The 225,758-nt window shown below is 70.5% G+C and carries 210 protein-coding genes, 2 pseudogenes and 1 riboswitch (1 of these 213 running past the window's edge); of the genes and pseudogenes, 93 read left to right on the plus strand and 119 right to left on the minus strand.

What is annotated here, in order from left to right:
• The first annotated feature begins 162 nt into the window (after nt 1–162).
• Entirely contained in the window at nt 163–1,155 is a 993-nt protein-coding gene (locus tag Adu01nite_RS15715; protein WP_239132444.1) for a zinc-binding dehydrogenase, read from the plus strand.
• Here Adu01nite_RS15715 and Adu01nite_RS15720 read toward each other — a convergent pair.
• Nucleotides 1,145–4,294, minus strand: coding sequence for an AfsR/SARP family transcriptional regulator (locus Adu01nite_RS15720; protein ID WP_203727596.1), 3,150 nt, complete (start codon nt 4,292–4,294; stop codon nt 1,145–1,147). The two genes, Adu01nite_RS15715 and Adu01nite_RS15720, sit on opposite strands and share 11 nt — an antisense overlap.
• Before the next feature lie 82 nt (nt 4,295–4,376).
• On the opposite strand from Adu01nite_RS15720, the gene Adu01nite_RS15725 reads away from it, so the two are divergent.
• On the plus strand, nt 4,377–4,982 hold the full coding sequence (locus tag Adu01nite_RS15725) for a DUF998 domain-containing protein (protein WP_203727597.1): 606 nt from the start codon (nt 4,377–4,379) through the stop codon (nt 4,980–4,982).
• Nucleotides 4,983–4,986: 4 nt separating this feature from the next.
• On the opposite strand, the gene Adu01nite_RS15730 is transcribed toward Adu01nite_RS15725, so the two are convergent.
• From Adu01nite_RS15730 to Adu01nite_RS15735, 3 genes are all read right to left on the minus strand, one after another.
• A complete protein-coding gene (locus tag Adu01nite_RS15730; RefSeq protein ID WP_203727598.1) occupies nt 4,987–6,210 on the minus strand; it encodes a hypothetical protein in 1,224 nt (407 codons plus the stop codon).
• Nucleotides 6,211–6,326: 116 nt separating this feature from the next.
• Complete coding sequence (locus tag Adu01nite_RS48485; RefSeq protein ID WP_275414656.1) at nt 6,327–6,452, minus strand: hypothetical protein; 126 nt, start codon at nt 6,450–6,452, stop codon at nt 6,327–6,329.
• 39 nt (nt 6,453–6,491) lie between these two features.
• Nucleotides 6,492–7,214 carry a hypothetical protein gene (locus Adu01nite_RS15735; protein WP_203727599.1) on the minus strand — a complete coding sequence of 241 codons (723 nt, stop codon included), beginning with the start codon at nt 7,212–7,214 and terminating at the stop codon, nt 6,492–6,494.
• 195 nt (nt 7,215–7,409) lie between these two features.
• Between Adu01nite_RS15735 and Adu01nite_RS15740 the strand changes: the two genes are divergently transcribed.
• The 3 genes from Adu01nite_RS15740 to Adu01nite_RS15750 all read left to right on the plus strand — a co-directional run bounded on the left by Adu01nite_RS15740 (nt 7,410) and on the right by Adu01nite_RS15750 (nt 11,848).
• Nucleotides 7,410–7,847 (plus strand): MarR family winged helix-turn-helix transcriptional regulator, encoded by a 438-nt coding sequence (locus Adu01nite_RS15740; RefSeq protein WP_203727600.1) that lies wholly within the window; start codon nt 7,410–7,412, stop codon nt 7,845–7,847.
• A 112-nt stretch (nt 7,848–7,959) separates the two neighbouring features.
• Complete coding sequence (locus tag Adu01nite_RS15745) at nt 7,960–9,390, plus strand: MATE family efflux transporter (protein ID WP_203727601.1); 1,431 nt, start codon at nt 7,960–7,962, stop codon at nt 9,388–9,390.
• Between the two features lie 139 nt (nt 9,391–9,529).
• Entirely contained in the window at nt 9,530–11,848 is a 2,319-nt protein-coding gene (locus Adu01nite_RS15750; protein ID WP_203727602.1) for a glycoside hydrolase family 95 protein, read from the plus strand.
• Between the two features lie 46 nt (nt 11,849–11,894).
• Here the strand turns inward: Adu01nite_RS15750 and Adu01nite_RS15755 are convergent, their stop codons facing one another.
• From Adu01nite_RS15755 to Adu01nite_RS15765, 3 genes are read right to left on the minus strand one after another with little or no spacing between them, the layout of a single operon-like run.
• On the minus strand, nt 11,895–12,374 hold the full coding sequence (locus Adu01nite_RS15755) for a hypothetical protein (protein WP_203727603.1): 480 nt from the start codon (nt 12,372–12,374) through the stop codon (nt 11,895–11,897).
• A 16-nt stretch (nt 12,375–12,390) separates the two neighbouring features.
• Nucleotides 12,391–13,851: a flavin-containing monooxygenase gene (locus tag Adu01nite_RS15760; protein ID WP_203727604.1), complete on the minus strand. Its 1,461-nt coding sequence runs from the start codon at nt 13,849–13,851 to the stop codon at nt 12,391–12,393.
• A 5-nt stretch (nt 13,852–13,856) separates the two neighbouring features.
• The gene (locus Adu01nite_RS15765; protein ID WP_203727605.1) at nt 13,857–14,117 is read right to left on the minus strand and encodes a hypothetical protein; all 261 of its coding nucleotides are present in this window, start codon (nt 14,115–14,117) and stop codon (nt 13,857–13,859) included.
• Between the two features lie 160 nt (nt 14,118–14,277).
• Between Adu01nite_RS15765 and Adu01nite_RS15770 the strand changes: the two genes are divergently transcribed.
• Both Adu01nite_RS15770 and Adu01nite_RS15775 read left to right on the plus strand, forming a co-directional pair.
• Entirely contained in the window at nt 14,278–14,823 is a 546-nt protein-coding gene (locus Adu01nite_RS15770; RefSeq protein ID WP_203727606.1) for a pentapeptide repeat-containing protein, read from the plus strand.
• Between the two features lie 9 nt (nt 14,824–14,832).
• The gene (locus Adu01nite_RS15775; RefSeq protein ID WP_203727607.1) at nt 14,833–15,486 is read left to right on the plus strand and encodes a pentapeptide repeat-containing protein; all 654 of its coding nucleotides are present in this window, start codon (nt 14,833–14,835) and stop codon (nt 15,484–15,486) included.
• On the opposite strand, the gene Adu01nite_RS15780 is transcribed toward Adu01nite_RS15775, so the two are convergent.
• The gene (locus Adu01nite_RS15780) at nt 15,483–16,244 is read right to left on the minus strand and encodes an alpha/beta fold hydrolase (RefSeq protein WP_203727608.1); all 762 of its coding nucleotides are present in this window, start codon (nt 16,242–16,244) and stop codon (nt 15,483–15,485) included. The genes Adu01nite_RS15775 and Adu01nite_RS15780 overlap by 4 nt on opposite strands.
• A gap of 51 nt (nt 16,245–16,295) precedes the next feature.
• On the opposite strand from Adu01nite_RS15780, the gene Adu01nite_RS15785 reads away from it, so the two are divergent.
• Nucleotides 16,296–17,990: an FAD-dependent oxidoreductase gene (locus Adu01nite_RS15785; RefSeq protein WP_203727609.1), complete on the plus strand. Its 1,695-nt coding sequence runs from the start codon at nt 16,296–16,298 to the stop codon at nt 17,988–17,990.
• Here the strand turns inward: Adu01nite_RS15785 and Adu01nite_RS15790 are convergent.
• The 3 genes from Adu01nite_RS15790 to Adu01nite_RS48490 form a co-directional block, all read right to left on the minus strand.
• Nucleotides 17,979–18,500: a hypothetical protein gene (locus Adu01nite_RS15790; RefSeq protein WP_203727610.1), complete on the minus strand. Its 522-nt coding sequence runs from the start codon at nt 18,498–18,500 to the stop codon at nt 17,979–17,981. The genes Adu01nite_RS15785 and Adu01nite_RS15790 overlap by 12 nt on opposite strands.
• A gap of 172 nt (nt 18,501–18,672) precedes the next feature.
• The gene (locus tag Adu01nite_RS15795) at nt 18,673–20,076 is read right to left on the minus strand and encodes a pectate lyase (RefSeq protein ID WP_239132445.1); all 1,404 of its coding nucleotides are present in this window, start codon (nt 20,074–20,076) and stop codon (nt 18,673–18,675) included.
• Between the two features lie 179 nt (nt 20,077–20,255).
• Nucleotides 20,256–20,381 carry a hypothetical protein gene (locus tag Adu01nite_RS48490; protein WP_275414657.1) on the minus strand — a complete coding sequence of 42 codons (126 nt, stop codon included), beginning with the start codon at nt 20,379–20,381 and terminating at the stop codon, nt 20,256–20,258.
• 182 nt (nt 20,382–20,563) lie between these two features.
• On the opposite strand from Adu01nite_RS48490, the gene Adu01nite_RS15800 reads away from it, so the two are divergent.
• Nucleotides 20,564–20,983, plus strand: coding sequence for a hypothetical protein (locus tag Adu01nite_RS15800; protein WP_203727612.1), 420 nt, complete (start codon nt 20,564–20,566; stop codon nt 20,981–20,983).
• A gap of 11 nt (nt 20,984–20,994) precedes the next feature.
• Here Adu01nite_RS15800 and Adu01nite_RS15805 read toward each other — a convergent pair whose 3' ends face one another.
• The gene (locus Adu01nite_RS15805) at nt 20,995–21,465 is read right to left on the minus strand and encodes a hypothetical protein (RefSeq protein WP_203727807.1); all 471 of its coding nucleotides are present in this window, start codon (nt 21,463–21,465) and stop codon (nt 20,995–20,997) included.
• A 169-nt stretch (nt 21,466–21,634) separates the two neighbouring features.
• Between Adu01nite_RS15805 and Adu01nite_RS15810 the strand changes: the two genes are divergently transcribed.
• Nucleotides 21,635–22,582, plus strand: coding sequence for a hypothetical protein (locus Adu01nite_RS15810; RefSeq protein ID WP_203727613.1), 948 nt, complete (start codon nt 21,635–21,637; stop codon nt 22,580–22,582).
• Between the two features lie 457 nt (nt 22,583–23,039).
• Nucleotides 23,040–23,879: a hypothetical protein gene (locus Adu01nite_RS15815; RefSeq protein WP_203727614.1), complete on the plus strand. Its 840-nt coding sequence runs from the start codon at nt 23,040–23,042 to the stop codon at nt 23,877–23,879.
• Nucleotides 23,880–24,093: 214 nt separating this feature from the next.
• Here the strand turns inward: Adu01nite_RS15815 and Adu01nite_RS15820 are convergent, their stop codons facing one another.
• Nucleotides 24,094–25,146 carry a WD40/YVTN/BNR-like repeat-containing protein gene (locus Adu01nite_RS15820; protein WP_203727615.1) on the minus strand — a complete coding sequence of 351 codons (1,053 nt, stop codon included), beginning with the start codon at nt 25,144–25,146 and terminating at the stop codon, nt 24,094–24,096.
• A gap of 244 nt (nt 25,147–25,390) precedes the next feature.
• Between Adu01nite_RS15820 and Adu01nite_RS15825 the strand changes: the two genes are divergently transcribed.
• Nucleotides 25,391–25,705, plus strand: coding sequence for a transposase (locus Adu01nite_RS15825; protein WP_203727616.1), 315 nt, complete (start codon nt 25,391–25,393; stop codon nt 25,703–25,705).
• Between the two features lie 261 nt (nt 25,706–25,966).
• Here Adu01nite_RS15825 and Adu01nite_RS15830 read toward each other — a convergent pair whose 3' ends face one another.
• From Adu01nite_RS15830 to Adu01nite_RS15875, 10 genes are all read right to left on the minus strand, one after another.
• Nucleotides 25,967–27,328, minus strand: a complete 1,362-nt coding sequence (locus Adu01nite_RS15830; RefSeq protein ID WP_203727617.1) for an SMI1/KNR4 family protein — start codon at nt 27,326–27,328, stop codon at nt 25,967–25,969.
• Nucleotides 27,329–27,931: 603 nt separating this feature from the next.
• On the minus strand, nt 27,932–29,185 hold the full coding sequence (gene mmsB, locus Adu01nite_RS15835; RefSeq protein ID WP_203727618.1) for a multiple monosaccharide ABC transporter permease: 1,254 nt from the start codon (nt 29,183–29,185) through the stop codon (nt 27,932–27,934).
• Nucleotides 29,182–30,714, minus strand: coding sequence for a multiple monosaccharide ABC transporter ATP-binding protein (mmsA, locus tag Adu01nite_RS15840; RefSeq protein WP_203727619.1), 1,533 nt, complete (start codon nt 30,712–30,714; stop codon nt 29,182–29,184). Before mmsA ends, mmsB begins: the two co-directional genes overlap by 4 nt.
• A gap of 5 nt (nt 30,715–30,719) precedes the next feature.
• The gene (chvE, locus tag Adu01nite_RS15845) at nt 30,720–31,850 is read right to left on the minus strand and encodes a multiple monosaccharide ABC transporter substrate-binding protein (RefSeq protein WP_203727620.1); all 1,131 of its coding nucleotides are present in this window, start codon (nt 31,848–31,850) and stop codon (nt 30,720–30,722) included.
• A 167-nt stretch (nt 31,851–32,017) separates the two neighbouring features.
• Nucleotides 32,018–32,965 carry a helix-turn-helix domain-containing protein gene (locus Adu01nite_RS15850; protein ID WP_203727621.1) on the minus strand — a complete coding sequence of 316 codons (948 nt, stop codon included), beginning with the start codon at nt 32,963–32,965 and terminating at the stop codon, nt 32,018–32,020.
• A 300-nt stretch (nt 32,966–33,265) separates the two neighbouring features.
• Complete coding sequence (locus Adu01nite_RS15855; protein WP_203727622.1) at nt 33,266–34,756, minus strand: GGDEF domain-containing protein; 1,491 nt, start codon at nt 34,754–34,756, stop codon at nt 33,266–33,268.
• An 80-nt stretch (nt 34,757–34,836) separates the two neighbouring features.
• Entirely contained in the window at nt 34,837–35,781 is a 945-nt protein-coding gene (locus Adu01nite_RS15860; protein ID WP_203727623.1) for a sensor histidine kinase, read from the minus strand.
• Nucleotides 35,778–36,635 carry an MEDS domain-containing protein gene (locus tag Adu01nite_RS15865; protein WP_203727624.1) on the minus strand — a complete coding sequence of 286 codons (858 nt, stop codon included), beginning with the start codon at nt 36,633–36,635 and terminating at the stop codon, nt 35,778–35,780. Before Adu01nite_RS15865 ends, Adu01nite_RS15860 begins: the two co-directional genes overlap by 4 nt.
• Nucleotides 36,636–36,701: 66 nt before the next feature.
• Complete coding sequence (locus Adu01nite_RS15870) at nt 36,702–38,141, minus strand: GGDEF domain-containing protein (protein WP_203727625.1); 1,440 nt, start codon at nt 38,139–38,141, stop codon at nt 36,702–36,704.
• Between the two features lie 37 nt (nt 38,142–38,178).
• Nucleotides 38,179–39,339 carry an LCP family protein gene (locus Adu01nite_RS15875; protein ID WP_239132446.1) on the minus strand — a complete coding sequence of 387 codons (1,161 nt, stop codon included), beginning with the start codon at nt 39,337–39,339 and terminating at the stop codon, nt 38,179–38,181.
• A gap of 206 nt (nt 39,340–39,545) precedes the next feature.
• On the opposite strand from Adu01nite_RS15875, the gene Adu01nite_RS15880 reads away from it, so the two are divergent.
• From Adu01nite_RS15880 to surE, 7 genes are all read left to right on the plus strand, one after another.
• Nucleotides 39,546–40,496, plus strand: a complete 951-nt coding sequence (locus tag Adu01nite_RS15880; RefSeq protein WP_203727627.1) for a glycosyltransferase family 2 protein — start codon at nt 39,546–39,548, stop codon at nt 40,494–40,496.
• Nucleotides 40,486–41,598: a glycosyltransferase gene (locus Adu01nite_RS15885; RefSeq protein WP_203727628.1), complete on the plus strand. Its 1,113-nt coding sequence runs from the start codon at nt 40,486–40,488 to the stop codon at nt 41,596–41,598. The genes Adu01nite_RS15880 and Adu01nite_RS15885 overlap by 11 nt, the downstream gene beginning before the upstream one ends.
• Before the next feature lie 81 nt (nt 41,599–41,679).
• A complete protein-coding gene (locus Adu01nite_RS15890) occupies nt 41,680–42,858 on the plus strand; it encodes a glycoside hydrolase family 27 protein (protein WP_239132447.1) in 1,179 nt (392 codons plus the stop codon).
• Nucleotides 42,859–42,875: 17 nt separating this feature from the next.
• Nucleotides 42,876–43,811 (plus strand): HEAT repeat domain-containing protein, encoded by a 936-nt coding sequence (locus Adu01nite_RS15895; protein WP_203727629.1) that lies wholly within the window; start codon nt 42,876–42,878, stop codon nt 43,809–43,811.
• Nucleotides 43,812–43,885: 74 nt separating this feature from the next.
• Nucleotides 43,886–44,407, plus strand: coding sequence for a sigma-70 family RNA polymerase sigma factor (locus Adu01nite_RS15900; protein WP_203727630.1), 522 nt, complete (start codon nt 43,886–43,888; stop codon nt 44,405–44,407).
• On the plus strand, nt 44,400–45,587 hold the full coding sequence (locus Adu01nite_RS15905; protein WP_203727631.1) for a WD40/YVTN/BNR-like repeat-containing protein: 1,188 nt from the start codon (nt 44,400–44,402) through the stop codon (nt 45,585–45,587). Before Adu01nite_RS15900 ends, Adu01nite_RS15905 begins: the two co-directional genes overlap by 8 nt.
• Before the next feature lie 27 nt (nt 45,588–45,614).
• Nucleotides 45,615–46,400, plus strand: coding sequence for a 5'/3'-nucleotidase SurE (surE, locus tag Adu01nite_RS15910; protein WP_203727632.1), 786 nt, complete (start codon nt 45,615–45,617; stop codon nt 46,398–46,400).
• 55 nt (nt 46,401–46,455) lie between these two features.
• Here the strand turns inward: surE and Adu01nite_RS15915 are convergent, their stop codons facing one another.
• On the minus strand, nt 46,456–47,844 hold the full coding sequence (locus tag Adu01nite_RS15915; protein ID WP_203727633.1) for a hypothetical protein: 1,389 nt from the start codon (nt 47,842–47,844) through the stop codon (nt 46,456–46,458).
• Nucleotides 47,841–48,701 (minus strand): hypothetical protein, encoded by an 861-nt coding sequence (locus Adu01nite_RS15920; protein WP_203727634.1) that lies wholly within the window; start codon nt 48,699–48,701, stop codon nt 47,841–47,843. The genes Adu01nite_RS15915 and Adu01nite_RS15920 overlap by 4 nt, the downstream gene beginning before the upstream one ends.
• A gap of 273 nt (nt 48,702–48,974) precedes the next feature.
• Here Adu01nite_RS15920 and rho point away from each other — a divergent pair, with 273 nt between their 5' ends.
• Nucleotides 48,975–50,138, plus strand: coding sequence for a transcription termination factor Rho (rho, locus tag Adu01nite_RS15925; protein WP_203727635.1), 1,164 nt, complete (start codon nt 48,975–48,977; stop codon nt 50,136–50,138).
• 7 nt (nt 50,139–50,145) lie between these two features.
• Here rho and Adu01nite_RS15930 read toward each other — a convergent pair whose 3' ends face one another.
• The 3 genes from Adu01nite_RS15930 to Adu01nite_RS15940 all read right to left on the minus strand — a co-directional run bounded on the left by Adu01nite_RS15930 (nt 50,146) and on the right by Adu01nite_RS15940 (nt 53,276).
• Nucleotides 50,146–50,772 (minus strand): putative glycolipid-binding domain-containing protein, encoded by a 627-nt coding sequence (locus tag Adu01nite_RS15930; protein WP_203727636.1) that lies wholly within the window; start codon nt 50,770–50,772, stop codon nt 50,146–50,148.
• A gap of 91 nt (nt 50,773–50,863) precedes the next feature.
• On the minus strand, nt 50,864–51,355 hold the full coding sequence (locus Adu01nite_RS15935) for a MarR family winged helix-turn-helix transcriptional regulator (RefSeq protein WP_239132448.1): 492 nt from the start codon (nt 51,353–51,355) through the stop codon (nt 50,864–50,866).
• A 52-nt stretch (nt 51,356–51,407) separates the two neighbouring features.
• The gene (locus tag Adu01nite_RS15940; RefSeq protein ID WP_203727637.1) at nt 51,408–53,276 is read right to left on the minus strand and encodes a pectate lyase-like domain-containing protein; all 1,869 of its coding nucleotides are present in this window, start codon (nt 53,274–53,276) and stop codon (nt 51,408–51,410) included.
• Between the two features lie 306 nt (nt 53,277–53,582).
• On the opposite strand from Adu01nite_RS15940, the gene Adu01nite_RS15945 reads away from it, so the two are divergent.
• From Adu01nite_RS15945 to Adu01nite_RS15955, 3 genes are read left to right on the plus strand one after another with little or no spacing between them, the layout of a single operon-like run.
• Nucleotides 53,583–54,185, plus strand: a complete 603-nt coding sequence (locus tag Adu01nite_RS15945) for a hypothetical protein (RefSeq protein WP_203727638.1) — start codon at nt 53,583–53,585, stop codon at nt 54,183–54,185.
• Nucleotides 54,186–54,187: 2 nt separating this feature from the next.
• Nucleotides 54,188–55,144, plus strand: coding sequence for a hypothetical protein (locus tag Adu01nite_RS15950; protein WP_203727639.1), 957 nt, complete (start codon nt 54,188–54,190; stop codon nt 55,142–55,144).
• Between the two features lie 49 nt (nt 55,145–55,193).
• The gene (locus Adu01nite_RS15955) at nt 55,194–56,315 is read left to right on the plus strand and encodes a 5-methyltetrahydropteroyltriglutamate--homocysteine S-methyltransferase (RefSeq protein WP_203727640.1); all 1,122 of its coding nucleotides are present in this window, start codon (nt 55,194–55,196) and stop codon (nt 56,313–56,315) included.
• A 258-nt stretch (nt 56,316–56,573) separates the two neighbouring features.
• Here the strand turns inward: Adu01nite_RS15955 and Adu01nite_RS15960 are convergent, their stop codons facing one another.
• Nucleotides 56,574–57,104 (minus strand): GNAT family N-acetyltransferase, encoded by a 531-nt coding sequence (locus tag Adu01nite_RS15960; RefSeq protein WP_203727641.1) that lies wholly within the window; start codon nt 57,102–57,104, stop codon nt 56,574–56,576.
• Between the two features lie 9 nt (nt 57,105–57,113).
• A complete protein-coding gene (locus Adu01nite_RS15965; protein WP_203727642.1) occupies nt 57,114–58,184 on the minus strand; it encodes an aminotransferase-like domain-containing protein in 1,071 nt (356 codons plus the stop codon).
• Nucleotides 58,185–58,211: 27 nt separating this feature from the next.
• Between Adu01nite_RS15965 and Adu01nite_RS15970 the strand changes: the two genes are divergently transcribed.
• Entirely contained in the window at nt 58,212–58,802 is a 591-nt protein-coding gene (locus Adu01nite_RS15970) for an RraA family protein (RefSeq protein WP_203727643.1), read from the plus strand.
• A gap of 17 nt (nt 58,803–58,819) precedes the next feature.
• Nucleotides 58,820–59,329 (plus strand): LURP-one-related/scramblase family protein, encoded by a 510-nt coding sequence (locus Adu01nite_RS15975; protein WP_239132449.1) that lies wholly within the window; start codon nt 58,820–58,822, stop codon nt 59,327–59,329.
• On the opposite strand, the gene Adu01nite_RS15980 is transcribed toward Adu01nite_RS15975, so the two are convergent.
• A complete protein-coding gene (locus tag Adu01nite_RS15980; RefSeq protein ID WP_203727644.1) occupies nt 59,315–60,034 on the minus strand; it encodes a hypothetical protein in 720 nt (239 codons plus the stop codon). The genes Adu01nite_RS15975 and Adu01nite_RS15980 overlap by 15 nt on opposite strands.
• Nucleotides 60,035–60,248: 214 nt before the next feature.
• Between Adu01nite_RS15980 and Adu01nite_RS15985 the strand changes: the two genes are divergently transcribed.
• Nucleotides 60,249–60,869, plus strand: a complete 621-nt coding sequence (locus Adu01nite_RS15985) for a TetR/AcrR family transcriptional regulator (RefSeq protein ID WP_203727645.1) — start codon at nt 60,249–60,251, stop codon at nt 60,867–60,869.
• A 79-nt stretch (nt 60,870–60,948) separates the two neighbouring features.
• Nucleotides 60,949–61,893: an NAD(P)-dependent oxidoreductase gene (locus Adu01nite_RS15990; RefSeq protein ID WP_203727646.1), complete on the plus strand. Its 945-nt coding sequence runs from the start codon at nt 60,949–60,951 to the stop codon at nt 61,891–61,893.
• A gap of 322 nt (nt 61,894–62,215) precedes the next feature.
• On the opposite strand, the gene Adu01nite_RS15995 is transcribed toward Adu01nite_RS15990, so the two are convergent.
• From Adu01nite_RS15995 to Adu01nite_RS16005, 3 genes are read right to left on the minus strand one after another with little or no spacing between them, the layout of a single operon-like run.
• Nucleotides 62,216–63,517, minus strand: a complete 1,302-nt coding sequence (locus tag Adu01nite_RS15995; RefSeq protein WP_203727647.1) for an FAD-dependent oxidoreductase — start codon at nt 63,515–63,517, stop codon at nt 62,216–62,218.
• Nucleotides 63,518–63,544: 27 nt separating this feature from the next.
• On the minus strand, nt 63,545–65,623 hold the full coding sequence (locus Adu01nite_RS16000; protein ID WP_203727648.1) for a P-loop NTPase family protein: 2,079 nt from the start codon (nt 65,621–65,623) through the stop codon (nt 63,545–63,547).
• Between the two features lie 48 nt (nt 65,624–65,671).
• The gene (locus tag Adu01nite_RS16005; protein WP_203727649.1) at nt 65,672–69,055 is read right to left on the minus strand and encodes a bifunctional proline dehydrogenase/L-glutamate gamma-semialdehyde dehydrogenase; all 3,384 of its coding nucleotides are present in this window, start codon (nt 69,053–69,055) and stop codon (nt 65,672–65,674) included.
• A 98-nt stretch (nt 69,056–69,153) separates the two neighbouring features.
• On the opposite strand from Adu01nite_RS16005, the gene Adu01nite_RS16010 reads away from it, so the two are divergent.
• The gene (locus Adu01nite_RS16010; protein WP_203727650.1) at nt 69,154–70,050 is read left to right on the plus strand and encodes a LysR family transcriptional regulator; all 897 of its coding nucleotides are present in this window, start codon (nt 69,154–69,156) and stop codon (nt 70,048–70,050) included.
• A gap of 50 nt (nt 70,051–70,100) precedes the next feature.
• A riboswitch (guanidine-III (ykkC-III) riboswitch) is annotated at nt 70,101–70,164 on the plus strand.
• A gap of 11 nt (nt 70,165–70,175) precedes the next feature.
• On the plus strand, nt 70,176–70,490 hold the full coding sequence (locus tag Adu01nite_RS16015; RefSeq protein WP_203727651.1) for a DMT family transporter: 315 nt from the start codon (nt 70,176–70,178) through the stop codon (nt 70,488–70,490).
• Nucleotides 70,491–70,715: 225 nt separating this feature from the next.
• On the opposite strand, the gene Adu01nite_RS16020 is transcribed toward Adu01nite_RS16015, so the two are convergent.
• Entirely contained in the window at nt 70,716–71,126 is a 411-nt protein-coding gene (locus tag Adu01nite_RS16020; protein WP_203727652.1) for a DUF1801 domain-containing protein, read from the minus strand.
• Between the two features lie 64 nt (nt 71,127–71,190).
• Between Adu01nite_RS16020 and Adu01nite_RS16025 the strand changes: the two genes are divergently transcribed.
• A complete protein-coding gene (locus tag Adu01nite_RS16025) occupies nt 71,191–71,661 on the plus strand; it encodes a nitroreductase/quinone reductase family protein (protein ID WP_203727653.1) in 471 nt (156 codons plus the stop codon).
• Here the strand turns inward: Adu01nite_RS16025 and Adu01nite_RS16030 are convergent.
• Nucleotides 71,643–74,735, minus strand: a complete 3,093-nt coding sequence (locus tag Adu01nite_RS16030; protein ID WP_307836635.1) for a serine/threonine-protein kinase — start codon at nt 74,733–74,735, stop codon at nt 71,643–71,645. The genes Adu01nite_RS16025 and Adu01nite_RS16030 overlap by 19 nt on opposite strands.
• Nucleotides 74,736–74,884: 149 nt before the next feature.
• Here Adu01nite_RS16030 and Adu01nite_RS16035 point away from each other — a divergent pair, with 149 nt between their 5' ends.
• Both Adu01nite_RS16035 and Adu01nite_RS16040 read left to right on the plus strand, forming a co-directional pair.
• Complete coding sequence (locus Adu01nite_RS16035) at nt 74,885–76,063, plus strand: MFS transporter (protein ID WP_203727655.1); 1,179 nt, start codon at nt 74,885–74,887, stop codon at nt 76,061–76,063.
• A 172-nt stretch (nt 76,064–76,235) separates the two neighbouring features.
• The gene (locus tag Adu01nite_RS16040; RefSeq protein WP_203727656.1) at nt 76,236–78,068 is read left to right on the plus strand and encodes a right-handed parallel beta-helix repeat-containing protein; all 1,833 of its coding nucleotides are present in this window, start codon (nt 76,236–76,238) and stop codon (nt 78,066–78,068) included.
• Nucleotides 78,069–78,257: 189 nt separating this feature from the next.
• Here Adu01nite_RS16040 and Adu01nite_RS16045 read toward each other — a convergent pair whose 3' ends face one another.
• The 3 genes from Adu01nite_RS16045 to Adu01nite_RS16055 form a co-directional block, all read right to left on the minus strand.
• Nucleotides 78,258–78,623 carry a hypothetical protein gene (locus tag Adu01nite_RS16045; protein WP_203727657.1) on the minus strand — a complete coding sequence of 122 codons (366 nt, stop codon included), beginning with the start codon at nt 78,621–78,623 and terminating at the stop codon, nt 78,258–78,260.
• Complete coding sequence (locus Adu01nite_RS16050) at nt 78,607–82,182, minus strand: hypothetical protein (RefSeq protein ID WP_203727658.1); 3,576 nt, start codon at nt 82,180–82,182, stop codon at nt 78,607–78,609. Before Adu01nite_RS16050 ends, Adu01nite_RS16045 begins: the two co-directional genes overlap by 17 nt.
• A 109-nt stretch (nt 82,183–82,291) precedes the next feature.
• A complete protein-coding gene (locus tag Adu01nite_RS16055; protein WP_203727659.1) occupies nt 82,292–82,672 on the minus strand; it encodes a DUF732 domain-containing protein in 381 nt (126 codons plus the stop codon).
• A gap of 97 nt (nt 82,673–82,769) precedes the next feature.
• Between Adu01nite_RS16055 and Adu01nite_RS16060 the strand changes: the two genes are divergently transcribed.
• A complete protein-coding gene (locus Adu01nite_RS16060) occupies nt 82,770–83,342 on the plus strand; it encodes a TetR/AcrR family transcriptional regulator (protein ID WP_203727660.1) in 573 nt (190 codons plus the stop codon).
• Complete coding sequence (locus Adu01nite_RS16065; RefSeq protein ID WP_203727661.1) at nt 83,339–84,475, plus strand: GDSL-type esterase/lipase family protein; 1,137 nt, start codon at nt 83,339–83,341, stop codon at nt 84,473–84,475. Before Adu01nite_RS16060 ends, Adu01nite_RS16065 begins: the two co-directional genes overlap by 4 nt.
• Here Adu01nite_RS16065 and Adu01nite_RS16070 read toward each other — a convergent pair.
• The gene (locus tag Adu01nite_RS16070) at nt 84,439–84,993 is read right to left on the minus strand and encodes a hypothetical protein (RefSeq protein WP_203727662.1); all 555 of its coding nucleotides are present in this window, start codon (nt 84,991–84,993) and stop codon (nt 84,439–84,441) included. The genes Adu01nite_RS16065 and Adu01nite_RS16070 overlap by 37 nt on opposite strands.
• Before the next feature lie 109 nt (nt 84,994–85,102).
• Here Adu01nite_RS16070 and Adu01nite_RS16075 point away from each other — a divergent pair, with 109 nt between their 5' ends.
• From Adu01nite_RS16075 to Adu01nite_RS16085, 3 genes are read left to right on the plus strand one after another with little or no spacing between them, the layout of a single operon-like run.
• Nucleotides 85,103–85,657, plus strand: coding sequence for a TetR/AcrR family transcriptional regulator (locus tag Adu01nite_RS16075; protein ID WP_203727663.1), 555 nt, complete (start codon nt 85,103–85,105; stop codon nt 85,655–85,657).
• Between the two features lie 10 nt (nt 85,658–85,667).
• Nucleotides 85,668–86,162 carry a DinB family protein gene (locus Adu01nite_RS16080; RefSeq protein WP_203727664.1) on the plus strand — a complete coding sequence of 165 codons (495 nt, stop codon included), beginning with the start codon at nt 85,668–85,670 and terminating at the stop codon, nt 86,160–86,162.
• Nucleotides 86,163–86,207: 45 nt separating this feature from the next.
• Nucleotides 86,208–87,158 carry a L,D-transpeptidase gene (locus tag Adu01nite_RS16085; RefSeq protein ID WP_203727665.1) on the plus strand — a complete coding sequence of 317 codons (951 nt, stop codon included), beginning with the start codon at nt 86,208–86,210 and terminating at the stop codon, nt 87,156–87,158.
• Here the strand turns inward: Adu01nite_RS16085 and Adu01nite_RS16090 are convergent.
• Nucleotides 87,151–88,254 (minus strand): MalY/PatB family protein, encoded by a 1,104-nt coding sequence (locus Adu01nite_RS16090; RefSeq protein ID WP_239132450.1) that lies wholly within the window; start codon nt 88,252–88,254, stop codon nt 87,151–87,153. The genes Adu01nite_RS16085 and Adu01nite_RS16090 overlap by 8 nt on opposite strands.
• Nucleotides 88,251–88,718 carry a DinB family protein gene (locus tag Adu01nite_RS16095; protein ID WP_239132451.1) on the minus strand — a complete coding sequence of 156 codons (468 nt, stop codon included), beginning with the start codon at nt 88,716–88,718 and terminating at the stop codon, nt 88,251–88,253. Before Adu01nite_RS16095 ends, Adu01nite_RS16090 begins: the two co-directional genes overlap by 4 nt.
• Nucleotides 88,719–88,800: 82 nt before the next feature.
• On the opposite strand from Adu01nite_RS16095, the gene Adu01nite_RS16100 reads away from it, so the two are divergent.
• The 3 genes from Adu01nite_RS16100 (at nt 88,801) to Adu01nite_RS16110 (ending at nt 90,618) form a co-directional block, all read left to right on the plus strand.
• A complete protein-coding gene (locus tag Adu01nite_RS16100; protein WP_203727666.1) occupies nt 88,801–89,334 on the plus strand; it encodes a CGNR zinc finger domain-containing protein in 534 nt (177 codons plus the stop codon).
• A 61-nt stretch (nt 89,335–89,395) separates the two neighbouring features.
• Entirely contained in the window at nt 89,396–89,896 is a 501-nt protein-coding gene (locus Adu01nite_RS16105; RefSeq protein WP_203727667.1) for a SigE family RNA polymerase sigma factor, read from the plus strand.
• Nucleotides 89,893–90,618, plus strand: a complete 726-nt coding sequence (locus tag Adu01nite_RS16110; RefSeq protein ID WP_203727668.1) for a hypothetical protein — start codon at nt 89,893–89,895, stop codon at nt 90,616–90,618. The genes Adu01nite_RS16105 and Adu01nite_RS16110 overlap by 4 nt, the downstream gene beginning before the upstream one ends.
• On the opposite strand, the gene Adu01nite_RS16115 is transcribed toward Adu01nite_RS16110, so the two are convergent.
• Nucleotides 90,588–91,457: a TolB family protein gene (locus Adu01nite_RS16115; protein ID WP_203727669.1), complete on the minus strand. Its 870-nt coding sequence runs from the start codon at nt 91,455–91,457 to the stop codon at nt 90,588–90,590. The two genes, Adu01nite_RS16110 and Adu01nite_RS16115, sit on opposite strands and share 31 nt — an antisense overlap.
• The gene (locus Adu01nite_RS16120; RefSeq protein WP_203727670.1) at nt 91,457–92,491 is read right to left on the minus strand and encodes a Gfo/Idh/MocA family protein; all 1,035 of its coding nucleotides are present in this window, start codon (nt 92,489–92,491) and stop codon (nt 91,457–91,459) included. Before Adu01nite_RS16120 ends, Adu01nite_RS16115 begins: the two co-directional genes overlap by 1 nt.
• Before the next feature lie 90 nt (nt 92,492–92,581).
• Here Adu01nite_RS16120 and Adu01nite_RS16125 point away from each other — a divergent pair, with 90 nt between their 5' ends.
• Nucleotides 92,582–93,088 (plus strand): TetR/AcrR family transcriptional regulator, encoded by a 507-nt coding sequence (locus tag Adu01nite_RS16125; RefSeq protein ID WP_275414661.1) that lies wholly within the window; start codon nt 92,582–92,584, stop codon nt 93,086–93,088.
• A gap of 62 nt (nt 93,089–93,150) precedes the next feature.
• On the opposite strand, the gene Adu01nite_RS16130 is transcribed toward Adu01nite_RS16125, so the two are convergent.
• Nucleotides 93,151–93,327, minus strand: coding sequence for a hypothetical protein (locus Adu01nite_RS16130; protein ID WP_203727672.1), 177 nt, complete (start codon nt 93,325–93,327; stop codon nt 93,151–93,153).
• Nucleotides 93,328–93,525: 198 nt separating this feature from the next.
• Here Adu01nite_RS16130 and Adu01nite_RS16135 point away from each other — a divergent pair, with 198 nt between their 5' ends.
• The 5 genes from Adu01nite_RS16135 (at nt 93,526) to Adu01nite_RS16155 (ending at nt 98,012) form a co-directional block, all read left to right on the plus strand.
• Nucleotides 93,526–93,870, plus strand: coding sequence for a VOC family protein (locus Adu01nite_RS16135; protein WP_203727673.1), 345 nt, complete (start codon nt 93,526–93,528; stop codon nt 93,868–93,870).
• Nucleotides 93,867–94,313, plus strand: a complete 447-nt coding sequence (locus tag Adu01nite_RS16140; RefSeq protein WP_203727674.1) for a pyridoxamine 5'-phosphate oxidase family protein — start codon at nt 93,867–93,869, stop codon at nt 94,311–94,313. Before Adu01nite_RS16135 ends, Adu01nite_RS16140 begins: the two co-directional genes overlap by 4 nt.
• A gap of 29 nt (nt 94,314–94,342) precedes the next feature.
• Complete coding sequence (locus Adu01nite_RS16145; RefSeq protein ID WP_203727675.1) at nt 94,343–96,694, plus strand: ATP-binding cassette domain-containing protein; 2,352 nt, start codon at nt 94,343–94,345, stop codon at nt 96,692–96,694.
• A 75-nt stretch (nt 96,695–96,769) separates the two neighbouring features.
• Entirely contained in the window at nt 96,770–97,660 is an 891-nt protein-coding gene (locus tag Adu01nite_RS16150) for a sigma-70 family RNA polymerase sigma factor (RefSeq protein ID WP_239132452.1), read from the plus strand.
• Between the two features lie 19 nt (nt 97,661–97,679).
• Nucleotides 97,680–98,012, plus strand: coding sequence for a sigma-70 family RNA polymerase sigma factor family protein (locus Adu01nite_RS16155; RefSeq protein ID WP_203727677.1), 333 nt, complete (start codon nt 97,680–97,682; stop codon nt 98,010–98,012).
• A 234-nt stretch (nt 98,013–98,246) separates the two neighbouring features.
• Here Adu01nite_RS16155 and Adu01nite_RS16160 read toward each other — a convergent pair whose 3' ends face one another.
• On the minus strand, nt 98,247–98,981 hold the full coding sequence (locus Adu01nite_RS16160; protein ID WP_203727678.1) for an SDR family oxidoreductase: 735 nt from the start codon (nt 98,979–98,981) through the stop codon (nt 98,247–98,249).
• A gap of 146 nt (nt 98,982–99,127) precedes the next feature.
• Here Adu01nite_RS16160 and Adu01nite_RS16165 point away from each other — a divergent pair, with 146 nt between their 5' ends.
• Nucleotides 99,128–100,282, plus strand: coding sequence for an MFS transporter (locus Adu01nite_RS16165; protein ID WP_203727679.1), 1,155 nt, complete (start codon nt 99,128–99,130; stop codon nt 100,280–100,282).
• Nucleotides 100,283–100,415: 133 nt separating this feature from the next.
• Nucleotides 100,416–101,114, plus strand: coding sequence for a hypothetical protein (locus Adu01nite_RS16170; protein ID WP_203727680.1), 699 nt, complete (start codon nt 100,416–100,418; stop codon nt 101,112–101,114).
• A gap of 42 nt (nt 101,115–101,156) precedes the next feature.
• Here Adu01nite_RS16170 and Adu01nite_RS16175 read toward each other — a convergent pair whose 3' ends face one another.
• Complete coding sequence (locus Adu01nite_RS16175; RefSeq protein ID WP_203727681.1) at nt 101,157–102,113, minus strand: ketopantoate reductase family protein; 957 nt, start codon at nt 102,111–102,113, stop codon at nt 101,157–101,159.
• Nucleotides 102,114–102,197: 84 nt separating this feature from the next.
• Between Adu01nite_RS16175 and Adu01nite_RS16180 the strand changes: the two genes are divergently transcribed.
• Nucleotides 102,198–102,761 (plus strand): TetR/AcrR family transcriptional regulator, encoded by a 564-nt coding sequence (locus tag Adu01nite_RS16180; protein WP_203727682.1) that lies wholly within the window; start codon nt 102,198–102,200, stop codon nt 102,759–102,761.
• A gap of 31 nt (nt 102,762–102,792) precedes the next feature.
• On the opposite strand, the gene Adu01nite_RS16185 is transcribed toward Adu01nite_RS16180, so the two are convergent.
• Nucleotides 102,793–103,608 carry a helix-turn-helix domain-containing protein gene (locus Adu01nite_RS16185; protein WP_203727683.1) on the minus strand — a complete coding sequence of 272 codons (816 nt, stop codon included), beginning with the start codon at nt 103,606–103,608 and terminating at the stop codon, nt 102,793–102,795.
• Nucleotides 103,609–103,711: 103 nt separating this feature from the next.
• Here Adu01nite_RS16185 and Adu01nite_RS16190 point away from each other — a divergent pair, with 103 nt between their 5' ends.
• Nucleotides 103,712–104,539, plus strand: coding sequence for an SDR family oxidoreductase (locus tag Adu01nite_RS16190; protein WP_203727684.1), 828 nt, complete (start codon nt 103,712–103,714; stop codon nt 104,537–104,539).
• A 146-nt stretch (nt 104,540–104,685) separates the two neighbouring features.
• Nucleotides 104,686–105,219, plus strand: coding sequence for a chloramphenicol phosphotransferase CPT (cpt, locus tag Adu01nite_RS16195; protein WP_203727685.1), 534 nt, complete (start codon nt 104,686–104,688; stop codon nt 105,217–105,219).
• 165 nt (nt 105,220–105,384) lie between these two features.
• On the opposite strand, the gene Adu01nite_RS16200 is transcribed toward cpt, so the two are convergent.
• Nucleotides 105,385–105,816, minus strand: a complete 432-nt coding sequence (locus tag Adu01nite_RS16200; protein ID WP_203727686.1) for a hypothetical protein — start codon at nt 105,814–105,816, stop codon at nt 105,385–105,387.
• A gap of 101 nt (nt 105,817–105,917) precedes the next feature.
• Here Adu01nite_RS16200 and Adu01nite_RS16205 point away from each other — a divergent pair, with 101 nt between their 5' ends.
• Complete coding sequence (locus tag Adu01nite_RS16205; protein WP_203727687.1) at nt 105,918–106,607, plus strand: PfkB family carbohydrate kinase; 690 nt, start codon at nt 105,918–105,920, stop codon at nt 106,605–106,607.
• Here the strand turns inward: Adu01nite_RS16205 and Adu01nite_RS16210 are convergent.
• From Adu01nite_RS16210 to Adu01nite_RS16255, 10 genes are all read right to left on the minus strand, one after another.
• On the minus strand, nt 106,549–107,496 hold the full coding sequence (locus tag Adu01nite_RS16210; protein ID WP_203727688.1) for a cation diffusion facilitator family transporter: 948 nt from the start codon (nt 107,494–107,496) through the stop codon (nt 106,549–106,551). The two genes, Adu01nite_RS16205 and Adu01nite_RS16210, sit on opposite strands and share 59 nt — an antisense overlap.
• A gap of 125 nt (nt 107,497–107,621) precedes the next feature.
• Nucleotides 107,622–108,113 (minus strand): beta-class carbonic anhydrase, encoded by a 492-nt coding sequence (locus tag Adu01nite_RS16215; protein WP_203727689.1) that lies wholly within the window; start codon nt 108,111–108,113, stop codon nt 107,622–107,624.
• A 72-nt stretch (nt 108,114–108,185) separates the two neighbouring features.
• Nucleotides 108,186–110,912: a S8 family serine peptidase gene (locus Adu01nite_RS16220; RefSeq protein WP_203727690.1), complete on the minus strand. Its 2,727-nt coding sequence runs from the start codon at nt 110,910–110,912 to the stop codon at nt 108,186–108,188.
• A 223-nt stretch (nt 110,913–111,135) separates the two neighbouring features.
• Entirely contained in the window at nt 111,136–111,615 is a 480-nt protein-coding gene (locus Adu01nite_RS16225) for a GNAT family N-acetyltransferase (protein ID WP_203727691.1), read from the minus strand.
• Entirely contained in the window at nt 111,612–112,262 is a 651-nt protein-coding gene (locus Adu01nite_RS16230; protein WP_203727692.1) for a response regulator transcription factor, read from the minus strand. Before Adu01nite_RS16230 ends, Adu01nite_RS16225 begins: the two co-directional genes overlap by 4 nt.
• Nucleotides 112,259–113,506 carry a sensor histidine kinase gene (locus tag Adu01nite_RS16235; RefSeq protein ID WP_203727693.1) on the minus strand — a complete coding sequence of 416 codons (1,248 nt, stop codon included), beginning with the start codon at nt 113,504–113,506 and terminating at the stop codon, nt 112,259–112,261. Before Adu01nite_RS16235 ends, Adu01nite_RS16230 begins: the two co-directional genes overlap by 4 nt.
• A gap of 95 nt (nt 113,507–113,601) precedes the next feature.
• Nucleotides 113,602–114,375, minus strand: a complete 774-nt coding sequence (locus tag Adu01nite_RS16240) for an ABC transporter permease subunit (RefSeq protein ID WP_203727694.1) — start codon at nt 114,373–114,375, stop codon at nt 113,602–113,604.
• Nucleotides 114,372–115,094, minus strand: coding sequence for an ABC transporter ATP-binding protein (locus Adu01nite_RS16245; RefSeq protein WP_203727695.1), 723 nt, complete (start codon nt 115,092–115,094; stop codon nt 114,372–114,374). The genes Adu01nite_RS16240 and Adu01nite_RS16245 overlap by 4 nt, the downstream gene beginning before the upstream one ends.
• Before the next feature lie 54 nt (nt 115,095–115,148).
• Nucleotides 115,149–115,817, minus strand: a complete 669-nt coding sequence (locus Adu01nite_RS16250; RefSeq protein WP_203727696.1) for a phosphotransferase — start codon at nt 115,815–115,817, stop codon at nt 115,149–115,151.
• Between the two features lie 4 nt (nt 115,818–115,821).
• Nucleotides 115,822–117,195, minus strand: a complete 1,374-nt coding sequence (locus tag Adu01nite_RS16255) for an MDR family MFS transporter (RefSeq protein WP_203727697.1) — start codon at nt 117,193–117,195, stop codon at nt 115,822–115,824.
• A gap of 72 nt (nt 117,196–117,267) precedes the next feature.
• Between Adu01nite_RS16255 and Adu01nite_RS16260 the strand changes: the two genes are divergently transcribed.
• The gene (locus Adu01nite_RS16260; RefSeq protein WP_203727698.1) at nt 117,268–117,855 is read left to right on the plus strand and encodes a TetR/AcrR family transcriptional regulator; all 588 of its coding nucleotides are present in this window, start codon (nt 117,268–117,270) and stop codon (nt 117,853–117,855) included.
• Here Adu01nite_RS16260 and Adu01nite_RS16265 read toward each other — a convergent pair.
• The gene (locus Adu01nite_RS16265) at nt 117,845–120,379 is read right to left on the minus strand and encodes a glycoside hydrolase family 3 C-terminal domain-containing protein (RefSeq protein ID WP_239132453.1); all 2,535 of its coding nucleotides are present in this window, start codon (nt 120,377–120,379) and stop codon (nt 117,845–117,847) included. The genes Adu01nite_RS16260 and Adu01nite_RS16265 overlap by 11 nt on opposite strands.
• 316 nt (nt 120,380–120,695) lie before the next feature.
• On the opposite strand from Adu01nite_RS16265, the gene Adu01nite_RS16270 reads away from it, so the two are divergent.
• The 4 genes from Adu01nite_RS16270 (at nt 120,696) to Adu01nite_RS16285 (ending at nt 128,076) form a co-directional block, all read left to right on the plus strand.
• A complete protein-coding gene (locus Adu01nite_RS16270) occupies nt 120,696–121,745 on the plus strand; it encodes a hypothetical protein (RefSeq protein WP_203727700.1) in 1,050 nt (349 codons plus the stop codon).
• 211 nt (nt 121,746–121,956) lie between these two features.
• On the plus strand, nt 121,957–123,948 hold the full coding sequence (locus tag Adu01nite_RS16275) for an alpha-1,4-glucan--maltose-1-phosphate maltosyltransferase (RefSeq protein ID WP_203727701.1): 1,992 nt from the start codon (nt 121,957–121,959) through the stop codon (nt 123,946–123,948).
• Nucleotides 123,949–124,224: 276 nt separating this feature from the next.
• Nucleotides 124,225–125,610: a diguanylate cyclase domain-containing protein gene (locus tag Adu01nite_RS16280; protein ID WP_203727702.1), complete on the plus strand. Its 1,386-nt coding sequence runs from the start codon at nt 124,225–124,227 to the stop codon at nt 125,608–125,610.
• Nucleotides 125,611–125,646: 36 nt separating this feature from the next.
• Nucleotides 125,647–128,076, plus strand: coding sequence for a glycogen/starch/alpha-glucan phosphorylase (locus Adu01nite_RS16285; RefSeq protein WP_203727703.1), 2,430 nt, complete (start codon nt 125,647–125,649; stop codon nt 128,074–128,076).
• A gap of 7 nt (nt 128,077–128,083) precedes the next feature.
• On the opposite strand, the gene Adu01nite_RS16290 is transcribed toward Adu01nite_RS16285, so the two are convergent.
• The 5 genes from Adu01nite_RS16290 to Adu01nite_RS16310 all read right to left on the minus strand — a co-directional run bounded on the left by Adu01nite_RS16290 (nt 128,084) and on the right by Adu01nite_RS16310 (nt 135,396).
• Complete coding sequence (locus tag Adu01nite_RS16290) at nt 128,084–131,389, minus strand: NACHT domain-containing protein (RefSeq protein ID WP_203727704.1); 3,306 nt, start codon at nt 131,387–131,389, stop codon at nt 128,084–128,086.
• 10 nt (nt 131,390–131,399) lie between these two features.
• On the minus strand, nt 131,400–132,683 hold the full coding sequence (locus Adu01nite_RS16295) for a cellulose binding domain-containing protein (protein ID WP_203727705.1): 1,284 nt from the start codon (nt 132,681–132,683) through the stop codon (nt 131,400–131,402).
• A gap of 85 nt (nt 132,684–132,768) precedes the next feature.
• Nucleotides 132,769–133,173, minus strand: a complete 405-nt coding sequence (locus tag Adu01nite_RS16300; protein ID WP_203727706.1) for a cupin domain-containing protein — start codon at nt 133,171–133,173, stop codon at nt 132,769–132,771.
• Nucleotides 133,170–133,784 carry a TetR/AcrR family transcriptional regulator gene (locus Adu01nite_RS16305; RefSeq protein WP_307836636.1) on the minus strand — a complete coding sequence of 205 codons (615 nt, stop codon included), beginning with the start codon at nt 133,782–133,784 and terminating at the stop codon, nt 133,170–133,172. Before Adu01nite_RS16305 ends, Adu01nite_RS16300 begins: the two co-directional genes overlap by 4 nt.
• Before the next feature lie 22 nt (nt 133,785–133,806).
• Nucleotides 133,807–135,396, minus strand: a complete 1,590-nt coding sequence (locus Adu01nite_RS16310) for an MFS transporter (RefSeq protein WP_203727708.1) — start codon at nt 135,394–135,396, stop codon at nt 133,807–133,809.
• A 197-nt stretch (nt 135,397–135,593) separates the two neighbouring features.
• Here Adu01nite_RS16310 and Adu01nite_RS16315 point away from each other — a divergent pair, with 197 nt between their 5' ends.
• Nucleotides 135,594–137,828 (plus strand): putative bifunctional diguanylate cyclase/phosphodiesterase, encoded by a 2,235-nt coding sequence (locus Adu01nite_RS16315; RefSeq protein WP_239132454.1) that lies wholly within the window; start codon nt 135,594–135,596, stop codon nt 137,826–137,828.
• On the opposite strand, the gene Adu01nite_RS16320 is transcribed toward Adu01nite_RS16315, so the two are convergent.
• Nucleotides 137,798–139,075 (minus strand): acetyl-CoA C-acetyltransferase, encoded by a 1,278-nt coding sequence (locus tag Adu01nite_RS16320; RefSeq protein ID WP_203727710.1) that lies wholly within the window; start codon nt 139,073–139,075, stop codon nt 137,798–137,800. The two genes, Adu01nite_RS16315 and Adu01nite_RS16320, sit on opposite strands and share 31 nt — an antisense overlap.
• Before the next feature lie 51 nt (nt 139,076–139,126).
• Here Adu01nite_RS16320 and Adu01nite_RS16325 point away from each other — a divergent pair, with 51 nt between their 5' ends.
• The 6 genes from Adu01nite_RS16325 to Adu01nite_RS16350 all read left to right on the plus strand — a co-directional run bounded on the left by Adu01nite_RS16325 (nt 139,127) and on the right by Adu01nite_RS16350 (nt 146,305).
• A complete protein-coding gene (locus Adu01nite_RS16325; RefSeq protein ID WP_203727711.1) occupies nt 139,127–140,452 on the plus strand; it encodes a 3-oxoacyl-ACP reductase in 1,326 nt (441 codons plus the stop codon).
• A 116-nt stretch (nt 140,453–140,568) separates the two neighbouring features.
• Nucleotides 140,569–141,288 carry a MaoC/PaaZ C-terminal domain-containing protein gene (locus tag Adu01nite_RS16330; RefSeq protein WP_239132455.1) on the plus strand — a complete coding sequence of 240 codons (720 nt, stop codon included), beginning with the start codon at nt 140,569–140,571 and terminating at the stop codon, nt 141,286–141,288.
• A 49-nt stretch (nt 141,289–141,337) separates the two neighbouring features.
• On the plus strand, nt 141,338–142,549 hold the full coding sequence (locus Adu01nite_RS16335) for an acyl-CoA dehydrogenase family protein (RefSeq protein ID WP_203727713.1): 1,212 nt from the start codon (nt 141,338–141,340) through the stop codon (nt 142,547–142,549).
• A complete protein-coding gene (locus Adu01nite_RS16340) occupies nt 142,546–144,075 on the plus strand; it encodes an AMP-binding protein (protein ID WP_203727714.1) in 1,530 nt (509 codons plus the stop codon). The genes Adu01nite_RS16335 and Adu01nite_RS16340 overlap by 4 nt, the downstream gene beginning before the upstream one ends.
• 22 nt (nt 144,076–144,097) lie before the next feature.
• On the plus strand, nt 144,098–145,666 hold the full coding sequence (locus tag Adu01nite_RS16345; protein WP_203727715.1) for a GGDEF domain-containing protein: 1,569 nt from the start codon (nt 144,098–144,100) through the stop codon (nt 145,664–145,666).
• A 45-nt stretch (nt 145,667–145,711) separates the two neighbouring features.
• Complete coding sequence (locus tag Adu01nite_RS16350) at nt 145,712–146,305, plus strand: cadmium resistance transporter (protein WP_203727716.1); 594 nt, start codon at nt 145,712–145,714, stop codon at nt 146,303–146,305.
• Nucleotides 146,306–147,430: 1,125 nt separating this feature from the next.
• Here Adu01nite_RS16350 and Adu01nite_RS16355 read toward each other — a convergent pair.
• From Adu01nite_RS16355 to Adu01nite_RS16365, 3 genes are all read right to left on the minus strand, one after another.
• Nucleotides 147,431–148,231, minus strand: a complete 801-nt coding sequence (locus tag Adu01nite_RS16355) for an endonuclease/exonuclease/phosphatase family protein (protein ID WP_203727717.1) — start codon at nt 148,229–148,231, stop codon at nt 147,431–147,433.
• A 64-nt stretch (nt 148,232–148,295) separates the two neighbouring features.
• Nucleotides 148,296–149,570 carry an alpha-amylase family glycosyl hydrolase gene (locus Adu01nite_RS16360; protein WP_203727718.1) on the minus strand — a complete coding sequence of 425 codons (1,275 nt, stop codon included), beginning with the start codon at nt 149,568–149,570 and terminating at the stop codon, nt 148,296–148,298.
• A gap of 58 nt (nt 149,571–149,628) precedes the next feature.
• Nucleotides 149,629–150,807: a serine hydrolase domain-containing protein gene (locus tag Adu01nite_RS16365; RefSeq protein ID WP_203727719.1), complete on the minus strand. Its 1,179-nt coding sequence runs from the start codon at nt 150,805–150,807 to the stop codon at nt 149,629–149,631.
• Between the two features lie 132 nt (nt 150,808–150,939).
• Between Adu01nite_RS16365 and Adu01nite_RS16370 the strand changes: the two genes are divergently transcribed.
• Genes Adu01nite_RS16370 through Adu01nite_RS16380 form a run of 3 tightly spaced genes read left to right on the plus strand, consistent with a single transcriptional unit; the run spans nt 150,940 to nt 153,606 of the window.
• Nucleotides 150,940–152,034, plus strand: a complete 1,095-nt coding sequence (locus Adu01nite_RS16370; RefSeq protein WP_203727720.1) for a sensor histidine kinase — start codon at nt 150,940–150,942, stop codon at nt 152,032–152,034.
• Complete coding sequence (locus Adu01nite_RS16375; RefSeq protein ID WP_203727721.1) at nt 152,031–152,690, plus strand: response regulator; 660 nt, start codon at nt 152,031–152,033, stop codon at nt 152,688–152,690. The genes Adu01nite_RS16370 and Adu01nite_RS16375 overlap by 4 nt, the downstream gene beginning before the upstream one ends.
• A gap of 10 nt (nt 152,691–152,700) precedes the next feature.
• The gene (locus Adu01nite_RS16380; RefSeq protein WP_203727722.1) at nt 152,701–153,606 is read left to right on the plus strand and encodes a GNAT family N-acetyltransferase; all 906 of its coding nucleotides are present in this window, start codon (nt 152,701–152,703) and stop codon (nt 153,604–153,606) included.
• On the opposite strand, the gene Adu01nite_RS16385 is transcribed toward Adu01nite_RS16380, so the two are convergent.
• The 7 genes from Adu01nite_RS16385 to Adu01nite_RS16415 form a co-directional block, all read right to left on the minus strand.
• Nucleotides 153,588–155,249: a serine/threonine-protein kinase gene (locus Adu01nite_RS16385; RefSeq protein ID WP_203727723.1), complete on the minus strand. Its 1,662-nt coding sequence runs from the start codon at nt 155,247–155,249 to the stop codon at nt 153,588–153,590. The two genes, Adu01nite_RS16380 and Adu01nite_RS16385, sit on opposite strands and share 19 nt — an antisense overlap.
• A gap of 144 nt (nt 155,250–155,393) precedes the next feature.
• Entirely contained in the window at nt 155,394–157,028 is a 1,635-nt protein-coding gene (locus tag Adu01nite_RS16390) for a rhamnogalacturonan lyase B N-terminal domain-containing protein (RefSeq protein ID WP_203727724.1), read from the minus strand.
• A gap of 2 nt (nt 157,029–157,030) precedes the next feature.
• Nucleotides 157,031–158,038 carry a hypothetical protein gene (locus tag Adu01nite_RS16395; RefSeq protein WP_203727725.1) on the minus strand — a complete coding sequence of 336 codons (1,008 nt, stop codon included), beginning with the start codon at nt 158,036–158,038 and terminating at the stop codon, nt 157,031–157,033.
• Nucleotides 158,035–159,192: a glycosyltransferase 87 family protein gene (locus Adu01nite_RS16400; protein ID WP_203727726.1), complete on the minus strand. Its 1,158-nt coding sequence runs from the start codon at nt 159,190–159,192 to the stop codon at nt 158,035–158,037. The genes Adu01nite_RS16395 and Adu01nite_RS16400 overlap by 4 nt, the downstream gene beginning before the upstream one ends.
• A gap of 40 nt (nt 159,193–159,232) precedes the next feature.
• Nucleotides 159,233–159,733, minus strand: a complete 501-nt coding sequence (locus Adu01nite_RS16405; protein ID WP_203727727.1) for a sortase domain-containing protein — start codon at nt 159,731–159,733, stop codon at nt 159,233–159,235.
• A gap of 78 nt (nt 159,734–159,811) precedes the next feature.
• Nucleotides 159,812–164,320 carry a PAS domain S-box protein gene (locus tag Adu01nite_RS16410; protein ID WP_203727728.1) on the minus strand — a complete coding sequence of 1,503 codons (4,509 nt, stop codon included), beginning with the start codon at nt 164,318–164,320 and terminating at the stop codon, nt 159,812–159,814.
• A gap of 35 nt (nt 164,321–164,355) precedes the next feature.
• Entirely contained in the window at nt 164,356–165,687 is a 1,332-nt protein-coding gene (locus Adu01nite_RS16415; protein WP_203727729.1) for a jacalin-like lectin, read from the minus strand.
• Between the two features lie 145 nt (nt 165,688–165,832).
• Here Adu01nite_RS16415 and Adu01nite_RS48495 point away from each other — a divergent pair, with 145 nt between their 5' ends.
• From Adu01nite_RS48495 to Adu01nite_RS16430, 3 genes are read left to right on the plus strand one after another with little or no spacing between them, the layout of a single operon-like run.
• Nucleotides 165,833–167,611 (plus strand): phosphatase PAP2 family protein, encoded by a 1,779-nt coding sequence (locus Adu01nite_RS48495; protein WP_275414659.1) that lies wholly within the window; start codon nt 165,833–165,835, stop codon nt 167,609–167,611.
• A gap of 19 nt (nt 167,612–167,630) precedes the next feature.
• A complete protein-coding gene (locus tag Adu01nite_RS16425; protein WP_203727730.1) occupies nt 167,631–168,476 on the plus strand; it encodes a M15 family metallopeptidase in 846 nt (281 codons plus the stop codon).
• A 13-nt stretch (nt 168,477–168,489) separates the two neighbouring features.
• On the plus strand, nt 168,490–169,239 hold the full coding sequence (locus Adu01nite_RS16430; protein ID WP_203727731.1) for a P-loop NTPase: 750 nt from the start codon (nt 168,490–168,492) through the stop codon (nt 169,237–169,239).
• Nucleotides 169,240–169,360: 121 nt separating this feature from the next.
• Here the strand turns inward: Adu01nite_RS16430 and Adu01nite_RS16435 are convergent, their stop codons facing one another.
• Both Adu01nite_RS16435 and Adu01nite_RS16440 read right to left on the minus strand, forming a co-directional pair.
• Nucleotides 169,361–169,759, minus strand: a complete 399-nt coding sequence (locus Adu01nite_RS16435; RefSeq protein ID WP_203727732.1) for a nuclear transport factor 2 family protein — start codon at nt 169,757–169,759, stop codon at nt 169,361–169,363.
• Nucleotides 169,746–170,201, minus strand: coding sequence for a nuclear transport factor 2 family protein (locus tag Adu01nite_RS16440; RefSeq protein WP_203727733.1), 456 nt, complete (start codon nt 170,199–170,201; stop codon nt 169,746–169,748). Before Adu01nite_RS16440 ends, Adu01nite_RS16435 begins: the two co-directional genes overlap by 14 nt.
• 44 nt (nt 170,202–170,245) lie before the next feature.
• Between Adu01nite_RS16440 and Adu01nite_RS16445 the strand changes: the two genes are divergently transcribed.
• Nucleotides 170,246–171,487, plus strand: coding sequence for an MFS transporter (locus Adu01nite_RS16445; protein WP_203727734.1), 1,242 nt, complete (start codon nt 170,246–170,248; stop codon nt 171,485–171,487).
• On the opposite strand, the gene Adu01nite_RS16450 is transcribed toward Adu01nite_RS16445, so the two are convergent.
• The gene (locus tag Adu01nite_RS16450) at nt 171,464–171,820 is read right to left on the minus strand and encodes a nitroreductase/quinone reductase family protein (protein WP_203727735.1); all 357 of its coding nucleotides are present in this window, start codon (nt 171,818–171,820) and stop codon (nt 171,464–171,466) included. The two genes, Adu01nite_RS16445 and Adu01nite_RS16450, sit on opposite strands and share 24 nt — an antisense overlap.
• A gap of 134 nt (nt 171,821–171,954) precedes the next feature.
• Between Adu01nite_RS16450 and Adu01nite_RS16455 the strand changes: the two genes are divergently transcribed.
• From Adu01nite_RS16455 to Adu01nite_RS16465, 3 genes are read left to right on the plus strand one after another with little or no spacing between them, the layout of a single operon-like run.
• Nucleotides 171,955–172,611, plus strand: a complete 657-nt coding sequence (locus tag Adu01nite_RS16455) for a hypothetical protein (RefSeq protein WP_203727736.1) — start codon at nt 171,955–171,957, stop codon at nt 172,609–172,611.
• 3 nt (nt 172,612–172,614) lie between these two features.
• Nucleotides 172,615–173,109, plus strand: a complete 495-nt coding sequence (locus tag Adu01nite_RS16460; RefSeq protein ID WP_203727737.1) for a sigma-70 family RNA polymerase sigma factor — start codon at nt 172,615–172,617, stop codon at nt 173,107–173,109.
• Nucleotides 173,102–173,815: a hypothetical protein gene (locus Adu01nite_RS16465; RefSeq protein ID WP_203727738.1), complete on the plus strand. Its 714-nt coding sequence runs from the start codon at nt 173,102–173,104 to the stop codon at nt 173,813–173,815. The genes Adu01nite_RS16460 and Adu01nite_RS16465 overlap by 8 nt, the downstream gene beginning before the upstream one ends.
• Nucleotides 173,816–173,943: 128 nt before the next feature.
• Here the strand turns inward: Adu01nite_RS16465 and Adu01nite_RS16470 are convergent, their stop codons facing one another.
• Nucleotides 173,944–174,648 (minus strand): SIMPL domain-containing protein, encoded by a 705-nt coding sequence (locus Adu01nite_RS16470; protein WP_203727739.1) that lies wholly within the window; start codon nt 174,646–174,648, stop codon nt 173,944–173,946.
• A gap of 106 nt (nt 174,649–174,754) precedes the next feature.
• On the opposite strand from Adu01nite_RS16470, the gene Adu01nite_RS16475 reads away from it, so the two are divergent.
• The 6 genes from Adu01nite_RS16475 to Adu01nite_RS16500 are packed head-to-tail and all read left to right on the plus strand — an operon-like array spanning nt 174,755 to nt 178,290.
• Complete coding sequence (locus Adu01nite_RS16475) at nt 174,755–174,970, plus strand: putative signal transducing protein (protein ID WP_203727740.1); 216 nt, start codon at nt 174,755–174,757, stop codon at nt 174,968–174,970.
• 50 nt (nt 174,971–175,020) lie between these two features.
• A complete protein-coding gene (locus tag Adu01nite_RS16480; RefSeq protein WP_203727741.1) occupies nt 175,021–175,422 on the plus strand; it encodes a M48 family metalloprotease in 402 nt (133 codons plus the stop codon).
• A complete protein-coding gene (locus Adu01nite_RS16485; protein ID WP_203727742.1) occupies nt 175,419–175,730 on the plus strand; it encodes a hypothetical protein in 312 nt (103 codons plus the stop codon). Before Adu01nite_RS16480 ends, Adu01nite_RS16485 begins: the two co-directional genes overlap by 4 nt.
• The gene (locus Adu01nite_RS16490; RefSeq protein ID WP_203727743.1) at nt 175,730–176,269 is read left to right on the plus strand and encodes a methyltransferase family protein; all 540 of its coding nucleotides are present in this window, start codon (nt 175,730–175,732) and stop codon (nt 176,267–176,269) included. Before Adu01nite_RS16485 ends, Adu01nite_RS16490 begins: the two co-directional genes overlap by 1 nt.
• Before the next feature lie 22 nt (nt 176,270–176,291).
• Nucleotides 176,292–177,620, plus strand: a complete 1,329-nt coding sequence (locus Adu01nite_RS16495; protein WP_203727744.1) for an MFS transporter — start codon at nt 176,292–176,294, stop codon at nt 177,618–177,620.
• Between the two features lie 10 nt (nt 177,621–177,630).
• Nucleotides 177,631–178,290 carry an MSMEG_1061 family FMN-dependent PPOX-type flavoprotein gene (locus tag Adu01nite_RS16500; protein ID WP_203727745.1) on the plus strand — a complete coding sequence of 220 codons (660 nt, stop codon included), beginning with the start codon at nt 177,631–177,633 and terminating at the stop codon, nt 178,288–178,290.
• Nucleotides 178,291–178,295: 5 nt separating this feature from the next.
• Here the strand turns inward: Adu01nite_RS16500 and Adu01nite_RS16505 are convergent, their stop codons facing one another.
• Nucleotides 178,296–179,885 (minus strand): DHA2 family efflux MFS transporter permease subunit, encoded by a 1,590-nt coding sequence (locus Adu01nite_RS16505; protein WP_203727746.1) that lies wholly within the window; start codon nt 179,883–179,885, stop codon nt 178,296–178,298.
• 107 nt (nt 179,886–179,992) lie between these two features.
• Here Adu01nite_RS16505 and Adu01nite_RS16510 point away from each other — a divergent pair, with 107 nt between their 5' ends.
• A complete protein-coding gene (locus Adu01nite_RS16510; RefSeq protein ID WP_203727747.1) occupies nt 179,993–180,463 on the plus strand; it encodes a MarR family winged helix-turn-helix transcriptional regulator in 471 nt (156 codons plus the stop codon).
• A gap of 81 nt (nt 180,464–180,544) precedes the next feature.
• Here Adu01nite_RS16510 and Adu01nite_RS16515 read toward each other — a convergent pair whose 3' ends face one another.
• Complete coding sequence (locus Adu01nite_RS16515; protein WP_239132456.1) at nt 180,545–181,066, minus strand: zinc-binding dehydrogenase; 522 nt, start codon at nt 181,064–181,066, stop codon at nt 180,545–180,547.
• On the opposite strand from Adu01nite_RS16515, the gene Adu01nite_RS16520 reads away from it, so the two are divergent.
• Nucleotides 181,067–181,453, plus strand: a complete 387-nt coding sequence (locus tag Adu01nite_RS16520; protein WP_239132457.1) for a MarR family transcriptional regulator — start codon at nt 181,067–181,069, stop codon at nt 181,451–181,453.
• Here the strand turns inward: Adu01nite_RS16520 and Adu01nite_RS16525 are convergent.
• The 4 genes and pseudogenes from Adu01nite_RS16525 to Adu01nite_RS16540 all read right to left on the minus strand — a co-directional run.
• Nucleotides 181,446–182,171 (minus strand): annotated as a pseudogene (locus Adu01nite_RS16525) (AAA family ATPase); the annotation flags it as partial. The gene Adu01nite_RS16520 and the pseudogene Adu01nite_RS16525 sit on opposite strands and share 8 nt — an antisense overlap.
• An 18-nt stretch (nt 182,172–182,189) precedes the next feature.
• On the minus strand, nt 182,190–183,152 hold the full coding sequence (locus tag Adu01nite_RS16530; RefSeq protein ID WP_203727749.1) for an isopenicillin N synthase family dioxygenase: 963 nt from the start codon (nt 183,150–183,152) through the stop codon (nt 182,190–182,192).
• Nucleotides 183,153–183,220: 68 nt separating this feature from the next.
• Nucleotides 183,221–183,997, minus strand: a complete 777-nt coding sequence (locus tag Adu01nite_RS16535; RefSeq protein WP_203727750.1) for a hypothetical protein — start codon at nt 183,995–183,997, stop codon at nt 183,221–183,223.
• Nucleotides 183,998–184,130: 133 nt separating this feature from the next.
• Nucleotides 184,131–184,676, minus strand: coding sequence for a YbhB/YbcL family Raf kinase inhibitor-like protein (locus Adu01nite_RS16540; protein WP_203727751.1), 546 nt, complete (start codon nt 184,674–184,676; stop codon nt 184,131–184,133).
• A 138-nt stretch (nt 184,677–184,814) separates the two neighbouring features.
• Between Adu01nite_RS16540 and Adu01nite_RS16545 the strand changes: the two genes are divergently transcribed.
• On the plus strand, nt 184,815–185,645 hold the full coding sequence (locus Adu01nite_RS16545; protein ID WP_203727752.1) for a helix-turn-helix transcriptional regulator: 831 nt from the start codon (nt 184,815–184,817) through the stop codon (nt 185,643–185,645).
• Nucleotides 185,646–185,667: 22 nt separating this feature from the next.
• Nucleotides 185,668–186,072 carry a VOC family protein gene (locus Adu01nite_RS16550; protein ID WP_203727753.1) on the plus strand — a complete coding sequence of 135 codons (405 nt, stop codon included), beginning with the start codon at nt 185,668–185,670 and terminating at the stop codon, nt 186,070–186,072.
• Here the strand turns inward: Adu01nite_RS16550 and Adu01nite_RS16555 are convergent.
• The 5 genes from Adu01nite_RS16555 to Adu01nite_RS16575 all read right to left on the minus strand — a co-directional run bounded on the left by Adu01nite_RS16555 (nt 186,050) and on the right by Adu01nite_RS16575 (nt 192,431).
• Entirely contained in the window at nt 186,050–187,096 is a 1,047-nt protein-coding gene (locus tag Adu01nite_RS16555) for an Ldh family oxidoreductase (RefSeq protein ID WP_203727754.1), read from the minus strand. The two genes, Adu01nite_RS16550 and Adu01nite_RS16555, sit on opposite strands and share 23 nt — an antisense overlap.
• A 20-nt stretch (nt 187,097–187,116) precedes the next feature.
• On the minus strand, nt 187,117–188,787 hold the full coding sequence (locus Adu01nite_RS16560; RefSeq protein ID WP_203727755.1) for a thiamine pyrophosphate-dependent enzyme: 1,671 nt from the start codon (nt 188,785–188,787) through the stop codon (nt 187,117–187,119).
• Nucleotides 188,784–189,653, minus strand: a complete 870-nt coding sequence (locus Adu01nite_RS16565) for an amidohydrolase family protein (protein WP_203727756.1) — start codon at nt 189,651–189,653, stop codon at nt 188,784–188,786. The genes Adu01nite_RS16560 and Adu01nite_RS16565 overlap by 4 nt, the downstream gene beginning before the upstream one ends.
• A 120-nt stretch (nt 189,654–189,773) precedes the next feature.
• A complete protein-coding gene (lhgD, locus tag Adu01nite_RS16570) occupies nt 189,774–190,973 on the minus strand; it encodes an L-2-hydroxyglutarate dehydrogenase (RefSeq protein WP_203727757.1) in 1,200 nt (399 codons plus the stop codon).
• A gap of 6 nt (nt 190,974–190,979) precedes the next feature.
• Nucleotides 190,980–192,431, minus strand: coding sequence for an aldehyde dehydrogenase family protein (locus Adu01nite_RS16575; protein ID WP_239132458.1), 1,452 nt, complete (start codon nt 192,429–192,431; stop codon nt 190,980–190,982).
• Nucleotides 192,432–192,590: 159 nt separating this feature from the next.
• Here Adu01nite_RS16575 and Adu01nite_RS16580 point away from each other — a divergent pair, with 159 nt between their 5' ends.
• Nucleotides 192,591–192,881 carry a putative quinol monooxygenase gene (locus Adu01nite_RS16580; protein ID WP_203727758.1) on the plus strand — a complete coding sequence of 97 codons (291 nt, stop codon included), beginning with the start codon at nt 192,591–192,593 and terminating at the stop codon, nt 192,879–192,881.
• 11 nt (nt 192,882–192,892) lie between these two features.
• Here Adu01nite_RS16580 and Adu01nite_RS16585 read toward each other — a convergent pair whose 3' ends face one another.
• From Adu01nite_RS16585 to Adu01nite_RS16640, 12 genes are all read right to left on the minus strand, one after another.
• Nucleotides 192,893–193,903 (minus strand): uroporphyrinogen decarboxylase/cobalamine-independent methonine synthase family protein, encoded by a 1,011-nt coding sequence (locus tag Adu01nite_RS16585; RefSeq protein ID WP_203727759.1) that lies wholly within the window; start codon nt 193,901–193,903, stop codon nt 192,893–192,895.
• The gene (locus Adu01nite_RS16590; RefSeq protein ID WP_203727760.1) at nt 193,896–194,345 is read right to left on the minus strand and encodes a GlcG/HbpS family heme-binding protein; all 450 of its coding nucleotides are present in this window, start codon (nt 194,343–194,345) and stop codon (nt 193,896–193,898) included. Before Adu01nite_RS16590 ends, Adu01nite_RS16585 begins: the two co-directional genes overlap by 8 nt.
• Nucleotides 194,342–195,109 (minus strand): alpha/beta fold hydrolase, encoded by a 768-nt coding sequence (locus Adu01nite_RS16595; RefSeq protein WP_203727761.1) that lies wholly within the window; start codon nt 195,107–195,109, stop codon nt 194,342–194,344. The genes Adu01nite_RS16590 and Adu01nite_RS16595 overlap by 4 nt, the downstream gene beginning before the upstream one ends.
• Before the next feature lie 10 nt (nt 195,110–195,119).
• Complete coding sequence (locus Adu01nite_RS16600; RefSeq protein ID WP_203727762.1) at nt 195,120–195,491, minus strand: VOC family protein; 372 nt, start codon at nt 195,489–195,491, stop codon at nt 195,120–195,122.
• Complete coding sequence (locus tag Adu01nite_RS16605; RefSeq protein WP_203727763.1) at nt 195,484–196,257, minus strand: fumarylacetoacetate hydrolase family protein; 774 nt, start codon at nt 196,255–196,257, stop codon at nt 195,484–195,486. Before Adu01nite_RS16605 ends, Adu01nite_RS16600 begins: the two co-directional genes overlap by 8 nt.
• 1 nt (nt 196,258) lies before the next feature.
• Nucleotides 196,259–197,692, minus strand: coding sequence for an NAD-dependent succinate-semialdehyde dehydrogenase (locus Adu01nite_RS16610; RefSeq protein WP_203727764.1), 1,434 nt, complete (start codon nt 197,690–197,692; stop codon nt 196,259–196,261).
• A gap of 85 nt (nt 197,693–197,777) precedes the next feature.
• The gene (locus tag Adu01nite_RS16615; protein WP_203727765.1) at nt 197,778–198,686 is read right to left on the minus strand and encodes a VOC family protein; all 909 of its coding nucleotides are present in this window, start codon (nt 198,684–198,686) and stop codon (nt 197,778–197,780) included.
• 109 nt (nt 198,687–198,795) lie between these two features.
• On the minus strand, nt 198,796–199,704 hold the full coding sequence (locus Adu01nite_RS16620; protein ID WP_203727766.1) for a LysR family transcriptional regulator: 909 nt from the start codon (nt 199,702–199,704) through the stop codon (nt 198,796–198,798).
• A 99-nt stretch (nt 199,705–199,803) separates the two neighbouring features.
• A complete protein-coding gene (locus tag Adu01nite_RS16625) occupies nt 199,804–200,724 on the minus strand; it encodes a sugar ABC transporter substrate-binding protein (protein WP_203727767.1) in 921 nt (306 codons plus the stop codon).
• A gap of 69 nt (nt 200,725–200,793) precedes the next feature.
• Nucleotides 200,794–201,768 (minus strand): ABC transporter permease, encoded by a 975-nt coding sequence (locus Adu01nite_RS16630; RefSeq protein WP_203727768.1) that lies wholly within the window; start codon nt 201,766–201,768, stop codon nt 200,794–200,796.
• On the minus strand, nt 201,765–203,261 hold the full coding sequence (locus tag Adu01nite_RS16635) for a sugar ABC transporter ATP-binding protein (RefSeq protein WP_203727769.1): 1,497 nt from the start codon (nt 203,259–203,261) through the stop codon (nt 201,765–201,767). The genes Adu01nite_RS16630 and Adu01nite_RS16635 overlap by 4 nt, the downstream gene beginning before the upstream one ends.
• Nucleotides 203,251–203,829 carry a carboxymuconolactone decarboxylase family protein gene (locus Adu01nite_RS16640; protein WP_203727770.1) on the minus strand — a complete coding sequence of 193 codons (579 nt, stop codon included), beginning with the start codon at nt 203,827–203,829 and terminating at the stop codon, nt 203,251–203,253. Before Adu01nite_RS16640 ends, Adu01nite_RS16635 begins: the two co-directional genes overlap by 11 nt.
• A gap of 156 nt (nt 203,830–203,985) precedes the next feature.
• Here Adu01nite_RS16640 and Adu01nite_RS16645 point away from each other — a divergent pair, with 156 nt between their 5' ends.
• Nucleotides 203,986–204,396: a cupin domain-containing protein gene (locus tag Adu01nite_RS16645; RefSeq protein ID WP_203727771.1), complete on the plus strand. Its 411-nt coding sequence runs from the start codon at nt 203,986–203,988 to the stop codon at nt 204,394–204,396.
• Here the strand turns inward: Adu01nite_RS16645 and Adu01nite_RS16650 are convergent.
• Nucleotides 204,350–206,335, minus strand: coding sequence for a hybrid sensor histidine kinase/response regulator (locus Adu01nite_RS16650; protein WP_239132459.1), 1,986 nt, complete (start codon nt 206,333–206,335; stop codon nt 204,350–204,352). The two genes, Adu01nite_RS16645 and Adu01nite_RS16650, sit on opposite strands and share 47 nt — an antisense overlap.
• 430 nt (nt 206,336–206,765) lie before the next feature.
• Nucleotides 206,766–206,921: pseudogene (locus tag Adu01nite_RS47800) on the minus strand (ClpX C4-type zinc finger protein); the annotation flags it as partial.
• Nucleotides 206,922–207,439: 518 nt separating this feature from the next.
• Here Adu01nite_RS47800 and Adu01nite_RS16660 point away from each other — a divergent pair.
• The 3 genes from Adu01nite_RS16660 (at nt 207,440) to Adu01nite_RS16670 (ending at nt 209,637) form a co-directional block, all read left to right on the plus strand.
• Nucleotides 207,440–208,837: a hypothetical protein gene (locus Adu01nite_RS16660; protein WP_203727773.1), complete on the plus strand. Its 1,398-nt coding sequence runs from the start codon at nt 207,440–207,442 to the stop codon at nt 208,835–208,837.
• 106 nt (nt 208,838–208,943) lie between these two features.
• The gene (locus Adu01nite_RS16665; RefSeq protein WP_203727774.1) at nt 208,944–209,378 is read left to right on the plus strand and encodes a hypothetical protein; all 435 of its coding nucleotides are present in this window, start codon (nt 208,944–208,946) and stop codon (nt 209,376–209,378) included.
• A 7-nt stretch (nt 209,379–209,385) separates the two neighbouring features.
• The gene (locus Adu01nite_RS16670; RefSeq protein WP_203727775.1) at nt 209,386–209,637 is read left to right on the plus strand and encodes a hypothetical protein; all 252 of its coding nucleotides are present in this window, start codon (nt 209,386–209,388) and stop codon (nt 209,635–209,637) included.
• 47 nt (nt 209,638–209,684) lie between these two features.
• On the opposite strand, the gene Adu01nite_RS16675 is transcribed toward Adu01nite_RS16670, so the two are convergent.
• The 3 genes from Adu01nite_RS16675 to Adu01nite_RS16685 all read right to left on the minus strand — a co-directional run bounded on the left by Adu01nite_RS16675 (nt 209,685) and on the right by Adu01nite_RS16685 (nt 211,709).
• Entirely contained in the window at nt 209,685–210,104 is a 420-nt protein-coding gene (locus tag Adu01nite_RS16675) for a hypothetical protein (RefSeq protein WP_203727776.1), read from the minus strand.
• Nucleotides 210,105–210,119: 15 nt separating this feature from the next.
• The gene (locus Adu01nite_RS16680) at nt 210,120–211,142 is read right to left on the minus strand and encodes a LacI family DNA-binding transcriptional regulator (RefSeq protein WP_203727777.1); all 1,023 of its coding nucleotides are present in this window, start codon (nt 211,140–211,142) and stop codon (nt 210,120–210,122) included.
• 108 nt (nt 211,143–211,250) lie between these two features.
• Nucleotides 211,251–211,709, minus strand: a complete 459-nt coding sequence (locus Adu01nite_RS16685) for a DUF1062 domain-containing protein (RefSeq protein WP_239132460.1) — start codon at nt 211,707–211,709, stop codon at nt 211,251–211,253.
• Between the two features lie 424 nt (nt 211,710–212,133).
• Here Adu01nite_RS16685 and Adu01nite_RS16690 point away from each other — a divergent pair, with 424 nt between their 5' ends.
• Nucleotides 212,134–213,267 (plus strand): threonine synthase, encoded by a 1,134-nt coding sequence (locus Adu01nite_RS16690; RefSeq protein ID WP_203727779.1) that lies wholly within the window; start codon nt 212,134–212,136, stop codon nt 213,265–213,267.
• Nucleotides 213,268–213,308: 41 nt separating this feature from the next.
• Here Adu01nite_RS16690 and Adu01nite_RS16695 read toward each other — a convergent pair whose 3' ends face one another.
• Nucleotides 213,309–214,433, minus strand: coding sequence for a serine hydrolase domain-containing protein (locus tag Adu01nite_RS16695; RefSeq protein WP_203727780.1), 1,125 nt, complete (start codon nt 214,431–214,433; stop codon nt 213,309–213,311).
• A gap of 109 nt (nt 214,434–214,542) precedes the next feature.
• Here Adu01nite_RS16695 and Adu01nite_RS16700 point away from each other — a divergent pair, with 109 nt between their 5' ends.
• The 3 genes from Adu01nite_RS16700 (at nt 214,543) to Adu01nite_RS16710 (ending at nt 216,707) form a co-directional block, all read left to right on the plus strand.
• Nucleotides 214,543–215,754 (plus strand): sensor histidine kinase, encoded by a 1,212-nt coding sequence (locus tag Adu01nite_RS16700; protein ID WP_239132461.1) that lies wholly within the window; start codon nt 214,543–214,545, stop codon nt 215,752–215,754.
• Nucleotides 215,745–216,389, plus strand: coding sequence for a response regulator transcription factor (locus Adu01nite_RS16705; protein WP_203727782.1), 645 nt, complete (start codon nt 215,745–215,747; stop codon nt 216,387–216,389). Before Adu01nite_RS16700 ends, Adu01nite_RS16705 begins: the two co-directional genes overlap by 10 nt.
• Nucleotides 216,390–216,455: 66 nt before the next feature.
• Nucleotides 216,456–216,707 (plus strand): hypothetical protein, encoded by a 252-nt coding sequence (locus Adu01nite_RS16710; protein ID WP_203727783.1) that lies wholly within the window; start codon nt 216,456–216,458, stop codon nt 216,705–216,707.
• On the opposite strand, the gene Adu01nite_RS16715 is transcribed toward Adu01nite_RS16710, so the two are convergent.
• The 10 genes in view from Adu01nite_RS16715 to Adu01nite_RS16760 are tightly spaced (at most 32 nt apart) and all read right to left on the minus strand, a layout consistent with a single transcriptional unit that may run on beyond the window.
• Nucleotides 216,685–217,311 (minus strand): 4'-phosphopantetheinyl transferase family protein, encoded by a 627-nt coding sequence (locus Adu01nite_RS16715; RefSeq protein ID WP_203727784.1) that lies wholly within the window; start codon nt 217,309–217,311, stop codon nt 216,685–216,687. The two genes, Adu01nite_RS16710 and Adu01nite_RS16715, sit on opposite strands and share 23 nt — an antisense overlap.
• Entirely contained in the window at nt 217,301–218,620 is a 1,320-nt protein-coding gene (locus Adu01nite_RS16720) for a lysine N(6)-hydroxylase/L-ornithine N(5)-oxygenase family protein (RefSeq protein WP_203727785.1), read from the minus strand. The genes Adu01nite_RS16715 and Adu01nite_RS16720 overlap by 11 nt, the downstream gene beginning before the upstream one ends.
• Nucleotides 218,621–218,631: 11 nt before the next feature.
• Entirely contained in the window at nt 218,632–219,258 is a 627-nt protein-coding gene (locus tag Adu01nite_RS16725; RefSeq protein WP_239132462.1) for an isochorismatase family protein, read from the minus strand.
• Between the two features lie 4 nt (nt 219,259–219,262).
• Complete coding sequence (locus Adu01nite_RS16730; protein ID WP_203727787.1) at nt 219,263–220,852, minus strand: (2,3-dihydroxybenzoyl)adenylate synthase; 1,590 nt, start codon at nt 220,850–220,852, stop codon at nt 219,263–219,265.
• Nucleotides 220,842–222,017, minus strand: a complete 1,176-nt coding sequence (locus tag Adu01nite_RS16735; RefSeq protein ID WP_203727788.1) for an isochorismate synthase — start codon at nt 222,015–222,017, stop codon at nt 220,842–220,844. Before Adu01nite_RS16735 ends, Adu01nite_RS16730 begins: the two co-directional genes overlap by 11 nt.
• A 17-nt stretch (nt 222,018–222,034) precedes the next feature.
• Nucleotides 222,035–222,784 (minus strand): 2,3-dihydro-2,3-dihydroxybenzoate dehydrogenase, encoded by a 750-nt coding sequence (locus Adu01nite_RS16740; RefSeq protein ID WP_239132463.1) that lies wholly within the window; start codon nt 222,782–222,784, stop codon nt 222,035–222,037.
• Nucleotides 222,785–222,816: 32 nt separating this feature from the next.
• Nucleotides 222,817–224,118 carry a cation:proton antiporter gene (locus Adu01nite_RS16745; RefSeq protein WP_203727789.1) on the minus strand — a complete coding sequence of 434 codons (1,302 nt, stop codon included), beginning with the start codon at nt 224,116–224,118 and terminating at the stop codon, nt 222,817–222,819.
• Nucleotides 224,111–224,899 carry a siderophore-interacting protein gene (locus tag Adu01nite_RS16750; protein ID WP_203727790.1) on the minus strand — a complete coding sequence of 263 codons (789 nt, stop codon included), beginning with the start codon at nt 224,897–224,899 and terminating at the stop codon, nt 224,111–224,113. Before Adu01nite_RS16750 ends, Adu01nite_RS16745 begins: the two co-directional genes overlap by 8 nt.
• Nucleotides 224,896–225,705 carry an alpha/beta fold hydrolase gene (locus Adu01nite_RS16755; protein WP_203727791.1) on the minus strand — a complete coding sequence of 270 codons (810 nt, stop codon included), beginning with the start codon at nt 225,703–225,705 and terminating at the stop codon, nt 224,896–224,898. The genes Adu01nite_RS16750 and Adu01nite_RS16755 overlap by 4 nt, the downstream gene beginning before the upstream one ends.
• On the minus strand, nt 225,696–225,758 hold the 3' end of the coding sequence (locus Adu01nite_RS16760) for an ABC transporter ATP-binding protein (RefSeq protein ID WP_203727792.1). The gene runs 1,851 nt beyond the window's last position; 63 of the gene's 1,914 nt are visible here — the last part of the coding sequence; the start codon falls outside the window, past its right edge — the gene reads right to left on this strand; the stop codon is at nt 225,696–225,698. Before Adu01nite_RS16760 ends, Adu01nite_RS16755 begins: the two co-directional genes overlap by 10 nt.

Raw genomic sequence — 225,758 nt, forward strand, 5'->3', positions numbered from 1 at the left:
TGCTTCCACGCGCGGTGCTTCCACGCGCGGTGCCTCCACGCGCGGTGCCTCCACGCGCGGTGCCTCCACGCGCGGTGCCTCCACGCGCGGTGAGTGAGGCAAACGGTCGGGCATGCTCTCACTTTAGCTAAGCGGACGCCTGCGTCCGGTAGCGTCCGGGCGGTGAAGGCGATCTCGATCAAGAAGTTCGGCGGGCCGGATGGGCTGGCGGTCATCGACCTCCCCGACCCGGCGCCGGCGTCGGGGCAGGTGCTGATCGCCGTCGAGGCGGCCGGGGTCGGCGGCGTCGACGTGATGATCCGCAGCGGTGCTCTGGGTTTTCCCGAGGGTTTTGTCCCGGGCGGTGAGGTCGCCGGGACGGTCACCGCGGTCGGCGAAGACGCCGACCCCGCCTGGATCGGGCGGCGGGTGTGGGCGCCGATCAGCACCAGCGTCGGCGGCGGCTACGCCGAGCAGGCGGTCGCCCCGGTCGGCGACGCCGTTCCGCTGCCGGCCGACCTGTCCGCGGTCGAAGCTGTGGCGCTCGGCAGCGCCGGCATCGTGGCCCACTTCGGCCTGGCCCACGCCCGTTTCGTCCCCGGCGAGTCGGTGCTGGTGCGGGGTGCGGCGGGCAGCCTCGGCATCATGACCGTGCAGCTCGCCGCCAGCGGCGGAGCGGCGGCCGTAGCGGTCACCACCTCGTCCCCCGAGCGCGGCCGCCTGCTACGCGACCTCGGCGCGACCCACGTGCTGAACCGCGACGGCAACCGCGACCACCACGCCGACGCCGACGGCAGCAGCGGCGGCGGCAGTGGCAGCGACTCCTTCGACGTCATCATCGATGTCGTTGCTGGGCCGGGCATGCCGTTGTTTTTCGAGCGGCTCAAGCCGACCGGCCGGCTCGTCGTCGTCGGTGCGGTTGGTGGCATGCCGCGCGCTGACTTCGGCATGACGATGATGGCGGCGTTTCAGAAGTCGCTGACCTTTGCCACTTTCAGCGCCGCGACGGTGCCGGAGGAGGCACGGCGAGCCGTCCGGACCGAGCAGTTCGCCGCCGCGGCCCGCGGTGACCTCCGAACCGTGGTGCATGAGGTGCTTCCGCTGGAAGAAGCCGTCCTCGCGCACCGGAAGATGGCCGCCGGTGAGGTCTTCGGGCGGATCGTGCTTACGCCGTAGCGACCCTCAGTGAGCTCACGGCGGCCGTACCGTCCAACTCCCAGCCGCTCGCGTAGGCCTCGGCGTAGACCTCTTCGCCCAGCGACGCCCGCCCACGGTCGGTCAGCGCGCGGACCTGCGGATCGGTGTGGTCGTGGGCGCCGCGCAGCCGGGCGGCGACCCCGAGCAGCCGGGCCGACTCGTCGTGCCGGCCGCGGGCCTCGGCGAGCGCGGCGACCTGCACGGCCACCTGCGACACGATCGGCAGTTCCTGGGTGGCCAGTGCCGCCGCATACGCCTCCCCCAGCGCCTTGTCCGCGCCGGCGAGGTCGCCCCGCGCCAGGCGGAGCGCGGCCCGGGCGTTGGCGACGAAGCTCCGGGCGCCGTGCGTGGGGAACCCGGTGTCGCCGAGCAGACCCCGGTCGGCGTGGTCGAGCAGCTCGCCGGCCCGGTCGAGGTCGCCGAGATACACCCGCAGGGCGGCTTCCCGCGCGTCGATGAGGATCAGCATCTCGGCCGAGGACGAGGACGACGATGCGTGCTGCGCCCGCGCCCGGGCCGCGTCGAGAAGGGCCGTCGCCGGGCCGGTGTCGCCGCGACGCACGTACACGTCGATCCAGCGCAGGTCGCTGTAGAGCTGGTCGCCGAGGCTGGGTGCGCCGAACTCGGCGGCCAGCGTCCGGGCCTCCCCCAGGTCGGCCAGCGCGCCGTCGAGGTCGTCGTATCGCCGCAGGTGGGCGCGCATCGACAGGACACCGGCCTCGCCCCAGCGGTCGCCGGCCTGCCGGAAGCGGGTCAGGGCCGCCGCCACGTGGACCCGCATCGCGTCGAGCTCCCCGGTGTTCTCGGCGATCTCGGCCTGGAACATGTGGGCCAGCCCGGCCAGCCACCCGTCGTCGCCGTCGGCGAGCTCCCGGAAGATGCCGAGCGCGGCCGCCGGGTCCTGCAGGAAGAGCAGGATCGGGCCGATCACCCGGTAGTGGCTGGGCAGCTCCGGATAGGTGCGCAGCCGGTCGGCCAGCGCGCGCATCTCGGCCCGGTCGTCCGCGGCCTCCTCGCCGCTGATCCCGGAGAGGATGTCGGCCCGGTTGAGCAGGAAGGCGGCCCGGGCGCAGTCACGCTGGGCCGCAGGCCCGTCCGGTGGCAGCGCCAGGGCCGCGCTGAACCAGTAGGCGGCGTCGGCATGCCGGCCGCACATCTGCCAGTACCAGGTCAGGGTCAGCGCGAGGGCGACCGCCCCGGCCGGGTCGCCACTGGCGCAGAGGTGGCGCAGGGCGGCGATCGTGTTGTCGTACTCGGCGCCGATGACCTTCATCGCCGTCGGCTGGCCGGCCCCACGCAGCTGCGGGTCGTGCCGGGACATCAGCTCGGTGAAGTGGGCGGCGGCCAGATCCCGGGTCGCGCCGACGTCGGGCAGCCGGTCCATGCCGTACTCGCGAATGGTTTCCAGCATGCGGTGGCGGCCGGTGTCCGGCGCGAGCTGCAGCAGCGACCGGTCGACGAGGGCGGCGAGCAGGTCGGGGATGTCGGCGTCGGGCACGCCGGTGCCGGCGCAGACCGCGGTGGCCGAGGCGGGCGTGACGCCGCCGGGCAGAATCGAGATGCGTTCCGCGACCGTACGCTCGTGCTCGTCGAGCAACTCCCAGCTCCAGGTGATGACCGCGCGCAGCGTGCGATGCCGGGCCGGGGCCGTGCGGCTGCCGGTGGTGAGCAGGCGGAACCGGTCGGAGAGCCGGTCGGCCAGTTCGGGCAGGGCCAGCGTCCGCAGCCGGGCGGCGGCCAGCTCGAGGGCGAGCGGCAGACCGTCCAGGCCGTGCACGACCCGCACGATGTCCGGCAGCGTGGTCACGTCGACGGCGAACGAAGGCCGGACCGCGGCGGCCCGCTCGGCGAACAGGCGCACCGAGGCCACCGACCGGGCCTGTTCGACGTCGTCGCCGGGGCCGGGCAGGGCGAGCGGGCCGAGCGGCACCAGCGCCTCGCCGTCGACCGCGAGGGGTTCGCGGCTGGTGGCGAGCACCCGCAGCCCGGGGCAGCGGGTCAGCAGCGCCGCGACCAGGCGGGCCACGGCGTCGATCAGATGCTCGCAGTTGTCGACCAGTAACAGGCACTCCCGGCCGCTGAGTTCGTCGACGAGGGCGTCCAGTTCGTCACCGCCGGTCCGCCGCCCGGGGCGCAGACCGATCCCGGCCAGCACGGTGGCCGCGATCTTCGCGGGCTCGGTGACGGCCGCGAGGTCGATGAACCAGGCGCCGTCGCGCTGGCGGGCGGCTTCCAGCGCGAGCCGGGTCTTCCCGGCGCCACCCGGGCCGAGCACGGTGACGAGCCGCCCGGCGGTGAGCAGGGCATCGATCCGGGCGAGGTCGCCGGCCCGGCCGATGAAGCTGCTCAGCGCAGCGGGCAGGTTGCCGGGCCGGCGGTCGACCACCGAAGGCGCGGGACGCAGCAGCCGCAGGTGCCGTTCCCGCAGCGCGGCGCCCGGGTCGGTACCGAGCGTGTCGGCCAGGGCCTGCCGGGTCTGTTCGTAGCGGGCGAGAGCATCGGCCTGCCGGCCCTGGGCGGCGAGCGCGTCCATGAGCAGGGCCGCGGCCCGCTCGTGGACGGGCTGGTCGGCCAGCAGCGAAGCGAGCCGGGCGGCCGCGTCCTCGGCCCGGTCCGACGCCAGCTCGGCCTCGGCGAGGTCGGCCACCGCCTCGATCGACATCTGCACCAGCCGGGTCGCCACGGTGGGCGCGACGGCGGCAATGACCGCCGGATCGCCCCACCGCGCCACCGCCTCGCTGAGCTGCAGCGCCGCGGCGGCCGGGTCACCGGCCCGCAGCCGTTCCCGGCCGGCCGCGGCAAGCTGCTCGAAGTGCAGGGCATCCACGTCGGCCGGGGCCACCACCAACTGGTAGCCGGCTCCGCTCTGGACGATGTCGCCGCCCGTACCGAGCACCTTGCGCAGCCGGGAGACGAGGGTCTGCAGGGCGGGGCGGACGCCGGGCGGCGGCTCCTCGCCCCAAATGGCGCCGATCAGCACGGACGACTCGACCGCGCGGCCGCCGGCCAGCGCCAGCCGCACCACCAGGCTCTGCAGCCGCGTGCCGGCCAGAGGCACGACCAAGTCGCCGCGGGACACCCGGAATGCGCCGAGCAGCGTGACGCGAAGCGGTCCCATGCCCCGATCCTGTCAGCGCCGTGTTTGCCCGGTGTCAGTGGCCCGCCCCAGTGTTCGGGCACATCGACCACCGGAGGACACCATGGCCCAGCCCCGCGCAACGGCAACGCTCATAGCGAGCGGCGCCATCTACTTCATCGCCGAGTTCATCGCCGCCGCGGCGTGGACGGATCCGCCCTACAGCTACACGTACCACTACATCAGCAACCTCGGCGTGCACGGCCCGTCGACCGGCTTCGGCCAGTACATGTACTCGCCGCTGGCGTGGGTGATGAACGCCGGCTTCATCCTGTTCGGGATCACCGCGTTCGCCGGCGTCGTCCAGCTGAAGGGCCGCCGCCCGGCCGCGATCGTCCTGGCGGCCCTGCTCGCGATCGGCGTCACCCTGGTCGGGCTGTTCCCGGGCTCGGGCGAGGCGATCGAGAACGGCACCGCCGCCTATCACGGACTGGGCGCGTTCGCCGCCTTCATCGCCGGGAACGCCCTGGTGATCCTGCTCGGCCGGACATACCGGATCAGGGCGCTGGTGGTGCTCGGGGTCGTCGGCTTCGTCTCGCTGGCCGCCTTCATGGCCGACCTGGCGTCCGAAGCCAACCTCCTCATCGGACTGGTCGAACGCGGCGCGGTGTATTCGACCGTGATCGGCCTGATCACCGTGGGCGTCGCGCTGCGGCGACGCCCACGGTGAAGGGTCAGCAGGTGCCCTTGACGACCTTCGGCGCCTTGGCGGTGCTGCTCGGCAGCGTCAGGCAGGCCTTGCTGCCGCCGACGGTCACCTCGGCCACGCCACGCTTGATGATCTTCGCCTTGTAGGGCGAACCGGCCAGGTCGGCGATCGCCTCCTTGAGGTGGTCGGCCGGCTTGCCGCCGTCCTCCTCGGCCAGGTCCATCGCCGAGTACCCCAGCATGTCCGCGATGCCGGTGGCGCTGTCGGTGGTCGGGTCGGTGCCGACCAGCGCCTTGGTGTCGAGCTTCTTGGCCCCCTCGGGTGCGGCGATCTCGCTGCCGGTGGTCACCTCGAGCCGGACCGCGGCCCGGCCGGTCGCGCCGTCGATGAACTGCAGGAGGTTGACCTCGAGGGCGGTCAGCTTGCCGTTGTCGACCCACAGGTCGAGCACGATCGGCCGGTCCTTCGGCGCCTCGCCCAGGTCCTCGGTGAGGTCGGCGGCGTCGGACGAGCTGACCGCGGTGGCGATCCGCTTGACCTCGGCGTACGCCTTCGTGGTCGACGACGTGACGACCAGGTGCTTCTTGTCGGCCGTGTCCCGGACGACGCTCGCGCCGTCGAAGAGGTTCTGCGCGCCGGTCTTCAGCTCGGTGATGGTCTTCTGCGAGTCGAGATTCTCGGCCGGCAGCCCGAAGCCGGACTGGCCGAGGCTGGCCGCCTCCTTGAGGTCGACCGAGATCCACCCACCGTCGAAGAGCGTCCCGAACCCCGGGTTGGCGCCCATCTCGGACTTGATCTCGTCGATGTCGGCGGCCGATTCACCGAACTTCTTGGCCAGCTCGTTGACCGGTGCCTTCGCGTACAGCGTCTTGTCGACTAGCCGGATCTCGGTGCCGGTCACGCCGTCGATGGTGGCGGCCAGCAGCGACCGGTCGTCGTCGGCGCCGTCGCCGGCCTGGTCGTACGCGATCGTGGCGGACGAGTTGAACAGCTTCCGCATCACGTCCTCGTCGACCGGTCCGCTGTCCTTGTCCTTGGCCGCCTCCGCCTTCAGCGCGGTGATCAGGTCGTCGGCGCTGCCGGTGACCTTGACCGTGAACCCGGCCTGCTTCGCCTCGGCGAGGTGCTGGGCGGCGCTACGCAGCTCCAGCTTCGGCTCAAGGCTCTTGATCTGCTCGGCACACCCACCGACCACCACCAGCGCGGTGACACCGGCGGCAGCTCCCGCCCAGAGTCGCTTCCTACGCATTTCTCTCCCCCGTCAGGCGCGCATCAACACCCATGATGGTGATGACCGCACGCAAGGCTCCAAGACAAAGGCCCCAAAGCACCAGAGGCGAACGTACGAATCACAGCGGCCCGTTGCTACAAAACAGCCGCGGTCCGTACGGCCCCGATGACCAGCGCGATGGCGACCGCCTCGACGACACTGAGCTGCCGGCCCAGCAGCAGGTAGCCGGCGAGGCAGGCGACGGCCGGCCCGAGGCTCATCGATTCTGCGGGCAAATGCCATATTCGACCCAGAATGAGCTAAAGAAAATAGAAAAAGAGCTGGGCCATCACCCAGGCGCAGCCGCCAAGAACGACTCCGATTCCGACACCAATCGCCCACCACGCTCGGCGTGATAGCGGCCGCAAGGGGTGGGAATAGTATCCGCCGCTCCCGTTGCCAGCCCTCTTCTCGAATACGTTGCGGGCGGAGAAGCTTCCGGTCAATAGCCAGGACCAGCCGCAGGCAATCGTGTATGGAATTAGCGCGAGAATGCCGAGACACCATGCGTACTGCGTAGAGTGCCGGCGCTCATGATAAAGAAATTCCGCAGGCAATGTGGTGGTATCTCGGCGACTGACAACGACGTTTCCTAGGGTGAAAACTGTTCCGCGAGGCCATCTCAACTGGTACGGGAAGGCGTGGATCATCCGGTATTGCGACGCTGTTCGATGTGGCTTGGCTCCGCCGATCAGAGCCATCAGGACTCCAGCAGGCGTGGACAGGTTTATGAAGTTGACGATTTCACGGACGCGCCAGAGAACGTTCTCTCGCCGGACGACGTACGAGGCCGCAATGGTGACGAGCCCTCCGGCGGCGACACCCGAAGCGGTCAACGTGGCGACCGGATTGCCCTGAACAAGACCAGTGGCCCTGGCGCCGAGCCAAAGCACCGCCGCCGACACCACATTGATGGCGACACCCTCCAGGAACCGGCGTATCGGGCCAGGCGTCACCGGCGAGTCATGCCCCCGATCGCTCACTCTTCGATTCTGCGGCAGCGCACCAGCGGCACAGCGGCGACTGTCGGCTTCCCGTCGTGCGCAGCGAAGTTGAATCAAGACTTGACTGGTCTGGCGGCCCGGCGAGCCATCCGGCGGTGGCCGACCTGCTCGCCCTGGCCCGTACGCTCAGTTCGAGCCTTGACAGTTAGAGCCTTAACGGTTAGCTTTCTAAGCATGGATACGCCGAAGCTCACCACCTCGCTCGACCTGCTCCGCTGGATCGGCTGGGCCCAGCGCAAGCACGGTGAGGACTGGATCCGGGCCCGCGAGCTCAGTCACGAGCAGAGCTTCGTCCTGGGTTACCTGGTGCAGACGCCCGGCGCGATCCAGCGCGACATCGCCGAGGTCAGCCGCACCAGCGCGGCCAGCGTCTCCAGCCTCCTGCAGGGGCTCGAGCGCCGCGGCCTGGTCGAGCGCCGCACCGAGAGCGGCAACGAGCGCAGCAAGCGCGTCTACGCGACGGCGGCCGGCGCCGAGCTGATCTCCGGGTTCGAGACCGCGATGGCCGACGTCGAGGAGATCATCCTCGGCCCGCTCGACCAGGCCGAACGAGCCACCCTGCACGCCCTGCTCACGAAGATCACCGCGGAGCTGCCGCAACCGACCCGCTAGCCCGCCCCGCACTCAGCCCTTCACCTCACCGTGCCGATGAATCTGCCGGCGCGCCATCAGGCGCGCCCAAATCCGATCGGTGCGCTCGATCCTGCCTGGAAACGGAGCGATCATGACCACCGACTCACTGGCGAAGCCCGACATCGTAGGCACCAACCGCTGGTACCTCTCCGCCGCCCCGATGACCCGCGCCCTCGTGCACCTCTGCGTGCCGATGGCGGCCGCGATGGTCGTCGGCGCCATCTACAACGTCATCAACGCGGGCTTCATCGGCTCGCTGCACGACAGCTCACTGCTCGCCGCGGTCACCTTCGGCACGCCGCTGCTCGGCCTGGTCATGGCGATCGGCAGCGTCTTCGGCGTCGGTGGCGGCGCGCTCATCTCCCGGCTGCTCGGCGCGGCCGAGAACGAGCCCGCCAAGGCCGGCGAGATCAAGCACGTGTCGTCGTTCGCCGTCTGGGGCGCGGTCATCGCCGGCGTCGTCTTCGGCGGCCTCGGCCTGGTCCTGCTCGACCCGCTGGTGTCGCTGCTCGGCGCGGACGCCTCGGCGGTGCCCGCCACCACCGACTTCGTCACCGTCCTGCTGATCTTCGTGCCGGTGCTGGCCGCCGCCTTCTGCCTGGAGCAGCTGGTGCGGGCCGAGGGCGCGGCGCGGCAGGCGATGATCGGGCTGATCGCCTCCACCATCGCAAGCCTCGTCTTCGACGTGCTGTTCATCCTGGTGCTGCCGTGGGGCGTGGCCGGTGCGGCCCTGTCGACCGGCCTCGCCAACCTGATCAGCGTCGCCTACTGGGCCTACTGGCTGCACAAGAACAGCGAGCACGTCAGTCTCGCGCCGCGCTGGTTCACGCTCTCCCCCGCCGTACTCAAGCCGGTCTTCGGGGTTGGGGTCGGTGAATTGCTCCAAGCGGCCTTCCTGATCGTCACCAGCCTGGTCCTCAACAACCTTGCCGCCGGGTACGGCGATGGCCCGCTCGCCGCGATGGGGGTCGCGGTGCGCATCGCGCAGGTGCCGGAGTTCCTGGTCATGGGCGTCACGATCGGCGTGCTGCCGCTGCTGGCCTACGCCTACGGCAAGGGCGACCGGGCCCGGCTGATGGCCGCCCTGCGCGCCTCGACGATCGCGGTCGGCGCCATCGTCTTCACCTTCGCGGCCGGCGTGTTCCTCTTCCGCGAGCAGGTGCTGTCGATCTTCGCGAACGATCGCGACGTCCTCACCATCGGTGCGACGATCCTGACCGCGCAGCTGGTGGCGATGATCGCGAACGGGTTCGCCGGCCTGATCACGTCACTGTTCCAGGCGGCGGGCCGGGCAACGCCGGCGATCGTGATGTCGATGTCGCAGGGCGTCCTGTTCATCCCGATCGTGCTGCTCGGCAACCTCTGGTTCGGCCTGCCCGGCATCATCTGGGCGCTGACCGTCACCGAGGGCATCGTGTTCCTGGTCGGCCTGGTGATGTGGCTGGCGTCCCGCAACTCGATCGACCGCGGCCTGGCCGAGGGCAGCCCGGAGCGCGCCGAAGAGGTACTCGCCGAGGCCTGACCCCGGCCGGGCGGGCCGGCGGGCACGCTCGTGCAGTCGGTCACCAGGTCATCTCCTTCGCCGCCGGATGCGGACACGGCCGGGATGACCGTAACCTTCCCCTGACATTTATGCGCCTCAATCACCATAAGGAGGGGACGTGCAGCGCCCGGACGACGAGGACGAGCTCATTCTCTGGTACGACACGCCGGCCACCGACTGGGAGAGCCAGGCTCTGCCGATCGGCAACGGTGACCTCGGCGCGATGGTTTTCGGCCGGGTGGACGGCGAGACGATCCAGTTCAACGAGAAGACGCTGTGGACGGGTGGGCCGGGGTCGGCCGACGGCTACGACTCCGGGAACTGGCGGGAGCCCCGGGCGGGCGCCATCGCCGGGGTGCAGCGGCAGATCGACGAGCGGGTGCGGGTCGCGCCGGAGGAGGTGGCCGCGGCCCTCGGCCAGCCGAAGATCGGCTACGGCAGCTACCAGAGCTTCGGCGAGCTCACGCTGACCCTGCCGCCCGCGACGGCCGAGGACTACCGGCGGTCGCTCGACATCGCGAACGCGATCGCCACCGTCGAATACACCACGCTTGGCGTACGCCATCGGCGCGAGCATTTCGTCAGCCACCCGCACCGGGCGATCGTCGTCCACCTGAGCGCGGACCACCCCGGCCAGGTCAACGTCGTCGTCGCGGTCGCGCTCCCGGCAAATCGGACCAGCGAGCAGACAGCCGTTGACGGCCGGATAACCGCCAAAGGCGCGCTGACCGACAACGGCCTCCGCTTCGAGGCACAGATTCAGGTCGGCATCGAGGGCGGCACCCGCACCGACAATGCCGACGGCAGCATCACGGTCGCCGGCGCGGACAGCGCGACCATCCGGATCACGGCCGGCACGGACTACGCCGGCCGTGATCCGGATTACCGTGGCGCCGACCCGCACGAAAAGGTGACGGCGAACCTCGACCGGGCCGCGAAAACTCCTTACGCCGAGCTGCGCGAAACGCACCAGCGCGACCACCGCGCCCTGATGCACCGGGTGCGTCTGGACATCGGGCAGAAGATGCCGCCGCAGCCCACCGACCAGCTGCTCGCCGCCTACCAGGGCGCCGGCACCCCCGCCGACAAGGCCTTGGAGGCGCTCTTCTTCCAATACGGCCGCTACCTGCTGATCGCGTCGAGCCGGGCCGGCGACCTCCTCCCGGCCAATCTGCAGGGCGTGTGGAACAAGGACGCATGGGCGCCGTGGAGCGCCGACTACCACACGAACATCAATATCCAGATGAACTACTGGCCGGCCGGCCCGGCCAACCTGAGCGACACCACCGCGCCTCTTGTCGCCTTCGTCGAAGCGCTTCGACCGCCCGGGGCGAAGACAGCCGCGGAGATGTTCGGCAATCCCGGCTGGGTGGTGCACAACGAGACCAATCCGTTCGGATTCACCGGCGTGCACGACTGGGCGACCGCGTTCTGGTTCCCGGAGGCCGCGGCCTGGCTCGCCCACCACCTCTACGACCATTACCGGTTCACCCTGGACGAAGCTTTCCTGCGCGTTCGTGCCTACCCGGTGATGCGGGACGCCGCCCGTTTCTGGCTGGCCGAGCTGGTCACCGACCCGCGCGACGGCACCCTGGTCGTCTCGCCGAGCTACTCCCCCGAGCACGGCGATTTCACGGCCGGCGCGTCGATGTCCCAGCAGATCGTCTGGGACCTGTTCACCGGCGTCATCGAGGCGGCCGCGATCCTCGGGGACACCGAATTCGGCGCCGAGGTCGAGGCTGCCCGGCAGCGGCTCGACCAGGGCACCCGGATCGGGAGCTGGGGTCAGCTCCAGGAGTGGAAGGGGGACTGGGACGACCCCACCGACGAGCACCGGCACGCCTCGCACCTGTTCGCGCTGCATCCCGGCCGGCAGATCTCGCCGGCCACCACGCCCGCCTACGCGAACGCGGCGAAGGTGAGCCTGCGCGCCCGCGGCGACGGCGGCACCGGCTGGAGCAAGGCCTGGAAGGTCAACTTCTGGGCGCGGCTGCTCGACGGCGACCACGCTCACCTGATGCTGAGCGAGCAGCTCAAGGCCAGCACCCTCGCCAACCTCTGGGACACCCACCCGCCGTTCCAGATCGACGGCAACTTCGGTGCCACCGCCGGAATCGTGGAGATGCTGCTGCAGTCGCACGGCGACGAGGTGCACATCCTCCCGGCCCTGCCGGCGGCGTGGCCCGACGGCCGGGTGTCGGGCCTGCGGGCGCGCGGCGACCTGACGGTCGACATAGCCTGGTCGGCCGGCACAGCGCGCGAGATCACGGTGACAGCAGGTAAGGGCGGCGACATCACTCTGCGGTGCGAACGCTGGGCGTCCGACTTCCGCCTGACGGAGGAGCTTTCCGGGCGTACGGCCCAGGTCGTACGCAAGGGGGAAAGCGTGACGTTCTCCGCAAGCCCCAGCGTCCGTTACCGGCTTTCCCCAGCCTGAGAAAGAGGTCGTCCTGCCCCCCGCCAGGGGCAGGACGGAGCCGGGCTCAGCAGCTCGGAGGTGCGACTTCGGACTTCTCGTTCCAGATCGGTTGCGGTGAATACTTCTTGGCGGCTCCGCCGGAAAGGTCACCTTGCGGGATGTCGATCCCGTACCGGAAATTTGTCCAGACGTCGATGGTGATCGGCCAGGTCAGCGAGCCCATCGGGGTGAACTCTTCGAACCCGGTCGGCACCTGGCCGACGGTCACGGTCGGTGTTGCGGTCGAGGGGTCGAGGCGGCGAACCGCCCACAGCAGGTGACGGGGTGATCCAGAACCGGATGGGTTGGGGGTGACCGTGTCGGCGACCTCGAGGCGGCGCAGGAAGCTCTGCTCCCCGCACTGCCCTCCGATGGTCAGCACGATCTTGTTGTCGACGAGTTGGGCGGTCAACCACTCGTCGGCCACTTTGCCGTGGCAGGCAGCCATGGGAAGGCCACTCACCAGCAGTGTCAGCAGCGCCAGCCCCCGGCGCAGATATGACATTCCGCCACGCTAGCAGTCATCGACTCGTTTGGTTTCGGACCGTTATGGGCGTGTAATCCTCGTCATCTACGCGTGATGTGCGGCGCGCATACTCGCCCGCCATACCCGGCCAATTCGTTACTACCCGCCCGGTCGCCGTTCGATACCAACTTTGGCAACCGGTCCACACACTGCTCGCGAGGCGCCGCTGCATCTCACCGTCGTAGGTGGTCGCGCGCTCCCGGCGTACCTCCCAAGGCCGTTGATCCTCGCTGATCCGGCGGACCGCCCGCGCCAGGTAGCGCGCCTGCGCCTCGTGGAAGTAGAGGACCGACGTGTTGCCGGTGTTGGTGTTCGGCCCGTAGATCAGGAACAGGTTGGGGAAGCCCGGCACGGCCATCCCGAGGTACGCATACGCTCCGTCACGCCACTCGTCGTCGAGGGTGCGGCCGTCACGGCCGGTGATGCGCATCGGGGCCAGGAACTCGGTGGCCGCGAAGCCCGTCGCGTACACCAGAAGATCGCATTCGTGCACCGTGCCGTCGGCCGTCCGGATGCCGTGCGGCAGCACCTCGACGATCTTCTCGGTGACGAGGCTGACGTCCTCGCGGGCCAGCGCGGGCAGCCACGCGCTGGTGAAGAGCACCCGCTTGCAGCCCATCGGCTCGTCCGGGGTGACCTGGGCGCGCAGCGCCGAATCCCGCACCTGCCAGCGGCGTTGCAGGGTGGAGATGCCGCGCAGCATCGCCCCGGCGGGGCGATTTCCGGTCACGGCGAGGCCGGTGAAAATGGTCATGGCCCAGGTGGCGGCGCGCGGCAGGCGCAGGAGTTGCGGCATTTTTGTGTACGCCGTGCGACGGCCCGCGCCATACCGACGGTCCGGTTTGGGCAGTGTCCACGGCGCGCTGCGCTGGAAGACGGTGACGTGCGCCGCGCGGCCCGCGATCGCCGGGACCAACTGGATCGCGCTGGCCCCGGTGCCGACGACCGCGACCCGCCGGCCGTCGATCGCGATGTCGTCGTCCCACTGCGCGGTGTGCACCGCCCGCCCGGCGAACCGGCCGGCCCCCGGCAGCGACGGGATGCTCGGCCGGCTGAGCTGGCCGACCGCCGGCACCAGGATGTCGGCCTCGATCACCTCGCCCTCAGCGACGGCGATCCGCCACTTCGCGGCGTCCGCGTCCCACTCCGCGCCGGTGACCTCGGTGCCGAAGCGCACCCGCTCGGTGACGCCGAACCGGTCGGCGACCCGCCGCACGTAGGCGAGGATCTCCTCGTGCGGCGGAAACCGGCGCGACCACTCCGGGTTGAGCGCGAACGAGTACGAGTAGAGCGGCGCGGGCACGTCGCAGGCGCAACCCGGGTACGAGTTGTCCCGCCACACCCCGCCGACCTGGTCGGCCTTCTCCAGCAGCACGACGTCGTCGAGCCCCTCCCTGAGGAGCTCGACGGCCGCCGCGATCCCGCCGAAGCCGGCGCCAATGATGACAACTTTCATCCGGCTCAGTCCTGCTCCTTGGGCGGCGTGTGACTGCCCCCGCCGTCCTCGCCGGTCCCGGTGTCCTGCTCCGCCTCCTCGGCGGTGGTCTCGACGTCGGCCTCCGAGCCGGCGTCGCTCTCGTCATCGGCCGGCGGCGAATGACTGCCCCCGCCGTCCTCACCCTCGCCGACCTCGTCGACGAGAATCAGCAGTTCCCGCCACGTGTCCGGGTCGGTCAGAAATGTATCGACAATGGTAGATTCGGCAGTACGGGGCAGGCTCATACGGCATCCCCTCATCAGCGTGCCAGGCCATCGACACGGATCCAGAGCCCGAAAGTAGCAGCCTGTTGGCACTGCGCCAATAGGGCTCGGACGGTGTCCGAAAACCGACGCCGGCCAGCCGTTTCCCGTCCCCGCCAGGGCGGCGGGTAGCCTCGCCGCAATGTGGGTGAATCAGATCAGCGACGGCGCGACCTTCACCGGCGACGACCTGTGCGAGATGACGATCGCCGACTCCCGGTTCGTGCGATGCACCTTCCGCAGCGTCCGCTTCAACTGCGCCACCCTCGAACGCGTCAGCTTCACCGACTGCGCCTTCCACGGCTGCAACTTCTTCGACGCCACCATCGAGGAGTGCATGGTCGCGGACAGCCGGTTCGACCGCTGCGACCACACCGGCATGCGGGTCACCGGCGGCGACTGGACCGGCTCGGCCCTGCCCGGCGCCGACCTGACCACCGCCGACTTCGCCCGGGTCGCCATGCGCGGGGTCAACCTCACCGGCGCGCACTGCTCGGGTGCCACGTTCCGCGACGCCGACCTGGGCGGCGCCCACCTGCGCGGCGCCGACTTCACCGGCGCCGACCTGCGCGGCAGCGTCCTGACCGCGTTCGACCCGCGCGAGGTCGAGCTGCGCGATGCGATCATCACCGCCGACCAGGCGGTCGACCTGGCCGAGTGCCTGCACATGTCCGTCCGCCCCGCCTAGGAGTCCGTCGTGCCCGCCGTCCAGGATCTGCAATCCCTGCCGTACGCCCGCCACCTGCAGCCGTTCGCCGGCGAGCTGACCTACGACGGCGACCACACCGAGGTCCACCTGGACGGCGCCGAGTTCGACGACGCCGAGGCCCCCGGCTCCCGCTTCGCTTCGAGCGCGCTGACCGCGGTGACGTTCACCGGCGGCACCTTCGACCACGTCCGCCTCGACGACGTCTGGATCTCTCGCTGCCGCTGGATCGGCGGCAACTGGGCCGAGTCCCAGATGCTCGACGTGACGATCCTGGACAGTGCCCTGGCCGGCGTCCAGTCGTACCGGGCGTACTGGCGGCGGGTCACCGTCCAGGGCTGCAAGATCGACAGCCTGAACCTGCGCGGCGCGAAACTCCAGGACGTCGAGTTCCGCGACTGCGACCTGTCCGAGGTCGACTTCGGCGACGCCACCCTGATCAACGTGACATTCCCCGGCTCGGCGATCCGCCGGGCCCGCTTCAGCAAGGCAACGACCAAGAAGGTCGACTTCCGCGGCGCCCGCGAGCTGGACGTGGCCCAGGGCTGGGACTCCCTGCGCGGCGTGACGATCAGCCACGACCAACTGGCCGAAGCCGCCCCCGCCCTGGCCCACATGCTCGGCATCACGGTCAAGGACCGCTAAGCGGCCTCGAGCAGTAGCCGGGTGCATGTCTGTGGGTCGTCGGCGAACGGCAGGTGGCCGCAGCCGGGCAGGCGCACGTGCCGGGCGTGCGGGAGCAGGCGCCGGGCCCGGCCGGCCTGTCGATAGGGCAGGACCAGGTCGCGGTCGCCCCACGCGATGGTCAGTGGCACGTCGGTGATCGGGTCGGTCAGCCGCCACTCCCCCAGCTCGCGACGGGCCGCGGTGAAGCCGGGCGCGGCGATCAGGGCTCGCGCGTCGGCCAGGCACTCATCGGGCGGCAGCGCACCCGGCCGGCCGTAGAAGACGCCGGCCAGCGCCACCCGCCCGGCCCGGGTGCCGAACAGCCGCGGCAGCGCCGGGCGCAGAGCCGAGCCACCGGCCCGGGCCGCGGTGACCACCGCCCGGCACCAGGCCGCCTCGGCCGTGCCGAAGAAGCCGACCGGCGAGAACGCCACCACCGACCGGGCCTGGCCGCGGCGGGCCAGTTCGAGGGCGACGCCGCCGCCCAGCGAACTGCCGCCGAACGCCGGGCGGTCCACCCCCAGCTCACCGAGGAACGCGGCCACCCGGTCGGCGAGGTTCGGCACCGAGCCCGGCACCCCGTCGAACGGCGACTCGCCGAAACCCGGCAGGTCCAGCGCGATCACGTCGTGCCACTCGGCCAGCCGGTCCAGGACCGGTTTCCACACCTGCCATCGGCTGCCGATGCCGTGGATCAGCACGATCGGGCTGCCGCTGCCCTGCCGGTGGTATTTCACGGGTGGCCTCCGCTTATTGACATCACGCCAACAACGGTGCCACCGTACGCCATGGCGCAAGATTTCGATGTCGTGATCATCGGGTCCGGCTTCGGTGGCAGCGTGAGCGCGCTGCGCCTGACCGAGAAGGGCTACCGGGTGGCGGTCCTGGAGGCCGGTCGCCGCTTCGCCGACGACGAGTTCGCCGAGACGTCCTGGCGGCTGCGCCGCTACCTCTACGCCCCCGCGCTGCGCTGCTACGGCATCCTCCGGCTGACCCTGCTGCGGCACGCCATGATCATGTCCGGGGCCGGGGTGGGCGGCGGTTCGCTCGGCTACGCCAACACCCTCTACGAGCCGCCGGACGCCTTCTTCGCCGACCCGCAGTGGTCCCCGATCACCGACTGGAAATCCGAGCTGGCTCCCGCCTACGACCAGGCGAAACGCATGCTCGGCGTGACGACCAACCCGGTCGAGACGGCTTCCGACAAGGCGTTGCGCGAGGTGGCCCAAGACCTGGGCGTCGAGGAAACCTTTCGGCGTACGCCGGTGGGAGTGCTCTTCGCCGACCAGCCCGGCAGCGACACCGTGCCGGCCGGCCGCCGCGGGTTGCCGCTCGCCGATCCGTTCTTCGGTGGCGCCGGCCCGGAACGGCAGGCGTGCACGTTCTGCGGCGCCTGCATGACCGGGTGCCGGGTCGGCGCCAAGAACACGCTGGTCAAGAACTACCTGTATCTGGCCGAGCAGGCGGGCGCGGTGGTGCTGCCGTTGACCACGGTCACCGACGTACGCCAGCTTGCGGGTGGGGGCCTTTCCGTGCGTACCCGGAAAACGGGAGGGATCGCCAAGCGTGAGGTGACCGCCGGGCAGGTGATCTTCGCCGCGGGTGCCCTCGGCACCCAGCGGTTGCTGCACGCGCTGCGTGACCGAGGCCGGCTCCCGCAGGTGTCGCCGCGGCTCGGCGAGCTGTCCCGGACCAACTCCGAGTCCATCCTGGGCGCCCGCACCCGCCGCCGGGACGCCGACTTCAGCCGCGGCGTCGCGATCACCTCGTCGATCCACCCGGACCCGGCGACGCATGTGGAGCCGGTGCGCTACGGGCCGGGCAGCAACCTGCTCGCGCTGCTCTCCACCGTGCTGGTCGACGACACCGGCGGGAAGTCGCGGCTGGTGGCCGGCCTCAAGACGCTGTGGCGCGACCGTAAGGACATCCGGCTGCTGGCCTGGCCACGGCACTGGTCCGAGCAGACGATCGTGGTGCTGGGCATGCAGCCGCTGGACAACTCGATCACGCTGACCACGTCGCGGGGCCTGTTCGGGCGCCGGCTGCGCAGCCGGCCCGGCGTCGGTGAACCCAACCCGGTGTGGGTGCCGGCCGCGCACGACGTGGCCCGCCGGGTGGCGGAGAAGATCGACGGGGTTCCGCTGGGTTCGATGACCGAGCTGGTCGGCCGGCCGGTGACCGGCCACTTCATCGGTGGTTGCGCCATCGGCAAGGACGCCACGCACGGCGTCATCGACCCCTACCACCGGCTGTACGGCTACGAAGGCCTGCACGTGATCGACGGCTCGGCGGTCGCCGCCAACCTGGGCGTGAACCCGTCGCTGACGATCACCGCGCTGGCCGAACGCGCGTTGTCGATGTGGCCGAACGCCGGCGAGGACGACCCGCGCCCGGCGATGGGTTCACCTTACCGGCGAGTGGCGGCGGTCGCGCCGATCAAACCCGTGGTCCCGGCGAGTGCGCCGGGTGCGCTACGGCTTTAGCGATCCGTCCACCTTGGTGGCCCCGACGAAGACGATCTCGGCACCGGCGAGCCAGCAGACCGCGCCGACGAGTGCCGCGACCGGCGGCTCCCAGCCGAGGCTCTGATGATCGACCCAGATGCGCCACAGCAGCACGACCATGGTGAGGAACAGGAGGGCAGTGCCGGCAAACGCGACGAAGCAATTCACCGCGGCCGCACCCTTGAACCGCAGACCGAGCGCGGCAAGAACAAAAGAAACAACGGCGGCCCAGAGGTACGGGGTATCGGCCCGGACGATCCAATAGGTGGCGACCGGCTTCCCCACCGCAATACCGAGGACGGCAACCAGGAACCCGACGGCCACGAGGATCCGCCCGGCAAGGTAGGCCCGCCCTCGAACCTGCTCGTCCTGCCGCCGGGCCTCGTCAGCCCTGAACCGGGCTCGCTCGTAGTCCACCTGGGCGGCCTTCGCGTCCGCGGCCGCCATCGCCGCCCCATGCAGCTGCTGGCGCACCACCGGCTCCGGCATCAACGTGGCGCCCTCCTCACCCGACAGTGGGAGACGCGAGTTTATCCGCGCGGCCGGAACCACCACCTCCGACGAACAGCCACCGCAGGGCGGCGCGCCGGCCCAGGACCGGGCTGAGGTGTCCTGGGCCGGCGCTCGCTCCGATCGCGGGTGCCAGCCCGCGATCCGCCTATTACTTCAGGGTGATGCCGGTGGCGATGCAGGCGACGCCGTCCGGCACGTTGCTCGTCTGCGTGGGCTCGCCGCTGGTAACGCCCTTGAACAGCGCACACACGTTGGTCGACTTGCCGCCGATGAGAGTGGCGCCGGTGATCGTGGCGGTGTCGCCCAGGTTCGGGTTGATCCCGACCAGCGTCTTCAGCGGGGCGGTAACCGTGACGTTCGAGACCTGAACCTTGCGCGCGAACTGCTTGGAGCAGTTGCCACACGACCGGTAGAGCTTGCCGATGTCCGACGCCTGGAAGTTCTTGATGACGAACGTGCCCGGCCCGTTGTGCTGGAAGACCTTGTCGGAGGCGTGCATGGCGCCGCCGCCGTCGATGGTCATCGTCTGGCTCGCCGAGGTGCCCTTGAAGGTCGCGGCGTCCTCACCGACGTCCAGCCACCAGACGTTCTTCAGCGTGCAGCTGCCCGCGCAGTGCACGCCGTCGGCAGCCGGCGCACCGATGATGACGTTGGCGAGCGTGGCGCCGTCGGCCAGCTGGAACAGCGGATCCTGCCCCTCGTCCTGGCCGCCGTCACCGAGTGCCCCACCGCCGATGAACTCGACGTTCTTACCGTCGAAGCTGCCGCTCACGGCCTTGGTGGCGGTGAGGGTGGTGGTGCCGGTCGCCGTGGGCCAGCTGGTGACCGCCGCGGTCGCCGTGGCAGTGGCGGTGGCGGTCTTGGTAGGACTGGGCGAGGCCGTCGTCGGTGCGGTGGTGGGCGCCGCGGTCGTCTTGGTCGGCGTCGGCGTAGCGGTGGCGGTGGCCGTCGGTGCGGAGGTGGCCGGGGCGCCGGCCAGGGCAGTCACCGAGACGTCGTCGAAGGACGCGGCGGCCGAGGTGGTGATCAGCCCGGCCTTGCCCTTGCTCAGCTTCGCCGTGCCACTGCCAACCTTGGCACCGTCCACATACCCGGTAACCGTGCCACCTCCGACGTCGAGGCGCAGCGTGTGGAAGCCGCTGGCCGCCGACGCGAGGGCCAGGCTGCCGAGAACCGTGACGCTGTCCCCACCGCGTACCTCTTCAAGCCGAACCGCACCCGGCACCAGAACAAGCCGTTCGAACTGATGGGCGCCGCCGGCCCGGGCCACAATGCCGGCCGCCGCCGCGCTCCCGCTGAGCGTCACCGCCCGGACCTTGGCGGTCAGCGTGTAGTCGGTCCAGCCGCTGTCCCCCGCGAACTGCCGGGCAAGCTCACTGCCGGCGTCACTCTGGCGGAGGGCCTTGCTGCCGTCGGTGACAACCGCCCAGGACCCACCGGACTTGGACCAGCCCGCCGTGTCCCCATCTTCAAAGTTGTCGCTGATAGACGGGGCGCTGGCCGCGAACGCGGTGGCGGTGAGGCCAACCGCCCCGGCAAGGACGACCGCCATTCCGCCCACTACGGCGGCGCGCCGCCGCCGCATTCGCGACGGAGCGGTGTCTGCGTGCTTCATCGGTGAATTCCTCCAGATCAACGTCCTACGTGATCTAGTGGTTTGGCCTCCGAGAAAGGTTGCCGTTTTTCTCCGACTACTTTGCGCTGACCAGCGGTGGCTTTCCGTGGCCGCGATCAGTACTCCAGATCGTTGATCAACAGCTCCCGGGCGGCGGCGACACCGTCCTTGTCGCCCCGGCCAGAGCCTTTGGTTGCGGCGCGGGATGGCGCCAGCCGCGAGCGTTGCTCTTGCGTGAGCACGTTCTCACTCTAGGTAGGACTGGTTTGTGCCGCAGGCCGTTCGACCTGTTCGGCGGTGTTCCGGACAGTACGGATGCGTCTGGCTCGTTGCCGGACGCTGAGTGACATTGATCTGATCGCTCTCGTCGGGCCGGCCTGTCGAGCCGGCCCGCTCATTGATGGACCAGCGACGAGGAGTGGCGATGATCAATAGCCAAAATTTGCTGGTACGCCTGTTGGTGACCGGCGTTGTGGGTGCCAACGTGATTGGCGCACCCGGTGCCGCGCAAGCGGCCGCGTCCTGCCTGCGGGACGCGAATTTCCCGATTCCCGCATACGGCGGCGACATCTACAACGCCAGCGACATAGGTATCGGCGTGGTGCATCTCGCCGACGGCAAGTGCACGCACGGCACGTACGACACGATCCTGCAGCCCGGCCGGTACACCGAGTCCGACATCGGGTGGACCGAGGTGGCGGGCGCCTACATCGGCGCAGGATACGAGGCCGACGAGTACACCTCCCAAGGCAAGATCGTCGGCCACAAAGTGGGCCCCGGTTACCTGACCCACGTGTCCGACGGATCCTTCATCAAGATCGTGGCCTGGCAAAGCTGCTGCTGACCACTCCCGGGCTATAGGTCGAACGCAACGACGAGCGCAGAAAATGTCGGCGCGACTTCCCGCCACGAACAACGCCCCGGCGCAGTCCAGAAGTCACTCGCCACGACGCGCGGGTCCGCCGGGTCCGTTCGATAGTCAAACGCGATGGCGACGTCGTCGCCGGCATTCTCGTTCACCGCGACGAAGAACGCCCTCTCGACATCCAGCCAGGGCAGGTCGACCGCTTCGGCCTGCTCACTGCCTCGTGCTTGGCGGAAGAGCTGAGCCGTCGCGTCATCCTCGGTGAAGTAGTCGAGCGAGCTCGATTCTCGGACCATGGCCGGAGCGCTGGTGAGAAAGTGCAGAGGATCCTCGAACCAGGGCATGACGCGTGCAAGTGCCGCATCACCGGGGTGCTTCCACCGGCCTTCGGCGAGCAGCGAGAGCAACAACGACGGAATGGCGAGACCACGTACTCGGATCGGCGCACGATCGCTTTGCACAGCCCGATCTTAAGTCGAGGGTCACGCCCGTAGCGGGTGCGTCACGCGCAGTGGCCGACGAGGTAATGGCGCGTCCGGGTGGACTCCACCGGCGTTGTTCAGGGAGAGAGCGGCCGATCAGCCGATCGGTTCGCACGATCCTGGAGGAACATCCCCCATGAAGTCCCCCATGAACGAAACCGCATCAGCCGAGGTCAAGCGCCCCCGAAAGGGCCGTTACGCCCTCGCCGCCGCGGTGGCCGTGGTCGCCGTCGGCGGTGTCGCCGCAGCCGGCATCGCCAACGCAGACACGACGCCCACACCCACGAACCCGTACATCGTCGGCCCGCCCGGCACCTCGCTGAACGCCGGCCAGACCACGACGATCCAGGTCGCCGGAAAGACCTTCGCGGGTACGGCAGTCCCGTCGAACGCCACCGCAGCGCTGGTCAAGATCACCAGCGTCAACCCGTCCTCTGCAGGCAGCCTGACCGTCTACACGACCGGCACCCGCCCGACCGGCGGCGCAACCGTCAGCTACCGGCGGGGCCAGAACGCAACCGGCACGGCAAACGTCCAGCTGGACAACCGCGGCCGGCTCAGCGTCTACAGTTCGGCGAGGACGCGCTTCACCCTGCAGCTGCAGTCGTTCACGACGCCGACCACCACCCCGCCGGTACCGACCTGCACCGCAACGATCTCGACGATCGACCCCAGCACCAAGACGCTGGCGGCGGTAGGCGGCAGCATCCGAGCGGGAGCCACCGACTTCGGCAGCGTGACCCTGCCCGCAGGCACCTACGACGCCCGGGTGATCGGCGGCTTCACCGGCTTCAACAACAACGACACCTGGCTCCCGCAAGGCGTGTTCTTGACCGGCACGATGACGGTGGTCAAGGGCGCAACAATCAACGCCGACTTCACCAACAACGTCACCGCCGGCGGCGTGATGATCCCGAAGTCCGACAGCGCCACCCTGACCCAGGACCCCACCTTGGCAATCTCCACGTTCCTGATCCTGGACGCGCCAACCGAGGTGCACATCAAGCTCTTCGCGTACGCCTCCAACAGCGGAACGGCCGGCTCAGGCCAGGTAAAGGCAAACGTGCAGAGCGCCCAGTTCCGCAAGCTCTGCTGACCAACCCGCCACCCTGAAGGGTGCTTCACCCGCGAGCCCCGGGTGAAGCACCCATCACGAACCGGCCGACGGAGGCACGGATCTGGTGCGATCCGCGTGGTTGACGTTGCGTTGGTCGGTTCAGCTGCAGGTTGCCGAAGCCACACGATCAGATACCGCTTCTGCGGAGATGAGTGCTCGCGGTCCGCGATTACCACATAGGACGACGCCGATGAAGGCGCTTTCCCGTCAAAGAACCTGGCCGATTGTTGCTTCTGCGTGATGATCGGCGATGGAGCGCCCGGAGTGGACGGAGCAGGCGAATTGATCGTCGACATGGACCAGGCATCTGGACTAACTCAACAGGGTCGCGTCAGGTAGACCCTGATGGTGGCACGAGGTAGCGTGCGTGCGCTTGGTAGCTAATACCACCCTGGACGGAAAATCCGCATAATTGCGATGGTTCCGTGGAGGAAAAATGGAAACATTTGCCCTTGTCAACCACGCGATCGACCTCCTTGCCGCACGCCTCCCCGGCGCCGCTTCAGAGGCCGGCGAGGACGCGACTGCACACAGGCTGTACGACGTCATCGCGCATAAGCTGCAAAATGCCGGAAATGGGAACGCGATGACGGAGTTCGTCAAAGACTCCCGCGAAAATTCCCTCGTCAAGCGCCTCCTTCGGCAGGCCGTGCGGGACGACCCGGCATTCGCTACCGAGCTCGCCACCGCAGTCGCGGCAGTCGGCCGAGCCACGACGTCCAACGACGTCGCGGCTGAGCGCCAAGATGCCCCAGGAGCTGACGGCGCAGCCCGATACACAGCGAACTCGAGTTCAAGCGAGCCCAGCACCCACCAAGAGAAATCGAATTATGGTGACCCTGCGCCACGAGATGACAAACCCGGAAGTGCGGTAAGAAGGATTTTCAGCGAAATGCCGGAGCAAGACGCTCGGAGACTTTCGGTGCTCATGGATCGTCTAGTGAAGATCGAAGCGCGGATTGATGAGGAGATCCAGGGAATAGTTCGCGCCTGCCCGGCTTACAACGGCTGGAGCGCCCTGGTCATAACATCCGGAAGAATCCTTGACATAACTGACAGCGGAGGCTTGACCGTCATTCCGTTCTCGGAGGTGATCGGGATCCGAGTAGGGCCTGGCAAGAAAAAGCTCTTCGGCGGATTCGAAGAGAGTTACATCCTGGTCGATACGATAGCCGGAACTCGAACCTACCCCATGTTCGACGACCACGCTTGGGCTCTCAAGACGGCAGTAATTGCGCGCTCGTTGCACGAGGAATACAGGCTTGACGCAACGTAAGTGATCGCGGCCAGAAGAGACCTGCCGCACGGAATGTCCTCTTGACCCACAACAAATCCCGGCCAGGGTGACAAAGCCGCCCAGAAGTAACCACAGCGCGGCAGCCGGACCCCGACCGGAAGGGATCACCAATCCCAACCAGGCACCCAGCAGCGGGTGACCAAGGAGCCTGGCCGTCAGCTATCCCCGGTGTGTTCCGAAGCAGATCCGGGGTTCAGCGGCTGTGGCCGTAGGACAGCTTCGCGGCGAGTCCGCCGGCGCCGACCGCCCAACAGCCCGCGCCGCGCAGGCAATCGATGCCGGGCAGGGTCGTGTCGTCAAAAGGCCGCCACGTTTGCCCGCCGTCGGTGCTGATGTCGCTACCGCGGCCGACTGCGATCAGGGTGCGGCTTTGGCCGGGCAACCACGAGACGCTGACACGGCGGCCGGACGTGGCGCCTGCCAGCGTCCAGGTGCGGCCCCCGTCCGAGGTGAGGGCAGCTGCCGTATTGAGCGGGTCGGAAGGCTGCCGGGGATCGCTGCCGATGGCGATGCCGTGGCGGGGATCCCGGAAGGACAGCGAAAGGATGCCGGTGTCATCACCGCCGGGCAACGGCGTGGTGGCGAACGACCAGCTGCGGCCGCCGTCCTTGGTGGTGAAGACCCGGTTGTTGACGCCCGCCGGCGTGCTGGTGCCGAACCAGGCGTCCGTCCCGGCCGCTTGCAGGCATGTGCCGCTGGCTATGAGCGTCTCGCCATCGACCGCCGGAGGCATCTTCACGTTCCGGAGGACACGCCAGCTGCGGCCGCCGTCCTCAGTGCCGGCGAGGCGAATCCGGCCGTCGACAGGATCGCTAACGGCCAGGCCTCGGCGGCGGTCGAAGAAGGCCATGCAGTCGTAGTAGGCGCCGGGGCTCGCATCCTCGAACACGACGTGCCAGGTGGCACCTCCGTCAGCGGTGCGGTAGATCTGCGCCGACGCCCCGCCCGCCAGCACAACGGCGTGATAGCGGTCGGTAGCCTCAACGTCCCGAAACCCCTTGGCGGCGCCACCGGCCGGGGTGACGTTACGCCAGGACCGCCCTCCGTCCACCGTGAGCACAACACTGCCGGCAACACCACCGCCGCCCCCCACGGCCCAGACCACCGAAGAATCAACAACATCGTCGATGACCAACCGGTTGGTCGTGGCCGTCTGCGTAAACCGCCAGGACGGTTCGACGGTAGCGGGCGTGGCAGCAGTGCCCGGAAGAAGAATGGTGACAGCAAAAATGATCGCCGTGAGCATCGTTGCTCCCCAGGTCGACAATTCGGTAGACGCCTGAAACCGCGTCCAGACAACCGTTGCCCGCATGCCTTCCCGATGGCAACCCCGCTGCTGAAACCCGACCCGGCCAATCCTCGAATCATCAGCCAGCAATGATTAAAATAGGCTTGTATATCGTCCGAAAGCATTCAAGAGCCGCTAACACGATCTGCTGAATCGAGGAGATCAGCGTTGCGCGAGGTAGATCGGTCTCGTTCGCTTGGACGTGAGCAAGGCGTGGATCGTCGATGACGAGTCGTGGAAGTTGATCGAGCCAACACTGCCCCCCTGGCCAACGAGGGCAGGACCCCGCCCGTTCCCAGACCGGCTGTGCTTGCAAGGCATCCTGTTCGTGCTGCACACCGGAATCAGCTGGGAAAATCTGCCCCAAGAACTAGGCTTCGGCTCGGGAATGACGTGCCGACGCCGCCTGCAGCGCTGGACCAAAGCCGGCGTCTTCCACCAGATCCACCAAACACTGCTAACCCGACAGAACGCGGCGAAGCAACTCCGGCTGAGCACCGGCCGCGCCGCCCACTGACGCAAACACAAAAACACGGTGCTGAGGCACCGAACTAAACAAACGCGGGAACGGCCCAAGCTTAAAAGCCCTCACCCCAGCCCCCACCTGTACCACCGGCGCACTTCCCCAAAACGGCCGCCCCCCGGCACAGAATGTTCGCTTGACCCACCACAAAGCTCGGCCCGGGTGACAAAGAACCTGGCCGCCAGTTGTTCCCATGCAAGCAAGCCGGGATTCTAAGAAGAGGCGCCGGCCCGCCGGTCGTTGACTCTGTGCTGATCAGTTCGGCTGCAGGTTGCCGCTGAGGGTGGTGCGGCTGACAAGCGGACGGTTCCAGAGGGCAAGCAGTTCGTTGGCGAGCGCCACGACCTCCCGCGGGTCCTCCTGACCGTCGATCTCAATACCGGCCGCGGAGAGCCCGCGCGGCACGGCCGCAGCTTGCAGCAGTACCCGCCACTCATGGACGCCGATCGCAAGGTATTCCAACCCAGAGATCCGAGCGATCTGCATGGGATCGGCCAGCGTGCCGGCTTGCGCCTGAAGGGTACGCAGCCGAGGCAGGCCGACAGCCGCAGCAAGACTGAGCGGCTCGCCGTCCCAACGACCGATGACCAGAACCTCCAGCTCCGGATGGGCGGCCGCGTCGACGCTGCTGAACGCGTTGGCATTGATGCGCGCCACGGCAGGCCACTCATCGGGACGAGCCGGCCGCCAGTCCTGGCTGCCGTGCTCAATCATGGCGGTGAGCGAGTCGGCAACCAGGTCACCCCCGATGCTCCGCCCGTCGTCGAGCACGATGATTTGGCCGAGATGACCGGCCGCGCCAGGGGTGAGGTCAACGGCAAACCGGGCCGTACCCCCGTCACTGGCGAACACAATCCAGCCGGGCGACCCAGGCAGACCCTGCACCGTGGCATCCGACGGTGTCCGGGCAGCTTCGCCGGCCGCGTAGTACCAGGGCGACGAGCGGCGGCGGGAGTCGGCAATGCTCAGTTCGTCAATCGGCAGCAGCTCGCAGCCAAGCGCGTCGGTGTACTTCTGGTCGCCCCTGCTACCCGACGTGACCCGATAGAGCGCCGTCAGCTCAGCAGGCAGGCTGACACCGAGCCGAGCCTGCGCGGCGGCAATCTGCGCGTCGGTGACGCCCACCGGATCAACCAGCCGCTGCCGCAGAAGCCGCTCCAGCCGAGCCGGATCCGCCGACGGCGCCGGCCCCGCGTCCGGCGCGGGCGACGGCAGCCGCCGCCAAGGCTGCGGAACGGCGCCGTCGCGAAGAACCATCGACACCGGATAAGGCGAGGTCACATCCTCCACGGCCGACCCGTAATCGAACAGGTCGAGCACCGCATCGCCCGCCGGCGAAACCTGCAGGCAGTACGCAATCCGGCTCAGCCCGAACTCATCCAGCCCGGACTCATCCAGCCCGAACTCATTCAGCCCGGCCGCCACCAGCTGCTCCGCCTCCCACTGGGCCCGGCGGTGTGCCGACGACCCGTTGCCAAGTCGGCTGGTGTGGACCGATCCGCTCCGGCTGACGGCACCCACGACAAAGCCGCCCTCAACCACCAGCTTCTCCAGGGCTCCAACCGTCAGCAGGCGAGCCAGCGGCGCCCAGGTAGCGAAGTCATAGATCGAAGGCATTCGAAGGCTCCCGCCGGGCCAAGAATCAAGACTCGCGATTATCACCCACCCGCAGCCAACGGCGCGCCCCCACACCGCGGCATCCACGGGGCCCTGTTCCCCGTGAATGCCGCCCGCCAGCCGGACCGCGCCCTACGCCAGGCACAGCACGGTTCCATGCAAACGGAAACAAAGGGATCAACGCTCACTTAGGCGCACTTAGGCGCGCCGTCCAGTTACGAAAACACAAACACACGGTGCTGAGGCACCGAACTAAACAAACGCGGGAACGGCCCAAGCTTAAAAGCCCTCACCCCAGCCCCCACCTGTACCACCGAAACGGCCGCCCCCGGCGCGGAATGTTCGCTTGACCCACCACAGAGCTAGGCCCGGGTGACAAAAATGCCCAGAAGAAACCACAGCGCGGCAGCCAGACCACAACTGGAAGGGGATCACCCACCCCAAGCCACGCACCCAGCAGCGGGTGACCAAAGAACCTGGCCGTCAGCTATTCCCATGCAAGATTTCGGGCGGGGTGACCCAAGACAGACATAGAAACGCTCCACCGTCAGTCTTGGGTCACCCCGCCCGAAATCGTCCCAGCGCAAGCGAGCCGGGGATTTTTCAACGAGAGGCGCCGGCCCGCCGCTTGGTCCAGACATCAAAGGCAACAGCAGCAAGCAGAACAGCACCCTTGACGAGCATGACCTTCTCGGACTGCGCACCGATAAGGCTCATACCGTTGTTGATGACACCCATGATCAGACCACCGGTAATAGCGCCGACAACCTTGCCAACGCCACCCTGAACGGCAGCCCCACCGATGAATGCAGCCGCAATGGCGTCCAGCTCGAACTGGTCACCGCCAGTAGGATTAGCCTGATTCAACCGCCCGGCGAAAATCATGCCGGCGATCGCGGACAGCACGCCCATGTTGACGAAGATCCAGAACACCACCGACTTGACCTTGACGCCAGACAGAGTAGCCGCCTGCAGGTTGCCGCCAACGGCGTAGATCTGACGACCGAAGACCGCCCGGTTGGTCAGCACGGAGTAGCCGAGCACGAGAACGGCCAGCAGGACCAAAACCCAAGGCAGATTCCGGAACCGAGCCAACTGCACGATCACGAACATGACCACCACGGCGGCGATCACGATCTTCGCGATGAACAGCGGGAACGCCTCGACGACCTGGCCGTAGCGCACCCGCCCGGCCCGCGACCGCCACTGACTGACCACGATGCCGACGACGGCGAACACACCGATCAGCACACTGAGCAGGTCAGCGCCGCCCAGATAACTGCCGAGCCCGATGTTCCCGAGGTAGCCATCGGTGAACCCGTTGGCCAGGGTCCGCACCGACTCCGGGAACGGCCCGATCCCGCGGTTACCAAGGATCATGTAGGTGATAGCGCGGAACAGCAGCATGCCGGCCAGCGTGACGATGAACGCCGGGATGCCGAAGTAGGCGACCCAGTAGCCCTGCCACGCCCCGATCGCCGCCCCGACCACGATGGTGATCAGCAGGGCGAGCGGCCACGGCACATGGTGGTTGACCATCAGCACGGCGGCGATGGCGCCGGTGGCCGCGACGACCGAGCCGACCGACAGGTCGATGTGCCCGGAGATGATCACCAGGATCATCCCGATCGCGAGGATCAGGATGTACGAGTTCTGCACGATGATGTTGCTGATGTTCTGCGGCGCGAGCATGTCGCCGTCGGTCAGGATCGTGAACAGCACGACGATCGCGGCGAACGCGATGTAGATGCCGCTCTGCCGCAGGTTGATGGTGAACTTGCGGCCGTTCCCGGAGGTCTCGGGCAGCGACGGGCCGCCGCCCACGGCGAGCTCGGCGTTGGTGGGGGCGAGGCTCACCGTGGTGCCTCCTGTCCGGCGGTCATGAGGGTCATCAAGCTTTCCTGGGTGGCCTCGGCCCGGGGCACCTCACCGGTGATCCGGCCGGCCGAGAGGGTGTAGATGCGGTCGCAGAGCCCGAGCAGCTCGGGCAGCTCGGAGGAGATCAGCAGCACGGCTTTCCCCTCGTCGGCGAGCCGGTTGATGATCGTGTAGATCTCGTACTTGGCGCCGACGTCGATCCCCCGGGTGGGCTCGTCGAGAATCAGCACGTCCGGGTCGGTGAAAATCCACTTGGACAGGACGACCTTCTGCTGATTTCCGCCGGACAGCTTGCCGGTGATGCTGGAGACGCTGGGGGCCTTGATGTTGAGGCTGCGGCGGTATTCCTCGGCGACCTTGAATTCCTCGTTGTCGTCGACCCAGCCACCCTTGGCGAGCTTGCCCAGGGCAGCGGCGGAAACGTTCCGCTTGATGTCCTCGATCAGGTTGAGGCCGTAGCGCTTGCGGTCTTCCGTTGCGTACGCAATGCCGTGTCGAATGGCCTCGCGGACGGACCGCAACTTGATCTCCTGGCCGTCTTTGATGATCCGGCCGGAGATGCCGGTTCCGTAGGACCGGCCGAAGACGCTCATCGCGAGCTCGGTGCGACCGGCCCCCATGAGGCCGGCCAGCCCGACGATCTCGCCGCGGCGCACCGACAGGGTGGCGTTCTGGACGAGCAGCCGGCCGTGCTGGGTGGGGCTGTGCACGGTCCAGTCCTCGATCCGCAGCACCTCGTCGCCGATGTTCGGCTCGTGCGGCGGGAAGCGGTGGTCCAGGTCGCGGCCGACCATGCCCGAAATGATCTTGTCTTCGGTCAGGCCCTCGGCCGGCAGCGTGGTGATCGTCCGACCGTCGCGCAGGATCGTCACCCGGTCGGCGATCTCCAGCACCTCGTTGAGCTTGTGCGAGATGATCACGCTGGTGATGCCCTGTTCGCGCAGGCCGCGCAGCAACCCGAGCAGGTGCGCCGAGTCGTCGTCGTTGAGTGCCGCGGTGGGCTCGTCCAGGATGAGCAGCTGCACCCGCTTGGACAGTGCCTTCGCGATCTCGACCAGCTGCTGCTTGCCGACGCCGAGGTCGAGCACCTGGGTGACCGGGTTCTCGTTGAGGCCGACGCGCTGCATCAGCTCGGCGGCGGCGGCGTTCGTCTTGTTCCAGTCGATCAGCCCGCGCTTGGACTGCTCGTTGCCGAGGAAGATGTTCTCGGCGACGGACAGGTTGGACGCCAGCGCCAACTCCTGGTGGATGATCACGATGCCGCGGTGCTCGCTGTCCCGGATGCCGGCGAACCGGCATTCCTGACCGTCGAACTCGATATCGCCTTCGTAGTCACCGTGCGGGTAGACGCCGGAAAGCACCTTCATGAGGGTGGACTTTCCGGCGCCATTCTCCCCGCAGATTGCATGGATCTCGCCGCGGGACACCTCCAGGTTGACGTCCGACAGCGCTTTCACGCCCGGGAACGTCTTGGTGATGTCCCGCATCCGCAGGATGGTGTCACTCATTCGACTCAGGAACCCAGCTGAGCCTGGGTGTAGTAACCGCCGTCGACGAGAACCTTCTGGTAGTTGGTCTTGTCCACGATCACCGACTGCAGCAGCATCGACGGGACGACCTTGTTGCCGTTGTCGTAGTCGGTGGTGTTGTTGACCTCGGGCTTGCCACCCTTGAGGACGGTGTCGGCCATCGTGACGGTGGTCTTGGCCAGCTCGCGGGTGTCCTTGTAGATCGTCGAGTACTGCTCACCGGCGATGATCGACTTGACCGAGGCGAGCTCGGCGTCCTGGCCGGTCACGACCGGGTAGGGCTGCGCGGCGGTGCCGTAGCCGTTGCTCTTGAGCGCCGACAGGATGCCGATCGACAGGCCGTCGTAGGGCGAGAGCACGCCGTCGACCTTGGCGCCCGAGCGGTAGGTCGAGGTCAGGATGTTCTCCATCCGGTCCTGGGCGACCTTCGGCTGCCAGCGCAGGATCGCGACCGTCTTGAAGTCGGTCTGCTTGCTCTTGACGACGACCGTGCCGTCGTCGATGAACGGCTTGAGCACGCTCATCGCGCCGTTGAAGAAGAACGTCGCGTTGTTGTCGTCCGGCGAGCCGGCGAACAGCTCGATGTTGAACGGGCCCTTCGCGGTGCCCTTGGAGCCGTCGGCGTTGAGCACCTTCAGGCCGGTCAGCAGCGAGGTCGCCTGCTGCACGCCGACCTTGTTGTTGTCGAAGGTGGCGTAGTAGTCGACGTTCGGGCTGTTGCGGATCAGCCGGTCGTAGGCGATGACCGGGATCTTGTTGGCCTTCGCGTTCTCCAGCTGGGTGGTGATCGCGGTGCCGTCGATCGAGGCGATGATCAGCAGCTTGGCGCCCTTGGTGATCTGGTTGTCCAGCTGCTGGGTCTGCGTCGGGATCTTGTCCTCCGCGTACTGCAGGTCGACCTGGTAGCCCAGGGCCTCCAGCTGCTTCTTCAGGTTGTCACCGTCGGAGATCCACCGCTCCGAGGAACGGGTCGGCATGGTGACGCCGATCAGGGCACCCTTGGTGTCGCCCGAGCCGGTCGCCTTGTCGGCGTTCTTCTCGCTGCTGCCACAGGCGGCGAGACTGGCGGCAAGGACAACGGCGGAGGCGACGGCCCCCATCCGGGAAAGTTTCATTGCGCGGAACTCCTTCATTGGGGGCACGGCGTGGGCACGAGTGTGAACGCTAACAACAGAGGTGTCAACAGTTCTGGCAACGTCCGCGACATGTTGAGGAAACTTGTTTCCCAATCGTGTCCGACCCCTGTAGAGGCCGAATTGTTATCGATAACAGACGGTGTTCGTCAGTCCAACCAACCGAGACGGGCGACGTGAAACCCGAGCTGCATACGGGTCCGCCCGCCGGTCATCTCCATCAGATGCCGCACGCGCCGCTGGACCGTGCGTAACGATGTGCCCAAATGGGCCGCCACCGCCTCATCGGTCAGCCCGGTCATCAGCAGACTGACGATCCGGGAGTCCAATTCGTCCAGCGCCGACGCCCCCACCGCGCTCGCCCGCCGCCACTCCGACTCGAACAGCGCCACCAGCGCCTGCAGCAGCCCCCGCTCATAGATCAGCAGGGCACCGGGCGGCCCGGGCACGGAAAGCGGCATGAACGCCTGCTCACCATCAACAATCAAAAGCTTGAGGGGTACGGCGTCGGCGATCCGGATCTCCTCCCCGGCGGCCCGGGCGTCGAGGATCCGCGCGAACGCGTCCGGTTCCTCGTCGAGCATCGCCCGCTCGAACACCACGCGGTAGCGGACGCCGCGCGCCACCGCGCTGTCCTCCTCCACGTTCTCGGCCGCGCTGATCACCGCGATCGGTGCCTTCACCAGCGACAGCACCTCCTCGCGGGCACCCAGCTGAAGCCGGCCGAACGCCTCGCGCACCTCGGCCGCACCGTGCAGCACGTCGACCACGCCCGGGGCGCCCCGGCGCTGGGCGGCGGCCCGGTAGACCTCGTCGAGTACGCCCAGCTCGGCCTCGGCCCGCTGCAGCTCCTCCCGGCGGCGGCGCAGCGCCTCGCGCAGGGTGGTGGCGGGCGGGGCGGCCACGAACCGGTCCGGGTCGCCGAGGCTGCGCACCGCCAGGCCGGCCGTCTCGAGCCCGGCCAGCAGCTCACCGGCCTCCTCGGCGGGCACCCGCAGCATCACCGCGAACTCCCCGGCGTCGGCCGACGGGACCGTGATCAGGGCACGGTACGCCGCCGACTCGTCGGCCCGCAGGCCCAGCACATCTGGCGGCACGCCGGGCAGTTTGGCGGATTTACGCCAGGAACGGAAGCCGCCTTGACCGATCCGTTGCACGGGAACCCGTGCGTGCCGGATCGTCGCCGTACCCCCACGCGTAGAGGAATTTCGATGAAGCAAAACGGCGGCGGCACGCCCATCTGGGTTTTCCGCGTCCCCGGGCCCCTTTTCCGCCGGCACGGGACCGTGGCGGAACGGTGCCGGTGATCCGCGCCCACCGGCTGCGGTAACCCGCCACGCGGCGCGGCGGCCACGAACACGCGGGTGGCCGCCGCGCCGTGCGGTGCTGGGCGAGGGTCAGCGGCCGGTGGGCTGCATGCTCTCGTGGTAGCGCATCCAGGTGCCCTTGCCGTCGTGCTTGGCGGCGTACATCGCCAGGTCGGCGGCGCGCAGCAGGCCGCTCACCTCGTCGCCGGGCTCGGCGCAGGCGAAACCGATGCTGGCGTTCGCGCGCACCAGGGTGTCGGCGTACGGGATCGGGTCGCCGAGGGCCTCGAGGATGCGCTTCGAGGTGAGCTCGGCGTCGTGGTCGTCGCAGTCGCGCAGCAGGATGGCGAACTCGTCGCCGCCGAGGCGGGCCACCATGTCGCCGGTGCGGACCGAGTCGCGCAGCTTGTCGGCCACGCCGGCCAGCAGGGCGTCGCCGCCCTCGTGGCCGAGCGTGTCGTTGACCGCCTTGAAGCCGTCCAGGTCGATGAGCAGCAGCGAGGTCGTCCCCGGCTCGCACGTGGCCAGGGCCGCGGTGACCTCCTCGTGGAAGTGGGTGCGGTTGGCCAGGCCGGTCAGGCCGTCGAACAGGGCCTGGTGGCGCAGCCGGTCCTCCTGCTGGCGCAACTCGGCCAGGGTGGCGTCGAGCTGGTCGATCAGCCGGGTGTTGTCGTGGAAGGCGGCCAGCTGGCGCAGCACGACGAGGGCGAAGATCAGGCCGAGGCCGGAGATGGCGCCCAGCAGCTTGGTGTTGGTGTCGCTGGGCAGGGCGGCGAGCACCGCGGTGAAGGCGACGGCGATCGAGCCGTACGGCAAAAGGCTGTAGGGACGACGGCGGCGTGAGCCGAACGCGGTCGTCTCGTCGAACCGGACGACGATCTCCTGGATGCGCGGGCCCATCGCGATCAACAGGGACGGGAAGAACCGGGCGGCGTAGACGTAGGCGGGCAGGTGGCCGTCGGAGCCGGACGGGAGGAAGAAGCCGATGCTGTTCACGCCGGCCGCCAGGATCATCGGGATGGCCGCCGCCCGGTGCATCGGGGCGTTGCCGCTGAGCACGAGCTTCACCGCGGCGAAGCCGGAGGTCAGGATGACAGCGCCGGCGACGAGGGTGCCGACCAGGTCGTCGGTGCCGTTCTGGCCGACGGCGAAACACCAGGCCACCACGGCGCCGCCGACGAGCACCGTGGTCGAGTCGAGCCAGAACGCGAGCTTCTCCCGGCCGGACCGGCCGGGGAACGGGTGCATCAGCATCCCGACGATGACGGCGCCCATCCCGACCGCGAAGCAGGCGCCCTGCACGGTGCCGCCGGCCGTCGACCACTGGCCCTGCTGGTGAAAGGCCAGCACCACCTGGCTGGTGTCGCCGATGGTGAAGAGCGTTCCGGCCGCCGCCAGCACCCGCCAGAAGCGGCGCAGGGCACCGGTCGCCTTCCGGGCGACCCGCCACGACGAGTACGCGAGCAGGAGGTCGAGGGGCGGCTGGAACAGCCAGAACACCCGGACCTGACTGTTGTGGTGGTCGTCGAACGTGAACAGCAGGCCGACCCCGGCCAGGGCCCACAGCGCGGCCGCGATCATGACGGGGTCATGCCGGAGCGCCGCGGAGAGCGCCGCCCGGATTCGCGCAGCGGTGGAACTGGCCTGGATCACACCCGTCGCTATCGACCGGGCCGGGGCCCGTCTGAGGATTCGACGTGGGTCCGGATGCTGGTGCCGGCCGGGCCGGTGTAGATGCGGACCAGGTCGCAGATCTGGTTGACCAGCAGCAGGCCGCGGCCGCTGGGCTGCAGCGGGTCGGGCGGGACCCGGCCGGCCAGCGGATCGGTGATGTGCCCGGAGTCGTCGACCTGGCAGGCGAACAGCCCCGGCTCGGTCCAGACGGTGATCCGGCCGGGGCCGCTGGTGTGCCGGATCGTGTTGGCCGCGAGTTCATGGGCGGCCAGGATCGTCTCGGCCAGCCGGTCGGCGCTCAGCAGCGGCTCGGCGCACCGGCGGACGAGGGCCCGCACCGCCGGCAGATCGCCGATCAGCCGGTAGGTGAGGAACTCGGCCTCCGCGGGTGGCTGCGGCAGCGGCACGTTGAAGCAGCCGGCGGTGGCGACCGGGTCGCCGTAGGCCGGGCTCGGCACCCGGACGCCGTCGTCGATCATGACCGGGTGGGTGCGCCAGGCGTCCGCGATCGCCGACGTCGCCAGCAGAGCCGTGTCGTAGGCGCAGAGGATCTGCGCGTCGTGGCCGGCGAAGACCGTGTTGATCAGGGCCTCGTGGGCGGCGCAGGCCGGGTATTCGACGGTGGTGCGGCCCGGCCAGACCGGTTCGCCGACGAACGACACCCGCCGGCCGGGATGCGCGGCCGCGTACCGCAGCAGCAGGCCGGGAATGATCCGGCCCGGGTTGCGCCCGCTCACCGTCAGGTCGGCGAAGTCGACGTGGCCGGCGGCGGCGCCGTCCAGCGCGCCGCGGAGCAGGTCGAGGTTCTGGCCGGGCAGGGCGACCAGGACCGGGTCGCCGGCGGTGATCGCGGAACGGACGAACGGCACGGTCTCCGACAGGAATTCGTCCTCGTCGCGGTAGAGCAGGCCGGGATGGTCGAAAGGGGTCATCTGGCTTCCGTCGTCAGGGCCGGCACGGAACCCGCGCCGTGGAAGTGGAGGAGCCGGAGCAGGTTGGGTGAGCAGCCGACCAGTCGCAGCCGGCCATCGCCGCTCTGGGCCGCGCCGACCAGCACCCGGGTCGCGGCGATGTCGGCGAAGTGCAGGCCGCAGACGTCGATGGTGACGTCGTCGTGGTCGTCGAAGAGGTGGTCGGTCACGGCGCGCAGCACGTCCCGGTTCGACAGGTCGGCCTCGCCGGACAGCCGCAGCCCCCACGGGTCGAGGGTCCGGCGCACCCGCAGCGACGAATCCGGGTCGAACGGCATCTCCGAGCCGGCCGCGCCGGGGTGGGCCCAGAGCAGTCGCCGCAGGTGCAGCGGGTCGAAGCGCCGCCGGTCGTAGGCGCACACGCCGGCCACGAACCCGTCGGCGAAGACGAGGCGGTTGATGTTCGCCTCGTACCAGGGCACGTGCTCGACGCCCGGGGAACGGCGGCTGGCCCAGGTCATGTCACCGATGACCCGCATCCCGCGGTAGCCGGCCGACCGGCACCGGGCCACCTCGGTGTGCCAGAGGCGGACCGTCGCGTCCGGGTCGAAGAAGCCGCCGGCCAGATAGCTGTCCTCGGCGGTGTCGGCGGTGAGGTCGCCCCGGTCGAGGGCCGCGCGGGTGTCGACGCCGTACCGCTCGAGGCCGTCGAGAACGGCGGCCGGGTCGTCACCGCAATACATGACCCGCTGGCGCTCGGTCAGCCCGGCGCGCACGAACCCGGCGATCGCCTCCATCCGGATGGCGTCGCCGTCGACGGTCCAGCAGACGTGATCACCGAGGGTGACCCGGTCAAGCAGTGATATCCCGCCCACGGTCCTCCCCTTCGGCGCGGCAGCGGGGGTGCCGATACACCGTACCCACCACCGCCCGCGACGGCGCTACCCCGCGAGAGTGACAGATTTGCCGAGCATGACGCGGTTTCGGCCGGCCGCCTTGGCCTGGTAGAGCGCCTCGTCGGCACGGCGGACGAGATCGTCGGCGGTCTCGGTGTGGTCCCACTCGGCCAGCCCGGCCGAGAAAGTTTGATCACGAGGAGTGATCGCCCGTAGCCGGGAGACGACCTCCAGGGCCTCCTCGGCCGCCCGTCCGGTGATCACGATGCCGAACTCCTCGCCGCCGTAGCGGGCCAGCAGGTCGGTCTCCCGCAACTGGGCCCGCCACGCCGCGGCCGCTTCCTTGAGGAGCAGGTCACCGGCCTGGTGGCCGTACGCATCGTTGAAATGCTTGAAGAGGTCGAGGTCGACCAGGCCGACCACCACCTGGTTTCCGGTTCGCCGGGCCTGCGCCAGTTCCCGGTCGAGGCCCTCGTCCCACGACCGGCGGTTCGGCACGCCGGTGAGGCCGTCGAGGTGGGCCAGCGCGTCGAGTTGCCGGGCCTGCCGGTGCACCCGGTTGAGCAGCAGCTTCATCCGTCCCACGACCAGCAGGAACAGGACCGTGCAGCTGATCGCGACGGCCGGCCAGTTGATGTCGGCCGGGTCGGTCAGACCCTGGATCGTCAGCACCGCCGGGGCGAGCAGGGAGGCGGCGGCGAGCAGGGTGAGCCGGGGTGCGGAGAGGGTGGTGTCGTGCCGCGGGCCGGGCTCGGCGATCCGCTCCGCCGAGGGGTGCAGCATCGCGGCGGCGGTCAGCGCGTAGGTGAGCAGCCAGCCGCCGCTCAGCCAGGGGAAGTCGAGCGAGGTCAGGTCGGCCGCGCTGAACAGCACGTCCGGTGGCAGGCGGGTGAGCTGAGCGGCCACCAGCAACACGTACGCCGGAGGCAGCCGCCGCGAACCCGGGGTGGTGAGCAGCCGGGCGGTCATCGCCAGCAGCAGCACGTCGAGGATCGGGTACGTGAGGGACACCAGCTGATCGCCGAGGCCGGTGTGCTCCTGGTCGGCGAGCGGCCGGATCAGGAAGACCCAGATCGGCAGGGCGAGGGCGCAGGAGACGATCGCGGCGTCGATCAGCCCGACCAGGTCACGGCCGCCGGTCCGACGCCGGACGAGCACGGTCAGCCCGGCGAAGGTGAGCGGGTAGGACGCCAGGTAGAAGATGTCGGCGAAACCCGGGTAGGCGTCGATGTGCGCCACGTTCGACACGTAGTCGTAGATGACGTCGCCGGCGACCGACGCGACCGTGCCGGCCAGCAGCAGGAGCCACATCGCCGGGCGGGCCGGCCGGCGCCGGACGATGCCCACCGCCAGGACCACGCAGGCGAGCACGCCGAAGCCGTCGAAGCACACCGAGGCCGGGACCGTGCCGTAGCGCAGCTGGGGGTAGGCCACCGCCGCCACCGCGCCCAGCACGAGCCACCAGAGCCAGGCCCGCCGAGTCATACCGGTGTCATCGGCGGGCCGGGCGTGCGGTTGAGCTCTACGAGCCGGCGACCCAGGTCGGGTGGGTGGCGGCGAACTCGGCGACGGTGTCGTTCTTGGCCGATTTCAGCAGGTCGAGGCTGTCGTCGCTGAGCAGCTCGACGCTGCCGATGCCGGCGATCGACTCCGGGTTGAACTTGCCCTCGTTCGTCTTGATCGTGATCAGGTCGTTCGGGTTGATGCCCTTCATCGCGAACACCCAGTCCTCCAGCGAGATGCCGCCGGTGTCCACCGTCATGGTCGAGCCGATCGCCTTGACCAGGCCGGGCAGCTTGGTCGGCGACGACAGGCCGTCCTTCACCGCCTGGTTGATGATCGCCTTGAAGAACTGCTGCTGGTGCCGCTGGCGGCCGTAGTCGAAGTCCTTGTTGGCCAGCAGGTCGCGCTGGCGGACGAAGTCGAGCGCCTCGGTCGGGGTGAAGCAGTGGTTGCCCTTGGCGTAGAAGTTCGCCGTCACGCCTTTGATCTTGGACTTGAGGGTGCCGTCCTTGTTGATCACGTAGGGGGCGGCCTTCTTGCCGGTCTTGTCGTCGGTGCCGATGTGAATCGAGGTGGTGTCCTCGTCCACATACATACAGACCTTGCCGAGGGTGTTGACGACGTTCTTGAAGCCCTCGAAGTCGATGATCGCGCCGGCGTCCGGGGTGATCCCGGTCAGCTCCTTGATCGTCAGCGAGAGCAGCTCGAAGCCGTGCGACAGCGCCGACGGCCCGGTCAACCCGCGGCTGCCGAAGAAGAACGCGGCGTTGATCTTGTTTTTCCCACCGGCGAAACTGACCTTGCCGTTGTCGTAGGCCGGGATCGGCACGTAGCTGTCCCGCGGCAGCGAGATCATGTAGCCCGACTCGTGGTCCGACGGGATGTGCAACAGGATGATCGAGTCGGACCGGGTGCCGGCCGTGGGCAGCGCGTCCTTCCGGGCGTCGATGCCGACCAGCAGGACGTTCTTCGCCCCGGTGATCGACGCGCGCTTGACCTCGGTGTTGGACGCCGCCCCGATCAGGCTCTGCTGGGTCACCGACTTGGTGGCGGCGCCGACGGTCGCCTGGATGGCCACCACCGATCCCCCGCCGACCACGGTCAGCAGAGCACCGAACACGAGACACAGGCGCGCCCAGCGTGGGCTGCGCCGGCGGCGGCTGGTGGCTTTCCTTCTCAAGACCATCTCCTCTGCGGCTCCTTGAATAAGACGGATGCCGCGGGCGTAAAGATTGCTCGCGGCCGGTGAGAATTTGGTGAGAAATCTCTGTCAGTGACCTGAGACGCCCGCCATTGGCTTCGATGCCGCTTTCCATTAACCGGCCGGCCGCCCAGCGCCCATAGCCTCCGACCAGCCGCGCGTCCCCTCCCGCTAAGCAGGTCCTCATGTCCACATCCCCGGACGTCAGCGTCGTCATCCCGACGCTCAACCGCCCGGAACTGGCCGCCCGTGCCGTGCGCAGCGCCCTCGCGCAGACGCACGCGAACCTCGAGGTCGTCGTGGTCGTCGACGGTCCCGACCCGGCCACCCGCACCGCCCTCGAATCGATCGGCGACGAGCGGCTGCGGGTGCACGAGCTGCCCGAGCGCGGCAAGGCGCCGAACGCCCGTAACCAGGGCGCACTGGCCGCCCGCGGGCAGTGGACCGCGCTGCTGGACGACGACGACGAGTGGCTGCCCACCAAGATCGAGACGCAGCTCAAGCTGGCCGCCACCGCCACCAAGGCGGAGCCGATCGTGGCCACCCGGATGATCAGCCGGACGCCGCGCGCCGACACCGTCATGCCGCGCCGGCTGCCCGCCCCCGGCGAGCCGCTCAGCGAGTACTTCACGGTCCGCCGCGGCCTGTTCTACGGCGACGGGTTCATCCAGACCTCGACGATCATGGCGCCGACCGAGCTGCTCCGCCGCGTTCCGTTCACCGTCGGCCTGCGCCGCCAGCAGGAACTCGACTGGGCGCTGCGGGCGATCCGCGAGCCGGACGTGGAGCTGCTCTACGTCGACGAGCCGCTGGTGCTGTGGCACCAGGACGAGGACCGCGACCGGATCAGCCTGCAGAACCCGTGGGAGGAGCAGCTCGAGTGGCTGCGCGCCAACCGGGAGCTGTTCACCCCCAGGGCGTACGCTGCCTTCACCATGAGCGTCCTGAGCTCGATGGCCGCGCCCACCCGCAGCGGCCACGTCTTCCGTGAGTTGCTGTCCGAGGCCCGCAAGCACGGCCGCCCCGGCGCGATCGACTACGTGACGTTCCTGCAGATCTGGGCGCTGCCGCCGGCCGTCCGCGCCCGGCTGCGGGATGTGATCGTGGGCCGCCGCGCCACCGCCGATGTCCACTGACTCCCGGGTCGTCATCTGGCGCAGTGCCATGCTCGGCGGCTCCGAGACGTTCGTCCGCCATCAGGGCGACGCCCTCACCCGATGGACGCCGACCTACGTCGGGGCGACCAAGGTCGAGTCGGCGCTGTCCCGGGAGAGCGACCTCATCGCGTACCCCTCACGGGCCGACCGCAACGCCTTCCTGCGCCTGCGCCTGACCGGCAGTTCGCCGCGCCTGCGGCGGATGCTGGCCGGCTATCCCCTGATCCACGCGCACTTCGGCGGCGACGGCTGGCTGGTCAGCGGCACCGCGGCCAAGCTGGACATCCCGCTGATCGTCACCGTGCACGGCCACGACGTGACCCGGCAGCCGGCCAGCGGCGGCGCGCACGGCCTGCGCTACCGGCGCAACCTCGGCACCGTCTTCGACCGGGCGGCCGCGATCATCGCGGTCTCCGACGTGATCAAGAGCAAGGCGATCGGCTGGGGCGCCGACCCGGCCAAGATCCGGGTCCACTACACCGGCGTCGCTATTCCGGCTTTCGTCGCGGCGCAGCCCCAACAGTGGGACGTCGCGTTCGTCGGCCGCTTCGTCGAGAAGAAGGGCGCCGACGACCTCCTCGCTGCCCTCGCTTCGCTCGGTCCGGCGAAACCCAGGGCCGTGTTCATCGGTTCCGGGCCGTTGCTTTCCCCGATGACTGAGTACGCCCGTGAGCTGGGCGTCGACGCGACGTTCCTGGGCACCCGGACGCCCGAAGAGGTGCACCGGGTGCTGACCGCGTCGCGGATCTTCGCGGCGCCGTCGCGCACCGCCGCCGACGGCGACACCGAGGGCCTGCCCACCACCATCATGGAGGCGGCCGCGCTCGGCCTGCCGGTGGTCGCCACCCGGCACAGCGGCATCCCCGAGGCGGTGACCGACGGCGAGACCGGCCTGCTCGGCGCCGAGGGCGACCGTCAGGCCCTGGCCGCCAACATCGCCCGGCTGCTGGCCGACGAGCCGCTGCGGGAGCGGCTGGGGGCGCAGGCCCGGGCGTACATGACGGCGAAATTCGACCTTGCCTCGCAGACCCGCCGGTTGGAGGACATCTACGACGAGGTAGCCGTTTCCACGCGCGCCTGACAGGCTCCGCACAGTCGTACCGGGAAAGCTTGGGTTGTCGGGCCGGCCCTCCGCCGGCCCCCGGGCGAACGGGAGCCGAGTGTGCGATTGCAGAAGGCCGCGCTGGCCGTCTGTCTGGTGCTCACCCTGCTGCTCACCGGTGCTCCGCCGGCGGCCGGCTCGCTGGCGCGCGGCTACAACGGCCTGGCGGCGACGCCGCCGATGGGCTGGAACAATTACAACGCGTACGGGCTGGACGTCACCGCCGCACTGATCGAGCAGACCGCCGACGCGATGGTCTCGTCCGGGATGCGCGACGCCGGCTACCTCTACGTCAACATCGACGACGGCTGGATGGCGGCCACCCGCGACGCCGACGGCGATCTGCGGGCCGACCCCACCCGATTTCCCGACGGGATCGCGGCGGTCGCCGACTACGTGCACGCCCGCGGGCTGAAACTCGGCATCTACTCCGATGCCGGGCTCAAGACCTGCGGCGGCTTCCCCGGCAGCCTCGGCCACGAGACGGCGGACGCCGCGAAGTTCGCCGCGTGGGGGGTGGACTACGTCAAGTACGACAATTGCTTCGCCGGGCCCGGCTGCGACCAGACCAGCTGCGCGAACGGCACGGCCGCGCCGGCCCAGGACCGCTACGCCCCGATGCGGGACGCGTTGCTGTCCACCGGCCGCCCGATCGTCTTCAGCATCTGCAACTGGGGCACCGAGAACGCGGCCCGCTGGGCGGCGGGCTACGGCAACCTGTGGCGCACCACCGGGGACATATCCCCGACGTACGCCAGCATGCTCTCGATCTTCCAGCAGACCGTCGGCCAGGGCCGCTACGCCGGACCGTACGGCTGGAACGACCCCGACATGCTGCAGATCGGCAACGGCATGACGGCGACCGAGGACCGCACCGAGATGTCACTGTGGGCGATGCTGGCCGCCCCGCTGATCGCCGGCAACAACCTGGCCGACGCGACCCCGGCAACCATCGCTCTGTTCACCAACCGCGCGGTGATCGCCGTCGACCAGGACCCGCTCGGCGTCGCGGCCACGGTGGTCTCCGCCGCCGGCGGACTTTATGTGCTGACCCGCCCGCTCGCGAACGGCGACGTGGCGGTGGCGCTGTTCAACTCGACCGATACCGCCGCGACGATGAGCACGACCGTCCCGGCCGGCACCGTGACCGACCTGTGGACCGGGACCACCGCCGGCTCGGTCGGCGCGAGTGTGCCGGCCCACGGCACCATGCTTTATCGAGTCATTCCGTCCGCCTGATTGGCTAGGCTCCGACCGTGCACGCTTCGCAGCCGACCGCCTTGCTGTTGCGGCTGGCCCTCCGCGAGATCTCGGACGACGCACCCTGCCCCGCACTGGTGGAGTTGCAGCAACGCGCCACGCGGGAGGTCTTCGACGCCGCCGTGGCCCTCCTGCCGGACGAGGAGCCGGATCGGCGCGAGCTCGGCCTGCTCCTCCTGCGCGAGCTCGGCGAGCAGCAACTGCCCGGCGGCCGCCGCCCGTTCAGCGACGAGGCGATCCCCCTGCTGCGCCGGCGCCTGCGCGAGGAGGACGACCCCGAGGTGCTGCGTACGGTCATCTCCGCGCTCGGCTACAACGGCGCCCGCGAGGCCCTGCCGGACGTGCTGGACTTGGCCGCGCACCCGCACGACTGGGTGCGTTTCGCCGTCGCCGCCGCACTGCCCAGCCTCGTCGACCCGGCCGGAGTGGAGCCGGCCGCCGCCGACGCCCTGCTCGCACTCTCCGCGGACGACGACGCCGAGACCCGCTACTACGCCTTCTACGCGATCCTGCTCGAGGTCGCCGGGATGGACCCGACGGCGGTGGGCCTCCTCGCGACCCGGCTCGGCAACGACCCGGACGCCTACATCCGGTCGATGGCCACGGCTCATCAGGCCGCGATCACCCGATTGACCGCGCGGTTCCGCGCCGATCCCGACGAAAAGATCCGGACGATCGCCACCGACCACCCGGAGGCGATCATCGAGGTCCGGCGCCTGCTCAACGTCTGGGACTACCTCGGCATCCACGAGGTCGGCAAGGACACCGACGAGCACGACCGCCTGATCGGCCCGCTGCTGCGTGCCCTGGCCGACAACCTGGACGCCACCGCCCTCCAGCAGGTGCTCGACCACCAGCTGAGGTCCCCCACCGACACCTGGACCGAAGGGCTGACCACGAGCCTGCTCGGGTGGTGGCGCACCGTCCGATAAATTCGGAACCGAGGCAACCGCTTGGTCGAGCTGTTGGTCCTTCCCTGGACGAGCGTTGACGGCGGGGAGGGTGCGTGGAGGCTGAGGACTCGGTACGGCAGGCGTACGAGGCCTACTACCGACGGCTGGTGACCCAGGTCTGCGGTCTCGTCGGTGACCTTGCCGAGGCGGAGGACGCCGTGCACGAGGCGTTCGCCCGGGTGCTGGCCGCGCCGAGATCCTTCCTGCACGCCGACGACGCCGAGCGGTGGCTGCGGGTGGCCGCCCTCAACGTCGCCCGGACCCGCTACCGGCGGCGCCGGCTTTTCGACCGCCTGGTCCGCTCCGGCCGCGTCGAGATCACCCCGGCCGCGGTGCCCGGGGTGTCCGCCGACCGGGTGGCCCTGCTCGCCGCGCTACGGCGACTGGCGCCGCCGACCCGGGAGGCGGTGGTGCTGCACCATCTGGCCGACCTGTCGGTGGCCGAGGTCGCCGCCACGCTCGACGTGCCGATCGGCACGGTCAAGGCTCGGCTGGCCCGGGGCCGGGCCGCGCTCGCCCGCCTTCTCTCCGATGAGGAGCCCGTCCCGCTGCCCGAGGAGGCGCGTCATGCTTGAAACAGACTTCGACCGGCTGCGGTCCGAGGCCGGCGAGGCGGTGCGCCAGCCCGACTTCAGCACCGTACGGCGCCGGGCCGGCCGGATCCGCCGGCGCCGCGCCGTTACGTCGAGCGCGGTGTTCGTCGCGACCGTGCTGACCGTGACCGGTCTTGGGTACGCCGTGCACAGCGTCTCGGAAACCCGCAGCGCAGCCGGTCCCGCGCCGGTGATCAGCGGCGCGCCGGATGGCGCCTGGCCCCGGACGATCTCGGTGACGAGCGACGGACCAGCCCTGTACGTTCTCCTGACCCGCTGTGCCGCATGCGACACCGAGCTGTACGTGTCGTCCGACGGCGGGAAAACCTGGCAGCCGCGCACCACACCTCCCGAGACCCCACGATCGGCCACCCTCATCCCCTTGGCCGCCGGGGTGGTCGCCTGGCGCGGAGCGGTCGGCTCGGCAATCACTCCCGAACCGCTATGGATCACGAGCGACGGCGGCCGGGTCTGGCGCCAGGCCGTGGCCGGCACGCAACCGTCGGCCGCGGTCCCGGCCGGCGCCCGGCCGGTCGACTGTGCCCTGCTGTGGATCTCGACCTGCGCGGTCGGTGTGGTCGACCCGGCCACCGGCCGGTTCGCCCCGTCGGCCGGCCGGCCCACCGGCATCACCGTCCAGCCGGGATGGGCAAGCCAGGTCACCGTCCCCATCGGCGGACACCTCTGGGTGCCCGGGCTGGATTCGGCCACGAACAAACCCGCGGTAGCGGTCAGCGCCGACGCCGGCCGGACCTGGCACACCCATGTCTTCACCGACGGGGTGGCCGCCGTGCCGCGGGTGGCGGCCGGTTCGGGCGACACGGCGTACGTCCTGACCTACCGCTCGGAAGACGTGGTGGACGCCCACTACACCACCGACGGCGGGACGACCTGGCAGGACGGAGACACGATTCGCGATGCCCAGCCCACCATCGGGTTCGTCACCGCCGACGGTTCGCACGTCGTCGGGATGGGCACCGGGCTCGTCGCCGCTCGGGGCAACGGCCGGTACACCCCGGTGGAACTGCCCGGCTACGAGGATCCTGCCCAAGCCCCGCCGGTCGTCGCGCGCCCGGCCGCCGACCGGTACCTGGTGATCTCGGCGTACGGCCCGTACCTCTCCACGGACGGCCGGAACTGGGAGCAGGTCCGCCTGCCGTAGCCCACGGATCTGCGGTATCTGTGATTCATGAGACCTCTGATGCGAGTGCTGATCACCAACGACGACGGGGTGGATGCGCCCGGCATTCATGCGCTGGCCGCGGCGGTGCGCGGGCGCGGCTTCGAGGTGGTCGTCGCCGCGCCGGCCGCCGAGGCCAGCGGGATGAGTGCCGCGCTCACCGCGGTCACCGAGGACGGCCGGGTGGTTTTCGAGCAGAGGCCAGAGGGGTACGGCGTGGTCGCCTCGCCGGCGTTCATCGTGGTCCTGGCGTCGCTGGGGGTCTTCGGGCCGCCGCCGGACGTGGTGCTGTCCGGCATCAACCGTGGTGCGAACACCGGCCGCGGGGTGCTGCACTCCGGCACGGTCGGCGCCGCGCTGACCGCCGCCAACCACGGTTTCCGCGGGCTGGCCGTGTCGCTCGACGTGATCGCGCCCGGTGATGTGGGCAGCGGCGGCAACGCCTTCACCGTCACCGAGGACGCCCGCCTGCACTGGGCCACCGCCGCCGAGCTGGCCGCCGACCTCGTGCCGTGGCTGGCCGAGACACCGCCGGCCACGGTGGTCAACCTCAACGTCCCGGACCGGCCGGCTGCCGGCCTGCGCTCGGCCACCCTGGCCAGTTTCGGTCAGGTCCAGATGGCGGTCGCCGAGCAGGGCGAGGGCTTCGCCCGGTTGATCCTTCAGCGCGGCGGCCCGGCCGAGGAGGGCAGCGACGTGGCCCTGCTCGAACAGGGCCACGCCACGCTGACCGTCCTGCGCCCGATCACCGAGGCCGCGAACATCGCCATCCCCGCGCAACGCACGGCCCGGTGATCAGTTCTCCGGCACGAAGCCGTAGGGCCGGCCGGACGAATCGCACAAAATCACTTCAGCCGCGTGTACGCCGTACCACTGCACGAACTCCGCGAACGAGGGTGTGGGCCGCCTTGCCCGGCGCGGTCGCGGACAGCACCGCGTTGAGCTGGCGCACCCGCTTCAGCTCGTGGTCGCGGCTCGCGATCTGCCGCTCGTAGAACTCGTGCTGCGCGCGGGCCTCGGCGAGCTCGCCCGCCAGGCGGTCACGGGCGATGGTCAGCTCGCGGACCGTCTCCCGGCCCGACCGCGACACGGTCGGCACGTCCCGCGGGTCCAGCTCGCGGCCGGTCATGCCGGCCAGCAGGGCGGTCAGCGACGCCTCGTCGGCCGGCGACGGCCACAGGTAGGCGTACCCGCCGTCGACCATCGTGGCCGCGAGCCGGCGCAGCGCCTCGACCGCCGCCCCGGCCGGCGCCAGCGGATGGAAGCGGCCGTCCGCGTCGACCAGAACCTGCGCGGCCGGCACCCCGGCCGCCGGGCTCCGCTGCCAGGCCGTCAGCAGCTCACGCAGCTCCGGCTGGGCCCGTCGGCCGCAGGCGGCGAGCAGCAGACCTTCCAGCGTGCGGCCGAGCGGCACCGGGCGGTCGTCGCCGCGCACCCAGCGGCCGCCCGCGTCCCGCCGAACCTCGCCCGCTGCGATCAGCGCTTCCGGGCCGGTCGCGCCGGGGCCGGCCAGGAAGATCCAGGCGGGGGCCAGATCGTCGGCCAGGTTGTGGCGCAGGGCGCCGGTGATCAGATGGGCGGGTTCGGCCGCCGCGACCAGGGTGGCTTCCAGGAAGCCGCGCAGGGCCGGGTCGGCCAGCACCGCGCCGCCCAGCAGCGCGCCCGGATAGGCCGCGTAGTCCCGGACCACCGGGACACCGGCGGCGGCCAGGCGGGCACGCATCGCGTCCGGGCCGGTCGGGCGGGTCTCGTCGTCGGGGGTGACCCACTCGGTGTCGGCCGGGGCCGGCGGGAGGGCGACCAGGCGGTCCAGGCCGAACAGGTTCTCCAGGCGCAGCAGCAGCCGGCCCTGCGGGGACAGCAGCGCCAACAGCTGGGTCAGCGTCTCGTCCCAGGAGGCGTCGTCGGCCTCGGCGGAGCGGAGACGGTCCAGGCCGTCGAGGGCGATCACCGTGTCGTACGCCGGCAGGCCGGTCAGTTTCTCCAGGCTGCCGCAGCAGACCGTCACGCCGGGGCGGGACGCCAGGGCCTCGGCGTCGGGAATGCCGCGCACCAGCAGGGTCACCTGGTCGGACGGGATCGCGTCGAGCAGCTCCGGTGCGTGCGGGCCGGCCACCAGGACGCGGCCGGTGGCGCCGGCCAGCAGCGGCCGCAGCGTCGGGTCGCCGGCCGGGGCGGGGCCGTGCGTGCCGTCCAGGTCGGACCAGACCGTCATCTCTCCGCCGATCAACTGGATCATCGGGTCAGCACTCCGGTCAGCTCGGCGTCGGGGACGCTGGACGGCATCGGCCAGCCGAGCAGGCGGCGCAGCTCGGCGGGGGGAAGCAGGCGGTCGGCACCGAGTTCGTCGACGGCGGCCCGGGCGGCCGCGACCGGGTCGGGGTGCGGGCCGTGCAGGGACGCCCATTCGCGCAGGATGCGCGGGTGGCCGCCGAACGCCGCCTTCTCGTTCTCCAGGTGCATCGGGTCGCCGTAGACGGCCGGTTCGCAGCCGGCCAGGGCACCGTAGAAGATCGCGCTGCACAGCCGGTTGGACGCGACCCGCTTGTGTTTGCGCAGCTCGGCCAGCTGGCGGTAGAGGAAGCCGGGGTCGAGATCCTTCCACCAGCCGCCGCGGTAGCCGTGGCAGATGACCCGGAAGCCGGCGCTCTCGTACTGCCGGACCAGCTTGGCCGAGCGGTACTCCTGCCAGTACAGGCAGACCGTCACCGGGCCGTCCTCGGTGCGCCGGATCTCGGCCATCAGGGCGTCGTGGTCGCCGACCACGTGCTGGCCCTCCCAGCCGTGGAACGGGTACCAGATCGTGCCCTCGCGCTGATCGGAATCCGACAGTGGGTCCATGGCGAGCAGGTAGGCGAACGGCGCGCCGACCACGTAGCCCTGGCGGCGGCCCAGCGACCAGGCACGGCGGCGGGTGCGCTCCGACCAGAGGAACGACGGCACGCCCGGCGTGTACTCATGATCGGGGGCGAGGCCGTCGCCGATGTTCCAGCCGTGCTGGAGGTAGCCGTGCAACCGCGGCGGGTCGGTGTCGTCGAGGCCGCAGTAGCGGGCCAGGACGTGGGAGTGCCCGTAGTAGTGGTTCGCGTGATGCACAGCTAATCCCACACGATCGAGGCGAACGGCCGGGAAACGGATCATGACTGGCGGAACAACCAGCGGCAGGGCGGTGTTGCGAAAAGAGCCGAGGGTGCTACCTTAGGCGCAGTCGGATCGCGGGTGAGGCGTTAACACAGCCCCCGAGATCCCCCGCCGAGAGTCACGGACCCGGCAAACGCTTTTCCACTCAGCCTACGGGCCACGCCGTTCGAGCGTGCCCGTCGGTTTCCCCTAGCCGGCAAACGGCCGGCCCACTGAGGAGTCCCTCGCATGACCGATCTCGCTACCCGTACCCCAAGAACCCGCCGTGCCCAACCGGCACCGGCCGAGACCGCCGACGTCGCCGTCGACGCTCTCCTCGACATCGTCGACGACCGCGCCTGGCTGCGCGCCGACGGCTACCTTCCCGGCCCGGACGACATCCCGGTCGCGATGAACCAGATCCGGCAGCTCGGGCTGCGCCGCGGCGACCGGATCACCGGCTTCGCCAAGGTCGCCGGCAACCGCAGGCCGGCCACTCTGCAGGTCGAGGCGATCAACGGCGGCAAGCCCGGCCGGCGTCCCGACTTCTACGAGCTGACCGCCCTCTACCCGCAGGAACGCCTCCGCCTGGAGACCGACCCGACGATCCTCACCACCCGGGTCATCGACCTGGTCATGCCGATCGGCAAGGGCCAGCGCGCCCTGGTGGTGGCACCGCCGAAGGCCGGCAAGACGGTCATCCTGCAGCAGATCGCCAACGCGATCGCGATCAACAACCCGGAAGTCCACCTCATGGTCGTCCTCGTCGACGAGCGGCCCGAGGAGGTCACCGACATGCAGCGCACGGTCCGCGGCGAGGTCATCGCGGCGACCTTCGACCGGCCGCCGCAGGAGCACACCGCCCTCGCCGAGCTCGCCATCGAACGGGCCAAGCGCCTGGTCGAGCAGGGCCGGGACGTCGTGGTGCTGCTCGACTCGATCACCCGGCTGGGCCGGGCCTACAACCTGACCGCGCCCGGTCGCGGCCGGACCCTCTCCGGCGGCCTCGACTCGACCGCGCTCTACCCGCCGAAGCGTTTCCTCGGCGCGGCCCGCAACATCGAGGGCGGCGGCTCGCTGACGATCATCGCGACCGCGCTCGTCGAGAACGGCTCGGCCATGGACACGGTGATCTTCGAGGAGTTCAAGAGCACCGGCAACGCCGAGCTGAAGCTGGACCGCTCGCTCGCCGAGTCCCGGATGTTCCCGGCGATCGACGTGACCCAGACCGGCACCCGCCACGACGAGACCATCGTCGGCCGCACCGAACTGGCCGTGCTCGCCCAGCTCCGCCGCGCGCTGACCGGCCAGGACCGCCGCGACGCCCTCCAGCAACTGCTCGAGCAGCTCCGCACGACAACGTCGAACAACGAGTTCCTGCGCCGGGTGGCTTTGACCCTGGCAAGCTCCTGACGACTGCTCAGGGGGTGATGCGCAGGCGGCCGGCCTGGTAGGTGACGATGCCCTCGGCGTCCAGGTCGTAGGCGCAGGCGGGGCCGTCGCCGGTTACCCGCAGGCGGTTTTCGCTCACCCGCTGGAACGTGGACGTTCCCGGGATCACCGTCAGCCACGGCATCCGGATCCGCACGGTGGGGGTCGCGGCGGCCGCGGAGGCGGGCTCCAGGCCCAGCGAGCGCATCGCCCAGGTCAGGAAGATCGGTGAGTCGTTCACCAGCAGCAGCGCCGTGTCGTCGATCCTGGTCGGGTCGTCGATGCCGGGCGGGGGCGCGTCGACCGAGCCGGATTCCTCCGCGCCGCAGGTCCACGGGCCGTCGAGGGTGCGGGTCAGCGCCAGATTGCGCCGCCAGCCGCTGCCCTCGCAGGTGACGGTCAGGGCGCGCACACGCCAGGAACCGTCCAGATCGGCATGCCAGCGCGCCGTGTACGGCTGTTGGCCGCCGACCACCGACGAACCGGTCACCACGCCGGGCGCGACGTCGTCACGCAGCACCAGCTCGGTGCCGATCGTGCCGGTGCGCTGCCAGACGAGCGGGCCGTGTGCGCGTGATGCCACCCGGCGCTGGGTGGCCGCAGTTCCCAGAGTCATCTCCGTTTGTCCGCCTTCGTGGTGGTGGGCATTCCCACACCATTGCACCATGCAACGATTGCCACCACACTACCGCCGGGTTGCCACTCTGCTAATCGCTGAGGTCGGCGTTCCGGGCCCAGCCCATCCACCATTCCTGCTCGGGCATCTCGCCGGCGGCGGTGGCGAACGCGGTCAGCGCCTCGGTGACAGCGGGCTGCCAGTGGGTGGCCGTCTCGGCCACGATACGTTCCAGGGAGGCGCGGCGTTTCGCCATCACGGTCTCGACGATCTCGCGGCCGGCCCGGGTCAGCCGCAGCTGCACCACCCGGCGGTCATCGGTCGAGCGCACCCGGCGCACCAGGCCCTTGCCGACCAGACGGTCGGTCATCCGGGTGCCGGTGGACGGGTTGACCTGGAGCTCCTCGGCGATGTCGGCGCTGCGCATCGTCCCGCGCGAGGACAGCACGACCAGGCTGCGGAACTGCGGGATCGTCACGTCCGCCCCGACATCGGCCAGGGCCCGGACGGTGAGCCCGACCAGCGCGCGACTGGCCAGCATCAGGGCCTCGACGGCCGGCTCGTGCTCCGGCAAAGCTTGCACAGCGAACATCATTGCAGGGCCGGGGCCGCCGAAACGGCCCCGGCCCCGGTGGTTACGGCGTCGGGTAGTCGGTGACGAACACCGGTACGCCGATGACGCTGGTGTCGGCCGGGCCGCCCACGCCGTTGACGACGTGGTCGATGGTGCCGGCGCTGAGGTTGACGGTCATGATGTGGTGCAGTTTCACGCCGGGACGGTTCGGAACCTCGAAACCGTTCTCGGTGTGGATCGACGGGTTGTTCTGGTTGAAGACGTACACGCCGGCGCCGTAGAGGTTGTGGGTCTTGACCTTGTCCCCCACCTTGTAGCCGGCGTAGCCCTCGACCGTGCCGTTCATCCAGTCGGCCTGAGTCGGCGGGTCGTAGGGCAGCTCGTTCTGGTAGAGCACCGTGGTGCCCTTGTCGCCGTTCCAGACGGTGTTGTACTTCTGGAAGTGCTCGACGAACAGGCCCGTCGCGGTCACGTTGTCGCCGTTGATCACGGCGCCGTAGCGACCGGTGTTGGTGTTCCACCGCTGGGTGTCGGTGAAGCCCTCGACGCCGTGGTCGGCGCGCCACACCCAGGTGTGGTCGATGAGGACGTTGTCGCTGTTCACCTCGAGAGCGGTGTCGGTCTTGCCGACGTGCGGGCCACCGACCCGGAAGTACACGTCGGACAGCGTGGTCGGGTTGGCCGCGGAGCTGAAGCCGAGGCCCCGCTTCGAACCGACCTGCAGCAGCGTCTTCGACTCCTTGAGACCGGCGTCGATGGTGACGCCCGCGACGATCGCACCGGGCACGTCCGCCACCTTCAGCGGGGTGGCGCCGTTCACGGCGGTCAGCGTCGCGTGGCCGCTGCCGAGCACGACCTGGTTCGGCCAGAGCACGTTCAGGCTCTGGTCGATGTTGTAGACCCCGGGGCTGAGGAACAGGTTCTTACCCAGGAGCAGGTTGGCGTTGATCAGCCAGGTGGGGTCGGACGGCTTGGCGATGTAGAAGTCGCTCAGCGGAATCGTGCGGCCCGGGGTGAGCCCGGCGCCCCAGCTGACCCCACTGCTGTTCTTCTGCGCGGACGGCACGCGGACGTTCCACTTGCCGTTCGGGTCGACGAACAGGTACGGCTTCTCCCGGCTGACCGGGGTCTTCGCCAGGGTGGTGTACGGCGTACCCGGGAAGCTGTCCTCGCTCGGCGCGCCTTCCACGCCGGCGAAGACCTGGTTCCAGACCGCGTTGCTCCAGTTGCCGACCTTGCTGTTACGGGTCAGCCACTGCTGCTGCGAACCGTTCGTCACGTCCCCGAACTGCGAGTCCGCGATGAAGCCGCCGCTGGCGTACTGGGGGCCGGGCCCGCAGTAGTCCATCAGCGAGAACGGGCCGTTCACGTTGACCCGGCGCAGCGAGACCGCCTGCGAGACCGCCCAGAAGTTGGTGGTGGCCTTGCAGCCGTCGGTCTGCCCGAAGTTGTTGACCTTGATGGACAGGTTCGACAACGTGCGCCAGAAGTTGACCAGCGCGAGGCAGTTGCTGGTGCCGCCGTCGGCGGTGCAGCGGTTGTAGACCTCGACCTTGCCGTTGATCACGACGTCGTTCGGGGACGCGCCGAGACCGGCGATCTCGGTGTAGTAGCCCACCTTGAACTGCAGCGGCTTGGTGTCCGTGCCGTACGTGCCGGGCTTGAAATAGAACGCGTATCGATCGGTGCCCATCTCGTTGTCGACCTGCTTGGTCCAGGTCGCGTCGAGCTTCGCCTGGATCTGCTCCACCGGCATGCTCGGGTCGAAGATGGTCACATTGCTTCCGAAGGCCGGTGTGGGCACCGGTTTGGCGGAGGGTGTGGCGTGCGCGGCGGTGCCCGTCAACGCGCTGGCGGTAACCACCGTCAGCCCGATCGCGAACATCCGCCCGAACTGCCGGCGAACCGCTCGCCCGGCGCGAGTTGTCATGTCAGGAGGGGTCCTTCCCGTAAAGGGTCTGCAACAGACTGGATCACAGCTGGCAACAGAAGCTCATTGATGTCAACCACGCGGAGAGCGGCAATAACGGCGGCTCCGGACATCTCGGCCCGGTTCCGCAGCAGGAACTGCCCGAACGGGCGCCGGTACCGGTACCGGCGCGCGTTCTTCCCGGTCCCGCGGGCCTGACCAGCGACGTCCCGCCGCCCGTCCGGAACGGCCATCCGGCGTGCTGAAGATCATGAATGGGTGACTAGACTCTCGCCCGCCGAAATCGCTGGGGGGTGACGAGGTTCCATGTCCACGTATGCGCTGGTGACCAGGGCTTCCGCCGAAACCGTCGCCGACGCCGTGCGGGCCGGAAAGGTCGGCGGGTACGTCGTCGCCGACCCGCTCGGCACGATCGTGCTGTTCGATGCGCCCGGGCGGGCATATTCGTCGACGGACCGACTCGCCAAGCCCGCCCGGGCCGTGGTCGCCCGGACCATGAAGACCGCGGTGCTGCTGCTGTGCGACGAGTTCGTGGCCGAGGCTCTCGTCCTCAGTCCGGCCGGGGAGCTGTCGCTGCAGTGGGCGGCCGCGTGGGAGCCGCCCGCCGAGCCGGCCCGCTACCTGGCCGACCGGCAGGAGTGGGACGCCTACTGCGGTGAGGTCGCCGAGCGCTACGAACGGGCCGAGCTCGGGCCGGCGCTCGCGATGGTCCGCAACGATCCGGTGCCGGGCGAGGAGCGCACTCCCCTGCCCGATCTGCTGCGGCGGGTCTGCGCGATCCTCGGGCTGCCGGACAACGCGGTCGGCCGGTCGCTGCTCGACGGCGAGGAGCCGGGGCTCTACGAAGCGCGCCGAGTCGACGCCGAGCCGCCGGCCGGGCGCTGGCCGCGGCTGTTCGCGCGGGCCTGAGCATGGCGGACGAGCTTTTCGTGGTGCGGGCCACGGCTCACCGCATCGGAGCGCTCGCCGGGCGGGAGGCCGCCACCGCCGTGGTGGCCGAGAGCGACGGCTGGTGCCGGCTGCGCCGCGACCCCCGGGACATCGGGGTGGCCACCCGGGCGGTCGCCTACGCGCTGCGCCGTGACCCGGAGCTGCTGGTCACCGGCTACCAGCCGGACGGCACGGTCACCGACGGGCCGGAAGCGGCCACGATCGCCGGTGGGGCCGCCCTGCTGCGGCAGGTGCTGGCCCACGACGAGAGTCGCTACACGCCCGTGGCCCGTCTTGCCGACGCGTGCCGCGCCCTCGGCGTACCCCCGCAACTGCTTCTGGAATCGCCGCCGCGACGCCTGCCGATACCCGTACCCCGCACGGGTGTGGTCCTTGTCGGTCTTGATCCGGCCGCGGCGGCGGCCGACGCCGTGCTGACCCGGCAGTCGTCGTGGACCGTGCCGTTCGCTCCGCGGTGGACCCTGCATCTGTGGGACGGGGCCGGGCGGGCGACGCCGACCACGACCGCGGCGTACGTGCTGGCCGGGCGGAATCCGGCGGTGGCGCTGTGGTGGTCGGCGCGGGAGGCCGGGTTCGTCGTCGTGCACGGCAGCAAGCTTGTCGCCGGGCATCAGTGGGGTGGCTGGGCGCCGGTCACGCCGGAGAGCACCGCCGCGGCCGGGCGGGTTCTCGCCGACGACTTCGGGGTGCCGGATCAGGCGCTGAGCCTCACCGCGCTGCTGCGCCGCCGGGACTTCGCGCCGACCCAGGCGGTGACGTCGCTGGTGGCGCTGCTGGGGCTGCCGGACGCCGGTCTCGGCCGGCAGGGCGCGGCCGGGCTGGCCGCGTGGGCCGGAACCGTGCCGGGGGCCGTCCGGACCCCGCAGCTGAGCGGTCTCGCCGCGATTCGCCACGCCGTTCGCGAGGCGCGCGGCTAGCCCGCGGACGTATGCTCGCCGGACGCGACGACGCGAAGGGGGAGGCTCCATGACACTCCGCGACACCCCGCCGTTCCGGGCCGATCATGTCGGCAGTCTGCTGCGGCCACCCCATCTGCTCGAAGCGCGGGAGAAACGCGCCACCGGCGAGATCGACGCCGACGAGCTGCGCGCGGTCGAGGACGACGCGATCCGTGATGTGGTCCGGATGCAACGCGATGTCGGGCTGCGGTCGGCCACCGACGGCGAGTTCCGAAGAGTGTCTTGGCACATGGACTTCATCTATAAATTGGGCGGGGTGCACCGCACCGACGACAAGATCCAGGTGCACTTCCGGAACGCCGACGGCGAGCTCGACTTCGAGTCGGCGGCGCTGGTCATCGACGAGCCGGTCCGGCTGGTCGAGACCATCTTCGGGGAAGACTTCACGTTCTTGGCGTCGACCGTCGGCGACGGCGTCACCGCCAAGCTGACCATTCCGTCGCCGAGCATGGTGCACTACCGCGGCGGGCGGGCCGCGATCGACAAGTCGGTCTACCCCGATGAGGAGCAGTTCTGGGCCGACCTCAGTGCCGCCTACGCCCAGCAGGTGCAGCAGGTCGCCGCGCTCGGCTGCCGCTATCTGCAGCTCGACGACACCAGCCTGGCCTACCTCAACGACCCGGCCCAGCGGCAGCTGCTCACCGAGCGCGGCGACGACGCCGAGCACCAGCATCTGCGCTACATCCGGCAGATCAACGCGGCGATCGCCGGCCGGCCCGCCGGGCTCGCGGTCACCACGCACATGTGCCGCGGCAACTTCCGGTCGTCGTGGGCGGCCGAAGGTGGGTACGACTTCGTCGCCGAGGCTCTCTTCAGCGAGCTGGCCGTCGACGGGTTCTTCCTGGAGTTCGACGACGAGCGCTCGGGCGGGTTCGCGCCGCTGCGGTTCGTGCCGCCCGGCAAGATGGTCGTCCTCGGGCTGGTCACCACCAAGCGGGGCGAGCTGGAGTCGAAGGACACGCTGAAGCGGCGCATCGACGAGGCCGCCAAGTATGTGCCGCTGGAGCAGCTGTGCCTGTCCCCGCAGTGCGGCTTCTCGTCGACGGTCGAGGGCAACGCGCTGACCTACGACCAGGAGGTCGCCAAGCTGAGCCTGATCGCCGAGACCGCCCAGGAGGTCTGGGGCTGATACCGGACGACCCGGCCGGTGTACCAGGTGCCGTCCGGGTCCTCGAAACGCTCCTCCACCTCGACGGCGTCCGGGGTGAGCCGCAGCAAACGGCGGTCAGCAGCAGGACCAGGCTGTCCCGCAGGGCCGCGACCGCCGGCAGCAGGAGCACCGGCGCGGCGGCCGCGACGAACGCCAGCCGGGCCATCCAGCGGGTGCGGAGGTCGGCCGTGGCAGCAGCCTGGCGGGGATGCGGCATGGGGACATCATCCGCCGGGGTTACTCCTCGCGCAGGCCGACGCAGTCGTGCTCCCAGAACGTCGACGAGTAGACGAGCGTGCCGGTCATCCACGGTTCGTAGGCCGGCAGCGTCATGACCTGGAAGGCGGCGTCCGGGATCCGTAGCGACGGCTTGCGGAAGTCGAGTTCGCCACCGGCCCGGAAGCCCAGGCGCGAGTAGTAGCGCGGGTCGCCCTCCAGGAAGACCAGCGGGTGACCGGCCTCGTCGAGGAGCTTCAGGCCGGCGTGGACGAGCGCGGCGCCGACGCCCCGGCGTTGCCATCGCGGAGTGACCGCGAGCGGGCTCAGCACCTGGACCGGCAGCAGCCGCTTCGGGGCATCGAGGAGCGACCGGGTGAACATGATGTGCCCGACGACCTCGCCGGCCTCCTCCGCCACCAGGGACAGGGCGTCGGGCCGGAGCGCCTCCACCAGCCGGGCCACCGTCTCGCCATGAGCGCCGCCGAAGCCGGCCCGGTGGACGGCGCCGACCGTGTCGTGGTCCCGTGCCTGCTCCCTGCGAATCTCCATGGCCGGAAGTTAGCGATCGGCGCGCGGCGGTGCCAACCGAATTAGCCGGGTGGCCGCCTCGGTCAGGGCGGCCGGGGGCAGCAGGGAGAAGCTCAGGCGGATGCGGTCGTGGCCGCCCTCGCCGGGCAGGTAGAAGCGGTCGCCGGGCACGAAGGACACGCCGTGTCGTTCGGCGGCCGGCAGCAGGTCGCCCGGGAGCGGCACCCACAGGAACCAGCCGCCGGCCGGGGACTCCACCTCGACGTGCGGGCGCAGGGCCGACACCAGGGCGTCGCGCTGGGTTCGGTAGGCGTCGCGCAGGCGGGTCAGGTGGGTGTCGTAGGCGCCGCTCGTGGCGAACTCGGCCATCGTCACCGCGGTGGTGTGGTTGACGCCGCCGCCGCTGTGCACGTAGCCCAGCCTCGTCAGACGCTCGACCAACGACGGGGTCGCGCTGATCCAGCCCAGGCGCAGGCCGGGCGCGACCGTCTTGGCGAACGAACCGATCCGGATGACGTTGTGGCCGCCGGCCATCTCCCACAGCGACGGCGGGGCGGTGCCCTCGTAGACCAGGTCCCGGTAGGTGTCGTCCTCGATGATGATCAGGCCCTCCCGGTCGGCGAACTCGATCAACGCCTGGCGGCGCTCCAGCGGGAGGCTGCGGCCAGTCGGGTTGGCGAAGGTCGGGACCAGGTAGAGGAAAGCGGCCTTCTTTGAGGAAATCCGGGAAGGATCGATGCCGTCCTCGTCCGCGGGGGCGGACTCCAGAACCAAACCGGCATCGGTCAGGATCGGGAACGCCAAGTGGTACGTGGGCGCGTCGACCAGGACCGTGTCGCCCGGCTTGGTCAGCAGCGAGGTCAGCAGGGCCAGGGCGTGGGACGCGCCGGCCGTCACGAAGTGGGAGCCACCGTGGCGGGCCGCGAGCCACTCCGTCAGCGGGGACGGGCCCGCGGCGTACCCGTAAGTCAAAGCTTGCCAACCGAAAACCCGCAGCGCCTCCGCCTGCGCAACCGACCACTCAGCCGTCGGCAGCAGTTCCGGGCGGGGGTGGCCCCAGCCGAGGTCGAGAATGCCGGGGCGGGCCTCGAACTGGATCACGCGCACGTCCTTCCGTAAGTTGGGCCGATGGCTGACCTCTCCCCCACCACCCTGGCCGAACTCGCCGGCGCACAGCAGGTGATGGACATCGGCATCCGGCCGCTGTGGACACCGATCCCGCGCATCGCCGGGCCCGCGTTCACCGTGCGCTGCCCGCCGGGTGACCACCTCATGCTGCACGCCGCCATCTACCAGGCCGCGCCCGGCTCGGTCATCGTCGTCGAATCGGGGGACGTCACGCACGCCCTGGCCGGCGGCAACGTGTGCGCGGTGGCGCAGCGCAACGGGATCGCCGGGTTCGTGCTCGACGGGGTCATCCGGGACATCGCGGAGGTGCGCGCGATGGGGTTCCCGGTGTTCGGCCGCGGGGTGATCCCGGTGCCGGCCGGCAAGTCGGCGGTGCTGCCGCTGAACGTGCCGATCCGCTGCGGCGGTGTGCCCGTGCACGCCGGTGACCTGGTGGTGGCCGACGAGGAAGGGGTCGTGGTGGTGCCGGCGGCGCAACAGGACGAGATCCTCGCGACCGGCGCGGCCAAGCAGGCCACGGAGGAAGCGCAGTCGCTCGACGAGTGGGAGCAGGCCCATCGGGCGCGCATCGACGCGCTGTTGGGCGGCTGAGGGAGCAGAATCGGCGCATGTATGTGATCAGGGAGCGGTTCTTCGCGATCGGTGACGACTTCGACGTGCTCGACGAGCACGGCAACAAGGTCTACCGGGTCGACGGCAAGGTCTTCAGCGTCCGCGGGCGGCTGGTGATCGAGGACGCGAACGGTGACGAGGTCGCGTCGGTGCATCGGCAGATCATCGCGCTGCGGGCCACGTACGAGATCCGGATCGGCGGGGAGAAGGCGGCCGAGGTCCGCAAGAAGCTGTTCACGCCGTTCCGCGACAAGTTCACCATCGACGTGCCCGGCCCCGACGACCTGGAGATGAAGGGCAACCTGCTCGACCACGAGTACGTGATCGAGCTGGACGGCCACGAGGTGGCCGCGGTCTCCAAGCGCTGGCTGACCATCCGCGACACGTACGCGGTGCAGGTGACCGCCGACATCGACCCACTCCTGATCATCGGCAGCGTGCTCGCCCTCGACCTGGCCCTGGAGCGGGAAGAGGACAAGAACAAGAAGGGCTCAGACGACGACTGACGTGACGGCCGCGGACAGGCGGCTGAGCTCCGCGGGTGTGCCGATGGCGGCTCGGTGGCCAGCGCTGCCGGCGTATTCGTGGATGACCCGGGCCAGGAAGGACACGTCGGCAGTCGCGGTGACGACCGGGCCGTCACGCCAATTGCCGTCCATCCGCGCCAGGCCCGGCCACCGGCACAGCAGCGCGATCTCGTTGTTCAGCTGCGACGCCGACCGGCCGAGCGGATCCGCCTGCCAGGGAATGAAGATCTTCCCGTGCCGGCTGCGGACCACGACTCCGTCGGGCCGGAAGGCCATTCCGCTGCTGCGCAACGCCCGACGCCAGGTCACACCCACCAGCAGGACAAACGCGAGAAGCCACTGCCAGTTCTGATGCGGCCCGTACGGACCGTGTCCCCGGAGATAGGCGACGCCACCGGCTCCGGCGACGACCAGCACCGCCGCGGCCAGCACCTCGGATATCTCGACCGGAGCGACGAACATTCCTCGCCGAACAAGCAGAAACCGCGGCAACTTACCGGCCTGAACGGCCGGCAACGACAGCACGAGCAGGACAACCACGACGGCAAGCAGCAAGCCGGCCGCAACCGGCCAAAATACGCTGCGCCCAGCGACACCGACGCCGAGCAGCACCGCGACCACGAGCGAGCCGACCATGAACCACTGCGGCCGGCGCGCGATCGCCGCGTACCCCTTGATCAACACGGGCGGATGCTAGCGCAACAACGACCAGGTCAGCATGCGCTCACCTGCCCTAACAGCCCACTGTCCGCCGATACCGTCATGTGGGTGACGGACGAGCCGCGGGACACCTATACCCGCGGCAAACCGCAGGCCGGCTGCTCGTGCCCGGCCAGGTAACCGCTTTCCAGCCCTTTCGGCTGGTTGGCTAACGGCCGGTCGGGGAACAGAATCGTGCATGGCCAAGAACTCGGGAGCCGAGCCGGCGCAGGGCGGCAAGCGGGGGCGATCGCGTGAAGTGGCCGGGCGGTCACCCGGCGAGAGCGCGGAACGGACGATCCTCGCGGCGGCCCACCGGCTGCTGTTGCGCGCCGGCACGAAAGGGCTGAGCCTGACGGCGGTCGCCAAGGAAGCGCGGGTCGACGTCAGCGCGGTGACCGGCCGGTTCGGGAGCCGGCAGGGGCTGATCGAGGCGCTGATGGACGAGCTGTATGCCGACCCGGCCGCCGGTCTCGCCGAGGTCACCGCGTCGCTGCCGTCGCTGGACGAGCGCTGGCGCGCCTACCTCAGCCAGGTGCGCCGCAACCACGCCGACCACGAGGCCACCGAGGCGTATTTCGACCTGGTCGCGGTCGCCCTGCGCGATCCGGCCCTGCGCGCCCGGCTGGGCCGGCACAACAAGGCGGCCGCCCGGACGTTCGGCGAGGTGCTCGGCACCGACTCGGCCGCGTTGGCCGAGCTACTGGTCGCGGCGGTCGACGGCATCGAGCTGCACCGGGCCCTGGCCGGCGACGACTATCCGGCCGAGGAGGTCCTGTCCCTGCTCGAACGAATGGCCCGCACCGAATTCCGAAGCTGACGCCGGGCCCGGCTTCCCGGCGTGGCCGGCGTCGAGCCCGAGCGGCCGCGACGCGCCCGGCATGGCAGGGTTGGTGGTCATGAAGATTCTGCTTCCGGACAGCGTTGACCTCGACCTGCGGGTGCCGGATGGCGTCGAGGGCGTGACCTACGCCGTCGGAGAGCCCATTCCGGATGAGCACACCGACGCCGAGGTCCTCGTGGTGTGGAGCAATCCCGACCACCAGCTGCGGGATTCCGCGCACCGGCTCTCGAACCTGCGCTGGGTGCAGACCCTCGCCGCCGGGCCGGATGCGGTGCTGCGGGCCGGGTTCGCGCCGGAGGTGCTGGTCACCAACGGTGGCGGGCTGCACGACGACACCGTCGCCGAGCACACCCTCGCTCTGCTTCTCGCCGCGGCGCGGCGGATCAACCTCCTGGTGCGGGCGCAGCTCGGCCACCGCTGGGCGGGCGAGCTGGGCGGAAATCAACCCCGCAGAGAGAAGGCCAATTTCCGTACGCTCCGGGACGCGCACGTGGTCATCTGGGGCTTCGGTGGCATCGCCGCCACGCTCGCCCCGCACCTGGTGGCGCTCGGCGCCCGGGTGACCGGTGTGGCCCGCACGCCCGGCGAACGGCACGGCTTCCCGATCGTCACCGCCGACGACTTCCCGCAGCTGCTCCCGACCGCCGACGTGCTGATCATGATCCTGCCCGACACCCCGCAGACCCGGCACGCCCTGAACGCGGACGTGCTCGCCCTGCTCCCGGCGCACGCCTGGCTGGTCGACGTCGGCCGCGGAAGCACGGTCGACGAGGCGGCACTGCTGGCTGCGCTGCGGGCCAGCCGGCTCGGCGGCGCGGCCCTCGACGTCTTCGAGACCGAGCCACTGCCGCCGACTTCCGGCCTCTGGGACGAACCCAACGTGATCATCTCACCGCACGCGGCCGGCGGCCGCCCACTCGGCGCCGAGGACCTGATCCTGGCGAACCTGGCCGACTTCCGAGCGAACCAGCCCCTCCGCAACCTGATCGAGCGCCACTAAAGATCATTTCCAGGTCAGGGCACCCGGTCGCCCGAAAGCCGTGGAGCACCGCCCCTCGCCGGTCGGCCACGAAAAGGCCGGCCACGAGGATCGGCCTCAACCTGCGACGGAGACCCGGCTCTGCAGACGGTTGGGCCCGGGTCATGCCGGCCCCCGCGCGGTAGGAGCCAACCCCCGGCAGGATCGTCCTGTCGGCAAGACCCCACCAAACAGGATGATCCTGCCGGCAAGGCCCCACGCTGGAACGACCCAGCCGGGCGGGGCCCACGCCCGGAAATACCGCCCGCCGGCGGGGTGGTGGTGGTTGTGCCCGAGGGCCGGGCTACGCGGCGGCGTCCACGGTCGCCAGCAGCTCAGGGCGGGTTGGGCCCGGCAAGGGGTAGCGGATTCCCTTGTCGGGGACCTTCACCTCTGGGGTGAGGGTCAGCATGCTCGCCGTGGCTATCTGGGCGCGGGTCGCCTCCGCGTCGCCGGCGGCGGCCGCGGCGTAGAGGGCCCGGGCTCCGAACCAATCAGGGTCGTCCGGCTCGTAAGGGATGCCGTTCACGTCCGCGTCGACCTCAGCGATGCGGTGGCGGTCGAACCAGACGGTTGCTCGATACCACGGTTCGATCTCGGCGGCGGTGTGGTCGGTGAAGGACGCGGGCAGGCCTGCTCGCAGCACGTCGCGCAGGAGTTGGGCGTGCAGCAGGCCCATCGTGGCGCCTCGGCCCACTGACGGATTGGTGCAGCAGGCGGCGTCACCCACCGCTACCACGCCGGGCGTGGTCACCCTGCGCCACCGGTCGACCAGGCCGCCCATCACTTCCACGCCGGTCAGCGGGGTCCCGGAGTCCCAGGGCGCGGCGATCGGGTACTGGGCCAGCACGGCCGACCAAACCGCCGGGTCGCGCAGGGCGCGCAAGGGCTTGTCGCGGGTGCTGGTCACGAAGCCGACCGCCCACGTGTTGTTGTCGCCGGGCAGGGTGAGGATGGACAGCGAGTCGTGGTATTGCAGCAGCGGGCCGCGGACTTCCGGCCGTTCGCCCTGGAAGTGCCGCATGTAGTAGACGAAGCCGGCGTCGTCGCGCTCCTCGGCCGGTGCGGGCAGACCGGCCGCCTCCAGCCACGACGGGAGGGCCGAGCGCCGGCCGCCGCAGTCGACGACCAGGTCGGCGAGGAGTTTGTCGCCGTCACCCAGGCGTACCCCCGCAACTCGATCGCCCTGCGTGACCAGACCGGTGACCGTGACCCCTCGTCGCAGGGTGAGACCCGGTGTCTCGGCCGCCTCGGCGGCCAGCGCCGCCTCCAAGATCGGACGGCGCGCGGTGAGCGTCTCGAAACGCGAATCTGACGGTACGGGCGGGAGCGCCGCCGCGAAGTTGAACCGCACCCCGCCCGCGGCGGCCAGCCTGTCCAGCACGGACGGCAACTCGGCGGACATGACCGCGTGCCACCGCGGCAGCATGATGTGGGCCAGCCGGAACTGGGTGACACCGGGGCGCTCCCACTCCTCCCACTCCCGGCCGGGGGTGGCGCAGCCGTCGTCGCGGTCGAGGAGGGTGACCTGGTGGCCGTCGCGGGCCAGGAGCATGGCGCAGGAGAGGCCGGTGAGGCCGGCACCGAGAACGAGAATGTCAGTCATGCCGGTCAGCAAAGCCCGGGAGACTGCTCACTCTCCAGGTCGAACGGTGCTCACTTCCGGGTCGCATTCGTTCGCCCACAGCACCTCGATCAGTCGGTCGATCGCCTTCGCGAGCCGCCGCCGGTAGGTGCTGAACGGCAGCCCGAGCACCTCGGCCGCCGCTTCCTGACTGGCGGCCGGGCGCAGATACGTGCGATTGAGTACGGCGTACAGGGCCGCGCCCTTGGGCTCGGCGGCGATCGCGGACATGGCCGCCTCGACCTCGGCGATGCTCAGCCCGCCGGGCCGGTCCGGGCGGCGCAGGTCGCGCAGGCCCTGCCGGACCGCCCGGTCGAATGCGGCCCGGGTCGGCGCCGGCGGTCGCAGCAGGTCGGCCGGGGGTGGGCCGTGGCCGCCGGAGTGTTCGCGCTCGTTCATCAACTCGAGCCACGCCTCGACCGGCAGCCGCCGCCAGTCCATCCCGAAGCCGACGTGCCGCCGCCCGTCCACCTCGACCTCGAAGCAGGCCGTGAACGCCAGGTAGTCGAACATCGGCCCCCAGAACTCGGGCTCGGACGTCAGCACGAACGACCAGACCGCCGACCCGCCGACCCATTCGAGGATGGACGAGACCGCCCCGGCCAGCACGGCATAGGGTCCGCTCTCGCGGTCGGCCACCCCGGACAGGAAGCGGGCCATCTCGATCCGCTCCCCCGACCGGAGCGGCCCGGCACGCTCGACGTAGCGAAGGGCCGCCCGGGTGGCCGGATCCAGCTCCGCCAAAGCGGTCCCACCCGCCGGCCCGATCTCGTCCGGCGGCTCGGCCCCGGCTGATGGTGGGGCGCCGCCCGTCAGCAGGAGGTGCATGACGAAGGCGTGCAGGCCCTCCTCACTGCGGATCACGCTCAGGCCCGCCGGCTGCTCGATGAGCCACCGCGCGGCGAAGTCGGCGAGCACCGGGCCCTGGAAGCGCTCCACGATGGCGAGCACCGCCGGGTGGTCGGCCGGGGTGCCGGGGAGCAGGGCGACCGTCCCGCGGGAGCGCAAGGCGAAGAACGTCGCCGACAGCGGGCTGCGGCGGTGCAGGTAGAGCAGGTGCTGGGCGTGCATCGGGCGGTCCGGAGCGGCGGCGGCCCGGACTCCGGCGACGACGTGGTCGTGAACTGTGCGGTGCAGCTCGCGGTAGCGGTCGGGGGTGCGGCGTTCGAACGACGCGTCCAGGACGTCGCGGGCCAGGTCGTGCGGGCGCAGTCCGCGGTCGCCGACCACGATGAACGGGCGGCGGCACAGCCAGGTCCACACCTCGGGGGCGGCCGGGCCGACCGTCTCGCGGAGCAGGTCCTCGGTGGTCAGCCACGCCTTCGCACAGGTGGCGAGGCCGGTCGCGTGTGCTTCGGTGGGTGGCTCGCGGACCAGGCATTCGAGCAGGGCGGTGATCAGATCGGGCACGTCGGACAGCGACCGCGGGGCGGTTCCGCTGGTGGTGGCGTCGGCGAGCAGTGCCATGGCCAGCGGATGGCCGCGGCCGAGGGCGACCAGCCGGTCCCGCAGGCCCGGCGAGACACCGGCGCGGGCCAGCAGCTCGGCGCTGTCGATGGGGCCGAGCGGTTCCAGCGGCAGGATCGCGGCGAGCCGCCGCCAGCCCGGATCGGTCCGCCACTGCGGTTCCGGCGGTTCCCGCCCGGCGAGAACGACCAGGTCATCGTCGCCGAGCCCCGGCAGGAACGTCTGGCGCAGCCACCCGTCGAGGGCACCGAGATTCTCGTAGCCGTCGACCAGGAGAACCCGGCCGCCCGAGGCCACGACGGTCGCGGGCGAGCCGAAGCCGGGGAGATCCGCATCAAAGGAGGCGGAGAGGGGCGCCGTGAGGGCCGCGAGGAACGCGTTGGGGGCGGCGTCTATCTCGCTGCCGTCGAGGGCTATGACCGTACGGCCGCAAGCTTTTGCTTTTAAGCGGAACTGGTGCAGCGTGCTTGATTTTCCGATGCCGCCGGGGCCGTGCAGGAAGAGGACCCGGTGGCCGGAACGGCCGCTCAGGGCGTCGCCGAAGGCGCGCAGTTCGGCGCCGCGCCCGGCGAACGACTCCGTGCGTGCGTGATCGAGCAGGTCAGCGACTCGAGCCGGCATCTCCCTCTCCCCCGCCCGGAGCGTAGCGGGCGGGGGCGGAAGAAACTGTCAGAGAACTTCCTCTGCGAGGCGGTCGGGGTTGCCGAATCGGTGAGCGGTGATGCTGATCGCCTGCTCATGCAGGAACGGCAACAGCTCCACCCGGCCGGCCTCGGTGACCGGTCCGGCCCAGACGGCCAGGTCCGGAGTGGACGACAAGGACTTCGAAGAGCCGATGAGGCGTACGCGCCCGGAGGTCAACGCCGCACCCCACGTGGCGTCGTCCTCGACGCGCAGCTCGGCCGGGACGGTCAGCGTCTCCGGCAGGGCCGTGCCGACCGAGATCCGCATCGGTGCACCGGTCAGCAGACCGGCGGCGATGACCCGGATCAGCGCGGCGACCGGCTCCCCGGCGGCGAGCCGGATCTCGACCGGAACCGACCGGTAGCGCAGCACGTTGCGCTCGGCCCACAGGCCGGAGACGTCCGACTGCTGGAAGTGCGCCGACCAGGCGGCCGCGTCGCCGGCGGCGGACCGCTCGACGAAGGCCAGCTCCTCGGCGGACAGGACCAGCGCGGCCGCGGCGAGCAAAGAACGCACCGCGACATCGGTGACCTTCCCGGCCGAAACAGCGGTGGAAGGCTGCCAGTCGGTGAGGCCGACCAGGTAGTTCGGGCCGCCCGCCTTGGTGCCGGGGCCGACCGCCGAGCGCTTCCAGCCACCGAACGGCTGCCGCCGGACGATCGCGCCGGTGATGCCGCGGTTGACGTAGAGGTTGCCGGCCTCGATCCGGTCCAGCCAGGTGCGCACCTCGTCCGGGTCGAGCGAGTGGATGCCCGAGGTCAGGCCGTAGTCGACCTCGTTGACCAGGTCGATCGCCTCGTCGAGAGTGTCGGCGGTCATCACGCCGAGGATCGGGCCGAAGTATTCGGTGCGGTGGTAGGCGGAGCCGCGCCGGACGCCGTCGCGGATGCCGGGCGACCACAGCCGGCCACTGTCGTCCAGGCGCTCCGGCTTGAGCAGCCACTTCTCGCCGGCGGCCAGCTCGGTGAGGCCGGCCAGGAGCTTGCCCTCGGCCGGTTCGATGACCGGGCCGACCTGGGTGCGCGGGTCGGCGGGGTAGCCGACGGTCAGCGACGACGCGGCGTCGAGCAGCTGGGTGCGGAAGCGCTGCGACTCCGCGACCGAGCCGACCAGCACGACCAGCGACGCGGCCGAGCACTTCTGGCCGGCGTGCCCGAAGGCCGAGGCCACCACGTCCTTGACGGCCAGGTCGAGGTCGGCGCTGGGGGTGACGATGATGGCGTTCTTGCCGCTGGTCTCGGCGAGCAGCGGCAGGTCGGGGCGGAACGACCGGAACAGCTCGGCGGTCTCGTAGGCGCCGGTCAGCACGACCCGGTCGACGAGCGGGTGGGCGATCAGCTCGCGGCCCAGCTTCTGCTCGACGACCTGCACCAGGGTGAGCAGGTCGGCGTCGGGCAGCACCGACCGGACGATGTCGGCGAGCACGGCGCCGCTGCGCTCGGCCGGGCCGGCCGGCTTGATCGCGACGGCGGAGCCGGCGGCCAGGGCGGCGAGCAGGGAGCCGGCCGGGATGGCGACCGGGAAGTTCCACGGCGGGGTGACCAGGGTGAGCCGGACCGGCCGCGGCGTCGCGCCGTCGATCCGGTCCAGGTCGGCGGCGAGCTCGCCGTAGTAGTGGGCGAAGTCGGCGGCCTCGGACACCTCGGGGTCGGCCTGGTCGGCGGTCTTGCCGGTCTCGGCCGCCATCACCTCGATGAGCTCGGCCCGGCGGGCCTCGATCGCGTCGCCGATGCGGTGCAGGACCGCGCCGCGGGCCGCGCCGGTCATCGCCTGCCAGGCGTCGGCGGCGGCGACCGCCCGGCCGAGGACGCTGTCGAGCTGGGCCGGTTCGTCGAGCCGGGCCGCGTCGATGGTGGCCACGCCGAGCGCCGAGCGCGGGGCGCGGGCCAGCAGGTCGCGCACCCAGGCGCGGTTCGCGGCGACCGACGGGTCGGTGTCGGGGGTGTTCTCGAAGTGCCCGGGCACCGGGCGGGCGATGGCGGCGTAGCGCTCGGGGACGCGGCGGGACGTCGGGACGTCGGTGGACAGGTCGGCCAGCGACGCCAGGAAGCGGTCCCGCTCGCGGGCGAACAGGCCGGCGTCCGAGTCGAGCTCGAACACCGCCGACATGAAGTTGTCCTGGCTGGCGCCCTCTTCGAGACGGCGGATCAGGTAGGCGATGGCGACGTCGAACTGCTCCGGGCGGACCACCGGCGTGTAGAGCAACAACCCGCCGACCTCGCGCCGGACCACCTCGGCCTGGCCCTCGGCCATGCCGAGCAGCATTTCGAACTCGATGCCGTCGCGCACGTCGCGGCGACCGGCGAGGAGCCAGGCGTACGCGATGTCGAACAGGTTGTGCCCGGCCACGCCGAGGCGAACGTTGCGGATGTGGTCGGGCCGCAGCGCGTACTCAAGAACGCGTTTGTAGTTGGTGTCGGTGGCCTGCTTGGACTCCCAGGTCGCGAGCGGCCAGCCGTGCACCGTCGACTCGACCCGCTCCATCGGCAGGTTGGCCCCCTTGACCAGGCGAACCTTGATGCCGGCGCCGCCGCGGGCCCGGCGCGCGGCCGACCACTCCTGCAGCCGGATCATCGCGGCCAGGGCGTCCGGCAGGTAGGCCTGGAGCACGATGCCCGCTTCGAGATCCCGCAGCTCCGGCATGTCGAGGAGCCGGGTGAAGACCGCGATGGTGAGGTCGAGGTCCTTGTACTCCTCCATGTCGAGGTTGACGAACTTCTTCTTCTCGAAGGACGCGGCCAGCCGGAACAGCGGGGTCAGCTTCTCGACGATGTCGTCGACGGCCTCGTCGAAGGCCCACGGGTTGTGCGGGGTCACCGTCGAGGACACCTTGATCGACACGTAGTCGACGTCCGGCCGGCCCAGCAGCCGCTCGGTCTCGCGCAGCCGGCGCGCCGCCTCGCCCCGGCCGAGCACGGCCTCACCCAGCAGGTTCACGTTGAGGCGCACGTCGCGGCGGCGGATCCGGCTGATCGCCCGGCCCAGCTTCGCGTCGGTGGCGTCCACGATGAGGTGCCCGACCATGTGCCGCAGCACCCGCCGCGCCACCGGCACGACCACGCCCGGCAGGACCGGCGCCACCTTCCCGCCGAGCCGGACCGCCGCGCGCATCGGCAGCGGCAGGAAGCGTGGCACGTCCGGCGCGATGGTGGCCAGGGCGCGGGCGCTGACCCGCAGGTCCTCCGGCCGCACCACGCCGTCGACGAAGCCGACCGCGAATTCCAGGCCCTTGGGGTCGCGCAACAACCCGGCGAGTTGCGCGGCCGACCCACTCACCTTGACGGCGGAAGCCTCGTGCAGCCAGCGGCGGACGAGATCGACCGCCTCCGAGGCGAGGTCGGTGTCGGCGGGCATCGCAAGGTCAGTCATAGGCGCCAGTGTCGTTCGACCCTCAGTTCAGGAAAAGCGACTGTTTTTTACCGATACTCTTCAGCTGCCCTTACCTATTACCCACGGGATGGGAAAACATGCTGGAGATCCGCCGCCTGGTGCTGCTCCGCGAGCTGGCCATCCGGGGCACCCTCGCGGCCGTCGCCGAGGCGCTCAACTTCTCCCCGTCAGCAGTGTCACAACAACTGAGCCTCCTGGAGAAGGAAACCGGGATGACGCTGCTGCGCAAAGCCGGCCGCCGGGTCCAGCTGACCCCGCAGGCCGAGGTGCTGGTGCAGTCGGCGGGCGACGTCCTGGACACCCTCGAACGCGCCGAGGCCGCCCTGCAGGCGTCGCTGACCAGGGTCAGCGGCAAGGTCCGGGTCGCCGTCTTCCAGTCGGCGGCTCTAGCTCTGATGCCGGCCACGCTGAGAGCGATGGCTTCGCAATTTCCTGATGTACGGGTGGAAATGGTGCAACGGGAACCGGAAGAGGCGCTCCGCGAGACGTGGGCCCGAGACTTCGACATGGTGATCGCCGAGCAGTACCCGGCGCACGCGGCGCCGCACCACCCCGGCCTCGACCGGCGCGCGCTGACCACCGACCCGATCCGCTTGGCGCTGCCCGCCGCGGAGGCCGCCCTGCACCCGGTCGACTCGCTGTCCGAGGCCCGGGTGATGCCGTGGGTGATGGAGCCGCGCGGCGCCGCGTCCCGGCACTTCGCCGAGCAGTTGTGCCGCAGCACCGGCTTCGAGCCGGACGTCCGCTACGAGACCGCCGACCTGCAGGCGCACATCCGCCTGGTCGAGTCGGGCAACGCGGTGGCGCTGATCCCGGATCTGGTGTGGGCCGGCCGCGACACCTCGTGCCGCCTGCTCGACCTGCCCGAACTCCCCCGCCGCACCATCTTCACCGCCCAGCGCCTGGCCGGCGCGGCGTCCCCGGCGGCCCGGGCCTTCCGGGAAACGCTCGAAGCGTTCTCCCGGGAGACATAACCCACCATCAGGGCAGTTGCCGCAGGTCAGGGCATTTGCGATGCTTCCGGGGTGAGCCCCGCAGGGCTCCCGGACGAGCGGTGCCGTACCCGGTGTGCGAAAAGACGGCGCTATGGGAGACAGCAATGTCCTGGCTCGTACTTATCGCGTCCGGGGTCCTCGAGGCCGTCTGGGCCACTGCCCTGAGTAGGTCCGAGGGCTTCAGCCGCCCCGTCCCCAGCGTCGTCTTCGGCGTAGCGCTCCTGGCGAGCATGGGCGGCCTCGCCTACGCCATGCGCGACCTGCCGATCGGCACCGCCTACGCGGTCTGGGTGGGGGTCGGCGCGGTCCTGACCGTGGTCTACGCGATGGTGACCGGCGCCGAGGCCGCTTCCCCGGTGAAGATCCTGCTGCTGGCGGGCATCATCGGCTGCGTGGCCGGCCTCAAGTTCCTGCACTGAAATCGGGTGCGGCGGTGCTTCGGCGGCCGCTACCGTCGCCGGATGTTCGAGCAACTGGTGGCCGAGGCCGCCGCGGTGCCGCTGACGGGCTGGGATTTCGGGTGGCCGGCCGGGCGGGCGTCGGGTTCGAACCCGAGATCAACGAGGTTCTGGGCGCTCCCCCGGCCTGACCTCAGGCGGCCCACCGGCGCACCGGGTTCTCGCCCGTCCGGACGGGCGAGATGATCAGCCGGCGACTTCCCGCGCTTTTTTGATTTTGCGCCAGCCGCCGGCCTCGTTGTTGGCGGCGATCTCGCGCAGCATCGCGGTCAGCGCCTCGCGGGGGATCGCGTCCTGCTGCCGGAAGGCGACCGTGCGGGCGGTGGCGTTGGAGTGCCCGCCGGTGATGATGCTGTGCGGGTCGGGGACTATCGCACCGTCGTACAGGAACAGGTTGAGGTGATCTTTTGCGGTCAGCAGGGCGCCGACGTTGCCGTGGTGGACGAAGTACGGCTGGACGGTGCGCTTGATCGTCTCGGTGATGCCGGGGATCGCCGTGTGGATCAGGTCGCGGAGGTCCTGGCCGAGGCGTGCCTGCCACGCGGGGAGGCCGGCGAGGTAGGCGTCGACACCGGGGTGCCGTGGATAGTCGGGCATGATTCCTGCATACACCGCCGCATCGCTCAGCGTGGGCACAGCAACCGGTTGCGACAATCGGCGCATGCCGGATAAGCCGCGGGTTCCGCCGCGCTGGTTCATTCGCATCGCCTGGGCCGTGCACCGCGGCATCTATCGCGGCAGCGGCGGGCGACTCGGGCTGTGGGGCCCGAAGCCCGGCAAGTGGGGAGCGATGCGCCTCACCACCCGCGGGCGGCGTAGCGGCGTGCAGCGCAGCGTCATCGTCGCCTACTTCGAGGACGGCCCCGACCTGGTCACCATTGCCATGAACGGCTGGGGTGAGGGCGAGCCCGCCTGGTGGCTCAACCTGCAGGCGGATCCGGCCGCGACGGTGGAGCTCCCGGGCGGCGTGCGCCCGGTGCGGGCCCACGCCGCCGCGGGCGCCGAACGCGAACGGCTGTGGGCGCGCTGGCGCGAGTTGGACGCCGACCTGGACGGTTACGCAGCTCGGCGCACCACGCCGACCACGGTGGTGGTCCTCGCGCCTCGACCCGATCAGCAGGCGGCCACGTAGGACAGGTCCTTGACGAAGCGCGGCCATTCGGCCGCCGTGAGGCCACCGCCGAGGCGGCAGGCCTCCGGGAGCGGGTCACGCAGGGTGGCGAGGGTGCGCTCCAGACTCCACAGATTGGTGTACGACCCATCAGCCGCGGCCAGGATCGGATGGGTGGGGCTGAACCCGGACCCGTCGAAGTGCCCCCGAATCGTGCCGAGCAGCGATCCCGGGCCGGATAGGGGAACGCTCCACAGGTCGGTCCGCGCCCAGGTGCTCAGGGCGATCACCGAGCCGTCCGGGGAAAGCGCGCTGCCCTGGATCTCGTTCTCCTGGTCCGGGGTCGCGCTCGCGACCAGCGGAACGAGAAGGGCGTCGGTGCCGGTGCCGGGTCGCCAGACCCGGATGCCGTCGCTGCCGTAATAGGTGATGGTCCGCCCGTCGCCGCTGACCGCGAGGCCGGACGAGTAGTAAGCGAGCCGGTGGGACGCGATCCGGCGTGGGCGCGACGGATCGGTCAGGTCCCACAGCGCGATGGACACCTCCGGACCGGGCCGGGCGTCGATCAGGACCAGTTGCCGCCGGCCGCGGACGAAGATCATGCTCACCGGCTGGGTGGCCGGGATCGAGGAGATCTTGCGGGGGTCGTGACCGGAAGTCGTTGTGTAGAGGGCGAGTGGCGGGTCTTTGGGGTCGGCCGGGCTGACGATCGCGAGACCGACGGACGGATCGAAGTCCCGCACCTCGGCGCTGACGTCGTTGTTCGCCAGTGTCACCGGTGGGAGCCGCCGGGGGCGGTCCTTGCGGGCGACGTCCCAGAGCCCCGTGGCGGCCAGCACGAACGTCGGTTGCTCGGCACTCATCCGAACCGTGTTCTCGTCGACCTCGGTGTTTATCTCCACCGGGCCGGTGACGGATCGGGGATGCGCCGGATCAGCGATGGTCCAGGACGCCACTGTCGACCGGGCGATGCCGGTCGAGGCCTTGACCGCCAGGGTTTCGCTCGCCGAGACGTCCAGGGACTCGACCCGTCCGGCGTGTTCGAGCGACGTGATCATGGCCGGGCTGAGCGCGGTGCGGTCGCGCCACAACATCGCGGTGTGGGCGATGCCGAAGCTGGTGGTGAGCATGGTCTCGCCCCGCGGTGCGAAGGCGATCGAGGTCACCATCCCGCCGTGGCCGTCGCGGGTGCCGACCCGGGTCACCGCGTCCCGGTCCCGGACGTCCCAGAGATTCACCTGCTTGCGATTGTCCCCCGCAGCCATCAGATGGCCGTCCGGGGAGAACGCGACGGCGGTGGCGACGGGCGCACCGGGCGGATCCTCCAGCCGGCGCGGCCGGGAACGAGCGCTCAGGTCGTAGAGCCGCAGCCGATCGCCGGCGGTGACGATCGCGGCGAGCGTGCCGGCCGGATTGATCGAGATGGCCTGAGCCACGCCCATCTGCTTGATCCGCGCGACTATTCCGGGTTTGGCCGTCCCGGTCGCCGACCAGATCGCGAGGTCGTCGCCGGTCACGGCGGCATAGAGCCCGTGCGCGCTGTTGACCGCCGCCGGGCCGATCCAGTCGTTCGGCCCGGTCGTGCGCCAGATGTTCCGCGGATGAGTGGGATCCCGGACATCCCACATCGCGAGGTACTTGCCCCCGCTGAGGACGATCCGCCCGGGGCTGAATTCCAGCAGCTGTTCCGCCTCGGGGCCGACCGGCGTGAGGTCGAGCCGGTGCGGGGCGCTCAGATCGTGCACATCCCACAGCTGCAGTCGCCCGGCGAGTACCGCGAGAATCCGCCCGTCCGGGCTGAACGCCATGTCGCTGATGGACTTCGCGCCGGTCCGCAGGGTGCCGGCCACGGTCGTGCCCGCCCAGAACGTGAGGGTTCCGTCGCCGCCCAGCAGCACTGCGACCCGTCCGTCCGGCCGGTATCTGGCCCGCCAGACCGACTCGTCGACGGGAAGCTCCCCGGCATAGCCGGTGGCGATCGCGGCGGCCAGATTGTCCCGTGTAGTCGGCTCCGGCGTCAGCCCGACCGCCGTCGCCGCCAGGCGCAACGACAACCCGGGGTCGGTCCGCCGGGTCTCCTTGGACTTCGCGACCAGGTTGCCGGTCGCGGTCACCCGGGCGGCTTGGACGGCCGCGACGGCGCGCCCGCGGTCGGCCTCCCGCTCGCGCAGCATCAGGCCGCTCGGCACCCCGGCGGCCACGGTCAGCACCAACACCGCCGCGGTCAGCCGGAACATCCGTCGCGTGTTCCGGCGAGCTCGCACTCCGTCCCTGGCCGCGTGGGCCGCCCGCCGGACCTCCGGGTCGGCCGGCTCGACGGCCAGGAGCCGGTCGAGCAGTTCGGCTGCTGCCGGGCGCCGGGCCGGGTCCTTGTCGAGGGCCGACTCCACCAGGTCGCGCAGGCCGCCGGTCAAGCCGGTCAGGTTGGGTGGCTGGGTGAGGATCATGCCGGCGGTGGCCATCGGGGAGTCGCCGGCGAACGGTAGGTGGCCGGTTGCCGCGTAGGTCACCACCACGCCCCAGGCGAAGACGTCGGCGGCCGGGGTCACCCGCCGGCCGGCCGGGTCGAAGCGTTCCGGGGCCATGTAGGCGATCGTGCCGACCAGCTGGTCCGGGCGGGTGTGTTCGCTGGTCGGGTCGGTGGCGCGGGCTATGCCGAAGTCGATCACCTTCGGCGTGCCCAGCTTGAACAGGACGTTCGCCGGCTTCAGGTCGCGGTGGATGATGCCGGCGCCGTGGATGGCGACCAGCGCCGTGGCCACGCCGATCGCTACGCCGTGCACGTTGGCGGCGCTCAGCGAGCCCTGCTCGCGGACCACGTCGGCCAGGCTCGGGCCGTCGACGAACTCGACCACCAGGTACGGCGTCTCGTGGTCGGGGTCGGCGTCGAGGACCTCGGCGGTGCAGAACGGGGGCACCCGGCGGGCCCGGTCGACCTCGCTGCGGAATCTCGCGCGGAATTCGGGGTCGCGGGAATGCTCCGGCTTGATGACCTTGAGGGCGACCGGGCGGCCGTCGCGATCCTTGGCCAGGTAGACGGTGCCCATGCCGCCCTCGCCGAGAAGGGACGACAATTCGTAGTCACCGAGTTGCACTGGGTCACTTATGCGAAGGTCCACGACCATTGTCTTTCGTGAATTAAGATCAATTTGTGCTGCGCATAAGCACATTACAAAAAGCGCGCACCTGCCGCATTGATCAAGAGGGGAAAGCGTGATGATCAATAAGGGGGCATGATGGCGGCATGACGACGCGCCGCGCCTGGGCTGCCTTGATCGTGATCTCGGCGGCCGCGTTCGCGTTCGTCACCGCCGAGCTGCTGCCGATCGGGCTGCTCACCGTGATCGCGCCTGATCTCGAACGGTCGCGGTCGCAAGTGGGCTGGCTGGTCAGCGGCTACGCCATCGTGGTCGTCCTCGCCTCGGTGCCGCTGACCCTGCTCACCCAGCGTGTCCCGCGCCGGCAACTGCTCACCGTCACGATGACGCTGTTCGCGGCCGCGAATCTGGCCGGTGCGCTGGCCCCGTCGTACGAGATCCTGGCCGGCAGTCGCCTGATCACCGCGCTGACCCAGGCCCTGTTCTGGTCGGTGTGTGCGCCGGCCGTGACCGGGCTCTTCCCGGTGGGGAAACGCGGGCGGGTGGTCGCCCTGTTCGGGGTCGGGCCGGCGCTCGCGCCGGTGCTCGGCGTGCCGCTGTGCACCTGGCTCGGGCAGCAGGACGGCTGGCGCACCGCGTTCGGCCTGATGGCGGCGTTCGGGCTGGTCGCCGCGGCGGCCGTCGGTGCACTGCTGCCCTCCTCCGCCCCGGCCGACGGCGGGGCGGCCCGCGGCACCGCGCCGAGCCGGCCCCGGTTCCGGGTGATCGTGCTGGTCGCGGCGGTCAGCGTCACCGGCTTCCTGACCTTCGTGACCTACGAGACGCCGTTCCTGCTCGACGTCTCCGGCTTCGGCGCCGGCGCCCTCCCGTCGTTGCTGTTCGTGGCCGGGATCGCCGGCACGATCGGCGCCATCTCGGTGTCCCGCACGCTCGACACCTGGCCGGTCGGCTCGATGCTCGTCCCGCTCGCCGTCGGCGCGTTCTCGCTGCTGGGCCTCTACGCGCTCGGCGGATCCCGGGTGAGCACGATCGTGCTGCTGGGAGCGGGCGGGCTCGCGTACACCGCCTTCGCCACCGCGTTGCAGAACCGCATGCTGCAGGTCGCCCCGGGCAGCACCGACCTCGCCTCGGCCATCCTGGGCTCGGCGTTCAACGCCGGGATCGCCGGCGGATCGCTGATCGGCGGCACGCTGCTGCCGCCGTACGGGCCGCGCCCGCTCGCCCTGATCGGTGGCCTGCTGGTCGTCGCCGCCCTCGTGGTGCTGGCCGCCGATACCCGCCGCGCCGATCGGGAATGCAACAAACCTGCAAATCATATTCATTGACTGGCGTATATCGGCGGTGGGAGATTTCGATACGGAATACCCGTCCCCCCGGGCACCGCCGGAACACGCTCCCAGAGGGCGCCCCACACGCTGCGGAAATGCCTTTCCATTGCAAATAGCTTCCGCGCGCGCACCTCTCCGGCGGTCCATTTGCGACAAGGAGAAAATGCGCATGGCACCACACCCACGTGCCCGCCGGTTCCGCCGGCTGGCCGGTGTCGGCGGTCTGGCCACGCTGGTCGCAGCGGGCCTCTTCGTCACCGTCACGAACGCTGAGGCCGCCACCGTCTTCAGCGCCGACTTCGAGAGCGGCAGCACCAGCGGCTGGTCGAAGTCGGGCGGCACCTGGGCAATCGTCGCCGACGGTTCCCAGGTCTTCCAGCAGTCCGACACCGGCTCCGAGCGGGCCCGCGAGTTCGCCGGCACCACCAGCTGGACGAACTACTCGGTGCAGGCCCGGGTGAAGGCCACCTCGTTCGCCTCGACCAGCGGCGTGGTGTCGCTGGCCGCCCGGGCCGCCGGCGCCACCAAGATGTACCGGCTGTCGCTGACCGGCGGCAACAAGGTGCAGCTGGAGACCATGAACGGCAGCGCGATCACGGTGCTGGGCAGCCTCAGCCAGACGATCTCGACCAGCACGTTCTACACGCTGAAGCTCACCGTCAGCGGCTCGACGATCAGCGGCACGGTCAACGGCACGAGCGTCGGCAGCGCCACCGACAGCACGATCAGCGCCGGGCGGATCGGCCTGCTGACCGAGTACGCGTCCGGGCGCTTCGACGACATCGTGGTGGACGACGGCGGCGGTTCGACGCCGACGACCTCGCCGACCACGACCCCGACCACCGCGCCGACCACGACTCCGACCACGGCCCCCACGACGGCGCCGACCACCGCGCCCACGACTGCACCGCCGACCACCGGCGCGGTCTACGTCGCTCCCGGCGGCACCGACTCGGCGGCCGGCACCCAGGCGGCGCCGACCACGCTCGCCTCGGCGGTCACCCGGATCGCGGCCGGCGGGACGATCTACATGCGCGGCGGCACCTATTCCTACTCGGCGACCCAGACCATCGCGGCGGGTAACAACGGCACGTCGAGTGCGCTCAAGACGCTCACGGCGTACCCCGGCGAAACTCCGGTCTTGAATTTCTCGGCGCAAGCCGAGGACACGGCGGCGCGCGGTCTTGCCCTCAACGGCAACTACTGGCACCTGTACGGGCTCGTCGTGGAGCGGGCCGGTGACAACGGCATCTTCGTGGGTGGCAGCAACAACGTCATCGAGCGCACGGTGACCCGCTTCAACCGCGACACCGGCCTGCAGCTGTCCCGGATCGCCTCGGACACGCCGAACAGCCAGTGGCCGGCGAACAACCTGGTGCTCTCGGCCGAATCGCACGACAACGCTGACTCCGACGGCGAGGACGCGGACGGCTTCGCCGCGAAACTCACCGTCGGCAGCGGCAACATTTTCCGGTACGCCGTTTCACACAACAACATCGACGACGGCTGGGACCTCTACACCAAGACCGACACCGGCGCGATCGGCGTCGTCACCATCGAGGACTCACTGTCCTACAACAACGGCACCCTGTCCGACGGCTCGCAGGCCGGCGCCGGTGACCGCAACGGCTTCAAGCTGGGCGGCGAGGACATCGCGGTGAACCACGTCGTGCGCCGCAGCTTCGCGGTGAACAACGGCCACCACGGCTTCACCTACAACAGCAACCCCGGCTCGATGACCATCGCGAACAACGTGGCCGTCAACAACGCGGAGCGCAACTTCAGCTTCGACGCCGGCACCTCGACGTTCACCAACAACACCTCGTGCCGTACGACCGGCAGCACGAACGACCGGATCGTCGGCACCGCGGACAGCACCAACCAGTTCTGGTCCGGCACCAACGGATCCCGCTGCTCCGCCTACACCGGCGCGCTGACCTGGTCCTTCGACTCGGCCGGCAAGCTCGTCGTGAAGTTCGGCGGCGTGGTCGCCACCCCGTAACGCCCTTCAGTGGCCGGGACGGGGCATCGTGGCCCCGTCCCGGCCATCAGCTTGACGCTCCATGACTGCCATCTCTCGCCGCCGGTCGCTGCTGCTGGGCGCCACCGGGCGCGGTCTCGCGGTGCACTGCAACCCGGCGCCGCGATGGCTGCCACCCCGTCGGACGGGTCCGGCTTCGTCCTGGCGGCCCTAAGGCTTGTCCTCGGACCGCTGCTCGTAGCCGACCACCTCGGCATCCTTCTCGACCTGGCCCAGCCGCTGGCGGACCCGGACGTCAGCGTCCTTCATACCGGTCCGGCGCACGCCGATCACCTTTCCGCTGAGGCGGCGGACGCGCTGCACGATCGAGATCTGCTCGCGCCCGGTATCCTCCGCCGGGCGCATCGCCCGCCGGACCTCGATCGCCGCCATCAGCACGACGGCCGCACCGAGTGCCGCCGCGATCCAGACGTTCCGGTCGTCGGTGATCACGTTGGTCAGGAGCCCGACCACGGCACCCAGCACCACCGAGGCCGCAGCCGCGGAGCCGTGCGAGATCTTACGTTTCGTCGTCATACACACCGCCGTCGTCGAAGAATCGGACGTCGAGAACCGCGACGCCGCGGTCCGTGCCGACCAAGAGCAACTCGCGCTCGGTGAACTGCATGGATGTCGCCTCGGTGCCGAGGTCGATCGACAGGGTCTGCAGCCCGTTCTCGAAGATCGAGATGGACCAGTCCTTCCCCTGGGCCGCCACGAGAATGCGGCCGGCGAAATCCCGGGCGGCCACCGACACCGCGCCGGCGAACGGGACCGCCGGTTGGGGCGGCGGCGGCAGGTCGTCGAACGGCGCGTGGAACTCGATCATCTCCCGGGTCGCGGTCACCAGGAGGGTGCGGCCGGAGAACGCGAAGAACTGCGCCGCTTCGACCCGGCCCAGCCCCGCGTTCGCGGCCCGCATCAGTGGCCGGCCCGACGCCGCGTCCCAGAGCCAGACCAGGCCGCCCTTGTCGATGCAGGCCACGATGGTGTGGCTGTCGTCGTCATCCCGGGAGTCCTGCTGGTAGAGGAAGCACATCGCGGCGAAATCGGTGAAGCCGGCCAGGGCGCGGCCGAACCGCAGCCCGGTCTCCAGGTCGAACATGACGATGAAGTTGTAGTCCGCTGCTGCCAGCACCGACCGGCCGAGAACCGTACCGACCCGGAGTTCGTCGACGTCGAAATAGGTTCCCCCGGCCATACCGAACGACCTGGTGATCATCATGTATCCGCCGGCGCGTCCGCCGATCGCGTCATCCGCGATCTTCGGGAACGGGTCGATGCCGTCGGTGCCGAGCGCATCGGTGAGCACGTGGGCGCCGTGCCCGTCGGCCAGCGACCGGACGACGATGTCGCCCGCCTCGGCGTGGATCAGGTACACGTCCGTCCCCGCGTGCCAGATGGTCACCGCGGACGTCCCCACCACCCGGCTGAGCTGGTCGTCGTCCTCGCCGCCGACGTCGAGCCAGACCCGAACCGTCCGGTCGCGGCTGACCGATCCCACGACCGGACGGCCGGCGGCGAGCCCGGCGCAGACTCCGGTCACCGCGCTGCTGTGCCCCTCCAGATTGCGCAGCCGCCGGCCGGACGAGATCTCCCACACCCGGACCGCATTGTCGAAGCCGCCGGTCACCAGAGTGCCGGGTTCGGGGCCGGCCACCATCGTGGTCAGGCCGCCGGGGTGGGCCCCGAGCGGCCCGAGAACCAGGGAACGCGTCGCGATGTCCCAGATCCCGAAGTGGCCGACGCCCGCGTCGTACGCGATGTGGGTGGAACCGGGACCGCCGATCGTCGCGACGCTCCACAGCGGCTCGTCGAGGTCGACATCGCGTTCGAGGTCGGCCCCCGTCCGCACGTCGTGGACCTTCATGCCGAAGGTCCCGGTGGAGACGGTGACCAGATTTCCGTCGAGCAGCGTGAGATCCACGCTGATGACGACGGTGCGTTGAGCGTGGAACGGCTCCGCCACCGGCCGCATCGTCGCGGCATCCAGAACCAGCAGATCGCCGTTGTGGCGTCCCGCGGCGATCAGCGTGGCGTCGCCGATCCGCACCGCCCGCAGCGCCGACACGCCGGCGTCCCCGTCGAGGCGGTGGATCGTGGCTTCGTCCGCGCCGACGTCCCAGACCTCGATCTCGTTCGTGTCGCCACCGGCGATGATCACACCGCTCGGCACGCCGGGCAAGCTGGTCATGCACCTGATCGGCGTGCACGCGGACTGGCGCGGCGGTGCGGCCGGCTCACCGGCGATCGGGTCCCACACCCGCTGCACGCCGGCCGCGTCGCCCGACACGATCAGGTCCCGGCCGTCGGAGGTGAGGAGCGTGACCGCGGTGATGTCGCTGCGGTGGCTGCCGAGAACGGCGTACCCACCCGGGGTGCGCCAATAGGTCCAGAGCTGCCGCCAGGCCAGGTCGATCGTTCGCGCCAGCACGTCGGCGAACCCGTTCTCGCCGAGCCGCTGCGCATGCATGGCGAGGTAGGCGCCGGCCACCTCGGCGGGCTGGTTCCGCATCCAACTCACCGCGGTGCGATAGATCTTCGCGTACGGACGGACCGCCGGCTCGGCCGAGCGAGAAGTGGCCGCCAGCAGCCGGTCGGGCTGAGCGGCGACGAGATAGAGCGGATCGCCGACCAGCGTGCCGAGGCGGCTCGACCGGACGGCGTGGGTGGCCATGAACTGCCGGACGTACGGCGGCGCCGCGAGCCACCGCCGGGCAAGCCCGTACGCCCGGACCGTACGGTCCACGAGTTCGCCGTTCAGCCGGTCGCTGTCGAGGTAGCAGTCCGGGTGGTCGCGCGCCGTCTCCGCCGACACCACGAAGTCCCCGAGGCTGCCGTGATAGAGCCGGTAGCCGGACTCGGACCGTTCGAGGTACGGCGCCAGCCACTCCAGCGCCTGCTCCACCCAGTGCGGTTCGAACGGCAGGCCGGCGAGCGACCGGATGGTGGCCGCGGAGACGCTCGCCTGGGCGATCGCCAGCATCCCCAGCACCGGCCGGCAGAGCGCCGGCCAGGCCGGCGTGAAACCCGGGGGCACCGGCACCATGACGTCCTCCACCATCGCCCGGGTCCGGCCGATGAAGAAGGCGTAGAGGGGCCGCAGGCCGTTCGGAATGCTGTCGAGGGTGCGGGTCAGGTAGTCCTCGGCGCTCTCCGACCGCAGTAGATCCAGCTGGCGGAACAGCATGGCCAGATAAAGGATGTTGCCGTCCGCCTTGGCGACCAGACGGCGTTCGAGCGACGGCCGGCCCGGCAGCGCGGCCCTGGTGTACGCCAGCAGATCGTCCTGGACCCGGTCGGCGTTCACGCCGAAGGCGACTTCGGCCAGTTCCGCTGCCCGGGCCCGACGGAACTGCCGGACCGCGGGTCCCCCGGCCCGGCAGGTGATCACGAACTTGACGTTCGGCGGCAGGTCGGCCGCCGTGGACAACCAGCTGAGAATTGTGTTCTCCGGCTGGACCCCGGCGTTGGCGTCCCGGTCGTCGACCGCATCCACCAGAACGACGATGGGCTCCCCCGCGGCGGCCCGGCCCGGCTCCGACAACGCCATCTCGCACAGGGTGGCGAGGTCGAGCAGCCTGGGCTCGAGGTTCAGGGAGCGGATCCGGAGGCCGACGATCTCACCGGACGCCGTCCCGGCCTTCTGCTTGACCGAGAACGCCACCTTCCGAAACGGAGACACGGAGACCTCATCGATCGAGATCCCCACCATCTGGCCGGACTCCGCCACCTCGTCGGCCTGCTGTTCCACCCGGATGTCAGGCCCCTGGCCCGCGAAGAGTTCCGGCCGGCGAACTGCCAGCTGATGCCCGGCGGCCAGCAACAGCGATCGGGCATCGCCACTCGCCAGGGGCGTGATGCTGTCCCAGCGGATGAAGTACCGGAGCCACGACGGGTTGGTGCGGGCCAGCCGGGCGACGATTCCGGTCTTGCCCGCGCCCGGTTCGCCGGTGAGCAGCACGAAACGGCAGTTCTCGTCGTGCAGCGGACCGGTGAGGGCCTCCGAGAGCCACGGGCGTTCGACGAAGCGGGGGTCGTCCACATAGCGGGAGACCAATGACTCGAAGAACAGATCCTCAACCGGTCCGGTCACAGAACCCCCACGGTGACGCCACGGGACTGCCTCAACCGGGAGCGTTACACACTTTGATCAACTGAGCAACGGGAGGGTTCAACCAGGTAAATGTCCAGGTTGGACGGTGTCAGGCCGCCGGGCAGAGAGCCTTCCTGGTGGCGGCCACCACCTTGGCCGCGGTGCCCTTGTCGACGTCGAAGCGCGTGGCGGCGTTCTTGGCCAGCTCGGCGTCGGTCTTCTTCTGTTCGATGTCCAGGCAGATGGTCTTGCCGTTGTCGAGGGCGGCGGCCTGGTTCGTGCCCAGCTTCGGGTCGATCGCCTTCAGGGCCGCCACGTACGAATCCGCGTCGCCGGCCGCTGCAGCCCGCTTCGCGGCCGCCTCCGACGCACCGGGGTCGACCACCGGGACCTGCGGCTGGGCGGCGGAGCCGGGATCGCCGGCACTGCTGCTGCAACCGGCCAGCGCGATCAGCGCGACCCCGACCACCATGAACTGCCGTGCGTTCACCACTGCCTCCAGACTTCGATGCGGGTGAATGTACCAGCGGGTAGGGCCATCGGGTAGGGATCGCGTGGGCCAAACCTAAAGGGTTTAGGTTAGGGGCATGGCGCGTGCGAACCTGAGTTCCGTGGTGGTGATCGAGGCGGCGGCGGACCTTGCCGACCGGGAGGGGTTTGCCGCGGTCACGCTGTCGGCGCTGGCCCGGCACTTCGGGGTGCGGACCGCCAGCCTCTACACGCACGTCCGTGATCTGTCCGCGCTGCTCGACTCGGTGCATGAGCTGGCTCTCGGCGAGCTTGCCGACCGGATCGCGGTCGCGGTCGCCGGGCGCTCGGGGCGGGAAGCGCTCGTCGCGCTCGCCGACGCGCAGCGTGACTACGCCCGGCAGCGGCCCGGGCGGTGGGCCGCCCTCCAGCGGCCGGCCGCCACCGCGCCGGCCTCGGCCGCCCGGCTCGTCGCGCTCACCTGGGCGGTTCTCCGCGACTACCGGCTCCCCGACGCCGAGCTCGTGCACGCCACCCGGCTTCTCGGCGCGACCGTCAACGGCTTTCTGTCGCTCGAGGCGTCCGGCAACTTCGGGCACCGCGGGCCCACCACCGACGTCTCCTGGCGGCGCGCGATCGACGCGCTCGACACCGCCCTGCGCACCTGGCCCACCGAAGGGAACCCAGCATGACCATCAACTCCGAGCTTCTGCGCGGCGCCGCCGACGTCGAGGTCACCGATCGCGGCGTACGGCCGCACCGGCTGCCCGCCTGGGTGCGGCAGCAGTTCCCGGACGGCCAGCTGCTGTCGATGGAGAGCCAGCCCTCGGGCGTACGGGTGGTGTTCCGCACCTCGGCCCGCCGGGTCGAACTGGTCACCCACGCGACCCGGATCGCCTACCTGGGCGCCGACCGGCCGCGCGGGCGCATCGACGTCTACGCGGACGGCGAGCTCGTCCTGCGCGACGTGCTCGACGGCGGCGACCGGATCACGGTCGACCTGACCACGGGGCAGACCGCGGTCGAGCCGGGTGAGCCGCACACGACGACGGTGGCGCTGCCGGGCGAGCCGCGCCGGATCGAGATCTGGCTGCCGCACAACGAGGCGGTCGAGCTGATCGAGCTGCTGGCCGACGCGCCGATCGAGCCGGACGGCACCGCCCTGCCGCGGTGGGTGCATCACGGCAGTTCGATCAGTCACGGCTCGAACGCGGTCGCGCCCAGCGAGATCTGGCCGGCCGTCGCGGCCCGCCGGGCGGGCGTCGAGCTGCGCAATCTCGGCCTGGGTGGCAGCGCGCTGGTCGATCCGTTCCTGGCCCGGGTGATCCGGGACGCGCCGGCCGACTTCATCAGCGTCAAGCTCGGCATCAACGTCGTCAACCACGACGCGATGCGGTTGCGGGCGTTCGTGCCGGCCGTGCACGGCTTCCTCGACACGATCCGGGACGGCCACCCGAACACCCCGCTCGTCCTCATCTCGCCGATCTTCTGCGGCATCCACGAGGACACCCCGGGCCCGGGCTCGATCGACCCGGCCTCGATCGGCACCGGCCAGGTGCGGTTCACCGCCACCGGGAATCCGGCCGACATCGCGCAGGGGCGCCTCACCCTCGAGGTCATCCGGCGCGAGCTGCGCTCGCTGGCCGAGCGGCGATCCGGCGACAAGCAGCTGCATTTTCTTGAGGGTCTCATGTTGTACGGGCCGGACGACGCGGCCGCGCTCCCGTTGCCGGACGACCTGCACCCGGGTCCGGAAGCGCACCGGCTCATCGGCGACCGGTTCGCCGACTACGCCTTCACCGGCTCCGGGCCGTTCGCCGGCTGACGGCGCGCGCTGCCCAGCCGGACCGCCGAGATGAGGAAGAGGATGCCGCCGCCGATGGCGTAACCGGCCACGCCGCTCAGCGCGGCGCCGTCCTGGCCCGCCTGCAGGATGAACGTCGAGCCGACCAGCGCGGAGACCGCCCCACTGATGATCATCGGCCACTGGCCGCCCAAGCGGCGGCGGGTGACCCCGACGAACAGCTGGATCAGGCCGGACAGGATCGCCCACGCGCCCCACACGCGCAGCACCGCGGGGATGCCGGAGGCGGCGGCCAGGCCCACGCCGACCGCGGCGAGCAGGCTGATCGCAATGTTGACGTAGAGGCCGGCCGCCCGTGACGACCGGGCGTCGACGACCGCGGCGGCCACGTCGACCAGCGGGTAGAGCACCAGCAGGGTGACCGCGAGCGGGCCGAGCTCGGTGGCGGTGGTGAACATCGCGAGGGCCCAGAGGATGGCGAAGCCGAAGCGGGCGAAATACAGCCGACGCAGGGCGGGGGCGATGCCGGAGGTGGTCACGGGTGATCCTTCCGAGAGCCGAGAGAGAACGAACGTTCTGTCTCGGCCAACGATGACAGGCGCCGCTCGACGAGTCAAGACCGAACGTTCTATCCGCTAACATGGCGGCATGACGAGCAGCGCGACCGAGCGGCGGCCGTCCGAGGCGCGGCTGCGGCTGCTCACCACGGCCGGCCAGATCTTCTACACCGAGGGCATCCACGCGGTCGGGGTCGACCGGATCATCGCCGAGGCCCAGGTCACCCGGGCCACGTTCTACCGGCACTTCCCCGGTAAGGAGGATCTCCTGCTCGCCTATCTGGCCGAGGCCGACCGGGGCATCCGCGAGCCGATCGAGGCACTGCTGGCCGGAGATCCGCCGGCGGCCGACGCCGTGCGCGCCATCGCGGCGGCGATCGCGGCCGGCATCCAGTCCCCCGGGTTCCGCGGGTGCGCCTTCCTGAACGCGGTGGCCGAGTATCCGGATCCTGCCCACCCCGTACACAAAGCGGTTTTGGCTCATCGGCAGTGGTTCTTCGACACGGTGAGTGCCCTGCTGGCCGGGCCCGCCGCGCGGCAGTTCGTCATGTTGCGCGACGGCGCGATGGCGGCCGGCTGCATCTCCGACGCGGCGCTGGTCTGCGAAACCTTCCTTAGTGGAGTCGACGGGCTGATCGGCGCGTAAGGTCACCCGCATGCTCGAGACGCAACGCGAGAGAGTGCCGCTGGACGACGGCGGCGAGCGGGACACGGCGCTGGCTTTCCTGACGTTCGCGCGGTCCTGCGTGCTGAAGAAGATCGATGGGCTGGACGACGAACAGCTGCGCCGGCGCCTGGTGGTGTCGGACACGACGCTGCTCGGGCTGGTGCAGCACCTGACCGACGCCGAGCGGTACTGGTTCGGGCACATCCTGGCCGGCAATCCGCGCTGGGCCGGCGTCGACTTCGACATGGTGGTCGCCCCGGAGCGGACCACGGCCGAGGTCATCGGCGCCTACCGGGTGTCGATCGCCGAGAGCGACGCCCACATCGCGGCGCTGAAAAGCCTCGACGCCCGCACCGCGACTCCGGTGCATGGCGAGGCGCGCACGCTCCGGTGGGTGGTGGCGCACCTGACCAGCGAGACCGTTCGGCATGCCGGGCACGCCGATATCCTGCGGGAACTCATCGACGGGGTGACCGGGCGCTGATCGCCCACGTGGCGGAAACGCCGCTTTCGTAGCATCGTCGCAGTCATGAGACGTTCTCGTGCTTGGCGGACCGTGATCGCCGCGGCGGCGCTCGCCACCCTGGCGGCGTGCAGTGGATCTTCTTCCGACGGCGCCGCGCCCTCGTCCAGCGGCGGAAGCTGGGCGGGCGGCCCGTCTTCGTCCGGCCCGGAAGCGTCCGCGAGCGCGCCCGCCGGGAAGCCGGTGCACGTGCGGCTGTTCCAGGCGGACGGGACCACCTGGGGTGTCGGCATGCCGATCATCGCCTACCTGTCGGCCAAGATCACCGATGCGCACGAGTTCGTGGCGGCCACCGCGGTCACCGTCAACGACGCACCGGCCGGCGGCGCCTGGTATTTCCAGAAGTCCGCGATCTACGCCGGCTACCCGATCGAGGCGCACTACCGGACCGAGAAGTACTGGCCGGCGCACGCCAAGATCCATATGGACCTCGCGACCAAGGACCGGTCGGCCGGCACCGGGCTGGTCTTCGACAACAGCCTCACGCTCGACATGTCCACCGGCGCCGCCAACATCAGCAAGATCGACGGGAAGTCCGAGCGGATGACCGTCACCTCCGACGGCAAGCAGGTGTTCAGCTTCCCGGTCTCGCTCGGCAAGGCCAGCACGCCCACATTCGGCGGCACCAAGATCGTGATGGAGAAGGCGAAGGTCCAGCGGATGACCGGCGCCGGCTACGACCTGAAGGTGCCGTGGTCGGTGCGGATCACCAACTCCGGCGAGTTCGTGCACGCGGCCAGCTGGAACGGCGGCAACATCGGCCAGCGCAGCACCTCGCACGGCTGCACCAACCTCACCGTCGCCGACGCCCAGCGCTTCTTCAACTTCGCGCAGGTCGGCGACGTGACCGTCTACACCGGCACCGGCGGGCCGACCATGCCGAGCTGGGACGGCTACGGCGACTGGAACCTCGCCTGGGGCACCTGGCAGGCCGGCGGCGTCCTGCGGACTACCTGATCCGGCCCAGGATCTCGGCGAGCATCTCTGGCGCGGTGGCGAAGTTGATGCGGACGAATGAAGCCGTGTGCGAAGCGAAGTCGAGGCCGCGGCCGAGCCGTACACGTGCGTGCTCCTCCAGGAATGTCGCCGGGTCGGCGCCGAACGGGCCGCCGGCGCAGTCGAGCCAGGCCAGGTAGGTGCCCTCCGGGGCGCGGTAGCCGGTGTCCCACGGCAAGGTCGCCGCCCAGGCCGACACCCGGTCGCGGTTGGCGGTCAGGGTGGTGAGCAGGCCGTCGAGCCAGTCGTCGGCCTCGCGCCAGGCGGCGACCGTGGCGACCCGGCCGAGGATGCCGGGCTCGCCGAACCAGTCGAGCGGGAATCTCTCCAGGGCGGCACGGATGGCCGGTGGCCCGATGTGGGCGACCGCGCAGCGCAGCCCGGCGATGTTGAAGGCCTTGGTGGCCGAGGTGGCGGTGACGGTCCGCGCGGCGGCGTCGGGGCTCAGCGACGCGAACGGCACGTGCCGGTGGCCGGCGTAGACGAGGTCGGCGTGGATCTCGTCGGCCAGCACCGTCAGGTCGTGTTCCTCGGCCGCCGCGGCCAGCGCGGACAGCTCGGCCCGGGTGAGCACCCGGCCGGTCGGATTGTGCGGGTTGACCAGCACCAGCATGGTGCAGCCACGCAGATCGGGCAGCTCCTCGCCGACGGTCAGCGGAACGATCCGGCGCCCGGCGCGGGCGATGCTGGCCAGGAACGGCGGATAGTTCGGCACGTGCACGGCGATGCCGTCGCCGGGGGCGGTGGCCGTCTCGATCATCACCTGCAGAATCTGGATGAGGTCGGTGAACAGCCGCGCCCGGCCCGGCTCCGGGGTCCAGCCGTGCCGGGCGGCCATCCGCTCCTCGAACGCGGCCAGCACCGGATCGCCGCCGGGGAAGTGCGGATAGCCGAAGTCGGTGACCTCGTGCAGGCGGCGGCGGATCACCGGCGCGACCGGGAAGTCCATGTCGGCCACCCAGGCACCGAGCGTGCCGGCGGGCAGGGCGCCCCACTTCACGCCGTAGCCGGAGCGCAGCCGGGCGGTGTCGGCGGTCGGGTCGAAGGTGGCGGTCACGACCGCGCTCCGGCCCGGATCGCGTCGCGGAGGATCTCCATCTGCCCGTGGTGCTGGGCGAGCTCCTCGTAGACGTGGAACAGCGCACCACCGCGGGTCAGGCCGCGCGCCGGACCCTGGAACGAGCTGACCGGGACGGCGTGCAGTGGGGCATCCGGGTCGGCGGCCAGCACGTCGGCGGCGAGCTGCTCGCGGGCGGCCTCGACCCGCGCCAGCAGCGGGGCGACCGGGCCGGACGCAGTGAACTCTGCGGCGCGGTCGCGGGTCACCTCCCGGCCGGAGACCAGCGCGCCGGCCCAGTAACCGACCACGCCCAGGCAGTGGGTGAGCAGTGCATACGCCGAGTTCGCGCCGGGCAGCGGCCGCACGTTGGCCAGGTCGTCGCCGAGCTCCGCGACGATCCCGGCCATGCCGTCGAGTGCCCGGCCGGCGAAATACAGATAGTCGTCCCTGGATATCACCACTACCCCCCTCTTCGTCGTCACCGGCTTAGCAGGTGACGCAGCAACCTTGCCGGGCCGCCGTGTCACCTGTCAAGGTGGTGACGTGGATTTCGTCTTCGTCAGCGGCAACCTCGCCCTCGACCTGGTCGGCACGCTGAAGTGGCGGCGCACCGAGCCCGAGGAGGGCCTGGCCACGCCGGCCGACGCGGTCCGCTGGGCGGTCGCCGCCGGGCTGCTCACCACTCCCCCGGCGGCCGGCGCCGACGAGCTGGAGCGGCTGCGTTCACTGCGCGAGGCGCTGTATCGGCTGGTGATGGGCGGTGCCGGCCCCGGCGACCTGACGACGGTCAACGCGGCCGCGGCCCGGGCCCGTACGTCAGTGGTCCTCACCGCCGCGGGAACACAGCGCACCGGAACCCTCGACGCGGTCGCCGCCGAGGCGGCCCGCGCCGGCATCGACCTGCTCGACCTGATGTATGCGGGCGCCGACGTGCGGCTGCGCGAGTGCGAGCGCCCGGCCTGCACCCGGGTCTTCCTCGACCGGTCGCGGGCCGGCACCCGCTCCTGGTGCGGCATGGCCGAGTGCGGCAACCGGGTCAAGGCCCGGGAGTACCGCGCCCGCAAAGCTGCTCGCTGAGTGTGCAACCTTTTGGCGTCGTCACTCGTCTTGATGCACATGACATCGGGAGAGGCGGCTCATGGCTCGCGGTGACGAGGAGTTCGTGGAGTTCGCCGAGGCGAGTTCGGCGCGGCTGCAGCGCGCCGCCTACCTGCTCACCGGCGATCCGCATCAGGCCGAGGAGGCCGCCCAGGCCACCCTGGTGCGGGTCTACGCGGCCTGGGGGCGAATAAGACACGGCGACCCCTATGCGTACGCCCGGACGGCGCTCGCCAATCTGGTCCACGATCAGTGGCGGCGCCCGATGCGTGAATACGCGACCGAGGTCATGCCCGAGCAGCAGGCGCCGCGCGACGTGGCCGACGACGTGACCCGGCGCCGCTGGCTGATCAGCGCCCTGCGACGGCTATCTCCGCAGGAACGCACGGTGATCGTGCTGCGGCACCTGTTCGACGCGAGCGAGACCGACGTGGCCCGCGACCTCAATCTGCCGCTCGGCACGGTGAAAAGCCTGAATTCCCGGGCCCTGGCCAAATTGCGCACTTCCCACCTCGACATGGAATTAGGGGCACGGCGATGACCGACCTGGACGAGTTGAAGCACGCCATGGATGCGCCACCGGACTTCGAACCGGTCGTGCTCGACCTGCACCGCGTGATGGTGGCCGGCCGGCGGGTGCGCCGCCGGCGGAGGGCGGCCGGAGCGGCCGCGTCCGGGGTGGCGGTGGCCGCCCTGCTGGTGGTCGGCGGGCAGCTGATGAGCCCGGCCGGCACCGGCGCGATCGACGCGGCCGGTTACTCGGCGCCGTCCGGTGCCGTGCCGTCGGCCATCAATTCCTCGGCGCCCGGCATCCTCGGCCGAGTGGTGGAAACGGGCCGGCAGATCGACGGCAAGCAGTGGATCATCTATGCCGAGACGGTCGACCCCGACCAGCTCAACCTGAACCTCACGCTCGTCCTCGGGCGCACCAGGACCGGCTACATCAACGACTTCACCAAGGACATCATCAGCAGCGACCAGGGCGCGACACGGATGGCCGAGGGCTTCCACGCGGTCAAGGCCGGGACGGTGATCGACGGCCGGACCACCCCCACGTTCGGCTACTACAAGGGCGAGCCGGCCCGGATCACCGCGCGGGTCACCGGCAGCGGAAAGACGGTGGAGGCGCACCTGACGGCGTGGAGCGGCTTCGCCCCGACCGAGAAGGCGCAGATCTTCTGGTTCGACTTCACCCAGGGCCAGGCGCCCGCGCAGTTGACCGACCTGACCGCCTACGACCGGGACGGGAAAACGCTGGGATAGGTGACGAAGGCGAACTGCCGGGAGTCCGGCGACCAGCTGTTGACGTTGATGGTGCCCTGGCCGCCGGGCAGTTCGACGAGCGTCCGGGGCGCGGGTGCCAGCAGCCGCAACTCGACGGTCAGGTCGGCCGGATGGCCCTCGGTGCCGGGCGGGAAGCTCAGGTAGACGGTGTGCCGGCCGTCCGGGGCGAGGTGCGGGAACCAGTTGACCCGCTCGTCGAAGGTGAGCTGCTGCACCCCTGACCCGTCCGGGCGGATCCGGGCGATCTGGGCGTGGCCGTCGAAGCTCTCGGTGTTGAAGTGGATCCACTCACCGTCCGGCGAGTACTCGGGGCCGTCGTCCCGGCCGCCCGGCTCGGTCAGCCGGGTGTCGTGGGTGCCGTCGGTGCCGATCGTGCGGATGGTCCCGGAGGTCCAGTCCTGGTTCTCGATGCCGACGTAGGCGAGGGTCGTGCCGTCCGGGCTGACCCCGTGCAGGAAATGCATCCGGGTGTCGTCGGCGGTCACCCGGCGCACGGCGCCACCGCGGAGCGGCGCCTGGTAGAGGTGCCCGTCGTTGGCGGACACGAAGATGGTGGTGCCGTCCGGGGCCAGGACGTGGTCGTTGTTCAGCTCGGGGAGGCCGTCGAACGCGATCCGCTCCGGCGGCGACGACCCGTCGGCCGGCAGGCGCCACAGCAGCCCGTCGCCGTTGAGGATCAGGTCGCCGCCGGCGGTCCAGTTGGGCGCTTCGAGGAGCACGGTCTCGTCGGTGTGCACCAGCGCGGTCGCGCCGGTGGCGACGTCGTACGTGTGCACCTCGCATCGCTGACCGTCGGCGAGTTTCCGGGCGTACGCCATCAGATCGCACCCAGCTGACGCCGGGCCTCGTCGATGGTGGCCAGAATGCTGATCATCTCGCCGTGCGGGTGCAGCGGCGACTCGGTGCGCTGCTCGCCGACGTAGCCCGCGAAGGCGGTCGCCTCCCAGGACAACCCGCCGAAGCCGGCGATCCCGGTCTCGTCCTGCCAGGTGGTGGTGTCGGTGCCGAAGTCGTTGCCGGCGAGGATGAACCCGGTCGGCGCGTGGAACGGCGCCGCGATCTCGATCCGCGCCCGCGACCCGCAGATCGCCGCGGCGGCCGGCGTCCGGGTGATCATCGAGGTGGTCAGCACCGACTGCTCCCCCGTGCGGTAACCGGTGAGGACGGTGGCGTAGGCGTCCACCCCGCTCTCGGCCAGGCCACCGGTCGCCACGATCGATGCCGGCGTGCCGCGGACCATCGAGTCGAGCTGGATCGGATAGATGCCCATGTCGAGCAGCGCGCCACCGCCGAGGTCGGGCCGGCTCAGCCGGTGCTCCGGGCCCGGGTTGATGGCCTGGCCGAGGTCGGCGCGCACCGAGCGGATCTCGCCCAGCACACCGTCCCGCAGCAGTTCCCGGATGATCAGCGACTGCGGCTGATAGCGGCTCCACATCGCCTCCATGACGAACACCCCGGCGTCGCGGGCCGCGTCGACCAGCTTGCGGGCGTCGGCGGCGGACGTCGCGAACGGCTTCTCGATCAGCACATGCTTGCCGGCCGCGATCGCCGCCAGCCCTTCCGCCAGGTGCTCGGCCGGCGGCGAGGCGACGTAGACGGCGTCGAGCTCCGGCGCGTCGAGGAACGCGGCCCGGGACGCATAGGCCCGCTCGACGCCGAAGCCCGCCGCGAACCGGTCGGCGCTCTCCTGGCTCCGCGACCCGACCGCGGTGACCAGCTGCCGGGTGTGCGCCCGCAGCGCCTGGGCGAACTCGCCGGCGATCCAGCCGGTGCCGAGGATGCCCCAGCGCAGCACCGGCTCCCCGCGGCCGGCGTGGAAGAGAACGGGTTCGGGCAGCGTCGAGGGCATCATGACACCAAAACCTATCACTGGTAAGTTCCGTTCATCAGTACGCTACCTCGGAACCTCTCGCCCAAGGGAGCCCAGCGCCGCGAGGAGATCCTGGCCGCCGCCATGGCCGAGATCCGCGAGCAGGGCTACCGCTCGACGTCGCTGCGCGGCATCGGCCGGGCCCTCGGCGTGCAGCCGGCCCAGATCCTGCACTACTTCGCCTCCCGCGAGGAGCTGCTGGAGACCGTGCTCCGCCGCTGGGACGACGAGAGCGAGCAGGTCCTGGCCGCGGCCGGCCGGCCGTTCCTCGACGTCTGGCCGGAGATCGTGCGGCAGAACACGACGGTGCCGGGCTTCGTCAACCTCTACACCTCGCTCGCCGCCGAGGCGACCGATCCGGCCCACCCCTCGCACGACTTCTTCCGGGCCCGGTTCCGGCGGGTGCGGGACCTCATCGCCGGCGACCTCGCCGCCCGGCAGGTCCGGGACCCCGAGCGGGCCGCGTTGCACCTGGTCGCCTTCTCCGACGGGCTGCAACTGCAGTGGCTGGTCGACCGGTCGATCGACCTGGCCGCGGAGCTGACTTACGAGATAGCCCGGCTCGACTCAACGACCTGACCGGCAGTGCCTACCAGAAGCTCGGCGACCGCCACCAGCTGCGCGACGTTTTCCCAGCCGACTCAGCGTGACCGGCTGAACCCGCGGCCCTCCCGGCGGAGCTGGGACGGGGTCAGGCGGCGCAGCATGCTCCACGGCGGTTCGCTGAGACGCCGGCGGCGGTGACCGCGGTCCCATCCGGACGGCGGGCGGACCAGGCGGCGCGGTCCGGTGGTGTCGGCAAGACGCGGCATCTTCATATAGGTGATCCCCCGGTCTGATGTCTCGGGCGAGCCCGACGCTACGCGGAGAGGCCGCCGGCGTCGATCGGTTATCGCCGCCCGTTTTGTCCGGCCGGACGGGCCAACCGATCAGGAAACGAGAAGTTTCCACGGAGGGGCGCAACTAGCGTTCTCGGCAGACAGAGCGAGAGCAGACACCGCGAAAGAGGAACACTCATGAATCAGGGCATCAAGACCGTGCTGCACCCGGTTGCCGACCTGGCCAAGGCCAAGGCCGTCTACGCCGCGCTGCTGGAGACCGAGCCGTCGGCGGACAGCGAGTGGTACGTCGGCTTCGACGTCGCCGGCCAGCACATCGGCCTGGTGCCGGGCGGCGGCCCGCAGGGGCTCACCTCCCCCGCCGCCTACTGGCACGTCGACGACATCGAGGCGAAGCTCGCCGAGGTCACCGCGGCCGGCGCGACCGTCAAGGACAAGCCGAACGACGTCGGAGGCGGCCGGCTCGTCGCCTCGTTCACCGACGCCGACGGCAACGTGCTGGGGCTGGTCCAGGACGCATGACACCCGCCGCCCGCTCCCGCGCGCAACGCCGCCTCGACACCGAGCGGCGGCTGACCGAGGACGTCGACCTGTGGGTGGCCACCGCCTCCCCGGACGGCGAGCCCTGGCTGGTTCCGCTCTCTTTCGAGTGGGACGGCGAGACGCTGCTGCTGGCCACCTCGATCACCGGCCCGACCGGCCGTAACCTGGCCGCAGGGTCGTTCCGGCTCGGGCTGGGCGCGACCCGGGACGTGGCTATGATCGATGGCGAGGTCGAGGTCCTCGAGATGGACGCGTTGCCGCGGGAGCGGGGCGACCGGTTCGCCGCACACACCGGCTTCGACCCGCGCGGGTTGCCGGCGTTCCGCTGGTTCCGGGTGACCCCGCGCCGCGTGCAGGCCTGGCGTGAAGAGAACGAACTGGCCGGCCGCGACCTGATGCGCGACGGCCGGTGGCTGACCTAGACAAGCAGCAACCAGGGGGATAACGACCGATGCACGAGGCCGACAGCCACGACCTGATCCGCGTGCACGGTGCGCGGGAGAACAACCTGAAGGACGTCAGCATCGAGATCCCGAAGCGCCGGCTGAGCGTCTTCACCGGGGTGTCCGGCTCGGGCAAGAGCTCGCTGGTGTTCGACACGATCGCGGCCGAGTCGCAGCGCATGATCAACGAGACGTACAGCGCGTTCGTCCAGGGCTTCATGCCGACCCTGGCCCGGCCGGACGTGGACGTCCTCGAAGGCCTGACCACCGCGATCATCGTGGACCAGCAGCGGATGGGGTCCGACCCGCGGTCGACGGTGGGCACCGCGACCGACGCGAACGCGATGCTGCGCATCCTGTTCTCCCGGCTCGGGAAGCCGTACATCGGATCGCCTCAGGCTTTTTCCTTCAATGTCGCCTCGGTTTCCGGCGCGGGGGCCGTGACGGTCTCCAAGGGCGGCCAGACGACCAAGGAGCGGCGCACGTTCAGCCTGGTCGGCGGCATGTGCCCGCGCTGCGACGGGCGCGGCGCGGTCACCGATTTCGACCTCACCGAGCTGTACGACGCGAGTAAGTCGCTGAACGACGGCGCGATCACCATCCCGGGGTACAGCATGGAGGGCTGGTTCGGCCGGATCTTCCGCGGCTGCGGCTTCTTCGACCCGGACAAGCCGGTCGCCAAGTACACCAAGAAGGAACTGCACGACCTGCTCTACAAGGAGCCGACGAAGGTCAAGATCGAGGGCATCAACCTCACCTACACCGGCCTGATCCCGAACATCCAGAAGTCGATGCTGTCCAAGGACATCGACGCGCTGCAGCCGCACATCCGCGCGTTCGTCGAGCGGGTCGTCACGTTCACGACCTGCCCCGAGTGCGACGGCACCCGGCTCAGCGAGGCGGCCCGCTCCGCGAAGATCAAGGGCATCAGCATCGCCGACTGCTGCGCCATGCAGATCAGCGACCTGGCCGAGTGGGTCGGCGGGCTGTCCGAGCCGTCGGTGGCGCCGCTGCTCGCGTCGCTGCGGCACACCCTCGACTCGTTCGTGGAGATCGGCCTCGGCTACCTCTCGCTGGACCGGCCGTCGGGCACGCTGTCCGGCGGTGAGGCGCAGCGCACCAAGATGATCCGGCACCTGGGATCGGCGCTCACCGACGTCACGTACGTCTTCGACGAGCCGTCGATCGGCCTGCACCCGCACGACATCCAGCGGATGAACGATCTGCTCAAGCAGTTGCGGGACAAGGGCAACACGGTGCTGGTGGTCGAGCACAAGCCGGAGATGATCGCGATCGCCGATCACGTCGTCGACCTCGGCCCGAAGGCGGGTACCGAGGGCGGCCAGGTCATGTTCGAAGGCACGGTCGCGGGGCTGCGCAAGAGCGGCACCCTGACCGGACGGCACCTCGACGACCGGGCTTCCCTCAAACCGGACGTGCGCAAGGCGACCGGTTCGTTGCCGATCCGCGGCGCGTCGATGCACAACCTGCAGGACGTCGATGTCGACGTCCCGCTCGGGGTGCTCGTCGTGGTCACCGGGGTGGCCGGCTCGGGCAAGAGCTCGCTCATCCACGGTTCCCTGGCCAAGAACGACGACGTCGTGTCGGTCGACCAGACGCCGATCCGCGGGTCCCGGCGGAGCAGCCCCGCAACGTACACCGGGCTGCTGGAACCGATCCGCAAAGCGTTCGCCAAGGCCAACAACGTCAAACCGGCGCTGTTCAGCGCGAACTCCGAGGGCGCCTGCCCGAACTGCAACGGCGCCGGTGTGACCTACGTCGACCTCGGGGTGATGGCCGGTGTCGCCACCACCTGCGAGGTGTGCGAGGGGCGGCGCTTCGACGACGCGGTGCTGGAATACAAGTTCGGCGGCCGCGACATCAGCGAGGTCCTGTCGATGCCGGTGGCCGAGGCGGTCGCATTCTTCGCCGACGGCGACGCGAAGACCCCGGCCGCCCACAAGATCCTCACCCACCTGGCCGAGGTCGGCCTCGGCTACGTCAGCCTCGGCCAGCCGCTCACCACCCTGTCCGGCGGCGAGCGGCAGCGACTCAAGCTGGCCACCCACATGGGCGACAAGGGCGGGCTCTACGTGCTCGACGAGCCCACCACCGGCCTGCACCTGGCCGACGTCGAGCACCTGCTCGCCCTGCTCGACCGCCTGGTCGAGGCGGGCAAGTCGGTGATCGTCATCGAGCACCACCAGGCCGTCATGGCCCACGCCGACTGGATCATCGACCTCGGCCCGGGCGCGGGCCACGACGGCGGCAACATCGTCTTCGAGGGCACCCCACGCGACCTGATCGCTGACCGGTCCACGCTGACCGGTCAGCACCTGGCCGAGTATGTGGCGGGCTGAACCGCGGCGACCAGGCGGTCGTGAATTCTGTGACACCCGGTGGGAATGGGCCCGCCAAGAGACCACGATGACGGGGTGACCGATCTCGAGGACGCTGCCGCTGTCTTCGCGGGCCTGCGGCCGCGGCTGTTCGGCATCGCCTACCGGATGCTCAGCAGCGCCACCGAGGCGGAGGACCTGGTGCAGGACGTGTGGCTGCGCTGGCAGACCACCGACCGCAGCCGGGTGGAAAATCCGGGCGCGTTCCTGGCCACGACCACCACCCGGCTCGCCATCAACGAGCTGCAGTCGGCCCGCAAGCGCCGCGAGACCTACATCGGCCCCTGGCTTCCCGAGCCGGTCGACACCAGCGCCGACCCCTACCTGGGCGCCGAGCGCGAAGAAGCCCTCGCCTTCGCTTCGCTCATGCTCATGGAGAAGCTCAGCGCGAACGAACGAGCTGCGTACGTGCTCCGGGAGGCGTTCGATTATCCGTACGCCCAGATCGCCGACATCCTGCAGTCGACCGAACCGGCGGTGCGGCAGCTGGTCAGCCGGGCGAAGAAACACATGACCGGCGAGCAACGTACGACGGTGGCCCCGGCCGCGCAGAAGGAGCTGCTCACCACGTTCCTCGCGGCGGCGCGCACCGGCGACCTGGGCGAGCTGGAGCGGCTGCTCACGGCCGGGGTGTCCAGCATCTCCGACGGCAACGGGGCGATCCGGGTGGCCCGGCGGCCGGTGGCCGGTTCCGAGCGGGTGGCGAAGTTCTACTCGGCGCTCTCCAGTTGGTACTGGGAGGGGGTGGAGATCTCGTTCGTCACCACCAACGGGCAGACATCGGCGGTGCTGCGGCGGGCCGGCAACCTCGAGGGCGTGATGACGGTGATCGCCTCCGCCGACGGCATCGAGCAGATCCTGTGGATGGCCAACCAGGACAAGATCGCCCCCTTGGTTTCCCTTCAAGGCGGTCACAAAGCTGGGTAGTGCCCGGTCAATTACGGGCATGCACGGTTTCGTGCGCGAGTTCGTCGAAGCCTGCCGGTCGTCCGACCTGGCGGGAGTTCGGGCTGCCCTGGACGAGGACGTCTTCGCGGTGGTCGACGGCCGGGGCCCGGTCTACGGCGCCACCGCGGTCACCGCGCTGGTCGGCGCCCTGCTCTGCGGCCGGCCGGACACGTCGCTGACCGTGGAGTCGGTCAACGGCGCGGACGGGCTGGCCCTCTGGCGGGCCGGCCGGGCCCTGGTGGTGGTCGCCGTCGACGCCGAGGCGGCGCTGATCACCGCCCTCTGGATCGTGGTGAGCCCGGCCAAGCTGCGCGGCTGGCAACGGCCGTGAGCCTTGTATCGGGCGACCATGGCCGGCGGCCCGCCGCCGCGGCAGCGTGGTGGTCATCCACACCGGACGCGCGGGCAGCTTCCACTACCGGTGGCGGGCCGGTGCGGCTCGAACATCCCGTCGTGGGGATGCTCGAGCCGCACTACCGGCGGCTCATCGACCCGGACCTGTCGCAGCAGTTGGTGATCTACGCGCCGGCCACGTCGTCGGCCGACCGGCTCCGGCTGCTGTCGGTCATCGGGCCAGCCACTCCCGATACGACGTCTTCACGATGACCGTGCCCTCCTTGGCGATCAGGGCGTCGCCCTTCGCGGCGGCGAACATGCCGGCCGTGTCGTCGGTGACCACGGTGCGCTTGTCGTCGTGCGCGGCCAGGGTGATCCGGCCCAGCTCGTCGAGCGGGAACACGTCCGGGCCCGCATAGTTGCGGGTGCCCAGCAGCGGGCTGCCCACGGTGACGTCGGCGACCGCCTGCGCCACCTCGGCCGACGCCATCGGCTGCACAAGCGTCGCCGGCAGGCGCACCGTGTTCTCGTCGGCGGTCCAGGACAGCACCGCGTCGACGAACTCGAAGAACTGGGTGACCCGGACCACCGAGTACGGGATCGGGCCGGCCTTGAGGATGTCCTCCTGCAGCACCTTCGCCCGGTAGTAGACCAGGTCCGGCACCAGCTCGGCGCCGACGATCGACAGGATCACGGCGTGCCCGACCCCGGCGGTCTTCGCGGCCGCCAGCATGTTGTCCATGCTCGTCCGGAAGAACGCGGGCGAGGCGTCGTCGAACGTCGGCGAGTTGCTCAGATTGACCACCGCGTCCGCCCCGGCCAGGGCTTCGGCGAGCCCCGCGCCGCTGATCAGGTCGAGGCCGCTCGACGGCGAGTGCGGCACCGCCTCGTGGCCGCCCGCGTTCAGAATCTTGACGACCTGCGAGCCGATGAGTCCGGTGCCACCGATGACAGCGATCTTCATTGTCCTGCCCTCCTGTTGGGTTCGACAGCTCAGACAGGGCAGGCGCCGGATCTGTGACAGGCCGCCGCCGGCTGTCTGATTCCGACCTCGCCGTGCGTCATTGATGCAGGGCCGGCCCGAAGGGGGCCGGGAACGGGAGGCCGAAGGTGAACCAACGCTTGGCCGCGACCGCCGTGTTCTTCGTCAACGGGCTCACGATGTCGACCTATATCGTGCGCGCCCCGTCGATCAAGGCGGCTTACCACCTCAGCGACGGGCAGTTCGGGTCGGCCGGCCTCCTGTTCGCCCTCGCGGCGCTCGCCTGCATGCAGGCGGTGGGTCCGCTGGCGGCCCGGGTGGGTGTGCGCAGGGTGCTGTGCGTGACCCTCACGGTCATGCCGCTGCTGCTGGCCGGCCTCGCCGTCGCCGGCGATCCGCGATGGTTCGTCGCCTGCACCACGATGCTGGGTGCGGTGCACGGCACCACCGATGCGGCGATGAACAGCCTTGCGGTCGCGGTCGAGCGGCGGGCCGGGCGGCCCGTCCTCAACGGCTGCCACGCGGCGTGGAGCATCAGCACGGTCGTGGCGGCATCGTCGACCGCCGCCCTGGCCCGTGTCGGCGTCGGTCTCGGCGTCCATCTGGTCGCCTCGGGCGCGCTGCTGCTGGTGGCCGGGGTGGTGGTGGGCCGGTGTATGCCGCACGTCGAAGACGCGAACGTCCGCGGCACCTCCGCGGACCGGGTCGGCGTGCGCCACGGATGGAGCCGCGCCCTGCTCACGCTCGGCCTGACCGCCACCGCGGTGATGATCTGCGAAGGTGGCGTGCTCGGATGGGGCGGCATCTTCCTGCACGACCATCGGCACGCCACCCTCACCGTTGCCGCCATCGCGATCACCGCCTACACCGGTGGACAGACCCTCGGCCGGCTCGGCGGCGATGCGATCGCCGACCGTACCGGCGGCCGCGCGCTGTTCCGGCTGGGCGCCGCGGTCGCCACCGGCGGACTCGCGATCGCGCTGCTGGTGCCGGACCCCATCACCGCGGTGGCCGGGTTCGCGGTGGCCGGGATCGGCTCGTCGGTGTTGATCCCGCTGACCTTCAGCGCCGTCGGCCGCCGGCCGGGCATACCCACGGCGACACTGGTAGCGCGCATGACGACCTTCACCTACACCGGAATTCTGCTCGCCCCGGCCCTGATCGGCTGGACGGCCGAACGGATCGGTCTCGGCCTGACGATGACCGCCCTGCTGCCTCTGATGGCCCTCGTGGCGGTGATCCCCCGGCCCTCGACCGACGACCCTGCCGAACGCCCGCAGTGACCGTCATGGATCATATGGCGGTCGCACGGGGTAGCTGGAGGTTTTGGTGGCGGTCGAGGTTCGGATTCCGGCTGGATTTGTGTCAACGGGTTGGGGCACGCCCACGGTGTGCGCCCGGCACGGCGAACCGGCCGTGGAGCACAAACGCGTGCAGTTCGTGTCGAGCGTTTCGCCGTTCGCCTATCTGCTGGTCTTGCTCGGTCTGATCGGACTGATCGTCCTGGCGATCATCATCAGCAGCAACCGGAAACAGGTCATGGCGACGGCCTGGCCGTTCTGTCCGCAGTGCCTGCAACGACGCGTGAAGTCGCTCTACGTCGGTGCCGGCGTGCTCTTCGCCGGCCTCGTCCTGTGCGTCGGGTCGGTGGCGATCTCCTCCTCGGAGGGCGCGATCGGCACCGGCCTGCTGCTCGGCATCGTGGTGCTCATCACCGGCGCGATCGCCCTGGTCCGGTCGAACTGGCCGATCGTCGCCGGCGGCCGGGTGATCGAGAGCGGACAGCGGGTCGAGTTCCGCCGCGCGCACGAGACGTTCGCCGCGCAGGCGCTGGCCGCGGAGCAGGCGGCGGCCCAGCACTACGCAGCCCAGCAGGCGGCCTACGCCGCCGCTTACGACGCACAGCAGGCCGCCGCCTACGCCGGACCACCTCCGGGCGTCCAGCCATACGCCGCTCCCGACGCGGCGGCTCCCCCGTCACCGCCGCAGCCGTCGCCCGTCGCCGACGACCCGCAGCCGGCCCCGGCCACACCTGCGGATGCCCTGTCCACGCCCGCCGCGCCGCCGGACGCTCTGGCCCCGCCGGCCGACCCGCCGCGCGCCGACCAGCCCTGATCCTCGGACTCCCCTGGTTCGCGCCGGTCGGCGGCGCGCTGTCTAGCTCGCGCTCTCCCTGGTGAAGTAGGGCTCGGCTGCCTCCAGGCGCGGCACCGGGACGCCCCGCCTGTGCGCTTCGGCCAAGGTGTCGCGGCATACCGCGCGCAGTTCCTCGGGGTTGGCGTGCGCCTCCATCACCCGGCGCATCGGCGGGAAGTGGCCGAAGAGCCAGGCGAGTACCGGGGCCGCCAGCCGGACGGGCGCCCGGTAGAGCAGGGTCTCACCGCGATGCCGGCTCAGGTCGACGTTGCGGGCCTCGACGAGTGGTAGCAGTTCGCGGGTGGCGAGCAGCGCCTCAAGGACGCTGCCCGGGTTCCCGGCCAGGCTGCCCAGCGAGCCCAGCTTCAGGCTCTGGGTGTGCAGGCCCGCGTTCTGCACGAAGTGGATCGCCAGCCAGCCGCGGAAGTCGTTGCTCTCCTGGACTCGGAAGCCGGCACCCCGGAATGCCGCGCGGACGGCCCGGTCGCGCTCGGTCGGCGCCGATCCGTCGAGCGTGCCGAAGAAGACGATGGGCAGTAGCGATCCGTGGAGCACGCCGTCGTCGCCGAAGCCGCCGCCGGCGCCGGGGAAGCCCCAGACCACCTGGCCGGGCGGGAAGGGGCTGGTCGCCTCCGCCGGCTCGGTCCAGAGGTTGTTGAAGACGAGCACCGTGGCCCCGCCCACCAGCGGCCCCAGGAACGCCGCGACCTGCGGGAAGCTGTAGTGCTGCACGCTCACCACGATCAGGTCGAAGTCGTGGTCCGGCTCCAGCGACTCGCGGTAGCGCACCGGCCACTTGTCGGTGACCCGCTGACCCCAGAACCGGCGCCGCGCGTCGAGCAGGTCGAGGTCGATCGCTTCCCCGTACTGCGCCGCGCGACCCGGCCGCACGTAGAACTCGACCTCGTGCCCGGCCCGCTCCAGGGCCCACCCGTACATCGCGCCGATCACGCCACGGCCGAACATCAGGATCTTCACGCCGCCACCTTATGGCTAGAATCGGAGACAATCTCCACTTCCAAAATATGGAGACAGTTTCCGTTTGTCAAAGTGAGGCCCGCCGTGACCACCGCCAAGCCGCTCCGAGCCGACGCCCGGCGCAACCGCGACGCCCTGCTCACCAAGGCCCGCGAGCTCTTCGACGGCGGCTGCTTCAACCTGCGCTTCGACGACTTCGCCAAGCTGGCCGGCGTGGGCATCGGCACCCTGTACCGCCACTTCCCCACCCGCGAGGCCCTGGCCGAGGCGGTCTACCACGAAGAGATCGTCGCGATGTGCGCCCGAGCCCAGGAGCTACAGGCCACGCTCCCCGCCGACGAGGCGCTGGCAGCCTTCCTCCGCGGTTTCGTCACCCACCTGGACACCCACCGCGGCTTGGCCCAGACCTTGAGCACGCTGACGGCCACCCGCTCCGAGGCATTGACCGAGGGCGGCCAGGCCTTGGGCGAGGCCGTGGCCGGACTGCTTAACGCCGCCGCCGAGGCCGGCGCCATCCGCAACGACGTGGGCGCCGGCGCCGTCATGATGGCCTTGCACGGTATCTGCGCCGCCTATGACCAACCCGAATGCCTGACCGACGCGGACGGCGTCATCACTCTCGTCCTCGACGGCCTCCGCCGACGATGAGCACGACGGCGGAGGCCGTCGAGGGCTGAGGTCAGGGAACGATGGCGCCGGGGAGCAGCTCGGTCAGGGCGGTGGCGGAGCGGGAGCCGGGCTCGGCGTGCAGCAGCAGGGCCTCCAGGCCGGCGGTGCCGGCGACCTTGAACTTCTCGACCAGTAGTTCCAGGTCGCCTACCCGTGGGTGGCGGATTCGCAGGGGGCCGCTCTGGGCCGCTCGCACGTCGTGTCGCGCCCACAGCTGGCGGAAGCGGTCGCTCTTCATCGACAGCTCACCTATCAGGGCGTGCAGTCGCTCGTCGTCGGTTTCGGCGCCGATCTGGGCTCGCAAGTGGGCCACCACGGCTGCCGTCTGGTGCTCCCAGTCGGGCTGGTGGGCCCGGGTTGCCTTGTCCACGAACAGAGAGCGCAACCGGTTGACGCCGGGCGTCAGGTCCGGGGCCAGTGCGCGGGCCAGCGGGTTGGCGGCCAGCACGTCGCTGTATTTGTTGAAGACGATGGCGGGCACGTTGATGGTCTGTAGCAGGAGCTCCAAGCTTCGGGGCACCTGCTCCTCGCGCCGGGGTGGGCGGCGGCGGGACTTCGGCTGGGCCAGGGCGCTCAGGTAGGCCGTACCCTCCGCATCGAGCTGTAGCACCGCGGCCAGTGAGTCGATCACCTGGGGTGATGGGCTTCGGTCTCGGCCCCGCTCCAGGCGCAGGTAATACTCCACGCTGATGCCGGCCAGCATGGCCACCTCCTCGCGGCGCAGACCGGGCACCCGCCGCAGGCCGTGGCCGGGTGGCAGGCCCGCCTCGGCCGGAGTGACCAGCTCCCGCCGGGCGCGCAGGAAATCCCCGAGGGCGTTGTCCATGAGGCCACGGTAGGTCGCGGCGCGAGGCGGTGGGGTGTCCCTGCTACTACCCGGAACAGCGGGGAACTCCCGCGGGTGGCGACAGCGGCCGACGATCTTCGGCATGACAACTCGCACCTGGTTCATCACCGGTATCAACAGTGGCTTCGGGCGGGAGCTGGCCGAACAGCTCCTCGATCGCGGGGATCGGGTCGCCGGCACCGTGCGGCGGGCCGGCTCGGTCGATGATCTGCGGCAGAAGCACGGCGATCAACTCTGGGTCGGCGATCTCGACGTCACCGACCTGGGCCGGGTCCGTGCGGTCGTCGACGCCGCCTTCGCCGCGCACGGGCGGATCGATGTGGTGGTCAGCAACGCCGGCTACGGGCTGTTCGGGGCGGCCGAAGAAGTCACCGACGAGCAGGTCGAGCATCAGATCGCCACCAACCTGCTCGGGTCGATCCAGACCGCCCGGGCCGCGCTCCCCCATCTGCGGGCGCAGGGCGGTGGGCGGCTGATCCAGATCTCCTCGGTCGCCGGGCTGGCCGCGCACCCGGGCGCGTCGCTCTATCACGCGGCCAAGTGGGGTGTCGAAGGCTTCATGGAGGCGCTCGCCCAGGAGGTCGCGCCCCTCGGGATCGGGGTGACGCTCGTCGAGCCGGGCGGGGCGCGCACCCGGTTCGCCGGCGGCAGCGTGCGGATCGCCGAGCCGCTCGCCGCCTACGCCGGGACGCCGGCCGCGTTCGTGCAGACCTTCCGGGCGAACCCGCCGGCGCTGCTCGGCGATCCGGCCAGGATGATGGCCCGGGTGATCGAGAGCGCCGACCGGGAACCCGCCCCGCTGCGGCTGGTCCTGGGCAGCGACTCCTATCAGGCCGTGACCGCGGCGCTGCGGGCCCGCCTGGCTCAGATCGAGCCACAGGCGACCAACGCGGCGTCGACCGACGCTTAGTGGCCGTCTCGCAACCCGTTTCCGCAGCGAGTAAGAGGAGCATCAGAGCGAACCATGAGAAAACCTATGTCGCGGTGATCAAGTGTGCCATTACCGTGCGAGCCGACACTGTGGAACGGCCGGGTCCTTGAAAGGGGAGTCCTCTGGTGGGCATTGACGTCATCGTCGTGAACGGCGGGTCCAGTTCGGGTAAGTCCGGCATTGTCCGCTGCCTCAAGGCGATCCTTGCCCAGCCGTGGATCAATATGGGTGTGGACGACCTGGTCGACCGCCTGCCGCCCGCCCTCCTCGAGTCCGGCTCCGGTATCTCCTTCGGGCAGGGCGGCGAAGTGGTCCTCGGCGCGGACTGGCGAGCAATCGAGACTGCCTGGACAACGGGTGTCGCCGCCATGGCCCGAGCGGGCGCACGGATCATCATCGATGACGTCTTCCTCGACGGCAGGACCTCGCAGGAGCGCCTCCGCCGCCACCTCGACGGCCTGGAGGTGCTGTGGGTCGGTGTGCACTGCGCGCCAGCGGCCGCCACGGCGCGGGAGTTCGCCCGAGGCGACCGAGTATTCGGGATGGCCGCGCTACAGGCTGAAACCGTGCACAAGGGCGTCGTGTACGACGTCGAGGTCGACACCACACACGCCGAATCGCTGGACTGCGCCCGTACCATCGCCCAGCACGTGCATTGACGTCGATCGTGGCCTTAGCGGAGAGGCCGGGCCCACCAACCCGCTCCTGATTCATAAGGAGCTGCGGGACCAGCGACAGCCAGCCCCGAGCACCGCGCTTCGCACCGCTCATCCCGCGAGCGTAGAACCGGCCCCAACCCGATCTTGGAGCAGCAAGACAGGCACTTAGCCGAGCGCCTTCGCCAGGGCCTCGGCGTTCTTCTTGTCCACCCGGGGGAACGTCAGTGAGATGCCGTCGCCCTCGGTGCCGAACGCCAGGCGCAGCAGGCTCACGACGCCCCACTTGGTCTCGGCGAGGGTGACCGTCTCGCGCGGCACCTCGCCGAGGATCTTGTCGCCGGGGCCGCCCATGAAGGTCTGCGGCAGGAAGATGAGCCGGCGGTCGGTGACCACGACGAACTGCTTCTTGGCCTTGGTGAGGTCGTGCGACAGCAGCGCGCCGCCGGCGCCGGTGAGCAGGCCCTGCTGGGCGACCACACTGAACCGGCCGGACGAGAACTTCCCGACCATCGCCCTGGTCGCGACGATCGGCGTCTCGCCCTGCTGGAGGATCGGACCGGCCTTCTCGAACGCGCGTGTCTGCAGCTTCTCTTGCATGATTTCCCCGTTTTCTCGATGACGAACGCGGAGATGCTACGACCCGCCGATCCCCGTCGGCGACCCCGTTCCGGCTGAGAAATGAGTAGGCCGGCTGAGAAATGAGTAGGGTCGAGGTGATGCGGGTCGTGGTGGTCGGGCAGCTGGCGCGGGACATCGTGCTGACGGTCGACGAGTTGCCGGCGGCGGGCACGGCCGTGGGCGTCTCGGAGCGGGTGGAGATGCTCGGCGGCAAGGGTGCCAATCAGGCGGTCGCGGTGGCGAAGCTGGGCGTTCCGGTGAGTCTGATCGCGGTGACCGGCGACGACCACTACGGCGATCAGATGCTGGCGCTGGCGATCAGCGAAGGCGTCGATGTCCGGCCGGTGGTGCGGCGGCGCGGCACGCCGACCGGGTTGAGCGTGGCGGCGGTCGACGCCGACGGCGACCGGCGCTACCTGGAGCATCTGCCCGATGCCACCAGACTGACCGCGGACGACGTGGACGCTTCCGCCGATCTTCTGCGCCACGCGGACGCCGTGATGGTGCAGCTGGAGCAGCCCGCCGCGGCCGTGGAGGCCGCGATCCGCTATGCCCGGGAAGGCGGCGCCATACTCGTCATGGACGGCGAGGGGGACGCTGGGCCGGGCCTCATCGTGCGAAAGAACGAGATCGCCTGGCGGGATCCGCGATGGGGCGAGGGCCGGCTGGATCTGACCGAAAAGACCGACGAATTCACCGCGGCCCTGACCGTCAAGCTGCTGCGCGGGGCCGCGCCGGCGGAAGCGGCGCGCCGGTCAACGTCACCGTGACCTGCGCGATCGACGGATCCTCAAGCAAGGAGGAGCGCAGCCGGTCCACCTTTTCGACAAGCTCGCCGGCCGGCGTCGACGGGTGCCGTGGGCTCAGGCTGATGTTGACCAGCAGGTTGGACGGGCCCATGTAGACGGCGTGCACCGAAGCCGGCGACGCGGCCCACTCCTCATCGGAGATCCGCTGCCGGATCGGTTCCACCACGTCGTCGGGGGCGGCCTCCTCCAGCAGCAGCGCCTTGGAGCGCCGGGCCAGCAGGAACGCCACCGCGATGAGCAGGAGGCCGATCAGGATGCTGCCGATCGCATCCCAGGTCGCCCAGCCGGTCCACGCGTGCAGCAGCAGGGCGGCGAGCGCCACGACCAGGCCGATCAGGGCCGCGGTGTCCTCCATGAAGACGGTGGTGGCGCTCGGGTCGGAGGCCCGGGCGAGGTGCTCGCGCATCGAGCGCTGCTGCTCCTGGGCATCCTGTTTGAGCTGCTGGCGGGCGGTGTGCCAGGAGTACGCCTCGAAGCCGAACGCGACCACCAGCACGGCCACGCCGACCCACAGCGACTCGACCGGCTCGGGCAGCAGCAGGCTGCGGATACCCTCGCCGATCGACAGGGTGCCGCCGACCAGGAAGATGCCGAGCGCGGCCAGGAACGCCCAGAAGTAGCGCTCCTGGCCGTAGCCGAACGGCCGGTCCGCGTCCGGCCCGCGGGTCGATTTGCGCAGGCCGACGAAGAGCAGCACCTCGTTGCCGGTGTCGGCGACCGAGTGCGCCGCCTCCGCCCACATCGACGCCGAGCCGGTCAGGAGGGCGGCCACGATCTTCGCGATCGCGATGCCCAGGTTGGCGATGACCGCGACGAGCACGGTCTTGGAGCTGCTGCTGTCGTCGGCCACGCCCGGGGGCTACCCATCGCGGGGCGGGTGCAATCAGTGAACCTTTTTCAACGTGGCCAGGGCTGCAGCGCCCGGCGCCGGTCATCGCGCCGGAACATCAGGCCCGATGCCAGGTTGAAAAAGGTTCATCGGACCTCGCGGAGTTTGCCGGTTTCCACCTCGTACACAAAGCCTCGGATTGATGTTTTGATCGGGATGAACGGGTCCTCGGTGATGCGGCGGATCGACTGGCGGACGTCGGCGTCGAGGTCGGTGAAGGCCTCGGGGGCCCATGGCGGACGGATGCCGGTCTCGCGCTCGATGGCGCTCTTGAACTCGTCGTCGGTGAAGGTCAGCATGCCGCAGTCGGTGTGGTGGATCAGGATGATCTCGGTGGTGCCGAGCAGTCGCTGGCTGATCGCGAGGCTGCGCAGCTCGTCGGCGGTGATCACCCCGCCGGCGTTGCGGATGACATGGGCGTCACCTTCGGAAAGACCGAGGATTCCGTACGGGCTGAGCCGCGCATCCATGCAGGCGACGACCGCGACGTGCTTGGCGGGCGGCAGCGGCAGCGAGCCCTTGTCGAAACTGGCCGCGTAGCGCTCGGCGTTGGCGAGGAGTTCGTCGGTGACGGTCATGGTGGGGCCTCCGGGGTCGAGTCGGTGCCGGTCTCGGCCCCACCATAGCCACATCTCCTATCGGTCAACTAGTTAGTGCTGGTTGAAGGTGTCGTGCGTGATGTATTGCCCGGTCGGCGGGGTGACCGTCGAGCGGTTCGAGGTCGACTCCCAGGCCCAGCTGCTGTCCGCGTTCTTGATCAGATACTTGAACTCGATCGCCGTGTTCGGCGGCAGGGTGAGGCTCGCCGACCAGATCGGGTAGGTCGCCGCGGACAGCGGCACCGCCCGCGCCGGATCCCACTGGCCGAGCTCGGGGATGCTGCCGACGACGTACAGGTTCTGGCCCCAGACGGTGGTCATGGTGACGTTGAAGGTGGCGGCGATGCGGTTGGCCGGCGGGTGCAGGGTCACCCCACTGCCGTCACGGACGGCGTTTTTGAGGTACGCGTACGCCAGCCCGTCGGTTCCGCCGATGTTCTCGATCCCGATCGTCGCGCTCGTCCCGGTGGCCCGCTCCCCCACCGGCCCCCGGTAGCGGTAGGTGACGGTGCCGTCGGCGTGCAGGATCGCGCTGACCGACACCCGCTGCGTGGCGTCACCGAAGAACATCACGTTGCGCCACTCGACCACGAACGTGTCCGCGGTCGACGCGGTGTAGACGGCCGCCGCCGCGTCGACGTAGAGGTCGTCCCAGAAGGGGTAGAGCGCGTCGTTGGGTTCGGTGTTCAGCGGCAGGTCGGTGTTCGCGAACGAGGTGGACGCGCCGTCGAACGCGATCAGCCCGTTGGTGCCCACCCACGCCTGGGTGTGGGCAACGCCGTAGAGCGGGAACGAGAACGGCAGCGTCACCGATGCCGCACTGTCGTCACCGGTGAGCGCCAGCAGCTGATCGCCCTCGCGGTAGCCCTCGGTGGCGGCCGCACAGGTGTAGCCGTAGTGGTCCGAGGTGAGCGGCAACTCCAGGTCAAGTGTCTGGTCACCACTGAGGGTGAGCTGGCGGGTGACGCCCGACGCGCAGCCACCGGCCGGGTGCACGACGACCTCGTAGCTGCCGAACGGCGCGGCGAGCCGATAGTGACCGCCCGAGTCGCTGGTGACGGACACCGGCGTACCCGTCAACGCGACCGACACCCCCGGGACAGGACTGCCGCCGCTGGTCAGCAGCCCGCTGAGCACGGCCGAGGCGCTGGTGGTGAGGGCCGCGTCGAGCCGCGCCGAGCCGCCCGCGGTGATCGACACGTCCCCCTCGAACGTGTCGTAGCCGAAGGCGCTGATCCGCACGTGGTGATTGCCGGCGACAAGCCGCGCAAACCGGAAGCCGCCGTCCGCCGCCGTGGTGAGCGACCGCCCGCCGATCGTCACGGCCGCCCCGGAGATCGGGAAGCCTTCGCCGGTGACCGTGCCGGCCAGGCTCCCGCTCGGGCTGACCGCGAGGGTCACCGCCGCGTACGCGTCGAGCCGCCCCTGCCCCCACACGTTGTTGTCGGCGGCCGTCCCGCCGCAGCTGGTGTCGTCGGTGTCGATCGCCGTCTCGTCGAGGATCTCCCGGGTCGCGGCGATGTCGTGCCGCAGCGCCGGGGCCGCCGCCCAGATCAGCGCGACCGTGGCCGCGGTGTGCGGCGACGCCATCGAGGTGCCGCTGTAGACGCCGTACCCGCCGGGCACGCTGGACCGCACGTCCACGCCGGGCGCCGCGATGTCCGGCTTGACCGCACCGTCCTGGCCGAACCCGCGGCTGGAGAACGAGGCGATCGCGTTGTTCACATCAAAAGCTCCTGATGCGTACGTCGCCGCGTAGCTCCCCGGCGTGCTTGCCGAGCCGCAGATCGGGCCGTTGTTGCCGTTGGAGAACGCCGGGAAGATGCCCGCGCCCACCCAGTTGCTGACGATCTCCGAATACCAGGGGTCGAAGCCGGAGCCACCGCCCCACGAGTTGTTCACGACGTCCGGCGCCAGGTCCGGCCGCGGGTTGTTGCCGGCCCGGTCGGTCGGCGCGACGATCCACTGCCCGGCCGCCAGCAGCGACCCGACCGAGCAGGAGTTGCTCTCGCAGCCCTTGGCCGCGATCCACTTCACGCCGGGCGCGACGCCGAGACCGTCCGCTCCCGCCATCGTGCCCATGGTGTGCGTGCCGTGGCCGGAGTTGTCGCAGGGCAGGTTGTCCGCGCAGGTGTGCGACGGGTCGTACCAGTTGTAGTCGTGGCTGACGCTGCCGTCGGCGTTGCGGCCGCGGTAACTCGCGGCCAGCGCCGGGTGGTCGAACTGGACGCCGGTGTCGACGTTGGCGACCACGATGCCGGCGCCGGTGTCGCCGCGCTCGCTCCAGACCCGCGGCGCGTTGATCCGGTCGACGTTCCATTCGACGCTCGACACCTCGGCCTGGGCGGTGCCGGCCTGCACGGCCGGGAGCTTGACCGGCTCGTCCGGCAGCACCGCCTTGACCTCGGGCCGGGCGGCGACCGCGGCGAGCAGGGCGGCGTTGCCGGTGACCCGCATGGTGTCGGCGATCCAGTACGCCTGATACGGCGCCTTGCGCTTGCCGAGGAGCGTACGCAGCCCGGCCTGATCGCGGTTCGCGCCGGCCCGGACGTCCCGGTAGACGGCGCCGGCCTTCGCCTTTCCGGTGGCTTTGCGGGTCGCCGCGAGGTCGTCGCCGCCGCGCAGCATCACCCAGAAGGTCGTCGTTCCCCCATCGGCGACCTGTGCGCTGACCTTGGCCGAGATCTTGTTGTCGGCCGCGGCGGCGGGTGCCGCCGCGGCCACTCCGGTCATGACGGCGGCCGCACCGAACGCGGCCACCCAAGATCGGAATCTCATCCGAATGTCCCCCCTGCCGCGGGGAACGGACGCCCCCGCGAACGGACGGAAGGTATCGACGGGTGTTCCGATCCTGCAAGTTCTTGCAGTTCTTGCAATCCCGTTTCGGAAATATGTCAGCGCGGAGACACTGGCAGGTGGGCCGCGTTGATCCAGCTCCCGAATTTGTTGTAGGCGGCCACAATTAAACGCGCATGGCGAACAAACACCCTTGCAAGGAGTTTCAGAACTCCAGATACATCAGGTGCAGGCCGACGCGGCCGCGCGCCGGGTGCTCGAACGCGCGCGGGACGGTGCCGAGGATCCGAAAGCCCAGGCGCTCGTAGAGGGTGACGGCATGGATGTTGGTCTCGACCACCGCGTTGAACTGCACGCCGGCGTACCCCTGCTCCTCGGCCCACTTGATCGTCTCGCGGCACAGCGCCGAGCCGACGCCGCGCCCGCGTTCGGCCTCGGCCACCATGAAGCTGGCGGTGGCGATGTGCGCGCCCGGGCCGCCGCGGTTGGCGCCCATCTTGGCCGTGCCCAGGACCCGGTCGCCGTCCACCGCGACCACGGTGCGGCCCGGCGGCCGCTCGATCCAGATGGCCCGCGCCTGTTCCTCGGTCATGTCCGGGTCGAACGGGAAGGTGTCGGCGGCCCGCACGACGTCGCGGATGATCGCCCACACCTGCGGCCAGTCGGCCTCCTGGAAATCTCTCATGTGCTCAAGTAACGCAGAACCGCCAGGACGCGGCGATTGTGGGCCTCGTCCGGGGGCAGGCCCAGTTTGTCGAGGATGCTCGCGACGTGCTTCTCGACGGTGCCGCCGCTCACCACGAGCGCGTCGGCGATGCCGGCGTTCGAGCGGCCCTCGGCCATCAGCACGAGCACGTCGCGCTCGCGGCCGGTGAGCGCGGCCAGGCCGTCGGCGCGGCGGCCGGCCCGCAGCAGCTGCCCGACCACTTCCGGGTCGAGGGCGGTGCCGCCGGCCGCGACCCGTTCCAGGGTGTCGACGAACTCGGCCACGTCGGCCACCCGCTCCTTCAGGAGATAGCCGGCGCCGGCCGCGTTGCCCTCCAGCAGCCGGGACGTGTACTTGGTCTCGATGTACTGCGACAGCACCAGCACCCCGGTGCCCGGATGCCGGCGGCGGATCTCCAGCGCGGCGCGCAGGCCCTCGTCGGTGTGCGTGGGCGGCATCCGGATGTCGGCCACCACCACGTCCGGCCGGTGCTCGGCCACCGCGGCCAGCAGCGCGTCGCCGTCGCCGACCGCCGCGTCGACCTGGTGGCCGTGGTCCTCGATCAGCCGGGCCAGCCCGGCGCGGAAAAGTACGGCGTCCTCGGCGATCACCACCCGGAGGCTCATGCGCGCAAAGGTAACTCGACGGTGATCTTGGTGGGGCCGCCGGGCGGGCTCGCGATCGTCAGCCGGCCGTCGACCACCGCGACCCGCTGGGCGAGCCCGGACAGGCCGGTGCCGCGGGCCGGGTCGGCGCCGCCCAGGCCGTCGTCGTCGACGCTGAGCAGCAGCACGTCCCGATGGCCGGCCGCGCGGACCGCCACGGTGTTCGCGAAGCTGTGCTTGGCCGCGTTGGCCAGCAGTTCGGCGGCGCAGAAGTAGGCGATGGTCTCGATCGCCGGGGTCGGCCGGACCGGGATGCCGACGGTCAGCTCGACCGGGATCGCCCGGTCGGCGACCAGCGAGGCGAGCGCGTCGGCCAGCCCGTTGTCGAGCACCGGCGGGTGGATGCCGCGGACCAGGCCGCGCAGCTCGCCGAGCGCCTCCTTGGCGCCGCGCAGCGCGGCGTCGACCAGCTCGCGAGCCGCCACCACGTCGCTGTTGTCGAGCTTCTCGCGGGCCATCCCGAGGTTCATGGCCAGGGTGGCCAGCCGGATCTGCGCGCCGTCGTGCAGGTCCCGCTCCAGGCGCCGCAGCAGGGCGGCGGAGTCGTCGACCGCGGCCGCCCGGCTCAGCTCCAGGTCGTGGACCCGCTGGGCGAGCCGGCCGGGGCCGAGCAGGGCCCGGATCAGCCAGGCGTCGGCGGACGTCACGGCCCGGGTGACCCAGGGGGCGGCCAGCAGCATCGCCGCGCCGGCCGCGGCGGCGGCGAACGTGCCGGCCAGGGTCGCGACCTGGAACGTGCCCTCGCCGAACATGCCGAACGGCGTGTAGACCGGCATCGGGCTCATCGCGGCCCCGGGCGGGTGGTTGCGGAACGCTCCCCACACCAGCGGGTAGCTCAGGTTGACCACGCCGCCGACCCAGAAGTAGACGGCGTACAGCTCGAACAGGCCGAGCGGCAGCTTGACCACCTGGTAGGCGATCACCCGCCACCCGGCCCGGTGGCCCGGCTCGGCGACGCGAACCCGGAGCAGCCGGGCCGCCAGCCGGCGCTGCACCGCGCCGAGCCACCGGGCCGCCCCGGTCCACACCAGCAACACGACCAGGAGCCCCGCGCAGCCGGCGGCCGCGACGATGTGGACCGCGGACGGGTCGCCCCGCCCGCCCACGGCCGCCGCGACGACGACGAAAACCACCGGGTTGACCAGCGCGAACGGCAGTCCGGCCAGGCAGAACGCCAGCTCGCGACCCGGTCCCCGGAAGTCCATGCCGCTATCTTCCGCTATTGCCAGCTCCTCGCTGCGCTCCGAGCTGCCAACAGCAAATTCCGCACTGAGCTTGCCGATTCGCTCGCTACGCTCGTTCATGTGTCCCGGCGGGCCAGCAGCCACCCGCCGAGGGTCAGGGCGATCACCGCGTACAGCGAGAGCACGCCGAGGCCGGCCCACGCGGAGAGGAAGTCCGGGCAGGACGCCGCGTCGGTGCCGCAGGTGACCGGCATGGTCGTGCTGAGCGAGTTCGCCACGATCAGGATCGGCATGTACGACGCCACGCCGTGCGCCATGATGCCGATGAACTGCGCGGCCACGTAGACGCCGGCGACCAGCACCCCGACCGCGGCCGCGCTGTGCCGGACGATCGCGCCCAGGCCCAGGCCGAGCAGCCCGATCAGGCAGAAACCGGCCCCGGTCACCGCGACCGCCCGCAGCACGCCGGGCTGGCCGAGGGTGGGCGCCGTGACGCCGGCCCGCAGGGTGGCGCCGACCGCGAAGAACGCGATGAACGCCGCCGCCTCCCCGACGACCAGGGTCACCGCCCCGAACACCGCCGCCTTCGCGACCAGCACGAGCGGGCGGCGCGGGGCCGTGGCCAGGGTGGCCCGGATGGTGCCCGAGGAGTATTCGCCGGTCATCGTGAGCACCCCGAGCACCCCGGTCAGCAGCAGGCCCGGGACCACGCCGGCCAGGGCGTTGTTGGTGATGTCGCCGCCGCTGTTGGGGGTGTTCAGTCCGACCGCGACGCCGATCCCGACCGTCCCGGCGGCGGTGAGGATCAGCGTCCACCAGGTCGAGCGCAGGCTGCGCAGCTTGATCCATTCCATCCGGGCCACCTGGGCCAACCCGTAGCGCGCGGTCATGACGGTGCCCCCCGGTATTCGATCTCGTCGCTGGTGAGCCGGAAGAACGCGTCCTCCAGCGATTCCGCCCCCGCCGACAGCTCGGCGACGGTGGTGTCGGCGAGCAGCCGGCCCCGGCCGATCACCACGAGCCGCTCGGCGGTCAGCGCCATCTCGCTGATCAGGTGGCTGGACACGAACACCGTGCGGCCCTGCGCGGCGAGGGATTTCAGCAGGTTGCGGATCCAGCGGACGCCCTCGGGGTCGAGCCCGTTGACCGGTTCGTCGAACATCAGCACCGCCGGGTCGCCGAGCAGCGCCGCGGCCATCCCGAGGCGCTGCCCCATGCCGAGCGAGAACTTCCCGGCCCGCCGCCCGGCCGCGCCGGTCAGGCCGACCATGTCGAGCACCTCGTCGACCCGGGCCCGCGGGATCGCGTTGCCGGCGGCCAGCGCGGCCAGGTGGGCGCGGGCGCTGCGGCCCGGGTGGAACGCCTTGGCCTCGAGGAGGGCGCCGACCTCGCGCAGCGGCCAGGCCAGGTCGCGGTAGCGGCGGCCGCCGATCCGGGCCTGGCCGGCGTCGGGCCGGTCCAGCCCGAGGATCAGCCGCATGGTGGTCGACTTGCCCGACCCGTTGGGGCCGAGGAAACCGGTGACCACGCCCGGCCGCACGTCGAAGCTGAGCGCGTCGACCGCGACCGTCGGTCCATATCGTCTGGTGAGGTTCCGGACGTCGATCACCGGAGCTCCTTCCGTCGTCGTTGATGACGGAAGAAACGCTAGGGAAATGGCTGGTCAGGCGGGATCCGGCGGACACCCGTCTTCGTCTGGGGGAAATCCCCCAGCGAGCCTCGCCAGCAGGTCCTCGAAGACGCGCACCGCGCCGGGCAGGTTCGCGGCACGGTGGTAATCGATGGCCCGGTGCCAGCGGGCGGTCAGCGCCGCCACCGCCTCGGGCGGGGTGATGCCGCCGTAGACGTCGCACATCAGCCTCATCCGGCGGGCCTGCTCGGCGACCGGGACGACCGGGTCGGCCAGCTCGGCGAAACCCCACACCGCCTGGTCGAAGTCGTCGACGCGGCGGCCGGGGCGGACGTCGTCCTCGAAGTCGATGATGGCGACCGCCCGATCGCCGTCGAACACCGTGTTGTGCGGCCCGAGATCCCCGTGGCAGACGACCTCCTGGTCCTCGTTCAGCCCGATGGCGGCGGTCGCGTCGTGGAACGCCCGGATCAGCCCGGTGGCGCTGCGGATCTGCGCATCGTCGAGGCCGTGCGGCCCGTCGCAGACCGGGACCCACCCCTCGACGAACGTCAAGATCTGCCGGCCCTGGTCGTCGTAGCCCAGCGGGCGCGGCGTGCCCATGAAGCCTGCGTCGGCCATGCGCTGCAGGAGAGCGTCCACATAGTCGGACCGGTCGTGCCGGGGGCGGCGCACGGTGTTGCCGACGCGGACGATTCCCATCCCGTCAGACTCGCACCGGCTCGCGGACGACAGCCACCCGGCCCGGGAGGACGAACGACAGCAGCACGGCCACCCCGGTGAAGCCGACCGTCCACCAGAACGCAGTGCCGAACCCGGCGGTGGCCAGGATGACCGCCAGCAGGGCGACCCCGACCGAGCCGCCGACCTGCTGGGCGATCCGAGTGACGATGCTGGCGTGCGGGACCGCCTCCCGGTCGAGGCCGACGAACGCGACCGTCATGATCGGGATCATCACCATGCCGAGGCCGAGGCCGCGCACGAACAGGGTCACCAGCAGCGGCCAGATCGTGGTGTCCGGGCCGGCCAGCGCGAACGGGACGGTCGCCGCCCCGACCAGGACGAAGCCGATGATCGAGACGGTGCGGGCACTGACCCGGTCGAGCATCCGCGCGGCGACCGTGCGGCTCAGCATCGAGCCGGCGCCCTGCGGGATCAGCAGCAGTCCGGCCGCGAGAGCGTCCATCCCGCGCAGCTGCTGCCAGTAGAGCGGGAGCAGCAGCATCGCGCCGTAGAGCGAGGCGCCCGACAGGAACAGCAGGGCGGTCGCCGCCCAGGTCGGCCGCGAGCGCAGCACTTCCAGGTCGACCAGGGCGTCGCCCTTGCGGCGCAGCGCCCGGACCACGAACGCGGCCAGGAGCAGGGCGCCGCCGAACGTCGGGACGAGCACGTCGGCCTGGGCGAAGCCGCCGTGGGTCACGTTGGACAGGCCCCACAGCAGGGCGACCAGGGCCGGGGACAGCAGCAGCAGGCCGAGCACGTCGAGGCGGACCCGGCGGCCGGGGACGTCGGCCGGGATCAGCCGCCACGCCAGGACCAGGCCGGTCAGGCAGAGCGGCACGTTCACCAGGAACAGCCAGCGCCAGTCGCCGGCGCCGAGGATCAGGCCGCCGATCACCGGGCCGAGGATCGGGCCGAGCGCGGCCGGCAGCGCGACGGTCGACATCAGGCGGGCCCGGTCGGAGTCCTTCGCGGCCTGCATGATCATCGTGGTCATCAGCGGCATCATCGCGCCGCCGCCGATGCCCTGCACCACCCGGAACGCGATGAGGCTGGGGGCGTCCCAGGCGAACGAGCAGAGCACCGAGCCGAGCAGGAAGACGGTCAGGGCGGCCATCCAGAGGCGCTTGGCGCCCAGGTGGCTCTGCAGCCAGCCGACGGTCGGGATGACCACGCCCAGCGCCAGAAGGTAGCCGGTGCTGACCCACTGGATGGTGCCGACGCCGGTGTGCAGGTCAGCGGCGAGCTCGTGCAGCGCGACGCTGACGATCGTCGAGTCGAGGATGACCGCGACGCCGCCGACCAGCACCGCAATGGCGATGCGCAGCGCAAGGGGATCGATTCGGACCTTGGAAGACATCGGAGGGCCGCCTTAAGGTACGCAGCTGTATCTAACGATTGACACGCTACGTCGCCGCGATAAGATACGCAAGTGAGTCTTAAAGAGGGATCGCGGCGGCGCGGCCAGGAGTTGGAGGACGCGATCCTCGACGCCGCGTGGGCGGTGCTGGATGAGCACGGTTACTCCGGGTTCACCTTCGAGGCGATCGCCGCCCGGGCCGGCACCAGCCGGCCGGTGCTCTACCGGCGCTGGCCGCAGCGCACCGACCTGCTGCTGGCCACCCTCACCAAATTCTGGGCGGGGCAGCCGATCCCGCTGCCCGACACCGGCAACCTGCGCGAGGACGCGATCACCCTGTTACGCCGGGCCGGCGTCGGCCGGGCCCGCATGATCACCCTGCTCGGCACCCAGCTGATGGACTACTTCCGGGAGACCGGCACCAGCTTCAGCGACCTGCGCGAGCAACTCCTGCCGGCCGACCGGCGGCGGGGCGGCTTCGAGACGATCCTGGCCCGCGCGGTCGAGCGTGGCGAGGTGCCCGACGTGCCCCGCTCGGCCCGCGTGGTCAACCTGCCGTTCGACCTGGTCCGGCACGACATGCTGATGACCCTGCGCCCGGTCCCGGACGAGTCGATCATCGAGATCGTCGACGAGGTGTGGCTGCCGCTCATCCGCTGACGACGAGCACGAACGTCCCGCGGGCCGCCCCGACCGTCGCGGTGACGGTGGCGACGCCGGGGCGGACGGCCCGCAGGGTTTTGCCCTCCACCCGGACCACGGACGGCCGGTTGCTCTCGTAGCGGACCTCGGCGGGATGCACCAGGCTCTGGTCGGTCAGCGCGACCGTGAGCTGCGGGTCGATCCGGCTGCCCACCGGGAACCGCAGCCGCTGGGTGATGCCCTTCGCGGCGTCGCCGACCACGATCGGCTTGGCGGTCACCACCGACGGGGTCGGCTCCGGGATGTCGGTCACCTCCACGGTCGCGCGGCGCCGGACGTCCTGACTGGAGGCCGCCAGCTCCAGGCCGTAGCGGCCGGGATCGACCCGGAACTTTTCGCCGGCGAAGAACGCCAGCGCCTCGATCGGGGCGCTGAGGGTCACCGATGCGGACTCGTGCGGGCCAAGTTCGATCTTGCGGAAAGCGACCAGGCGCTTGCGGGGGCGCTCGTCGGCCGGGCGGGCGTCCGGGGTCGTCGCGTAGAGCTGGACCACCTCGGCGCCGGCCCGGCGGCCGGTGTTGGTGACCGTGGCCGTCGCGGTGAGCGTGCCGCCGTCGTTCGTCACCCGCAGCGCGTCGTAGCGGAAGGCGGTATAGCTCAGCCCGTACCCAAAGGGGAAGGTTGGGGTGCCGGTGAAGTATTGGTAGGTGCGGCCGGGCGTGGTCGCCGTCGGGCGAATGCCGTAATCCTCCATCGGCGGCAGCTGGGATTCGCTCGCATACCAGGTGAAGGGCAGTTTGCCGCTCGGATTCGCCGCCCCCAGCAGGACGTCGGCGAGCGCGGCGCCCTGCTGCTGGCCGTTGAACGAGCTCCACAGGATCGCGGCGGTGAAGTCGGCGAACGGCGCCACGTCGACCTGGCCGACGGTCTGCAGGTAGGCGACGGTGTGCGGATTGGCCTTCGCCACCCGGCGGATCAGATCGGCCTGGGCGCCCGGCAGCGCGAGGGTCGTCCGGTCATGGTCCTCACTCGCGGTGCTGCGATCGGTGCCGGCCACGACGATCGCCACGTCGTACCCCGCGGCCGCTTTTACCGCCGCCGGATCGACCGTGTCCAGGTCGCCGGGCAGCGTGCCGGCCAGAAAGTCGACAGTCGCACCTGGATTCGCCTTCTTGACCGCCGCTTCGATCCCTTGGAACGGGGTCACCGAATTCGCCACGCCAGCCTCGGTCTGCACGCTCGAATAGCCGCCCAGATAGAGCTCCGGCGGGTCGGCAAACGCACCGATCACCGCGACCCGATAACGGCCGGTAGCCGGGACCTGCAGCGGCAGAATCCGGTTCTTCAGCAGCACCAGGCTTTCGGTGGCCGCCTCGCGCGCCATGGCCAGGCGTTCCGGGGTTTCGGTGACACCCCCATTCGCGGCCAATCGCTCCCGGGCCGCCGCCACCCACGGCACCCGCGACTCCGCGTCGAACTCCCCCAACGCCATCCGCGCGGTGAACAACCGGGCCACCGAGACGTCAACGTCAAATTCATTGAAAACCCCGGCTTGTGTACGGATGGATCGCGCCACCGCCCCCGGGACCGTGTTCGCGTAATTCCAGTCGTCGTGATAGCCCTGCGTGCAGTTGAGATCCTCACCCGCCGACAATGCGTAGGCGGTCCGCGAATATTGGTCGAGCAGCCCCGACCCGTTCGGTTGCCAGTTCTGCCCGGCCATCATCTCGAAGACGGCATCGCAGTCGGACGTGAAGTAACCGTCGAACCCGTACGTCTGCCGGGCCAGCGTCCCGATGAGGTGCGTGTTCGCCGCCGCCGGAACGCCGTTGACGCTGTTGTAGGAACTCATGACGGACCCCGGACGCGCCCAGCGGATGATGTCCCGGAACTGGGCCGTGTAGTACTCCCGCAGCGTCCGCTCATCCATGTCGGAGGACCCGTTGAGCCGGTTGGACTCGCTGTTGTTGGCGGCGTAGTGCTTGAGGGTCGCAACCGCCTTCAGATAGCCGTCCCGCGCGGGCCCCTGCAGCCCGTCGACGAATTGCGCGCCCAGCACCGCGGTGAGAAACGGATCCTCCCCGAACGTCTCGTCATTGCGCCCCCACCGCGGATCCCGCGCGAGGTTGACGGTCGGCGAGTAGAAGTCGAGGTCGAGCCGGTTGTCCCGGACGACTTCGCGCGCTTCGTCGGAGATCATCGAGGCCTCGCGGCGGACCAGCTCCGGATCCCAGCTGGAGGCCAGCGAGAGCGAAACAGGGTACGAGGTGGTGTTGGTGAGATTGGGCGGCTGATCCCCGTCGTTGGTCTGCTCGCGGGCAACCCCGTGGGCAGCTTCGTTCCACCAGCCATAGGCGGCCACGCCAAGCCGCGGAACAGCCGCCGACTGACTGCTGACCAGCTGCGAGGCCTTCTCGTCCAGCGTCATCCGTTCGACAAGATCAGCGGCCCGCTCACCCGGCGAATACCCCCGGTCGAGATAGATCGGAGTGCCGGCGACCGCGGCCGTGTCCGCAGCGGTAACGACAAGCGGAAGCAACACGGCAACCGCACCCACCACAGCCATCGACCGACGCATGCGCCCTCCCCCGACCGGCACCGCCATCCTCCCGCGCCGCGGACGTGACGCGCAGCCCCGCCGTCAGACGACGGACGACCGCAGCGGATGGACTCCCCGAGCGGTTCGCTGACCGCTCGGCTGCAGAGGCCATCCGGGAACCGGGAACTGATCGAGCCGTCGCACAAGGTTCGGTGGGTGCCGATTCCGAGGGGCGGTTGCTGAGCGGAATTTCGGCCTTCGGCGCTGCTGTCCTCGATCGGACAGCGGGACCACCGCTCTAGGCGATGGGCAGATCTCGATGGTGGGCGCATCGTTTGCCGGTCCCGGCGGTGCGCACACGAACGAGGTCGTGGAAATGACGAAGAGTCAGAGCGGCGATACGCGTTGGATCGTGAGCTGGGGCGTAATTCTGACTCTGGTAGCGGTGGTGATCCCGCTCGGCGCCGGGTCGCTGTTCGGCTACTCAGACAAAATGCTGGTTTACGCGGGCGCGGTGGTCACCGCGCTCGTCGCGCTGATCGCCCACACGCTGACCCGCCAGTCCAACCGTCGGCTCGCGGTCGAGCAGAAGCAGAGCTTCGGCCAGTTGAAGCTGGAAGCGGCGATGCGAGCCGGGCAGCTCGTCAGCTCCAAGGACGGCCTGGGCGTCGACCGGGCCGCGGCCGCCTCCAGCCTGCTGGCGCTGACCCGCCTCGACCAGGCCGGGCTCGCCGTCGCCATGCTGGTCGACCTCTGGGACGGGGGCAAAGACAAGGTTTCGACCGAGACCGCCATCCTGGTCATCGATGGGGCGCTGCGGTCGGATCAGCGCAACGCCCAGCTGATGGCGGCCGAGCTGCTCTGTCGCAACGCCCGCAGCCTCGACGCGTGCCAGTCGCTGCACTGGCCGAGCGTGATCGACGGGGGCTGGGATCCCCGCTTCGGCGACAAGACCAAGCTTCTGCTGTTCGAGGCGCTGCTCGACATGACGTTGACAAAGGCGCCGAACGAAAACGCGCTCCGCTCGGTCGCTGTCCGTCTCTACGGCGTGTGGGCGGCCGAGGCCGCGGAACGCCGTCGGTCAGGGCGGATCCCTGTCACTGGTGGTCGACCGGTCAGACGTTCAGCGGCCACGATGACGTCGAAGGCGCATCTCACGGCCGCGACCGAGATCGCCGAGGCAGGTAGGCGCAGATCCAGTGCCGGCTGCCCCGGGCGACGGTGCGGACCGACCGCATCGCCGTCAACGGGCCCGGTGCAGGCAGGCCGGACTTCGTACAGCGCGCACGGCTGCCGCACTCGGCACGCTGGTTTCTGCGGCCTAGATCAACACAATTTCCAGGATGTCGGGGCCTTCCAGCCCCGTTGAGGCCCCAACATCCTGAAAGCTGTGTTGATCATGAATGCTTCCGCACATCGGCGGAAGAAGGCGTCGGATTGCGGCTTGGCCTGGCCGGGTGGCCGGAGGATCGAGGACGTCGTGGTCGATGAGGCGGCGCGCGGGCATGGTGGCAGTGCCGTGACGCGCAGCCCTGCCGCTTGGAGAGCGTGTGGGCGGAGAAGTCGATAGCGTCGGGGGCATGAGCGCTCTTGCGAAAGCTCGCCGGATCGGCCGGATTCCGGTGGTTGACGTTGCGCCGGTGGTGGACGGCGGTAACCGGCCCGCGAAATCGGTGGTGGGCGAAGAGTTCGAAGTGACGGCCACGGTGTTCCGGGAGGGACACGACGCGGTCAACGCCACCGTCGTCCTCGTCGACCCGGCCGGACACGAGCGTTCGCTGTCCATGACCAGGGTCAACGCCGGGCTGGACGCGTGGGCGGTGACCGTGTCGGGAGATTCTGCCGGGCGCTGGGCGTTCCGGGTGGAGGGCTGGTCCGATCCGTACGGGACCTGGAACCACGACGCCGTCATCAAGATCGGTGCCGGGGTGGACGTGGAACTGATGCTGGAGGAAGGTGCCCGTGTCCTGGACCGGGCAGTCGCCGAGGTAGAGCGCACCAACGGGCAGGCGAGGGTTCTTCAGGCCGCTGCGGCGATGTTGCGCGATGCCGAGAGCTCGCCGGAGGTGCGGCTCAACGCGGGCCTCTCGTCGGCCGTGGTCCGGGAGCTTCGGGAGCGTCCGCTCCGCGAGCACGTCTCGGCCGGCGCGAACCTGCCCTGGCTGGTCGAAAGGGAACGCGCCCTCTACGGCGCCTGGTATGAATTCTTCCCCCGCTCCGAAGGCGCCCATTTCGACGAGTCCGCCGGCGGCTGGGTCAGCGGTACGTTCGCCACCGCCGCGAAGCGTCTGGCGGCCGTGGCCGGCATGGGGTTCGACGTGATCTACCTGACGCCGATCCATCCGATCGGCCGGGTCAACCGCAAAGGCCCCAACAACAGCCTGAACGGCGACGAGCAAGACCCGGGTTCGCCGTACGCGGTGGGCTCCTCCGACGGTGGGCACGACGCTCTTCATCCGGACCTGGGGTCGTTCGACGACTTCGACCTGTTCGTCGGCGAAGCCGGGCGGCTCGGCCTTGAGGTCGCGCTGGATCTGGCGTTTCACTGCGCGCCGGATCACCCGTGGATCGAGCAGCACCCGAAGTGGTTCACCACGCGAGCGGACGGCTCCATCGCGTATGCGGAGAACCCGCCGAAGAAGTACCAGGACATCTACCCGCTGAACTTCGACAACGACCCGGAGGGCCTCTACGCCGAGCTACGCCGGGTCGTGCAGGTCTGGATCGATCACGGCGTGCGGATCTTCCGGGTGGACAACCCGCACACCAAGCCGGTCGAGTTCTGGGAATGGCTGATCGCGGACGTCGCGGTAAGCCACCCGGAGGTCATCTGGCTGGCCGAGGCGTTCACCCGGCCGCCGATGATGCGCACCCTGGCGCAGGCGGGGTTCCAGCAGTCGTACACCTACTACGCGTGGCGGCACACCAAGACCGAGATCGAGGAGTACCTGCGGGAGCTGTCCGGGCCCGCGGCGGCGTACATGCGGCCCAGCTTCTGGCCGACCACGCATGACATCCTCACGCCGTTCATGCAGCGCAGCGGCCCGGCCGGTTGGGTGTTGCGGGCCGCGCTGGCCGCGACGCTGGTCCCCACCTACGGCATCTACACCGGGTACGAGCTGGTGGAGAACGTCGCGCGGCCGGGGGCCGAGGAGCAGATCGACAACGAGAAGTACCAGTACAAGGACCGGCAGTGGGCCACGCACGGCGAGCAGACGCTGGCGCCGTTCCTGCGCCGGCTCAACGAGATCCGGCGCGCCCATCCCGCCCTGCACTGGCTGCGCAACCTGCGCTTCCACCGGGCCGACGACGAGAACGTGCTGGTCTTCTCGAAGTCCCGCCGCGTCTACGACCGTGACGACGTGATCCTGGTGGTGGCCAACCTGGAACCGGCGGTGACCCGCGAGACGACGATCCACCTGACCATGCCGGAGCTGGGCCTGGCCCCCTCGGACACGTTCGTGGCGCACGACCTGATCACCGGCCAGCACTGGAACTGGGGCGAGCACGCGTTCGTCCGGCTGGGCGCGGCGACCGAACCGGTGCACATCATCCACGTCACGCCGTACTGACCGATGAGGCTGCGGCTTCGGCCTGACCGCACTGCGACTGACATCCCGGCGCCGGCCGATCGGGTGACGGCCTGGGCGGGGTGAGCGCAACCACCGGGGCCGGGCCGGAAGCGGGGGACGGCCCGGACCACCGACCAGGTGGTCCGTGGGCCGGGACTTGGCTTACCCGTACCTATATGGGGTTGATCACGCTGGGGTGTTCCGCTTGAATCGCTCCGGGCGGGACCGATCGAAGACCCCGTGACGAGGACCCGGGACAGGCTACTTCCGCCCTTCTTGGCGCGGGCGTTCGAGCCGCTCATCGCCATCGTGGTGATCGCGCTGCTCGATCTGCGTGGCTGGGCCGGGCCCTCGCCGCTGTGGTTCACGCTGGCGCCGCTGCTTCTGATCATCATCTTCGCTGAGCCGAAGGTCCTGATCTTGCTGAGACGTGGCCCCTGGCGCTCCACCTCGGCGGTCGTCAATGTGGTCCTGTGCGGATGGATCATCTACGCGCTCGGCTGGGGGCCGGTGCTGCCACTTGTCTTCGCCCTGGTCGTCACGTATCAGATACGCAACATCGGCGCCTTCGTGTGGCGGCCGGTCGCGGCCTGGACGATCCTGGTCATCCTGGCGGGGCAGGCCTGCATCGCGCTCGGCTGGATCAACTGTTACCTGCCCGGCGGTCTGGCCCAGGCGGCCGGGTTCCTCGGGCTGGTGCTCACCGCGATGTTCATCCGGGCGATCGGGCAGAGCGCCGAGGAACGCGAGGCCGCCGAGGCGCGGCTGCGCGACCGGGAGGAACGCTTCCGGGTGCTCGTGCAGGACTCGGCCGACGTGCTCAGCGTGCTCGGGCCGGACGGCACCCCGACCTATCTCAGTCCGGCCGTCGAGCGGCTGACCGGCTATCCGGCCGACCACTACGACCAGGACGGCGGCTATCCGCTGCACGTCCACCCGGACGACATCCCGACCGTGGTCGACGCGTTGCAGCGGATCTCGGACGAGCCCGGCGGGATCAGCTATCACGTGCGGGTCAAGCACCGGGACGGCGGCTGGCGGTGGACCGAGATCACGCTGCGCGACTTCCGCGACAAGCCGGCCGTCGGCGGGCTGGTCGCCACCATCCGGGACATCACCGAGCGGCGCGAGATCCAGGACCGGCTCGCCTACGAGGCCCGGCACGACCACCTCACCGGGCTGATGAACCGGTCCGCGTTCCTCGGCGAGGTCGAGCAGATGGCGCAGCCGCCGGCGGTGCTCTTCATCGATCTCGACGGCTTCAAACCGATCAACGACACCCACGGCCACCGGTACGGCGATGCCGTGCTGATCGCCGTGGCCCGGTTGCTGGAAGGTGGCATCTCGGGAGCGGATCTCGCGGGCCGGCTCGGTGGCGACGAGTTCGCCGTCGCGCTCGCCATGCCGGCCACCGCCGACCGCGCCATGTGGGTCGCGGACCGCCTGCTGGCCGCCATGTCGGAACCGATATACGTGGATGGCAGAGTGCTTCGGGTGCAAGCCAGTATCGGAGTCGCGGTTCCTAAACCGGGCACCGGCGTGACCGATCTGTTGCACCAGGCGGACCTGGCGATGTACAGCGCGAAGCGGCGTGGCACGCATGATGCCCAGCTCTACGACCCTGCGGTCGTCGAGGAATCTCTTCAACCGGCACGCAACTGACAGCTGCTGGCAATATTTCTGGGGAAGGGTGCGGACATGGACGTACGCAACGGGATGGGCCTGCGGCCACTTGGCACCTCGGCTGCCGAGTTCGAGCAGGACCTGCTGAGCAACCTCTACTACCGCCGCGGCACCACTGTGGAGTCGGCGAGCACCCAGGACGCGTACGAGACGCTCGCGCTCACCGTTCGTGACCGCCTCGCCGAGCGCCGGGTCCGCACCGCCGCCGCCCACTACGCGGCCAATCCCCGCTGGGTCTACTACCTGTCCGCGGAATACCTGCTGGGCAAGCAGCTCGAACAGAACATGCTCTACTCCGGCACCGACCGGATCGCCCGGGTCGCCATGAAGCAGCTCGGCCTGGACCCGGACGAGGTCGAGGGCCTGGACATCGAGCCCGGCCTCGGCAACGGCGGCCTCGGCCGGCTCGCGGCCTGCCTGCTCGACGCGATGGCCACGCTGGACATTCCGGCGGTCGGCTACGGCATCCGCTACGACCTCGGCATCTTCAAGCAGGCGTTCAAGGACGGCGCCCAGGTCGAGAAGCCGGACGACTGGACCTACCAGGGCAACCCGTGGGAGTTCCCGGCCCCCGACGACCAGCAGACCGTCTTCTTCTACGGCCACACCGAGCGCGACGAGAACGGCCGCACCCAGTGGATCCCGGGCGAGATCGTGCTCGGCGAGCCCAGCCACATGCTGGTCCCCGGGCACGGCACCGACACGGTCAACATCGTCCGGCTGTGGCGCGCCCGCGGCAGCGAGTCGTCGTTCGACCTGTCCCGCTTCTCGGCCGGCCAGTACGCCGAGGCGGTCGACGAGGCCGTGCACGCCGAGAACATCAGCAAGGTCCTCTACCCGGACGACAGCACCGAGCTGGGCCGCGAGCTGCGCCTCAAGCAGCAGTACTTCCTGGTCTCCTGCTCGCTGCGGGACATCATCCGGCGCTTCCGGCTGCGCAACACCGACTGGGCCGAGTTCCCCAAGAAGACCGTCATCCAGCTCAACGACACGCACCCCACCCTCGCCATCCCGGAGCTCATGCGACTCCTGGTCGACGAGGAGGGGCTCGGCTGGGACCTGGCCTGGGCGCTGACCAAGCAGACCTTCGCCTACACCTGCCACACCCTGCTGCCGGAGGCCCTGGAGACCTGGCCGGTGCACATGTTCGAGCGGCTGCTCCCCCGCCACCTGGAAATCGTCTACGAGATCAACGAGCGTTTCCTGGCCGAGGTCCGCGACCGCTTCCCCGGCGACGTCGACCGCCTCCGCCGGATGTCGATCATCCAGGAGGAGCCGGAGCGCCGGGTCCGGATGGCGAACCTCGCCGTCGTCGGCACCCAGGCCGTCAACGGCGTCGCCGAGCTGCACTCCCAGCTGCTCGCCGAGACCACGCTGCGCGACTTCGCCGACCTCTGGCCCACCAAGTTCCACAACGTCACCAACGGCATCTCGCCGCGCCGCTTCATCAAGCTGGCCAACCCGACGCTCTCCTCGCTGATCACCGAGGGCCTCGGCAGCGACGCCTGGATCAACGACCTGGACCAGCTCACCGGCCTCGAACGACTCACCGGCGACGCCGCCTTCCGGGAGAAGTGGCGCGCGGTCAAGCGGGCCAACAAGGTGCGCCTCGGCCTCGGCGACCCCGACTCGCTCACCGACGTGATGATCAAGCGCTTCCACGAATACAAGCGCCAGCAGCTCAATCTGCTGCACATCATCACGCTCTACCAGCGGATCAAGGCAAGCCCCGGGCGTGCGTACGCTCCCCGCACCGTTCTCTTCGCCGGCAAGGCCGCTCCCGCCTACCACGCGGCGAAGCACATCATCCGCCTGATCAACGCGGTGGCGGCCGTGATCGACGCGGACCCGGCCGTCTCCCCGTACCTGAAGGTGGTCTTCCCGCCCAACTACAACGTCACGCTGGGCTCGCTGATCATTCCCGCCGCCGACCTGAGCGAGCAGATCTCGCTGGCCGGCAAGGAGGCATCCGGCACCGGCAACATGAAGCTGGCCCTGAACGGCGCGCTGACCATCGGCACGCTCGACGGCGCCAACATCGAGATCCGGGACCGGGTCGGCGCGGACAACTTCTTCCTGTTCGGCCTGGACACCCCGGCCGCGCTGGAGCTGCGCCATGGCGGTGCATACCAGCCGCGGGCTTTCTACGAGCAGGACGAGGAGCTGCGTTCCGCTTTGGACGCGATCCTCGACGGCAAGTTCCTCGGCGTCGGTCGCGAGGTGGCGGAGTCGTTGCTGGGCCGGGACGAATACCTGACCCTGGCCGACTACCGCTCCTACATCGACTGCCAGGAGCAGGTCGAGAAGGCATGGGCGGACACCGAGCAGTGGACGACGTCGTCCATCCTGAACACCGCTCGCAGCGGCTTTTTCTCCGCCGACCGCACGGTCCGGGATTACGCCGCCGGCATCTGGCACGTAAGCCCGGTGCAGGTCACCCGCTGACCTGTCGTCATTCCTGAGGGCCTGGGCGTTTCGCCCGGGCCCTCAGTGTTTCGCGTTCTTCCCGGCCGAGAAGGATCAGGATGCGCTCGGCGAAGTCGGGGCGCTTGGCTCCGTGTCTCAACAGGAGCGCCTCGGCATTCAGCGCACGGAGCGCCATGACGTAAAGCCCCATCTCGGCGATTCTGATTGCTGCCTCAAGTTCAACCTCCGCCCAGCGACTCGAGTCATTGGAGAGTGCAAGGAAAATCAGATTGGCGAGTTGCCGAGTGTCCTCCGGGTAGCGACCCGGGTCGAGATGGGCAAGCGCACACCGGACGATCGAAAACGGCGCGAGGTCCCGCAGCGTCTTGGCACGGGCATCGTCGTTGCCGATGATCTCGACGATCAAGGACGGAGTGATCTCTACGTCCTGCGCCAACTCTTTGAGGAGCTGGACCGCGATCAACGGGTACTGGGCACACCACCTCGAGGCGGCACGGTAGAAATTCACCCGTTCCGTCAACGGCAGCACGCTCGCGGTCATGATCTGCGTGAACTCGCCGAGCAGACTGTGGAAACCGGCGTGCGGCGAGTCGTGCACGAGGTCACCGGCCGACTCCAAGCCGGCCCGGGCGATCGGGCCCAGGGCATGCTGCTGGAGATCCGATGCGACATCGCAGGTGAAATGGGCCTCCACGCGGAGCATCCGAAGGCGTTCGTCGAACGCGACCACGTTGTCCTGCCCAAGGCTGTCCGCACGAAGCAGCCACGACATGTCTACCGGCGGGATTTCCTCGATGGCATCGCTGTCGAGGGAGAGCGCAACGTCGGCGTAGGAGTCGCGGCGAATTCGATCGACCGACACTTGATCCAGCAATCCGGACCAGCCGGAAGCGGCGTCCTGTGATCGCCACAGCAGGCACATGCTGCGCCAGTCGCCGAAGTCCTGATGCTCATCGTCTTCCCGGCCGCCGAAAAGCCGCGTCACCGTGGTGTCCTCCGCGCAGAGCGCCAAGAGCAGCAGGTTGGAGGTGTAGGCGGCCAGCCGCGACAGGACCGACAGTCGTTTCGGTGCGTATTCGTCGAAGGCCCGCGGCGGCCGGGGCATCGTGGCCGACCGGAAGAGGCGGAACACCAGTTCCGTCCAGTCGGCACGGTCCTCGGCTGGGGCGGCCGCCACGATGCCGCGGAGGAAGTCGACGGTCTGCCTACGGCCGCTGAGCGGGGCGAACGACAACAGGCTGTACAGCAGGTCGTCGTCCACGGCCGCGCCGGACGGGAACGTCGAGGCGCGCTCGCGGGCGATCAGGCTTCGGACGACGCCGCTGATCAGGCGGGCGACCAGGAACTCGCCGAAGGTGGCGTGCAGGAACTCGTAGGTCTCCAGGGCGATGTTGTCCCGCAGCGCCCGGGCCCGGTGCACGAAGAAGAACGATCCGAGCGCCAGCTCGGCCGACCGTAACGGCGCCCGCAGGCCGGACGACGACACCGGTGCGGCGGCCCCGGTCAGGCCGGGCAGGGCCTGCAGGTCGGCCTCCAGCTGCGCCTCAGTGACCCACTGAGTGTCCCGGTTGAACATGGCGAACGCGACCACGCTCAGCTTGCGCAGCTCGTCCTCGACCCGCCGCTCGCGCTCGCGCAACGGCAGGCCCTCGCCGAGCTTGCCGACCTCGCGCCGGGCGAAGCGGGCGAGAAGCTGCTCGTAGAGCTCATCGGTGCGCAGATACCCCGACTTGAGCAGGGCATTCTCCTCGGCGTCGTAGAGCGCGAGCATCAGCAGCAGCAGCGGCTGCCCAGCGAGATGTGGATGCCGCATGACGGTCTCGACGCTCAACGCCCGTTCGGGTCCGGCCGCGAACCGGGCCGCGTTCACCGAGTTCCAGACATCCAGCCAGGCCGCGACCCGTTCCTCGTCGAAGGGTTCGAGACGGACGGCGATCGAACCTTCGGGCGTGCTGGCGCGGTCGGCGACGCTGGTCCGCGTCGTGACGATCACCGCGACCGGCCGGCCCAACTCGGCCTCGCGGCGTTGGAAGGCGACGACCCGGCGCAGGTAGTCGGTCTGGCTGACGCCGGTGGCCTGCAGCAGCTCGTCGAACCCGTCGAGGATCACCACCGGCAGCGCGTCGCCGGCGGACCGGGAGAAGTCGGGCCAGGCGATCCGTTCGCCGGTGTCGGCCCGGATCGCCTGCTCGATCTGGTCCTGCACCTCAGCCGCGGCGTGCACGACCCGAAGCGGGACGAGCACCGGGAGGAAGTCGGTCGCCGGCAGTTGCGCAGCGAGAACCTTCGCCAGCACCGACTTGCCCGAACCCGGCTGGCCGAGGATCAGCAAGGGCTCGGTGGTGGCCGGCGCCGACGTCAGGTGGCCGGTCAGGAACGCCATCAGGTCGTCCCGTAGAGGCTTCGCCTCCCACCAGGCCTCGCTGCTGAGCCGATCCTGATCGCTGACGACATCGGCCCGGAAAAGCTGCGGCAGGAACGCCTCGCCGAGCAGCGGAACCCGCAGCCCGGCGGGCACCTCACCAGACTCGGCGATCGGTCGCTTGAGCGCCGCGGCGTAGCGCAGGGCGAGACCCTTGCGACGGTCGTCCGGCAGGCCACCAGCGGCGATCGCGTCGAGGACCTCACGCATGCCGGCCAGGCCAGTGATGACATCGCGTAGGCGCGCGTGGATCGCGCCCTGCTCACGCATGCCGGCCCAGAAGGCGACCTCCGGAAAGTCGGCGGCGAGCCGGCCGAGCAGGCTGTCGAAGCGGTCGGCCGCCGCCGGGGACAGGGCGCCCAGCATCTCGTCGAACGCCTGCCGGTCGCGGTGGCCAGTGCGCTCCCACACCCGCAGCCCGAGCACAAAATCCGCCAGGCGTATGGCCAGAGTCGTCCGGTAGAAGAGGATCAGACGGGCGCGGAACTCCGCGTGCGGTTCGGCCGGGCCGGGCACCGGTGCATGCCAGCCCAGCGGAGCCTGTTTCGCGCGGCCGAGGGAACGCTGCTCGTCCGCGGTGAGCTCGAGGTCGGGCCAGCGGAACGGCCACTCGGCCTCGGCCATCACCTCGAAGAACGCGGTCACCGCCAGGGCCGCGTGGGCCGCCTGCAAGCGTTCGGTTCGCTCGTAGCGGGACAGCTTCGAGCGCTTCTCGGCCAGGCCGGTGACCAGGCGTTCGGTCACCTTGGACAACTCGGCCTTGGCGTCGAACCAACCCAGGATGTCGCGGAACGGGCCCATCAACGCGAGCAGGCCGACACCCGTGAGGGTGTCGACCAGCTTCACGATCTTGGCAGTGTCGCCGCCCAGGAGCTTGACGGCGTCTTCGTAGCTGACCTCGCGTCCCACCCCGGCAGTATTACGGAGTGGAACAACTCACCGACACCGCGGCGGGGGTGCCGCTTCCGGTGTAGCCGAAGCTGGTGGATGCTCCGGCGGCCAGCGTGCCGTTCCAGCTGACGTTCTTCGCGGTCACGGTGTTTCCGCTGGTGGTGTAGCTCGCACTCCACATCTGACCGATCGTCTCGCCGCCGGTGAAGGTCCACTGGACGGTCCAGCCGGTGATCGCGGTGCTGCCCGCCTTGACGGTGACGTTCGACTGGAAGCCGCCGTTCCACGAACCGGTGACGGCCGACGTCGCGGTGCACGCGCCGGTGGCCGGCGGGGTGGTGGTGACCGACGGGCTCGGGTTCGGCGACGAAGTCGTCGTCTGCGGCGTCGGGGACGTGGTGGAGACACCGCCGTCGCTGGTCGAGTAGGACGCCGTGGTCCAGGCCTGCGAGCACTGGGTGCCGCAGACCGTCGGCAGCGCGAAGTTGTAGACCCGGCCGTTGTTGATCAGCTGGTTGTTGACGTCGCGGACCCGGATCTGGAAGCTCGACGAACCCGAGGCCGTGCCGCCGATGACGTACGACTGTCCCATGTCGCCGTTCATCTTGGCGGTGACCCAGCTGCCGCCCTGCAGGTATTCCACGCCGTGGATGCCGTTGGCCAGGTGCGACACGGCGATGGCCGGCCAGTAGACCTGCGCCCCCTGCAGGAACCCGATCTTGATGTCCCCGCTGTAGGCCGGCGGCGCGACATACTCCCAGCTCACGTGGCGGTTGTTCCAGTGGTCCGGGAGGAGGTCGGACGCGAATTTGCTGAGCGACGGCTTGGACAGGTCGAGGTGGTTCGGGTCGTCGCGGCACCACGCGTTGGTGTCGCCGCAGCTGTCCGCGACGATCATGGTGAGCGTCTTGCCGTTGTAGGCGTCGGCGACCCATGAGCCGTTGCGGCAGAACGCCTGGTTCTGCGCGCCGTCGTTGACCCCGGTGCAGTAGTCGCCGAGCGTCACCTGCACGTACCGTCCGCAGTTGAGGCCGTTGTTCCAGGCCCCGACCTTGGTCGCGTCGGTGACCGGCCGCGGGTAGAAGTTGTAGTCGCCCGGGGTGTTGTAGACGTTGAGGGCGACGAAGTCCTGCGTGTCCAGCTCGGCCTGCGGGATGCCGCACCCGCCGTACGGGGAGCCGAGCGCGTCGAAGTAGGTGGCGTTGCCGACGACCGGGTCGGCGTGGGCGCTGGGCAGCGCGACCACCAGCAGGAAGAGGGCGGCGACGGCGGCGACCGCCGCGGCCAGCCAGGGACGGATGCGGGAGGCCATGACGGGTTCTCCTTCGGACGGATCAGCGAATTGGGAGCGCTCCCATCGCTGGCCATCGATGATAGACCCGCCGCACGGCAAAGAACTAGAAGGTCGGCTCCCACGGGCCGTCGACGACCGTCGCCTCGTCGTCCGAGGAGACCGGCCACGGCGGGATCGTCGCGGCGACGATCTCCAGGGCCTCGAACGCGCCCGCCCGGAACTGGAACTCGGTGCCGAGCGGGATCGTCAGGCAGAGACCGGGCCGCAGCTCGACGGTCTCGGCCACATCGTGGTGCCGGCGCCACATCGTCCCGGTGCCGCCCACGACGTACCAAATCTCCTGGACCGTGGCGTGCACGACGGCCTTGGCCACCTCGCCGGCCGAAAGCCGGAAATGGGCGAAGCTCCCCGCTCCGGGGAGCACGCACAGCGGGCGCACCTCGGAGCCGTCCGGCGCGGTCACCACCGGTGCCGCGCCGAGCGCCACGGTCTCGAACGGCTCGATCAAGCGGCCGCCCCGCGCAGGATCGCGTCGATCAGGGCCTCGACGAAGCCCTCCTCGGCGACGTTCGGGTTCCAGTTCAGCATGCTCTGCATCATGCCCGGGCCCTGGATCATCAGCAGGGTGAGCTCGACGTCGAGGTCGGCCCGCAGCTCGCCGGTCTCGATCCCGCGCCGCAGCACCGCGCGCATCACGTCCCGGCGGGGCTCGATGACCGCCTGGTACATGTGGTTGAGATCGCCGTCCTTGATGAATTCGGGCAGCAGGCAGACGGTGGCCTTGCTGTAGCGGTGGGCCCGGCCGGACCGGTTGGCCTTCACCAGCATGATCAGGTCGTCCCGGACCGACTCGCCGACCGGCACCGGCAGCGCGCCCTTCATGGCCGCGACCGCGTCGATGATCAGCGCTTCCTTGTTGGGCCACCGCCGGTAGATGGTGGCCTTGCCGACGCCGGCCTTGGCCGCGACCGCCTCGATCGAGATGGCCGCGACGCTCTGGCCGGAGCTGAGCATCTCGAGCACGGCATCCAGGATGGCCTCGTCGGCCTGCGCGTTGCGGGGCCGGCCAGGAGCTTTGCGCTCCTGGCCGGTACCACTCTCGTTCACTGCCGTGTGCATGGGATTCATTGTTACGTAAGGGTTAGGCCTCGACCAGTTCCACGCCCTGCTCCTCGGCCAGGCCTTCGGCCGAGGTGGGGGCGGGAGCGGTCGCCGGGCGCTTGCCGGGGAGCCAGACCAGGGCGACGACCGCGCCGAGCAGTGCGAAGACCACACTGCCGATCGCGGCGGAGTGCATCGCCGTGAGGAAGGCATCGTTGGCGCCGGTGAGCAGCGCCGGAGCCGCGGTACCGGCCTGCTCGGCCACGCCGTACGCCCCGGAGATGGACTCCTTGGCGGCGTCCGCCGCCGCCTGCGGCAGGCCGTCGGTGGCCGAGCCCAGGTTGTCGCGGTAGACCGAGGACAGGATCGCGCCGAGCACCGCCACGCCCAGGGCCCCGCCGAGCTGGCGGATCGTGTTGCTGACCGCCGAACCGACGCCGGCCTTCTCGCGGGGCAGCGCTGCCATGATCGATTCGGTGGCGGACGGCATCACGTTCGCCATGCCGACGCCCATCACGAAGAACGCCGCACCGACGATCCAGATCGGGGTGTCCGCGCCGATGAACGGCCAGGCCGCCAGGCCGAGCGCGACCAGGAGCAGGCCGACCGTGCTGACCATCTTCGGGCCGAACCGCTTGACCATAGCGGCACTACGCGGGGCGAAGACCATCTGAGCGACCGCGAACGGGACGAACAGCGCGCCGGACGCGAGCGGACCGTAGCCACGGACCAGCTGCAGGTAGAACGCGCCGAAGAACATCGCGCCCATGGCCCCGAAGAAGACCAGGCCGATCACGCCGGTCGAGGCGGAGAACTGCTTGTTGGCGAAGAGCTTGACGTCCAGCGACGGCATCGCGACCCGCCGCTCCCAGAGGATGAAGGCGGTGAGCACGACGACCGAGCCGGCCAGGGTGGTCCAGGCCAGGGTGTCGCCGAAGCCGTCCTCGCCGCCCTTGATCACGCCGTAGGTGAGCAGTGACAGGCCGATGATCGAGAGGATCACGCCGAGGAAGTCGATGCGGCCGGGCTTCGGGTCGCGCGACTCGGGCACCAGCACCGAGACCAGGACGACGCCGGCGATCACGATCGGGACGTTGATCAGGAAGACCGAGCCCCACCAGAAGTTCTCGAGCAGCAGGCCGCCGACGATCGGGCCGATGGCCACGCCGAGGCCGACCGCGCCGGCCCACACGCCGATGGCGCGGCCGCGCTCCTGCGGGGAGAAGACGTTGGCGATGATCGACAGGGTGGCCGGCATGACGGCCGCGGCGCCGAGACCCATCAGGGCGCGGGCGGCGATCAGCTGGGAGGCACTGTCCGCGTACGCGGAGACCAGCGACGCGATGCCGAAGAGCACCAGGCCGGTGGTCAGCGTGATCCGCCGGCCGAGCCGGTCGGCGAGGATGCCGGCGGTGAAGAGCAGGCCGGCGAAGACCAGCGTGTACGAGTTGATGGCCCACTCGAGCTCGCTCTGGGTGGCGCCAAGACCGTGCTCCGGGTCGGCGATGGTGCGCAGCGCGACGTTGAGCACCGTGTTGTCGAGCACGACCACCAGGAGGCTGATGACCAGCACTCCGAGGATCGCCCAGCGGCGGGGGTGCCCGGCCTGGGTGGTGGCGGGAGTTGCCATGTAACTTCCCCGTTCATTTTCGAAACGAGACTGTTCCGTATTCGTCAGGGACTTTAGTCCCTCCCGCCGATGAAACGGAACGTCTCCGTATCGGAATGTGCCCGGCGTCACGCCGCCGGCGGCCGGGCGTCACGCCGCAACCGATCCGCTACCGGCCGGGTCCTGCTCTACCGCCGCCGCCGACCGAAACTTCACACGTGCTGAAACGATGGCAGAGCTGGATCCCCGCCGGGGGCGGGCTCCGAGACGAGGACTGGGCACGCCGTCACCGGCTGCTGACCCTGCTGCTCGCCGCGTGCGTGGGCGGCCTGACCATATTCGGAGCGTTCCGGCACGCCCTGGCCAGCCCCTGGCTGATCTCGGTGCTGCTGGTACTGCCATGCGTGGTGGCGGCGGCCCGGGTGCGCAACCGCCGGTTCGCGTCGGTCGCGGTCGCGTTCGGCTTCGTCGTCGTCTGCGCCGGCTTCGTCGCCATGTGCGACGGGCTCACCGAGGCACACTTCTCGTTCTTCATCGCCGTGGCCGCCCTCGCGCTCTACCGCGACTGGGCGCCGTTCGGCATGTTCCTGGTGGCGACCACGCTCGACCACGCCATCCTCGGCACCCTGGTGCACACGAGCACGTTCGACCACCACGGCGACCACGTGAACCCGTTCGTCTGGGCCGCCCTGCACGGCGGCGCGGTGCTGCTGGCGGCCGGCTTCCAGCTGGCCCAGTGGGCGCTGACCGAGGACGAGGAGCGGCGCGCCCAGGAAAACCTGGACGACCGCGAGGCGCAGCTGTCGGTCGCGTTCGACGAGACGCCGGTGCCGATGGTGATGTTCTCGCCGACCGGTGAGCTGCTCCGGATGAACACCGCCTACCGGAAGTGGCTCCGCCTGCCGGACGAGCTGCCGGCCGGGTTCGGCGTCGCCGATCTACCGATCACCCCGATCGACAACACCATGGACGGGCTGTTCGACAACCTGGCCGCCAAGAGCACGCACAACGCGATCCGGCAGTACCGCCGCAACGACACCGGCGAGACCCTCTGGGCCGAGGCGCACAGCACCTCGCTCTTCGACAAGGACGGCCGGCTCAAGCTGATCTTCATCCACTGCCAGGACGTCACCGAGTCCCGGCGCCAGCAGGAGGAGCTGCACCACCAGGTCCGGCACGACTCGCTGACCGGGCTGCTGTCCCGCTCGGCGTTCGAGGGCGACCTGCAGGCGTTGCTGAGCGCTAACGCCGACGGCGCCGCCATGCTCTACCTGGACGTCGACCGCTTCAAGTCGATCAACGACGGCTCCGGCCACTCGGCCGGCGACAGCGTGCTCAAGGCCATCTCGGCCCGCCTCACCGCGCTGGCCCCGGCCGGCGCACTGATCGCCCGCTTCGGCGGCGACGAGTTCGTGGTGGCGGTCCCGGGCGGCCCGGAGGTCGGCGTGCCGACCGGCGAGGCCATCCTGGCCGCGTTCGGCGAGCCGCTGCCGGTCGAGGACAACATGCTGACCGTCTCGCTGAGCATCGGCTTGGCGATGGCCCGCGACGCCGACCAGGCCGAGGACTCGGTACTCGCCGCCGACACGGCCATGTACTCGGCCAAGCGGTCCGGCGGCAACCGGATGAAGATCTTCAACGAGCAGATGCGCGTCTCCGTGCAGGAGCGGATCGCCGGCGAGAAGCTGCTGCGCGAGGCTCTGGCCGGCAACCGCGAGGAGACCCTGCCGGTCTGGTTCCAGCCGATCGTGCGGGCCGAGAACGGCGAGATCGTCGGCGCCGAGGCCCTCATCCGGATGCGGGCCGCGGACGGCTCGATCATCGGGCCGAACCAGTTCATCCCGGCCGCCGAGGAGACCGGCATGATCGTGCCGCTCGGCGAGCACGTGCTGATCATGGCGTTGCGCCACCTGGTGGAGTGGCGCCACGACATCGGCTACATCTCGGTCAACGTCAGCCCGCGCCAGCTCGCCGAGCCGGACTTCGTGCCGCTGCTCGCCGACCTGCTCGCCGCCAACCCGGAGATCGACCCGAAGCGCCTGGTCCTGGAGATCACCGAGACGGCCCTGCTGGGCTCCTCGCTCGACGTCCGGGAACGCCTGGAGACGATCAAGAGCCTGGGCGTACGGATCGCCCTCGACGACTTCGGCACCGGCTACAGCTCGCTCACCTGGCTGCAGAACATCCCGGCCGACGTGGTCAAGCTGGACCGCTCGTTCGTGGCCGGGTTGTCCTCGGACGCCCGCAAGTCGTCGATCATCCAGGCCGTGCTGTGGCTGGCCAAGTCGCTCGGCATGTCGGCGGTGGCCGAGGGGGTCGAGGAGGAGGCCGACCAGCACGCGCTGCACGCGGCCGGCTGCGAGCTGCTGCAGGGCTACCTGTTCGGCAAGCCGATGCCGCCGGTCGAGTTCGGCGAGCGGGTTCAGCGCTCCAGTATGGCGACCACGCCCTGACCGCCGGCCGCGCAGACGGAGATCAGGCCGCGGCCCGAGCCCTTCTGCGCGAGCAGTTTGGCCAGGGTCGCGACGATCCGGCCGCCGGTGGCCGCGAACGGGTGCCCGGCGGCCAGCGACGAGCCGTTGACGTTGAGCTTGGCCCGGTCGATCGAGCCGAGCGGCGCGTCCAGCCCGAGCTTGGACTTGCAGAACTCGGGTGACTCCCAGGCGGCCAGGGTGGCCAGGACCTGCGAGGCGAACGCCTCGTGGATCTCGTAGAAGTCGAAGTCCTGCAGGGTGAGCCCGTTGCGGGCGAGCAGCCGCGGCACCGCGTAGGCCGGGGCCATCAGCAGCCCCTCCTCGCCGTGCACGAAGTCGACCGCGGCGTCCTCGCCGTCCACAAAATAGGCCTGCACCGGCACGTTGTGCGCGGTCGCCCATTCCTCGCTCGACAGCAGCACGGTCGAGGCGCCGTCGGTGAGCGGCGACGAGTTGCCCGCGGTCATCGTCGCGTCCTCTTTACCGAAGACCGGCTTGAGCTTCGCCAGTTTCTCCAGGGTGGTGTCGGCCCGCAGGTTCTGGTCCCGGGTCAGCCCCAGGAAAGGCGTCACAAGATCATCAAAGAAGCCGCTTTCGTACGCCGCGGCAAGCTTCTGATGCGACGCGAGCGCGAGCGCGTCCTGGTCCTCGCGGGTGACCTGCCACTGCAGCGCGGTGATCGCCGCGTGGTCGCCCATCGACAGCCCGGTGCGCGGCTCGGCGTTGCGCGGGACGGCCGGCATGAACGCCTGCTGCGGCCGGATCTTCGCGGCCGCCTTGAGCCGGTCGCCCAGCGTGCGGGCCCGGTTGAGGGCCAGCAGCGCCCGCCGCATGTCCTCGTTGACCTGCAAGGGCGCGTCCGACGTGGTGTCCACGCCACCGGCCACGCCCGCGTCGATCTGGCCCAGCGCGATCTTGTTGGCGACCAGGATCGCCGCCTCCAGGCCGGTGCCGCACGCCTGCTGGATGTCGTAGGCCGGGGTGCGCGGGTCGAGCCGGGAACCGAGCACCGTCTCGCGGGTCAGGTTGAAGTCGCGCGAATGCTTCAGGACGGCCCCGGCGACCACCTCACCGAGCCGCTCCCCCGCCAGGCCGAAGCGGGCCACCAGGCCGTCCAGGGCAGCGGTGAGCATGTCCTGGTTCGATGCCTCGGCGTACTTCGAGTTGGAGCGGGCGAACGGGATGCGGTTACCCCCCAGGACGGCGACGCGACGCACGTTCGGCACTGCATTCCTCCAACGTCTGGCGATATAGCTACTCGTGAGTAGGCTACGCCCATGGGTGACAGGTACGCGAACTTCGCAAACTCCGGATTGGGCCGTGGCGTCGTCAAGCGGCTCGGGCTGCCCGACCCGCCGCGACTGCGTCGCTACCAGCCCGGCGACCCGCTCACCGACGGGCCGGTGCTGCTCGGCGCGGCCCCCGGCGGCCGGCTGGCCGACCCGCTCGGCAAGCTGCTCTCCGCGGTCGGTGTCGAGGTGGCCGAGACCGTCGGCGACGGCGACCGCTACGGCGCGCTCGTCTTCGACGCCACCGGGATCACCGACTCGACCGGGCTGCGCGCGCTCTACGACTTCTTCCACCCGGCCGCCCGCAGCGGCCGCGGTTCCGGCCGGGTCGTCGTGCTCGGCACCCCGCCGGAAGCCGCGGCGAGCCCGCGTGAGGCCACCGCGCAGCGCGCCCTCGAAGGACTCACCCGCAGCATCGGCAAGGAGTTCGGGCGCGGCATCACCAGCCAGCTCGTCTACGTCGAGCCCGGCGGCGAGAGCGCCGTCGAGTCGACCGTGCGCTTCCTGCTCAGCGGCCGCTCGGCCTACGTGTCCGGGCAGGTCATCCGGGTCGGCTCCGGCGTCACGCCCACGCCGGCCGACTGGGACCGGCCGCTCGAGGGCAAGACCGCGCTGGTCACCGGCGCGGCCCGGGGCATCGGCGCGGCCATCGCCCGGGTCCTCGCCCGCGACGGCGCCGAGGTGATCGCCCTCGACGTGCCCGGCGCCGGCGACGCCCTCGCGACGGTCGCCAACGACGTGCGCGGCCGGGCCCTGCAGCTCGACCTCACCGCCGCCGACGCACCGGCCCGGCTGGCCGACCGGCTCGTCGGCCTCGACATCATCGTGCACAACGCCGGCATCACCCGGGACAAGACGATCGCCCGGATGGACGAGAGCCGCTGGGACTCGGTGATCGACGTCAACCTGTCCAGCCAGGAGCGGATCAACGACCTGCTGCTGGAGCGCGGCCTGCTCAACGCGGGCGGCCGGATCGTCGGGGTCGCCTCGATCGCCGGCATCGCCGGAAACCGCGGGCAGACCAACTACGCCACCAGCAAGGCCGGCGTGATCGGGCTGGTCCAGTCGATGGCGCCGGTGCTCGCCAAGAAGGGCATCACGATCAACGCGGTGGCGCCCGGCTTCATCGAGACGGCGATGACCGCGAAGATGCCGCTGTTCCTGCGCGAGGGCGGGCGGCGGATGAACAGCATGTCGCAGGGTGGCCTGCCGGTGGACGTCGCCGAGACGATCTCCTGGTTCGCGTCGCCGGGGTCGGCCACCATCACCGGCAACGTGGTGCGGGTCTGCGGGCAGAGCCTGCTGGGCGCCTGATGGCCGTCGTCGAGGTCACTTCTGAACCCTCGGGGCTCTATCTCCGGGCCGCACTCGGTCTGTTGCCGTCACGGCGCCCGGCGACCCTTCCGGATTCCGTTTTACAACGCCGCGGAGTGACGGTCGACCGGGACCATCTCGCCCGCTACAACCGGGTCTGCGAGTTCCGGCTCGGCGACACGCTGCCGCCGACCTATCCGCACATCCTGGCGTTCCCGCTCGCCATGCGGCTGATGTCCGGGCGGGACTTCCCGTTTCCGGTGGTCGGGATCGTGCACATCGCCAACCGGATCACGGTGCACCGGGCGATCGATGCCGGCGAGGCGCTCAACCTCACCGTACGGTGCGAAAATCTGCGCCCGCACGAGCGCGGGCAGCAGTTCGACGTCGTCGCGGAGGCGGCGAGCGACGGTGTTCCGGTGTGGCGCGGTGTGTCCGCGTACCTCTCGAAAACCGCAACCAAGAGCGACGGGCACGGTAAGCGTGACCATCCGCTTCCGCCGGCCCCGACCGCGCGCTGGCGGGTGCCGGCGGGCATCGGTGGCGAGTATGCGGAGGTGTCCGGGGACCGGAATCCGATTCACACCTCGCGGGTCGGGGCGCGGGTGTTCGGCTTTCCCCGGCCGATCGCGCACGGCATGTGGAGCAAGGCGCGCAGCCTCGCCGCGCTGGAGGGGCGACTGCCCGCGGAATACACCGTGGACGTCGCGTTCAAGCAGCCCATTCTGCTGCCGTCGACGGTCGGTTTCCACGCCGCCGACACCGGCGACGGCGGCTGGGAATTCCGGGTCGACGGGACGAAGCCGCATCTTGCGGGCGTGGTTACGCCACCGTAACGTTACCGGCGAGTAAATTTTGTTTCCGGCCCGGAAGGTGCTCCCGCGCATGGAGTTCTGGCTCGACCTCAACGAGGAACAAAACGACCTGCGGGAATGGGTCCACGGCTTCGCGGAAGGGGTGATCCGGCCGGCCGCGGCCGAATGGGACGAGCGCGAGGAAACACCCTGGCCGATCCTCCAAGAGGCCGCCAAGATCGGGCTGTACGGGTTCGAGTTCCTGGTCAACACGTGGTCGGACAGCGCCGGGCTGAGCCTACCGATCGCCAACGAGGAGCTGTTCTGGGGCGACGGCGGGATCGGGATGGCCATTTCCGGCACCTCGCTCGCAGTGGCGTCGATCTATGGGTCAGGCACTCCGGAACAGCTCGTCGAATGGGTTCCGCAGTGCTTCGGTGACGTGGCCGATCCGAAGGTCGGCGCGTTCTGCAGCACCGAGCCGGAAGCCGGTTCCGACGTGGCGTCGATGAAGACCCGGGCGGTCTACGACGAGGCCAAGGACGAGTGGGTCCTCAACGGCCAGAAGGCGTATGCCACCAATGGCGGAATCGCCAACGTGCACGTCGTCACCGCCTCGGTCGATCCGTCGCTCGGGTCGCGCGGGCAGGCCGCGTTCATCGTTCCGCCGGGCACCACCGGACTGGTCGGCACCCGGAAGCTGAAGAAGCTCGGGCTGCGCGCCTCGCACACCGCCGACGTCTTCCTCGACGACGTGCGGGTGCCCGGCAGCTGCCTGCTCGGCGGCAAGGAAGCGCTCGACGAACGGCTCGCCCGGGCCCGGTCCGGGCAACGGGCGCCGGGGCAGGCCGCGATGAAGACGTTCGAGCTCTCCCGGCCGGCGGTCGGGGCGCAGGCGATCGGCATCGCCCGCGGCGCCTACGAGTACGCCCTGGAGTACGCGAAGACCCGCAAGCAGTTCGGCCGGGCGATCATCGAGAACCAGGCCATCGCGTTCGCGCTCGCGGACATGAAGATGGAGATCGACGCGGCCCGCCTGCTCGTCTGGCGGGCGGCCTGGATGGGCCGCAACGAGCGGCCGTTCACCGCGGGCGAGGGCTCGATGTCGAAGCTGAAGGCCGGTGAGGTCGCGGTGGCGGTCACCGAGAAGGCCGTGCAGATCCTCGGCGGCGCCGGCTACCTTCGCGAGCACCCGGTCGAGCGGATGTACCGGGACGCCAAGATCTACACGATCTTCGAGGGGACCTCGGAGATCCAGCGGCTGGTGATCTCCCGCGCCATCTCCGGCATGCAGATTCGATGATCACACCGTTCGTCGTCGCGACCATGGCCCGGCGCGGGCTCCTCGTGCCGGGCCTGCCGCACCGGGTGGTGCAACAGTTCGCCGAGCTGCATCGGTGGGGCTTCGGGCTGGCCGGCGAGCTGCGGCAGGCCGCCGCCCGCTCACCGCGGCGGGTCGCGGTCATCGACGACACACGATCATTGACGTACGGCGAGCTTCTCGACCGGTCCGCCCGGCTGGCCACCGCCCTGCCGATCGTGGCCGGCAACCGGGTCGGGGTGCTGTGCCGTAACTCGGTGGCCATGGTGGAGACCCTGATCGCGGTGACCTCGGCCGGCGCCGACCCGGTCCTGATCAACACCGGGCTGTCGGCCGCGCAGCTCGCCGCCGTCGTCGAGGCACAGGAGCTCGCGGTCATCGTGCACGACGACGAGTTCGCCGCCGCGCTCGGCGATTTCCCGGGCGGGGTGCCGACGTCCGCGTTCGACGCGATGATCGGCGCGGTGCCGTCGACCACCCTCGCGCCGCCGGCCCGGACCGGGCGCACCATCGTGCTCACCTCCGGCACCACCGGGATGCCGAAGGGCGCGCAACGGCCCACGCCCGGCGGGTTCAGCCCGCTCTGCTCGATCATCGACCGGATCCCGCTGCGGGCCGGGGTGCGGATGATGATCGCGGCGCCGCTCTTCCACACCTGGGGCTACGCCGGGATGCAGATCGCGCTCGCCCTGCGCGCCACCATCGTGCTGCGCCGCAAGTTCGAGCCGGCCGCGGCGCTGGCGGCCATGCGGGAGAACGCGGTGACGGCGCTCATCGGCGTACCGGTAATGCTGCAAAGCCTGATGGAACTCCCGGCGGACGTCGCCCGCCCGGCCCTGGACATCGCCGCGGTCAGCGGCTCCGCCCTTCCCGGTGGCCTCGCCACCCGCTTCATGGACCGCTACGGCGACGTCATCTACAACCTGTACGGCTCGACCGAGGCGTCCTGGGCGTCCATCGCCACCCCCGCCGACCTGCGCGCCGCCCCCGACACCGCGGGCCGCCCGCCGCACGGGACCGCGGTCGCCGTCCTCGACTTCGACGGCCGGGGAGTCCCGGCCGGCGAGACCGGGCGGCTGTTCGTCGGCAACGAGATGCTGTTCGAGGGCTACACCAACGGCACCGCGCGGGAACTGCACGACGGGCTCCTCGCCACCGGCGACCTCGGGCACGTCGACGCGGCCGGCCGGATCTTCGTCGACGGGCGCGAGGACGACATGATCGTCTCCGGCGGGGAGAACGTCTTCCCCGCCGAGGTCGAAGGCCTGCTCGCCGACCTGCCCGAGGTGCTCGAGGTGGCGGTGGTCGGGGTGCCGGACGACGAGTACGGTCAGCGGCTCGCCGCCTACGTCGTGCTCCGCGACCCGGCCGCGCTGGACGCCGACGGCATCCGTGAGCACGTCCGCCGCAACCGGGCGCGGTTCTGCGTGCCGCGGGATATCGTCTTCCTGCCCGCGCTCCCCCGCAACGCCACGGGTAAGGTGCTGAAACGCGAGTTGCGCCGCTGAGTCCCTGGGGGAGCAACGTTTTATGCAGGAAGCCTCGCGGCAGGCCGCACGTCTGCTGGAAAGGGCGCAGGCCGGTGAGGCCGACGCGGTTCTGACCGAGGTCGAGGCCATCCTGCGCGCACCCGGCGGCGAGCTGGCCTGCATGCATTTCGTCCGGGTGGTGGTGTTCATCGTCCGCGGCGACCTGCGCGCGGTGCTCGACGCGGTCGAGTTGATGGTGCGGGCGGCCGAGCGCGAGGGCAGCAGCGGCTGGCTCGCCTGCGCACTCTCCACCCGGGCCTCCGAACGGATGCGGCTGGGCGAGGAGGACGGCGCGGAATACGATGTGGACGCCGCGCTGCGCGACCTCACCGCCGCCGAGACCCAGCTGGTCGACGAGCCCGACCCGGTCGCCGCGGTCAACGCCCGGATCGGCATCGCGGTCGGCTACCAGACGCTGCGGCTCTACGAGCTGGCCGGGCCGCAGTTCGAGGCGGCGTACGAGATCAGCGCGGCCGACCCGGCGCAGAACGGCAACCGGGCGATGTGGCTGACCAACCTCGGCGAGATGCACCTGCTCTGGGCCCTGGAGCTCTACCAGGTGAACGAATCCGACGCGGCCGAGGAGCACACCGCGATCGCCGAGGGGTTCGCGCTGCGGGCCGCGGCCGAGGTCGCCGGCGACGACGCCGACGCCTGGCGGGACAACGCGCTGCTGATGGCGGCGTGCGCGCGGGCCGACCGGGCCGACCCGGCCGGTGCCTCCATCGACATCGAACGCCTGATGCGGATCTGCCAGGAGCGCGGGCTGAGCCCGACCTCGTTGGCGTACGCCGCGCCCTTCCGCGCCGTGGCCCTGAAACGGATCGGCCGCCTCGACGAGGCCCTGACCGTGATGGAGGCGGCCGTCGCCTCGCTGCCCGCCGACGCCGGCTGGCTGATCACCGCGGCCACCCACCGCACCCACACCGTGCTGCTGGAGGCCCGCGGCTCGGCCGACGCCGCGATCGGCCTGCGCTACGGCGACACGGTCGCCGCGGCGCTGTGGCGGCAACGGCAGTACACCCTGCACACCGCCACCACGCTCAAATCCCTGGTGGCGCTGCGCGCCCAGCACGAGCAGGCCACCCGCGCCGCCGACCTGGACCCGCTGACCGGCATCGCGAACCGGCGCGCCTTCGACCGGGCGGTCCGCCGCGCCCAGACCCTGCCCGGCGCGGCCGGCGCCACGGTCACCGTCATGATCATCGACACCGACAAGTTCAAACAGATCAACGACACCCGAGGCCACCCGGCCGGCGACGCGGCGCTGCGCGCGATCGCCCGAGCCCTGGCCGCCGAGCTGCGCGACCAGGACCTGATCGCCCGGCTGGGCGGCGACGAGTTCGCGGCGCTGCTGCCCGGCGCCGACCCGGCGACGGCCTCGGCGATCGCCGCGCGGATGCTGGCCGCCGTGCGCACTCTGCCGGACTGCCCGGCCACCGTGAGCATCGGCGTGGCGACGGCCGCAGCCGACGAACTGGGCGAGGCCCTGCACCGAGCCGACCAGGCGATGTACGACGCCAAGCGCTCCGGCGGCGACGCGGTACGCGAGTTCGGCCTGGTCCCGTAGTCACCCCGGCGGCGTGTGGGAGAGGCGATTCTCGGTGATCATCACGTGAGTCTGGGCATCGTCGGCCAGGCCGCCGGCCTTTTCGCCGTCACCAACATCGACGACATCGTCATTCTCGCCCTGTTCTTCGCTCAGGGCGCCGCCCAACGGGGAACCGCCCGCAACATCGCCGTCGGCCAGTACCTCGGCTTCGCCGCCATCCTCGCCGTCGCCGTGGCCGCCGCGTTCGGCGCCACCTTTCTGCCGGAGAGCGTCCTCCCCTATCTCGGGCTGCTCCCGATCGCCCTCGGCGTCAAAGCGGCGGTGCAGGCATGGCGGCACCGCGGCGCCGACGGCGAGGAGCGGGAGATCCGGGCGGGCGGCCCGAAGCCGCTCGAGGTCGCCGCGGTGACCTTCGCCAACGGCGGCGACAACATCGGCGTCTACGTGCCGGTCTTCGCCACCGCCGGAACCGGCGGCATGACCGTCTACGCGATCGTCTTCCTGCTCCTGGTCGCCGTCTGGGTCGCGGCCGGCCGGTACTTCGCCACCCGCCCGGTCATCGCCGCGGCGCTGAGCCGCTGGGGACACATCCTGCTGCCGGTCGTCCTGATCGGCATCGGCCTGCTCATCCTGATCGAGGGCGGCGTCCTCGCCTGAAGGCCGAGGCCCGGTCCCGCCGGCAACCCGAAGCCGCCCTGCGCCCGAAGCCGCCCTGCGCCCGAAGCCGCCCTGCGCCCGATGCCGTCCTGTGCCCGAACGCCGTCGCCCGGCCCGCGACCAGAGACCGACCGGGCAACCATCCCCAAATCCAGGAAACCGGCGTCTCGGTCGCAATCGGAGACCCCGGAATCCGGAAAGATAGGTCCAGTCCTCACCAGGACCTGCACGTGGGCGGTTCGGACGATCCGGCCAACTTGCGATGAGCTGGAGCTACCACGCGTAGCGGAACTCAGAACCTCGGCGGCGTCCGAGCCACCGGTGAAGCCCGCGACCGCCCGGATGATCGGCGCTGGGACTTGGATTCTGGACGGCCATCCCGCAACACGGCGCCCGGCTTCGCTCACCTGTCAACGCGCCTCCGGCCGAACGTCCCGCAGGCCAGGCAGTTACTCAGATGTCGGGGCGGGCCGAACGCCAACGGCCGAACGCCGCGGGTCTGGGGGCGAGGGCCGAGGGCCGAGGGCCGAGGGCCGAGGGCCGAGGGCCGAGCGCCGGGGTCGGAGGCCCGGGGTCGGAGGCCCGGGGTCGGAGGCTGCCGACTTCGCGGAAGTTGGGGCCTCGCACTCGCGGTCAGGGGCCGAGATCCAGGAAAACGGGCTCTCGTCGCACGCCCAAGGCCCCGACATCAAGGAAATCGAAGTCCTCAACCGCGCTGCCGCAGACCCCGCTATCAAGGAAATCGGGCCAGTCGGCCCGCCTCTGTCGACCGGAGACCGCGGGCCGGAGACTACCGACTTTGCGGAAGTGCGGCCGTCGTTGAGGACGCGTTGCTGCCGGTCGGCCTCGATTGGGGCCTCTGCACAAGACTCACAGGCCGCCCGGTGCGCAGAGCAGCGCGTATGGGTGAGCAAAGCAAAGCGCCGCGAAACACCTGGTAGATGCCCCGCCCTGCGACAGCGGGGTCCCGGGCCCGAGGATGTCGCAGCGCGCCGATGGCGCGGCTTGGGGGTGATCGAAAGCGGACGACGGTCCGGTAGCTGGTTCAGCGATCGAGCAGAGCATGACGCCACGGACCACTTGCCGGGTGTGGCGGGGGCAGGGCCGCGCCCGGTGCGGCACGGGTCAGCGGAAGACGCCCAGGTACATGCAGTGGTCGGAGTAACCCGTGTAGGCGCGGGCCACGCCGACCGGGGTCAGGAAGCCGGGGCTGCCGAACAAGTAGTCGATCTTTCGTGGGATCGGGATGAACGTGGTCAGGGGGCGGATGCGGTCGCGGTTCGCCTCGGTGAAGGACGAGTAGAAGCCGTCCAGGGCGTTGTCCTGCGGGGTCGAGTTCAGGTCGCCGCCGAAGATCACCGGGCTGGTCGCGGCGATCGGGGTCAGCCAGCGGCGCAGCACGTGCAGCTGGGTGGCCAGGTTGGGGCCGCTGGTCGCGGTGTGCGTGGTCACCACGAACACGGTCCGCCGCGTCAGCCGCACGGTCGCGCCGAGCACGACCCGGCCCTCCCTGCTCGCCCCGTACGGCGCCGGCAGCCGGTAGATGACCCGGCTCACGAACGCACCGCGGGCCACGATCGCCACCCCGAACGCCCGGCCGTGTTTGGTGTCGTAGTTGTCGCACTTGCCACCGGTGGCGGCGGGCGCGAACGTCGCCTGGTAGCCGTACCGGGCGAGCTTGGTCCGCAACCCCAGGAACTGCGAGTAGCACACCTCCTGGAGCATGGTCACCGAGGCGCGCAGCTTGTAGATCCGGTAGGCGATGTTCGCGCTGGTGTTCTCGACCTCGCCGTGCCGGCAGACGTTGCCGCAGATGTTGAACGTCAGCGCCCGCACCGCCGGCGGCGCGGCCTGCGCCGGCGCACCGGGCACGAGGACCGCGGCGACGACGGCGAGCACGCTGAGGAGCACACGGCGAAATCTCATGCCGGTCCGTTCGGCGCCCCGGCCGGGTCCGGCCAGTGAATGCCGGGCGCAGGATGGTTGCCGCTCAGATGCCGGTGGCGACGGACCAGCCGAACGGGGCCAGGTCGGTGGCGCCGGACGGGTCGATGGTGGCGTCGCCGGCCTCGTGCTTCCAGGCGGCCGGCGGCAGCTTCGCCGCGGCGCGGCGGTCGCCGAAATTCAGGGCGACGGCCAGGTGGCCCTCCTCCGCCTTCAGGGTGTACGCCAAGACGCCGTCACCCAGCGTGTGCACCTCGGCCGCGGCCCGGACCAGCCACGGGTTGCGCCGGCGGATGCCGATCAGCTGCTGGTGCAGGCTCTGGATGTCCAGGCCGTCCGGGCCCAGACCGGCCGGCGTCGGCGGGAACTCCGGGCGGATCGCGTCGTCGCCGCCGGCCCGCTCCTCCTTCACGCCGTGCCATCCGCGCTCGTCGCCGGCGTAGATCGACGGGACGCCGGCCACGGTGAACAGCACGGTCAGCGCGTGCGGCAGGTGCCGGGGCTCGGTCAGTCTGCTGGCGATCCGGGTCACGTCGTGGTTGCCGACGAAGGTCTGCGGCGCGAACGTGCCGAGCAGGTCGTCGTGCCGGGCCAGCGCCCAGGCCAGCTCGTGCGGGTTGACGTCGTTCAGCGAGCTCCAGATGGCCTTCCACAGCTCGTACTGCGTCACGGTGTCGAGGCCGGCTTCCGACACGTACGCTCCGTAGTCGCCGTGGATGACCTCGCCGCTGAACCAGACGCCGGGGTGTTGTGCCCGGACCCGATCGGTGACCGTGCGCCAGAAGGGGCGCGGCACCGCGTAGGCGGCGTCCAGGCGCCAGGCCGAGACACCACGGGCGGTCCAGTGGTCGAGGATGCCGGCGACGTGGTCGGCGACCTCGGGGTTGTCGTGGTTGAGGACGACCAGGCTGTCGTGGCCCTCGAAGACCCGGAAACCATCCCCTTCGGGGCGGAACCAGTCGGCGTACGGCGAGGCGGAGCCGTTGCGGAGCACATCGGCGAATTGCGGGTACGACCGGCCGACGTGGTTGAAGACGCCGTCGAGCATTACCCGTACGCCCTTGGCCTGCGCTTTTTCGATCAGCTCGACCAGGTCGTCCTCGGTGCCCAGGCGCGGGTCGATCCGGTAATGGTCGGTGGTGTCGTAGCCGTGCGTCTCGGCGGCGAAGATCGGCCCGAGCATGAGGCCGTTGCAGCCCAGCTCAAGTAGGTGATCGAGCCAGTCGGCGAGCGCCGGAAGCCGGCGGCCGGCGCCCTTGTCCGCGCCGAGGAAGCCGAGCGGGTAGACGTGCCACCAGATCGCATAGTCCGACCAGTTCATCCGGCCAATCTACGGTGCCCGGCCGCAAGTCGCGGCCGGGCACGCACTCCCCCCGGAGTCAGTTACCGCACAGTGCGTCGTCGATCAGGTCGGTAGCCAGGTCGACCGGCGGCTGCGATACGAACGAGTCGGTGTTGAACGAGACGATGACGCTGCGCTTGCCGTCCACGCTCACCCCGTTGCGGGTCCGGAAGCCCATGATGTCGCCGCCGTGCGCCCACTCGCCGCCGCACGAGTTGGGGACGAACATCAGGCCGAGGCCGTAGCGGGAGCCCGGCCAGTTCGTCTGGAACTCGGGGCTGGTCGGCACGGTGCGCTGCATCTCGGCGAGTTGGGCCGGCTTCAGCACCCGGCCGGTGACCAGCGCCTTGAGGAAGCGGTTGCCGTCGGCCGCGGTGCTGATGATCTCGCCGGCCGCGCCGCCCCAGGTCGGGTTCAGCCGGGTGGCGTCGATCGCCGGGCCGAAGTCGGGGTCGTCCTGGGTGGCGTCCGGCCCGGGGAACCGCTCGTAGCCGACCGCGTGCGGCCCGGGGATGTCCGGGTTGTTGCCCGGGATGTACGTGTCGCGCAGGCCGAGCGGCCGGACGATCCGGTTGCGCACCTCGGTCCGCCAGTCGTGCCCGGTCACCGCCGTGATGATCAGCCCGGCCAGCATGTAGTTGGTGTTCGAGTACTCCCACTTGGCGCCCGGCGCGAACTGCGGCGGGAAGGTCATCGCGGTGGCAACGGCCTGCTCGGCGGTCAGCGAGTCGTACCGGTGCTGCTCGAAGCCCTCCTGGGTGAACAGCCACGGCATGCCGGCGAGGTAGTCGGTGAGCCCGCTGGTGTGCTGCAGCAACTGCCGGACGGTGATCTTCGTGCCGTCGTTGCCGTTGCCGCTGACCACGCCGGGCAGCCACCGGTCGACGGTGTCGTCGAGCGCGAGTTTCCCCTCGCCGACCAGCTGCAGGAGGGTCGCCGACACGAAGGTCTTGGTGAAGCTGCCGATCCGGAACCGCGCGTCCCACGGCACCGGCGTCCTCCGCTCGACGTTGCCGTAGCCGCTGCGCACCCGGATCGTCGTGCCGTGCCCGGCGTCCAGCTCGGCCAGCACGCCCGGCGCGCCGTAGGCGAGAAGCCGGTCGGCGTCCCGCTGCATCTCGGCCCGGGTGCTGCTCCCGGTTCCGGCTTGGGCCACGCCCGGTGCGGCGACGGCGACGGCGAATGCTCCGGTGATGGCGATCAATGCTCGTCTCATGCCGTCGACGCTAGGGATCGCATCGACGGTTATCGTCACCCCAGGTTGTGAACCCGCCTCCCCCCAGAGGGGTAGACGGGCTACCCCGGGCAGCGGATGCCGCGGTGGCCCGGTGTCGATAGCGTTTGCCGCGTGTGGACCCTGCTGCGACCGGTGCTGGTGGACGTGCTGCTCGCCGCCCTGCTGACCGCCCTCACCGTGGTCACCCTGCTGGGCCAGCCGGGCAGCGCGTCCCCGTGGGCGATCCTGCTCGCCGCGCTGTCGGTCGCTCCGCTCGCGATGCGGCAGCGCGCCCCGGTGATCACCATGCTGGTCATCCTGGCCGCGATCGCGGTGGCCAGCCTGGCCGGCTTCATCGACGTGAGCGGCGGCATCGGCCCGATCGTGGCGATGTTCTCGGTGGCCACCCTGCGGCCCCGGCGGGTCGCCGCCCTGATGTACGCCGCGACCGCCGCCCTCCTCGCGCTGGTCTACCTGACCGCCCGCGACCAGCTGGTGTGGTCGCAGATCGTCCAGGGCGCCCTGATCATCGCCGGCGCGTGGGTGCTCGGCGAGGGCACCAGCAGCTGGGCCCGCCGCAGCGAAATGCTCGCCGCCCGCGCCGAGCGCGCCGTCGCCGACGAGCGGGTGCGGATCGCGCGCGAGCTGCACGACATCCTCGCCCACCACATGTCGGTGATCTCGCTGCAGGCCGGCCTGGCCGAGTATGTCCTGGAGGCCGACCAGCCCACCGCCCGGCAGGCGATCGGCACGGTCGGCGACACCAGCCGGGAGGCGATGCTGGAGCTGCGCCGGCTGCTCGACGTGCTGCGGGTGGACCGCGACGAGCAACCCGACCTGCAGCCGCAGCCCGGCCTGGCCACGCTGGACGAGTTGATCGCCCGGACCCGCACGGCCGGCCCGGTGGTGACGCTGCTGGTGTCCGGCACCACCCGGCCGCTCCCGCCCGGCCCGGACCTGTGCGCCTACCGCATGGTGCAGGAGTCACTGACCAATGTGCTCAAGCACGCCGGACCGGCGGACGCCCAGGTGGCGCTGGAATACACCGCGCGCACGCTGACCATCCGGGTCACCAACGGCGGGCCGCACCTGCGCGCGCACACCGAGTCCTACGGCATCCGCGGCATGCGGGAACGCGCCGAACTCTACGGCGGCGTCCTGGTCGCCGGTCCGCGCAAGGCGGGCGGTTTCGCGGTGTCCCTGCGCCTGCCGCTGGAGGAGACATGAGCATCCGGGTGCTGGTGGCCGACGACCAGCCGCTGATCCGGGCCGGGCTGGTGGCGCTGTTCCGGGCGGCCGGCCTCGAGGTGGCCGGCGAGGCCGCCGACGGTGCCCAGGCGGTGGCGCTGACCGCCGAGACCCGGCCGGACGTGGTGCTGATGGACATCCGGATGCCGGTCCTCGACGGCATCGCCGCCACCCGGGAGATCCTCACCGCGACCGGCCCGCGCCCGAAGGTGATCGTGCTGACCACGTTCGACCTGGACGAATACGTGTACGGCGCGCTCGGTGAGGGCGCGTCCGGCTTCCTGCTGAAGGACACCCCGCCCGACCGCATCATCAGCGCGATCCGCACCATCGCGGCCGGCGACATCCTGCTCGCCCCGCGGATCACCCACCGGCTGATCGAGACGCACGCCCGGCAGCATCGCGCCGCCGCCGGTGGTGGCCGCCTGGACGAGCTGACCGCCCGCGAGACCGAGGTGCTGCGCCTGGTCGGCAACGGCCTGACCAACACCCAGATCGCGGCCCGCCTGGTGGTCAGCGAGGCGACCGTGAAGACCCACCTGAAACACACCATGTCCAAACTGCGGCTGAACAGCCGTGCCCAGGCGGTGGTGGTTGCCTACGAGACCGGGCTGGTCGTGCCCGGAACTGGTTGAATCTGAGGCCATGAGCTCAGTGAAGGCGCGCGCCTATCTCGGCCCCGAGGACCTGTTCGCGATGCAGCGGATCGTCCAGCGCGAGTGGACCACCAGCAACCGCTGGCACATCGGTGATCTCGCCTGGCAGCGGCCGGCCATGCCCGACCTGCGCATCGCGCTGTGGGACGACGCCGCGTGGGCGTGGATCTCGGCACCGGCCCGGCTGGAGATGCAGGCGCCGGCCGAACTGGCCGGTGCGGTGCTCACCTGGTTCGACGAGGAGACCGGCGGCGGCGAGCAGTCGGTCACCATCATGGACAGCGACAAGGCCGTCATCGAGGAGCTGACCGCGGCCGGCTACCACCCGGTCGACGGGGACTTCTCCCGGCACTGCCACCGCGAGCTCGACGAGACGCTGCCGGCGCCGGTGCTGCCGGCCGGCTATCAGGTGCGGGCGGTCCGGCCGGGCGAGCTCGCGGCCCGCGCCGCCGTGCACCGGGCCGCGTGGCGGCCGAAGCGGCTCGGCGCGATGGGCGTGCCGCCGGTCGACCTCGGCGACGGCGAGTCCGGCATGACCACCGCCCGGTATGCCGACATCATCGGGCACTGGCCCTACCGGTCCGACCTGGACCAGGTCGTCGAGGCCCCGGACGGCAGCCTGGCCGGGTCGGCGCTGGGCTGGATCGACGAGGTCAACCGGGTGGCCCTGCTCGAACCGGTCGGCGTCGACCCGCAGCACGGCCGGCTCGGTCTCGGCGCCGCGGTCAGCCTGGCCTGCCTGCATGCCATGCGCGCGGCCGGCGCCGAGCTGGCGGTGGTCTGCCCGCGCGGCGACGCCGGTTATCCGGTGCCGCGGCGGCTCTACCACGCGGTCGGCTTCCACGACGCCGGCCGCACCGTCACCTACCGGCGGGGTCAGGGCTCCCAGAGCTGAAGCTCGGTGAACAGCGCGGCCGGCTTACGGACGTCCGGAGAGGACAGGTCGAGCGTGACCCCCGGCTCGGGAACCACTCCCAGGGCCATCTCGCCGACGAACTGGACGTCGCTGTCGGTGATCGTGATGCTCAGGACCGTGACGGTGTCGACGATGACGGTCAGGTGCCGGTCGACGGCGAAGAGCGTCACGTGGTGGCTGTCCTGCGGGTCGTTTCCCAGCGAGTAGTACGCGTGGCCCAGCGTCTTCCGGACGGTGTGCGCGGGGGTGTCGAGACCGACGAAGGTGCGGGTCGTGCACAGGGTCACCCGCTGACTGCCGCGGTCGTTCAAGTGCAGCCAGATCGCGGCGCACGTGTCGCCCTCCGGAATGCGCACGTCCACCGCGACCACGACGTTCGTCACCGACGACCCGCCGGGGCAGACGTGGGCCGTGCCCTTGTCCAGCCGGGCGTAGAGACCGGTGGCGATCAGGAAGCAACCGCCGCCGTCGTCCTCGTGGCTGGCGTCCTGGAACGTCCCCGGGCCGACCAGCGGGTCGGCCAGGGTGAGCGCGGCAAACGCGGGGGTCGGCCCGGCGATCGGCACCGGCACCGTGTCGGTCGGTTCCACCAGCGGATGTTGTTCGGGCGCGCCGGTGAACGCCTTCATCAGCAGGGCGGTGACCACGGCGACGGCCACGCCGGTGGCGAACGAGGCGCGCAGCGCGAAGCGGATGCGGTGCCGGCGGGCGGCGGCCGTCCACGCCTGGGAGGCGCCGGACAGGCCGCTGTTGCGGGCGGCCAGCGCGGCCCAGCGCAGTTGCGGCTGCGCGGCGAAGCCGGCGTCCACCTTCAACAGGGCGTCGAGCAGTTCGTAGGCGGTCGGGCGCCGATCGGGGTCCTTGTCCAGCGCGGCCGCGATCAGATCCCGCAGCGGGCCGGACAGCCCGGTCAGCGAGGGCGGCTGGGTGAGGATGCGGGCGGCGGTGGCGACCGGCGAATCGGCGGCGAACGGGGTGCGGCCGGTCGCCGCGTACGCGATGAGCACGCCCCACGCGAAGATGTCCGCCGCCGGGCCGGCCGGCTGCCGGTCCTCGCCGGTGGCGAAGCGTTCCGGTGCCATGTAGGCGATCGTGCCGACCATCTGATCCGGGTGAGTGAGTTCGGTGCCGGACTCGGCGGCCCGGGCGATCCCGAAGTCGATCACTTTGAGGGTGCCGAGCGAGCAGAGCACGTTGGCCGGTTTGAGGTCGCGGTGGATCACCCCGGCACTGTGGATCGCGACCAGCGCGGTGGCCACCCCGACCGCGACGCTGTGCAGGTTGCCGCCGCGCAACGGACCGTTGCTCCGCACCAGCTCACCCAGGTCGGAACCGTCCACGTACTCGACGACCAGGTAGGGCATCGGGTGCTCGGGGTCGGCGTCGAGGACGGCCGCGGTGCAGAACGGCGGCACCTGCCGGGCCCGGGTGACCTCGCTGCGGAACCGGGCCCGGAACGCCGGATCGGCGGTGAGCTCGGATCGGATGAGCTTGACCGCGACCCGGCGGCCGTCGAGATCCTGGGCCAGGAAGACCGCGCCCATGCCGCCTTCGCCGAGTCGTGCCAGGAGTTGATATCCGCCCAGCCGGCGCGGATCGTCCGGCCGCAGTGGTTTGGTCACGTACCGGAACGGTACAAACGCCCGGCCAGGCTCCCGTGCCGAATCGGGCGTATCTGCAAGGAAAGGCGACTGTGCGCAGGCGCCCCGAAAGAGGTACCGATGGCCCCGGGCGTGTCCCGGCGCCCGGGACCATCGGTGGTTTCGTCAGGCCGGGTCGACGGCGAGTGCGTCGAAGATGAAGTTCGGGCTGAGGAACGTGTCCCCGCTCGACCCGCTCAGCACCGACACGGAGATGGTGTTGCTGCCGGCCTTGAGCGCACTGGCCGGCACCGTGAACGTGTAGGTGGTGTTCACGCCGCGCCAGGTGCCGCGGGTGATGCCGCGCGAGTTGAGGTTGGTCGGCGCGGGCGAGGCCGAGGCGGGCGAGGTGAAGCTGCCGACCGTGATGGCCGGGCGGCCGCCGGCGAACGCGCCGGTGGTGGCGATCCGCACCTTCACGCCGTTGGCCGGCACCGAGGTCAGCGGCAGGCTGACGGCGAGCGGCGAGTTGACCGACTTGAACTCGGCCATCGGCAGGGTGGCGGCCGAGCTGACCGCGCCGGTCCATGCCGACATCCGCGAGTCCGACGGGTGCATCGTCTCGATCTTGTCGGCGTTCTTGAAGCCGGCCGGGGTGCCGTCGAACGCGCCGAGCTGCAGCAGCGTGCCGGCCGCGGGGACGTCGCCGGTCAGCGCGAGGGTGCTGGTCGCGCCGGCCGTGACGGTGACCTGCTTGGTGGCGCCGACCGCGAGCTCACCGGCGTAGAGGGTGGCCGTGTAGGTGCCCGGCCGGACGTGCCCGATCAGGAACTGCCCGGACTTGGACTGCCCCCAGTACTGGCCGTTCGGCCCGGACAGGGCGACCGTGCCGCGCTGGCCGTTCCACGACCCGCCGGAGGTCCCGCTGACCGCGCCACGAACGGCGTTCGACAGCAGACCCGGGATGTACGTGGACAGGAAGTCGAGGCTGCGCCCGGCCGGCAGAGCACCGTCGGTGACCGCCATCGCGTACGGCCCGTGCAGGCCGAGCCGCAGCCCCTCGGTGTTGTAGTGGCCGCTGAACATGTACTGGGTGACGTTCACGGCGCCGCCGGTGTCGTTCACCTCGATGTCCCGGAAGAAGGGTCCGCCCGAGGTCATCTCGTTGCTGCCCGGGATGATGTAGACGCCGTGGCCGTTGCCACTGGCCCCGAACGGCTGCTGCGCGATCAGCCGCTGCGAGCTGAAGAACTTCGACGCGGTCTGGCCGTTCGCGAAGCTGAAGACGTCCGAGCCCTCGACCGTGCCGGTGCTGTTGGCGGTGCGGGCGGCGACCGGCGAGGTGGTGAGCAGCTTCGAGCTCAGCCGGGTGATGAAGCGGGCCTCACCGGGGTTCAGCGCCTTGGTGATGTTGGTGGCGATGTAGATCGTGTTGTCGTTCTTGCGGGCGAAGTAGTACATCGTCACGCCGATGTCGTTGTTCGCGGCGGTGACCAGGAGCGCGCCGTTGCTGAACGTCTTGCTGGTGACCGCGGCCGACGACCAGCCCGACTCGAACTGCCCGGCGGCCTGCCCGGACTGGGCGAGCTCGGTGCCGTTGTGCTTGAGCGAGGTGATGTTGCCGTTTGTCGCGTTCACCACGAACGTCACGCCGCTGCCGGTGTCGTACGTGATGTTGGTGGCCGCGGAGGCCCAGGGCTGGCCGCCGAACAGGCCGATGCCGGCAGCGGCGGCCACCACGGCGACGCCACCGGCCAGCAGGCCGCGCCGGCGCCGCGAGGGGAGGCGCCGGTGCGAGGTTGGGGACGAGATGATCGACATGCCTACCTGGTGGCGATCACCGCCGGAAAGGTTGCCTCGGTTTCGCCGGTTTTTCTGATCATCACGACAACGAGCGCGAGACAGGCGAGCGCCCCGGGCACGGTCCAGTTCCCCGACTCGGCCAGCAGCGCCAGATAGCCGATCCCGCCGGTGATCAGAAGACGCCGCCGCTCGACCGCGAGGAGCAGGAACGACGCCACCGCGACCGGGTACCAGTAGTAGGGGTAGGCGACCGGATCGGTGACCACCCGGAGGAGCGCGGCGGCGAGCGGCACCGCTTGCGGAAGGCCACGAGAGTGGCCGGCGATCAGGGCGACGCCGCCGGCCACGATCACGCCCTGGGCGAGCCGCAGCCACCAGGTCACCTCGGTCACCCCGAGCAGCCCGGCGATCGTCTGACTCGCGACCCGCCAGCGCAGGTCGAACATGGCGAAGTGCCCGGTCAGCACGAACGGCAGGTAGCAGGCGACGCCGAGCCCGGCGGCAAGCACACCGGTCCACAGGGCGCGGCGCAGCGGCACAGCGGCGAGCAGGCAGGGAATCCCGAGCATCGCCCAGGGGGCGATGGCCACCCCGAGCGCGAGAACGGCCGCGGCGGGCAAGGGCTTTTTCAAACTTATTGCGTACGCCCAGAGCACCGGGATCGCCAGCTCCGCAGGATGCCCGTTCCAGGGCAGCGGGGCCAGCACCCACAGCAGGGCCAGCCCACCGGCGCACAGTTCGCGGCGCCGGTCGCCGCGGCCGAGCCACATCGCCGCCACCACCAGCGCCGCGTCGACGAGCGCGACGACCGGCAGCGCGGGCAGGCCGTCCCGCCCGCCGCCGATCATCAGCAGCCGGCTGATCAGCAGTTGGGCCGGGCCGGCCTGGTTCCAGGCGGCGGCATACACCTCGCCGAGCCGGCCGTGCAGCATCTGATCGGCGGCGGCCGCGAAGTCGGCGACGTCCGGCGGCACGGTCACGGTGAGGACGCCGAAGAGGGCGGCCAGCAGCGCCGCGACCACCCTCACGCGGGCACCGGCACGGCCCGCCGCCGCAGCCACGCCCCGGACCGCACTCCCCCGACCGGGGTGGCGAGCAGCGCCACGAACAGCAGCACCTCGGCCGCGACCAGCCAGGTCTGGCCGTCGCTGCGCTGCCCGAGCAGCAGGTTGAGATAGCTGCCCGGCACGGCCAGCAGCAACAGCCCGGGCAGGAAGCGGGCCCAGACCCGGGCCGGCAGCCGGTGCACGACGACGAAGAGCAGGATCCCGGCGTACGCGATGAGCAGGAAGTGGACCTCGGCGATGCCGCCGGCCAGGAACGTGCCGAGCAGGAGCCCGTTGCCGAGCCAGACCGGCGAGAGCCGGCTCCCGCCGCCGCGGCCGACCCGCCACAGCACGGCGAGGACCACGGCGACCGCCGCCGCGACGCCGAGGACGTGCGGGGCGTGCTGCCCCTCGGCCCAGCCGCGCAGCGACAGGTTGTTGATCGCGTTGCGGTCGTGCAGGTCGGTGCCGCCGACGACGTAGCGCAGGACGTGCGGGAACTCCCGGCCGCCCGGCACCAGCAGCACCGACAGCACCAGGAGGGCGCCGGCCGGCAGCATGGTGGTGGCCAGCGCTCGCCGGCGGCGATGCAGGATCGGCACCAGCAGGAGGGGCGCCAGCAGCGGCTTGATCAGCAGGGTGGCGGCGAGCAGGGCGCAGCCGAGCACCCACCGGCCGCGGTGGAAGGCGAGCAGCACACCGACCGCGACCGGCACGAGAAGTTCGCTGAGGTTGCCGAGGAACAGCGAGCGGCCCGCGATGACCCCGCCGAGCAGGCCCATCGCGGCCACCCCGAACACGGTGAGCCGCTGCGAGCGCGGCGCGGCCCGGGCCAGCAGCAGCGCGGCCAGCAGCAGCGCGGCGACCCCGGCGAGCACCCAGCCGACGAACGCGGCGGTGGCCGAGCCGAACGCGGCCGGCAACAGGGCGACCGCGGCGGTGGGCGGGTAGACGAAGTGCGGGTCGGCGAAGACCGGGGTGCCGTCGAGCAGCGCCCGCGCGGCGTCGCGCAGCGGCACGAAGTCGATGCCGACGATCACCCAGCCGCCGAGCACGGCGTACAGCTCCTGCCCGGCGAAGAGCGCGGCGACCGCGATCAGCAGCAGCCCACGTGCCCGCGGCGAAACAACCTTCACCCCAACCCGATCGGCCGCGGTGGCGGTTGCCCTGAGTCGGTCAGTCCTCCGGCAGCAACGAGGCCGAGACCACCAGACTCCGGTCCTGGCCGTCGCCGATCGTGAGCAGGGTGAGGGTCGGCTGCGTGGGCGGGCCGTAGGCGTGGTCGGCGGGGAGCGCGGCGGTCGGGTAGATGCCGACGCCGGCCACCGCGAACCGGGCGGTGCTGCGGTCGGCCCGGCGCACCGCGATCCGGTCGGCCGGGCGCAGCAGCCGCAGCCGGAAGAACACCGCGGGCGCGTCGTCGGCCACCGTGGCGTGCCCGGCGATCAGCGACGACCCCAACTCGCCGGGGGTGGGCGAATTCCGGTACCAGACCGCCGGGGCGTCGCCGAGCGGCGGCGGCACGTCGAGGGTGCCGTCGGCGCACAGGCCCATCGGCACCACGACGGTGCTCACGCCGATCGCCGGGATCTCCAGCCGGACCGGCATGGCCGGGCCGAGCACGCGGAAGTCACGCAGGCCGGCGGCGGGCGCCGGCGGGAAATAGCTCTCGGTCATGGCGGCATCTCCCCGTGCGCGGCGGGGCGAGACCGCCCCGCCGCACGCTAACCCGGGCGCCGCGGCACCGGAACACTTCTATCCGTGATCGGTCAGTGCGATGGTCTGCAGGGTGACCACGAACCGGGAGCCGCCGCCCGGGTTGGGTTCGTGGTGGATGTCGCCGTGGTTGGCGTGCGCCAGCCCCTGCACGATGTAGAGGCCGAGCCCGGTGCCCTTCACGCTGGCCGCGTCCCGGTCGGCCCGGGCCAGCCGCTCGAACAGGTGCGGCCGGAACTCCTCGGGCACGCCCGGCCCGCTGTCCTCGACGTAGACGCTGGCGTGCCCGCGCCCGTCCCCGGTCAGCCGCATCGCGGTGGCGCCGCCGCCGTACTTGGCCGCGTTGGAGAGCAGGTTGACCAGGATCTGCTGGAGGTGACCGGGGTGGCAGAGCACCCGGGCGTCGGCGCCGGCCACCGGGATCCGGTCCAGGTCCATCGAGGCGAGCGCCTCCTCGACCTCGCCGCGCAGGGACAGCTCCTGCCGGGTCGCGGTGATCGAGCCGGCGTCGATGCTGACCATGGCGAGCACCTCGCGGACGATCTCGTCGAGGCGCTCCCCCTGCCGGGCGATCGCGTCGACGGCCCGCCCGCGGCGGTCCTCGTCGAGTTCGGGCGGGTTGTCGCAGAGCAGCTCGGCGTAGCCGCGGATGGACGACAGCGGGTTGCCGATCTCGTGGCCGAGCATCCCGATGATGTCGAGTTTCAGCTGGTTGGCCGCCTCCAGCTCGATGTTGCGCTCGCCGAGGGCGGCGGCCGCGGAGTCGCGGGCCTTCTCCGCGGCCCGCCGCGCGGAGATGTCGGTGACCACGCCGATGATGCTCTTGGGGCGGCCGATCTCGTCGCGGACCAGCGAGATGGTGGCGGACACGTCGACCCAGTGGCCGTCGGCGTGCCGCAGCCGGCCCTCATGGGTGAACGCGGTGGCGTCCCCGGCGAACAGGCCGGCGATCCCGTGCCGGACCGTCGCGAAGTCGTCCGGGTGCACCAGGTAGGTGTCGCCGACCGCGACCAGTTCCTCGGGCGGGTAGCCGAGCATCGCCGCGTAGGCCGGGTTGACCTGGGTGCCGGTGCCGTCGAGGCTGCGGATGATCTGCCCGGCGGCCGAGTTGGCGAACTGGGCCCGGAACCGCTGCTCGCTCTCGGCCAGGGCCTTCTCGGCGGCGCGGGCCGCGGTCACATCCGTGTTGATCTCCAGGACCTGCGGGTCGGCGCCGGTGCTCGGCCGGTGCAGCACCTGCCGGCTGACCACGGTCACGGTCCGGCCGCCGGCGGTGAGGTGTTCCAGCGTGCCATTCCAGTGCCCGTCCCGGTCGAGGCTGTCCCGCACGACCTGGTCGCTCCCCCCGCCCGGGAATCCGGTGGCGAGCAACCGGTTGGTGTGCCGGCCCTGCACGACGCTGAGCGGCCAGCCGTACAGGGTTTCCGCGCCGGCGTTCCACCAGCGGATCGTCCCGTCCAGGTCGCGGACGATCACCGCGGCCGGGATGAGTTCGAGCAGCCGGGCCTGCCGCCGCAGCTCGGTGGTGGCGGCCCGCTTGGCGGTGATGTCCTCGACCTGGCTGACCACGTAGAGCGGGTCGCCGCGGTCGTCGAACACCGGCGCCCCGGCCACCGAGACCCAGACGACGTGCCCGTCCTTGTGCCGGTAACGCATCTCGGCGCGGTACGGCGTGAGCCCGGCCGCGATCGCCTCCTCGATCACCTCGTCGTCCGGCACGTCCGACGGGTGCACCAGGTCCTTGTAGGTCATCTCGATCAGCTCGGCGCCGCGGTAGCCGGTGATCGCGCTCATCGCCGGGTTGACCTGCAGATAGTGGCCGCGGTCGGACTCCCCCATGCCGACCAGGGTGAGGCCGAGCGGCGAGTTCTCGAACGCCAGCCGGAACCGGGTCTCGCTGGCCTCCAGGGCGTTGAGCGCGCCGGTCCGCTCGGCGAGCAGCTGCGCGTTGCGTTCGGCGTCGTCGGCGTGCCGCAGGGCCGAGCTGAGGCTGTCGGCGAGCAGCGCGAGCTGCTGCTCGTCGGTCTCGTCGAACACGTGCGACCGGGTGGCCGAGATCTTCAGGCAGCCGATCACCCGGTTCTCGGCGTGCAGCGGGGCGATCAGCATCGACCCGATGCCGAGGCGCTCGCAGGCGGCCCGGTCGACCCGCGGGTCTTCGGTGGTGTCCGGGGAGTGCGCGGGTGCGTCGGTGACCAGCACCCGGCCGCTGAGCGACCCCTTGATCTTGACACGGGCACCGGCCGCGGTGGCCAGCTTCCCGGCGGTGGCCTGGTAGTAGAGGTCGTCGCCGTCGACGAGTTCGAGCGCGGAGCCGTCGGCCGCGTCGAACAGCTCCACCGCCCGCACCGCGACCACCTGCAGGGCGGCGTCGCGGGTGCCGGCCGCCGCGGTGACCTCGCGCTGCACGGCGAGGGTGGCGCGCAGCCGGCGCACCTCGCGTTCGCTGACCGCGGCGGCGGTCCGCTCGGCCGAGATGTCCTGGAGCTGGACCAGCCACCAGCGCCGGCCGGCCGGGCCGGGGATGAGCGCCAGGGTGACCCGGGTCCAGCAGACGGTGCCGTCCGGCCGGCGCAGCCGGGCGTCGTAGGAGACATCGCGGGCGCCGCGCAGCAGCGCGAGCCGGCCGTGGGTGGCCTCGTCGAGGTCGGCCGGGTCGGTGATCTCCCGGTGGGTGAGCCCGAAGAGCTCCCCGCGGGGCCGGCCGGTGAGGGCGGCGGCGGCCGGGTTGGCCCGCTGGAACCGGCCGTGCTCGTCGGTGATCAGCAGGCCGATCGGGCAGCCGTCGAAGGCGGTGCGGAACTGTTCCTCGCTGCGGGCCAGGTCGGCCCGGGCCTGCCGCTCGGCGGTGACGTCGAGCAGCTGCACCACCGCCGACTCCGGTCCCCGGTCGTCGGTGATGGCGAGCAGATGAACGGCCACCGTGACCCGGCTGCCGTCGGCCCGGTGCAGCTCGGCCTCGCGGGCCGGCCCGACGTCGTCGCCGGCGTCCGCGACGGCCAGCGCGAGGGCCGGCAGGTCGCCGTCGGGGAGCTGGCCCGGGCCGAAGCCGAGCAGATATTGGAAGGCCGGGTTGGCCAGCAGGATCCGGCCGCGGTCGGCGCCGCGCAGCCCGATCACGATGTTCGGGACCGGGCTGTGCTCGAAGACCTCGGCGAACCGGCGCTCGCTGCGGGCCAGCCGCTCCACCCCGGCCAGCACGGCGGTGCGTTCCGCCTCCAGCTCCTGCACCGCGGCGGTGGCCCGGGCGAGGAGGTCCTGCTTGTGGGCGGCGTCGTCGGCGTGCCGCAGCGCCGCGGCGAGGGCGTCGGCCAGCAGGGTGAGCTGCTGCTCGTCGGCGTCGTCGAAGGCGTCCGCGTGCCGGCTGGCCACCGCCAGCACGCCGAGCGGGCCGGTCGGGGTGCGCAGCGGGGCGAGCAGCAGCGAGCGGACCCCGACCGCGGCGTTGAAGTCGCGGTTGCCACGCGGGTCGGCGCCCGCGTCACCGGTGCGCAGGGTGAGCCCGGTGGCGAGGACGTGCTCGGCCAGCGAACCGCCGACCGGCAGCACCGGGATCCGGCGGTGCGAGAGGGCGCCGGTGCCGACCGCCGCGCGCAGGGTCTTCCCGTTCGGCCCGAGCAGCAGCACGACGGCCGAGTCGCCGGCCGGGAGCACCTGCAGCGCGCGGTCGGCCATCAGCCGGAGCACGGTCTTGCGGTCGGTGGCGGCGGCGATCACCTCCCGCTGCACCGCGATGGTGGTGCGCAGCCGTTGCCGCTCGCCGGCGGCCGATTCTTCGGCCAGTTTGCGGGCGGTGATGTCCTCGCACTGCAGCAGCCGGTCGAGGCCGCCGTCGGTGCCGGGGATGCTGGTCATGCTGACCCGGGCCCAGACGATCACGCCGTCCGGGCGTACGTAACGCTTGTCGAAGGCCGCGACCGTGCCCGGAACCGCGCCCACCCGGTCGTTCTCGCGTTCGTTGCCGGAGCGGTCGTCGGGGTGGGTGAACTCGACGAAGCAGTGCCCGGTGAGGTCGGCCGCGGGCCGGCCGACCAGCTCCTCGAAGGCCCGGTTGACCCGGCGGATCGTTCCATCCGCACCGGCCAGGACCGCGCCGAGCGGGCTCACCTCGAACGCCGTCCGGAACTGCTCCTCGCTGCGTTCGAGGGCCTCCCGGGCGGCCATCGCCGCGGTGCGGTCGACGATCTGGGCGAACAGCTGGACCGGTACGCCGTCGTCGCGCAGCACCGTCACCCCGAGCAGGCAGGGCACCACCCGCCCGTCCGGCCCCAGCAGCCGCACCTGTTCCTGGTAGCTGTCCGCCGTACCATCCAGCAGTTCTTTTCGTCGTTCCTGCTCTTCGTCGCGGTCGTCGGGGTGCACGACGGCGGCCAGGTCGAGGGCGGTGAGCTCGTCGGCGGCATACCCGAGCAGCGCCGTGACCACGGGGTTGACCCGCAGCCAGGCGCCGTCCGGGGCGAACACGGCCATGCCGATCGGCGAGGAGTCGAACACCGACCGGAACCAGGCCTCGCTGTCGGCCGGCCGATCCAGGTAGCCGACACTCACACGGTTCCGTTCGGCGGGAACTCCCCCGATGTGAGCTACCTCTTCGTGTAGATCAACCCGACCTTGTCCACCTCATCGCCCGAGCGGCCCGAGAAACCGGCCACCTGCCAGCCGCTCGGCGCCGTCCGCGTGACGCAGTCGGCGGTGGTGGTGCCGCCGGCCAGGGTGTTGCCGGAGCTGGTGGTGAACTGGACGTAGAAGATCCGGGTGGTGTTGCTGTACTTGCCCGAGCAGAGTTTCACCGCGGTGACGTACTCGCTGGTGCCCAGGGTGAGCGATTTCGCGGTGCCGCCGGTGCCGCCGTGCGCCAGCACGGTCCCGGTGCTCAGGGTCAGGCCGACCTGGTCGACCCGGCTGCCGGCGCGCAGGCTGATCGCGCCGGCCCGGCCGGCCGCCGGCACCTTGTCGATGTCGTTGTAGTAGTCGCCGTGCGGCCCGCCGAACTGCTCGCTCATCGCGAAGGCGGCGTTTGTCGACCAGCTGAACTTCGTGCTGATCGGGTCGTGGTCGCTGAGCATCAGCCCGGTCCCGGTCTCCAGGAAAGCGGCGTGCTCGTTGTGGTAGTCGGTGGCGTTGAGGGTGAGGAACTTGCTGCTGCGGTAGAGGACCTTGTCGACCACCTCGCAGGTGTCGGTGATCGCGCTCTCGTCGCAGACCAGCGCGTCGGTGCCGATGGGCGGCGCGACGCCGGCGCGCTCGATCTTCACCCAGGCGTCGGTCAGTCCGTTCGCCGCCGCGAACGCCGCGATGGTGTCCCCGGTCCGGGTGTAGCGGGTGTTCGAGTCGCCCATCACGAGCACGGCGTTGCCGGCCGAGTGGGTGGCGATGAACGCGGACAGCTGGTTGAGGTTGTCGGCCCGCGACGTCAGGTCACCGGCGTTGGTGCCGGCGTTGGTGTGGATGTTGTAGAGGTCGACGTACACCCCCTCGGCCAGCCGCTGCCGCATGAAGGTGAAGCCCTTCGGGGTCAGGCAGTCCCCGGAGTCGATCTGGCACGAGTTCCAGTGCACCCGCTCGAAGTCGTCGCCGTCGTACGCATAGTTCGACAGCGTGTTGAGCCCGCTGCCGATGCCCGCGCCGCCGCTGGTCGGCGTGCGGTAGGCGTGGGTGTCGGCGGCGTACAGATTGGCGTGGTAGTTGAAATCCTCCTGGACGTGGATGACGTCGTAGGGGGAAAGTCGCTGGCCGATGGCGGTGGTGGCGGTGTCGCGCGGGGTGGGCGCGCTGGACAGGCCCTCGGGGAGGCCAGCCACGTTGTAGGACAGAGCGGTGAAGGTGCCACTCGCGGCTTGGGCCGGCGAGGCGACCACCGCGAGACCGGCGGCGGCGAGGAAGGCGGCGGCCAGACCGGCCTGGATACGGGACATGTACCGGACAGTAGGGTTCGACAGCCGTCGATGGGAAGACCTCCACTTATCCTCAAAGGTGAAAAAAGGTCGCGTTACTTCAAGATTCACAACCTGACCAACGCGTGTTCGCCCATCGGCCGCCCGAACTGCAAAGCATCTGTGCGTGGAAATTCTTTTCAGCCGCCGCACGCTGCTGCGCTCCGCCGTGGCCGCGGCCATGGCCCCCGCCGTCCTGGCCGCTCGCCCGGCCCTCGCCGCCACCGCCGCCGCCTTCGTCGACGACTACAAGACGAACGTCACCGGCAACCTGACGGCCGACACCAACGCGGCCGTCCGGATCCTCTCCGGCATGCAGCGGCTGTGGCGGACCGGCACCGCCTGGAACACCGGGACCGCCCTCGACGAGGCCACGCTGCGCGCCAACCTGCGCTACTGCGTGCGGATCACCGGCCACCGCAGCGCCGCCGACGAGGCCCGCGCGTTCATCCAGGACCGCCAGCACCAGAGCTACGCCGCGATCGCCGGCCTCGGCCCGCTCGCCGCGAGCTACAAGGCGGGCGCACTCGCCGTCACCGGCATCACCGCGGCCCCGGCCGGCACCCCCGCCACCAAGATCGACGACGCCGTCCCCGCCGACGCGCCGGCCGGCTCCGCACTCGGTGCCGGCTCCGCCACCTCCGCGCTCGGCCAGGTGGTCACGCTGGTCAACACCGTCCGCGGCGCGTACTCCTCGGGCAACCCCAGCAAGGCCGCCTACCAGTACCCGCGCCCCTGGCGGATGAACGCGGCCAGTCAGGTGGTCGACACCGGCGCGGTCGACGACCTCGGCTTCCCGATCTACGACTCTCCGGTCACCGTCGTGCCGCAACTGCTGCGCCAGCGCAGCACCACCCCCGCCGAGGACGGCGGTTTCCCCAGCGGTCACACCAACGCTTTCTACCTGGCCGCGCTTGCTTTTGCGTACGCCGTGCCCGAGCGCTTCCAGGAGCTGGTGACCGCCGCCTTCGACCTGGCCGAGACCCGCATCGTGGCCGGCATGCACTCCCCCGTCGACGTGATCGGCGGCCGCATCCTGGCCACCGCCCTGGCCGCCGCGATCCTCAACGACCCGGCCAACGCCACGGTGAAGACCGCCGCCCGCGCCCAGGCCCTGTCCTACTTCGGCCCCGGCATCACCGCCGACGCCCACCGCGCCGACCCCACCGACGCCTACGCCTCGCGGGCGGCGAACGAGCGAATCGTCACCCCGAAGCTGACGTACGGCCTGCCGCGCGGCCGCTCGAACGCCGAGATGGTGGTGCCGACCGGCGCCGAGGTGCTCCTCGAAACCCGCCAGCCGTACCTGACCGCCGCCCAGCGCCGCGAGGTCCTGCGCACCACCGCCCTGGGCGCGGGTTGGCCGCTGCTGGACGGCACCGAATTCTGGGGCCGCCTCAACCTGTTCGCCGCGGCCGACGGCTACGGCGCCTTCGACCGCGACGTGGTGGTCACCCTGGACGGCACGGCCGCCGACGCCTGGCGCAACGACATCGACGGCCGCGGCGGCCTGATCAAGCGCGGCACCGGCACCCTGACCCTGACCGGCCACAACTCCTACCGAGGCGGCACCACGGTCGCGGCCGGCACTCTGGCGGCCGCGTCCCGCACCGCCCTGGGCTGCGGCGACGTGCTGCTCACCGGCGGCACCCTGCAGGCCGCCGACCTGACCGTGAACGGCGACTACCGCCAGCAGACCGGCACCCTGATCGCCCGCGGCGGCCACCTCGACGTCCGCGGCGACGCCGTCCTGGGCACCCAGAGCGTCCTCGAGGTCCACGGCGAGACCGTCCTGCGCGCCCGCCGCGTGTCCGGAAAGTTCGGCAAGGTGGTCGCCCCGGCCGGTTACCAGGCCACGGTCACCTACACCCGCACGACCGTCACGGTCCGCCTCCGGCGCGGCTGATTGGCTACTGTTTCTCGGCATGACCACCCGTGTCGGGCGCCTGCTGGCGGCTCTGCTGGCCGGTGGACTGGTGACAGCGTGCTCCAGCCCACCGGCAGCGGTCACCTCCGCTACCACCTCGGCGCCGGCTTCGAGCCCGTCGGTCGAGCCCCGTGGCAGCGCCACCGCCGCGCCGGCCTGGCTCGGCACGCGGGTGCTGACGGTCGGCGCCAACGGGTTCGCGGCCGCTCAGGACACCCCGCCGGAGTTGCGTGACCGGTCGATCGTCACCACCGACGACCTGCCGCCCCCGGCCGACGGCGGCTTCCACTCGACGATCCAGGCCGTACCCCCGGACGTACTCTCCCGATCCACCTGGACCACCGCCTGCCCGGTGAAAGCCGCCGAGCTGAGGTATGTGACGGTCGTTTTCCGGGGGTTCGACGGGCGGGCGCACACCGGGGAGTTGCTGGTCAACGCACGCGCCGCCGAGCCGTTGGTCAAGGTATTCGGGACGCTTTTCGCCCAGGGCTATCCGATCGAGCGGATGCGGGTCACCAGCGGTGCCGAGCTCAACGCGCCGCCGACCGGGGACGGCAACACCACCGCCGTGTTCGCGTGCCGGCCGGTGCGGGGCAGCAAGAGCTGGTCACAGCATGCGTACGGGCTCGCGGTCGACGTCGACCCGTTCCAGAATCCGTACCACAAGGGCAAGGTTGTCCTTCCCGAGCTGGCCACGTCCTACCTCGACCGGGGTACCGTCCGGGCCGGGATGATTCTCGCGGGTGGGCCGGTCGTGCGGGCGTTCGCGGCGGTCGGCTGGAAGTGGGGCGGCGACTACCGATCGCTGAAGGATTTCATGCACTTCTCCGCCAACGGCGGCTGAGTACTGTGGCCGGATGGAGGTACAGCGGCCGATCGTCGCGGTAGCCAGCGGCAAGGGCGGGGTCGGCAAGTCGAGCGTCGCGGTCGCGATCGGGCGCGAGCTGGCCCGCGCCGGCCGCCGGATCGGGCTGGTCGACGCCGACATCGCCGGGCCGGACGTGCCGCGGATGCTGGGGTTGCGCCGGGACGCGCCGGCTAGGTCGGTCACCCTCGCGCGGTGGGCGCACGGCGGCGGACGTGACTCCGGGCTGGAAGCGATGGAGGTGGACGGCCTCAAGGTCGCGTCCGCGGGCTTCCTGATGGCCGGCGGGCAGGGCCTGGCGCTCGGGTCCGACCTGGGCGATCTCATGCTCGGCCGGCTCATCCGGGAAACCGTCTGGGGTGACGTCGAGGCCCTGATCGTGGACCTGCCGCCCGGCGTCAACTTCACCCAGCAGGGCGTGCTCTCCGGCGCCGGGCGGGTGACGACGATCCTGGTGGTGACCCCGGCCGAGGTGTCCCACCTGGACACCGGCCGCGCCCTGAGCACGCTGCGCCAGGTGCGGACGCCGGTGCTGGGCGGGGTGGAGAACATGGCCTACTTCGCGTGCCCCTGCTGCGGCGAGCGCACCGACCTGCACGCCCCGGCGCCCGACGACCGCACCATCTGGGCGGCCGGCGTCCCCCGGCTAGCGCGGCTCCCGTTCCGGCCCGAGGCCGCGATCACCGCCGACGACCTGGCCCCCGTCCTGGCCGCGGTCGCCGCCCACATCGCGACGCCATAGCCGTCAGGTCCAGCCGACCGGATTGCCGGTCTCGAACGCCGCGGTGCAGAGCCGCCGCAGCATGCCCGCCATGCGGCTGAAGTCCGCCGCCGAGCACTGCACGAACGCGCTGACTCCCATGTCAGGCCTGCAGCGGAACTCGGCGCGGCCGCACGACCCGGTGCGTGATCCGCCAACCGTCGTCGCCGTTGGTGAGCGTGTCCTCGTAGGTGCCGCTGCCGACCGAACCGTTCGCCATGACGCCGAGGTATTTCGACAGCGCACGGACCGTGCCGTCGCTCCGCTCCTCGACGACGATGTTGGTGACGTGGTGGGCGAGCGGATTGGCGTCGCCGAGCGCGAGGGCGGCCGCCTTCATCTCGGCCGGCCCGGTGAGCACGCCGGCGCCGAAGGCGGTGAGGTCGTAGGTGACGTCCGCGGCGAACACCCTCGTCATGCCGTCGAAGTCGCCCCGATCGGTCAGGTGCCCGTGCAGGTTGATCACGTCGGCGATGGCGAACCGGTCGTCAGCGGTCAGCATCGGCTTCCTCGGCCGGGCGGAGGGCGGCCAGCAGGCTGTCGAGCTGGCCCCACGCCCGGGCGCTGGCGATCGCGTCGATGTAGTCGCGGGACTCGATGATCCGGCCGTCGCGGATGCGCATGATGAAGACGCAGGGCACGGTGAAGGTTTCGCCGGTCTCGGCGACGTGGCCGCGGTAGGCGAACTCGGCGACGATCACCTCCGGGTCGGCGGTCTCGTGCACGGTGATGTCGACCGGTTTGCGGATCAGGGTGCGGGCGACCGGGGGTGCGCCGGTGAAATGCTCGTGCAGCTCCGCGCGGCTGAGCAGCGGCGGCGGGCTCAGCGGGTGGAACGGGTGAGAGACGTGGGTCTGCTCGGCGTACAGCTCGGCGAGCTCGTCGTATGGGCCGTCGCAGACGCCGTTCACCAGCCGGAGGAAGACCTCACGTGGACTGTCCATGATCGAACATCCTATCCGCCGGCCGGCCGGTACGATGACCGTCGATGGGACTGCTTCGTGACCGCGGATTCCGGAGTCTCTTCCTCGCCGACGCGATAAGTCAGGTCGGCGCCCAGGTCAGCCTGCTGGCGCTACCCCTGGTCGCGGTGATCGTGCTGCGCGCCTCCAACTTCGAGGCCGGTCTGCTGAACGCGTGCGAGACCCTGGCCTTCCTCCTGGTCGGGCTGCCGGCCGGGGCGTGGGTCGACCGGATGCGCAAGCGCCGGGTCCTGATCGTCAGTGACCTCGCGCGCGCCGCCCTGCTGGCCTCGGTGCCGATCGCCTGGGCGCTCGGCGGGCTCACCGTGACCCAGCTCTGCCTGGTCGCCCTCGCCACCGGCGTGTTCACGGTCTTCTTCGACATCGCCTACCAGAGCTACCTGCCGCACCTGGTCGGGCCAGAACACCTGGTCGAGGGCAACGCCAAGCTGGAGGGTGTCCGGGCGACGAGCCAGATCGTCGGGCCGACGCTGGCCGGCTTCGTCATCCAGCTGATCACCGCGCCGTACGCGCTGGCGCTGAATGCGGTGAGCTTCGCCGGCTCGGCCCTGTTCGTCAGCCGGATCGCCGCCATCGAGGAGCGGCCGGAACGCCGCCCGGACCGGCACCTGGGCCGGGAGATCCTCGACGGCCTGCGGTTCGTCTTCGGCAATCGGCTGCTGCGGGCGATCGCCCTGTGCATCTCCACCTACAACCTGATGTCGGCCGCGCGCACGGCGATGCTTGTGGTGCTGCTCGCCCGGGATCTGGGGCTGCCGGCCGGCACGATCGGCGTCTTCTACTCGATCGCCTCGGTCGGCGCCCTGGTCGGCGCGCTGACCGCCCGCCGGATCGCGGCCCGGATCGGGCAGGGGCCGGCGATCTGGATTCCGATCGCGGTGTGCGTGCCGCTGCAGTTCGTCGTTCCCTTGGCGCAGCGGGGCTGGCTGCTGTGGGTCGCGGCCGTCGCGTACCTCGGGATCTGGGCCTGTGTCTCGGTCAACAACATCACCCAGGTCAGTTTCCGGCAGGGCCTGACGCCGCCGGCCCTGCTGGGCCGGATGAACGCCACCATGCGCTTCCTGGTCTGGGGCACGCTGCCGATCGGCGCGTTCCTGGGCGGTGTGCTCGGCCAGGCGATCGGGGCCCGGGCCACGCTGTGGATCGCGGCGGCGGCCGGCGTGATCCCGCTGATTCCGCTCCTCGCCTCGCCCCTGCGCACCACCCGCGAGCTGCCCACCGCCTCAGTCGAACAGGATCTCCATTAGCGGGCTGCCGGCGAGCCAGCTCTCCAGGCTCTCGGCCCAGTCGAGGGTCGGCACGATCTCGGCGAAGACGCGGGCTCGCTCGTCGGGATCGGTGACCGGGCGGCCGCGTACCGCAAGATCCTGATTTTTCAGATGCAGGGTGAAGCGGGGGTCGGCGAGCATGTTGGCGTACCAGTCGCGCGCGCCCGGGCTGCCGGTCAGCCAGTAGCGGCCGGCCGCCCGGTACCGCCAGGTCTCGATCCGGCGCGGCTCGCCGCTGCGGCGCCCGGTGGTGGTGATCTCCACGGTCTGCTGGGTCTCCAGCGCCTGTCGCGCCTCGTCCGTCGACGTCATGGCCCCCATCCTGCGACCTCAAGCCGACTTCAGGTCAAGCGCAGGCGTTATCTTTCCGTTACCGAACGGCTGAAATCGGCCGGGCTCCCGGGGCGTGTTCGAGGCACATCACACCCCCGACAAGGAGTCACCCCATGCGTTCGATCATCGTCGGAGCCGTTGCCCTCGCCGGCGTCGCAGCACTGTACGGGTGCGCCGGCAACGGGACGGGCACCGCCGCCGCACCGGCCGCATCCGTTGCACCGACCCCGTCCGCTGCGGTTTCCACCGAGGCCACCAGCGCGCCGGTCAAGGAAGCCGCCACGAAGACGGCCACCAAGACGCCGACGAAGACGGCGAAGCCCGCGAAGGCCGACGTCAGTCAGCTCAAGAAGCTCGGCATCACCCTCGACGAGGGCGTTCTGATCGACGTCGCGGACGACGGCGTGGACCGCTTCCTCGCGATCGGCAAGGACGGCGTCGACTTCACCGGCACCACGAAGACCGACGCGACGATGATGTCGCTGAAGGCGGCGCCGGGCGGCCGGAAGAACCAGGTGCTGATCGTCCCGCCGTTCTGGAACGAGGACCTCGGCGACGGCTCGTGCGTCGCCGACACCGCCGGCGCCGCCCTGAAGCTGGAGACCTGCGCCACCGGCAAGCCCGCGCAGATCTGGACCGTGGTGCCGGCCGGCGACTCCGGTCAGTTCGAACTTCGCGGAACGTACGGCATCATCCGGGTCGAGGACGGAAGGATCACGACGGGGGCGAGCGGCCGCACGGGCCTGCAGACCATTACGTTCGCGAAGTGAATCATGCGTGATGCCGGGGATTTCGACGCGTTCTACGCGACGTCCTCGCGCCGGGTTCTCGCCCACGTCTCGATGATGGTGGGCAGCCAGGCCGAAGCCGAGGATGCGGTCGCGGAGGCATATCTGCGCGCCTGGAACCGCTGGTCCAAGATCAGCAAATACGAGAATCCCGAGGCTTGGGTACGCCAGGTCGCGTACCGCCAAGCGGTAAGCACCTGGCGTAAGGCGGTCAACCGGCTGCACGCCCATCGCAAGGACGACAGCGACCGGCACGTCGAGGCACTGAGCCCGGACCACGTGGCGATCGTCGCCGCGCTGCGCCGCCTGCCGGCCGATCAGCGCCGGGTGATCGTGCTGCACCACCTGTGCGGCCTGAGCGTGGCCGAGATCCACCAGGAGACCGGGATCCCGGCCGGCACCGTGACCACCTGGCTGGCCCGGGGTCGCCGGGCGATGGCCGCCTACCTGACCGACGAGGAGGAGCGCAGCGATGTCTGATGATCCCATCAACCCCGGGCTCCAGGCCTACGCGGATCAGGTCCAGCGCACCGCCCAGCTCGCCCCGGCCGAGGAGATCCGCCGCCGCGGCGACCGTCGCCGCCGCAACCGCGCGGCCGGTGCCGCCTTCGCCGCGGTCCTGATCGCCGCGGTCGGTGCGGGCGCCCTCCTCGACCGCCGCCCGCAGCGCTCGGTGACCCCGGTCGGCCCGTCGCCGTCGGTGTCGCTCCCGTCGTCGACGCCGAGCACCCTGCCCAGCTACAAGCCGTCGACCTCGACCCGATCGAAGGTGACCCAACTGCGCAGCATCGGGGTCGACCTGCAGGTCGGCGTGCTCATCGACGTGGCGGACGACGGCGTGGACCGGTGGATGCAGGCCGGCCCGGACAACGTCGTCGACTTCACCGGCTCCACCAAGGACGACACCACCGAGATGTCGCTGCAACCGGCACCGGTGACCGGTGAGAACCGGGTGCTGATCATCCCGGTGGCGCAGCCCGGCATGTGCGTGACCGACACGCCGCAGGAGCCGCTGGCGCTGCAGCCGTGCAAGGACGGCACCGAGGCGCAGGTCTGGCGGGTGGTGCCGGCCGGCGATTCCGGTCAGGTCGAGCTGGAGGGCCGCTACGGCATCCTGAAGGTCGACCAGAAACTGATCGGCACCGACCAGACCGGCTGGACCGGGATGCAGACGATCAAGTTCTAGCGGGCCCTGGCGGTCATCGCCGATCGCGATGACCGCCAGCGGCAACGTCGTTCGGTGTCGGCGCGGGTCGAGATGCTGATGGCCACGGCTTCCCGGCCACCGGCCGGCCGCGGGCATCCGTGGCCCGGTTACGGGCGCAGGGCCCACTCCACCGTGACCGACGCCGACAGTCGCTGCCGGCCCGGCTCGATCGAGAGCTTCGCGTCCGAGGCGATCATGCCGGCCATCGGGACCGGTCCCCCGCCGCCGGACGTCGCCTCACTGATCCGCAGGACCCGCCCGAGCGGCCGGCCCGCCTCGCGGGCGTAGAGCTCGGCCTTGCCGCGGGCGTCGGCGAACGCCTTCTTGCGGGCCTCGGCGAGCAGGGCGGTGTCGTCCTCGATGGCGAACGACACACCGTTCAGCCGGGCCGCGTCGCCACCGGCGGCGATGGCCGCGGACAGCAGCGCCCCGGCCTTCGGCAGGTTCCGGATCGTCGCGGTGAGCCCCTGATTCACGGTGTAGGCGACAATTTTCCGGTCGTCGTCGGTTCGCGTGCCGACGTTCACGTTCGACGTCTGCAGGTCGGCCCGGGCGATCCCGGCCCGGACGAGGGCGTCCCGCATCTTGTTCGCGGCCGTGCTCGCTCGGTCCAGGGCATCGCCGACTGTGGACGCCTCGGTCTCCACCGCGAAGTCGGCGGTGAGCAGGTCGGGCTGGCCGGACACCTCGCCGCTGCCGGTGACCATGATGCTTTCGACGGGCGGGGCATCCGCTGCCGCGGCCGGGCGGCCACTCAACAGAGTGGACGACAGCACAACGAGAGCAACCGCGGCGACTCGTGACGTTTTCATTTGGTACCTTCCAGCCGTATTTCTACCTATTCAAGGCTTTTGGACGGCAGGTCGGCGCGGGTATCCCGTACATCTAGATCGTCCGGCTGAAAGTAGGGTTTCACCCGTGACCAATCAGACGGTGAGCGTTGCCAGTGTGTCGAGCCGCGCCGAAGGCGACATCGTGGCCGGCCTCCTGCAGAGCGCGGGCATCAACGCATGGATCTCGGCCGACGACGCCGGCGGCGAGATCGGCTCCCTCCAGTTGGAGGGAGTGCTGGTGCTGGTCGCCGCCGCCGACGAGGCCAAGGCCCGGGAGATCCTGGCCGAAACGGCGTCCTGACGGCAAACGGGGTCGCGCGGACGGCACTCAGAGCGGCATGATCCTCGGCCGTGACCGCTCTTCCCGCCCCGCCGTCCGTCGCCTGCCCGCGCTGCGCGAAATCCACTGTCACCACCGGGCTTCGCGAGCCGTGGTGCCCGTCCTGCGACTGGAACCTGGACCAGGCGACGCCGGCCCTCTTCGGCATCGGCTGGATCGACCGCCGGCTGCACCGGGTGGCGGGCCGGCTCACCGACCTCGCCGGGCGGGGCACCATCGTGGAGGCGGACCGGATCCCCCGGCTGACTGGCCTGGTCCAGCGGGTCGCGACCGCGGTCGGCGCGCCGGTCCCCCAGGTGGTGATGGTCGGGTACGACCTGAACGCGTTCACCGCCGCGGGCGGCCTGCGCCGCACCCGGGTGCTGTGCATCGGCCTGCCGCTGTGGCGGTCGGCCTGGCGGATCACTTCGTGATGCGGGCGTCGATCGACACCGTGGTCCGCCGGGAGGCCCGGGCCGGCAACGGCATGCCGGCCTGGCACGACGCCGCGCGGGTCGCCCGGACTAACCTCGCCGCGAACCTTCCGGTCCTGCGCCGCCTGAGCCGGCACACCGAGACGTCGCTGTACGCCTCGCATCCGCCCGCCGGGCTGCGCGCCGAGATGCTCGAACAGCGTCCCCGGCTGGCGGCCGCGGTCACCCTCACCGAGGCCGAGGCGGCCCACATCGATGAGGAGCTCGCCGTGCACCAGAGGCGGGTTCTGCGCGAACTGACCGCCTGATGGTGGTCCTCGTCGTGACCTGCGGTGCGTTCGCGGCGGGTGAGCTCGTGCAGGCCTTCCGCCGGCGGCGCGGCGCGACGCGAGTGGACGTACGCGCCGAAATGGTCTTCCGGTTGTTGCTCTTCGCCGCCATCGCCATGTGGCCACTCGGCCGGGCGGTCGCCCCCGGCGCTGTCATCGGGGGCGAAGTGGTCGGGGCGGCGGTCGGCTGGGCCGGTGCCCTGTTGCGCTGGTGGTCGTTCGTGACGCTCGGCCGGTACTTCACCGTCGTGGTCCTGACCAGCAAGGATCAGCCCGTCATCGACCGCGGCCCCTATCGTGTGCTGCGGCATCCGAGCTACACCGGCCTGCTTCTCATGATCGCCGGGGTGGGCGTGATGATCGGCAACTGGGTGGGCGCGGCCGGCGCGTTCGTGCTGGTCCTGGTCGCGTTGCTGCATCGGATGCGGGTCGAGGAGAGAGCGCTGACGGCCCAGCTCGGCGACCGCTACCGCGACTTCGCGGCCCACCGAGCCCGGCTCATCCCCTACATCTGGTAGCCGCCGACCGTAGGGTGGTTCGATGAGCGCGATCAGGGGCAACCGGGCGGCCTTCTACCAGGTGCTGATCAACACTCTGCTCGTCTCGGTCATGAACTTCACGGTCTGGTTCGCGATCACCTTCTACGTCTATCTGCAGACGCGATCGGTGTTCGCCACCGGTGTCATCTCCGGCATCTTCCTGGTGATGACCGCGCTCACCGGCATCTGGTTCGGCAGTCTCGTCGACCACTTCCCGAAGAAGACGGTGCTCCAGGTCTCGGCGCTGACCTCCACGATCGTGTACGCGGCGGCCCTCGCCATCTACCTGGCCACGCCCCGCGCCGAGTTCACCGATCCGGCCAGTCCCGTGCTCTGGAGCATGGTGGTCCTGCTCATGCTCGGCGTGATCGCGAGCAACCCGCGGGCCATCGCACTCGCCACCCTGGTCACCGTGCTGATCGAGCCGGAGTCCCGGGACCGCGCGAACGGCCTGGTCGGCACCGTCTCCGGCACGTCGATCCTGGTCACCTCGGTGATCAGCGGCCTGCTCGTGGCGTACGGCGGGATGACCTGGGTGTTGGTCCTCGCGCTGGTGGTGCTCGGCGGCGCGCTGCTGCACCTGGCTCTGGTGGCGCTGCCCGAGCCGGCCAAGGACACCACCGAGAAGCGCAGCGTCGACTTGCGGGGCACGATCACCCTCGTACGCTCAGTTCCTGGTCTGTCGGCTTTGATCGTCTTTTCGGCGTTCAACAATCTGCTCGGCGGCATCTTCATGGCGCTGCTTGACGCGTACGGATTGTCGCTCGTCTCGGTCCAGGTGTGGGGCCTGCTGTGGGGCCTGCTCAGCACCGGTTTCATCGTCGGCGGCCTGATGATCGCCCGCACCGGCCTGAGCGCCAACCCGGTCCGCGTCCTGCTCGCGATCAACCTGGTGCTGTGGGCGGTGACGGCGCTGTTCCCGCTGCGCTCCTCGGTGGTGCTGCTGTGCGCGGGCCTGTTCGTCTACATGACCCTCGCGCCGTACGCCGAGGCCGCCGAACAGACCATCCTGCAGAAGGTGGTCCCGTACGAACGGCAGGGCCGGGTCTTCGGTTTCGCCCAGAGCGTCGAACAGGCCGCGTCTCCGCTGACCGCGTTCCTGATCTCCCCGGTGGCCCAGTTCTTCTTCATCCCGTTCATGACCGACGGCGCCGGCGCCCGCGCGATCGGCGACTGGTTCGGCACCGGCGCCGAGCGCGGCCTGGCCCTGGTCTTCGTGCTGACCGGCATGATCGGCCTGATCGCCACGACGGCGGCCCTGCGGAGCCGCCCGTATCACCGCTTGAGCGCCCGCTACGCGGAGTCCCCGGCATTCGGGTCGGTCTATTAAGGTCGATGGTATGACGTCTGTCCGGGCCACCAGTGTCTTCGACTCGCTGCGGCTTGACGCCGTGGCCGACCACGAGGCGCTTCGCCAGGTCTACGCGCTTCCGAGCGACGGGGCCGTGCGCAAGCAGATGACCGAGCTCACCGATCAGACCCGGCGGCTGATCGGCTGCTCGTCGCTGGTGTTCGTGGCCAGCGTGGACGCCGCGGGCAACTGTGACGTCTCGCCGCGCGGCGGGCCCGCCGGGTTCGTCGCCGTGCTGGACGAGCGGACCGTGGCGATCCCGGACGCGACCGGCAACAAGCGGCTGGACACCCTGCAGAACATCGTCGTCACCGGCCGGGCCGGGCTGCTCTTCGTCATCCCGGGGCGCACCACCACGCTCCGGCTCAACGGCCGGGCCTGCGTCTCCACCCGCCCCGATCTGCTGTCCCAGCTGACCGCCGTGGGCAAGCCGCCGGCCAGCGCGATCGTGCTGGAGATCGAGGAGGTCTACCCGCACTGCCCGAAATCGCTGATCCGCAGCGGCGCATGGAAACCGGAGCAGTGGCTGCCGGCCGACGCCCAGCCGACGTCGGCCGAGGTGACCCTGGCCCAGATGCGGATGCCGGAGCTGACGATCGCCCAGATCGAGCAGGCGGAGGCGGACATGATGAAGTACCGGTACGAGTAGACGGCTCAGTGCACGAGTTCCTCCACCGGCTCGGGGGCCGGCCGGGCGGCCGGGATCAGCAGCGTCGCCAGCAGGCCGAGCGCGAGCAGGCCGGCGGCGAGGTAGGAACCGATGGCGATGCCGTGGGCCATGGCGTCGCGGGCGGCGTCGGCGACCGCGGCGGTGGCGGGGTCGGCGGCGAGCGGGGCGATGGCCGCGCCGGCGCTGTCGGTGACCGTCGCCGCGAACCGGTCGATCTGGTCGGACGGGATCGGGCCGCCGCTGAGGGTGTCCTTGACGTCGCGGCCGAGGGCGGAGAAGAAGACCGTGGTCAGCACGGCGATGCCCAGCGCTGAGCCGAGCTGCCGGAAGGTGGCCTGGACGCCGGAGCCCTGGCCGGCCTCGGCGGCCGGGATGTCGGCCAGCACGACGTTGGTGACCTGGGCGGTCGCGAAGCCGACGCCGATGCCGTAGACGAACAGCACGATCGCGATCGACCACCACGGCGCCGAGGTGGTCCCGGCGACGATGCCGAGCCCGACGAGAGCAACGGCTTCCAGGGCCAGGCCGAGCCGGACGAGACCGAGCGCGGACACCTTCTCGGCCAGACCGAAGCTCGCGCCGCTGGCGGCGAAGCTGCCGATCGCCAACGGCAGCAGGGCGACGCCGGCCTGCAGGGAGCTGTAGTCGAGGGTGAACTGCAGCCACAGCGGCAGGACCGCGATGATGCCGAACTCGCCCAGCCCGATGATGACGGTCGCGATGTTGCCGTTGCGGAACGACGAGATGGTGAACAGGCGGGTATCCATCAGCGGCTGCCCGCCGCGGCGGCTCAGTCGCGCCTGCCGCCACCCGAACAACCCGAGCAGGACGACCCCGGCCACCAGGGCGAGGAACACCGGCGACAGGCCGGCCACATCGGCATGCCCGTTCGCGGCCGTCACCCAGCCGTACGTACGGCCCTCGACCAGACCGAAGGCGAGAGCTCCCAGCCCGGCCATCGACAGCAGCGCTCCGGGCACGTCGATCCGCCCGGCCGTCCGCGGCGACGGGGTGATGAACACCAGCGTCAAGACGAAGATCAGCACGACGAGCGGCACGTTGATGCCGAACGCCCAGCGCCAGCTCGCGTGCTCGGCGAACCACCCGCCGATCACCGGGCCGACCGCGGTGGCCGCGCCGATCGTCGAGCCCCACACCGCGAACGCCTGACCGCGCTCCCTGCCGGTGAACGTCTGGTTGAGCAGCGACAGCGACGTCGGCAGCAGCATCGCCCCGCCGACACCCTGCAGGAACCGGGCCAGGATAAGCACCTCACCGTTCGGCGCGAGGCCGGCGAGCAGGCTGGTCACGCCGAACACGACGACGCCGGCCGCGAAGATCCGGCGCGCCCCGATCAGGTCGGCCAGGCGGCCGAAGACCAGCAGCATCGCGGCGAAGGTGATCGCATACGACTCCTGGATCCACTGCGCCTGCGAGGAGTTGATGGCCAGGTCCTCGATGACCGACGGGGTGATCACGTTGACGATCGTCGTGTCCACCACGATCAGCGAGACGCCGAGCGCGATCGCGACCAGCCCCCACCATTTGCGAGCCGTTGTTGACTGTGCCGGCATGGTTATCCCTTCAAGTAGTTACACCATCAAACTATCACAGCATCAAGCTAAGTACGCCGAGGGAATGTTTGACGGTGTGACAGTTTGATCCGGGTATGATCGCCGAAATGACGGACGCTGATGCTCGACGCGATCGGGTCCTCATGGGCCTGCGTGACCACGGCACGCTCTTCGGCGAGCTCGGCCGGCAGCTCGGCATCGCGGCCGGCCTGCACCACACCGACGCCAGGGCGCTGGTGGAGATCCTGGGCGCCCAGGACAACGGCGCGCCGCTGACCCAGTCCGAGCTGAGCCATCGCATCGGCCTGACCACCGGCGCCACGTCGTCCCTGCTGAACCGCCTCGAAGCCGCCGGCCACATCGAGCGGGTGCGCAACCACGCCGACCGGCGCGTCGTCACCCTGCACGCCACCGAGGGCGTCGACGCGATGGTCGACCGCTTCTTCGACCCCCTGATCGACCGGATGGGCGCGATGATGGACGGCTACCCGCCCGAGCTCCTGGACGAGTTCGCCCGCTTCCTCGGCGACGTCAGCCGGACGATGAAGGGCTACCTCGAGGAACTGCCGGCGCGGTAGCTCACACCTCGCGCTTGGGCGCAGGTCAGCGGGTCCGGCGCGGACGACGCAATGTCCATCCGATCATGATGCCGGGTCGGGTCAGGGGATGAAGACCAGGCGGTCGCCGGTCTCGGCGGTCCACGCCTGGTTGATGCGATTCAGGGGTACGGCGTGGGCCTGCACGTCGACGCGGCCGGTCGCCAGCGCCTCGGCGAGGGCCGGCAGCTCGGCCATGAAGTCGCGCGGGGCGATGGAGCCGATGCCGCTGCCGACGATCTGCAGCCGGGCCCCGCGCAGGGCGACCGACGGGATGGCCGCGAGCTCGCCGGCCATCGACCCGATCTGGATCCAGGTCATCGGGGCGCCACGGTCGGCACGGGCGGTGAGCAGCGGCAGCATGGCCTGGGCGGAGGCCTCGCCCCAGACGTAGTCGAGCACCACATCGGCGTCGGCGGCCCGGTCGATCTTGTCGAAGGTGATCGTCTCGTCCGCACCGAGGGCGGCCAGCGTGGCGAGCCGGGCGGTGTCGCGCCCGGCCGCGATCACCCGGGCGGCGCCGAAGAGCTTGGCGATCTGGATCGCCATCCGGCCCGCACTGCCGGTCGCGCCGAGGATCAGCACTTGCTGCCCGGCCTGGAAGTCGATGCGCCGGCGCAGGGCGACCTGACCCAGCTGCGGGTGCTCGGCATCCTGCGCGACCGCCGCGCCCGGGTGACCGACCTGGCGATGTTCCTGGGCGTGGACAAGTCGTCGATGTCCGGCCTGATCGACCGGGCCGAGCGCCGCGGCCTGATCGGGCGCGACAAGAACCCGGACGACCGGCGGGCGCTCGACGTGTTCCTGACCCCGGCCGGCCTGGAGCTGACCGAGCGCCTCTACGCCCAGGTCCGCACCACGATGGAGCCCGCGACGGAAAGGCTGGACGCGGACCAGCTGCGGACCCTCGCCACCCTGCTCGAACCCATCCTGATCGCGTCCGCGGGCCCGGGGCCGCTCAGGCCGAGGTGAGTTCCATCGGAGTCAGGGTTTCGCCGGCCCGCACCGCGGCCTCCAGTCGCCGCTGCCCGCGGACGGCGACGAAGTGCGGCGCCCGATGCACCACCGCGATCTCGCCGTCGTCGTCGGTCACCGCGGCGGGGCGTACGCGACGAGGGTCGAGGTAGCAGACCAGCGCGGCGGGCGGCCGCTCGAGCATCTCGACGATCCGCGCGACCACCTGCTCCGGGTCGGCGCTCGTGGTGTCGCAGACCAGGTCGTAGTTGCGGAGGTCGGTCTTGTCCACGCCGTACCGGGACAGGAACCGCTGCCGTTCGCTCTCGCTGCGGTCGGCGAGCTGGCGGCCGGCGTCCTCGATGCTGCCGTAGTTCTCCACCGCGTCGCCGGGCCGGCCGAGCACCCGCCGGGCGGCCTCGACGGGATCGGTGATGAGGTGCACCTTCAGGGCGTCGGTGAAGAAATGCCACGCCAGCCGGCTGTCCACCACCAGCCGCTCGTCCGAGGCGGCGATGTCGTGCTGCAGCTGGTCGATGTAGTGGTCGACCTTGTCGTCCAGCTCCGAGTGCAGGTTGAACTGCAGCGCGGTCATGCCGTGCTCGGCGGCCATCCGGCGGTAGAGATCGCCGATGCTGACCCGGCGCACCCCCAGCCGCTCCGCCAGCATCACCGACACGGTTGTCTTGCCGCTACCGAGATCACCGTTGAGTACGACCGTACAGGGTCGGATCATCGGTCCACGGTAGTCGATTCAGCCGACCGTGGCCGCGGCCTCGCGCTCCCGGTAGTAGTCGCCCGCCACCACCGGCGGGTAGTCGGTGCCGCCGCCGACCGGGGGCGCGAGCGGCGTGACGACCCGGTCCATGTCCGATTCGCAGAAGACGATGAGGCTGATCAGTTCCTCGTTCGGGTCGGCGTCCGACGGCGGCAGCACCCGGTGCCGGGTGGACCGCCAGCGGTCACCGGTCCAGCGGGCGAGCAGGTCGGCGATGTTGACGGTGAGGGCGCCCGGCACGAACGGCGCGTCCGCCCACTCGCCGTCGAGGGTCTGCACCTGCAGTCCGCCGTAGCCCGGCTGCCGGTCGAGGATGGTGAGGATCCCCCAGTCGGTGTGCGGCCCGACCCGGAACTGCCCCTCGACCGGCGCTCCGGTGACCGCCAGCGCCGGGTAGCGGTTGATGTTGAAGGTGTGCGGCGCGTTCCTGGTCCGCTCGACGAAGTAGCCGGGGTCCAGCCCGAGCGCGACGGCCAGCACCTCCAGCAACTCCCGATAAAGATCAAGAACCTGCTCCGCGTACGCCGTGACCGGGTCACGCAGCGCGGGCACCTCGGCCGGCCAGACATTCGCCATGAACCAGGCCGGGTCGCCGTCCGGGTCCTCCCGACCGAGCGTGAAGGTCTCCTTGAGGTCGGCCGTCGCCGCGTCGCCGACCTCGCCGTAGTAGGAGTTGGCCTCCCGGCCCCGGGCGATCCACCCCCGCCCGCCAACTCCCGTCCCGTAGGCGTCCTTGGCGGCATCGGGCAGCGCGAAGAACGCGCGGGACGCCAGCCGGACACGCTCCTTCAGTGAGTCGTCGATGCCGTGCCCGCTGACCAGGAAGAACCCGGAATCCTGCATGGCCCGGTCGAGCCGGGCCGCAAGCGCAGCCCGCTCCTCAAGGCCGGCGACCCGCCAGGCCCCGATGTCGAAAAGCGGAATGTCCGGAGCGCTCATGAATCACATCCCAGCCAAGAACGGAAACCCCGACCGTACGGGCCCATTGTTACGACAGCCGTCCGGGCCTACCGCCTTCGAAACAACACTCTGCCGACCTTCTCGCCAGCGGCCGGCGGGCCGGCTGCGGGCGTCGGCGCATCGATCCGGTAGCCGATCACGTCGTCGATCGGTTTCGAAAGGTTCCCGCCGAGATCCACCTGGAGTCCGCCGTCGGGGAGGCGCGAGAGCGAGGTCAGCGGTTGCGAGTCCGGCAGGCCGCGGCACTGCACGGTCACCGGCCGCCCGGTGGCCATGGCCGCGGTGAGCTCGGCCGCCATCGCCTTCGCCTTCACCTGGCCAGGGAGCGCGGCCGTTCCGGTCAGGAACGCCGCGGTCACCTCGGCGCGACCCGAGTTGCGCGCGGCCGTGGCGATCCCACGCGCCTCCAGGTCACCCGCGATGAGCAACGCGGCGGACAACAACGCGGCTGCGGTGACGAGCGCCCCGCCGGCGACGAGCGCGACTATCAGCGGCTCGCCCAGCGTGGTCCGGATGTCGGTGATCGTCCCGGCCGCTGTGCCGAGGATCGCCGTCACGCCGCCGGCCCCGGCGATCCGGCGCGTCAGCTTCGCCCATCTGCGCGTGATCTCCGTGGCCCCGGACTTGATGACCTGGATCGAGCCCGGCGTGCCATCGTTCCACCCACTCTTGGCCGCGATGGTGCGCTGCTTGTCGGTGCCGAGCAGTTGCAGGCCGATGAGTAGGTCCTGCAGGTTTACCGGGTCGCCCAGGTCGGCCGCGGGCACCGCCCATTTCAGCGGACCCAGTGCCTTTTCAGCGTCGACGGGATCATCCTCCGCCATGACCGCACCTCCCGTTGCCGTGCCGACGCGGAGCGAGCCGGAGCGGCCTGCTCTCCCCTGCGACATCAACACTCGGGGGGTGCGGCGGACAATCGACGGCGTTACCTGCGGGCTGCCGGATCTAGGACACGCCTCAATCGGCCGGCGTCTCGGCGGTGGCCACGATGGTGGCGCGGCCGAGGATGTGGCCGGCCATGGTGAAGCCCAGGAAGGCCGGGGTGCCCTCGGCGGGCACGCCGATGTCCTCGACATCGAGGGCGTGCACGGTGATGAAGTACCGGTGCGGGCCGTGCCCGGCGGGCGGGGCCGCGCCGACGTACTGCGGCAGCCGGGCGTCGTTCGGCAGCTGGATCGCTCCCGCCGGCAGCCCGGTTCCGGCAGCGCTCCCGGCTCCGGCGGGCAGAGCGGTCACGGTGGCGGGGATGTTGGCGACCGCCCAGTGCCAGAAGCCCGACATCGTCGGCGCGTCGGCGTCGAAGACGGTCACCGCGAAGCTCTTGGTGCCCTCGGGCGCGCCGGACCAGGCCAGGTCGGGGGAAATGTCCTGTCCGCCGGGGATCCCGAAGGCACCGGACATCTGCGGCAGCGGCAGTGCCTGACCGTCGGTGGCCGCGTCGCTCCTGACCTCGAAGCTCGGGACCTGCGGAAGACGAGCGAACGGGTTGTTGGTGGCAGTCATGGCGCTCCTTGACGAAGTGGTGAACACCGAAAAGCCTGCGACCTGCGGCAACAAGCAGGGAGATCCTCGGCATGCTGGTGCCCGCAGTGCCACCATGGGCGGTCGACGCCGCGCATCGCGGTGGAGCAAACTGGGGCAATGCCCAACCGGCCCGAGCTCTCCGCGTTCCTGCGCGCGATGCGAGCGCGCGTGCAACCGGACGACGTCGGCCTGCCGGCGATGAGCCGCCGCCGGACGCCCGGCCTGCGGCGCCAGGAGGTCGCGCAGCTCGCCGCGGTCAGCATCGACTGGTACATCCGCTTGGAGCAGGGCCGGGTCGGCGTTCCGGGGACGGCCGTGCTGGATGCGGTGGCCCAGGCCCTGAAGCTCACCGCGGCCGAACGCCACCACCTGCACCTGATCGCCCGCGGCGAAGCTCCGCCACCCCGACACGTGCCGGCCCCGGCCAGCGAGTCGTTGCAGACCCTGCTGCACAGCATGCCGACGGTCCCCGCCTGGATCCTCGACTTCCGATTCGACGTCCTCGCGCACAACACGGCCGCGGTGGCCCTGTTCGGCCCCGGCTTCACCGTCGGGATAAACACAGCGAAACCGCTTTTCCTGGACCCGGCGACCCGTGATTTCCAGCTGGACTGGACCCGAATCGCCCGCGAGCACGTCGGCAACCTGCGGGCCAACCTGACCCGGCACCCCGACGATCCCCGGCTCCGATCCCTGGTCGGCGAGCTACGCCGGAAGAGCAGGGACTTCGCGACCTGGTGGGACGACCAGACCGTGCAGGAGCGCACGAACGGCACCAAACGAATCCTGCACCCGACCGCCGGCGTGATGACCTTGCGCTACGACGTCCTGGCCGTCCAGGACGGCTCCGAACAGCGCCTCTCGGTCATCACCCCGGCGGACACGGACGCGGAGAACGCGCTGCGCGCCCTCATCTTCCAGCCGCACGGCCTACGCGCGGTCAACTGAGTGCCGGCGAAGAATGTGGGTCATGACCGGCTCGGACGCGGCGCCCGTGGGACGCCTGCACCACCTGATCATCGACTGCGACGACCCGGCGGCCTCGGCGGCCTTCTGGAGTGCGCTGCTGGGCCAACCGGTCACCTACCACGATCACGACTTCGCGGTGGTCTCCGCCGACACCACCACCTCCGGCCTGGCCTTTCAGCGCGCCCCCGACCGGCGGCCGCCGACCTGGCCCGACCCGGCCGTTCCACAGCAGATGCACCTCGACGTCATGGTCGACGACCTCGCCGCCGCCGCGGAAGCCGTACGCGCCCTCGGCGCGCGTCAGCTTCCCGGCGACCACGTCTTCGCCGACCCGGACGGTCACCCGTTCTGCCTGATCCCGAGGCCGAGCTGGGCACCACCCGTCAGACCGGCACCGGCCGGGTGACGCCCAGCTTCTCGGCCGCAACCTCCAACTCGGCCCACACCTTGGGGCCGACCGGGATGCCGTCCTTGGCGCGGGTTTCGGCGACCGCCGCGCTGTGTTCGCCCGGGTAGCGGATCGCGGTGTTCTCGTCGGCCCGAGGTAGGGCGTGCACGGTGTCGAGAGTGGCGGTCACCGCCTCCGTGAACGCTGATGGGTCGCCGAAGGCGGCCGGGTCGAGGGCGATGATCAGGGCGTTCTGGCGGTGCGAGCGGCCCTGCGGGTCGTCCGAGTGGAACGACGACACGATCGGGGCGCCGACCAGGACGCTGGTGAGCAGTTCGAACGCCAGGGACATCCCGGCGCCCTTCGCCCCGCCAAGCGGCAGCGGCATCTTGGCCAGGGCCGGGTCGGTGGTCGGGGTGCCGTCGGCGGTCGCGGCCACGCCCTCGGGCAGCTGTTTTCCGGCGTTGCGGTACTGGGCGATCTTGCCGAGGGCGATGCCGGCGGTGGCCATGTCGAGCAGGACCGGCGGGCGGCCGTCAGCGGTCGGCACCGAGATGGCGAGCGGGCTGGTGGCGACCGCGGCGCCGGTGACGCCGGGGTAGCTCATGTTGGGCATGCCGGCCACGAACGCGATGCCGATCAGGCCCTCGGCGGCGATCTGCGACGTGTAGTAGCCGATCGCGCCGGTGTGGACGGTCCGGCGGACGCCGACCGCGCCGATGCCGACCGCGCGGGCCCGGGTGATCGCCTCGGCGGCGGCCGCGGTCAGCGCGACCGGGCCGGGGGCGCGGTCGGCGTCGAGCACGGTGACGCCGGCGGCGGTGCCGGTGAAGGTCATCGACGGTGTCGCGTTGGCCTCGCCGGAGGCGAGAAGTTCGAGGTAGCGCGGGACGCGGGCGACGCCGTGCGAGTCGACGCCGCGGACGGCGGCCCACAGCAGGACGTCGCTGATCGTGCGGGCGTGGGCGGGGTCGGGGACGGACGCGGTGAACAGGGCGGTGACGAACTCGCCCAGGTCGGCGGCCGGGATCACGACTGGCATCGGTGGTTCTCCAGTGGGGGTCAGCGGGAGACGTGGACGTTGACGATCGCGGTGGTGCCGTTGCGGACGGACTTCAGCGCCCGGTCGAGGGCCGGTTCCAGCTCGGACGCCGCCGTGACGGTCTCGCCGTGCATGCCGAACGGCTCCGCGAACGCGGCCAGCGACGGCTGCCCGGACAGGTCGTGGCCGAGGAACTCGCCGGTCTGCACGGCCGCGCCCTGCGGGTAGAAGCGCAGGTGGTTCATCTTCATCGAGCGGTATTCGTGGTTGTTGAACACCACGATCAGCAGCGGCAACCCGTTGGCCCTGGCGGCTTCGAGCGACGGGATGACCGGGTTGTAGAGGAACGCGCCGTCCCCGATGGTCAGCACCACCGGCCGGTCGGCGGCGGCCAGCTTGACCCCGAGCGCGACGGCGATGCCCTGCCCGAGCCCGCCCTGCACGTAGAAGTACGAGTCCGGCTGCGACCGCTGCAGATGCCGCTGCACGACCCGGCTGTGCGTGATGGTCTCGTCCACCACGATCGCGTCGCCGGCCAGCTCGCGCAGCGCCACGACGACCTGCACCGGGTCGATCCCGACCGCCGCCGCGGCTTTCTCCTCGGCGGCGAGGACCGCCGCCACCTCGATCGCGTGATGATCTTCAAGCCCGGGACGGCCGGGTGCGGGGCCGGCCTGGGCGGCCAGCGCGCGCAGCGTTTCGGCGACACCTCCTTCGAGGTACGCGTCGGCGCGCAACACCTGGTAGACGATGTGTGGCCGCTGCGGCACGTCGTCGATCACCACGATCCGGGCCCGGGCCGGCTTGCGGGACGGCGGGTAGAACGGCGCCCGGCAGTTGACCAGCAGGATCAGGTCGGCCGCGTCGACCCACGGTTCGAGGTCACCGCCGGCGTGCAGGACGTGGTCGCGCGGGAAGTTCGCGCACACCGCCGAGTTGGGTTCGACGACCGGGATCCCGAACGCGGTGGCGAAGCCGACGAGCGCGTCCATCCCGCCCTCCTCGCGGCCGACCGTCTCGGTGACGATCACCGGGTTGGTGGCGGCCTCGATGAGCGCGACGACCGCGGCGAGGTCGGCCGGCGAGCTGACCGTGGTGCCGCGGGCGACGACCGGCTGGACCGGCGCCGCGTCCCACGGTTCGAGGAGCACTTCGAGCGGGATGTTGAGGTAGACCGGCCCGGCCGGCGCCCGCGACGCCAGCTCGGACGCCCGGGTCACCATGGTCGGCAGCGTGTGCACGCTGGCCGCCTGGTTGGCCCACTTGGTGAACGGCGCGGCCAGCACGTGCGGCCCGCCGACGACCGACAGGTTCCGATACCACTGCCCGCCCGGGTCGGGCCCGGGCCCGTCGCCGTAGGTGGTCGACTCGGACGACGCCACCACCATCGGCACCCCGGCCAGCAGCGCCCCGTGGATGGCGACCGACCCCTGCAGCAGCCCCGGCCCGGCGTGCAGCAGGACGCCCTGGCCGCGGCGGGTGACCAGGCCGTAGCCGGTGGCCATGCCGACCGCGACCGTCTCATGGGTCAGATCGAGGTAGGAGGGGCAGGGCAGCCCGTCCCGGTGGCGGCGCGCGAGGGACTCCCACACCGGCGCCCACTCCGAGCCCGGCGACGAGAAGATGTAGTCGGCGCCGGCCGCGGTGAACGCCTCGATGACGGCGTCGCCGCCGTCGGGAACGCCAGTCACTTCGCCGGCTCGTTGATCGGCCAGTCCAGGCATTCGCAGATGCCCCGGCCCATGATCCACTCCAGCTCTTCGGGGGTGAAGTCGAAGTGCTTGGTGAACTGCTCGATGGTCTCGACGTAGCTGAGTCCGTGCCCGAGCAGCCGGGTGATGTCGGTGCCCCAGAAACAGCGCTCGGGGCCCATCTTGTCGACCATTTCCCGCACGTACTTCTCGATGTTGAGGTTGGGGAACGGCGCGGTCGAATAGCCGGGCAGCGCCGACACCTTCACGTAGATGTTCGGGTGCTGGTAGAGGTCGGCGGTTTCCTGCACCCAGTAGCCGATGGCGTCGTCGACGCAGCGGGCCATGATTCCCATGTGGTCGATAATGATCTTCAGACCGGGGTGGCGTCCGGCGATCTGGCCGAGTTCGGCCTTCCAGACCGGCGCGTGCACCATGGTCGGGATGTTCAATTCCTCGGCGATCGGCCAGTACCAGTCGTTGGTGCCGTCGATCATCCAGTTCCGGTCCTGCGGGCGGTGAAAGGTCAACCGAGTGCCTTTGATGTACGGGTTCTGCGCGAAATCGCGGAGCATCGCCGTACCCTCGTCGGGCTTGTTCTGCGGAATGCGCGCCATGATGCCGAAGCGTTCCGGGTACGCCTCGCACGCCTCGAGCGCGTAGTCGATCCGGTTGCCTTCCCAGGACGGGGGAAGGATCAGCGCCCGGTTGACGCCGGCCTCGTCCATCAGCTGGAGGCATTCCTCGTAGCTGAACGGGTCCTCGCGGTGGCCGTTGAGGCGGATCCGCTCGCGGGCACCGGGGACCCACGGACGGTCCGGGGTCTCCTCCTTCCAGATGTGCACCTGGGAGTCGACGACGAACATGGGCTCTTCCTTCCTGTGCCGGCTGTTCTGCCGGGGTGACTTCGACGCTAGATCCGCGCGCGGCGGGCAAGGAGTCTCTGGCGTGCAAGCGGTTGTTGCACGAAACGAGGTGTGAACCTTTTACGAGCGGCCGTCGAGAACGTTCACGACGTGCTCGGCAATGGCCATGCTGGAGGTCGCGGCGGGCGACGGCGCATTGCGGACGGCGGTGACGGCGCCGAGCCGATGAATGCGGAAGTCGTCGACCAGGCTGCCGTCCCGATCGAGGGCCTGAGCTCGCACTCCGGCCCCGGCCCGGACGACGTCCTCGACGCCGATCTCCGGCACATAGCGGCGGGCCGCTGTCATGTAGGCGCGTTTGGAGAACGACCCGTACATCTCCCGGATCCCGGTCCGCCAATGCTTCCCGGCCATCCGCCACGCGCCCGGCCAGCCGGCGATCCCGGCGATGTCACGCGGCGAGAAATCGCGCAGCCGATAGCCCTCGCGGGCGGTGGCGAGAACCGCGTTCGGGCCGACCTCGACCGACCCGTCGACCCGCCGGGTGAAATGCACCCCCAAGAACGGATAACGCGGATCGGGTACGGGGTAGATCAGCCCCCGGACCATGTGGGTCTTCGCCGGCACGACCCGCATGTACTCGCCGCGGAACGGAACGATCCGCGGTTCGGCGGCGTCCCCGGCGAGCCGGGCGACCAGATCACTCTGGATGCCGGCGCAGACGATCAGCTCGTCGACGACAACGGATCCGGCCGGTGACGTAATGGCGAGCCCGCCGGCCGAGGAAGCCACTTCGGTGACCGGGAAGTTGAAACGCACCTCTCCCCCGGCCGCCTCGATGTCGCCGGCGAACGATCGCGCGATCGCCACGTAATCGGTGATCGCGGTCTTCGGCGAATAGAGCGCGGCCAGCCCGGTCGCGTGCGGTTCGAGGTCGCGGATCTCGCCCGGCCCGACCCGGCGCAGCCCCGGCACCAGGTTGACCCCGGCGCGGGCGGCGAGCGCGTCGAGCCGGGTGACATCGTCCGGCGTGACCGCGACGACGAGTTTGCCGCATTCGTCGTACGGGAGTTGCCGGTCGTGGCAGTACTCGCGGAGCATCGCGCCCCCACGCGTACACAAAAGGGCTTTGAGGCTTCCGGGTTGGTAATAGATCCCGGCGTGGACAACTCCGGAATTGTGGCCGGTCTGATGGACCGCGACCCGGTTCTCCTTCTCCAGCACGACCACGCGAGTGCCGGGACGACGCCGGGTGAGTTCCCGGCCGATCGCCAGCCCGACGATGCCGGCGCCGACGATCCCGATCGTCTTATCCGCCATTCAGGTTCACCGCCCGAAATGGACGGCGACGGATTTGACCCGGGTGTAGAAGTGCAGGGCTTCGGTGCCCTGTTCCTTGAAGGCCGACCCGGAGTTGCGGAAGCCGCCGAACGGATGGTGCACGTCCCAGCCGGAGGTGGTGGTGTTGACCGCGACCTGCCCGCAGTCGACCTCGTCGGCGAACCGGTAGGCGGCTTCGAGACGGTCGGTGAAGACCGCCGCGGCCAGGCCGTAGGCGGAGTCGTTGACCAGCGCGATCGCCTCGTCGATCCCGTCGAACGGCCGGACCGCGAGGACCGGCCCGAAGACCTCGTCGCGCCAGATGTCCATCTCGCCGGTGACGTCGGCGAGGATCGTCGGGTTCACGTAGCAGCCGTGGGCCAGCGCACCGGCCGGTGCGTCGCCGCCGAGCTCGACCCGGGCGCCCTGCTTGATCGCCCCGGCGATGTGCCGCAGCACCCCGTCCTGCTGGTTGCGGCTGACCAGCGGCCCGACGTTGGTGGCGGCGTCCTGCCCGGACCCGAGCCGCAGCGCGGCGACCCGGTCCCGCAGGAGAGCGAGGAACTCGTAGTGCACGGACCGGTCGACCAGCACCCGGCTGGTGGCCGTGCAGCGCTGGCCCGCCTGCCCGAACGCCGCGGCGACCACGGCGGTCGCGGCGGCGGCCAGGTCGGCTCCGGCGAGCACCACCGAAGCGTTCTTCCCGCCCAGCTCGGCCTGGAAACGCACGTTGCGGGGCGCGACCCGGGCGCGCAGCCCCTCCCCCACCTCGTTGCTGCCGGTGAAGGTGAGCGCGGCGATCCGCGGGTCGTCGAGCAGCGCGCCGGAGATCTCGGCGGTGCGGCCGGTGACGACGTTGAGCACGCCGGCCGGCAGCCCGGCGTCGTGCAGCGCCCGGGCCAGATACAGCGCCGCGGTCGGCGTCTCCGAGGCCGGTTTGAGGACCACCGCGTTGCCGGCCGACAGGGCCGGGGCGAGTTTGCGGGCCGGGGTGATCAGCGGGTCGTTCCACGGGGTGATGGCCAGGACCACGCCGATCGGCTCGCGGCGGAACGACGTCTGGGTGTCCGGCCGTACGTCGTGCACCAGCGAGCCGTACGGCTCGCGGGCCTGCCCGGCGTAGTAGTCGAAGAAGTCGGCGGCCTTCTCGACCTCGCCGCGCGCCTCGGTGAGGGTCTTGCCGTTCTCGGTGACCACGCCGAGGGCGATCTCGGCGGCCCGCACCCGCAGCAGCGTCGCCGCCTTGGCCAGGATCTTCGCCCGCTCCAGCGCCGGGGTGCGGCGCCACGTGGCGAAGCCGGCCGCGGCGGCGGCGTAGACCGCGGTGACCTGGGCGGCGGTGAGCGCCGGGACCCGCACGACCGGCTGCCGCACGTCGACCGGGTCGAACACGTCGACCCACGTCTCGGACCCGGTCCACTCGCCGCCGGCCAGTGTCTCCATGGTTCGCACGAACATCACCACTCCTCGGGTCGCATTACGCCGAATCTTAGGAACGCGAATGGTGGTCAACAACGCGTCCGGCGGCATGCATTGCTTGCATCCGGCGCACTCAACCGGGCCGGGAAAACCTGATGGAATTCGGGTCGGAAAAAAGACGACCTGACGGAGGAACTCATGCCGTACGCGGTGATCGCCCACTACCGGTGCCCGGCGCAGGAGGCCGCGCAGATCCGGGAAGCCCTGCTCGCGATGCGTGAGCACACGCTGAAGGAGCCGGGCAACCAGGCCTACGAGGTGCACGCCGAAGTGGGCGCCGAGCCGCCCGCGTTCATTCTCTACGAGCGGTACACCGACCGGGCCGCATTCGACGCGCACGCCGCTTCGGAGCACTTCGAGAAATTCATTCTCGGGATCGTGCGGCCGCTGCTGACCGACCGCACGGTCCGGTTCGCCGAGACCTTGTAGAAAGGGCCGGGCTACAGCTCGTTGCCCCAGCACATCCGGGCGACGGTCTCGACGTGGATCAGCTTGCGTTTCTGGTCCTCGACGCCGATCGACGGCCCGCCGGCGACCGGCTGGAACCCGCCGGCCGGGCTGATCGCGACGTCCTCGAGGTCACGGATCGCGAAGGCGACGTCCATCCGGTCCATGATCGCGTCGATGTCCTCCAGCGCGGCCACGGCCGGGTCGACGATCCCGAGGCAGACGTCCTTCGACAACGGAACAGCCCGCAGCAGTTCGACCTCGGCGTCCGCGCCGCTGCAGTACGGCAGCATCCACCGGTCGACCGGCACCGACGCGAACAGCCGGGAGGCCACGTCGACATCGACCGCGGAAGGCGTGACCACAGCAGGGCAGAGCCCGATCCGCACGTCGTCCGCTTTGCCCAGCGACACCGCGAGCGAGTCGATCGCGATCGCGTCATCGAGCGACAACCCCGGGAACGACCCGCCGCCGAGCGCCGCCGCATACAGATGGTTGTCCAGCTGGATGTAGCGCACCCCGCGGGCCAGGATCGCCTCGATCTCGTCCCGGATGATCCGCGCGAGCGCCTCCCCCAGCTCCCGGGCACTGCCGAACGGCGACCCGGCCGCCGGGTCGAAGCACTGCGCGGCCAGGAACGCCGGCGACGGCAGGGTCGCCTTGGCCGGGATCACGGTCTGCGCCGCGACCGCGGCAACGTCGTCGGCGACCAGGGAGGCGTGCGGCTTGAGCTCGTCCACGGCCTCGCCCGTACGCCGGAAACCGCTCACCGCGTCGAACACCGCCGAGCGCAGATCCGTACGCCGGAACTCGCCGTCGCTGACCGCGGAAAGCGAGAGTCGCCGCTGCATGCGCACCGCTTCGGCAATGGCCGCGTCCTCGGCGGCGCGCAACTCCTCCGCCGAGATCTCGCCGGCCGCTCGGCGCTGCCGCGCGGCAAGAAGCTCGGCCGGCCGCACCAGGCTGCCGTGGTGGTCGATCCGGAACTTGAAGGTGTCAGCCATTCTTGGGTGCCCCTCCCCACGCCTGGAATTCCAGTTGGTAGCCGAGCGATCCGAGCACCTCGTCGCAGACCTGCTGGTCCTCGTCGCCGGTGCCGCCGGAGATGCCGAGCCCGCCGAGGATCTCGCCGTCCCGCTTGACCGTGACGCCGCCCTCGGTGGCCACGATCGGCTGCGCGCCCATCGTGGAGAGCTGGGCGAAGAAGCCCGGGTTGCTCTCCGCCCACGGCTTGAGCATCTTGGTCGGCCGTTCCATCACGGCGGCGCTGTAGGCCTTGGCGATGGCGATGTTCGGGGTCAGCGGCCGCGCGCCGTCGGAGCGCTTGACGACGAGCAGGAACCCGCCGGCGTCGACGACCGCGATGCTGAGCGCCTTGCCGAGCACCGACCCGGCCTTCTGCGAGGCGGCGACGATCTCGTCGGCCTCGGCGAGGGTGAGTTTCATGCGATGGCCTCTCGGATGCGGGTGACGGCCGCGTTGAACAGCGCCGGCGCCTCCCAGTACATGGAGTGCGGCGCGCCCGGGATCAGCTCCAGCCGGGAGCCCTTGACCAGTTCGTGCGCCCGCCGGACGGTGGCCGCGCTGAGCACCGCGTCGTTCTCCCCGGCGAGGAAGGTGACGTCGAGCCCGGAGGCGACCACTTCGGTGATGCTCGGCCCGCCGGCCGAGAGGTTGCGCAGGTCGGCCATCTTGGCGACGTTGAACGTCCCCATCTGCTGGAACAGGAACGTCTTCGCGGGTTCCGACTGCTGGAAATCGGCGGACAGCAGCCGATCCAGCACCGGCAGCTTCACGGCCTCGGCCCGATCGGCGGCGACCAGCTCGGCCAGTGACGGGTCGGCGATCCCGCCGAGCGAGTGGGCGAGCGCGACCCCCGCGACGCGCGAGGGGCGGGAAAGCCCGGCCCGCAGCGCCGCGACCGCGCCGATCGACTGCCCGACCAGCAGCACATCGGTCAGGTCCTCCTGGTCGAGCACCGCGAGGATGTCGCCCGGGAAATCCTGCCCGTCGAATTCCGGCATCGACGAATCGGAATTGCCGAAACCGCGCAGGTCGACGGTGACGATGGTGAACCGGCCGCGCAGCGCGGCGACCTGCTGCCACCAGGCGGCGTGGTGCCCGCCGGAGCCGTGCACGAAGAGAATGGCCGGCCCGGAGCCGTGCCGCTCGTAGTAGATGGAAACCCCATCCGATGTGGCGATGCCCATTTCGCCTCCCTTACGCCGGACGGTTGCCGTGGTAGACGAGCTCGATCATGGTGTGGTCGGGATCGTGGATGTAGCAGAACTTCGATTTGTTCTCCGGGCGTTCGACCGGCCGGGTGTGCCGGATCCCGAGTTCGGCGAGGTGCTCCATGAACCCGTCCCAGTCGTCCACCTCGATGGCGAAGTGATAGGGCGCCATCCGGTCCATCTCCTCGACCGGCGTGAAATGCAGGTCGAAGTTGCCGCGGGTCATCAGCACGACCTTGGTGTTGCTCTTCGGCGTGATCGCCTTGAGCCCGAACACCTTCGAATACCACTCCTTGGTGCGCTCGGGATCGGTGGTCGGGAAGTTCACGTGGTGGATGTACCGAGGTTTGTTACTCATCAGGGGGCCTTTCCGAATGGACGGGATTGCTGAGCACACCGATGCCGCTGATCTCGATGTCGACGACGTTCCCCGGTTCCATCTGGACGGTGGCGTCGGCACCCATCCACAGCACGTCGCCGGGGTGCATGGTGATGTATTTCGTGGTCTCGACGATGTAGTCGAAGGGGTCGAAGACCATCGCGCCGGTCGGGAACTTCGCGACCACCGACCCGTCGATCCGCACCGTGGTGGTCTGCACCATCGGGTCGACATCGGTCTCGATCCACGGGCCCATCGGCTTGAAGGTGTCGCTGTTCTTGCTCCGCCAGAACGTCCGATCGGCATGCTGCCAATCTCGGGCGGAAACATCATTGCCGATGGTCCAGCCGAGAATGCTTTCCTGCGCTTCCGGCCGCGAGGCGTTTTTGAGCGTACGACGTACGACCGCGACAACCTCAGGTTCGGCCTCGAAGCGGTTCTCGACCCCAGCCGGCCGGACGATCGGCGAAAGGTGCCCGGTCAGCGCGTTGTTGGCGCGATACCCGACCTCGGGCCGCTCCGGCAGTTTCCCGGCGGTGTGCTCGACGTGGCTCCGGTAGTTGTATCCGACCGCGTAGAACACCCCCGGCACGATCGGCGGCAGCCACCGCACGCCGGCCACCGCCCGGACCCGCCCGTCCGGCCGGCCCCCGTCCAGCGGCGACCCGTCGAGCAGGCGGATCACGTCGTCCTCGACCAGCCCGAACGCGGGCCGCCCACCGTCGTCGATCCGGCAGTACCGCATCTCAGTCCGCCAGCAGGTGCGAGACGCGCTTGGTGACCAGGTATCCCTCGAGCCCTTCGGGACCACCTTCTTTGCCGTACCCGGACTGCTTGACCCCGCCCGACGGCGCCTCACTCACCGACCCACCGCAATGGTTGATCGACAGAATCCCGGCCTCGAACCCGCGGATCAGCCGCTCGGCGGTGGACGACGACCTCGTGAAGCCGTAGGCGGCCAGCCCGTAGGGCAGCGAGTTCGCGGTGGCCAGGGCCGCATCGAGGTCGCGGAACGGCACGATCGGCGCGATCGGCCCGAACGGCTCCTCGGTCATCACCAGCGCGTCGGCGGGCACCCCGGTGAGCACGGTCGGCGCGAAGAAGAACCCGGCCCGATCGATCCGCTCCCCACCCCGAACCAGTTGCGCGCCGCGGCTGACCGCGTCGCTGACCATCTCCTCCATCGCCTTGAGCCGCCGCGGATTGGCCAGCGGCCCCATGGTGACGCCGTCGTCGAGCCCGTCCCCGACGACGACCCGGTCGGCGGCGGCGACGAATTCGGTCACGAACTCGTCGTAGACGTCCTCGTGCACCAGGAACCGGCTGGGCGACGTGCACACCTGCCCGGCGTTGACGAACTTCGCGAACGCCGCCTTCCGCGCCGCCACCACCGGATCGGCATCCGCACACACGATCACCGGCGCATGCCCGCCCAGCTCCATCAGGCTCGGCTTCATCTCGCTGCCGGCCTGCGCGGCGAGCAGCTTGCCGACCGGAATCGACCCGGTAAAGGCAACCAGGCGAATCTCCGGCTCGGCGATCAGGTGCCGGGAGACTTCGGCCGGATCCCCGAAGACCAGATTGAGTACGCCGTGCGGAACGCCCGCTTCGACGAAACACCGCACCAGCTCGCACGCGGTGCCGGGGGTCTCCTCGGACGCCTTGATGACGATCGAGCAGCCGGCCGACAGCGCCGCCGCGATCTTGCGCATGGGCCCGCCGGCCGGGAAGTTCCACGGCGTGAACGCGGCCACCGGCCCGACCGGCTCGTGCCGCACGGACAGCACGGTGTCGTCGGCGGACGGAATGATCCGTCCGTAGGCCCGGCGCGCGTCGTCGGCGTCCCAGCGCAGCGTGTTCGCGACCCGCAACGCCTCGCCGCGCGCCTCCTTGAACGGCTTCCCCTGTTCGAGCGTCATGATCCGGCCAACGCGGTCGGCCCGCGACGCGAGCAGGTCGGCCGCCTTGTGCAGGATGGCGACGCGCTGGTCGACCGGCATCGAACGCCAGACGGCGAACCCCTTTACCGCCGCAGCGACGGCCCGGTCGAGGTCGGCGACGGTGGCCAGGGGCAGATGACCGAGAACTTCCTCGGTGGCCGGGTTGAGGACAGGAACGGTCTGGCTGCCGCCGCTCCACTCCCCGTCGATGAACAGCCCGAGGTCGGTATAGGAAGTCATGCTGTGCTCTCCTTTGTCATGCCCTTCTGGCCCTCGCCTTCGGCCTGGGCGCGCATCTTGCGGAAGTGCCGCTCGGTGCAGGCGGTCATGACGGGGACTCCCGGTTGGTGCGCAGGGTCCAGATGTGATGCGGCGGGGTCTCGTCGTGCACCCGGGTGCCGTACGTGTCGTCGACCCGGTCCATGTCGGCGGCCAGCTCGACCCGGCCGCCGCAGGGGGCGTGCACGAACCGGAAGACGTTGGAGCCGACCGTGTGCCGGCCGAGGCGCCGCGCCTCCGACCAGCCCTTCTCGATCATGTGGTTGCCGCCCTCGATCACGTCGTCGAAGCCCGGGACCTCGAACGAGACGTGGTTGACGCCGGCCTTGTCGGGCCGGTGGCAGAGCAGGAAGTTGTGCTGGTCGGCGTCGCCGGGCACCCGCATGAACGTGCCCATCGGCTTGACCACGTCGGTCGGGATGAAGCCGAGCCGGTCGACGTAGAACGCGACCGCCGCCTCCCGGCCGTCCTTCGGGATGTTCAGCGCGACGTGGCACATCCGCAGCGGCCGCACCTGCCCGACGCTGCTGAGCGCCGCGTTGACCCGGTGGACGAAACCGGTCACGTTGGCGCCGCGCGGGTCGACCGGCTCGTACTCGGAGGTGCCGGCCACGGTGAGCCCGACGCCGAAGCCGGTCTCGTCGACGGTGTGGAAGACCCCGTCGGCATCCTGGGTGATCTCACGATCGGCGCCGGCCGCCGCGACGAAGGCGGCCAGCTCTTCCGCGTCGGAGGCGCCCCACACCACCTCGCGCAGCGTGTTGCCGTTCTCCACCGCGGCCGGCAGCCCGGCCGGGTCGGTGCGCAGGTGCAGGGTCTGCCCGATCTTCGTCTCGAAGACCGCGTGCGACTCCTCTTTCGCGATCAGGTCGAGCCCGAAGTCGGTGAAGAAGCGCACGCACGTCTCGAGGTCGTCAACGGTGTAGACGACGGATTCGATGCGCTGGATTCCCATTTTCGCCACGCCACCTTCCCGCCCTCGCTAATGGAAGCGAAAGGCTGATACCGATCCTATGGGCGGCGAGCGGCGCACCGGCACTCCCATGGCGCAAGCCTTGATTGCACTACTCGAATGCCGGAATGGGATTCGCCGAGAACCATTCGGTGAGGAAGCTGAGAAAGACCTCGACCTTGCGCGGCGCCTGCTGGGCCGGCCCGTAGATGGCGTACAGCGAGCGGCTCGGCACGGCCAGCTCGGGCAGCAGCACCTTGAGCGTGCCGCTCATCAGGTCGTCGTAGGCGGGCCGGCTCGGCAGCAGCGCGATCCCCCGGCCGTGCACGCACGCCTTCTGCAACGCGATGTACGAGTTCGAGCTGAACGCGACATTCTTGATCTTGTGCAGGGTGCTCTCGTGGCCGTGCCCGATCCGCCAGACCGGGTCGTTCGCGTGCACCAGGCAGTCGTGGTTGTTGAGGTCGTTGGGGTGGGTGAGCTCGCCGTGCTCCTTGAGGTAGCTCTCCGCCGCGACCAGCACGAACGGCAGCGACGCGATCTTCTTCAGCCGGACGCTGGAGTCGCGCAGGTCCCGGGTGTGGAAGGCGATGTCGAAGCCGGAGTCGAGGAAGTCGTAGGTGCGGTCGGACATCCCGCCCAGCTCGAACCGCACGGCGATCTTCGGGTGGGCCACCGAGAAGGCGGCGATCGCGTCGCCGAGGTCGAGGCTGCCGATCCATTTCGGGCAGATGATCGACAGCGGGCCCTCGGGCCGGTCGTGCAGCTGGGCGATCTTCTCGTCCTCGTCGTCGATCTCGTCGAGGATCCGGTTGGCGAACTCGCTGTAGCGCAGGCCCGGCTCGGTCAGACTGACCGAGCGGGCGGTGCGGTTGACCAGCCGTACGCCAAGCTGTTTTTCCAGGTCGGCGACGTGCCGGGAGATGAGCGAGCCGGAGGTGCCGAGCTGCTTGGCGGCGCCGGAGAAACTGCCGACCTTCGCAACGGTCACGAAGCTGCGCATGACGAGGATGCGGTCCATGGGCCCTCCTGCCCTCGGGTCACGCGGCGGCGATTCCGCCGCGTGACCGGGCTCTGTTACGTCGGTAACCTAATTGTCAACAATCGAGCTGACAAGAGGTCACGACAGGCAATACTTCGGCGCCTCGCTGAGATTGTCCTTGGTGATCAGGGCGATCGGAAGGTTCGCGATCTTGTCGGCCTGACCCTTGTTGAGCAGGGTGATCGCGTTTTTGACCGCGAGCTGACCGATGGTCGTGGCGGAGTTGGCCACGGTGGCGGCGAACCTGCCGTCCTTCACCGCGGCAAGACCCTCGTCGGTGCCGTTGGCCGTCACGATCTTGACATCCTTGCCGGCCGCCTGGAAGGCCTGCAGCGCCCCGAAGGCCATGTCCTCGTTCGCGACGAACGCGTACTTGAGGTTCGGGTGGGCCTGGATCATGTTCTCGGCGACGTCCTGGGCCTTGGCCCGGTTGAACATGCCCGGCTGGTTGGCGACCACCTTCACGTTGGCCGGCAGCGCCTCGGTGAAGCCCTTGACCAGCAGGTCGGAGGCGGCGCCGGGGGCACCGGCGATCACCCCGGCCTCGGCGTCGGCGCTGCCCGCGTCCTTGGCGACCCAGCCGGCGTCGAGCTTGCCGACGCCGTTCAGGTCGACGACCACGGCGCCGAGGATGTTCGAGGTGTCGGAGGTGATCACCGAGGTCAGGAAGATCGGGATGTTGGCGCTCTTGGCCTTGGCGATGTCGTTCTTGAGCGCGTCGACGTTCACGGTCTGCACGATCAGCACGCTGACGCTGCGGGAGATCATGTCCTCGATGTTGGAGAGCTCGGCCGCCGGGTCCTGCTTCGAGTTCGCAGTGATGACCTTGGCGCCCTCGGCACCGGCCTCGCTCTCGATCGCCTTCTGCAGGCAGGTGTGGAACTCGGTGGTCGCGCCGTTGACGAAACCGAGCGTCACGCTCTTGGCCGACCCATCACTTCCGGCCGCGGAATCGTCACCGCAGGCGCTGAGCGAAGCAATGCCGAGGGCCGCTGCCAACAGCGTACAAAATAAGGTTTTAGGCATGGGGTCATTGCCTTTCGAATGGAAAAGGGCGGGGGAGAGAATTCAATGCCGGCGTCGCTGCAAAAGATTCGCGACGGCCGCGATCAGCAGCACGGCACCGACCGAGATCTGCTGGTAGTAGCTGTTGATCTGGAGCAGGTTGAGCACGTTGGCGACCACCCCGAGCAGCAGCACGCCGAGCACGGTGCCGAAGACGGTGCCCTTGCCGCCGGCCAGTGAGGTGCCGCCGATGACCACCGCCGCCACCGCGGTGAGCTGCAACTGGAGGCCGCCGGTGCCGGGGCTGCTGGCACCGAGCCGGGCGAGCAGCATGATCCCGGCCAGCCCGGAGAGGGCCCCGGCCAGGCCGTAGAGCAGCAGCTTGTCCCGGGCCACGGTGATGCCGGACAGCCGGGCGACGTCCTCGTTGCCGCCGATCGCGAACGCGTCCCGCCCGAACGTGGTGTAGCGCATCACGAACGCGGTGACCGCGAGCACCGCAATCGCGACGATCAGCAGGTTGGGCAGCCCGAACGTCTTGCCGATACCCAGCGCCGACAGCTGGTCGTCGATCGAGACGCTCAGCCCGTTGATGACCAGCAGCGCCACCCCGTCGAGCAGGGTGGCGGTGGCCAGGGTCGCCACGAACGGCGCCACCCCGGTGAACGTCACCACCGCCCCGTTGACCAGCCCGATGACCGTGGCCAGGGCGATCGACACGACGACGGTCAGCCAGATCGACTGCCCGTGCGCGAACAACTGCGCCGCCACCGCCGTGGTGACCGCGACGTTGCCGCCCATCGAGAAGTCCATGCCGCCGGCCGTCATCAGCAGCGTGAGGCCGGCCGCGATCACCGCCACCACGCTGACCTGGCGCAGCACGTTGAGCAGGTTGTTGGTGGACAGGAACGCGTCGGTCCGCAGGCTCGCGAACACGATGATCGCCACCAGCACGAGCAGCAGGCCGCCGTGCGCGAAGCCGCGGGGAAGCACGCGCCGCCGGGTCGGCACGGCCGGCGCCGTCAGGGTCGTTGTCACGAGATCGCTCCTCCCAGGGCGACGGCGACGAGTTCGTCGCGGCTGATGCGGTCGATGTCGTACTCGGCGATCGTGCGGCCGTCGCGGACCACCACCACCCGGTCGGCGAGGCGCATGACCTCGTCGGCGTCGCTGGACGCGAGCAGCACCGCCACCCCGGCGGCGGCGAGGCCGTCGACCAGGGTGTGGATGTCGGCCATCGCGGCGATGTCGACGCCGTTGGTCGGGTCCTCCAGGAGGCAGGCGACCGGTTCGGTGCCGAGCCACTTGGCCAGCAGCACCTTCTGCTGGTTGCCGCCGGAGAGCAGCCCGACCGGCGGGTTCGGGGTGAGGGTGACGACCCGGTAGTCGTCGCGCAGCGGGGCGGCGCGGCGGGCGAGCCGGTCCCGGCGGTGCAGCCGGCGCCGGTCGAGCCGGTCCCGGGCCAGCATCAGGTTCTCGTCGACGGTCAGCTCCGGGATCAGGCCGAGCCGGCGGCGGTCGCCGGTGACGCAGCGCAGCCCACTGGAAAGCGACCGGCCGACCTTGCCGAACCGCACGTGCCGGCCGTTGACCTCGAGGCGGCCGCGGTCCGGGCGGCGGCGACCGGAGAGCAGGTCGAACAGCCGCGACTGGGCGTCGCCGGCCGGGCCGAGGACGGCCACCACCTCGCCCTGCCGGACCTCGACGCTGAAGTCCTCGATGAACCGGCCCTCGCCGACATCGCTTATCCGGAGTCCTATTTGTTCCTTTTTGATGGACCGCGGCGGTTTCGTCGACACCACGTCCCGGCCCACCATGCTGCGGACCAGGCCGGCCTCGTCGGTCTCCTTCGCCTGCCCGCCCCAGACGACGCGGCCGTCGCGCAGCACGGTGATCCGGTCGGCGAGGGCCAGCACCTCGGCGATGTGGTGCGAGATGAACACCACCGCGACCCCGGCCTCGCACAGCCGCCCGACCAGTGCGTGGATCTGCGCGGCCGCCTCCGCCCCGAGACACGCGGTCGGCTCGTCGAGGATCAGCACCCGCCCACCGCGGCGCACCTCCCGGGCCACCTCGACCATGGTCTGCTCGGCCACCGTCAGGTCCCCGGCGAGAGCATCGACGTCAACATCGATCCCCAGATCCCGCAGCGCCTGCCGGGCCAGCTGCCGCACCGGCTTCCAGCGGACCAGGGACGTACGGGTGGGCAGGTCCCCGAGCATGATGTTCTCGGCGACGGTCAGCGTCATGACCAGTTCCCGGCGCTGCGGGACGGTGGCGATGCCGAGCTTGCGGGCCTTGCGCGCGGTCAGCTGCCCGGCCGCGGTGCCGCCGATCTCCATCACCCCCGAGTCCGCGTTCTGCGCGCCGGACAGGATGCGCACCAGCGTCGACTTGCCGGCGCCATTCATCCCCATCAGCGCGTGCACCTCGCCGGAAAACAGCTCGAGGGAGACATCGCGCAGCGCCACCGCCCCGCCGAAGCTCTTCGAGATGTCGCTGACCCGGACGACCGGGTCCTCAGCGGTCATCGCCGACCCGCTCGTAGCCGCGGATGTCCGGGAACGGCGGCGTCTTGTCGGCCTGCAGGTCGACCTGGAACGCGTTGAGAAGCATGCCGAGCATGGTGAAATTGCCGAGCGCCCCGACCGTGTCGACCAATCCCTGCGCGCCGAAATACTGACGGGCCCGTTCGAACGTCTCGTCGGTGACGAAATTGTCTGCCAGCAATTCCTGGCAGAACTGATAGAACGCCTCGTCCTCCGGATTGCCGAACTCGGGCCGGCGCCGCTCGGCGATCGCCTCGATCGCCGCGACCGGAATGCCCTCCTCGATCGCCTTGGCCACGTGCGCGTTCCAGGAGTACTGCGCGTCCCGGTGCCGGGCGGCGATCAGCAGCGACAGCTCCCGCAGCCGCAACGGCAGGCTCGACTCGAACCGGCAGAACGCGCCGAGCGCCTCGACCTTCTCGCACAATTCGGGGCTTTGAATCCAGACCTGGAAAGGCCCGCGAACGGCACCCCGGCGCCCGGCGATTCGCGCGCTGATCTCCTGCTGCCGTTCGGTCATCGCGTCCGGCTTGATGACGGGAAGTCTCATCGACGGCCAACCCCTTTGTGATACCGCACACTCCGGATGGGTGTTTCGCAGGACCGTAACAACGGGGTGATAGGTGGCCACAGGTCGTCGGGTGCAACGTAAGGCTGCACTCGGCGTATCGCTGATCACCCCCCGCGCGGGCATAGCCTCGAAGCCATGACGGTGATCATCAAATCGGCAGACGTAAAGGTCCTCGATCGGGGCGGCGCGGTCGCCACCACGCCCCTGATCACCACCACGGCGGCGGCCGGCGAGAACCGGATCACCAGCGGGATCAGCGTCTACCCGGTCGGCACCGGCGCCCCGCTGCACTCGCACAACTGCGACGAGCACGTGACGGTCCTGGACGGCTACGCCGAGGTGGTGGTCGAGGGCACGGTGACCCGGCTGGAGCGCTACGACACCACGTACATCCCGTCGCCGATCCCGCATCTGTTCCGCAACGTCGGCGACGAGCCGCTGCGCATCCTCTGGGTCTACACCTCGGGCGTCGTGACCCGGACCTTCACCGACACCGGCATCACCGTGGAGCACCTGTCCGCCGCAGACCAGATGGTGCAAGACTGAGCGCCTCGTGCAGCTTGTGCAGCAGCTCGCCGGAGGCGAACGGTTTCTCCAGGAAGGGGATGTCCGGGTCCAGGACCCGGGTGCTCCCGAGCAAGCCGTTGCTGTAGCCGGACATGTAGACCACCGGCAGCCCCGGTTCCCGCTCGTGCACCAGCTCGGCCAGCCGCGGCCCCGACATCTCCGGCATGATCACGTCGGTCAGCAGGGCGTCACACCCCTTGGCCAGAAATGTCTGGTACGCCTCGGCCCCGGTCACCGCCGCCATCACCCGGTAGCCGTTCCCGGTCAGGATCCGGTGCACCACCCGGGCCAGGGGCTCCTCGTCCTCGACCACCAGGATCCGCTGCCCGTCGCCCTTCGGCGGCACGATCAGCCGGGTGCCGGTCACCGACGGCCCGGCCGGGGCGGTCGACAACGGCAGGTAGATCCGGAACGTCGTGCCGACCCCCGGCTCGGAGAAGACGTTGATGCTGCCGCCGGCCTCGGCCACGATGCCGTAGACGGTGGCCAGGCCCAGACCGGTCCCCTTGCCGCGCGGTTTCGTCGTGTAGAACGGCTCGAAGATGTGCGCCGCCACCTCCGCCGACATCCCCTCGCCGGTGTCACTGACCTGGATCCGGGCGTAGCGGCCGGCCGCCACCGCGGGCCGCATGTTCAGCTCCTGGCCGTCCAGCTCGGCCTCGTCCGCCTCGATCACCAGGGTGCCGCCGTCCGGCATCGCATCCCGCGCGTTGATCGCCAGGTTCAGCAGCACCTGCTGCAGCTGACCGGGGTCGCCGTGCACGACCAGCGGGCGCCGCGGCGGCCGGGCGAACAGCGCGATGTCCGCCCCGATCGTGCGGTCCAGCATCGCCCGCACCTCGGTGATCGCGGCGTCCAGGTCCACGTCCTGCGGCTGGATGGTGTCGCCCCGGGTGAAGGTCAGCAGCTGCCGGGTGAGGTTCATGGCCCGGTCGGCGGCGGTACGCACGTGCACCAGGTCGGCACGCACCGCCGAGTCCTGCTCGGCCGCCTCGGCCGCGAACTCGGTGTAGTTCACGATGATGGCGAGGATGTTGTTGAAGTCGTGGGCGATCCCGCCGGCCAGCTTGCCGAGGCTCTCCATCCGCTGCTGCTGGTTCGTCCGCTCCTCCAGGGCCCGCTGCTGGTCCGCGGCCTCCTTCGCGGCGCTGATGTCGCGCGCCACCACCGACGTGCCGGTGACCTGGCCGGTGCTGTCCCGCACCGCCGCCACATTGATCGAGAGCTCCACCGGCGAACCGTCCTTGCGGAGCCGCCGAGCCTCGTACGTCACATGGGGTTCGCCGTTGCGGACCCGCTCCTGCGAGGCCACCTGCTGCTCGTGGCCGGACTCGTCACTGAGCAGCGACACCGGCTGGCCGATCATCTCGTCGGCGGTCCAGCCGAACACCTTCTCCGCACCCGGATTCCACGCCGTCACGTTGCCGGCCACGTCGAGCCCGATGATCGCGGCATCGGTGTGCGCGACCACCGCCGTCAACGTGACCAGGCGGCTCTCGGCCACGTCCCGCGCCGCGCGCTCGCGGGCGTCGGCCTCGTCCAGGCGGCGCTGCTCCCCCGGCGAGATGAAGATGGCGCCGTTGCCCAGCAGGACGCCGTAGCTTCGGCGCAGGGTCCAGTAGTAGATGCCTACGCCGGCGGTGAAGAGGTCCCAGACGGCGGACGGCCAGGACCAACCCTCGCTCAGGGCGTGGCCCAGGTGCGCCGTGTCGGCTGCTTGGGTGATGCCGCGGTAGGCGAGAAACGCGTGCATGCCGTGGCCGACGGCGCAGCTGAAGAAGATGAGCGCGGTGGCTACGGCCAGTTTGTTGGTACGCAGCTGTCCGGCCCGGCTCACCGGGACCATGACCGCTATCGTGATCGCGGCGTAGGCCACCATGATCACCAGGTTGGCCAGCAGAAACAGCTGTTCCGGCACCTTCGTCCTATCGGTTCGCTCTCGGTTTGTCTGAGCCTCCTTTTTCTTGCGGTGGGACGGTTGGGGCCGGGGTGACCCCACACCAACGGTGGGGCGTCTTAATGTTGGTGTGGGGTCACCCCGGCCCCAACCTCGCGTGGGAACACGTGACAGCCAGGACAGAGCTTGGGCCGTTCTGTTTTTTGGTTGGTGGGGTTTACTCCTCGCCGGAGAAGCGTTCCCAGGCTGACTGGCGGGCTATGCCCAAGGCCGTGCCTATGCGTGCCCAGGTCACTCTTCGTTCTCGCAGCGTGGTTACCAGGCGTTGGAGGCTTGCCTCGGTCTGGGCTCCTGCCGCTGCCACCTGAGGTAGGCGGTCCAGGAGTTGGTCGTCGGTCAGTTCGTTTTCCCACGCCGACAGCTTTGCGTCGGAGGTGGTGGGGTCCTGTTGCTCGGAACTGAGGATGTTGTTGCACAGGTCTACGCACTCGTTGCAGATGTAGACGCCGGGGCCGGCTATCACCTTTTCTACGGCTGAGCTTGGCTTGGCGCAGAAGGAGCAGCACAGCTGGATTGCTGGCTCGGCGGCTTGCGTTTCGCTGGTCATGGTCTTCTCCGGCGGTTGGAGGGTGTCAGGGTTGCCCTGACAGGTGTCAGGCTACGCCTGACAACGCTGCGTGGATACTGGCGCCGGTTCGGTTGGCATCTTTACGGCTGCGATCGTTCGCGCCGGACTATCCGGAATCGGTTAGTCCATCGACTCTTGTCATACTCGACAACTTGCCTGGTTCTTGTAAGGTGCCGGGGTGATGACCGATTCGGCGGTTGGGGGCCACGGACGGTGAGTGGATTTGAGGTCCAGATCGGTCAGTTGCGTGGTGCTGCCAAGGCTGCCGGGTCTGCTGCGGACCAAGCTCGAGTGGTGCGGCCGGGTGCGGGGCTGGATGTTGTTGCCGGTGCTCTGCCCGGTGGGGTGGTGGCGTCCAAGGTGGGTGCTCTTGGGTCAACCTTCAATGAGCGTGGTGCTGGGTGGGCCGAGGAGATCGATCGGTGGAGCAAATCGGTCACGGGCGCTGCGGACTCGTATGAGAAAAGTGATGACTCTGCGAAAGCGGCCTTCGGGAAATGACCATCACCTACGACGATGTGCGCAAGTGGGACGCCGGTCCGGTTGATGCGGCGGCCGCCGACCTTCGTGTGCGGCAGGACAAACTTGTCGGGCTGCAGGACGAGCTTGATGATGCTCGGCGGTTGCCTGACTGGCACGGCACCGCGGGGGAAGATGCTCGGCGGTCGCTGGGGACCACTCGGAACAATGCCGAGATCCTCATCGCGGAGCTGGCCGCTGTGGAACGGGCTCTGCAGAACGCTGCGGACGACGTCATCACCCTCAAGAGCCGGGTTGCCAACAATGACTCCCTCGCCGACACCTATCAGTTCCGCATTGCCGGCGATGGCGCCATCGTGGACAACAAGCCGGCCGATCCGCCGCCTCGGTCTCGGTTCGAGGCTGAGGACCGTGCCGAGTCCGCTCGGTACCGTGCCGGCATCATGGTGCAGCTGGAGCAGGAGACCAAGGCGATCCTGACCGCGGCCACCAACATCGACACCACGCTCGCCCGGACGATGCAGCTCGCGCAGGACCGCAGGATCAGCGACCACGATGCGACCACGCTGGCCGATGCCGGTAAGGGTGGGGATCTCGACGCTCAGGTTGTTGACATGGAGCAGTCGCTACGCGATGCCGGGCTGCTGACCGGGCCGCCGGTTGACGGGCACTACAAGGAGTGGCTGGAGAATGCCGTGCGCCGGGGCGTGCCGCTCGACACGATCAAGCAGATCATTACCGACCACCACGTCACGCCGGAGGACTTCAAGATCCTCGACGGGATGGAGGAGATCCGCGAGGACGGCGACGGCGACGGCGTCTACAAGTCGTTCTTCCTGATGCCGACCGACATCAGCGGGGACGACGCGGCCAAGGCGGTGCGGATGACCTACATCCTGAACGCGGGCACCGACTACGGCGCCGGCGGCCAGTCGACCGACTTCACCCCCACCCCGTACGGGTCCGACGAGTTGCGGCGCATCACCGAGCGGCAGGAGCAGAACTCCTGGAGCTACAGCCAGGACGTGGGATTCGTGCACGGCAACGGCGGGCGGCTGGTGACCACCCCGAACGGCATGATGATGGGCCTGGGCGGGAACTTCGTCCAGGACCTGTACAGCCAGCAGGGCGGAACGACGTACGGCGACACGTTCATGCTGAACGTCGACGACCCGCAGGACCCGGCGGCGGAGCTCCGGAAGATCGCGTCGTCGGGCCAGGCATGGTACGAAGGCGACAACGGCTCGTACCCCGGTTCGCTCGACATGGACCGGCTGCTGCACCACGAGGAGCGGCACTCCCAGCAGTGGGCGCGCGAAGGCTACACGCACTACCTCGCGTCCTACGGGTGGGAACGGCTCACCGGCGGCAACCAGACCGAGGAAGACGCGGGGCTCTCCGATGGCGGTTACTAGACGGCTGCGCGCAGCCTGCGCAGTCCTGCTCCTGGCGACGGTAACCGCGGCATGCGACACCGAGGCGCAGTTCGCGCCGTCACTGCCACCGGCGGCCGGCTTCCGGGTGGACGACGGCACCTTGAAACTGTGGACCGGCACCCCGTGCAGCGGCGTAACCGCCGTGACGCTGATCTTCGAGACCGCCGGCCAGGGCGATCAGGACCAGGTATGGAGAGCGCCGAAGCCGGGAGTGACGGTGGAGCGCATGGATCTGCTGAAAACCGCCGGCGGCTCCGCCCCCGACACCGGCGGCCCGCTGCAGGTCCAGAAGCCGCTACCCACCGACTTCGACTGGACGAAGGCAACGTCGATCGTCTTCTACGTGAGCGGGCCGACGGCAAACGGCGCCAGGGAAGACGTGGCCCAACTGCTGCGCGAGTCGCCCAACCACCCGTCGGACAGCTACCTGTTCGGCCAACAGGGCTGGATGAACGAGGCAGACGTCCAACGCGAGAACAAGAAATCGTTCTTGACGGTGTGCACCCCCGACCCGAACTGAAGGCACCATGAACCAGCCCGACCGCCCCCGCGAAGGCGCCCTGCGGGTAGCGCTCCGACGCGTGGTGTTAGGCGCGTTCGCCCTGACCGCCACAGCGATGGCGCTGTTCCTCGGCGAAGCATTGCTGAGCGCCACCGGCATCTACTTCGACCCACACGGCTACGGCGTAATCGTAGGAATCCTGTTCGCCGCGATCCTGACCCCGATCGCACTGGCCCTGTGGCTGCTGTACCAATCATTGCGACGACGCAGCATTTGACCCCCGGTAGTCATCGAGCGCGGCGCGGGGACGTAACCGGCGAAGGGTCAGGACAGGGCGGTCAGAGTCGCGATCCAGGCGATCTCCAGGACGACGATCGCCACGCCGGCGATCCGGCCTCGGCGGGCGACCCGGAGGTATTCGGGGTGCCGGCCGATGCTGCGATCCTGGGACGACGGCATGTCGGCGGGGAGCTTTCCCATCCAGAACAGCGGCAACGCGGCGACCGCGAGCACGCCCCCGCCGAGCAGCAGCTGCCCCGAGTTCCGCCTCCCGATGGCGAGGACCACGACGAGGAGCCCCACCGCCGGCGAGAGATGCTGGGTCACGGTCTGCCGGCGCCGGTACGGCGGGGTCATCCAGTACACGGTGCCGATCATCAAAGCGGCTCCGCCGACCGCGACGACCCACGCGAGCCACACCGGCACGTTCTCGGCGCTCAGCGGCCCCGACGCGAAGGTGCTCATCGATCATCGAACTCGTCAACCGCGGCGGGGACGCGGCGGCGGAGCGGTGCTCGACCGGACGATCAAGCGGGTACTCAGTTCCATTCGCGGTGACGGCAAAGACCTGCGGCCGGCCATCGTCAACACGGTGCGGGCGGCCAGGCGGCCCATCTCCTCCAGCGGCTGACGGACCGTCGTCAACGCCGGGGATGCCCACCGGGCTGCGGGCAGGTCGTCGAAGCCGACCACGCTCAGGTCGGCGGGGATCGACACGCCGCGCTGCCGGGCGGCCTCGTAGACGCCCAGCGCTATCAGGTCGCTGCACGCGAAGATCGCGGTCGGTGGGTTCGGGTGGTCGATCAACTGCTTGGCTGCCGTGATGCCCGCCTCGAACTCGAATTCGCCGTGCCTTATCAGGCTCGGGTCTTCGGGGACGCCGGCGTCCTCCAACGCTGCCCGGTAGCCGTCCAACCGGGCCCGGCTGCACAACAGGCCGCCCTTCGAGCCGGTGATCATCGCGACCCGCCGGTGGCCCAGGGCCAGGAGATGTTCGGTGGCGGCGCGTGCTCCCTGCCAATTGGCGGCGCCGATCGACGGCAGCCTCGCCGGGGCCTTCGCACCGGGGTCGAGGGTGATCACCGGGACGTTCAGCTGGTCCAGGACCGGCGCCAGCGGTGTGTCGCCGCTCGCGGCGGCCAGGATCGCGCCGGTCGCCTGGCCGGCCTGGGCGCGTCGCAGCAGGTCGTTGCGGCCCGCGGTGCCGTGGTTCAGCGCCGACACCACCAGGCCGACGCCGGCCTCCTGCATCACCGCCTCCATGCCGCGGATGTGCTCCAGCTGCCAGGCGGTGTCGATGCGGGGGTAGATCACGTGGACCATGCCGGCCGACGATGCTCGCACGGTTCGGGGCCGGTATCCGTGCTCGTCGAGCAGGGCCTCGATCCGCAGCCGCGTTGCTTTCGCGACGTTGCCGTCGCCGTTCAGGACCCGGGAAACCGTCGGGACCGAAACTCCCGCCGCCTCGGCGATCGTCGCAAGGGTTACTCGTTCGGCCGGCACCTCGGGCTCCCGTCCGTCGACGATGACCAGGGCTGTAGAGAATATCGCTCGACGGTCTTCGGCGGGAGACCATTGTCGGCGGGGCCGGACGGCCCCGCCGACGTCGGATCAGGCGCCGTATTCGGTGGGCCGTTTCCGCTGGTGGGTGAAGCTGAAGTCGCCGGCCGAAGTGCCGTCCAGCCGGTCCGCCGAGGTGATCGTTCCGGCGGCGATCTGCCGTTGCACCTCGGAGCGCGACACCTCCAGCCCGACGGACAGCAGGCCGGTCCGCCGGATCGGGATGCGCTGCAGGAAGCCGACCGAGATCTCGACCGTCTCGGCGTCCGCGACGTCGGTCTTCCGGAGATCCCAGGCCCAGTCGAGCGTGATGCTGTTTCTCCGGGACAAGCCCGGGTCGGTCAGCAACTGGAGGGCCATGGAGGGGTCGTTGTCGTGGAATCGGGTCAGGGTCTGCGGGTCGATCGCGCGGACGGTCACCCGTTCCAGGACCGTCAGTTTGATGGTCTCGCCGCATCCGGCACAGAGCGCCAGCAGCCACACGTCGAGCAATTTGTGATTGGCGTTCACCCGGAACTTTCCATCGGTTCGATACTCGGCCGAACGGCAGCGCAGGCAGCGGCGCCGGATCACGGGCAGAGCGGTGGGACGGACGAGCCACTGTTCGGTGGTCAACGGAGAGGTGGTCAACGGAGAGAGGCCGTTCTACTGCGACATTCCGTGCGGAGACGGAGCTCCGCGGACGGCAATCCGCGCATGACGAAGAAGCGAGTGGCGGCCGGGTGTCACGACAGCGCGCTGGACTCGCTCGATTCATGCGGGATCTCGCTGCTCGCCAGAGCAGCGACCAGCGCCGACCGCACACCGGACGGAACTCACGGCATGCTTGGTCGGCGCGGTGGAATGTCTCAGCTGATGTACAAGGGTCCGTCCTCGGTCGGCCTGGACTACCGAGCGAAGCTAACAGTGTTTATGCACGAGCCGAAAGCGAATAATGCAGCGCGTGGCATTTCTGGTTGATCGTGGTGGGCGTCGCTATCCGCTCGATGAGCCGCGGTGGCGCGGCGACGACGGGTCGCCGTTGCTGGTCGGTCCGCTGCCGGGGATCACCCGCGACGACATCGACACGCGCGTGCGGTCGCAGTGGCGTTATGCGGCCGCGCTGCCGGAACGCTTCGACCGGCCGGTCACCCTCGGCGAGGGCTGCACGCCGCTGCTGCCGCTGGCGGTCGACGGGCTCGAGCTGTTCGTCAAGCCGGAGTGGTTCAACCCGACCGCCAGCTTCAAGGATCGCGGCACCTCGGTGATGATGTCGGCGCTCAGCCGCCAGGGCGTGCCGGCGATGCTGGAGGACAGCAGCGGCAACGGCGGCTCCTCGGTCGCGGCCTATGCGGCGGCGGCCGGCATCCGGGCCACCATCCTGGCGCCGGAGTCCACGTCACCGGCCAAGATTCAGCAGAGCCGGGTGCACGGCGCGACCGTCGAGCTGGTGCCGGGCAGCCGGCAGGCCACCGCGGACGAGGCGGTCCGGCGGTCCGGGGAGACGTTCTACGCCAGTCACAACTGGCATCCGTACTTCTTGCAGGGAACCAAGCTCCTTGCGTACGAAATCTGGGAGGACCTTGATTTTGTCGCGCCGGAAGCGGTGGTCGTGCCGTGCGGGGCCGGGAGCCTGGTTCTGGGTTTGCATGCGGGGTTCGGGGAGCTGGTGGCCTCGGGGGCGGTCGATCGGCGGCCCCGGCTGCTGGTGGCGCAGCCCGCTCGTTGCGCGCCGTTGGTGGCCGCGTTCGAGGCGGGGCGCGATGAGGTGATCGCGGCGGAGTGGACGCCGACCGTCGCGGAGGGGGCGTCGATCGCGCGGCCGGTGCGGGACCGGGAGGTGCTGGCCGCGATCCGGGCGAGCCGCGGCGCGATGTCGGCCGTTCCGGAGGAGGCGATCGGGCCGGCGGCGTTCGAGCTCGCGGGCCGCGGGCTGTATGCGGAGCCGACCAGCTCGATCGTCCTGCCGGCCATTCGCGATTTTGTCGCGCGCGGGGAGCTGCGCGCCGGGGCGACCGTGGTGGCGGTGCTGACCGGCACCGCCCTCAAGGCCGCGGACATGATGGGGCGGCTGTTCGAGGAACGCTGATTGCCGGTTAACTGCCGCCTGGCCGCGGCGGCAGGGCCCGATCAAGCCTTGAACATGCTGCAGACGGCGGCGTTCACCAGGTCCTGGTTGGCGGCGCCGGCGTTCGGTGCGGACAGGCCGAAGATCGTGCTGGTGAGGACCGAGACCGTGCGCCGGCCGGTGGCGTCGGTGTAGTTCTCGCTGGAGTAGCCGGGGACCTGGCCGCTGTGGCCCCACACCGTGCCGCACGGGGTGACCACCTGCTCCAGACCGAGGCCGTAGCGGCGGTTCGGGAACTCGGCCTCCTCGGCGACCGTCGTGCGCATCTCGGTCATCAGGACCGGCGGCAGGAGCTTGCCGGACAGCAGGGCGCGGTCGAAGCGGGCCCAGTCCGGCGCGGTGGAGACGATGCCGCCGGCCGCCCATTCGGTGCTGAAGTTGATCCCGGTGGTGTCGACGTATCCGTCGGGGCGGGACGGGCCGGCGAACGCGAGCCCGGCGGGCGTGCCTGGCGGAAGCACCGCGGGTTCGTAGCCATGGGCGGTGGACCTCCCGGTGCCCAGGTAGGTGTCGGTCAGGTGCAGCGGGCCGGCGATCCGCTGCTGGATCAGGTCGGCGAGAGTGCGGCCGCCGGCCTTCTCGGCGACCAGGCCGAGGGCGATGTAGTTGGTGTTGCTGTACGCGTAGGCGGTGCCGGGCGCGAACAGCGGGTCGTGCCGGACCGCGGCCGCGATCAGCTCGCGGGGCGCCCACACCCTGGTGTCCTGGCCGGTGAAGGCCTGGAGCACATCGGGGTCGTAGGTGTAGTTGAACAGGCCGCTGGTGTGGCCGAGCAGCATCCGCAGGGTGATCGCCGACCCGTTCGGGATGGCGCCGGGCAGCCACTTCTCGACCGGGTCGGTCAACCGCAGCCGATGCTCGGCGACCAACTGGAGGACGACGGTGGCGACCATCGTCTTGGTGTTCGAGCCCATCCGGAACCGGTCACCGGCGGCGAGAACATGGTCGGCCCGGCTCCATGGCACCTGCCGGGCAAGCGAGGTCACCCGGCCGTGGCCGTCGTCGACCCGGACGATCACCCCGGGTGCACCGGCGTCCACCACGCGCTGGGCGGCAGCCGCCAGCTCGGACGGATGCGGTACGGCGCCGGTGGTGAGGACCGCGGCGAGCAGAAGTTCAGCAATCATGGGGAGAGCCTCCGCGCGGCGGGCGCGGAAAACACTGCTGCTGGCCCCACCTCAAGAGTGCAGGCAGCCTCACTGTGCGAGCCCGCGCCGGCGGCCAGAATCGGTCAGCGTGAAGAGCGATTCCGCGCGGTTGAGTCCGCTGGTGGTGGCGCCGGGTGCGGTCCTCGGCTTCGTGCTGGCCACGGTCTGGATCACGTCGGTGTCGATCGTCGCGATCCCGCTCGCACTGCTTGCGACGGTGCTGGTCCGCTGGTACGCCGACCTGCATCGGCAGTGGGCCGCCGACCGACTCGGGGAACCGGTGGACCGGCCCTATCGGCCTACGCCGCAGGGCTGGTGGGGCGTACGACTGTGGGCCATCGTGTGTGACCCGGCGACCTGGCGGGACTGGGCCTGGCTGCTGGTCAACGCGGTCACCGCGTGGTTCACCGCCGGGCTCTCGCTGTTCCTCCTCGTGGCCGGTGTCTTCTACCTGATCTATCCGCTGCTGTTTCTGCTGACGCCGCCGGAGGTGTTCCGGACCCCGTTCGGCGACGGCCTCGTCCTGCACAGCGTCGAGCAGTCCTTCGCGCTGGTCCCGCTCGGCCCGGTGCTCCTCGTCCTCTGGTACGCCACCGCGGCCCGGCTGGCCGACGTCAACGCCCGGGTGATCCGCGCGCTGCTCGGCCCGACCGAGCAGGCCCGGCTGCGGGCCCGGGTCGAGCAACTGGCGGCCTCGCGGGCCGAGACCGTCGACAGCCGGGACGGCGAGCTGCGCCGGATCGAACGCGACCTGCACGACGGCGCGCAGGCCCGGCTGGTGTCCCTGGGTATGAGTCTCGGCCTGGCCGAGCAGCTGCTGCCGCACGATCCGGCCGCCGTCCAGGGACTGCTGGCCGAGGCCCGCGAGTCCACCGCCGGCGCCCTGGCCGAGCTCCGCGACCTGGTCCGCGGCATCCACCCGCCGGTCCTGGCCGACCGCGGCCTCGACGGCGCCCTGCAGGCCCTCGCCCTGGTCAACCCGATCCCGACCACGGTGACGACGCGCCTGCCGCACCGGCTGCCACCCCCGGTCGAGTCGGCCGCCTACTTCGCCGTCGCCGAGGCCCTGTCCAACGCCATCAAGCACGCCGAGGCCCACAAAATCAAGATCATTGTTGCGTACGCCGCGGAAGAGCTGACGATGCTGGTGTCCGACGACGGCCGTGGCGGTGCCGCGCTCGACGCCGGCACCGGGCTGCGCGGCATCGCCCGCCGGCTGGCCGCCTTCGACGGGACCCTGGCCGTCGACAGCCCGCCGGGCGGACCCACCGAGATAAGGATGGCGCTGCCGTGCGCGTAGTCGTAGCCGAAGACCTCGCCCTGCTCCGCGAGGGCCTGATCCGGATCCTCCGGGCCAACGGCTTCGAGGTGGTGGACGCCGTCGACAACGGCCCCTCGCTGATCCACGCCCTCACCACGCACCGGCCCGACGTCGCCATCGTGGACGTTCGCCTGCCGCCGTCCTTCACCAACGAGGGCCTGCGCGCCGCGATCGAGGCCCGCCGGCAGCTCCCGGGGCTGCCGGTCGTGGTGCTCTCGCAGTACGTCGAGCAGCTCTACGCCCGGGAGCTGATGTCGGACCGCACCGGCGCGGTCGGCTACCTGCTGAAGGACCGGATCATGGACGTCGACCAGTTCGTCACCAGCATCCGCCAGGTGGTCGCCGGTCGCACGGTGATGGACCCGGAGGTGGTCGGCGCCCTGCTCACGCACCGCTCGGCCGACCCGCTGCTCCTCGAGTTGAGCCCGCGGGAGCACGAGGTCCTCGCCCTGATGGCCCAGGGCCGCTCCAACGCGGCGATCGCCGGCCGGATGTACGTCTCGGAGCGCACGGTCAGCAAGCACAGCAACAACATCTTCGCCAAGCTCGGCCTCAAGCCGTCCGAGGACCACAACCGCCGGATCCTGGCCGTCCTCGCCTTCCTGGAGGGATGACGAACCTACTTGGAGGACTGACGAGCCTCCTTGATCGCCTCGTCGAAGTAGCCGGGGATCCGTCCGGTGCTCCCAGACGGCATAGGCCGTTCCCGCCGGGCCGACACCCACCGCCACGGGATCGTGCTGCATCGCCGCGCGGTCGGCCGGCTTCAGATAACCGTGGCGTTCCAGCGGCACGACCGGCAGTTTCAGGGCTTCCAGGCGCCGCTGAAGGTTGGCGTGATCGCGTTCGTTCCCGGTCAGCCTCATCGCAAGCATCATCCCCTGCCCGGCAACCGGGTTCAGGGAAAGGTCAGCTCCGGGCGGGCACGGTAACCGCGGTCAGCAGCAGGCCGGTGCCGGCGAGCCAGGTGCCCTCGAAGCCGGACACCGGGCCCTCCACCAGCAGCTTCGCACTGAAGGTGCGGTCGTCGCGCAGCTCGACCCGGGCCTCGGTGAAATCCAGCCAGCGGTGCGCGAGCGGGTACCACGCCTTGTAGATGGACTCCTTGGCGCTGAACAGCAGCCGGTCCCAGGCCGGTCCCGGGCGGGAGAGTTGGTCGCGCTCCTCGGGCAGGGAGATGGCGTCCAGGACGCCCGCCGGCAGCGGCTCGTCCGGTTCGGCGTCCAGCCCGATCGAGGCGTACGCGGAAAGGTGGGTGACCGCGGCCGCCCGGTAGCCGGCGCAATGGGTGATCGCGCCGGCTATGCCGGATGGCCAGGTGGGGGCGCCGCCGTCGCCGGGAAGGATGGCAGCCAGCGGGACGCCCAGGCGGTGCAGGGCCCGCCGGGCGCACCAGCGCCCGGTGGCGAACTCGCGCCGCCGCTTGGGCACCGCTTCGGCGATGACCTGCTGTTCCGAAGGGTAGAGCGCCTCGGGCACGTCATCGGCGAACCGCTCGGCCCAGGCCACCTCGGGGGGAAGCAGGTCACCGATCACCGATCATCGCCAAGGTCCGGGGCAGGAGGTCAGGAACCGGCGACCTGACCGCGGAAGCGATCGACGCGACGATCTCGCCGGACCGGACGGCCACCGCGGAGAGCAGCGTGGACGTTATTCCGTGTGCGTGCTCGGTGCCACCCTGCAGGTAGATGCCGGCGCTCAGGCTGTCGTCGGTGACGACCCGGTAGTCACGGCGTACCCGCAAAAGGTTTTCCTCGTCGCGGTGGCAGAGCGGACCGGCCGCGCCGAGCATGCGCGTGACGTCGACCGGGCGATAGCCCGTCGCGTAGACGATCACGTCGGCCTCCAGTGGGGTGCGCTCCCCCGATGGTAGGTGCTCGACGACCGCGGTGATGCCGTCGGGGCGGGCCTCGAGGTCGGCGACGCGGGAGGCGTTCAGCATGCGCAGGCGGGTGCGGCCGAGCACCTTCTCGCGGTAGGCGCGGCGGTAGAGGTCGGTGATCAGGTCGCCGTCGACGACCGAGTAGTTGGTGTTGCGGTGGTAGTCGAACAGCATCCGCTTGACGTCCTCGGGGGCGTCGAAGTAGAGGTCGACGGCCTGCGGGTCGAAGATGCCGTTGGCGAAGTTGCTGTCGTCGGCCGGGCTGTAGCCGTAGCGGAAGAAGACCGAGCAGACCTCGGCGGTCGGGTAGCGCTCGTGCAGGAACGACACCGACTCGGCGGCGCTCTGCCCGGCGCCGACGACGATGAAACGACGAGGCTCTTCTACGTCGAACGCGGCCGCCCGGTGCAGGATGTCGAGGTTGTGCCAGACCCGCTCGGACGACTCGATCTCCGGCGGCAGGCTCGACTCGAGGCCGACCGCGACCGAGACGTTGCGGGTGCGGAAGCGTTCCGGGCCGACGTAGACGTCGAGCAGTTCCCCGCCGGCGACCGGCACCACGTCGGTGACCGTGTGGCCGTAGCGCACGCTGTCCTTGACCCGGGTCGCCGCCCAGTACATGTAGTCGTGGAACTCGACCCGCAGCGGGTACATGCTCTTGTAGTTGATGAAGTCGGCCAGCCGGTCGTGGGCGTGCAGGTATGACACGAAGCTGTAGTCGCTCGCCGGGTTCCGCATGGTGACCAGGTCCTTGAGGAAGCTCACCTGCATGGTGGCGTCCTCGAAGAGCATCCCACGGTGCCAGCCGAAGTCGTCCTGCTTCTCCAGGAAGAGCGCGCGGACGCGGTCCCCGGCGGAGTCGCACCGGGCGTTGTGTTCCTCGACGGCGATGGCGAGGGCCAGGTTGGACGGGCCGAACCCGATGCCGATCAGGTCGTACACGTCGTTGTCCTGCGAGACCATGGGTGTGCCTTTCACAGTGAGTCGGCGATCTCGGCGGTGGTCGCGACCACGCCGCACCGGTCGGCCACGTGCCGGAGCGCGTCGCGGTGGTGGGCCGGGCTGAAGTCGGCGACCGCGTCGGCCACCACGAACGGCTGGATGTCGCGCATGAACGCGTCGAGCGCGGTGGCGAGCACGCCGATGTGCGCGTAGACGCCGGTGATGATCAGCTGGTCCCGGCCTTTCAACAGCGAGGCGAGCGAGGTGCCGACGAACGCGCTGTAGCGGCGCTTGGTGATCCGGATGTCGCCGTCGCCCGGGGTGAGCGCGTCGTGGATGGCGAGGGCGTGCTCGTCCGGCGGCGGGCCGTCGCCCCAGAAGTCCTGCAGCAGGCCGCGCTCGGTCCGGGACTGGCCGCCGGGCTGGGCCGAGAAGATCACCGGCATGCCGGCGTTGTGGGCGTGCTTGCGCAGGCCGGCGATGTTGTCCACGACGCGGGCCATCAGCGCCTGGTCGGCGGTGCCGAACGGGGCGAGGAAGTAGTTCTGCATGTCGTGCACGAGCAGGGCGGCGCGGCTCGGGTCGGGGCGCCAGCGGACCTTGGCCTTGTCGATGCCGAAGCCGGTGGGGATCGGGTACGGCGTGATGCGTGGCAGCACGGGATCAGCCTTTCTCGGTTGCGGCCAGGGCGGACCGCAGCTCACGCCGGCTGACCTTGCCGACGCCGGTGATCGGGAACGCATCGAGAACCCGGACCTTGTCCGGGATCTTGTAGGCCGCCAGCCCGCGTTCGCGCAGGTAGCCGCGGAGAACCGGCAGGGTGGGGGCCGGCTCGCCGGCGCGGGCGACGACGAACGCGCAGGTGCGCTCGCCGAGGTACGGGTCGGGGACGGCGACGACCGCGACGTCGTGCACGGCCGGGTGGGTGAGCAGGTGGTTCTCCACCTCCTCGGCGGCGATCTTCTCGCCGCCGCGGTTGATCTGGTCCTTGGCCCGGCCCTCGACCACGAGGTAGCCGCCGGGTTCGCGGCGCACGAGGTCCCCGGTGCGGTAGAAGCCGTCCGGCGTGAACGCTTCCCGGTTGTGTTCCTCGGCCCGCCAATAACCCCTGATGGTGTACGGCCCACGGGTGAGCAGATGGCCGACGGTGCCGTCGTCCACGGGCTGGTCGTGGTCGTCGACGATGAGCACCTCGTCGTCGGGTGAGATCGGCCGGCCCTGGGTGTGCTGGACGATCTCGTCGGGGTCGTCGAGGCGGGTGTAGTTGACCAGGCCCTCGGCCATCCCGAAGACCTGCTGCAGCTGGCAGCCGAGGACCGGACCGACCCGCGCGGCGACCGGGTCGGCCAGTTTGGCCCCGCCGACCTGCAGCAGCTGGAGGCTGGACAGGTCGGGTTTCTGCGGCATGCCGGCGACCGCGTCCAGCCACAGGTGGGCGAGCGGCGGGACGACGGCGGTGATGGTGACCCGCTCGACGGCGATCAGTGGGAGCACGGTGGCCGGGTCGGGGCGGCGGGCCAGGACGACCCGGGCGGCGGCATGCAGGGCGCCGATGACACCGGGCGAGGACATGGTGAAGTTGTGCGCGACCGGCAGCACCGCGAGGTAGACGCTGTCCGGGGTGAGGCCGCAGATGTCGGCGCTGGCCCGCACGCTGTAGAGGTAGTCGTCGTGGGTGCGCGGGATCAGCTTGGGCAGGCCCGTGCTGCCGCCGGAGAGCTGCAGGAACGCGACCTCGTGCGGCTGCGGGCCGGCCGGAAGCTCTTGCGAAGTGCAATAGAGCGAATCGAGGCCGACGAACGCGCCCGGATCGCCGGCGACGATCGTGGTCGCCTTGCCGGCCACCGCGGCCAGGGTGCGGTGGTCGAAGCCCTCGTGCACGTCGGTGGTGACGAACGCGACCGCCTCGGTGTGCTCGCAGAAGTAGCCGATCTCGGCGGCCCGGTGGGCGGGCAGCGCGAAGACCGGCAGGGCGCCGAGCCGGAACAGCGCGAAGATCACCTCGAAGTACTCGGCGGCGTTCGGCAACTGCACGACGACGCGGTCCCCACGGCGTACGCCAAGCTTGTGCAAGCCCGCCGCCAAGCGCAACGCGCGGTCCCGGAGCTGGGCGTAGGTGACCTCGCGGTTGCCGTCGACGACGGCGACCCGGTGGCCGTCCGACGCCGCCCGCTCGCGCAGGAGGTCGTCGAAGGTCTGGCCGATCCAGTAGCCGCGTTCGCGGTAGCGGGCGGCGTAGTCGTCAGGCCACATCGGAGTTCTCCAGGCCCAGGGCGGTGAGCAGGGTGCCGAGCTTGGCGGTGGTCTCGGCCAGCTCGGCCTCGGGCGAGGAGTCGGCGACGACGCCGGCCCCGGCGAACAGATCGAGCCCGTCCGCGTCGGCGGTCGCGCAGCGGATGGTGACCGCCCATTCGCCGTCGCCGTTCGCGTCCACCCAGCCGACCATGCCGGTGTAGAAACCGCGCTCAAAGGGTTCCAGAGCCGTGATCGCGGCGCGGGCCGCGTCGGTCGGAGTGCCGCAGACCGCGGGCGTCGGGTGCAGCGCGGTGGCCAGCTCCAGCGCGGAGACGCCCTCGTCGGCGATCTCGCCGGTGATCAGCGTGGACAGATGCCACATGGTGGCGGTGCCGACGACCGACGGCTCCGCCGGCACCACGAGGTCCTTGCAGTACTGCCGGAGCACGTCGGCGACCTGGTCGCTGACCACCGCGTGCTCGTGCCGGTCCTTCTCCGAGGCGAGCAGCGCGGTGGCGCGGCGGCTGTCCTCGACCGGGTCGGCGCTGCGCGGGGCCGAACCGGCGAGCGGGTTGGCGGTGACCACCCGGCCGTGCCGGGCGACCAGCAGCTCGGGGCTGGCGCCGAACAGGGTGCGACCGTTGCCGAGGTCGACGGCGAACGTGTAGCCGCCCGGGTCGCGGCCGGCCAGGGCACGCACGGCCGGGGCCGGGTCGAAGCCGGGGGCCTCGGCGCGCAGCGACCGGGCCAGCACGACCTTGGTGTAGTGGCCGTCCTGGATCTGGCCGACCGCGCGGGCGACCGCGTCGCGGTAACCCTCCGGGGTCGGGATCGGGCGGATCGCGCGGATGCCGACCGGGATCGTCCGGTGCGGGTCGGCGACCGGCGGGCCGCCGCGGCGCAGTCGCATCGGCACGACCAGGCGGGCGTCCGCGCCGGGGGCGAACGGGACCGCGCCGACGACGGTGCGGACCTCGTGGCCGGCCGCCTCGGCGACGGCGAGGACGGCGTCGACCCGGCGGGCCAGGTCGGCCTGGCCGTCGGGGCGGCCGGACGGGGGAACGGCGAAGTACGTGCCGTCGGCGAGAAGCGTGCCGCGTGGTGACGCGAACAGCGACGACTCGCCCGGCCGGTAACCGGCGATCAGCTCGGCACCGGTGCTGGTGGCGGAGACGGTGGTCACGGGTGGTTCTCCCTTGCTCAGGCGCGGAGCGTGGCGCCGCCGTCGACGTACAGGTCGTGCATGGTGATGTGCCGGGCCCGCGACGATGCGAGGAAGAGGACGGCGTCGGCGATGTCCTCGGGCTCGGCGATGCGGCCCAGTGGGATGCCGGTGCGGAACGCGGCCGGGCTGCCGGCGATGACCGCCGACGGGCCGTCCTCGGTCCACAACTGCCGCTGCATCGGGGTGTCGGTGGAGCCGGGGGCGACCACGTTGCAGCGGACGCCGTAGGGCGCCAGCTCGAGGCCGAGGCTCTTGGTGAACATGGTCGCGGCGGCCTTGCTCGCCGCGTACGCGGCCATGCCGGCCCGCGGGACCCCGGCCGCGTTGGACGAGACCGTGATGATCGCGCCGCGGCCGCGGCCGGTCATCCGCCGGGCGACGGCCCGGCTGGCGTTGAAGACGCCGCCCGCGTTGACCGCGAACGTGTCCAGCCAGTCCTGGTCGGAGAAGCCGGTCACCTCGCCGGTCCGGAGGATGCCGGCCACATTGGCGAGAACCTCGATCGGCCCGCGGCGCTCGACGAACTCGACCACCTCCTCGATCCGCTTCGGGTCGGTCACGTCGGCCACATATCCGGTGATGCCGTCGTGCTCGGCGGCGAGCCGCTCGACGCCCTTGGCATCCCGGTCGAGGGCGGCCACGCGGTAGCCCTCGGCGGCGAAGCCGACCGCCACGGCGCGGCCGATCCCTTGACCGGCCCCGGTGACGAGCGCGATCCCGCTCAATGTTCCTCCCAGTTTTGTAAGGGCAGCCTAACCTAATGAGGGCCGGCGGCGAGCACCAACTCGCGCTCGGATTCGGCCGGGGTCTGCTCCATCCGGGACATCGCCCAGCGCAGGATCGGCGGGCCCATCACCGACGTCACCACCGCGATCAGGACGACCACGGTGTAGGTCGCGATGGACAGCACGCCCAGGCGCAGACCCGTCGTGGCGACCACCACCTCGACCACGCCGCGGGCGTTCATGCCGGCGCCGAGGGCGATGCCCTCCCAATGCGACAGGCGGCTCCAGCGGGCGCCCAGGTAGGCACCGGCGAACTTGCCGACCACGGCCACCAGGAGCAGGGCGATCGCGGCGAGGAGGACCTTCGGGCCGGCCAGCGCGGTCAGGTCCATCCGCAGGCCGGCGGTGGCCATGAACAGCGGGGCGAGCACGCTGAGCACGACCGTACGCAACGGGGTCAGGTCTTTCCACAGCTTGTTCTCGTCGTCGCGGGCCTGTCCGATCAGGATCCCCGCGATGAACGCGCCGAACATCGCCTCCATCTTCAGCGACTGGGTCACCGCCGCGCCGAGGACGATCACGATGACCGCGATCGTCACCCGGGGGCCGCCGCTCGCCCGCTGCATCACCCAGCGCACCGCCGGGCGGCCGGCGAAGAACGCGACGGCGATGAAGGCCACCAGATAAAGCAGGGACAAAGACACCGATCCGGCGCGTACGCCGGTGGTGGCGGCCGCCGAGACCACGGAGAGGAGGAACCAGCCGACGGCGTCGTCGACCGTGCCCGCCGCCAGGGTCAGCTGGCCGACGTCGCGGTGCAGCAGGTTCATGTCGGCGAGGATCTTGGCGATCACCGGGATCGCCGTGACACACATGGCGACGCCGAGGAACAGGGCGAAGACGCCGCGGTCGGTGCCCTCGGTGAGCAGCGCGGCGGGCACCAGGAAACCGGCGCCGATGCCGAGCGCGAGCGGCAGCAGCAGACCGGAAAGGCTCACTTTGACGCCGGCCGAGCCGCGGCGGCGCAGCATCTTTCCGTCGAGCTGGATGCCGGTCACGCCGACCAGGAGCAGCACGCCGAGCTGGCCGACCGCATCGAGCAGGTGCAATTGATCGGCGTCGGCCGGCAGCACCCAGTCGAGCAGGCCGGGGGCGACCGTGCCGAGCAGCGACGGGCCGAGCACTACGCCGGTCAGCAGCTCGCCGACCAGGGCGGGGAGGCCGATCTTCACGGCCAGGCGGCCGAGGGTCAGCGCTACCAGCAGCAGGAGCGAGACCTGGAGGAGGAACACCAGCAGGACGTGCGGGTCCAGGCTCGGCAGTGGGCTACTCATCGTCGTCGTGGTGGTCGAGGTTGACCACGCCGCGCTTCCAGTAGCCGTCGATCTCCATCCAGTCGCGGTTCAAGCCCTGTCCGCGCAGATGGCGGCGGATAGGCTTGAGACCGGTGGCTTCACCGGCGACCCACACGTACCCGTCGCCGTCCGGAATTTCGGTTTTCAGGATGGCTTTTTCCAGCGACTCGCCGCGGTCCCGAAACAGCCAGACGACCTCTCTGGCCAGCGGTTGGCGCTCGTCTTCGTTGGCAACCTCGACGAAGGCGTTGATGTGCGCCTCGGCCGGCAGCTGCTCCAGCCATGCGGCCAGCGCGGGGAGGGCGGTCTCGTCGGCGCCGAGCAGGTACCAGTCGAAGGTCAGCGGGACCATCGTGGAGCCGCGCGGGCCGAGGATGCCGAGCTTCTGCCCCTCCGTCGCCTGCGCGGCCCAGGACGCGCCCGGACCGTGGCCGTGCAGGGCGAAGTCAACGTCGAGCTCTTGCTCTTCCTTGCGGACAAATCGGACGGTGTAGTCCCGGAAGATCGGCAACGGCGCGCCCGGCGGCGGGGGTTCGAGGCCCTCCTCCCCCAGCGTCGGCATGACCGGCAGCTCGGCGCCCGCCTCCGGGAAGAACACCTTCACGTGGTCGTCCGGCGCGCCGTAGCTGAACCCGTCGAGCTGCGCACCGCCGAAGGTCACTCGAACCATCCCGGGGGTGAGCTGCTCAACACGGCGCACCTCGAGCAGTCGAGGGGTGAGGTCGTGCCAGACGAGCTCGACTTCGCGAGCGGTGATCATGATTTCTCCTCGGTCAGGAACTCGATCAGCGCGGCATTGACCAGCTCCGGCTGTTCCAGGTAGCCGTAGTGGCCGGCGTCGGGGATCTCGGTGTAGCGGGCGCCCGGAATGGCGGCGGCCACCTCGCGGCCGCCGCGCGCCGAGGCGATCAGGTCATCGGCGAAGCCGACCACAAAACAGGGCAGAGCGATTTCGGTGTACGCCGGGAAGCGGTTCACACCCGCATCGGCCTCCAACCGGCTCGACGCGCCATCCACCTCGCCCGGCAGCGGGATCTGGAAGATGTCCAGCCAGTCCTGCGCCTTCCGGTCGTCGGAGAGCGTGCGCGGGGACAGGTTGAGGGCGGCCCGCACCGCGGCCCGGTACTCCTCCGGCAGCTTCGTGCCCGCCTCCTCCAGCGCCCGCTCCGCCCGGGACATCGCGTCCAGGAAGGCACTCGGTCGCCCGAAGGTGGCCATCAGGACCGCCCGATCGACCAGGTCGGGGCGGCGCAGGCACAGCTCGGCGGCGACCCGCGCACCCATCGACGAGCCGGCGATCCGGCACGGGCCGAGGCCGAGCTGCTCGATCAGGCCGGCCGCGTCGGCGATCAGGTCGGACATGGTGACCACCGGCGGGGTGTCCGACGGCGCGATCCCCCGGGTGTCGAAGGTGACCACCCGGAAGCCCGCCGCCACCAGGGCCGGGACCTGGTAGAGGTGCCAGGTGCGGCCGCGGGCGCCGGTGCCCGCCAGAAGGAGTACGCCCGGGCCGCTCCCCCGGTCCTCGTAGTGGAGCCGGACACCGCCGACGTCGATCACGGGCATGACGGCTCCTCCGTTTCGATGCGGCCGGCGCTTTCGATACGGCCGGCGCTTTC

Source organism: Paractinoplanes durhamensis, from assembly GCF_016862175.1.
GTDB lineage: Bacteria > Actinomycetota > Actinomycetes > Mycobacteriales > Micromonosporaceae > Actinoplanes > Actinoplanes durhamensis.

Bases quoted from the DNA above. Each gene is read 5' to 3' on its own strand.
- Adu01nite_RS15720 (WP_203727596.1), bottom strand. From the start codon at position 4,294: ATGGGACCGCTTCGCGTCACGCTGCTCGGCGCATTCCGGGTGTCCCGC.
- Adu01nite_RS15725 (WP_203727597.1), top strand. From the start codon at position 4,377: ATGGCCCAGCCCCGCGCAACGGCAACGCTCATAGCGAGCGGCGCCATC.
- Adu01nite_RS15730 (WP_203727598.1), bottom strand. From the start codon at position 6,210: ATGCGTAGGAAGCGACTCTGGGCGGGAGCTGCCGCCGGTGTCACCGCG.
- Adu01nite_RS48485 (WP_275414656.1), bottom strand. From the start codon at position 6,452: ATGAGCCTCGGGCCGGCCGTCGCCTGCCTCGCCGGCTACCTGCTGCTG.
- Adu01nite_RS15740 (WP_203727600.1), top strand. From the start codon at position 7,410: ATGGATACGCCGAAGCTCACCACCTCGCTCGACCTGCTCCGCTGGATC.
- Adu01nite_RS15745 (WP_203727601.1), top strand. From the start codon at position 7,960: ATGACCACCGACTCACTGGCGAAGCCCGACATCGTAGGCACCAACCGC.
- Adu01nite_RS15755 (WP_203727603.1), bottom strand. From the start codon at position 12,374: ATGTCATATCTGCGCCGGGGGCTGGCGCTGCTGACACTGCTGGTGAGT.
- Adu01nite_RS15760 (WP_203727604.1), bottom strand. From the start codon at position 13,851: ATGAAAGTTGTCATCATTGGCGCCGGCTTCGGCGGGATCGCGGCGGCC.
- Adu01nite_RS15765 (WP_203727605.1), bottom strand. From the start codon at position 14,117: ATGAGCCTGCCCCGTACTGCCGAATCTACCATTGTCGATACATTTCTG.
- Adu01nite_RS15770 (WP_203727606.1), top strand. From the start codon at position 14,278: ATGTGGGTGAATCAGATCAGCGACGGCGCGACCTTCACCGGCGACGAC.
- Adu01nite_RS15785 (WP_203727609.1), top strand. From the start codon at position 16,296: ATGGCGCAAGATTTCGATGTCGTGATCATCGGGTCCGGCTTCGGTGGC.
- Adu01nite_RS15790 (WP_203727610.1), bottom strand. From the start codon at position 18,500: ATGCCGGAGCCGGTGGTGCGCCAGCAGCTGCATGGGGCGGCGATGGCG.
- Adu01nite_RS15795 (WP_239132445.1), bottom strand. From the start codon at position 20,076: ATGGCGGTCGTCCTTGCCGGGGCGGTTGGCCTCACCGCCACCGCGTTC.
- Adu01nite_RS15800 (WP_203727612.1), top strand. From the start codon at position 20,564: ATGATCAATAGCCAAAATTTGCTGGTACGCCTGTTGGTGACCGGCGTT.
- Adu01nite_RS15810 (WP_203727613.1), top strand. From the start codon at position 21,635: ATGAACGAAACCGCATCAGCCGAGGTCAAGCGCCCCCGAAAGGGCCGT.
- Adu01nite_RS15815 (WP_203727614.1), top strand. From the start codon at position 23,040: ATGGAAACATTTGCCCTTGTCAACCACGCGATCGACCTCCTTGCCGCA.
- Adu01nite_RS15820 (WP_203727615.1), bottom strand. From the start codon at position 25,146: ATGCTCACGGCGATCATTTTTGCTGTCACCATTCTTCTTCCGGGCACT.
- Adu01nite_RS15830 (WP_203727617.1), bottom strand. From the start codon at position 27,328: ATGCCTTCGATCTATGACTTCGCTACCTGGGCGCCGCTGGCTCGCCTG.
- mmsA (WP_203727619.1), bottom strand. From the start codon at position 30,714: ATGAGTGACACCATCCTGCGGATGCGGGACATCACCAAGACGTTCCCG.
- chvE (WP_203727620.1), bottom strand. From the start codon at position 31,850: ATGAAACTTTCCCGGATGGGGGCCGTCGCCTCCGCCGTTGTCCTTGCC.
- Adu01nite_RS15855 (WP_203727622.1), bottom strand. From the start codon at position 34,756: ATGATCGCGGCCGCGCTGTGGGCCCTGGCCGGGGTCGGCCTGCTGTTC.
- Adu01nite_RS15860 (WP_203727623.1), bottom strand. From the start codon at position 35,781: ATGACCCCTTTCGACCATCCCGGCCTGCTCTACCGCGACGAGGACGAA.
- Adu01nite_RS15870 (WP_203727625.1), bottom strand. From the start codon at position 38,141: ATGACTCGGCGGGCCTGGCTCTGGTGGCTCGTGCTGGGCGCGGTGGCG.
- Adu01nite_RS15880 (WP_203727627.1), top strand. From the start codon at position 39,546: ATGTCCACATCCCCGGACGTCAGCGTCGTCATCCCGACGCTCAACCGC.
- Adu01nite_RS15885 (WP_203727628.1), top strand. From the start codon at position 40,486: ATGTCCACTGACTCCCGGGTCGTCATCTGGCGCAGTGCCATGCTCGGC.
- Adu01nite_RS15905 (WP_203727631.1), top strand. From the start codon at position 44,400: ATGCTTGAAACAGACTTCGACCGGCTGCGGTCCGAGGCCGGCGAGGCG.
- surE (WP_203727632.1), top strand. From the start codon at position 45,615: ATGAGACCTCTGATGCGAGTGCTGATCACCAACGACGACGGGGTGGAT.
- Adu01nite_RS15915 (WP_203727633.1), bottom strand. From the start codon at position 47,844: ATGATCCAGTTGATCGGCGGAGAGATGACGGTCTGGTCCGACCTGGAC.
- rho (WP_203727635.1), top strand. From the start codon at position 48,975: ATGACCGATCTCGCTACCCGTACCCCAAGAACCCGCCGTGCCCAACCG.
- Adu01nite_RS15930 (WP_203727636.1), bottom strand. From the start codon at position 50,772: ATGACTCTGGGAACTGCGGCCACCCAGCGCCGGGTGGCATCACGCGCA.
- Adu01nite_RS15940 (WP_203727637.1), bottom strand. From the start codon at position 53,276: ATGACAACTCGCGCCGGGCGAGCGGTTCGCCGGCAGTTCGGGCGGATG.
- Adu01nite_RS15945 (WP_203727638.1), top strand. From the start codon at position 53,583: ATGTCCACGTATGCGCTGGTGACCAGGGCTTCCGCCGAAACCGTCGCC.
- Adu01nite_RS15950 (WP_203727639.1), top strand. From the start codon at position 54,188: ATGGCGGACGAGCTTTTCGTGGTGCGGGCCACGGCTCACCGCATCGGA.
- Adu01nite_RS15955 (WP_203727640.1), top strand. From the start codon at position 55,194: ATGACACTCCGCGACACCCCGCCGTTCCGGGCCGATCATGTCGGCAGT.
- Adu01nite_RS15960 (WP_203727641.1), bottom strand. From the start codon at position 57,104: ATGGAGATTCGCAGGGAGCAGGCACGGGACCACGACACGGTCGGCGCC.
- Adu01nite_RS15970 (WP_203727643.1), top strand. From the start codon at position 58,212: ATGGCTGACCTCTCCCCCACCACCCTGGCCGAACTCGCCGGCGCACAG.
- Adu01nite_RS15975 (WP_239132449.1), top strand. From the start codon at position 58,820: ATGTATGTGATCAGGGAGCGGTTCTTCGCGATCGGTGACGACTTCGAC.
- Adu01nite_RS15985 (WP_203727645.1), top strand. From the start codon at position 60,249: ATGGCCAAGAACTCGGGAGCCGAGCCGGCGCAGGGCGGCAAGCGGGGG.
- Adu01nite_RS15990 (WP_203727646.1), top strand. From the start codon at position 60,949: ATGAAGATTCTGCTTCCGGACAGCGTTGACCTCGACCTGCGGGTGCCG.
- Adu01nite_RS15995 (WP_203727647.1), bottom strand. From the start codon at position 63,517: ATGACTGACATTCTCGTTCTCGGTGCCGGCCTCACCGGCCTCTCCTGC.
- Adu01nite_RS16000 (WP_203727648.1), bottom strand. From the start codon at position 65,623: ATGCCGGCTCGAGTCGCTGACCTGCTCGATCACGCACGCACGGAGTCG.
- Adu01nite_RS16005 (WP_203727649.1), bottom strand. From the start codon at position 69,055: ATGACTGACCTTGCGATGCCCGCCGACACCGACCTCGCCTCGGAGGCG.
- Adu01nite_RS16010 (WP_203727650.1), top strand. From the start codon at position 69,154: ATGCTGGAGATCCGCCGCCTGGTGCTGCTCCGCGAGCTGGCCATCCGG.
- Adu01nite_RS16015 (WP_203727651.1), top strand. From the start codon at position 70,176: ATGTCCTGGCTCGTACTTATCGCGTCCGGGGTCCTCGAGGCCGTCTGG.
- Adu01nite_RS16020 (WP_203727652.1), bottom strand. From the start codon at position 71,126: ATGCCCGACTATCCACGGCACCCCGGTGTCGACGCCTACCTCGCCGGC.
- Adu01nite_RS16025 (WP_203727653.1), top strand. From the start codon at position 71,191: ATGCCGGATAAGCCGCGGGTTCCGCCGCGCTGGTTCATTCGCATCGCC.
- Adu01nite_RS16035 (WP_203727655.1), top strand. From the start codon at position 74,885: ATGACGACGCGCCGCGCCTGGGCTGCCTTGATCGTGATCTCGGCGGCC.
- Adu01nite_RS16040 (WP_203727656.1), top strand. From the start codon at position 76,236: ATGGCACCACACCCACGTGCCCGCCGGTTCCGCCGGCTGGCCGGTGTC.
- Adu01nite_RS16045 (WP_203727657.1), bottom strand. From the start codon at position 78,623: ATGACGACGAAACGTAAGATCTCGCACGGCTCCGCGGCTGCGGCCTCG.
- Adu01nite_RS16060 (WP_203727660.1), top strand. From the start codon at position 82,770: ATGGCGCGTGCGAACCTGAGTTCCGTGGTGGTGATCGAGGCGGCGGCG.
- Adu01nite_RS16065 (WP_203727661.1), top strand. From the start codon at position 83,339: ATGACCATCAACTCCGAGCTTCTGCGCGGCGCCGCCGACGTCGAGGTC.
- Adu01nite_RS16075 (WP_203727663.1), top strand. From the start codon at position 85,103: ATGACGAGCAGCGCGACCGAGCGGCGGCCGTCCGAGGCGCGGCTGCGG.
- Adu01nite_RS16080 (WP_203727664.1), top strand. From the start codon at position 85,668: ATGCTCGAGACGCAACGCGAGAGAGTGCCGCTGGACGACGGCGGCGAG.
- Adu01nite_RS16085 (WP_203727665.1), top strand. From the start codon at position 86,208: ATGAGACGTTCTCGTGCTTGGCGGACCGTGATCGCCGCGGCGGCGCTC.
- Adu01nite_RS16105 (WP_203727667.1), top strand. From the start codon at position 89,396: ATGGCTCGCGGTGACGAGGAGTTCGTGGAGTTCGCCGAGGCGAGTTCG.
- Adu01nite_RS16110 (WP_203727668.1), top strand. From the start codon at position 89,893: ATGACCGACCTGGACGAGTTGAAGCACGCCATGGATGCGCCACCGGAC.
- Adu01nite_RS16115 (WP_203727669.1), bottom strand. From the start codon at position 91,457: ATGGCGTACGCCCGGAAACTCGCCGACGGTCAGCGATGCGAGGTGCAC.
- Adu01nite_RS16120 (WP_203727670.1), bottom strand. From the start codon at position 92,491: ATGATGCCCTCGACGCTGCCCGAACCCGTTCTCTTCCACGCCGGCCGC.
- Adu01nite_RS16130 (WP_203727672.1), bottom strand. From the start codon at position 93,327: ATGAAGATGCCGCGTCTTGCCGACACCACCGGACCGCGCCGCCTGGTC.
- Adu01nite_RS16135 (WP_203727673.1), top strand. From the start codon at position 93,526: ATGAATCAGGGCATCAAGACCGTGCTGCACCCGGTTGCCGACCTGGCC.
- Adu01nite_RS16140 (WP_203727674.1), top strand. From the start codon at position 93,867: ATGACACCCGCCGCCCGCTCCCGCGCGCAACGCCGCCTCGACACCGAG.
- Adu01nite_RS16145 (WP_203727675.1), top strand. From the start codon at position 94,343: ATGCACGAGGCCGACAGCCACGACCTGATCCGCGTGCACGGTGCGCGG.
- Adu01nite_RS16155 (WP_203727677.1), top strand. From the start codon at position 97,680: ATGCACGGTTTCGTGCGCGAGTTCGTCGAAGCCTGCCGGTCGTCCGAC.
- Adu01nite_RS16160 (WP_203727678.1), bottom strand. From the start codon at position 98,981: ATGAAGATCGCTGTCATCGGTGGCACCGGACTCATCGGCTCGCAGGTC.
- Adu01nite_RS16185 (WP_203727683.1), bottom strand. From the start codon at position 103,608: ATGGACAACGCCCTCGGGGATTTCCTGCGCGCCCGGCGGGAGCTGGTC.
- Adu01nite_RS16190 (WP_203727684.1), top strand. From the start codon at position 103,712: ATGACAACTCGCACCTGGTTCATCACCGGTATCAACAGTGGCTTCGGG.
- Adu01nite_RS16200 (WP_203727686.1), bottom strand. From the start codon at position 105,816: ATGCAAGAGAAGCTGCAGACACGCGCGTTCGAGAAGGCCGGTCCGATC.
- Adu01nite_RS16205 (WP_203727687.1), top strand. From the start codon at position 105,918: ATGAGTAGGGTCGAGGTGATGCGGGTCGTGGTGGTCGGGCAGCTGGCG.
- Adu01nite_RS16215 (WP_203727689.1), bottom strand. From the start codon at position 108,113: ATGACCGTCACCGACGAACTCCTCGCCAACGCCGAGCGCTACGCGGCC.
- Adu01nite_RS16220 (WP_203727690.1), bottom strand. From the start codon at position 110,912: ATGAGATTCCGATCTTGGGTGGCCGCGTTCGGTGCGGCCGCCGTCATG.
- Adu01nite_RS16225 (WP_203727691.1), bottom strand. From the start codon at position 111,615: ATGAGAGATTTCCAGGAGGCCGACTGGCCGCAGGTGTGGGCGATCATC.
- Adu01nite_RS16230 (WP_203727692.1), bottom strand. From the start codon at position 112,262: ATGAGCCTCCGGGTGGTGATCGCCGAGGACGCCGTACTTTTCCGCGCC.
- Adu01nite_RS16235 (WP_203727693.1), bottom strand. From the start codon at position 113,506: ATGGACTTCCGGGGACCGGGTCGCGAGCTGGCGTTCTGCCTGGCCGGA.
- Adu01nite_RS16240 (WP_203727694.1), bottom strand. From the start codon at position 114,375: ATGACCGCGCGCTACGGGTTGGCCCAGGTGGCCCGGATGGAATGGATC.
- Adu01nite_RS16250 (WP_203727696.1), bottom strand. From the start codon at position 115,817: ATGGGAATCGTCCGCGTCGGCAACACCGTGCGCCGCCCCCGGCACGAC.
- Adu01nite_RS16255 (WP_203727697.1), bottom strand. From the start codon at position 117,195: ATGTCTTCCAAGGTCCGAATCGATCCCCTTGCGCTGCGCATCGCCATT.
- Adu01nite_RS16270 (WP_203727700.1), top strand. From the start codon at position 120,696: ATGGTGGGCGCATCGTTTGCCGGTCCCGGCGGTGCGCACACGAACGAG.
- Adu01nite_RS16275 (WP_203727701.1), top strand. From the start codon at position 121,957: ATGAGCGCTCTTGCGAAAGCTCGCCGGATCGGCCGGATTCCGGTGGTT.
- Adu01nite_RS16285 (WP_203727703.1), top strand. From the start codon at position 125,647: ATGGACGTACGCAACGGGATGGGCCTGCGGCCACTTGGCACCTCGGCT.
- Adu01nite_RS16295 (WP_203727705.1), bottom strand. From the start codon at position 132,683: ATGGCCTCCCGCATCCGTCCCTGGCTGGCCGCGGCGGTCGCCGCCGTC.
- Adu01nite_RS16305 (WP_307836636.1), bottom strand. From the start codon at position 133,784: ATGCACACGGCAGTGAACGAGAGTGGTACCGGCCAGGAGCGCAAAGCT.
- Adu01nite_RS16310 (WP_203727708.1), bottom strand. From the start codon at position 135,396: ATGGCAACTCCCGCCACCACCCAGGCCGGGCACCCCCGCCGCTGGGCG.
- Adu01nite_RS16325 (WP_203727711.1), top strand. From the start codon at position 139,127: ATGGGTGACAGGTACGCGAACTTCGCAAACTCCGGATTGGGCCGTGGC.
- Adu01nite_RS16335 (WP_203727713.1), top strand. From the start codon at position 141,338: ATGGAGTTCTGGCTCGACCTCAACGAGGAACAAAACGACCTGCGGGAA.
- Adu01nite_RS16340 (WP_203727714.1), top strand. From the start codon at position 142,546: ATGATCACACCGTTCGTCGTCGCGACCATGGCCCGGCGCGGGCTCCTC.
- Adu01nite_RS16345 (WP_203727715.1), top strand. From the start codon at position 144,098: ATGCAGGAAGCCTCGCGGCAGGCCGCACGTCTGCTGGAAAGGGCGCAG.
- Adu01nite_RS16355 (WP_203727717.1), bottom strand. From the start codon at position 148,231: ATGAGATTTCGCCGTGTGCTCCTCAGCGTGCTCGCCGTCGTCGCCGCG.
- Adu01nite_RS16360 (WP_203727718.1), bottom strand. From the start codon at position 149,570: ATGAACTGGTCGGACTATGCGATCTGGTGGCACGTCTACCCGCTCGGC.
- Adu01nite_RS16365 (WP_203727719.1), bottom strand. From the start codon at position 150,807: ATGAGACGAGCATTGATCGCCATCACCGGAGCATTCGCCGTCGCCGTC.
- Adu01nite_RS16375 (WP_203727721.1), top strand. From the start codon at position 152,031: ATGAGCATCCGGGTGCTGGTGGCCGACGACCAGCCGCTGATCCGGGCC.
- Adu01nite_RS16380 (WP_203727722.1), top strand. From the start codon at position 152,701: ATGAGCTCAGTGAAGGCGCGCGCCTATCTCGGCCCCGAGGACCTGTTC.
- Adu01nite_RS16390 (WP_203727724.1), bottom strand. From the start codon at position 157,028: ATGTCGATCATCTCGTCCCCAACCTCGCACCGGCGCCTCCCCTCGCGG.
- Adu01nite_RS16405 (WP_203727727.1), bottom strand. From the start codon at position 159,733: ATGACCGAGAGCTATTTCCCGCCGGCGCCCGCCGCCGGCCTGCGTGAC.
- Adu01nite_RS16415 (WP_203727729.1), bottom strand. From the start codon at position 165,687: ATGTCCCGTATCCAGGCCGGTCTGGCCGCCGCCTTCCTCGCCGCCGCC.
- Adu01nite_RS16425 (WP_203727730.1), top strand. From the start codon at position 167,631: ATGACCACCCGTGTCGGGCGCCTGCTGGCGGCTCTGCTGGCCGGTGGA.
- Adu01nite_RS16430 (WP_203727731.1), top strand. From the start codon at position 168,490: ATGGAGGTACAGCGGCCGATCGTCGCGGTAGCCAGCGGCAAGGGCGGG.
- Adu01nite_RS16435 (WP_203727732.1), bottom strand. From the start codon at position 169,759: ATGCTGACCGCTGACGACCGGTTCGCCATCGCCGACGTGATCAACCTG.
- Adu01nite_RS16440 (WP_203727733.1), bottom strand. From the start codon at position 170,201: ATGGACAGTCCACGTGAGGTCTTCCTCCGGCTGGTGAACGGCGTCTGC.
- Adu01nite_RS16445 (WP_203727734.1), top strand. From the start codon at position 170,246: ATGGGACTGCTTCGTGACCGCGGATTCCGGAGTCTCTTCCTCGCCGAC.
- Adu01nite_RS16450 (WP_203727735.1), bottom strand. From the start codon at position 171,820: ATGACGTCGACGGACGAGGCGCGACAGGCGCTGGAGACCCAGCAGACC.
- Adu01nite_RS16455 (WP_203727736.1), top strand. From the start codon at position 171,955: ATGCGTTCGATCATCGTCGGAGCCGTTGCCCTCGCCGGCGTCGCAGCA.
- Adu01nite_RS16460 (WP_203727737.1), top strand. From the start codon at position 172,615: ATGCGTGATGCCGGGGATTTCGACGCGTTCTACGCGACGTCCTCGCGC.
- Adu01nite_RS16465 (WP_203727738.1), top strand. From the start codon at position 173,102: ATGTCTGATGATCCCATCAACCCCGGGCTCCAGGCCTACGCGGATCAG.
- Adu01nite_RS16470 (WP_203727739.1), bottom strand. From the start codon at position 174,648: ATGAAAACGTCACGAGTCGCCGCGGTTGCTCTCGTTGTGCTGTCGTCC.
- Adu01nite_RS16490 (WP_203727743.1), top strand. From the start codon at position 175,730: ATGGTGGTCCTCGTCGTGACCTGCGGTGCGTTCGCGGCGGGTGAGCTC.
- Adu01nite_RS16495 (WP_203727744.1), top strand. From the start codon at position 176,292: ATGAGCGCGATCAGGGGCAACCGGGCGGCCTTCTACCAGGTGCTGATC.
- Adu01nite_RS16500 (WP_203727745.1), top strand. From the start codon at position 177,631: ATGACGTCTGTCCGGGCCACCAGTGTCTTCGACTCGCTGCGGCTTGAC.
- Adu01nite_RS16505 (WP_203727746.1), bottom strand. From the start codon at position 179,885: ATGCCGGCACAGTCAACAACGGCTCGCAAATGGTGGGGGCTGGTCGCG.
- Adu01nite_RS16510 (WP_203727747.1), top strand. From the start codon at position 179,993: ATGACGGACGCTGATGCTCGACGCGATCGGGTCCTCATGGGCCTGCGT.
- Adu01nite_RS16530 (WP_203727749.1), bottom strand. From the start codon at position 183,152: ATGAGCGCTCCGGACATTCCGCTTTTCGACATCGGGGCCTGGCGGGTC.
- Adu01nite_RS16535 (WP_203727750.1), bottom strand. From the start codon at position 183,997: ATGGCGGAGGATGATCCCGTCGACGCTGAAAAGGCACTGGGTCCGCTG.
- Adu01nite_RS16540 (WP_203727751.1), bottom strand. From the start codon at position 184,676: ATGACTGCCACCAACAACCCGTTCGCTCGTCTTCCGCAGGTCCCGAGC.
- Adu01nite_RS16545 (WP_203727752.1), top strand. From the start codon at position 184,815: ATGCCCAACCGGCCCGAGCTCTCCGCGTTCCTGCGCGCGATGCGAGCG.
- Adu01nite_RS16550 (WP_203727753.1), top strand. From the start codon at position 185,668: ATGACCGGCTCGGACGCGGCGCCCGTGGGACGCCTGCACCACCTGATC.
- Adu01nite_RS16555 (WP_203727754.1), bottom strand. From the start codon at position 187,096: ATGCCAGTCGTGATCCCGGCCGCCGACCTGGGCGAGTTCGTCACCGCC.
- Adu01nite_RS16565 (WP_203727756.1), bottom strand. From the start codon at position 189,653: ATGTTCGTCGTCGACTCCCAGGTGCACATCTGGAAGGAGGAGACCCCG.
- lhgD (WP_203727757.1), bottom strand. From the start codon at position 190,973: ATGGCGGATAAGACGATCGGGATCGTCGGCGCCGGCATCGTCGGGCTG.
- Adu01nite_RS16575 (WP_239132458.1), bottom strand. From the start codon at position 192,431: ATGTTCGTGCGAACCATGGAGACACTGGCCGGCGGCGAGTGGACCGGG.
- Adu01nite_RS16580 (WP_203727758.1), top strand. From the start codon at position 192,591: ATGCCGTACGCGGTGATCGCCCACTACCGGTGCCCGGCGCAGGAGGCC.
- Adu01nite_RS16585 (WP_203727759.1), bottom strand. From the start codon at position 193,903: ATGGCTGACACCTTCAAGTTCCGGATCGACCACCACGGCAGCCTGGTG.
- Adu01nite_RS16590 (WP_203727760.1), bottom strand. From the start codon at position 194,345: ATGAAACTCACCCTCGCCGAGGCCGACGAGATCGTCGCCGCCTCGCAG.
- Adu01nite_RS16595 (WP_203727761.1), bottom strand. From the start codon at position 195,109: ATGGGCATCGCCACATCGGATGGGGTTTCCATCTACTACGAGCGGCAC.
- Adu01nite_RS16600 (WP_203727762.1), bottom strand. From the start codon at position 195,491: ATGAGTAACAAACCTCGGTACATCCACCACGTGAACTTCCCGACCACC.
- Adu01nite_RS16605 (WP_203727763.1), bottom strand. From the start codon at position 196,257: ATGCGGTACTGCCGGATCGACGACGGTGGGCGGCCCGCGTTCGGGCTG.
- Adu01nite_RS16610 (WP_203727764.1), bottom strand. From the start codon at position 197,692: ATGACTTCCTATACCGACCTCGGGCTGTTCATCGACGGGGAGTGGAGC.
- Adu01nite_RS16615 (WP_203727765.1), bottom strand. From the start codon at position 198,686: ATGGGAATCCAGCGCATCGAATCCGTCGTCTACACCGTTGACGACCTC.
- Adu01nite_RS16620 (WP_203727766.1), bottom strand. From the start codon at position 199,704: ATGGACCGCATCCTCGTCATGCGCAGCTTCGTGACCGTTGCGAAGGTC.
- Adu01nite_RS16635 (WP_203727769.1), bottom strand. From the start codon at position 203,261: ATGACCGCTGAGGACCCGGTCGTCCGGGTCAGCGACATCTCGAAGAGC.
- Adu01nite_RS16640 (WP_203727770.1), bottom strand. From the start codon at position 203,829: ATGAGACTTCCCGTCATCAAGCCGGACGCGATGACCGAACGGCAGCAG.
- Adu01nite_RS16645 (WP_203727771.1), top strand. From the start codon at position 203,986: ATGACGGTGATCATCAAATCGGCAGACGTAAAGGTCCTCGATCGGGGC.
- Adu01nite_RS16660 (WP_203727773.1), top strand. From the start codon at position 207,440: ATGACCATCACCTACGACGATGTGCGCAAGTGGGACGCCGGTCCGGTT.
- Adu01nite_RS16670 (WP_203727775.1), top strand. From the start codon at position 209,386: ATGAACCAGCCCGACCGCCCCCGCGAAGGCGCCCTGCGGGTAGCGCTC.
- Adu01nite_RS16675 (WP_203727776.1), bottom strand. From the start codon at position 210,104: ATGAGCACCTTCGCGTCGGGGCCGCTGAGCGCCGAGAACGTGCCGGTG.
- Adu01nite_RS16690 (WP_203727779.1), top strand. From the start codon at position 212,134: ATGCAGCGCGTGGCATTTCTGGTTGATCGTGGTGGGCGTCGCTATCCG.
- Adu01nite_RS16695 (WP_203727780.1), bottom strand. From the start codon at position 214,433: ATGATTGCTGAACTTCTGCTCGCCGCGGTCCTCACCACCGGCGCCGTA.
- Adu01nite_RS16720 (WP_203727785.1), bottom strand. From the start codon at position 218,620: ATGGTCTCGCAGGACAACGACGTGTACGACCTGATCGGCATCGGGTTC.
- Adu01nite_RS16730 (WP_203727787.1), bottom strand. From the start codon at position 220,852: ATGTGGCCTGACGACTACGCCGCCCGCTACCGCGAACGCGGCTACTGG.
- Adu01nite_RS16745 (WP_203727789.1), bottom strand. From the start codon at position 224,118: ATGAGTAGCCCACTGCCGAGCCTGGACCCGCACGTCCTGCTGGTGTTC.
- Adu01nite_RS16750 (WP_203727790.1), bottom strand. From the start codon at position 224,899: ATGATCACCGCTCGCGAAGTCGAGCTCGTCTGGCACGACCTCACCCCT.
- Adu01nite_RS16755 (WP_203727791.1), bottom strand. From the start codon at position 225,705: ATGCCCGTGATCGACGTCGGCGGTGTCCGGCTCCACTACGAGGACCGG.